The organism is Geomonas silvestris, from assembly GCF_014193515.1.
Classification (GTDB): Bacteria; Desulfobacterota; Desulfuromonadia; order Geobacterales; family Geobacteraceae; genus Geomonas; species Geomonas silvestris.
Window position 1 is genome coordinate 1 of sequence record NZ_BLXX01000004.1, and the last position, 230,686, is coordinate 230,686.

189 protein-coding genes, 3 tRNA genes, 1 pseudogene and 2 riboswitches (1 of these 195 cut by a window edge) are annotated in these 230,686 nt (G+C 63.2%); of the genes and pseudogenes, 33 read left to right on the top strand and 160 right to left on the bottom strand.

What is annotated here, in order from left to right; all coding sequences use genetic code 11:
* Positions 1-188 precede the first annotated feature (188 nt).
* The 6 genes from GMST_RS08125 to GMST_RS08150 all read right to left on the bottom strand — a co-directional run bounded on the left by GMST_RS08125 (position 189) and on the right by GMST_RS08150 (position 5,293).
* The gene (locus GMST_RS08125) at positions 189-1,109 is read right to left on the bottom strand and encodes an energy transducer TonB (RefSeq protein ID WP_183354147.1); all 921 of its coding nucleotides are present in this window, start codon (positions 1,107-1,109) and stop codon (positions 189-191) included.
* Positions 1,099-1,677, bottom strand: a complete 579-nt coding sequence (locus tag GMST_RS08130) for a hypothetical protein (RefSeq protein WP_183354148.1) — start codon at positions 1,675-1,677, stop codon at positions 1,099-1,101. Before GMST_RS08130 ends, GMST_RS08125 begins: the two co-directional genes overlap by 11 nt.
* A gap of 168 nt (positions 1,678-1,845) precedes the next feature.
* On the bottom strand, positions 1,846-2,667 hold the full coding sequence (locus GMST_RS08135) for an energy-coupling factor transporter transmembrane component T family protein (RefSeq protein WP_246399298.1): 822 nt from the start codon (positions 2,665-2,667) through the stop codon (positions 1,846-1,848).
* The gene (locus tag GMST_RS08140; RefSeq protein ID WP_183354149.1) at positions 2,648-4,036 is read right to left on the bottom strand and encodes an ABC transporter ATP-binding protein; all 1,389 of its coding nucleotides are present in this window, start codon (positions 4,034-4,036) and stop codon (positions 2,648-2,650) included. The genes GMST_RS08135 and GMST_RS08140 overlap by 20 nt, the downstream gene beginning before the upstream one ends.
* Before the next feature lie 82 nt (positions 4,037-4,118).
* Positions 4,119-4,238, bottom strand: a riboswitch (molybdenum cofactor riboswitch).
* A 102-nt stretch (positions 4,239-4,340) separates the two neighbouring features.
* Entirely contained in the window at positions 4,341-4,553 is a 213-nt protein-coding gene (locus GMST_RS08145) for a hypothetical protein (RefSeq protein ID WP_183354150.1), read from the bottom strand.
* A 2-nt stretch (positions 4,554-4,555) separates the two neighbouring features.
* The gene (locus GMST_RS08150; RefSeq protein ID WP_183354151.1) at positions 4,556-5,293 is read right to left on the bottom strand and encodes a hypothetical protein; all 738 of its coding nucleotides are present in this window, start codon (positions 5,291-5,293) and stop codon (positions 4,556-4,558) included.
* Positions 5,294-5,391: 98 nt separating this feature from the next.
* A riboswitch (molybdenum cofactor riboswitch) is annotated at positions 5,392-5,508 on the bottom strand.
* A gap of 210 nt (positions 5,509-5,718) precedes the next feature.
* Here GMST_RS08150 and GMST_RS08155 point away from each other — a divergent pair.
* From GMST_RS08155 to phoU, 6 genes are all read left to right on the top strand, one after another.
* A complete protein-coding gene (locus GMST_RS08155) occupies positions 5,719-6,162 on the top strand; it encodes a phosphate-starvation-inducible PsiE family protein (RefSeq protein WP_183354152.1) in 444 nt (147 codons plus the stop codon).
* Positions 6,163-6,272: 110 nt separating this feature from the next.
* The gene (gene pstS / locus GMST_RS08160; protein ID WP_183354153.1) at positions 6,273-7,301 is read left to right on the top strand and encodes a phosphate ABC transporter substrate-binding protein PstS; all 1,029 of its coding nucleotides are present in this window, start codon (positions 6,273-6,275) and stop codon (positions 7,299-7,301) included.
* Between the two features lie 236 nt (positions 7,302-7,537).
* A complete protein-coding gene (pstC, locus tag GMST_RS08165) occupies positions 7,538-8,500 on the top strand; it encodes a phosphate ABC transporter permease subunit PstC (RefSeq protein WP_246399300.1) in 963 nt (320 codons plus the stop codon).
* Positions 8,500-9,339, top strand: coding sequence for a phosphate ABC transporter permease PstA (gene pstA / locus GMST_RS08170; protein ID WP_371873116.1), 840 nt, complete (start codon positions 8,500-8,502; stop codon positions 9,337-9,339). Before pstC ends, pstA begins: the two co-directional genes overlap by 1 nt.
* A gap of 128 nt (positions 9,340-9,467) precedes the next feature.
* Positions 9,468-10,229, top strand: coding sequence for a phosphate ABC transporter ATP-binding protein PstB (gene pstB, locus GMST_RS08175; RefSeq protein WP_183354155.1), 762 nt, complete (start codon positions 9,468-9,470; stop codon positions 10,227-10,229).
* A gap of 155 nt (positions 10,230-10,384) precedes the next feature.
* Positions 10,385-11,056 (top strand): phosphate signaling complex protein PhoU, encoded by a 672-nt coding sequence (phoU, locus tag GMST_RS08180; protein WP_183354156.1) that lies wholly within the window; start codon positions 10,385-10,387, stop codon positions 11,054-11,056.
* Between the two features lie 264 nt (positions 11,057-11,320).
* On the opposite strand, the gene GMST_RS08185 is transcribed toward phoU, so the two are convergent.
* From GMST_RS08185 to GMST_RS08195, 3 genes are all read right to left on the bottom strand, one after another.
* Positions 11,321-11,506 (bottom strand): hypothetical protein, encoded by a 186-nt coding sequence (locus tag GMST_RS08185; protein ID WP_183354157.1) that lies wholly within the window; start codon positions 11,504-11,506, stop codon positions 11,321-11,323.
* An 87-nt stretch (positions 11,507-11,593) separates the two neighbouring features.
* Positions 11,594-12,562 (bottom strand): D-2-hydroxyacid dehydrogenase, encoded by a 969-nt coding sequence (locus GMST_RS08190; protein ID WP_183354158.1) that lies wholly within the window; start codon positions 12,560-12,562, stop codon positions 11,594-11,596.
* A gap of 11 nt (positions 12,563-12,573) precedes the next feature.
* Positions 12,574-13,167, bottom strand: coding sequence for a DUF502 domain-containing protein (locus tag GMST_RS08195; RefSeq protein WP_183354159.1), 594 nt, complete (start codon positions 13,165-13,167; stop codon positions 12,574-12,576).
* 317 nt (positions 13,168-13,484) lie between these two features.
* On the opposite strand from GMST_RS08195, the gene GMST_RS08200 reads away from it, so the two are divergent.
* The 4 genes from GMST_RS08200 (at position 13,485) to mtaB (ending at position 18,144) form a co-directional block, all read left to right on the top strand.
* Positions 13,485-14,819 carry a S41 family peptidase gene (locus GMST_RS08200; RefSeq protein ID WP_183354160.1) on the top strand — a complete coding sequence of 445 codons (1,335 nt, stop codon included), beginning with the start codon at positions 13,485-13,487 and terminating at the stop codon, positions 14,817-14,819.
* The gene (gene miaA / locus GMST_RS08205; RefSeq protein ID WP_246399302.1) at positions 14,816-15,763 is read left to right on the top strand and encodes a tRNA (adenosine(37)-N6)-dimethylallyltransferase MiaA; all 948 of its coding nucleotides are present in this window, start codon (positions 14,816-14,818) and stop codon (positions 15,761-15,763) included. Before GMST_RS08200 ends, miaA begins: the two co-directional genes overlap by 4 nt.
* 280 nt (positions 15,764-16,043) lie before the next feature.
* Entirely contained in the window at positions 16,044-16,715 is a 672-nt protein-coding gene (cysE, locus tag GMST_RS08210) for a serine O-acetyltransferase (protein WP_183354161.1), read from the top strand.
* A 139-nt stretch (positions 16,716-16,854) separates the two neighbouring features.
* On the top strand, positions 16,855-18,144 hold the full coding sequence (gene mtaB / locus GMST_RS08215) for a tRNA (N(6)-L-threonylcarbamoyladenosine(37)-C(2))-methylthiotransferase MtaB (RefSeq protein ID WP_183354162.1): 1,290 nt from the start codon (positions 16,855-16,857) through the stop codon (positions 18,142-18,144).
* Between the two features lie 125 nt (positions 18,145-18,269).
* Here mtaB and GMST_RS08220 read toward each other — a convergent pair whose 3' ends face one another.
* The 47 genes from GMST_RS08220 to GMST_RS08450 all read right to left on the bottom strand — a co-directional run bounded on the left by GMST_RS08220 (position 18,270) and on the right by GMST_RS08450 (position 74,978).
* Positions 18,270-19,493 (bottom strand): ATP-binding protein, encoded by a 1,224-nt coding sequence (locus GMST_RS08220; RefSeq protein WP_183354163.1) that lies wholly within the window; start codon positions 19,491-19,493, stop codon positions 18,270-18,272.
* Between the two features lie 255 nt (positions 19,494-19,748).
* Positions 19,749-21,008 (bottom strand): DUF6178 family protein, encoded by a 1,260-nt coding sequence (locus GMST_RS08225; RefSeq protein WP_183354164.1) that lies wholly within the window; start codon positions 21,006-21,008, stop codon positions 19,749-19,751.
* A 111-nt stretch (positions 21,009-21,119) separates the two neighbouring features.
* Positions 21,120-21,401, bottom strand: coding sequence for a YcgN family cysteine cluster protein (locus GMST_RS08230; RefSeq protein ID WP_183354165.1), 282 nt, complete (start codon positions 21,399-21,401; stop codon positions 21,120-21,122).
* 44 nt (positions 21,402-21,445) lie between these two features.
* Entirely contained in the window at positions 21,446-22,237 is a 792-nt protein-coding gene (locus tag GMST_RS08235) for a hypothetical protein (RefSeq protein ID WP_183354166.1), read from the bottom strand.
* A 182-nt stretch (positions 22,238-22,419) separates the two neighbouring features.
* Positions 22,420-23,283, bottom strand: a complete 864-nt coding sequence (locus GMST_RS08240) for an ExeA family protein (protein WP_183354167.1) — start codon at positions 23,281-23,283, stop codon at positions 22,420-22,422.
* A 115-nt stretch (positions 23,284-23,398) separates the two neighbouring features.
* On the bottom strand, positions 23,399-25,171 hold the full coding sequence (locus GMST_RS08245) for a GTP-binding protein (RefSeq protein ID WP_183354168.1): 1,773 nt from the start codon (positions 25,169-25,171) through the stop codon (positions 23,399-23,401).
* On the bottom strand, positions 25,168-25,809 hold the full coding sequence (gene cysC / locus GMST_RS08250) for an adenylyl-sulfate kinase (RefSeq protein WP_183354169.1): 642 nt from the start codon (positions 25,807-25,809) through the stop codon (positions 25,168-25,170). The genes GMST_RS08245 and cysC overlap by 4 nt, the downstream gene beginning before the upstream one ends.
* Before the next feature lie 228 nt (positions 25,810-26,037).
* Entirely contained in the window at positions 26,038-27,672 is a 1,635-nt protein-coding gene (locus GMST_RS08255) for a capsule assembly Wzi family protein (protein WP_183354170.1), read from the bottom strand.
* 304 nt (positions 27,673-27,976) lie between these two features.
* Positions 27,977-29,920, bottom strand: coding sequence for a polysaccharide biosynthesis protein (locus tag GMST_RS08260; RefSeq protein ID WP_183354171.1), 1,944 nt, complete (start codon positions 29,918-29,920; stop codon positions 27,977-27,979).
* Between the two features lie 373 nt (positions 29,921-30,293).
* A complete protein-coding gene (locus GMST_RS08265; protein WP_183354172.1) occupies positions 30,294-30,854 on the bottom strand; it encodes a sugar transferase in 561 nt (186 codons plus the stop codon).
* Entirely contained in the window at positions 30,851-31,882 is a 1,032-nt protein-coding gene (locus GMST_RS08270; RefSeq protein ID WP_246399304.1) for a UDP-glucose 4-epimerase family protein, read from the bottom strand. Before GMST_RS08270 ends, GMST_RS08265 begins: the two co-directional genes overlap by 4 nt.
* Positions 31,879-33,006, bottom strand: a complete 1,128-nt coding sequence (locus GMST_RS08275; RefSeq protein ID WP_183354173.1) for a glycosyltransferase family 4 protein — start codon at positions 33,004-33,006, stop codon at positions 31,879-31,881. Before GMST_RS08275 ends, GMST_RS08270 begins: the two co-directional genes overlap by 4 nt.
* Positions 33,003-35,054, bottom strand: coding sequence for an asparagine synthase (glutamine-hydrolyzing) (gene asnB, locus GMST_RS08280; protein WP_183354174.1), 2,052 nt, complete (start codon positions 35,052-35,054; stop codon positions 33,003-33,005). The genes GMST_RS08275 and asnB (GMST_RS08280) overlap by 4 nt, the downstream gene beginning before the upstream one ends.
* Before the next feature lie 113 nt (positions 35,055-35,167).
* Positions 35,168-36,565, bottom strand: a complete 1,398-nt coding sequence (locus tag GMST_RS08285) for a hypothetical protein (protein WP_183354175.1) — start codon at positions 36,563-36,565, stop codon at positions 35,168-35,170.
* Between the two features lie 16 nt (positions 36,566-36,581).
* A complete protein-coding gene (locus GMST_RS08290; protein WP_183354176.1) occupies positions 36,582-37,307 on the bottom strand; it encodes an NTP transferase domain-containing protein in 726 nt (241 codons plus the stop codon).
* Entirely contained in the window at positions 37,300-38,220 is a 921-nt protein-coding gene (locus tag GMST_RS08295; protein ID WP_183354177.1) for a glycosyltransferase, read from the bottom strand. The genes GMST_RS08290 and GMST_RS08295 overlap by 8 nt, the downstream gene beginning before the upstream one ends.
* Before the next feature lie 432 nt (positions 38,221-38,652).
* Positions 38,653-39,336 (bottom strand): HAD family hydrolase, encoded by a 684-nt coding sequence (locus GMST_RS08300; RefSeq protein ID WP_183354178.1) that lies wholly within the window; start codon positions 39,334-39,336, stop codon positions 38,653-38,655.
* Positions 39,314-40,534 (bottom strand): 2-phospho-L-lactate transferase CofD family protein, encoded by a 1,221-nt coding sequence (locus tag GMST_RS08305; RefSeq protein ID WP_183354179.1) that lies wholly within the window; start codon positions 40,532-40,534, stop codon positions 39,314-39,316. Before GMST_RS08305 ends, GMST_RS08300 begins: the two co-directional genes overlap by 23 nt.
* Before the next feature lie 4 nt (positions 40,535-40,538).
* Positions 40,539-41,765 carry a glycosyltransferase gene (locus GMST_RS08310; protein ID WP_183354180.1) on the bottom strand — a complete coding sequence of 409 codons (1,227 nt, stop codon included), beginning with the start codon at positions 41,763-41,765 and terminating at the stop codon, positions 40,539-40,541.
* 200 nt (positions 41,766-41,965) lie between these two features.
* Positions 41,966-43,900: an asparagine synthase (glutamine-hydrolyzing) gene (gene asnB / locus GMST_RS08315; protein WP_183354181.1), complete on the bottom strand. Its 1,935-nt coding sequence runs from the start codon at positions 43,898-43,900 to the stop codon at positions 41,966-41,968.
* Positions 43,901-44,028: 128 nt separating this feature from the next.
* Positions 44,029-45,177: a glycosyltransferase gene (locus tag GMST_RS08320; protein ID WP_183354182.1), complete on the bottom strand. Its 1,149-nt coding sequence runs from the start codon at positions 45,175-45,177 to the stop codon at positions 44,029-44,031.
* Between the two features lie 112 nt (positions 45,178-45,289).
* Positions 45,290-46,162, bottom strand: coding sequence for a glycosyltransferase (locus GMST_RS08325; protein WP_183354183.1), 873 nt, complete (start codon positions 46,160-46,162; stop codon positions 45,290-45,292).
* Between the two features lie 11 nt (positions 46,163-46,173).
* A complete protein-coding gene (locus tag GMST_RS08330) occupies positions 46,174-47,157 on the bottom strand; it encodes a glycosyltransferase family 2 protein (RefSeq protein WP_183354184.1) in 984 nt (327 codons plus the stop codon).
* Positions 47,158-47,166: 9 nt separating this feature from the next.
* Positions 47,167-48,693 carry an O-antigen translocase gene (locus GMST_RS08335; protein ID WP_183354185.1) on the bottom strand — a complete coding sequence of 509 codons (1,527 nt, stop codon included), beginning with the start codon at positions 48,691-48,693 and terminating at the stop codon, positions 47,167-47,169.
* Positions 48,690-49,280, bottom strand: a complete 591-nt coding sequence (locus GMST_RS08340; protein WP_198424543.1) for an acyltransferase — start codon at positions 49,278-49,280, stop codon at positions 48,690-48,692. The genes GMST_RS08335 and GMST_RS08340 overlap by 4 nt, the downstream gene beginning before the upstream one ends.
* Positions 49,267-50,370, bottom strand: a complete 1,104-nt coding sequence (locus tag GMST_RS08345; RefSeq protein ID WP_183354186.1) for a DegT/DnrJ/EryC1/StrS family aminotransferase — start codon at positions 50,368-50,370, stop codon at positions 49,267-49,269. The genes GMST_RS08340 and GMST_RS08345 overlap by 14 nt, the downstream gene beginning before the upstream one ends.
* A complete protein-coding gene (locus tag GMST_RS22395; RefSeq protein ID WP_183354187.1) occupies positions 50,367-51,305 on the bottom strand; it encodes a WxcM-like domain-containing protein in 939 nt (312 codons plus the stop codon). Before GMST_RS22395 ends, GMST_RS08345 begins: the two co-directional genes overlap by 4 nt.
* 29 nt (positions 51,306-51,334) lie before the next feature.
* The gene (locus GMST_RS08355; RefSeq protein WP_183354188.1) at positions 51,335-52,519 is read right to left on the bottom strand and encodes a GumC family protein; all 1,185 of its coding nucleotides are present in this window, start codon (positions 52,517-52,519) and stop codon (positions 51,335-51,337) included.
* Positions 52,520-52,529: 10 nt separating this feature from the next.
* Positions 52,530-55,547, bottom strand: coding sequence for an SLBB domain-containing protein (locus GMST_RS08360; protein WP_246399305.1), 3,018 nt, complete (start codon positions 55,545-55,547; stop codon positions 52,530-52,532).
* 494 nt (positions 55,548-56,041) lie between these two features.
* On the bottom strand, positions 56,042-56,557 hold the full coding sequence (locus GMST_RS08365) for a KdsC family phosphatase (RefSeq protein ID WP_183354189.1): 516 nt from the start codon (positions 56,555-56,557) through the stop codon (positions 56,042-56,044).
* A gap of 146 nt (positions 56,558-56,703) precedes the next feature.
* Complete coding sequence (locus tag GMST_RS08370) at positions 56,704-57,669, bottom strand: KpsF/GutQ family sugar-phosphate isomerase (protein WP_183354190.1); 966 nt, start codon at positions 57,667-57,669, stop codon at positions 56,704-56,706.
* Between the two features lie 187 nt (positions 57,670-57,856).
* A complete protein-coding gene (gene kdsA / locus GMST_RS08375; RefSeq protein WP_183354191.1) occupies positions 57,857-58,675 on the bottom strand; it encodes a 3-deoxy-8-phosphooctulonate synthase in 819 nt (272 codons plus the stop codon).
* A 264-nt stretch (positions 58,676-58,939) separates the two neighbouring features.
* The gene (gene pyrG / locus GMST_RS08380; RefSeq protein ID WP_183354192.1) at positions 58,940-60,541 is read right to left on the bottom strand and encodes a CTP synthase; all 1,602 of its coding nucleotides are present in this window, start codon (positions 60,539-60,541) and stop codon (positions 58,940-58,942) included.
* A 159-nt stretch (positions 60,542-60,700) separates the two neighbouring features.
* Positions 60,701-61,474, bottom strand: coding sequence for a 3-deoxy-manno-octulosonate cytidylyltransferase (gene kdsB, locus GMST_RS08385; protein ID WP_183354193.1), 774 nt, complete (start codon positions 61,472-61,474; stop codon positions 60,701-60,703).
* A gap of 193 nt (positions 61,475-61,667) precedes the next feature.
* Complete coding sequence (locus GMST_RS08390) at positions 61,668-62,903, bottom strand: EAL and HDOD domain-containing protein (protein ID WP_183354194.1); 1,236 nt, start codon at positions 62,901-62,903, stop codon at positions 61,668-61,670.
* 62 nt (positions 62,904-62,965) lie between these two features.
* Entirely contained in the window at positions 62,966-64,036 is a 1,071-nt protein-coding gene (locus tag GMST_RS08395) for a protein-glutamate methylesterase/protein-glutamine glutaminase (RefSeq protein WP_183354195.1), read from the bottom strand.
* A gap of 1 nt (position 64,037) precedes the next feature.
* Positions 64,038-64,532, bottom strand: a complete 495-nt coding sequence (locus GMST_RS08400; RefSeq protein WP_183354196.1) for a chemotaxis protein CheD — start codon at positions 64,530-64,532, stop codon at positions 64,038-64,040.
* Positions 64,533-64,552: 20 nt separating this feature from the next.
* Positions 64,553-65,410: a CheR family methyltransferase gene (locus GMST_RS08405; RefSeq protein WP_183354197.1), complete on the bottom strand. Its 858-nt coding sequence runs from the start codon at positions 65,408-65,410 to the stop codon at positions 64,553-64,555.
* A gap of 176 nt (positions 65,411-65,586) precedes the next feature.
* Positions 65,587-67,674: a chemotaxis protein CheA gene (locus GMST_RS08410; RefSeq protein WP_183354198.1), complete on the bottom strand. Its 2,088-nt coding sequence runs from the start codon at positions 67,672-67,674 to the stop codon at positions 65,587-65,589.
* The gene (locus tag GMST_RS08415) at positions 67,671-68,036 is read right to left on the bottom strand and encodes a response regulator (protein WP_183354199.1); all 366 of its coding nucleotides are present in this window, start codon (positions 68,034-68,036) and stop codon (positions 67,671-67,673) included. The genes GMST_RS08410 and GMST_RS08415 overlap by 4 nt, the downstream gene beginning before the upstream one ends.
* Positions 68,036-68,398 (bottom strand): STAS domain-containing protein, encoded by a 363-nt coding sequence (locus tag GMST_RS08420; protein WP_183354200.1) that lies wholly within the window; start codon positions 68,396-68,398, stop codon positions 68,036-68,038. Before GMST_RS08420 ends, GMST_RS08415 begins: the two co-directional genes overlap by 1 nt.
* Positions 68,399-68,429: 31 nt before the next feature.
* Positions 68,430-70,214: a Mut7-C RNAse domain-containing protein gene (locus GMST_RS08425; protein ID WP_183354201.1), complete on the bottom strand. Its 1,785-nt coding sequence runs from the start codon at positions 70,212-70,214 to the stop codon at positions 68,430-68,432.
* Positions 70,215-70,469: 255 nt separating this feature from the next.
* Complete coding sequence (locus GMST_RS08430) at positions 70,470-70,943, bottom strand: cytochrome P460 family protein (protein WP_183354202.1); 474 nt, start codon at positions 70,941-70,943, stop codon at positions 70,470-70,472.
* A 376-nt stretch (positions 70,944-71,319) separates the two neighbouring features.
* On the bottom strand, positions 71,320-71,964 hold the full coding sequence (locus tag GMST_RS08435) for a metal-dependent transcriptional regulator (RefSeq protein ID WP_183354203.1): 645 nt from the start codon (positions 71,962-71,964) through the stop codon (positions 71,320-71,322).
* 67 nt (positions 71,965-72,031) lie between these two features.
* Positions 72,032-72,208 (bottom strand): hypothetical protein, encoded by a 177-nt coding sequence (locus GMST_RS08440; protein ID WP_183354204.1) that lies wholly within the window; start codon positions 72,206-72,208, stop codon positions 72,032-72,034.
* A 169-nt stretch (positions 72,209-72,377) separates the two neighbouring features.
* Positions 72,378-74,369 carry a ferrous iron transport protein B gene (gene feoB / locus GMST_RS08445; protein WP_183354205.1) on the bottom strand — a complete coding sequence of 664 codons (1,992 nt, stop codon included), beginning with the start codon at positions 74,367-74,369 and terminating at the stop codon, positions 72,378-72,380.
* 177 nt (positions 74,370-74,546) lie between these two features.
* Positions 74,547-74,978 carry a Fur family transcriptional regulator gene (locus tag GMST_RS08450; protein WP_183354206.1) on the bottom strand — a complete coding sequence of 144 codons (432 nt, stop codon included), beginning with the start codon at positions 74,976-74,978 and terminating at the stop codon, positions 74,547-74,549.
* 236 nt (positions 74,979-75,214) lie between these two features.
* On the opposite strand from GMST_RS08450, the gene GMST_RS08455 reads away from it, so the two are divergent.
* The 4 genes from GMST_RS08455 (at position 75,215) to GMST_RS08470 (ending at position 78,451) form a co-directional block, all read left to right on the top strand.
* A complete protein-coding gene (locus tag GMST_RS08455) occupies positions 75,215-75,550 on the top strand; it encodes a toxin (protein ID WP_183354207.1) in 336 nt (111 codons plus the stop codon).
* Between the two features lie 252 nt (positions 75,551-75,802).
* Positions 75,803-76,864, top strand: a complete 1,062-nt coding sequence (locus GMST_RS08460) for a hypothetical protein (RefSeq protein ID WP_183354208.1) — start codon at positions 75,803-75,805, stop codon at positions 76,862-76,864.
* A gap of 3 nt (positions 76,865-76,867) precedes the next feature.
* Positions 76,868-78,037: a vWA domain-containing protein gene (locus GMST_RS08465; RefSeq protein ID WP_183354209.1), complete on the top strand. Its 1,170-nt coding sequence runs from the start codon at positions 76,868-76,870 to the stop codon at positions 78,035-78,037.
* Positions 78,038-78,040: 3 nt separating this feature from the next.
* Positions 78,041-78,451 (top strand): hypothetical protein, encoded by a 411-nt coding sequence (locus GMST_RS08470; protein WP_183354210.1) that lies wholly within the window; start codon positions 78,041-78,043, stop codon positions 78,449-78,451.
* 25 nt (positions 78,452-78,476) lie between these two features.
* Here GMST_RS08470 and GMST_RS08475 read toward each other — a convergent pair whose 3' ends face one another.
* The 4 genes from GMST_RS08475 to GMST_RS08490 all read right to left on the bottom strand — a co-directional run bounded on the left by GMST_RS08475 (position 78,477) and on the right by GMST_RS08490 (position 84,901).
* Positions 78,477-80,438, bottom strand: a complete 1,962-nt coding sequence (locus tag GMST_RS08475; RefSeq protein WP_183354211.1) for a PAS domain S-box protein — start codon at positions 80,436-80,438, stop codon at positions 78,477-78,479.
* Positions 80,439-81,157: 719 nt separating this feature from the next.
* Positions 81,158-82,558 carry an adenosylhomocysteinase gene (ahcY, locus tag GMST_RS08480; RefSeq protein WP_183354212.1) on the bottom strand — a complete coding sequence of 467 codons (1,401 nt, stop codon included), beginning with the start codon at positions 82,556-82,558 and terminating at the stop codon, positions 81,158-81,160.
* A 176-nt stretch (positions 82,559-82,734) separates the two neighbouring features.
* Positions 82,735-83,655: an ArsR/SmtB family transcription factor gene (locus GMST_RS08485; RefSeq protein ID WP_183354213.1), complete on the bottom strand. Its 921-nt coding sequence runs from the start codon at positions 83,653-83,655 to the stop codon at positions 82,735-82,737.
* 148 nt (positions 83,656-83,803) lie between these two features.
* Positions 83,804-84,901, bottom strand: a complete 1,098-nt coding sequence (locus GMST_RS08490) for an NAD(P)H-dependent flavin oxidoreductase (RefSeq protein ID WP_183354214.1) — start codon at positions 84,899-84,901, stop codon at positions 83,804-83,806.
* A gap of 142 nt (positions 84,902-85,043) precedes the next feature.
* On the opposite strand from GMST_RS08490, the gene GMST_RS08495 reads away from it, so the two are divergent.
* The gene (locus GMST_RS08495; protein WP_183354215.1) at positions 85,044-86,003 is read left to right on the top strand and encodes a sensor histidine kinase; all 960 of its coding nucleotides are present in this window, start codon (positions 85,044-85,046) and stop codon (positions 86,001-86,003) included.
* Positions 86,004-86,708, top strand: coding sequence for a response regulator transcription factor (locus GMST_RS08500; protein ID WP_183354216.1), 705 nt, complete (start codon positions 86,004-86,006; stop codon positions 86,706-86,708).
* A gap of 171 nt (positions 86,709-86,879) precedes the next feature.
* On the opposite strand, the gene metK is transcribed toward GMST_RS08500, so the two are convergent.
* The gene (gene metK / locus GMST_RS08505) at positions 86,880-88,049 is read right to left on the bottom strand and encodes a methionine adenosyltransferase (RefSeq protein WP_183354217.1); all 1,170 of its coding nucleotides are present in this window, start codon (positions 88,047-88,049) and stop codon (positions 86,880-86,882) included.
* 274 nt (positions 88,050-88,323) lie between these two features.
* Here metK and GMST_RS08510 point away from each other — a divergent pair, with 274 nt between their 5' ends.
* A complete protein-coding gene (locus GMST_RS08510) occupies positions 88,324-88,812 on the top strand; it encodes a hypothetical protein (protein WP_183354218.1) in 489 nt (162 codons plus the stop codon).
* 137 nt (positions 88,813-88,949) lie between these two features.
* Here the strand turns inward: GMST_RS08510 and GMST_RS08515 are convergent, their stop codons facing one another.
* Positions 88,950-89,465, bottom strand: coding sequence for a peptidylprolyl isomerase (locus GMST_RS08515; RefSeq protein ID WP_183354219.1), 516 nt, complete (start codon positions 89,463-89,465; stop codon positions 88,950-88,952).
* Positions 89,466-89,659: 194 nt separating this feature from the next.
* On the opposite strand from GMST_RS08515, the gene GMST_RS08520 reads away from it, so the two are divergent.
* Positions 89,660-90,286 (top strand): peroxiredoxin, encoded by a 627-nt coding sequence (locus GMST_RS08520; protein WP_183354220.1) that lies wholly within the window; start codon positions 89,660-89,662, stop codon positions 90,284-90,286.
* 181 nt (positions 90,287-90,467) lie between these two features.
* Here GMST_RS08520 and GMST_RS08525 read toward each other — a convergent pair whose 3' ends face one another.
* On the bottom strand, positions 90,468-92,504 hold the full coding sequence (locus tag GMST_RS08525) for an ATP-dependent helicase (protein WP_183354221.1): 2,037 nt from the start codon (positions 92,502-92,504) through the stop codon (positions 90,468-90,470).
* Positions 92,505-92,845: 341 nt separating this feature from the next.
* Between GMST_RS08525 and ligA the strand changes: the two genes are divergently transcribed.
* On the top strand, positions 92,846-94,852 hold the full coding sequence (ligA, locus tag GMST_RS08530) for an NAD-dependent DNA ligase LigA (protein WP_183354222.1): 2,007 nt from the start codon (positions 92,846-92,848) through the stop codon (positions 94,850-94,852).
* A 40-nt stretch (positions 94,853-94,892) separates the two neighbouring features.
* Here ligA and GMST_RS08535 read toward each other — a convergent pair whose 3' ends face one another.
* Positions 94,893-96,233, bottom strand: coding sequence for a glycosyltransferase family 4 protein (locus GMST_RS08535; RefSeq protein WP_183354223.1), 1,341 nt, complete (start codon positions 96,231-96,233; stop codon positions 94,893-94,895).
* A gap of 555 nt (positions 96,234-96,788) precedes the next feature.
* Here GMST_RS08535 and GMST_RS08540 point away from each other — a divergent pair.
* On the top strand, positions 96,789-100,124 hold the full coding sequence (locus tag GMST_RS08540; protein WP_183354224.1) for an InlB B-repeat-containing protein: 3,336 nt from the start codon (positions 96,789-96,791) through the stop codon (positions 100,122-100,124).
* A 127-nt stretch (positions 100,125-100,251) separates the two neighbouring features.
* Here GMST_RS08540 and GMST_RS08545 read toward each other — a convergent pair whose 3' ends face one another.
* From GMST_RS08545 to GMST_RS08625, 17 genes are all read right to left on the bottom strand, one after another.
* On the bottom strand, positions 100,252-101,361 hold the full coding sequence (locus tag GMST_RS08545) for a tetratricopeptide repeat protein (protein ID WP_183354225.1): 1,110 nt from the start codon (positions 101,359-101,361) through the stop codon (positions 100,252-100,254).
* Positions 101,362-101,384: 23 nt separating this feature from the next.
* On the bottom strand, positions 101,385-102,548 hold the full coding sequence (locus tag GMST_RS08550; protein ID WP_183354226.1) for an HlyD family type I secretion periplasmic adaptor subunit: 1,164 nt from the start codon (positions 102,546-102,548) through the stop codon (positions 101,385-101,387).
* A 55-nt stretch (positions 102,549-102,603) separates the two neighbouring features.
* Positions 102,604-104,670, bottom strand: coding sequence for an ATP-binding cassette domain-containing protein (locus tag GMST_RS08555; RefSeq protein WP_198424544.1), 2,067 nt, complete (start codon positions 104,668-104,670; stop codon positions 102,604-102,606).
* Positions 104,667-105,905, bottom strand: coding sequence for a TolC family protein (locus GMST_RS08560; protein WP_183354227.1), 1,239 nt, complete (start codon positions 105,903-105,905; stop codon positions 104,667-104,669). The genes GMST_RS08555 and GMST_RS08560 overlap by 4 nt, the downstream gene beginning before the upstream one ends.
* A gap of 358 nt (positions 105,906-106,263) precedes the next feature.
* On the bottom strand, positions 106,264-115,809 hold the full coding sequence (locus GMST_RS08565; RefSeq protein WP_183354228.1) for an S-layer family protein: 9,546 nt from the start codon (positions 115,807-115,809) through the stop codon (positions 106,264-106,266).
* A 512-nt stretch (positions 115,810-116,321) separates the two neighbouring features.
* Positions 116,322-117,338, bottom strand: a complete 1,017-nt coding sequence (locus GMST_RS08570; RefSeq protein ID WP_183354229.1) for a hypothetical protein — start codon at positions 117,336-117,338, stop codon at positions 116,322-116,324.
* Between the two features lie 64 nt (positions 117,339-117,402).
* A complete protein-coding gene (locus GMST_RS08575) occupies positions 117,403-119,514 on the bottom strand; it encodes a YjbH domain-containing protein (RefSeq protein WP_183354230.1) in 2,112 nt (703 codons plus the stop codon).
* A 25-nt stretch (positions 119,515-119,539) separates the two neighbouring features.
* The gene (locus GMST_RS08580) at positions 119,540-120,964 is read right to left on the bottom strand and encodes a sugar transferase (RefSeq protein ID WP_183354231.1); all 1,425 of its coding nucleotides are present in this window, start codon (positions 120,962-120,964) and stop codon (positions 119,540-119,542) included.
* A gap of 584 nt (positions 120,965-121,548) precedes the next feature.
* The gene (locus GMST_RS08585; RefSeq protein ID WP_183354232.1) at positions 121,549-122,376 is read right to left on the bottom strand and encodes a WecB/TagA/CpsF family glycosyltransferase; all 828 of its coding nucleotides are present in this window, start codon (positions 122,374-122,376) and stop codon (positions 121,549-121,551) included.
* Positions 122,369-123,562: a glycosyltransferase family 4 protein gene (locus GMST_RS08590; RefSeq protein WP_183354233.1), complete on the bottom strand. Its 1,194-nt coding sequence runs from the start codon at positions 123,560-123,562 to the stop codon at positions 122,369-122,371. Before GMST_RS08590 ends, GMST_RS08585 begins: the two co-directional genes overlap by 8 nt.
* Entirely contained in the window at positions 123,553-124,755 is a 1,203-nt protein-coding gene (locus tag GMST_RS08595) for an O-antigen ligase family protein (RefSeq protein WP_183354234.1), read from the bottom strand. Before GMST_RS08595 ends, GMST_RS08590 begins: the two co-directional genes overlap by 10 nt.
* Positions 124,752-125,897, bottom strand: a complete 1,146-nt coding sequence (locus GMST_RS08600) for a CDP-glycerol glycerophosphotransferase family protein (RefSeq protein ID WP_183354235.1) — start codon at positions 125,895-125,897, stop codon at positions 124,752-124,754. The genes GMST_RS08595 and GMST_RS08600 overlap by 4 nt, the downstream gene beginning before the upstream one ends.
* 32 nt (positions 125,898-125,929) lie before the next feature.
* Positions 125,930-126,361 carry an FAD synthase family protein gene (locus GMST_RS08605; RefSeq protein ID WP_183354236.1) on the bottom strand — a complete coding sequence of 144 codons (432 nt, stop codon included), beginning with the start codon at positions 126,359-126,361 and terminating at the stop codon, positions 125,930-125,932.
* A gap of 13 nt (positions 126,362-126,374) precedes the next feature.
* Complete coding sequence (gene asnB, locus GMST_RS08610; RefSeq protein ID WP_183354237.1) at positions 126,375-128,324, bottom strand: asparagine synthase (glutamine-hydrolyzing); 1,950 nt, start codon at positions 128,322-128,324, stop codon at positions 126,375-126,377.
* Between the two features lie 80 nt (positions 128,325-128,404).
* The gene (locus GMST_RS08615; protein ID WP_281379993.1) at positions 128,405-129,898 is read right to left on the bottom strand and encodes a flippase; all 1,494 of its coding nucleotides are present in this window, start codon (positions 129,896-129,898) and stop codon (positions 128,405-128,407) included.
* Positions 129,899-129,984: 86 nt separating this feature from the next.
* Complete coding sequence (locus GMST_RS08620; protein WP_183354239.1) at positions 129,985-131,181, bottom strand: GumC family protein; 1,197 nt, start codon at positions 131,179-131,181, stop codon at positions 129,985-129,987.
* Positions 131,182-131,227: 46 nt separating this feature from the next.
* Entirely contained in the window at positions 131,228-133,723 is a 2,496-nt protein-coding gene (locus tag GMST_RS08625) for an SLBB domain-containing protein (protein WP_183354240.1), read from the bottom strand.
* 943 nt (positions 133,724-134,666) lie between these two features.
* Here GMST_RS08625 and GMST_RS08630 point away from each other — a divergent pair.
* Positions 134,667-134,948 (top strand): DUF1294 domain-containing protein, encoded by a 282-nt coding sequence (locus GMST_RS08630; RefSeq protein ID WP_183354241.1) that lies wholly within the window; start codon positions 134,667-134,669, stop codon positions 134,946-134,948.
* A gap of 32 nt (positions 134,949-134,980) precedes the next feature.
* Here the strand turns inward: GMST_RS08630 and GMST_RS08635 are convergent, their stop codons facing one another.
* The 15 genes from GMST_RS08635 to GMST_RS08705 form a co-directional block, all read right to left on the bottom strand.
* Positions 134,981-135,541, bottom strand: coding sequence for a L,D-transpeptidase (locus GMST_RS08635; RefSeq protein WP_183354242.1), 561 nt, complete (start codon positions 135,539-135,541; stop codon positions 134,981-134,983).
* Positions 135,542-135,647: 106 nt separating this feature from the next.
* Positions 135,648-136,805 carry an acyl-CoA dehydrogenase family protein gene (locus tag GMST_RS08640; RefSeq protein ID WP_183354243.1) on the bottom strand — a complete coding sequence of 386 codons (1,158 nt, stop codon included), beginning with the start codon at positions 136,803-136,805 and terminating at the stop codon, positions 135,648-135,650.
* 34 nt (positions 136,806-136,839) lie between these two features.
* Positions 136,840-137,751, bottom strand: coding sequence for an electron transfer flavoprotein subunit alpha/FixB family protein (locus GMST_RS08645; RefSeq protein ID WP_183354244.1), 912 nt, complete (start codon positions 137,749-137,751; stop codon positions 136,840-136,842).
* 10 nt (positions 137,752-137,761) lie between these two features.
* A complete protein-coding gene (locus tag GMST_RS08650; protein ID WP_183354245.1) occupies positions 137,762-138,538 on the bottom strand; it encodes an electron transfer flavoprotein subunit beta/FixA family protein in 777 nt (258 codons plus the stop codon).
* A gap of 244 nt (positions 138,539-138,782) precedes the next feature.
* Complete coding sequence (locus tag GMST_RS08655) at positions 138,783-139,928, bottom strand: acyl-CoA dehydrogenase (RefSeq protein WP_183354246.1); 1,146 nt, start codon at positions 139,926-139,928, stop codon at positions 138,783-138,785.
* A 121-nt stretch (positions 139,929-140,049) separates the two neighbouring features.
* Positions 140,050-140,832 (bottom strand): enoyl-CoA hydratase/isomerase family protein, encoded by a 783-nt coding sequence (locus GMST_RS08660; protein ID WP_183354247.1) that lies wholly within the window; start codon positions 140,830-140,832, stop codon positions 140,050-140,052.
* 225 nt (positions 140,833-141,057) lie between these two features.
* Positions 141,058-141,903: a 3-hydroxybutyryl-CoA dehydrogenase gene (locus GMST_RS08665; RefSeq protein ID WP_183354248.1), complete on the bottom strand. Its 846-nt coding sequence runs from the start codon at positions 141,901-141,903 to the stop codon at positions 141,058-141,060.
* Positions 141,904-141,956: 53 nt separating this feature from the next.
* Positions 141,957-143,132, bottom strand: coding sequence for a thiolase family protein (locus GMST_RS08670; protein WP_183354249.1), 1,176 nt, complete (start codon positions 143,130-143,132; stop codon positions 141,957-141,959).
* A 225-nt stretch (positions 143,133-143,357) separates the two neighbouring features.
* A complete protein-coding gene (locus GMST_RS08675; protein WP_183354250.1) occupies positions 143,358-143,552 on the bottom strand; it encodes a hypothetical protein in 195 nt (64 codons plus the stop codon).
* Between the two features lie 95 nt (positions 143,553-143,647).
* Positions 143,648-144,577: a diguanylate cyclase gene (locus GMST_RS08680; protein ID WP_183354251.1), complete on the bottom strand. Its 930-nt coding sequence runs from the start codon at positions 144,575-144,577 to the stop codon at positions 143,648-143,650.
* A gap of 111 nt (positions 144,578-144,688) precedes the next feature.
* A complete protein-coding gene (locus GMST_RS08685; RefSeq protein WP_183354252.1) occupies positions 144,689-144,844 on the bottom strand; it encodes a hypothetical protein in 156 nt (51 codons plus the stop codon).
* 78 nt (positions 144,845-144,922) lie between these two features.
* The gene (locus GMST_RS08690; RefSeq protein WP_183354253.1) at positions 144,923-145,198 is read right to left on the bottom strand and encodes a hypothetical protein; all 276 of its coding nucleotides are present in this window, start codon (positions 145,196-145,198) and stop codon (positions 144,923-144,925) included.
* A 58-nt stretch (positions 145,199-145,256) separates the two neighbouring features.
* Positions 145,257-146,138, bottom strand: coding sequence for a pseudouridine synthase (locus tag GMST_RS08695; RefSeq protein WP_183354254.1), 882 nt, complete (start codon positions 146,136-146,138; stop codon positions 145,257-145,259).
* Positions 146,139-146,349: 211 nt separating this feature from the next.
* The gene (locus GMST_RS08700; RefSeq protein ID WP_183354255.1) at positions 146,350-147,519 is read right to left on the bottom strand and encodes a M24 family metallopeptidase; all 1,170 of its coding nucleotides are present in this window, start codon (positions 147,517-147,519) and stop codon (positions 146,350-146,352) included.
* Positions 147,513-148,046, bottom strand: a complete 534-nt coding sequence (locus tag GMST_RS08705; RefSeq protein WP_183354256.1) for a nitroreductase family protein — start codon at positions 148,044-148,046, stop codon at positions 147,513-147,515. The genes GMST_RS08700 and GMST_RS08705 overlap by 7 nt, the downstream gene beginning before the upstream one ends.
* Before the next feature lie 256 nt (positions 148,047-148,302).
* Between GMST_RS08705 and GMST_RS08710 the strand changes: the two genes are divergently transcribed.
* The 3 genes from GMST_RS08710 (at position 148,303) to GMST_RS08720 (ending at position 152,008) form a co-directional block, all read left to right on the top strand.
* Entirely contained in the window at positions 148,303-148,710 is a 408-nt protein-coding gene (locus GMST_RS08710) for a MerR family transcriptional regulator (protein ID WP_183354257.1), read from the top strand.
* Positions 148,711-148,917: 207 nt separating this feature from the next.
* Positions 148,918-150,159: an endonuclease Q family protein gene (locus GMST_RS08715; protein WP_183354413.1), complete on the top strand. Its 1,242-nt coding sequence runs from the start codon at positions 148,918-148,920 to the stop codon at positions 150,157-150,159.
* A gap of 304 nt (positions 150,160-150,463) precedes the next feature.
* Positions 150,464-152,008 (top strand): cytochrome B6, encoded by a 1,545-nt coding sequence (locus tag GMST_RS08720; protein WP_183354258.1) that lies wholly within the window; start codon positions 150,464-150,466, stop codon positions 152,006-152,008.
* Between the two features lie 84 nt (positions 152,009-152,092).
* Here GMST_RS08720 and GMST_RS08725 read toward each other — a convergent pair whose 3' ends face one another.
* Positions 152,093-152,611, bottom strand: a complete 519-nt coding sequence (locus tag GMST_RS08725; protein ID WP_183354259.1) for a MarR family winged helix-turn-helix transcriptional regulator — start codon at positions 152,609-152,611, stop codon at positions 152,093-152,095.
* Between the two features lie 220 nt (positions 152,612-152,831).
* On the opposite strand from GMST_RS08725, the gene pal reads away from it, so the two are divergent.
* From pal to GMST_RS08740, 3 genes are all read left to right on the top strand, one after another.
* The gene (gene pal / locus GMST_RS08730) at positions 152,832-153,419 is read left to right on the top strand and encodes a peptidoglycan-associated lipoprotein Pal (RefSeq protein ID WP_183354260.1); all 588 of its coding nucleotides are present in this window, start codon (positions 152,832-152,834) and stop codon (positions 153,417-153,419) included.
* Between the two features lie 85 nt (positions 153,420-153,504).
* Positions 153,505-154,860: a chloride channel protein gene (locus tag GMST_RS08735; RefSeq protein WP_183354261.1), complete on the top strand. Its 1,356-nt coding sequence runs from the start codon at positions 153,505-153,507 to the stop codon at positions 154,858-154,860.
* Positions 154,857-156,767, top strand: coding sequence for a tetratricopeptide repeat protein (locus tag GMST_RS08740; RefSeq protein WP_183354262.1), 1,911 nt, complete (start codon positions 154,857-154,859; stop codon positions 156,765-156,767). The genes GMST_RS08735 and GMST_RS08740 overlap by 4 nt, the downstream gene beginning before the upstream one ends.
* A 193-nt stretch (positions 156,768-156,960) precedes the next feature.
* Here GMST_RS08740 and GMST_RS08745 read toward each other — a convergent pair whose 3' ends face one another.
* The gene (locus GMST_RS08745) at positions 156,961-157,368 is read right to left on the bottom strand and encodes a hypothetical protein (protein WP_183354263.1); all 408 of its coding nucleotides are present in this window, start codon (positions 157,366-157,368) and stop codon (positions 156,961-156,963) included.
* Between the two features lie 257 nt (positions 157,369-157,625).
* On the opposite strand from GMST_RS08745, the gene GMST_RS08750 reads away from it, so the two are divergent.
* Positions 157,626-158,867: a cation:proton antiporter gene (locus GMST_RS08750; protein WP_183354264.1), complete on the top strand. Its 1,242-nt coding sequence runs from the start codon at positions 157,626-157,628 to the stop codon at positions 158,865-158,867.
* 191 nt (positions 158,868-159,058) lie between these two features.
* Here GMST_RS08750 and GMST_RS08755 read toward each other — a convergent pair whose 3' ends face one another.
* The 3 genes from GMST_RS08755 to GMST_RS08765 form a co-directional block, all read right to left on the bottom strand.
* The gene (locus GMST_RS08755; protein ID WP_183354265.1) at positions 159,059-159,772 is read right to left on the bottom strand and encodes a DsbC family protein; all 714 of its coding nucleotides are present in this window, start codon (positions 159,770-159,772) and stop codon (positions 159,059-159,061) included.
* Positions 159,773-159,871: 99 nt separating this feature from the next.
* Positions 159,872-160,834 carry an ROK family protein gene (locus GMST_RS08760; RefSeq protein ID WP_183354266.1) on the bottom strand — a complete coding sequence of 321 codons (963 nt, stop codon included), beginning with the start codon at positions 160,832-160,834 and terminating at the stop codon, positions 159,872-159,874.
* Positions 160,834-161,319 carry an HIT family protein gene (locus tag GMST_RS08765; protein ID WP_183354267.1) on the bottom strand — a complete coding sequence of 162 codons (486 nt, stop codon included), beginning with the start codon at positions 161,317-161,319 and terminating at the stop codon, positions 160,834-160,836. Before GMST_RS08765 ends, GMST_RS08760 begins: the two co-directional genes overlap by 1 nt.
* Positions 161,320-161,658: 339 nt before the next feature.
* Here GMST_RS08765 and GMST_RS08770 point away from each other — a divergent pair, with 339 nt between their 5' ends.
* Both GMST_RS08770 and GMST_RS22400 read left to right on the top strand, forming a co-directional pair.
* The gene (locus GMST_RS08770; protein WP_183354268.1) at positions 161,659-163,905 is read left to right on the top strand and encodes an NADP-dependent malic enzyme; all 2,247 of its coding nucleotides are present in this window, start codon (positions 161,659-161,661) and stop codon (positions 163,903-163,905) included.
* Positions 163,906-164,109: 204 nt separating this feature from the next.
* The gene (locus GMST_RS22400) at positions 164,110-164,832 is read left to right on the top strand and encodes a TonB family protein (RefSeq protein WP_183354269.1); all 723 of its coding nucleotides are present in this window, start codon (positions 164,110-164,112) and stop codon (positions 164,830-164,832) included.
* A 1-nt stretch (position 164,833) separates the two neighbouring features.
* Here the strand turns inward: GMST_RS22400 and GMST_RS08780 are convergent, their stop codons facing one another.
* From GMST_RS08780 to GMST_RS08880, 21 genes are all read right to left on the bottom strand, one after another.
* Positions 164,834-166,723 (bottom strand): tetratricopeptide repeat protein, encoded by a 1,890-nt coding sequence (locus GMST_RS08780; protein ID WP_183354270.1) that lies wholly within the window; start codon positions 166,721-166,723, stop codon positions 164,834-164,836.
* A gap of 63 nt (positions 166,724-166,786) precedes the next feature.
* Complete coding sequence (locus tag GMST_RS08785) at positions 166,787-168,682, bottom strand: transglutaminase TgpA family protein (protein WP_183354271.1); 1,896 nt, start codon at positions 168,680-168,682, stop codon at positions 166,787-166,789.
* Positions 168,669-169,505, bottom strand: coding sequence for a DUF58 domain-containing protein (locus GMST_RS08790; protein ID WP_308936487.1), 837 nt, complete (start codon positions 169,503-169,505; stop codon positions 168,669-168,671). Before GMST_RS08790 ends, GMST_RS08785 begins: the two co-directional genes overlap by 14 nt.
* 26 nt (positions 169,506-169,531) lie before the next feature.
* The gene (locus GMST_RS08795) at positions 169,532-170,449 is read right to left on the bottom strand and encodes an AAA family ATPase (protein WP_183354415.1); all 918 of its coding nucleotides are present in this window, start codon (positions 170,447-170,449) and stop codon (positions 169,532-169,534) included.
* A gap of 307 nt (positions 170,450-170,756) precedes the next feature.
* Positions 170,757-171,512 carry a 7-carboxy-7-deazaguanine synthase QueE gene (locus tag GMST_RS08800; protein ID WP_183354272.1) on the bottom strand — a complete coding sequence of 252 codons (756 nt, stop codon included), beginning with the start codon at positions 171,510-171,512 and terminating at the stop codon, positions 170,757-170,759.
* On the bottom strand, positions 171,505-171,873 hold the full coding sequence (gene queD, locus GMST_RS08805; RefSeq protein ID WP_183354273.1) for a 6-carboxytetrahydropterin synthase QueD: 369 nt from the start codon (positions 171,871-171,873) through the stop codon (positions 171,505-171,507). Before queD ends, GMST_RS08800 begins: the two co-directional genes overlap by 8 nt.
* A 627-nt stretch (positions 171,874-172,500) precedes the next feature.
* Positions 172,501-172,857 (bottom strand): hypothetical protein, encoded by a 357-nt coding sequence (locus GMST_RS08810; RefSeq protein WP_183354274.1) that lies wholly within the window; start codon positions 172,855-172,857, stop codon positions 172,501-172,503.
* Between the two features lie 21 nt (positions 172,858-172,878).
* On the bottom strand, positions 172,879-173,487 hold the full coding sequence (locus GMST_RS08815; RefSeq protein ID WP_183354275.1) for an L-threonylcarbamoyladenylate synthase: 609 nt from the start codon (positions 173,485-173,487) through the stop codon (positions 172,879-172,881).
* A 3-nt stretch (positions 173,488-173,490) separates the two neighbouring features.
* On the bottom strand, positions 173,491-174,594 hold the full coding sequence (locus tag GMST_RS08820; RefSeq protein ID WP_183354276.1) for an aminopeptidase: 1,104 nt from the start codon (positions 174,592-174,594) through the stop codon (positions 173,491-173,493).
* Positions 174,595-174,638: 44 nt separating this feature from the next.
* Complete coding sequence (dut, locus tag GMST_RS08825) at positions 174,639-175,082, bottom strand: dUTP diphosphatase (protein WP_183354277.1); 444 nt, start codon at positions 175,080-175,082, stop codon at positions 174,639-174,641.
* Position 175,083: 1 nt separating this feature from the next.
* Complete coding sequence (locus GMST_RS08830) at positions 175,084-176,340, bottom strand: M16 family metallopeptidase (protein ID WP_183354278.1); 1,257 nt, start codon at positions 176,338-176,340, stop codon at positions 175,084-175,086.
* Positions 176,341-176,387: 47 nt separating this feature from the next.
* Complete coding sequence (gene pnp / locus GMST_RS08835; RefSeq protein WP_183354279.1) at positions 176,388-178,478, bottom strand: polyribonucleotide nucleotidyltransferase; 2,091 nt, start codon at positions 178,476-178,478, stop codon at positions 176,388-176,390.
* Positions 178,479-178,655: 177 nt separating this feature from the next.
* Positions 178,656-178,922 (bottom strand): 30S ribosomal protein S15, encoded by a 267-nt coding sequence (gene rpsO / locus GMST_RS08840; RefSeq protein WP_183354280.1) that lies wholly within the window; start codon positions 178,920-178,922, stop codon positions 178,656-178,658.
* 118 nt (positions 178,923-179,040) lie between these two features.
* Positions 179,041-179,931 (bottom strand): tRNA pseudouridine(55) synthase TruB, encoded by an 891-nt coding sequence (gene truB / locus GMST_RS08845; RefSeq protein ID WP_183354281.1) that lies wholly within the window; start codon positions 179,929-179,931, stop codon positions 179,041-179,043.
* Complete coding sequence (locus GMST_RS08850) at positions 179,931-180,905, bottom strand: DHH family phosphoesterase (RefSeq protein ID WP_281379998.1); 975 nt, start codon at positions 180,903-180,905, stop codon at positions 179,931-179,933. The genes truB and GMST_RS08850 overlap by 1 nt, the downstream gene beginning before the upstream one ends.
* Complete coding sequence (locus tag GMST_RS08855) at positions 180,871-181,245, bottom strand: ribosome-binding factor A (RefSeq protein ID WP_183354282.1); 375 nt, start codon at positions 181,243-181,245, stop codon at positions 180,871-180,873. The genes GMST_RS08850 and GMST_RS08855 overlap by 35 nt, the downstream gene beginning before the upstream one ends.
* A 225-nt stretch (positions 181,246-181,470) precedes the next feature.
* Positions 181,471-184,344, bottom strand: coding sequence for a translation initiation factor IF-2 (gene infB / locus GMST_RS08860; RefSeq protein ID WP_183354283.1), 2,874 nt, complete (start codon positions 184,342-184,344; stop codon positions 181,471-181,473).
* Entirely contained in the window at positions 184,345-184,938 is a 594-nt protein-coding gene (locus GMST_RS08865; RefSeq protein ID WP_183354284.1) for a DUF448 domain-containing protein, read from the bottom strand.
* Between the two features lie 5 nt (positions 184,939-184,943).
* On the bottom strand, positions 184,944-186,128 hold the full coding sequence (gene nusA, locus GMST_RS08870; RefSeq protein ID WP_246399316.1) for a transcription termination factor NusA: 1,185 nt from the start codon (positions 186,126-186,128) through the stop codon (positions 184,944-184,946).
* Positions 186,129-186,173: 45 nt separating this feature from the next.
* Positions 186,174-186,653 carry a ribosome maturation factor RimP gene (gene rimP / locus GMST_RS08875; RefSeq protein ID WP_183354285.1) on the bottom strand — a complete coding sequence of 160 codons (480 nt, stop codon included), beginning with the start codon at positions 186,651-186,653 and terminating at the stop codon, positions 186,174-186,176.
* A gap of 510 nt (positions 186,654-187,163) precedes the next feature.
* A complete protein-coding gene (locus tag GMST_RS08880; RefSeq protein WP_183354286.1) occupies positions 187,164-187,895 on the bottom strand; it encodes a fatty acid desaturase CarF family protein in 732 nt (243 codons plus the stop codon).
* A 271-nt stretch (positions 187,896-188,166) separates the two neighbouring features.
* On the opposite strand from GMST_RS08880, the gene thrC reads away from it, so the two are divergent.
* Together thrC and GMST_RS08890 are read left to right on the top strand one after the other, a co-directional pair.
* Positions 188,167-189,546: a threonine synthase gene (gene thrC, locus GMST_RS08885; protein WP_183354287.1), complete on the top strand. Its 1,380-nt coding sequence runs from the start codon at positions 188,167-188,169 to the stop codon at positions 189,544-189,546.
* A 267-nt stretch (positions 189,547-189,813) separates the two neighbouring features.
* Complete coding sequence (locus GMST_RS08890) at positions 189,814-190,518, top strand: HAD-IA family hydrolase (RefSeq protein ID WP_183354288.1); 705 nt, start codon at positions 189,814-189,816, stop codon at positions 190,516-190,518.
* A gap of 90 nt (positions 190,519-190,608) precedes the next feature.
* Here the strand turns inward: GMST_RS08890 and GMST_RS08895 are convergent, their stop codons facing one another.
* Positions 190,609-191,988 (bottom strand): sigma 54-interacting transcriptional regulator, encoded by a 1,380-nt coding sequence (locus tag GMST_RS08895; RefSeq protein ID WP_183354289.1) that lies wholly within the window; start codon positions 191,986-191,988, stop codon positions 190,609-190,611.
* A 345-nt stretch (positions 191,989-192,333) separates the two neighbouring features.
* Here GMST_RS08895 and GMST_RS08900 point away from each other — a divergent pair, with 345 nt between their 5' ends.
* Positions 192,334-194,100: a M3 family oligoendopeptidase gene (locus GMST_RS08900; RefSeq protein ID WP_183354290.1), complete on the top strand. Its 1,767-nt coding sequence runs from the start codon at positions 192,334-192,336 to the stop codon at positions 194,098-194,100.
* Between the two features lie 129 nt (positions 194,101-194,229).
* Here the strand turns inward: GMST_RS08900 and acnB are convergent, their stop codons facing one another.
* The 37 genes and pseudogenes from acnB to GMST_RS09080 all read right to left on the bottom strand — a co-directional run.
* Complete coding sequence (acnB, locus tag GMST_RS08905) at positions 194,230-196,749, bottom strand: bifunctional aconitate hydratase 2/2-methylisocitrate dehydratase (protein ID WP_183354291.1); 2,520 nt, start codon at positions 196,747-196,749, stop codon at positions 194,230-194,232.
* Positions 196,750-197,048: 299 nt separating this feature from the next.
* On the bottom strand, positions 197,049-197,816 hold the full coding sequence (gene fdhD / locus GMST_RS08910) for a formate dehydrogenase accessory sulfurtransferase FdhD (protein WP_183354292.1): 768 nt from the start codon (positions 197,814-197,816) through the stop codon (positions 197,049-197,051).
* A gap of 96 nt (positions 197,817-197,912) precedes the next feature.
* Positions 197,913-199,196 (bottom strand): cohesin domain-containing protein, encoded by a 1,284-nt coding sequence (locus GMST_RS08915; protein WP_183354293.1) that lies wholly within the window; start codon positions 199,194-199,196, stop codon positions 197,913-197,915.
* A 213-nt stretch (positions 199,197-199,409) separates the two neighbouring features.
* Positions 199,410-200,738 (bottom strand): S41 family peptidase, encoded by a 1,329-nt coding sequence (locus GMST_RS08920; RefSeq protein WP_183354294.1) that lies wholly within the window; start codon positions 200,736-200,738, stop codon positions 199,410-199,412.
* A gap of 28 nt (positions 200,739-200,766) precedes the next feature.
* Positions 200,767-201,975, bottom strand: a complete 1,209-nt coding sequence (locus tag GMST_RS08925; protein ID WP_183354295.1) for a murein hydrolase activator EnvC family protein — start codon at positions 201,973-201,975, stop codon at positions 200,767-200,769.
* A gap of 1 nt (position 201,976) precedes the next feature.
* Positions 201,977-202,954, bottom strand: a complete 978-nt coding sequence (gene ftsX, locus GMST_RS08930; protein ID WP_246399327.1) for a permease-like cell division protein FtsX — start codon at positions 202,952-202,954, stop codon at positions 201,977-201,979.
* Positions 202,935-203,669 carry a cell division ATP-binding protein FtsE gene (gene ftsE / locus GMST_RS08935; RefSeq protein ID WP_183354296.1) on the bottom strand — a complete coding sequence of 245 codons (735 nt, stop codon included), beginning with the start codon at positions 203,667-203,669 and terminating at the stop codon, positions 202,935-202,937. Before ftsE ends, ftsX begins: the two co-directional genes overlap by 20 nt.
* Positions 203,670-203,708: 39 nt before the next feature.
* Entirely contained in the window at positions 203,709-204,110 is a 402-nt protein-coding gene (locus tag GMST_RS08940) for a type IV pilin protein (protein WP_183354297.1), read from the bottom strand.
* 1 nt (position 204,111) lies between these two features.
* A complete protein-coding gene (locus tag GMST_RS08945) occupies positions 204,112-204,606 on the bottom strand; it encodes a type II secretion system protein (RefSeq protein ID WP_183354298.1) in 495 nt (164 codons plus the stop codon).
* A 20-nt stretch (positions 204,607-204,626) separates the two neighbouring features.
* Positions 204,627-207,617 carry a secretin GspD/PilQ domain-containing protein gene (locus GMST_RS08950; RefSeq protein ID WP_246399334.1) on the bottom strand — a complete coding sequence of 997 codons (2,991 nt, stop codon included), beginning with the start codon at positions 207,615-207,617 and terminating at the stop codon, positions 204,627-204,629.
* Between the two features lie 11 nt (positions 207,618-207,628).
* Entirely contained in the window at positions 207,629-208,303 is a 675-nt protein-coding gene (locus GMST_RS08955; protein ID WP_183354299.1) for a type II secretion system protein PulP, read from the bottom strand.
* Complete coding sequence (gene pilO, locus GMST_RS08960) at positions 208,300-208,851, bottom strand: type 4a pilus biogenesis protein PilO (RefSeq protein WP_183354300.1); 552 nt, start codon at positions 208,849-208,851, stop codon at positions 208,300-208,302. The genes GMST_RS08955 and pilO overlap by 4 nt, the downstream gene beginning before the upstream one ends.
* A complete protein-coding gene (locus GMST_RS08965) occupies positions 208,848-209,375 on the bottom strand; it encodes a PilN domain-containing protein (protein WP_183354301.1) in 528 nt (175 codons plus the stop codon). Before GMST_RS08965 ends, pilO begins: the two co-directional genes overlap by 4 nt.
* The gene (pilM, locus tag GMST_RS08970) at positions 209,372-210,289 is read right to left on the bottom strand and encodes a type IV pilus biogenesis protein PilM (RefSeq protein WP_183354302.1); all 918 of its coding nucleotides are present in this window, start codon (positions 210,287-210,289) and stop codon (positions 209,372-209,374) included. Before pilM ends, GMST_RS08965 begins: the two co-directional genes overlap by 4 nt.
* A gap of 8 nt (positions 210,290-210,297) precedes the next feature.
* Positions 210,298-212,019, bottom strand: a complete 1,722-nt coding sequence (locus tag GMST_RS08975) for a GspE/PulE family protein (RefSeq protein WP_183354303.1) — start codon at positions 212,017-212,019, stop codon at positions 210,298-210,300.
* 7 nt (positions 212,020-212,026) lie between these two features.
* On the bottom strand, positions 212,027-213,232 hold the full coding sequence (locus GMST_RS08980; protein WP_183354304.1) for a type II secretion system F family protein: 1,206 nt from the start codon (positions 213,230-213,232) through the stop codon (positions 212,027-212,029).
* A gap of 150 nt (positions 213,233-213,382) precedes the next feature.
* On the bottom strand, positions 213,383-213,568 hold the full coding sequence (locus GMST_RS08985; protein ID WP_183354305.1) for a hypothetical protein: 186 nt from the start codon (positions 213,566-213,568) through the stop codon (positions 213,383-213,385).
* On the bottom strand, positions 213,568-214,293 hold the full coding sequence (locus tag GMST_RS08990) for a polyprenol monophosphomannose synthase (RefSeq protein WP_183354306.1): 726 nt from the start codon (positions 214,291-214,293) through the stop codon (positions 213,568-213,570). Before GMST_RS08990 ends, GMST_RS08985 begins: the two co-directional genes overlap by 1 nt.
* A gap of 203 nt (positions 214,294-214,496) precedes the next feature.
* Positions 214,497-214,573: transfer RNA gene (locus GMST_RS08995), tRNA-Asp, on the bottom strand.
* A 66-nt stretch (positions 214,574-214,639) separates the two neighbouring features.
* Positions 214,640-214,715: transfer RNA gene (locus GMST_RS09000), tRNA-Val, on the bottom strand.
* 9 nt (positions 214,716-214,724) lie between these two features.
* Positions 214,725-214,801: transfer RNA gene (locus tag GMST_RS09005), tRNA-Asp, on the bottom strand.
* Between the two features lie 35 nt (positions 214,802-214,836).
* Complete coding sequence (locus GMST_RS09010; protein WP_183354307.1) at positions 214,837-215,115, bottom strand: HU family DNA-binding protein; 279 nt, start codon at positions 215,113-215,115, stop codon at positions 214,837-214,839.
* Positions 215,116-215,189: 74 nt separating this feature from the next.
* On the bottom strand, positions 215,190-217,616 hold the full coding sequence (lon, locus tag GMST_RS09015; protein ID WP_183354308.1) for an endopeptidase La: 2,427 nt from the start codon (positions 217,614-217,616) through the stop codon (positions 215,190-215,192).
* 13 nt (positions 217,617-217,629) lie between these two features.
* On the bottom strand, positions 217,630-218,883 hold the full coding sequence (gene clpX / locus GMST_RS09020) for an ATP-dependent Clp protease ATP-binding subunit ClpX (RefSeq protein ID WP_183354309.1): 1,254 nt from the start codon (positions 218,881-218,883) through the stop codon (positions 217,630-217,632).
* A pseudogene (clpP, locus tag GMST_RS09025) lies at positions 218,880-219,482 on the bottom strand (ATP-dependent Clp endopeptidase proteolytic subunit ClpP); the annotation flags it as partial. The pseudogene clpP and the gene clpX, both read right to left, overlap by 4 nt.
* Before the next feature lie 14 nt (positions 219,483-219,496).
* The gene (gene tig, locus GMST_RS09030; RefSeq protein ID WP_183354311.1) at positions 219,497-220,807 is read right to left on the bottom strand and encodes a trigger factor; all 1,311 of its coding nucleotides are present in this window, start codon (positions 220,805-220,807) and stop codon (positions 219,497-219,499) included.
* A gap of 447 nt (positions 220,808-221,254) precedes the next feature.
* The gene (gene cydB / locus GMST_RS09035; protein ID WP_183354312.1) at positions 221,255-222,394 is read right to left on the bottom strand and encodes a cytochrome d ubiquinol oxidase subunit II; all 1,140 of its coding nucleotides are present in this window, start codon (positions 222,392-222,394) and stop codon (positions 221,255-221,257) included.
* A gap of 3 nt (positions 222,395-222,397) precedes the next feature.
* The gene (locus GMST_RS09040) at positions 222,398-223,927 is read right to left on the bottom strand and encodes a cytochrome ubiquinol oxidase subunit I (protein WP_246399336.1); all 1,530 of its coding nucleotides are present in this window, start codon (positions 223,925-223,927) and stop codon (positions 222,398-222,400) included.
* An 82-nt stretch (positions 223,928-224,009) separates the two neighbouring features.
* Positions 224,010-224,231, bottom strand: coding sequence for a DUF4492 domain-containing protein (locus GMST_RS09045; protein WP_246399338.1), 222 nt, complete (start codon positions 224,229-224,231; stop codon positions 224,010-224,012).
* 186 nt (positions 224,232-224,417) lie between these two features.
* The gene (locus tag GMST_RS09050) at positions 224,418-224,828 is read right to left on the bottom strand and encodes an RrF2 family transcriptional regulator (RefSeq protein WP_183354313.1); all 411 of its coding nucleotides are present in this window, start codon (positions 224,826-224,828) and stop codon (positions 224,418-224,420) included.
* A gap of 251 nt (positions 224,829-225,079) precedes the next feature.
* The gene (locus tag GMST_RS22405) at positions 225,080-225,208 is read right to left on the bottom strand and encodes a hypothetical protein (protein WP_268899001.1); all 129 of its coding nucleotides are present in this window, start codon (positions 225,206-225,208) and stop codon (positions 225,080-225,082) included.
* Positions 225,209-225,377: 169 nt separating this feature from the next.
* Complete coding sequence (locus GMST_RS09055; protein ID WP_246399345.1) at positions 225,378-225,938, bottom strand: helix-hairpin-helix domain-containing protein; 561 nt, start codon at positions 225,936-225,938, stop codon at positions 225,378-225,380.
* A complete protein-coding gene (gene cimA / locus GMST_RS09060) occupies positions 225,935-227,521 on the bottom strand; it encodes a citramalate synthase (protein ID WP_183354314.1) in 1,587 nt (528 codons plus the stop codon). Before cimA ends, GMST_RS09055 begins: the two co-directional genes overlap by 4 nt.
* A 103-nt stretch (positions 227,522-227,624) precedes the next feature.
* Entirely contained in the window at positions 227,625-228,842 is a 1,218-nt protein-coding gene (locus tag GMST_RS09065) for an aspartate kinase (RefSeq protein ID WP_183354315.1), read from the bottom strand.
* A gap of 326 nt (positions 228,843-229,168) precedes the next feature.
* Positions 229,169-229,633 (bottom strand): tRNA (adenosine(37)-N6)-threonylcarbamoyltransferase complex ATPase subunit type 1 TsaE, encoded by a 465-nt coding sequence (gene tsaE / locus GMST_RS09070; RefSeq protein WP_183354316.1) that lies wholly within the window; start codon positions 229,631-229,633, stop codon positions 229,169-229,171.
* 5 nt (positions 229,634-229,638) lie between these two features.
* Positions 229,639-230,088, bottom strand: a complete 450-nt coding sequence (locus tag GMST_RS09075) for a CBS domain-containing protein (protein WP_183354317.1) — start codon at positions 230,086-230,088, stop codon at positions 229,639-229,641.
* 81 nt (positions 230,089-230,169) lie between these two features.
* Positions 230,170-230,686: the 3' end of an NAD(P)H-hydrate dehydratase gene (locus GMST_RS09080; RefSeq protein ID WP_183354318.1), read on the bottom strand. Its footprint extends 1,037 nt past the window's final position; 517 of the gene's 1,554 nt are visible here — the last part of the coding sequence; its start codon lies off the right edge, out of view; its stop codon occupies positions 230,170-230,172.

Sequence of the window (230,686 nt, forward strand, 5' to 3'; positions counted from 1 at the left end):
GCTCTCGCTCTGCTCGGTGATGAGCTTAACCGTTTCAACCTTGAATTCCCTGGAATACGTCTTCCTCTTCTTTGCCATGACAGTCCCTCCGTGCTGCCGGTTTTAGCAGCTTTTCGGACTGTCCACAAGATCGGGGAAGATCCACTCGGATGAAGGTTGGCAGATGGGGACCATCCCCTCCCCCACTCTCACCTGCTGTCGCTCAACGAGAAGCTCATGGTGACGGTGAAGCTTTCCTGGGGAGCGCCGAACTCGTCGGGAAGCGGCGGGAACTTGCCGACATCGGTGATCGCCCGGGTGGCCGCGGCATCCAGAAAGGGATGACCGCAGGAGCTCACCGTCTCGACCTGCTTCAAGGATCCGTCGCGAGCCAGCACGAGCCGCCGCTCGCAGCGCCCTTCCCTCCCCAGCTTGCGCGCCGCAACCGGGTATTTTTTGTGCGCCTCGATAAGCGCCTTGACCTGCCCCTGGTAGGAACCGCGCCGGGCGGCTCCGGCTCCGGTTCTCCCGGCCCCGGCAGCACCCGCCTTGGCCCCCTCCCCTCCAACGGCCTTTGACACTACCCCGTCGGCACCGACACCTCCGGCGCCTGCCGCACCGGCTGCTCCCGCCGCGGCGCGTTGCGGCTTTCCAGCTCCTTGCGGATCCACCCGCATTGTCACGACGGTCGGAACCGTTTCGGCAGGAGCAGGATGTTCAAGCTTTGCAGCCGGCGCAGGCTTTTGCGACGTAGCGGCGACCGGCGCAGCCGCCGGCACGGTGACCGGCAGATCTCTACGGATTGCGGCTGCAGGCTTCGCGTTACCGGGTGCAACCAGCGCCGGCAAGACCGGAATGCTCTTGTTGGTTGCCGGTGCAGCAGGCTGCCGCGGCGCCCTTGCGGCATCTGTCGCCTTTCCGATACCAGGCAGCGGCAGCGCGGAAAGGTCGACCTGCACCACGGCCGTAAGCGGGTCCTTGGGCAGCGCCTTGCTTTCCGGGGCTCCCTTCGGGACCTGCGGCAACGACCAGCGCACTCCGGTCAGGGCAACGAGCAGTACCAGGTGGAGCGCCAGCGAAGCCAGCAGAGGACCGCTGAAGCGCGGGATGCCGTGCACCTCATGCGTCAAGACTGCCTTCCGTGCCGTCATCGATGAGACCATTCAGCCGCAAGCGGCGTATAATCGCCGGCACGGCGAGGGAGCCGAGTCCTCCCCACAGCCCGCTGAAGCCTGCGGAAATGAGGGCCTTGCCGATGATGATCTCCTCCTCCATCCCCATCAGGTATTCCACTCCGGTGCTGACCCCGGCGCGGGTAATCGAGGCGAAGACGCCGACCGCCAGGCAACCGAGCGCGCTGGTGACGAAGCCCGGTACGAGAAAGCCGGCGAGGTCCACCAGTACCGCGGGGAGCAGGAACTTGACCAGCACGATGGGACCGCTTGCTCCCATGCCGAGAAGCACGCTCGTCAAGCTGGTGAGAAGCCCCACCAGGGTGACGGATCCCAGCTTGGGCACGAAGCCGCGCGCCAAAAGCATGAAGAACATGGTGAAGAACATCACATGCCCCGGCATGTGCAGGTGCAGTCGCAGCCCCGCACGGGTCAGCACAATAAAGGTGGCGCAAAAGCACAACAGCACGGCCTCCCTGAGGGTAAAGCGGCGCCAGAGATAGATGCGTTCGGTCTTGGTTTCCATGCTGATGTAGTTCTCCTTGCTGCTATAAGCTGGCTGTTAAATGGGGTCTGCTTTTCTGAGGTCCCGAAGAGTTGTGCATCGCTCTCGACAACTCGTACATCGCTCTCAACGACTCGTATATCGCTCTCAACGACTCGTTTATCGCTCTCTACAACTCGTGCATCGCGGTCAACGAGTCGTGCATCGTGGAACGGCTCTCCCCTCATTTCCCTGAAGAAGCTTTTCTGTGGGGGCGGAAGGTTCACTTTGTTGTGCGGTACCGGCCTCACCCGCGTTACGGATCAACAGGTCAGCCTGGAAAAAGGTCCGCTCCCGGTGCGCCCCGAAGCCGCGGGCCTCTGCCGAGCGCGCCACCTCGTCCGCCGTCTTCAACGCCCTCACCATGAGCGGCAGGATCAGGCAGTTGAAGAGATCCGGCCAGTTGCGCGGGTTAAGCTGCTGGCGCGGCAACAGCTTGGCCCCCCGCAGTCGCTGCGCCGCGGTGATGTCGGCGATCTCACGGAAGAAAAACGGCACGAAACGTACGCTGACGAACACCAGGAACGAGACCCGGTACGGGAGCACGCGCCTGAGCCCCCGCATCACCTCCGAGCTGCGCGTGGTGCGCAGGAAGACCGCACCCGGCAGGTAGAAGAGGATGATCTGGGTCGAAATCCTGATCCCGGGCCACAACCCTTTGCCCGTGCCGTGCACCAGGCAGTAAAGCGGAATGACCAGGGCCGCCTGAAACATGAAGAGCCGGATGTCGCGCCAGAGATCGGCCAGGGTGAGCCGGGCCGCCAGGTAGTAGCAAAGCGTGACCAGCACCAGCGCTCCCAGGGTCGCCGGGGTGCGCCCGCCGGCCGCGGAGGCGCTTAAAAGCATCCCGAGGACCAGCTTGGTCCCGGCACCCACCCGGTGCACCGGCGAGTCGTGGGCCGCAAACTGGCAGCCGTAGTCGCAGCTGCGCAGGCTCCGGCGCAGCCCCCCTTTAGCAGGAACGTTCGCCAAGGACCCCTCCGGAAAGAATCAGGCTGCGGTCGGCCCAACGCGAATCGGGGAGTTCGTCGTGCGAGACGATGACCACCGTGGCGCCCAAGCTCCTCGGCAACTCTCCCAGGATGCCGAGGAGCGCCAGGCGCTGGGGAAAATCGAGACCGGCAAAGGGTTCGTCGAGGAGCAAGAGTTCGGGACGCGGGGCGAGCACTGCCGCGAGTGCCACGCGGTGCTGTTCGCCGAAGCTCAAGGTGAGCGGCGCGCGCTCAACCAGGTGCGAGATCCGGCAGATCTCCAGGGCCTCGGCGACCCGCGGCTCCCACTCGGAACGCTCAAGCCCCTGCCGCTGCAGCGTGAAGGCGACCTCTTCCTGCACGGTCTCCCCGAAAAGCTGTCGCGCGGGATTCTGGAAGAGCACCCCCACCTTCCCGGGAAGCTCTTCGGGCTGCGGATTTTTCATCCCGCAGAGGACCACCTCGCCGCGGTCCGGGCACTCCAGCCCCGACAGGCAGCGCAACAGGCTCGATTTCCCGGCGCCGTTGCGGCCGAAAAGGTGCAGCCGCTCCCCCCTGCCGACCGTCAGGTTCACCCCGTTGAGCACCGTCCCCGTCTCCGGGTAGGCGAGCTCGATCCCGGCCGCCTCGATGCAGTTTCCCTCCGCGCGGCAGCAGGGGGCCACTTCAGCGTCACCGCTGTGAAAGAACTCGATCCCTGGCGCACTCCGCTCGACGCGCAGCAGGCAGCCAAGTTCCAGCATCAGGTAGCGGTCGATCAGATCGGCGAAGGGGCGCGGGTCGTGCTCCGCGAGGATAAGCGTGTACCCCTGGCGCTTCAGCTCGCCCAGGATCTGCACCAGCTCGGCCTTGCCGCCGGCATCCAGCTGGGAGGTGGGCTCGTCCAAAAGCAGCAGTTTCGGTTGCATGGCCAGCACCGAGGCGATGGCCACCCGCTGTTTCTGCCCTGCGGAAAAGCGCTCTGGGCTGCGCGCCAGGTGCTCTGCCATGCCGACGGCCTTAAGCGCCTCCATCACCCGCCGCCCGATCTCACCGGCAGGCACGCAGAGGTTTTCCGGCCCGAAGGCAACTTCCTCCGCCACGCTGGTGCAGATCAGCTGGGACTCGGCGTTCTGGAAGACCATGCCGGCCGGAGAGGACCAGGGGGCGGCGCCGGTTCCCTGGGCGATCTTCACGGTTCCCGAGGATCGCCCACCGCGCAAAAGCCCCATGATGGCAAGCAGGAGTGTCGACTTCCCGCAGCCGGAATGCCCGGTGAGACAGATGCACTCCCCTTCGGTGACCGAGAACGAGACGTTGCTCAGAGCGGGGTGCGCCGCACCGGGGTAGCGGTAGCTTAGGCGATCGATGTCGAGCAGCAGTTCGTTCAAACGCAGAAAATCCTTTATCAACCGCTGGTTAAGACACAAAAAAAAGGGCCGCCTCTTGAATACAAGGGAGCCCCTTACCGGCCGGAGCCGGTTGGTCTCTCCTTTTCAAAAGGAAGGCGCTGCCGTTTCCGGCAGGACCCGTTAGCTGCGCGCCGTGGAGGACGACCCCTTTAGGCGGGACAGCTCGGAGAAGTGCATCTGTAATGGAAAAGCCAACAGGGATAAAGGGGATCAAGGGGATAAAAGGGAACAGCAAAAACCTTGATCGTGATGGTGTGATGGGGAGCTACCCCCTTAATCCCCTCTAGCCCTGTTGGGGGCGCCACTGGCAGGTGAACGAGGCCGCACTCCAGCGCCGGTAACGGCAGTTGTAGCAGGAGCGTTCCTCGTCGGCGATCACCTCTTCATCGACGTCGAGCATAAACCCCGGGCAGTCGAGCGCCGCCACGGCCGCAGCCGCCCAGCTCTCCTTGCCGGCAATAAACTCCCTCACGCCGTTTTCCAGGGTGCGCCACATCGCTAGTAATCCTTCAACTCTTTGCGGTGCAGGGTCTGCCAAAGCGGCTCCCCCTCCCCCGCTTCCGCAGCACTCACCAAAAGGACCGAGGCTCCGTCGATCAGCACGGTTTTCGGCTTCTCGCCCAACCGCACCAGGTCCAGGGCATCCACGCTCTCGCCGGTAATACTGCGCACCTCGTCCACGTTCGGGTGCGCCAGCAGCTCCGCAGCGGGTACAGTCTCGCGGGAGAACTTGAGACTCCCCTTCATCCTGCCGTCGTTGCCCCACAGGCGCAGCCCCGCGCCTGCCAGCGCGCCGATGATCCCCTGGCCGGTGCCGCCGTGCTCGGAGAGATGGGCCCCTATCCGGTCCGCGAGCTGGTAGGCCTCGGGCATGGTGATGACCTCGAGCTTGGCGCGGCGGCCGAACGCGATCAACTCGGGCGCATGCTTGAGATCCGGCAGGCTCACCACGCAGAGCCCGGGATCGGATCCCTCGGCGGACTCGCGCCCGAGGAAGTCACCCGCAAAGCTGATCACCTGCTCCAGGCACCCCTCGTTTATCTCGGCCAGAAAGCACATGGCGCTGTTGTGCGAGGTGTACGGGATGTCGGGATGCACCAGCAACTGGTGCCGGGTGACCAGACTGGCACTCCCCCAGCCGTTTGCGGTCAGCCCCTCAGCAATAAGCGAAGCGATTTCCCCGGTTCCGCGGCTCTCCAGGTTATCGGTATCGTCGATGGAAATCACAATCTGCATGGCTGCTCCAACTTCGTTGTATAGCTGAGGGAATAACGGTAGTGAAAAAAAAGGCCTCTTTCCGCATAGAAAGAGGCCTTCAGCCGTCGACGCACGTCGACCGCTTAAAAGGCTCCCCTTTCCAAAAGAGAGGCACCGCCGTTTCCAGCTGCACCCATTGGCTTTGCACCATGGGGAGGACCGGTAGGCGACAAAGCTCGGAGAGGCAAATTATTTTTGGGCTTGGATAACACAGTTGCGCCAGCGACGCCAGCACTATTTGGAGAAAACTTCTTAATGTCGTCTACTTTACCGTTAAGACATTCGAACATCCAAATACAAGAAAGTGGACACTGCACACCCTTTTACATCCAAAGATCACACGTTCTTAACAGGACTGTAACAGGCGACGGATATGCTTCGCAGGACAAATAAGGAGGATAGCTATGTGGGGAACTGATACCGAGAACTTCGACGCACGCATGAACATCTTTTTCGAGAAGAGCGCACGGGGGCTTTTGAGCCTGCTGATCATCGCCATACTGCTGGCGATCCTCTCGGGCGTGATCTACACCTTTTACGACCTGAGGCTCATTATGCAGCTCTCTTTCCATGCCGCCTTCAAGGCGATCCTGGTCGACATCCTGACCGTGCTCGCGGTGGTCGAGATACTGCGCACCGCGCTTGCCTACTTCAGCGAAGGGAGGGTGAAGGTGACCTACATCATCGACACGGTGATGGTGACGGTACTCACCGAGGTGATGGCCTTCTGGTACAAGGAGATGCCCTGGCAGAGTCTCGCCATGGTGATCCTCCTCACCCTGTCGCTTGCCGTGGTGCGGGTGGTGGCGGTGCGCTACTCGCCGCGCAGCCACCGGGCCGAACTGTAGCAGTTTGCTATACTTGGGCGGTCTTATTCACCAAAACTTACGCAAACCGTAACAGCTTTGTAACAAAGGACAGGCATCTTGTTACACAGATTACACAAAAGGAGAACGAGATGATGTTCAGAATTCGCAGATCCATTCTTGCGGTAGCGGCACTGGCGGCACTGGTCCTGGCGGGCAACGCTTCGGCGGAGACCCTGATCAACGGCGCGGGCGCCACCTTCCCCTACCCGCTGTACTCGAAGTGGTTCGCCGAGTACGCCAAGATCGACAAGAGCGTGAAATTCAACTACCAGTCCATCGGCTCCGGCGGCGGCATCAAGCAGATCACCGCCCAGACCGTCGACTTCGGTGCCTCGGACAAATTTCTGAGCGACGAGGAGCTGAAGGCGGCTCCGGGCAAGCTGCTGCACATCCCGACGGTGATGGGCGCGGTCGTCGTTACCTACAACCTGCCGGGCGTCGGCAAGGGGGTGAAACTCACCCCTGAGACCCTGGCCCAGATCTACGAAGGGAAAATCACCTCCTGGGGCGACCCGAAGCTGGTGCGCGACAATGGAGGGTTGAAGCTCCCCAACAAGCCGATCATCGTGGTGCACCGTTCCGACGGTTCCGGCACCACCAGCATCTTCACGGATTACCTGACCTCGGTGAGCCCGGAGTGGGCCAAGAAGGTCGGCAAAGGGACCTCGGTCAAGTGGCCGGTCGGACTGGGCGGCAAGGGTAACGAGGGGGTCGCCGGGCAGATCAAGACCACCCCGTACACCATCGGCTACGTCGAACTCGCCTACGCTTTCGAGAACAAGCTCCCCTACACCTCGCTGAAAAACAGCTCCGGCAGCTTCGTGGAGCCCTCCATTGCCTCGACCTCGGCGGCGGCCCGCGGCGCGGCCAAAACCATGCCCGCCGACTTCCGGATCTCGCTGGTGAACCAGCCCGGCAAGGACGCCTACCCCATCGTCGGCTTCACCTGGCTGTTGGTCTACCAGGACCAGAAGGACAAGGCAAAAGGGAAAAAGCTGGTGGATTTCCTGAAGTGGGAGCTGCATCAGGGGCAGAAGATGGCAGACAAGCTCCTCTACGCCCCGCTTCCGTCCAACGTGGCAAAGATGGTCGAGAAGACGGTGCTGAGCATAAAGTGAGGCAGGGACTGGGGACTGGGGGCTACTCGGGACTGGAATCGACACCGAGGCTCACACCTGAAACCCGCCCAGCCCATCCCTCCGAGCATAGAACCTAGAACTTAGAACTTCGAACTTCGATTTTCAAAGGATTTCAAGTGGAAACCACGGACGTAACGACATCGGGCTCCGTGCCAGGACCGTACCCTGGCGCAGGACCGAAAATTCCAGCATCCAAGCGGGAATCGGAGCAGAGCTTGCCAGACACGCAAACCACCGCTCCTCCCGAAAAGGCTGACAAGCGCATCAACGGCGACCTGGTCTTCAAGTTCGTGACCACCGTCTTCGCTTTCAGCATCCTGATCATCCTGGCGCTCATGCTGGCCGAGATGACCTCGGAAAGCCTGCCGGCGATCCGCAAGTTCGGGCACAAATTCCTCACCAGCAGCGACTGGGATGCCGTGCAGGGAAATTTCGGCGCCCTCCCCTACCTCTACGGCTCGGTGATCTCCTCGGTCCTGGCACTGCTGCTGGCGACGCCTTTGAGCATCGGGGCCGCCATCTTCATCACCGAGATCTGCCCGAAGAAGGTGGGGGCCTGGATCGCACCGCTGGTGGAACTGCTAGCGGCGATCCCCTCGGTCATCTACGGCCTGTGGGGGGTCCTCGTCATGGCTCCCTGGCTGCAGTCCACCGTCCAGCCGTTCCTCATCGAGCATTTCGGCTTTCTCCCCTTCTTCCAGGGGGCACCCTACGGCGTCAGCATGCTCGCCGCGGTCTTCATCCTGATGATCATGGTGGTGCCGATCATCACCTCGATCAGCCGCGAGGTACTGCTCACGGTCCCCTCGAGCCAGAAGGAGGCTGCCATCGCCCTGGGCGCCACCCACTGGGAGACCATCAAGATGGCGATCCTCCCCTACGGCAAGTCGGGGATCCTCGGTGCGGCCATCCTGGGGCTGGGGCGCGCGGTGGGCGAGACCATGGCGGTCACCATGGTGATCGGCAACTCGCCGCAGATCTCGCTGTCGCTCATGTCGCCGGCCTACACCATGCCGAGCGTCATTGCCAACGAGTTCGCCGAGGCTACCTCGAAGCTGCACACCGCCGCCCTCATGGAGATCGGCCTGATCCTCTTGCTGGTCACCCTGGTGATCAACGCGCTGGCCAGGCTGCTGATCTGGAGCGTCACCCGCAGCGCAGGTGGAGGTGCAGCATGATGAGGAGCGTCTTCCTGCGCAACGCCAAGAACTACCTGATGACCGGGATGATGCTGGCCGCCACGCTGGCGGTGCTGATTCCGCTGGGGCTCATCTTCTTTCACATCATGAAGATGGGGATGAGTTCGGTGAACCTCGACTTCTTCACCCAGATCCCCAAGCCGACCGGCGAGACCGGCGGCGGCATGGCCAACGGGATGCTGGGATCGCTACTGATGATTGGCATGGCCTCGCTGATCGGGCTGCCGGTCGGGATCTTCGGCGCCATCTACCTGGCCGAGTTCGGCGGATCGAAGGTATCCACCGCGATCCGTTTCTCCGCCGACGTCCTCTCCGGGACCCCTTCGATCATCACCGGCATGGTGGCCTACACCCTCCTGGTGGTTCCGATGAAAGGCTTCTCCGCGCTGGCGGGATCCGTGGCGCTCGCCATGATCATGATCCCTATCGTGCTGCGCACCACCGAGGAACAGTTGAAGCTCGTGCCGGGCTCCCTGCGCGAGGCCTCGCTGGCCCTTGGGGTCCCCATGTGGCGCACAACCTTGAGAGTCACCCTGCGCAGCGCGCTTTCCGGAGTTATGACCGGGGTACTCTTGGCGATAGCCCGCGTGGCAGGCGAGACCGCGCCGCTGCTCTTCACCGCCTTGGGGAACCAGTTCTGGGGCAAAGACCTCACCCAGCCGATGGCCGCCCTGCCGCTGCAGATCTTCAGCTTCGCCATCGCCCCCTACGAGGACTGGCACCGGCTGGCGTGGGCTGGAGCCCTGGTGCTGGTGGTCGTGATGTTCGGGTTGAGCCTCACGGCGCGCTACTTCGGCAGGACCAGGACCGGCGAATAATTCGCCACGTAGTCACGGAGAACATCTGAGGAACGGCAGGCCAGGACCGGGACACACAACGGTTCGAAGCACGAGAAAGAACATAGGACGGCGGGCCTGAGCGTCATTTACTGCTTTACGAGGGATACATGAACAACATCAAGGTACATCTGGAGAGCCTCAACATACATTTCGGCAAGACCCACGCGGTGAAGGACATCAGCATGGACTTTCCCGAGAACAGCGTGACCGCCATCATCGGACCTTCGGGGTGCGGCAAGTCGACCATGCTGCGCTCGCTGAACCGGATGCACGACCTGGTCCCTTCGGCCCGGGTCTCCGGGAAGGTGCTTTTGGACAACGACGACGTCTACGGCAAAGGGGTTGACCCAGTCGGCATCCGGCGCAGGGTCGGCATGGTGTTCCAGAAACCGAACCCCTTCCCGGCCATGTCGATCTACGACAACGTAGTAGCCGGCTACAAGCTGAACAGCCGCATGGTGCGCAGCGAGGCCGACGACATCGTGGAGAGCTGTCTGAAGCGCGTCGCGCTCTGGGACGAGGTGAAGGACCGGCTGAAGGCCAACGCCATGACCCTTTCCGGCGGCCAGCAGCAGCGTCTGTGCATCGCGCGGACCATCGCGGTGAAGCCGGAAGTGATCCTGATGGACGAGCCGGCCTCGGCGCTGGATCCGATCTCCACCCTGAAGATCGAGGAGTTGATCGAGGAACTCAAGGAGCGCTACACCATCATCATCGTGACCCACAACATGCAGCAGGCCGCACGCGTCTCGGACTACACGGCCTTCCTGTACATGGGTGACCTGATCGAGTGCGGTGAGACCAAGAAGATCTTCACCACTCCGGAGCAGAAGCAGACCGAGGACTACATTACCGGCCGTTTCGGCTAGGCTATCAGGCGATTCGAATCGCCCGATCAGTCCGACCCGTCCGATTGTTCGGATCTGCGATCCGCTCGATGCCCTTCGACAACGCACCTGGCCCCGGCAGCCGCGCCACGCCGGCAAACCGGGAGACCATTTATAATCACGCAGGAGAGAATGTAATGGAAAGAGAACACTTCAGCAGGCAGTTCGACGCGGAGCTGAACGAAATACGGGAAAAGCTCCTGGAGATGGGGGGCAAGGTTGAACTCATGATCGCGAACGCCCTGCTGGCACTGGTCGAGCGCAACACCGAACTGGCGATACAGACCATCGCCTTCGACCACGAGATCAACCGCCTCGAGATGGAAATCGACGAGAAGTGCCTGGAAGTGCTGGCGCGCCGACAGCCCGCCGCACGCGACCTGCGTTTCATCACCCTGGCGCTTAAGATCGTTACGGACTTGGAGCGCATCGGCGACCAGTGCGCCAACATCGCCAAGCGCGTGAAGGAGCTGAACCTCGAGCCGGCTCTCAAGCCGTACATCGACCTCCCCCGCATGGCCCAGGCCGCCTCCACCATGGTGAAAGAGGCGCTGGACGCCTTCGTGCGCGGCGACGAAAACCTGGCCATCAAGGTCTGCCAGGACGACCAGGTGGTGGACGATCTAAACGAGCAGATCCAGCGCGAGCTGTTGACCTTCATGATGTCCGATCCGAGCGCCATCACCCGCGCCATGCGGATCAACTACATCTCCAAATGCCTGGAGCGCATCGCCGACCACGCCACCAACGTGGCCGAGATGGTGATCTTCATGGTGAAGGGAAAAGATATCCGCCACACCATCGCTTAAGGGAGATTTTCTCAACCTCGACATTAAGCTCAACCTGACCAAAAGGGGTCCACTTCGGTGCACCCCTTTTTCTTGTTCATCGGGAAATTGCGGAGAGACCACATCCCCTCTCCCGCAAGGGGAGAGGGGACCTATGTCATCGGCCTTCCAGGACTTCCCTGATGACCGTTTGTTGTTCCGGACACGAAAAAGGGCGAACCTGAGGTTCGCCCCGTCGGACTGTGCCGAAAACCGCTCCATGTGTCCGAAGGGCCACATCGAGTTTTAAAAAAACACCTGGCGCTGCTGGGGGCTGCGCTCGTTGCGCTGGGGCCCGCTGACCGGAAACTCCTTCTTGCAGCAACCGCAAAAGACCTTGCCGCCGACCGTGCTGGTCCAGGGGGTCAGGTTCCTCGAATCGCACCACTCGCAGTACCACACGTAATACTCGCCCATTGCCATGGTTCTCATGCGCTTTCTCCTTGTATCGTTGTCGCCCAGGAGCTTAGCGCAGCTTTGTCACAGCGAGGTGGCGGCGGCGTAACTATCTCGAGAATTTTAAAGAGTTACCCCGTTCACGACGTTTTGCGGCGCACCCGCCAGGAAGGCCGCTATGTTGTCCGAGGTGGTGGCCATGAGCCGACGCCGCGCCGCCAGCGTGGCCCAGGCGATGTGCGGGGTGATCAGGCAGTTTTTAAGCCCCAGAAGCGGGCTGTCGGCCGGGATCGGCTCGCGGGCGGTAACGTCGAGCGCTGCCCCGGCGATGGTCCCCTCCTTGAGTGCCTGCACCAGGTCGGCCTCCCTGATGAGCGGCCCCCGTCCGGTGTTGATGATGAGAGCGTGCGACTTCATAAGCCTCAACCGCCCCGCGTGCACCAGCCCCTCGTTCTCGGCGGTGAGCGGGCAGTGCAGGCTCACCACGTCGGCTCGCCGGAACAGTTCGTCGAGCTCGAGCCAGGTGACCGGAATCCCCGGGAGTTCCATCCGGCTTCTCGGGTTGTAGGCGAGGATCTCCATCCCCAGGGCGTGCGCCACGGCAGCGACCCGCGCGCCGATGCGCCCCAGCCCCACGATCCCCAGTTTCTGGCCGCACAGCTCGGAGAGCGGCTCGGTCATCAGGGTGAAGTCGCGCGACTTGGACCACTCGCCGCGCTGGACCACCGCGTCGTAGAGCGCCACCCGGTTGGTGAGCTCCAAAAGAAGCGCGATGGTATGCTGCGCCACCGAAAAGCTGCCGTACTCGGGGACGTTCACCACCGGAATGCCGCGCAGCCTGGCCACCTCGATGTCGACCACGTTGTAGCCGGTGGCCAGCACGCAGATAAGCTTCAGCTCGGGGAGCGCCGCGATGGTTGCCGCGCTCAAGGGGGTCTTGTTGGTGAGCAGGATCTGGGCGCCGCGGGAGCGCTCCACGATGAGATCGGCCGGCGTGCGGTCGTACACGCTGAACGTGCCGAAGGCGGCCACCCGGTCCCAGGGGTTGTCGCCGGGGTTCAGGGTATAGCCGTCCAGTACCACGAGGTTCATAGCCACTCCTTTTAATGCACTACCGCGCCGCCCGAGACCACGAACTTGACCGCCTCCTCGACGGTCATGCCGCTGTCGTAGACCTCGGACTCAGGGAAGAACAGGGCAAACCCGGAGGTTGGGTTCGGCATGGTGGGGACGTACACCACGACGAGCCGCTCGCCGGCCCGCTCCACCTCGCCGGTCACAAAACCGACGGCGCGCACCCCGACCCGGGGCCACTCGACGAATACGGCCCGGCGATAGGAGGTCTTCCCCTCCTTGAACACCTGGGTGAGCTGTTTGCTCGAGTTGTAGATCGACTTGACCAGCGGGATGCGCGAGAGCAGGTCATCCCACCACTTGAGGATCCGGGTCCCCATGACGTTGGTGGCGAGGATGCCGGAGAGGTAGATGACGACGGCACCGGTCAGCATCCCCAGCCCGGGGACATGGTACTCGCGATGCACCACGAAGTTACTGAAGATGGAGTCGAGATAACTCCCCAGGATGCCGTCGGCGAAGTTGAAGAGGAATTTCAGGATAAAGAGGGTAATGCCCACCGGCACCACCACGAAAAGACCGGTAATGAATTTGCTCTTCAGATGTCTGATAACGTTTTCCATTGCACCTCCCTACGTGCTAGACCAGCCTTATGCAACAAAGCCCGCGTGAAGTCAACAGATTACCGTCCCGGACAGGCGGCGTGACACGGGCACAATCCAGGCGGCGGGCCGACAAGGATAACTCACCTGTCACAGCGGGAAGAGACTGTCACCAAGGGGCCGGTTGCAGGCTCTCCACCGGATACCGCCCGGCACCGGTTCCTCCTTATTTTCCTTCCGTTTCTCGCGGCGATAGCAGTTGACAATACGGCCGCCAGAATTTAGAGTGCTAATTTGCCCGCGTTGCCCCCTGACACTTCACCAGATAGGTTTTCGACATGTTCAAGACTCGCATAATCCTTACTGCTGTCATACTGCTTGCCCTGGTCGGCGTGCTGCTGGCCAACATGGTCCAACGGATGGCCCACCTGCACCAGAGCGACGCGGAGTACCTGCGCCTGTTCAAGGAAGTGGTCGCCATCACCAAGCAGAGCTACGTGGAGCAGGTCGACGACAAGAAGCTCATGACCGGCGCCATCAACGGGATGCTGGCGGCGCTCGATCCGCACAGCAGCTACATGCCGGCTACCAGCTACGACGAGATGAAGGTACACATGGCCGGCGCCTTCGGCGGCCTGGGGATCCAGCTCGGCACCAAGGACGGCAACCTGATGGTCGAGGCACCGATCGAGGATACCCCGGCGTTCCGGGCCGGGATCCTGGCCGGCGACCACATCTGGTCCATCGACGGGAAGCCGACCAAAGGGGTCCCGATAAACGACTGCGTGAGCCGGATGCGCGGCACCCCGGGGACCAGCGTGACGCTCGGGATCCTGCGCGAAGGGTCCAAGGAGCCGCTCTCCTTCAAGCTGGTGCGGGCCATCATCAAGACCAAGAGCGTGAAGGCGAAGCTGCTGGAGCCGGGGTACGCCTACCTCGGCATCTCCGAATTCCAGGAGCGCACCGGCGAGGACTTCGAGCGCGCCCTGAAAACCCTGGCCGCGGACAACGGCGGCCCGCTCAAGGGGCTCGTCCTGGACCTGCGCTACAACCCCGGTGGGCTTTTGGATCAGGCCATCAGGGTGACCAACAGCTTCGTCGGCGAGGGGCTCAATGACGGGCTCATCGTCTCCACCAAGGGGCGCAGTGCCGGGTCCGAACGCGAGATGACGGCGAACATCGGCGACAAGCAACCGCACTACCCGATCGTCGTGCTGATCAACGGCGCCAGCGCCAGCGCCTCGGAAATCGTGGCCGGTGCCCTGCAGGACCACAAGCGTGCGGTCATCATGGGGACCCAGAGCTTCGGCAAGGGGAGCGTCCAGTCGGTCATTACCTTGCGAAACGGCGACGGCCTCAAGCTCACCACCGCGCGCTACTACACCCCGAGCGGCCGCTCCATCCAGGCCAAAGGGATCACCCCGGACATCACGGTCGAGTTCGCCAAGAAACCGGCGCAGCCCGAGAAGAAAAAGATGCCGGAGATCCGGGAGCAGGACCTGGACGGCCACATGCAGCAGGTGGGTGCACCGAAGGATGCCCCGGCGGCTTCCGAGCCCTCCGCTGCACCGATGGATCCCAAGGAGCAGGAACTGCTCGGGAAAGACAACCAGCTGGCCCGCGCCCTCGACCTCCTCAAGGGGGTAAACCTGCTCAAGGCAGGGCTTAAGTGAGTGAAGCTGTTGCAGCCGTGGGGCGTCCGCCCGGGCGCCCCAACCTCATCGTCGTCCTCGGCCCCACCGCCTCAGGCAAGACCAGCCTGGGGGTGGCGCTGGCCCGCAGGCTGGGCGGCGAGATCATCTCTGCCGACTCGCGCCAGGTCTTTCGCGGCATGGACCTGGGTACCGGAAAGGACCTCCACGAGTACGGCGAGGTTCCCTACCACCTGATCGACGTCGCCCCTCCCGGCACCGAGTTCAACCTCTTCCAGTTCCAACGCCTGTTCCTGGCTGCCTTCCGCGACATAACTGCGCGCGGTCGCCTGCCGATCCTGGTGGGCGGCACGGGGATGTACCTCGACTCCGTGCTGCGCGGCTACTGGCTGGCCGAGGTCCCCGAGAACGCCGAACTGCGCCGGGAGCTCGAACCACTCGCCATGGAGGAACTCGTCGAGCGCCTGAAGCTGGTAAACCCGCGGCTGCACAACACGACCGACCTCACCGAGCGCGGCCGCCTGGTGCGCGCCCTGGAGATCGCCCAAGCCGAGCGTGCCGGGGTAACTCCCCCGCCCGCCCCGGAGCTCACACCGGTCACCCTCGGGCTGCGCTGGGAGCGTGCCCGGTTGCGTGAGCGGATCACCCGGCGCCTCGAGGAGCGGCTGGACGCCGGGATGATCGAGGAGGCCCGGGCGCTGGTCGAAGCGGGGGTTCCCTACGAAAGCCTGGACTACTACGGGCTCGAATACCGCTTTCTGGCGCGCCACCTGAAGGGGGAGCTCTCCCGCAACGACCTGTTCCAAAAGCTCAACAGCGCGATCCACGACTTTGCCAAGAAGCAGGAGCACTGGTTCAGGCGGATGCAGAGCCACGGCACCCAGATCCACTGGATCGAAGGCGCAGGCGACCCGCTGAACGAGGCGCTTCAGTACCTGGTGGACTTGGATTTGCTGCAGGATTAACTACGGAAAGGTCTCAAAGGTCTCACCACAGAGGCACACAGAGGAAGAGACGAGGAAGACAGGGTACAGCAAAACCCAAGGAAATGTCTCGCCACTTTCCTCTGGGTACCTCTCGTGTCCTCTGTGTTTCCAGGTTCTACCGAGGCTCCTTCAGAACCTGCTGCGCAAGATACAGAATACTGCCACTTAATAATTGACGAAAACGGTAGGGTTATGCTACCACAAAACCAGCGGTCGCTTACCGGTGCCGTTTCGTTACGATACATGAGGGAGGGAAGCCATGTTTGCCAGGTTCAAATCAGACATCAAGGCAGTCTTTGACAGAGACCCCGCAGCCAGAAGCACGCTCGAGGTGATCTTCTGTTATCCCGGCCTGCACGCTGTCTGGTTCCACCGGGTAGCACACTGGCTTTGGAAGCGGGAGTTCTTTTTCCTGGGACGCCTGACTTCACACTTCGCCCGTTTCCTGACCGGCATCGAGATCCATCCCGGCGCCACCATCGGCAAGGGGTTCTTCATCGACCACGGCATGGGGGTCGTCATCGGGGAGACCGCGGAAATCGGCGACAACGTCACGCTGTACCACGGCGTCACCTTGGGCGGCGTGAGCTGGGAAAAGGTAAAGCGCCACCCCACCTTGGGGGACAACGTGGTGATCGGATCGGGCGCCAAGATCCTGGGCCCGTTCACCGTGGGCAAAGACTCCAAGGTCGGCTCCAACTCGGTGGTGGTGAAGGAAGTCCCGCCCAACTCGACAGTGGTCGGCATCCCCGGGCGCGTGGTCATGGCGACCGAGAAGCCGCAGGAGCGCCTCGACCTGGAGCACGGCAAGATGCCGGACCCGGAAGCCAAGGCGATCTCCTGCCTCTTCGATCAGATCCGCGAACTGGAGCGCAAGTACAACGCCCTCGCCGCCGAACACGAACAACTCAAGAAGAGTCTCAAGGCCTAAAACATCAAGCCGGCGCGGTGCGGGGTGAACCTGCAGCGCGCCTTTTTTCTCGCACCAGCAGGCTCCGCACCGCAAATCTCACCTCGTGGACACCCCGCGGTTTCGCCCAGAATAACCAAAGAGAACGGTTCCTATCAGCATGAAAAAAATCGCTATCACCACACTTGGTTGCAAGATCAACCAGTTCGAATCTGCCGCCATGACCGAGGCCTTGGGCCAGGAAGGTTTCGTTATCGTCCCCTTCAGCGAGGCGGCGGACGTCTACGTCATCAATAGCTGCACCGTGACCGCCAAGACCGACGCCGAGTCCCGGCGCCTGATCCGGCGTGCCGGCCGTCAGAATCCGGATGCCAAGGTCGTGGTCACCGGCTGCTACGCGCAGATGTCGAGCAGCGAAATCCTCGAACTGCCGGGTGTGCACCTGGTGCTGGGCAACAGCGAGAAGCGCGACATCGTGTCGCTCATCAAAGAGGTGGAGGATACGCCCAAGGCGGTGGTTTCCGACATCATGCAGGTGCGCAGCGGCGAGAGTGCGCCGCTCGAGAGCTTCGCCGAGCACACCCGGGCCTTCCTGCAGGTGCAAAACGGCTGCGACGCGCGCTGCGCCTACTGCATCGTCCCCTATGCACGGGGCGCAAGCCGCAGCGTCTCGCCCGAAGAGGCACTCGACGGGATGGCGGGCTTCGTGGCCCAGGGGTTCAAGGAAGTCGTACTGACCGGCATCCACCTTGGGGGCTACGGGCTCGACCTCAACCCGGCCACCGACCTGCTGAACCTGCTCAAGATGGCCGAGGAGCGCGTGCCGGTGCAGCGCCTGCGCGTCGGTTCCATCGAGCCCACCGAAGTCCCGCCGGAGATGATCGCATTTCTGGCGCAGTCGCAGAAGGTCTGCCCGCACCTGCACCTGCCCCTGCAAAGCGGCAGCGACGGCGTGCTCGCCCGCATGAACCGCGGCTACACGACCGCCCTCTTCCGGGAAGTAGCCGAAGCGCTGGCGCTGGCGGTTCCCGGCATCTGCCTGGGGACCGACATCATTGCCGGCTTCCCCGGCGAGACCGAAGCCGAATTCGAGGAAACCTACCGATTCCTGGAAGGGGTTCCCCTCGCCTACCTGCACGTCTTCCCCTTCTCGCAGCGCCCCGGTACCCCGGCGGCGACCATGCCGGGCCAGGTGCATTCGAGGATCGTCAAGGAGCGTGCCGAGGCGTTGCGCCGACTCTCCGAAGCGAAGAGCGCGGCCTATGCCCAAGGCTTCCTGGGGCAGACCCTCAAGGTCCTGGTACAAAAGGATGCCGACGGCAGAAAGGGTCTCTCCCGCAACTACCTGCCGGTACTGGTGAACGGTGGAAGCGATCTGGTGAACCGCGAGGTGAGCGTGTTGATTACCGAGGCCAAAGGCGGGGAATTGGTGGGGAATGTGGTGGAGTGAGTTGCCGATTCAGGTTACCTATGCTGTGCAGGGGGGGCCGCTTGTTGTTTTCCTCTGTGTTCTTTGCCTTCCCCCCTGTGTCCTCTTTGGTTAGCTTTGTTTGTAAACAGGTGCCGTGACTCCATTCAAACGGTAAAGGTGAAAGCGGCTCCCTGGCCGGGTTCCGCTTCCGCCTTGATCCTGCCGCCGTGCCGGTTGATGATCCTGCGCACGATGGCAAGCCCCACTCCCCTCCCCTGAAACTCCTCCTGACTGTGCAACCGCTGGAACGGCGTGAAAAGCTTGTCGGCGTAGGTCATGTCGAACCCGGCGCCGTTGTCACGCACCACGAAGGCCAGCCGGCCGTCCCACTCGGTGGCCGAGAATTCGATGACCGCGTCGGGGCGCCCCTCCGTGAACTTCCAGGCGTTGCCGACCAGGTGGTCCAGCACCACCTTGATCAGCTGCGCATCGGCACGGGCAACCAGCCCGTCCGCGATCCGGAACTCGACGGAGCGCTCCGGATGGGCCTGCACCAGCTGCGCGGCGGCCGAACGCACCAGCGCGCTCAGATCCACGTTATCGCGCTGCAGCTTGCCGCGTGCAAACCGGGAAAGCTCCAGGATCGCGTCGATCATCTCCAGCATGCGCCGGCTCGATTTCCTGATCCGCTCCAGGTAGTCCCGCCCGGTGTGGTTCAGCTTGGCGGCGTACTCCTCGATGAGCGCCTGGCTGAACCCCTCCAGGTGGCGCAGCGGCGCGCGCATGTCGTGGGAGACTGAGTAGCTGAGCTGCTCCAGCTCTTGGGATGCAGCTTCCAGTTGCGAAGTCCGCTCCACCACCCGACGCTCCAGTTCACCGTTTAAGCGCAAGAGGCTCTCGTTCTCCTCGCTGAGCACCCGCACCTTTTCTTCCAGTTTTCCGGCCACCAGTTCCCCGTAATCCCTGAGAAACCTTTCCTCGTCCAATGGCTGCTCAGGCTCACGCTGGCTGCCGTTCGCCGTGAGGGAGGCCAGCACCCGCCCCACCTCCTCCCAGAGTTCGTCGGGCTCCTTGGGCTTTTCGATGAATGCCTGCGCGCCGAGGTTGCGGGCTAACTCCGCTTCCTTGCTGCCGGTATAGACCGCAGAATAGAAAATGAACGGGATGTTCTTTAACTCGCTCAGGGATTTCAGTTGGTGCAGGAAGTGAAACCCGTCGAGGACGGGCATCAGGCAGTCGGAGAGAATGAGATCGGGCTTTTCCCGGGCCGCCATCTCCAGCCCCTGTTGGCCGTTACCCGCTTCGCAGACGTTCCAGCCGTGCCATTCGAAGTTATAGCGGATGACCTTGCGATCGCTGCGGGAATCATCGACGAGCAGCACCTTCATCACTACCCCCTGGAACTGGTACCTTCGGCCTTATTCAAAGAGAGGTTGCCGGTGCGACGCGGGCGCATGCGGTGGGACGAAGCCAACAAATGATATCAATGACAGCTAAGTTTGCAAGAATGCGGCAGAGTTTCCGCGACAGACACAACGTGCGGAGGAAATGCCACAGCCGACAGCCGATCTTTTGAGAGCGGGCAAAAAAAAGAGCCCCGGCTGGTTGAACCGGGGCTCCTGACTGCTCGGTAAGCGGCTCTGTTACCCCGCGAGTTGCGCCAGCAGGGAGGCCACCTTCTTAACGTCGTCCAGGGTTGCGAACTCGCGGTAGCCGTCGATGCCGTCGGCATCCAGGCCGCGGTAGAAGCGGGGACGTTTGGATTTGAGGCCCGCCAGCAGTTTGCCGGAGGCGTAGTCGGCGGTCTCGGTCTGCTGGGCTGCGAACTTGAGCTCCATCACGATGCTGAAGCCCAGTTGGAACAGGTGCTTCAAAGTCTCGCTGCGCAGGACGTCCGCCGCCTTCACTCCGTCAGCGCCGCAGAGTTGCTCCAGGGCGATGTTCAGATAGCCGCAGACCCGGTGCAGAATGCCGAGCATGGCCTCCTGGTCTCCCAGGCTGCTCCCTTCGGCGACCAGCGCGCTGTTCACCAGGTAGTTGAGCTCCTGCCAGAGCGTTTCCGAGCCGGCACGGGCCAGGGCACGGAACAGCAAGGTATCCTCTGCGGCGATCGGTACGAGTCCGGGACACTCACCCGCCGATACCTGCGCCTCCTTGCCGCCTTCCAGCTGGAAACTGCCGGGGTTGATCCGGGCGTAGATGGAGAGTGCCTCGTCAAGCGGCGGAAACCCGAGATCTTCGAGGCGGCCCGTGCGAAAACGCTGGCACTGCTCCTCAAGCTCGAGATCGACGTCCCCCTTGATCCCTTCCATGAGCGCCACATAGAGCGGGGTGTCGAGCCTATAGATCATACCGACAAAGTTGCCGATCACCTGGCTGTGCTTCGGGTTCTTGAACGAGAGCATGAAGGTGTTGTCGAAGGTGTGGTCGTAATCGCCCAGACGCTCCTCGTCATCCGCCAGATCGCCGATGCCGCCGCCGACGGTCAGTTCGCGGCTCAATAACAGGTGCAGGAACCCGAAGTCGAGCTGCTTCAACAGGGCATGGATGCTCGGCTCGCCACCTTCCATAAAATAGGCCAGCCAATGGCACGCCTGCTCCTCGGAGAAGTCGAAACCGTTCCACAACTCCATGTCGAAGATGAAGATCCGCTGCTCTGCGGAGGAGAGCTGCAGCAGTTCCAGCGCATCGGTCTCCCCTATTTCCTTCACCATCCAGAAAAGCTCCTGGGGGGCCAGCGCCTGAATGAGCCGTTTGGCGTCCGGGTCGCCAAGCATCAGGTCCAGGCGCCGCTTGGCGCTCACGGTTTTCAAATAGCCGTTCTTTTCGGCGAGGCTTAAAGCCGCGAAGGTCTTGGGAGAGAGTTCCTCTGTTACTGCTACGTCTTTTCCAGCTTTGGCCAAAATTTCACCTCGTGTATGGTTTACCTGCTGTGCTGCTGGAGCAGGAATAGTGTATGGGCTGTGAGGGGGCAAGCGAACACCCCGACGCTCCCTGTCAATTCGGGGGAGGAGTTATTCTTCCTTCTGGCGGCGCAGGGCCTTCTTGTAGCCGCAGCTGCGGTGCAGCCACTTGAGGTCCTGCACCAGTTCCGGGGTGAGCTGAACACATTCCGGGCAGATCTTGAAGCGTTTCTCGTAGATCTTGCACTGCCTGGTCTCGATGTCGAGATAACGGCACGGCGTCGATGTGAAAAAGATACGCCCACGTTCATCCTCTATCTTCTCAAAGCAGCAGAGGCCACACTGCTCGCAGATGGCCTCCCACTGTTCCTTATCCAATTCTTCAAATGACATGCAGTCTCCGCTTTCTGGGCTCCTGCGCCTCGCGCGCCTCGCCTCTATTTCTCCTCATCCACCGACACCTCGAAGGTACCGTTGCTTCCCTGGAAGCGTACCCGGTCCGGGTGGATCTCCAGGACCTTGTAACCCTCGACCGTGGCGCCCTGCAAGACCCCGCGGCCGTTCACGACGGCAAAGCTGGACTCGCCGTTCCCCTGCCAGGCCACGCCGGAAACCTTCAGTTCGGCATGTGTCGGCGCTGCAGCCGGAGCAGCAGCCATGGGAGCGGCCGGCGGAGCGACCGGTGCTGCTTGCACTGCAGCCGGTTGTTGGTGGGCCGCTGCCGGCTGTTTGTGAACCGGTGCCTTTGCGCTTTGCACCCCTTTTCCAGCAACAGGTGCCGCGGCTGCCGCCTTGGCAACCGGTATGGCACCAGCTTTGGCGACCGGTGCAGCCTTGAGCGGTGCAGCGGCTGCTGGTGTCGTTGCGGCACTTTTGGCGGTAACCGGAACAGCAGAAACGGCAGGAGCTGCGGTCGCCGGCGCCGAAGCGGTCGGAGCGGCAGCTGCGGGAGCAGGCGCCGGGGCAGCTGCGGGAACTGCCGGAGCCTTTGCCGTTGCATTCGCCGCGGGTGTCGTCGGGGCCGAGGCGCTCTGCGGGGCGCCGTGCCGGGTGAAGCCGCCCATCGCTGCGAAGGTGACCAGCGCCGCAACCGCGGCTCCCCCGATAACCGCAGTGGGCACAACCCATACCGGACGGGCACGCCGCGCGCGGATCATGTCGTGTTCGGCAGCGATCCGCTTGCTGCTAGTTTCTTCAGCTTTTTCAAGCGCCTTAAGTATCGAACTCATAGCACTCCTTTAACGGGTGATCCGGCGAGCTTAGGTTCAGTATCAGCACGTTGTCGTACTGTAGCGGGCCGGCTGACAGGCGGCAAGCAGACCGGCAGCTCCACGCAGTGCGGTAGGTGAAGGTACGTCCTCCCCTTTGCGAAGGGGAGACAGAGGGGATTTTTGGCTCTCAAAAATTGCCTTCAGCGCCAGAAGCCCAGCAGCCGCCCAAACACTCCGCGTGCGGTCGCTAACGGCCCCCGCCCCCTGATCTCCTGTATCGCCTGGGCCGCCATCCTTCCGCTAATCAGCCGATCCTCTTCGGTGTACCCGACCAAAAGCGCCCGGTCACAGGCGATGTTTACCAGGCGGGGAACGCCGCCGGAGAAACGATAGATACGTTTCAGGGCTCCCTTGGTGAACTCCGCCGCCCTGAAGCGCCCCGCCAGCTCCATCCGGTGGTCGATGTAGCGGCACATGCTCTCGTATTCCATGGGAAGCAGGTGATAGCGCACAGTGATGCGCTGGTTCAACTGGCGCAGTTCCTCGCGAGCCAGCACGGCCAAGAGTTCCGGTTGCCCGGCGAGGACGATCTGGATCAGCTTGTCGGTCTCGGTTTCCAGGTTCGAGATGAGCCGGATCTGCTCCAGCACCTCCGGAGCCAGGTTCTGGGCCTCGTCCATGACCAGCACGACGCTGCGCCCGGCGGCCTTCTGCTCCAACAGGAAGCTGTTCAGCACCTGCAGCAGCTCCGCACGGCTGCCGCTTTCCCAGGGGAGGCCGAACTCCTTGTTGATGCTCGCCAAAAGCTCCAGCGAGGAGAGACACGGATTGAAGATGAGCGCGGTGCGGTGCCCTTCGGAATCGAGCCGGCTCAGGAAGGTGCGCAGCAGCGTGGTCTTCCCAGTCCCTACTTCGCCGGTCAGCTCGATGAAACCGGCCCGGTTCTCCACAGCGTAGATCAGGTGGGCGAAGGCCTCCCGATGCTGGACGCTCATGAAAAGAAAGCGGGGGTTCGGCGTTATGGTGAAGGGGCTTTCCCTGAATCCGTAAAAGGTGCAGTACATGGCGGGCACGGTCCTTGGCGGGCTATTACCTTCCGAGCGGTGAACTATAGCGCGAATCTGCCGGGAAATAAAGGAGAAACGAGCATTCAGCCGTGGTACAGACGATCAAAGGAGCTCACAACAGGATAGCGAGTTCCCTCATTTTCTCGAGTATGCGCTCCACGGCTGGCGAGAGATCGTTCCTGGTTACCAGGCCGAGGTCGGTCTGCTCGGGGAGTTCCTCCTCGCACGGGGAGAGATGGATGGTCAGCACCGGGTGGGGATGCACCAGGGTGCGGATGATCTGGTGCTCGGAAACGCTGAAGGTGTTCGTGGTGGAAACCACGATGAGCCCGGCGCGCAGCAGCACCTGGGCCACCTCGCCGAAACGGCGCACCATCTCGGCGCCGTTCCAGTCGCTCAGGTCGCTGCACAGCCCCATCTGGAGATTTTTGCCGTCCAGGAGGTACACCTGGCGCCCGTCGCCGAAAAGGCGCCGCTCCAAAAGCCTTGCCAGCCGCGCCTTGCCACTGCCGCGTTCCCCGGTGAACAGGATGATCCCGGGGTGGTGGCCGTTTCTTTCGCCGCGCTCGGAAAGCCCCACCTCCCCCGCCCGCCACTTAAGGTCCCGCAGCCGGGCCTCGCGCCGGAAGGGCTCCTGGGAGTCCTTGAGCGGCTCGATGACGATGCCGCCGCCCCAGATGTCGCAACCGTCCACGATGACGAAGCGGCCGGTGGCATCGATATCGGCAAAGCGGTCCAGGGCAAGCGGCTTACGTGTCTTTATCACCACCTGGGCAACGTCGTTGCGCTCCAGGCGGTCGCAGCGGGTGATCCGGGCCAGGGTCACCGCGTCGGTCACCGTGAGGATATCTTCCAGCTCCATCTCCACCTCTGCGGTGGTGAGGCGCAGCCGGTACTTGGCGCCCCGGCTGAGGGGATTGGGCCCCATCCAGAAGACGTTGGCGCGGAAGCGGGTGCAGACCTCGGGCGGCATCTCCTGGAGGGAGGCGATCTCCCCGCGTTCGACGAAGATCTGCTCGCTCAAGGTAAAGCCGGTGCTGCGCCCCGCGCCGACGGCTTCGGGCGGCACCGCGTTGAAGGCCTCGATGCTCTTCACCACCGAACTCTTGTTGGATGGAGAAAAGACCACGGTATCGCCCACGCGCAGTTCGCCCGTCTCGACCCGGCCGGCGACGATGCGGCGCGCGTCGAACTTGTAGACGTCTTGAACCGGGAAACGCAGGGGTTGATCGCTGCGGGCGGGGAGCTTTTGGAAGGAGGCCAGGCTTTCGAGGAGCGTGGGGCCGCCGTACCAGGGCATCCGGCGGGTCGGCTTGGCCACGTTGTCCCCCTCGCGGGCGCTGACCGGGATGACGTGCGCGGGCTCCAGGTTAAGCTCCCGGAGAAAGTGCCGGGACCCCCGGGAAATCTCGTCAAAGGCGGCCTCCCGGTACTCGACCAGGTCCATCTTGTTGACCGCCACGGTGAGTTGCCGGACCCCCAAAAGGCTCAGCAGGTAACCGTGGCGCCGGGACTGTTCCTGGACCCCTTCCTGCGCATCGATGATGAGCACCGCGGCCTCGGCGCGGGCGGCTCCGGAGACCATGTTCTTCAGGAATTCCTTGTGCCCCGGCGCGTCGAGGATCAGGTACTGGCGATTTTGCCAGTTGAAGAAGGTGCGCGCGGTGTCGATGGTGATCCCCTGTTCCTGCTCCTCGAGAAAAGCGTCGAAGAGGAAGGCGTACTCGAAGGCCTTCCCCTGCCGGGCGCAGATCTGGCGCACCTTTTCCAGGTGTCCGTCCGGCAGCGAGCCGGTGTCGGCGTAGAGCCGTCCGAGCAGCGTGGACTTGCCGTGATCGACGTGCCCGACGAACACCACCTGCAGACGTTCGCTCGTCTCCGTCATGCGGCCACCACCGGGGCTGCCAGGGTGCGGTTGCGCCAGCAGGCGGAGTGCTGCCTTAGGTAGGAGATGATCCGGACCACGCACTCCTCGACCCCGTGCCTGCCGGTATTGATGGTGATTTCGGGAGCGAGCGGTTCCTCGTAGGGGCTGTCGATGCCGGTGAATTCGGGGAGCTCGCCGGCGCGCGCCTTGCGGTAGAGCCCTTTGGGATCGCGCTGTTCGCAGACCTCCAGCGGGCAGTCGAGGAAGATCTCGACGAAGTCGGCGGGGCCAAAGAGCGCGCGGACCCGGTCGCGGTCTTCGCGGTAGGGGGAGATGAGCGCGGTGAGGACGACGACTCCGGCGTCGACGAAGAGGCGGGAAACCTCGCCGACGCGCCTGATGTTCTCGCGCCGGTCGGCCTCGGAGAAGCCTAGGTCGCCGTTGAGGCCGTGGCGCACGTTGTCGCCGTCCAAGAGATAGGTGTACCACCCTTGCTGGAAGAGCTGTTCCTCGACCAGCTGGGCCAGGGTGGATTTCCCCGAGCCGGAGAGCCCGGTGAACCAGAGGACCAGCGAGCCGTGACCGTTGCGGCGTTGATAGTCGTCCCGGGTGAGCCGGCGCTCGTGCCAGGTCACGTTGCTGCTGCGGTTCTCCATGATGCCCCTCCCCTGCCTCAGCGGCGTAAAGACGACAGCAAACAGCAGAGCCGAATTGACCAAAGCTAATAATATAACCGAGGACTGGAGGAAATAAAGGGGGGGAGCGAGTTAAATGTGGCAGAGAGAAAAGAGGTGGAGCAGCTGACGAGCCAAGACCACAACAGTCGCTGAGCTTGCCAGGTCAATTGAGAGAGCCGCTCGCCGTAAAACAAGCGGCTTTAGCCTTCAATACCTGTAGCGCATTTCGGCGCGCACCAGCTGATTGCTGCGGAAGACGCCGGAGCGGAGTTCGAAGTTGTCGATCCACTCGCGTCCGTACATGACCAGTGCGCTCAGCTCACCCTTGACCGGGAAAGTCCAGAAGCCGCGCACGGCGTATTTGCGCTCGATTGCCTGCATCACCCCGTTGGGGTCGAAGCTGCCGCTTGGGTCGACGGTGATCCGGCCGTAGTCCCCCCGCGAGGTGCGGAAGGCTTCCAGGGCGAGGTTGTTGCGGGGCGAGAACCAGTGGCTGTAGCGCAGGAAGAACTCCTGGGCGCCGCCCCCCTGGGAGTGGCCGATCGGGAGGTTGTAGTGCAGGTACCCTTCGGGGAAGGTGGAATTGGTGTAGAGGATCTGGTTGCCGCGCAGGTACTCGAAGCGCAGGTCGTCCTTGCCGCTGGCGGAAAGCCGGGGGATGTAGAAGCCCGCGAGGTAGCTCTCGACGATGGGCCAGAAGGCGGCGGAATCCTCCCCGGAGTACTCGCCGTAGAGTTCGGCATTGCGCAGCCAGGGAATCCGGTAGCGCAGGTCGATGCCGGCCACCGAGTTCGAGTTGTCGGAGCTGGTGCCGCCGACCAGGCCGCGCAGGGTATCGGCCGGTCCGTTGGGGACGCCGGGGCCGCCCGCCTGACGGCCGAGGTTGATGCCGAACTCGAAGTTCTCGGTCGGCTTCATGGAGAGCTTGAAGGCGATGAAAAAGGGCTGCCGCGTGGCGGTTCCGGTGGTCGTTTTCTCGAAGCGGGAGAAGATCAGGTCGTACTTGAGATCCCACAGGTAGCGCGTCTGCACCGGCTCGGGGCTGGAAAGCTTCACCTCGTCGAAGTTCTTCGCGTTGTTCGTGAGGGTCAGGGTGCCGCGGTAACCGGGGCCGAGCCAGTTCTCGTCGCGCCCCAGTTCCAGCTCCAGCCCCTTGCCGCCCAGTTTCAGGTATCCCTTGTTGAGCCTCAGGCGCGTGTCGTCGTCCTTTTCCGACCAAAGGAGCATAGGTTCGACAAAGAGCGCCGTTTGCGCGCCCAGGTAGGCCTCGCCGCTCGCGCGCAGGTCGAGGTTACTCCCCGAGCGGTAGACTACCCCTTCGTTGTTTTCGAAGAGCGGCGTCCCCTCGCTGCCGCGCTGCTGGATCGGGGCGGGGTACGGGTTCGGGGGCCGCAGCCCGGAGCCGATGCCGAAGGCCCCGTCGTTGCCGGGGTCGTTGACGGCGCGGTAGTAGCTGCGCGGCTGGCCGTCCAGGTAGACGTAGCGCAGCTTCGCGGTCCCGATGGCGGTGTCGAAGCGGGGCGCCTTCTCCTCGTGGCCGTAGAGATCGCTCTCACGCGGCAAAAGCTCCCGCAACCGGAGCACCAGCTCTCCCGCGAGTTCCGGGTAAGCGCCGGAGGGGAGGTTTGCTTCGGCCTCCTTCAAAAGCCTGGCCGCCTCGCTGCGCGAAAAGGGGCGGATGCCGCGGAAGTCGCTGGTTATCAGGCCGTAGCCGGAGAGTTTTTCCAGGTAGAGGTAGATCGGGCTGTCGAGAGGGACGTTGGGAGAAGAAAGCGCGAAGGCGCGGCCGGTAAAGGCAAGAAAGGCAACAACTATCAGCAGGACGCAACGGATCGAGATCATAGATGTCCCAGGCGTAACAGGGATTTTAGGAGCTCGCACCGTTATATAACAACACCTCCTCTTTTAACAGGGATAAATGGGATACAAAGGATAAAAGCAAACCAATATAACAGGGATGCACGGGATAAAGGGGATAAAACCATCTGAAAACAGGGATACATGGGATGCACGGGATAAAAACAACCGAAACAGGGATGCATGGGATAAACGGGATAAAACCAACCGATAACTGGGATGAACAATGCTGAGTCGATCAGAGCTGCTGTTCTTTCGGTCTTTATCTCCTTAATCCCGTTCATCCCTGTTAGTTTTTCTCTGACATCCCTGTAGCGACCCTCAGGTTGCGAACGAAGGCGGGTTTGTGCGGTGGGAAGAGGTCGGGGCGCACCCGCTGGAACGTAGGGGGTGGTGCCACCTCGAACTCGTAACGCGGCACGAACTCGGGGACGATCGCCTTGAGCGCTTCCACCAGCGCGGCAATGTTTGCGCCCCGCGCCACACTGAAAAGCTCCTCCAGGCGCTGGCTCACCTGCTTCAGCTCGGACTCCACCGACGCCATCACCCGGATCTTGCGGTGCGTGGTCGGCCGCATCCCCTCCCCGTCGATCAGCAACTCCTCGAAGAGCTTCTCCCCGGGTTTGAGTCCGGTGAAGGTGATGTCGATGTCCTTGTAGGGAACCAGCCCGGAGAGGCGGATCAGCTCCTCGGCCAGGGCCAGGATGCGCACCGGCTCCCCCATGTCCAGGACGAAGATCTCGCCCCCCTTGCCGATGCACCCGGCCTGCAGGACGAGTTGAGACGCCTCGGGAATGGTCATGAAGTAGCGCACCACGTGTCTGTCGGTGACGGTGACCGGGCCACCGCTGCGGATCTGCTCCTTGAACAGCGGAATCACGCTCCCGTTCGAGCCCAGGACGTTGCCGAAGCGCACCGTGGTGAACTTGGTCTTGCTGAGGGCCGCCAACCCCTGCACGTAAATCTCGGCACTGCGCTTGGTGGCCCCCATGATGTTGGTCGGGTTCACCGCCTTGTCGGTGGAAACCATGACGAAATTGCGCACCTTGTACTTGTGTGCGGCATCAGCCACCACCTTGCTTCCCAGCACGTTGTTCAACACGGCCTCGGCCGGGTTGTACTCCATCATCGCCACGTGCTTGTACGCCGCCGCGTGAAACACCACCTCGGGATAGAAATCGTCGAACAGGGTCGCCACCTTGTCCTGGTTCTTGACATCCCCCACCACCGGGATGATGCGCAGGTCCGGATTGGCTGCCGCCAGTTCCTTCTCGATATAGAAAAGCGGCGTCTCGGCATGGTCGAAGAGGATCAGCTTGGCCGGCTTGAAGAGCGCCACCTGGCGGCAGATCTCGGAACCGATGCTCCCCGCGGCCCCGGTCACCAGCACCTTCTTGTCGGTGAGGTAGTTGCGGATGGCGCTTTGGTCGAGGACGACCGGGTCGCGCCCCAGGAGGTCCTCGATCTCCACATCCTTGATCTGGGACACCGACACCTTCCCGTCGATGATCGCGGTGATGGCCGGCAGTGTCTTGAAACGGGCCCGCGCCCGCTGGCAGCTCGCGATGACCCGCCGCATCAGGGCGCCGTCGCCGGAGGGGATGGCGAAGATCACCTCCTCGATCCGGTGGATCCGCACCAGGGCCCGCAAGCGGTTGGTGCCGCCCAGCACCCGCACCCCGGAGAGGCGCAGCCCCCGTTTGCCGGGATCGTCGTCGACGAAGCCGACCACGTTGTAAGGGGAGCTCGTCTGCTTGCGGATCTCGCGTAACAGCAGGTTCCCGGCATCCCCCGCCCCGATGATGAGGGTGCGCTTCCCTTTGCGCAGCGAGGGGATCACCCGGGTCTCCCGGTAGATGCGCCAGACCAGGCGGCTGCCGGCCACGACCGCGAAGAGCAGGAACCAGTCCAGGAAGTAGATGGAGCGCGGCAGTGCGAAGGGGCCGCGCAGCAGTACCAGCAAAAAGCTCGCAGCCAGGGAGGAGACGGTGACCACCTTGAAGATCTGGTAACCGTCCTGCAGCGAGGCGTAGCGCCAGATACTGCGGTACATGCCGGAAGCGGCAAAGAGGGCGGGCTTGACCAGCAACACCACGGCAAACCCCTGGGCGAGGTTGCGCAGCTGGTCAGGGGGGATCACGAAGTCGAAACGCAACAGAAAGGCCCCCACCAAGGCCAGGGCGATCAACGCCACGTCTAACACAAACACCAGGATCCTTCTGGCATGAAACATAGAGCTCTCCCCGGATCACAGTCTTAACTTATGAATTTTATAATTTATTAATTTTAATTGGCAGACTATAACATACACATCTAGATTAGCAACCCGATTTTCCGGGCGCTTCTGGCAATGGGGCGCCGGCCCAAAGAGGTGCTTTTGGCTGTCATGATAAGGGTTTGAAATCAGGAGTGAGCTTGGTCGAGAGACTAAGAGGAGGGAGAGCCGTTGCCGGCGGTTACCAGGGAATCCCTGAGACAGCGCGACCGCTTTGCATTGAGTGGACGCGGGAGTATCGCGATCATGAGAAGTTCGGGTGTGACAGAGACGCGGAAGTGGAAAGAGAATGGGCCCGGAGTCGGTTCGGCAAACGCCGCTTCGGATGAGGTCAGTGCTGCACCCCTTCCCGGCGCAGCACCTTCACGAAGGTGAGCAGCAGCACGTAGAGATCGAAAAGCGGCGTGCGGTGGAGGAGGTAGTAGGTGTCGAAATCGACCTTGACCGGTATGGGGAGTTCGTCCCGGCCGTTTATCTGCGCCCATCCGGTAAGCCCGGGGGGGAGCCGATGCACCCCGCGCTCGGTGCGCAGCGCGATCAGGTCGTCCTGGTTGTAGAGGGCCGGCCTGGGTCCCACGAAGCTCATATCCCCCCTGAGGATGCTGTAGAGCTGGGGGAGCTCGTCGAGGCTCGTCTTGCGCAGGAACTTGCCGACCGGGGTCAGGTAGCGCTCGGGGTCGTCGAGCAGATGCGTCGCCACGGCGGGGGTGTCGATGCGCATGGTGCGGAACTTGGGCATCCGGTAGAGTACGTTGTAGCGCCCGACCCGCTGCGACCAGTAAAGGGCGGGCCCCGGCGAAGTGAGTTTCACCAGGAGCGCCACGGCGAGCATGATGGGGAGGCACAACGGGAGCGCCACCAGGGCAAGCGCCAGGTCGAAGAGTCGCTTCATGGTTCCTCCTTGCGGGCGGCCAGGTACCAGCGAGCCGTCTCCTCAAGCCCCTGCCCGACGCTGTAGGGGGGGCGCCAACCGAGTCGCTCCCTGATGCGGGAACTGTCGACGGCGAGCGATCCGGTGAGCCGCTGCACCGTGGCGTTCCTGCCGGAGAGTACCCCCGCCAGCCTCAGGAGCGCTGCGGGAAAAGGAACGAGGCGGGCCGGCACCTTCAGGGCCTGGGCCGCGCGCCGCACCAGCTGCGTCGTGGAGAGGTCCTCGCCGTCGCTCACCAGGAAGGTCTCTCCGGCGGCTGCCGGGTGCCGGAGTGCCGTTAGGAGCGCGTCCACCAGGTTTTCGAGGTAGATGAGGCTGCGGCGGTTCTTAAGGCTCCCCAGCGGCAGCGGGAGGCCGCGCTCGATCACCCGGAACAGCTTGAAGAAATTCGCCCGGCCCCCCGGCCCGTAGACCAGGGGCGGGCGCAGCACCACCACCTCGAGCCCGGTTTCCTCGGCCACTCGCCAGAGGGCCTGTTCGGCCTCCCATTTGCTGATGCCATAGGGGTCGAGCGGGGCCGGCGGGGTCAGCTCGCGGTAGGGATCTCCCCCCCCCTCCCCGTGCACCTTCACGGAGCTCGCGAAGACCAGGCGGCGCACCCCGGCCCGGGCCGCCTCCCGCGCCAGGCGCACGGCCCCCTGCACGTTCACTGCGCGGTAGGCCGCAAGAGGGTCGGGTGCGGTCTCCCTCAGCTGGTGCACCCGCGCCGCCAGATGCACCACCAGGTCGACCCCTTCCAGTGCCTCGCCCCAGTCGGTCGCGCCCCCCAGCGCAGGGAGCGCTACTCCCTCTACGCCTGCCGGAAGGAGCGTGCGTCCGCCCTCGCGCAGCACCGCCCGAACCTGGTACCCCTCACGGACCAGTCGTGAACAGAGTGCCGTTCCGACGAATCCGGCGGCACCGGTGACGAGGACCCTGGTCGCGCGGGGAGATCTTGCATCCCTCGGGCCGCCGGGATTGGGGTGTCCCTGCTGGCGCATCTTGTTCATAATAGCCCTCCGTACACCGCCAGGGTCTCCTCGAGGACCTTTTGCACCGAGAACTCGCGTACCGCCAGCTCGCGCCCCTGTCCGGCCATGGAGCGGCGCAGCTCGTCATCGCGTGCCAGGGTTTCGATCGCCTCGGCAAGGGCCCCGCCGTCGCGCACCGGAACCACGAGGCCGGTGCGGCCGTGCTCCACGATCTCCCGGCAGCCGGGGACGTCGCTGGTGACGATGGCCCGGCCGCAGGCCGCCGCCTCGATGAGCACCTTGGGGAGCCCCTCGCGATAGGAAGGGAGGCAGACGATGTGGGCCCGGGCGAAGACTTCGGCGACCTCGCTCGAGTGCCCGAGCCACTGCACCACCCCCTCCTCATGCCACCGGGTCAGCTGCTCGATCGGGACGCTGGCGCGGTTGCCGGGATCGTGGTCGCCGACCAGGAGACACCGCACCGGGACGCCGCGGCGCTTGAGCTCGCGCGCCGCCTCCACGAAGTCCCCTACCCCCTTGTCCCAGAGCATCCGCGATACCAGCACCGTCCGGATCTCCCCCGGCGGTTCCGGTGACGGGCGGAACTGGTCCAGGTCGACCCCGGAGCCGCGGATCACCACCACCTCATCGGGGGGGACGACCTTTGCGTCGATGAAGAGCCGGGGGTCGTCGTGGTTCTGCATGATGAGCCGGTGCCGGCGCTGCCGGAAGGCGAGGCGCAGCCCTGCCATGATGAGCTGCCGCAGGACGCGGGCCCGGCGGTGCCTGGCGATGAAGACGAAACCGAGGCCGGTAAGCGCGTTCACCACCGCGCGGGTTCCCGCCAGCCGGGCGGCGAGGCTGCCGTAGCAGACCGCCTTGAGCGCCACGTTGTGCAGGATGGCGGGTTTCAGGCGGCGCAGCAGGCGGTAGATCTGCCAGCAGGTGGCAAGCTCCTGGACCGGGTGCACCCCGCTTCGGGTCATGGGGATGTGGTGAAAGACGAACCCTTCCGCCTCGAGCCTGGCTACCGACGGGGACCGGGGCCCCGCCACGTGGACCCGGTAGCCGGCCTTTTGCGCCGCTTGGGCGAGCGGCAACCGGTGCGAGAGGAAAAACTCCAGCTGGTTCACGAAATAGAGGATGGTCGTCGGCGCGCTCACCGTGGCAGTTCCCCTACCCGCGCGGCACCCGGCCCCTGCGCCCCGTGCGCCCCGTGCGCCTCGTGCGCCTCGTGCGCCCCCTGCGCCTCAAGCCAGGCCTGGAACATGAGGACGTTCCAGAGGGGATACTGGCGGTTGTAGCGCCCGGAGAGGTGCTCGCGCCAGGCGGCCCGGATCGGTGCCGGGTTCAGGTACCCCTCCTCTTCCATCCGGCGCGCGTCCAAAAGCTCCTCGGCCCAGGGGCGCAAGGGCCCCCTGAGCCAGCTCTCCAGCGGCACCGCGAAGCCGGCCTTGGGGCGCTCGATGAGCTCTTTGGGGACGTAGCGGTAGAGCACCTGGCGCAAAAGCCACTTCCCCTCGCCGCCGCGCAGCTTGAAGGAGAGCGGCAACTGCCAGGAGAACTCGACGACCCGGTGGTCCAGAAACGGGGTGCGCGACTCGAGCCCCGCCCCCATGCTGGCGCGGTCCACCTTTACCAGGATGTCACCCGGCAGATAGGTGAGCGCGTCGAGGAACATCATCTGCTCCGCCAGGCTGCGGCGCGCGGGTCCTGCCGCGGGATCGTCCACCAGCGCGGCCGGCTCCCTCCCCCCCCAGACCAGCCGGCTCGGGTCGGTCCACTGCGAGACCAGGCGCCGGTACATCCCCAGGGGATCGTCCACGTCGAGTACCGAGGCGAGCTTGTGGAGCTTCCCTCCCGGAGTGGGCACCCTCAGGCGCTCGGGTAAAACCGGCTCCAGGCGCGCGAAAAGCCGGTCCCAGCCGGCGGGGCTGAGCGCAGTCGCCAGCCGTGCAGCCAGGCGGCGCAGCGGTTTGGGGAACAGTGCGATGCGGTCCCAGATCTCCTCGACCCACAGGTAGCGGTTGTAGCCGCCGAAGAGTTCGTCGCCGCCGTCGCCGGAGAGGCTCACCGTGACGTGGCGCCTGGTGAGCCGCGACAAGAGGTGGGTGGGGATCTGGGAGGCATCGGCGAAGGGCTCGTCGTAGAGCTCGGGGAGCCGGGGGATCAGCTCCAGGGCGTCGCGCGGGGTGACCATCAGCTCGCAGTGCCGGGTCCCGAGGTGGCGCGCCACTTCGCTTGCGTAGGCCGCTTCGTTGTACCCCTGGTCCTCGAACCCGATGGTGAAGGTCCGCACCGGGGTGCCGGACTGCGCCTGCATGAGCGCCACCACCGTGGAGGAATCGACGCCGCCGGAGAGAAAGGCGCCCAGCGGCACGTCGGCCATCATCTGCTGCCGCACGGAGCGGCGTAACAGGGTATCCAGGCGCTCGGCTGCGGCCTCGGCGCTGCCGCGGAACAGGTGGTTCGTTCCGGACTCGGCCGCCTTCAGAAGCGACCAGTAGGGGTGGGGCTCGGGGAGCCGGCGCGGGGCATCCGGGCGGCAGTCCAGCACCAGGAGGGTCCCGGGGAGCAGCGCGAGGACGTCCTGGTAGATGGAATGCGGAGCCGGCAGGTACCCAAAGCGCAGGAAGGCGGTGAGGGAGGCGCGGGAAACCCCGCCCCGCCAGGCCGGGTGGGCACGCAGCGCCTTCAGCTGGGAACCGAACAGGAAGTGTTCCCCCTGCCAGCCGTAGTAGAGCGGCTTTTCCCCCAGCCGGTCCCGCCCGAGGTAGAGCCGGCGCTCGCCGCCGTCCCAAAGCGCAAAGGCGAACATCCCCACCGCCTTGGCGAGGGTGCGGGTAACGCCCCAGACGGCAAATCCCCTCAGCAACACCTCGGTATCCGAATGGCCGCGCCACTTCGACTCACCCGCAGCCTGGACCACCTCCAGCTCCCGGCGCAGTTCGACGAAGTTGTAGATCTCTCCGTTAAAGGTGATGACGTAGCGGCCGCACGCGGAGTGCATCGGCTGGTGCCCCTCGCGCGAGAGGTCGAGGATGGCGAGTCTCGTGTGCCCCAAGGCGACGCCTGCCTCGGCGTCGCACCAGTGGCCGCGCCCGTCGGGCCCGCGCTCCTCAAGGGTGCCCACCATGCGGGCGACCCTCTCAAGCAGCGCCACCGGCGCCGTGGAACGGCTGAAGTCGAGGTATCCGGCAATACCGCACATACGCTCACCGTACCGGTTCAGCCGATGCCGCGGCCGGACCGGGGAGGATGGAGGTGGAACTGCCAATCAGTGAAGGAGACCGTGATGCTGCCAGGTGCGGGATGGACTGCGATTCACGACGAGGCGTTGGGGGCCGGACCGGGTGCGCCTCCCGCCTTGGGAGATGCCGCGCTCGCTGCAGTAAAACGTGTCCCGGTCCGGGGAGCGCCAGGGTCCCTGCGCCGGGCCAGGTACATGAGTATCCCGAGCAAAAGCGGCAACACCTGCAGTTTGTAGCGCACCCCGACCCCGAAGTTGGCCGAGGAGACGATGCCGTTTAAAAGCGCCCAGATCACCAGGAAGAGCAGGCACCACTGCACCAGCGGCTCCTTCAGGTCGCGCAAGCGGCTGCGCTTCAGGGAAAGGAGCAAAAGCCCCAAGAGGAGCGCACTCTCCAGGCCGGCCAGGAGACCGAACGGGTTCAGGATCTCGCCGGGCAGGGGTCGAAACAGCGCGGTGAAGGCGGCCTTGGGGAGAAAGGCGAGCACCGCGCGCGGATTGGTGAGATCGACGTCCAGCTCCTGGGTGGAACCACCCGCCGTACTGACAAACCCCTTGGTGGTCGAGTCGGCCACGGTGAGGAGGTCGGTGATCGCCTCGATCTTGAAGCGCTGCAGGAAGGGTCCGGCACTAACCGCAAGCGCCGTCACGACAAAGACGGTAAAGACCGCCTTGGCCGCCACCCCGCGCACTCCCCGGAAAACCAGCAGCCCCAGGGGCACCAGCATGATGATCCCCAGCCACTGCCGGATGAAGACCGCAGCCGCCACGCCGCAGGCAATGGCGACCAGGTAGCGCACCTGCCGGCGCCGGGTCCACCCCACCACGCCGAAGCTGTAGAGGGCGATCCCCAGGAAGACCAGGGGGTCTTTCCCGAGGATGGAGGACCAGAAGAGGATCCCCGGGAAGAGGCAGAGCAGGTAGAAGATCCGGCGTTCCTCGCGCCCCAGGAAGAGGACCCCGGCGCGGTAGAAGAAGTAGATCCCGACCAGCCCGAGCATGGCGAAGCTCACCTTCATGGCGTGGTAGGAGTCCGGGATCAAGAGGTTGTGCATGCGGGCCAGGTTGATCAGGTTCGCGGTGCCGTCGGTGAAACTGTAGGCAGAGAACTGGAACTCCCCCCGCGACTCGTCGAAGTACATGTAGGCGTCGAGGCCGTACTGGTTTTCGTAGGCGAGCATGACGCCGAGGGCGACGGCGACCTTGGCGCACCAGCCGGCCAGCAAAAGCTGCTTGTCCTTGGCGCAGACCGGCCAGAAAAGGATGCCGAGACCCAGCACGCCCGCCCAGACGAGCGCCTTCAAGTAGTCGGCGGAGAGTTCGGGCTGGGGGATGTCGTGGCCGCAGCCGCGCACCAGTTCCAGAAAAAGCGGCACCAAAAGGACGCTTCCCGAGACGAGCAGCGCTCCGAGCGCCAGGGGGAGCGGCACTCCGCGTAAGGCGGCCGGCAGCTTGAGGTCGAGGTCTTTCATGGCTTGAGGTAACGGTTCAAAGGTACGCCTGGATGTCCTTGAGGGAGTTGAGGGAAACCAGATCCAGATCATGGGCGACCGGCAGCCCCTCGACCTTAAAGCCGAGCCGGGACAGGTGGCCGATCAGGTAGAGAAAACCGTGCTCTCCGGTCTTCTTGCCGAACTTCCCGGGGAGCTCGCGGGGCAACAGGTCGAGGACCGGCGCGGCACGCATCAGGAACAGGCCGATGTCGCGCTCGCCCGGCCCGGACTCCAACCCCGCCTCCCGGGTCTCGATGACCTCGGTGATGGTCCCCTCGGCGTCGCGGCGCACCACGGTGTAGGCGGTATCCACCAGCTTGGTGACCAGGGTGAAGTCGTTGCCGTGCTCCCGGTGCGCCTGGACCAGGGCCCGCACCGTCTCGGGTTGGACCATCGGGATGTCCCCCCAGATCAAAAGGAGGTGCCGGGCCGTCGGGAAGGCCGGCGAGTCGCGGAAGCGAAGCACCGCGTCCCCCATCCCGAGCGGCTCGGGCTGCAGCACCAGGTGGGCGCTCAGCCCCTGGGCGGCGAGGCACTCCGCGACCTGGTCCCGCCCCGCCGGGCTCACCACCACCGTCGGACAGGGGTCGATCTCCCTCATGAGGTTCAGGATGCGCACTAGGATCGGCTCGCCCTGAATCGGAAAGAGCGTCTTGGGGTACGGCAAACCGGCGCGCGACCCGGTTCCCGCCGCGGCGATGAGCACCTTGAGGTCAGTCATGGTAATCCTTTCCCACCTCGCCCCTGAGCCCCCGCGTCACCGCCCGGTAGAGCGCCGGCGCCCGCCGCCCCACCAGGTAGGAGAGCGCCTCCCCTACCCCGTTGCGCCATGCGGTGCGCCCCAGGGCCGCAGCCACGGTGAGCAGGTTGCGCTGCACCGGCCGGTTCAGGTAGCGGCGGTTGATAACCAGCGTGTTCTTCACGTAGTAGTAGATCTTTTGCGCGGTGTAGGGCCGGCCGCTCACGTCGGGATGATAGTGGCGGGCCGCCAGGACCGAGCAGACCTCTCCGGCTTCCCTGAGGCGGAAGAAGTAATCCACCTCCTCGCCGAAGATGAAGTAGTCCCGGTTCACGTTCCCCACCTTTTTGATGGCGGCGCAGGAGATGAGCGCCCCGTTGAAGAAGTGGGCGAAGGGATAGGTCCCCCCTTTGGCGCGCTTTTCCAGCTCGCCCACCGTGTGGAGCTTGCGCCGCCGGGCCAAGAGCACCGGGAGTCCCTTGCGGTCCAGGACCGGGTGCGGAAACACGAAGCGGTCCGGGTTGTCCTCGCGGACCACCAGCGAGGCGGTACAGGCCACCCCGGGGAGCAGCGCCTCCTCGAGCCGGGCCAGCGCCTGGCGGTCCGGGAAGCCGTCGTCGTCCATGAGCCATACGGCGTCGAACCCTTCGTCGAGCGCGGTCGTGATCCCCCGGTGCCAGCCTCCGGCCGAGCCGAGGTTCTCCTGGGTCAGGCAGCGCACCCCGCGATGGGCCAGCATCGACTCGGTGCCGTCGTTGCTCGCGTTGTTGACCACCAGGACCTGGTCCGGCCGGCGCGCCTGCAGGTTGAGGTGGTCCAGGCAGCGCTCCAGCAGCACACGGCGGTTGTGGGTCACCACCACGGCGAGGATCTTAAGCTTTCCGGTTTGCGCCACGTCAACCTCCGTTGGATAGCTTCCTGCACTTATTGAAACCGGGCAGTTCGCATTCTGCATCAGCTGCCGCGAATACAGGCCGCGCAGGAGCCCCGGCAGTCTACCCTTTGGAAAAGGTTCTTCCGGGAATTCCGGGGAAGCGCGAGCAATTCTTCTCGAAGCGCTGTGGCAGATATCTCGTTCCCCCCTTTGCGAAGGGGGGACAGGGGGGATTTCATCCAGAGTTGCCACCGTCCTATACGCGCGCCACGAAAGCGAACAGCAAATCCCCTCTGTCTCCCCTTCGCAAAGGGGAGAACGTTAGGCCGCCAGCAGTGCTGTAGAGCAACTCTTTCCAGCTCTCCCCGGAAATCCCCGATGAACCTTGGAAAATGGGGGGACGTGAAGGGACCCGCTGTGTAGATCGAATCACGGGTTCCTTCTCGTGAGGCTTTACGGCTGCCACTGGTATCCGGCGGCCGGCACCTGTTCCGGCGGGAGCCGCAGGATGAAGCTGTAGTCGAAGGGGGGCCGCACATCCACGGTGGCGATGCCGGCCCGCGCCGCCGCCCGCAACCCGGCATCGGAATCCTCGAAGACCAGCGCCCGCCCCGGAGCCACCCCGGATAGCTGCAGCACCTTATGGTACCCCTCCGGATCGGGCTTGGCGGCGGTCACGTCGTCGCCGCAGATAAGCGGATCGAACCACCGGGAATATCCCAGCTTCTCAAGCGACAGACCCAGGGTGCCCCGCGAGCCGGAACTGTACAGCGCCATCCGGTAACGCGGCCTGACCCAAGAGAGAAACTCTGCCACCCCCGGCAGTGCTACCAGCCGGTCTTCGATGAGCCGGCGCACCAGCCGCTGCTTGGCGGCGGTCAGCTCTTCCAGCCTCCTGGACTCCAGCCGCAAAGCGTTTTGGCGCGCCACCATTTCGAGCGCATCGCGGGTTTTCATCCCTGCAATGGCGGGGTAATCCACCCGCACCCCGAACGGGGCCAGCACCTGGTTGAAAGCCAGCGCATGCAGCGGGCTCGTGTCGGCCAGGGTGCCGTCGAAATCGAAGATGAGCAGGCTCCGGTCCTGCAGGAGCTCCAGGGGGCCGAGCGCCCCTTCAGCAGAAATCGAGTGCGCCATCGTAGAGTCCCAGCACGGTCTGCACCACCTTGGGCCCGTCGTGCTTCCCCAGGTCGGCGGTAGATTCGAAAGTATCGACAAGGTAGCGCACCGGAAGGTCCCGGAAGGACTCCTCGTCGAAGACCACATAGGTATCGTCCGCTTTCAGGTGGGTCTTGTTGACCAGCACCGCGTCGAAGAGTTCCTGCATGGTGTAGCTCCGCTTGTCGGAAAGCCCTAAGTAACGGAAGGCTCCCGCCAGGTAATCGGAGGCCTTGTAGGTCGGAGTCTCGTAATCCGCGCCGATGTTGGTGATGAAGATCTTCAGCGCGCTCTTGTTGTCGGCGATGGTCGAGGCGAGCCCGGTGGAGAGGTAGGTCGGATACAGCGAGGAGTGCTGGGTCCCCGCCGAGTAGATGATGATGTCGGCGTGCTGCAGGGCGTGCTTCACCCCCTGGGAGACCGCGACGAAGCTGTGGTTGCGGGCCAGGTAATAGCGCTTCTCCTCCAGGCTCAGCGTCTCGAAGAAATCCGGGTTGAGGCTCGCGTCCAGGAGGTAGATCCGCTCGATGAGCACGTTGGAGCGGAGCTCCACGATTTCGGCCTCGCTGTAGAGCATCTCCCCGTTTTCCCTGAGCGCGACGAGTTTCTTGTCTTCGATGCTGGTGGGGAGCACGGTTCCCTTCAGTTTAAAGAGGCGGTCGATGTAACGGGTGGCGGTCTCGATGTTGCGGTCCATGGCCAGAAAGGCGCCGGCATAGATGCAGTTCATCACCGAGCAGTCCGAGAAGTCGAAGCGCTCGCAGCGCGCCTTCTCGCTCACCTCGAGACCGCTGAGAAACTCGCGCACGAAGTAGCGCAGGGCGTTCGAGACCTTTTGACTTTCGAAGCGCACCCCCGCGACAAAGTCGCTGATGCCGGAGCCGAACTCCTCCAGCTCCTTCATGACGTCGGCGCGGGCCACCCCCACCGGGTAGCGGTAGCGGAACAGGTGCAGGTTCGCCCCGTAGTCCGGATCGTTCTCCGGAAGCATAAGCTCCTGGACCTTCCGGATGTCCGAGGGGCCCAGCATTCCGAAGAAGCGGCGGATCTCGCCGGTGGACTTGCCGTCGTCGTAGGCGTTGACCACAGAGGTGACGTTCAGCCCCTGCTGTTTCAACAGCGCCGGTATGATCGCCGCCGCCCCGCGCCCTCCGTTGATGACCACCACGTTCAGCATGCGTCTACTCTCCTCGATGTGATGTAGGGAGTAACTCCCGGTAGACCTCGGCGTAGCGCCGCACCCCCTCTTCGAGGGAGAACTCCCGGCTGTGGGAGCGGATATCGAGCGGCGCTCCCGCCTTGCGGGCCAGCACCGCCTGAAGTGCAGCCAGCAGGGTCTCCTCACGGAAATCTTGCACCACCGCGGAGCCGTTTCTCTCCAGGTCGATGATCTGGTCCAGATCCCCCACCTGGGTGTTGGCGATGACCGGCACGTTGCAGGCGAAGAGTTCGGCAAGCTTGGTGGGCGAGCAGCCGGCCTTGGAGAGACTGGGACGGATGAAGACCACGGAGAGCTCAGCCAGGGCCAGGTAAGCCGGTACCTCGCTGCGGTCCGCCGAGACGAACCGGATCCGCTCGAAGGGGATCCCCTGCTCCCGGCAGCCGGCCTCCACCAGGTCGCGACCGTTGTTGGAGACGAAGAGGAAGCAGGCATCGGGTCGCAGCTTGAGCAGTTGGCGAAACAGCGTGAGCATCTCGTCAAGCAGGTAGTCGGGCCCCAGGCTTCCCAGGTAGAGAAGCACGAAGCGCCCGGGCTCCAGGCCGGCCTGGCGGCGCGCCTCGTCGCGCTCTTTTTCCGCGACCCGCGAGAGATCGAAGTGAGCGAAGTCGGCGCAGCACGGGATCACCTGGAAGCGCGTCTGCGGCCCGGGATCGGCGGAGAGGTACCAGTCGATGAGCAGCGTACGGGCCCGGGCGGTGAGGCACACTATCTTGTCAGCACTGCGCACCAGGTCCGGTTCGAGCGACTTGATGTAGCGATACGGGAGCTTGAACCTGCGGGTATCGAGCCGTGTATCGGGCCAGAAGTCCCTGAAATCAAAGATCAGCTTTACTGAGAACTTTTTGATTAATTTTTTCCCAATGATAGTAGCAGGAAAACAACGGCAGTGCAATATGTGAATCGGCTCATTTTTGATTATCTCAGCAGCGGCCCGGTAGAGACGGACGAGCTCGCCTATGAAAGAGAAAAACGAGAAGCGGTTGGAGTACCTGACAGTGGTCCAGGAAATCCCGGCGGCCTGAAAGATATCGCGGTACTTTGCTGAGAGTGCCTCGCGTCCCGGCTTCTCGGCACTGAGCACGTGGATCCGGAACCCCTGCCCCGCGAGCCCCAGCAGGTAAGGAGCGATCTGCGAGCGCCCGATGTGGTCGGTGATGCCGTCGTGAGTCAGGTACAGCACAGTCATGATCCCTCCAGGTCCCTCATCCGCCGTCTGCCAATCGCCGCAACTCAACGCCGGGGCCGACGCTAAAGCACGGTTTGCCCTGTATCTTTGTCTTCCAATGCTACATCCGACATCCCAAGGCCGACCCGCGTTCCCCTCTCCCCTTGCGGGAGAGGGACAGGGTGAGGGGGAAGGTGCCAGTTGCAGCACAGATGGCAGCGTCACCCACCGTTCCCGGAGGAACCTTCCAAAAGCCACGCCTGGAACATGAGCACCGGCCAGAGTTCGAAGGTCCGATCTTGGGCGCCGGTTACGTGTTCCTGCCAGGTGCGGCGGATCGGTCCGGGAACCAGCAGCCCGCTGTGCTGAAGCGCCGCCTCGCTGAGCAGGCTCTCCCCCCACTCCCGGAGCGGCCCCTTAAGCCAGTGCCCCACAGGGATGCCGAAGCCGCTTTTGGGGCGGTCCACCAAGTGACGCGGTAGGTACTGGTACAGCACCTGGCGCAGGAGCCACTTCCCCTCTCCGTCGCGCCACTTGAAGTGCCGCGGCAGGCGCCAGGAGAGCTCGATCACCTCGGGATCCAGCAGGGGGATCCGGGTCTCCAGGCTCACGGCCATCGCTGCCCGGTCGACCTTCACCAGGATGTCGTCGGGAAGGTAGCGCTGGAAATCGAGCAGCATCAGGTGTTCCAGCACCTTAGGGTGCGCCTCCCAGAGTTCCCGGTTCGCCTTCGGCAGGACCGGGAGAGCTGTGTAACCGGTGGCCTCACCGGCCCAGCGGTCGTAACAGGTCAAAAGCTCGTTCAGTTCGGGTACCGAGCCTGCAGCCGCCAAGCGGGCCAGGCGCCTGAGGCGCGCGAGGTCGGGACGTTTCCCCGGCAGGCGCCCCAGCGCACCCTCGACCAGCGAGAGGGCCGGCTCCACGCCGCGCAAGGCGGCGCGCCGCAGCGCTGCCGGCAGGCAGGAGATCCTGCGCCAGTGCCGCTCGATAAGTGCGTAGCGCCGGTAACCTCCGAAGAGCTCGTCGCCGCCGTCACCGGAAAGCGAAACCGTGACCTGGCTCCGGGCCAGACGTGCCAGCAAAAAAGTGGGGATCTGTGAGGAGTCGGCGAACGGCTCGTCGTAAAGCCGCGGCAGCTGCGGGATAACCTCGAGCGCCTCGCGGTCGGTGACGTAAAGCTCGGTGTGCTCGGTCCCCAGGTGGCGCGCCACCGCACGCGCCTGGGCGGCCTCGTCGTACCCCTTCTCATGAAAGCCGATGGTGAAGGTCTTGACCGGTTGCGCGCTCTGGGCCTGCATGAGCGCCACCACCGTGGATGAATCTATCCCGCCGGAGAGAAACGCCCCTAGCGGAACGTCGGCGACCATCTGCCGCTTGACCGCGCGGGATAGAGCGGCATCGAGGACCTGGAGCGCCTCCGGGTCGTTTCCGGTGAAGGGCTCGGCGCGGTGCAGCGTCTCCAGAAGCGACCAGTACGGGATGATCCGCTCGCTGCCGCTCGCCCCGCCGCGGCTCAGCGTCAAGAGGCTCCCCGCCGGGAGCTTGTAAACCCCGGGGTGAATACAGTGCGGCGCCGGCAGGTAGGTGTAGCGCAGCAGCAGGTGCAGGGAGAACGGATCCACCCCGCCGTGCCAGTCCGGATGGCGGCGCAGGGCCTTCAGCTCGGAACTGAACAGGAAGCTGCCGCCGCACCAGCCGTAGTAGAGCGGCTTCTCGCCGGCCCGGTCCCGCGCCAGGTACAGCATGTCGCGCTGCCGATCCCAGAGGGCGAAGGCGAACATCCCGGTGAAACGGGACAGCGCAGCCGCCACCCCCCAGGCGTCGAACGCGGCGAGCATGACTTCGGTGTCCGAATGTCCGCGGAAGCAGTGCCCCAATTCAGCCAGCTCCCGTTGCAACTCCCGAAAGTTGTAGATCTCCCCGTTGAAGGCGAGGACGTAGCGCCCGCTTGCGGCGTGCATGGGCTGGTGTCCCGCGCCGGAGAGGTCCAGGATCGCCAGGCGCCGGTGCGCCAGCCCCACCCCCTTCTCGGCGTCGTACCAAAGCCCTCCGTCGTCCGGCCCGCGGTGCCTGAGGGCGTCGGCCATGGCGCTCAGGGTCTCATCGAAGTGAGCCGTCTTCTCGCCGGGAGCCAGATAACCAGCTATGCCGCACATGTGGTCTCCTTGAGATTCTCTCAACTACCAGGGCTCACAGGGGTCCCCTCTCCCCTTGCGGGAGAGGGACAGGGTGAGGGGGAGGACGCCACTTCGTTGCAGATGGCAGCTTCACCCACCCCCTCCCGTCAAGGGAGGGGGAGATCAGAACGTTCCTGCTCCGGGAGCAGCAGTTCGAGGTAGCGTTCCGCCGCCTGGTCGACGCCGAAATCTGCAGCGCGCGCCTGAAGCGGCGCCGGGTCGTGCCGCTCGGCAAGTGCGGCCAGGATCGCCCCTGCCAGCGCCTCGGGATCCCCCACCGGAACCAGCCGGCCAAACCGGCCGTCGCAGAGGATCTCGCGGGGGCCGCAGGGGCAGTCGGTACTCACTACCGGCCTCCCCGCCTGGAGCGCCTCGATGATCACGGTGGGGAGCCCCTCGCCGCGCGAAGAGAGCACGTGCAGCTCGGCCCGCTCGTAGAACGGTGCGGTCTCGGGGACTTGGCCATACCAGAAAACCCGGCCACTCAGCCCGAGCTCAGCAGTCAGAGCCTCCAGTACGCGACGCGCCTCCCCTTCCCCGAGCACCAGGAGCCGTGCGTCGCAGCGTTCGCGCACCCGGACCAGCGCGCGCAGGAGGGTCGGATAATCCTTGATGTCGGTGAGCGTCCCCACCGCCAACAGGCGCCGGTGTTCCCCCTGCCACCACTCCCGCGGAAGATCCGCCTTGGAAGGGAGAGCAGGCACCGAAGCGGCAACGGGATTGTAGATGGTGTCGATCCGCCACGGCGCTACTCCGGCAAGGCGCGCCAGGTCGGCTGCGGCCCCCCGGGAGACCGTCAGCGCTGCGCCCGCCAGGGGGAGCGTGAGCCTCATGCTCAGGCGAAAGGCCAGGCGCCGCAGCGGGTTCTCCAAGAGCGGAGAGGTGGACCAGGTCGTGTGTTCCGCCACCACCACCCGGGTCTCGCCACCCGAGAGGAGTCCGGCCCAGACCCCGACCAGGCTCAGGGGCCACATGCAGGCCAGAAGCGCGGCCGGGCGCCGGCGGCGCAGGTAGCTTATGAGCGGGACGAGGACCTGCCGGATGCGCGGCACCCCCAGGTCGACCAGGTGCACCCCGGGGTCGAGCCGGTTCAGAAGCGCCCCCCGACAGGACATGAGCACCAGGTCCACCTCGAGGCCCCGGGACCGGTAGGCGTTAGCCAGGTTCACCGCGACCCGCTCGGCTCCGCCGCACCCCAGGTCAGGGAGGAGCAGCGCAATCGGGCGGGAAGCGTCCAGAGCGCGCCGGGAGGTCATCAGGCGGCACTCCCGTAACGAAGCCGATAGTAGGCGGCAAAAAGAGGTAGGAAGCGAAACTTCAGGTAGTGCTTGAAGAGCGGCTTTATTCCTGCTCCTTTGAAAACCCACTTCACCAGGTGCGCCTCGTGGGCCAGGCCGTACCCGTCGGCGAAGTCGAGGACCGCCTCGGCGTCGGCGAGCGTCCCCTCGCAGAGGTGGCGCAGCCTGCGCTCCGCCGGCAGGAGCGCCACGGTGTCGATGAGCCGCTGGCAGGCGTCGGGGAGGGTGCGCTGGGCCAGCCGCGCACAGCGGGTGCGCAGGTACTCCTCGGGCCCCCCGTCGCGGTGGCGGAGAGCCCCCCCACCACCCGGTAGCGCAGCAGGCGCCGGTTCACGTAGGCGACGCAGCCGCCGACCAAAAGCGCCCGGTACGGAAAGACCCGGTCCTCATGGATCACGCTGGAGAGGACCGGAGGGAAATCGGTCACCAGGTTCCTGGTCAGGGCGCAGGTCGCCCCCAGCACCCCTACCCTCCCCCGGGCCATCCGCTCCAGGGTGTGGGGACCCGGGTAGACCTCCTCGCGCGGCAACGGGCTCGGGCGCAGCTCGGCATCGACCGGCTCGAAGTCCGAGTAAAGCACCGCCGGCGGGGATCCCAGCCCGGTCCAGCACTCGGCCAGTGCCTGTGTCCGTTCCGGCAGCGCGATATCGTCTCCGGCCGCCACCACCACCAGTTCCCCGAGCGCCTCATTTACCAGGTCCTGGAGGTGGCCGGTGAGGCCGCGGTTCACCGGCGAGCGGCGCACCCGCACCTGGTGCGGCCCCCGGTACCCCGCCGCCAGTTCCCGAAGCACCTGGAAGGTGCCGTCTGTGGAACAGTCGTCCGAGATGATGATCTCAAGCGGGGTGTAGGTCTGGGCGAAGGCGGCCTTCACGGCCTCGCGTACCAGCTGTTCCTGGTTGTAGGCGAGTATGACGAAGCTCACCAAGGGAGCCTGATTCATATCCAGATCCTTCACGGCTGTTCGCCCCCGGCGGCCCCGGCAGACTGGGAGCGCCGTAACCCGGGAAGTGCCGGCGCGCAGCAGGCTGTAAGCAGGGCGAGCTTCGCCAGGGACTTCGGGCGGCTGAGGAGCTCTCGCGAGAGCGCCCCGCGGCGCACCAGCTGCGCGATAAAATCGGCAACCTTGGCCCGGGTCGTCGCCGGGCCGAGGGCCGCACGACGCTGGAAGAGCCACCAGGCCTGCCAGATGGCGTTCGCCGTCACCTCTTCATGCGGGGCCTCGGGGATTTCGCGGCAGAAATCGATGAGCCAGAGCGCGGCATCGAGGGAGCTCAGCATGCGCGGGTGCAGGTTGATGGTGACCGAGGCGGGGTTCACCCGGTAGTAGTAGCGGCTCTTGCACGCGCTCACCCGCTGCGCCCGCTTGAACACCAGGCGGGTCAAGAGCTCGTCGGCGGTGTGGCAGTTCTCGCGGAATTCGCCATAGGCCTTCAGGTAGAGCGAGCGGCGCGAGACCCCGAAGCAGTGGATGCGCCAGCTCCCCAGGGTTTGCAGCAGCGCCTCGCGGCCAGTCACCGGAAAGCGCTCCAGCTCATTCTCGAGCATGACCCAGCTGCGCGCGCCGTCGAAACGCCAGAGCTCCCAGATGCAGATATCGGCCTCGGCCGCCTGCGCCCCGCGATAGGCCTCGGCCAGCGCACCCGGCTCGAGGATATCGTCGGTGTCCACGAAGGCGACCCACTTCTGGGTGGCGGCATGGACACCGTCGCGACGCGCCTCGATCGCCCCGCCGTTCAGCTGTCGGGCCAGCACCCGGACGTTCGCATGACGCCGAGCCAACTCCCGCGCCAGGTTCAAAGAGCCGTCGGTCGAGCAGTCGTCGACGATGAGGATCTCCGCGGGCGGCGTCCCGGCCTGGACGGCGCCCAGACAGGCTTCCAGGTAGCCCGCGGCGTTGAAACTTGGAATGATCACCGATACCGGAACATGTCGCATGGGGTACCTTCAGGCCGAACGGGGGAGCAGCCGGAACTTTTCCAGGATGCGGCGCACCCCCAGGTCGGACATTCGCGAGATGAGCCGGAAGCAGACCAGGAAGACCGCTGCAGTGATCAGCAGGCTCACCGCCCAGTTGACCGGCTCTCGATCGTTGAAACTGCAGTTTGCAAAGAGCAGCCCCAAGGTGGCGGCGGCGACCAGGGCGAACTGCCGGGTGCGCCGGTCCCAGGCCGCCCCGACCGAGCGCCGGGTGAGCCAGAGCATGAGGCTTACGTGGAACAGGTAGAGCAAAACGAAGGCGACTCCCGCTCCGTCCAACCCCCAAAGCCGGGTGCAGCCGTAGACGAGACCGACCTGCAGGATATCGACCGCGATCTCGGATCCCAGGTAGCTGCGCCCCTCCCCCTTGGCGAGCAGCACGTACCCCAGGGGCCAGGAGAGCACCCGGCCCAGCATGCTCAGGATGAACCAGCGCAAGAGCTGGGTGGCGCCGGAAAAACTCGCCGAGTAGAAGAGCCTGAGCACCAGGGGGGCCGCGACCATGAGCAGCGAGAGCGCCGGTAGCGCGAGCAGAAGGGCCACCTGGCACTGTTCGTTGACCATCTCGACGACCCTTTTCTTGTCCTGCGCCGCCGCGCTGAGCCGCGGGTAGTAGTCCGTTCCCAGCGCGGAGAGCACGAAGCCGATCAGTATCCCCGAAAGGCTCAGGGCGGCCTGGTAGATCCCGAAGCCGGCCACACCGAAGGCCCGGCTCAAGAGGACCTGGATCAGATAGGTGGCGGCGCTCCCGGCAATCCCCGCCCCCATGAAGCTCGCCCCCAGAAGCACCAGGCGCCGCGCCTCGCCGCAGCTCTCGCGCCAGGGGAGCTCGAGCGCAGGAAGCGCCACCCGCCGCGCGAAGTACCAGGAGATGGCCAGGTTGGCCGCGGCAAACAGGAGGAGGCTCGGCACGATGCCGTCGGTCCCCCAGAGGTAGTAACAGGGGAGACTGAGCGCCGTGCCGATCAGCGAGCCGAGCACGCTGATGCGCGCCAGGTCGGCGATGCGCCGGGTACCGTTTAAGAGGGAACCCTGGGCCGCGGCGAGCGATCCGGTCCAAAGCGTGATGCCAAGGACCGCGACGGATCCTGCGTAGCGCGCGTCACCGAAGCTCAACCGGGCAAGCGGCAGGCTCAGGGCGGCGAGCGTCAGGAACCCGAAGATTCCGGTGACCCAGGCGACCCGGCGCAGGGTGATCACGGTCCGCGCGAGTTTCACCTCGTCGGCGCCGGCCGCGGCCTCGGCGACCTGGCGCACCCCGGAGTTGCCGATACCCAACCCGGTCAAGGTGCCGACCAGGGTAATGAGCTGGGTGAAGAGGCCCAAGAGGCCGACGCCGCTTGGGCCCAAAAGGAGCGCTATCGCCTTGGTGCGCACCATGCCGATCAGGATGTTCAACAGCGACGCCGCGCCGATAAGCGAAGAGGACTTGAGGATCTCCCGGAAACGCCCGGTTGCCGACGCCGCGCCGGCTGCCGCCTCCTGAACACTCACAGCTGTTTCAGGACCCGGGCCGGGTTCCCCCCCGCCACCACCCGGGGCGGCAGGCTGCGGGTCACCAGCGAGCCGTTGGCAATCACCGAGTCGCGACCCACGGTGACGCCGCGCAGAATCTTCACGTTGGAGCCGATGAATACGTTGTCCTCCACCACGACGGCGGCCGCCTCATCCGGCGAGCTCACGCGCCGGCGCTCCGGCTCGAGGCCGTGGAAGTTGCTGTCGAAGATCTCCACGAAGGTGCCGATCAGGACGTTTTTGCCGATGGTGATGCTTTTGTGTTCGCTGATGGCGACGAAGTTGTTGTTGATCCAGGTGCCGTCGCCGATGCTGATGCGCGCGCCGGGGTTGCGCGCCTCGAGGTAGGCGTAGCCGTTGAAGAAGTACGGAGAGGGAAAGACCCCGATCTTCACCCTCCCCTCGAAACAGATCTCGCCCCTCCCGGTGAGCTGCACGGGCTGCAGGAGCTCGGGCCGGCCGAGCATCCTGCAGTCCGAGAGCAGGCGGTACTTGAGGATGCGCGGAGCCTGGGCCGCGGCCACCAGCCGGGCTACCAGTCGCGCCCTCAATTTATTCCAGGGCACGGCGCACCTCGGCCACCACGCGGTCCTGGTCGGCCTCGCTTAAGTGCGGCCCCATGGGGAGGCTCAGCACCTGGTCCGCCAGCTCCTCGGAGATCGGGAAGTTGCCGCGCTTATAGCCGAGTGCCGCGTAGGCGGGCTGCAGGTGCGGCGGCACCGGGTAGTGGATCAGGGTCCCGACACCGGCCTCGGCCAGTTTCTTCTGCAACTGCTCGCGGCGCGGGTGGCGCACCACGAAGAGGTGCCAGACCGGGTCGGCCCACTTGGGGACGCTCGGGAGCACGAGCCCCGGCATCCCGGCGAGTTTCTCCAGGTAGCGGCGGGCGAGCTTGCGGCGCCGCTCGTTCCAGTCGTCGAGCTTGGCCAGCTTCACGCGCAGGAGCGCCGCCTGCAGCTCGTCCAGGCGCGAGTTGAAGCCGAGCGACTCGTTGTGGTACTTCACGTGCGAGCCGTAGTTGCGCAGCACCTTGACGCGCCGGGCGAGTTCCGGGTCGTTCGTGGTGACCGCCCCGCCGTCCCCGCAGGCCCCCAGGTTCTTGCCGGGATAGAAGCTGAAGCCGGCGGCGTCCCCCAGCGAGCCGGCGCGGCGTCCGTGATAGCGGGCACCGTGGGCCTGGGCGCTGTCCTCGATCACCTTCAGGTTGTGGCGCCGGGCCACGGCGAGGATCGGGTCGATATCGGCGGTCTGGCCGTAGAGGTGTACCGCCAGGATCGCCTTGGTGCGCGGGGTGATGGCGGCCTCGACGCGCGCCGGATCCATGTTGTTGGTCGCCGGATCGGGCTCAACCGGGACCGGGCGGGCGCCGGTGTGGGTGATGGCGAGCCAGCTCGCGATGTAGGTGTTGGTGGGGACCAGCACCTCGTCGCCGGGGCCGAGGTCGAGAGCGCGCAGGATCAGGTGCAGCGCCTCGAGGCCGTTACCGACGCCGACGGCATGCTCGGTGCCGCAGTAGGCCGCGAACTCCGCCTCGAAGGCCTCCAGTTCGTGTCCCATGATGTGGTAGCCGGACTCCATCACCTTGCGGTAGGCGGTGTCCAGATCGTCTTTGAGTTCGAGATACGGGCTTTTGAGATCGAGAAAGGGAATGGTCATGGTTGGGTCACCTCGGTGAGGTACTCATCGTAGTCACGGATGTAGTCCTCTGCGTTGTAGATGTCGGAAGCAAGCACGAGTAGTACGGCATCGGGAGAATACTTGTACTGCACCGCCCAGACCATGGGCGGGATGTGCAGTCCGGCGCCGGGGGTGTCGAGCAGGTACTCCTCGCGGAGCCTGCCGTCATCCACCAACACCGAACAGGAGCCCTTGACGCAGACCAGGAACTGGTGCAGCTCGCGATGGGCATGTTCGCCGCGCACCTCGCGGCTTTTCACGTCGTAGACCAGGAAGTAGCGCTTCGGGGCAAAGGGGAGGTACTGGTCGATCTCGGCGAAGGAGAGGCTGCCGCGCAGGTCGGGGATGATCGGCAGGTGCACGAACTGGACTCCGGGAATCGCCGAGTTCCCGAAGGGTCCAGTGTTGCGCCGGCTGGCGACGGCGTCCTTCTGGCGCGCGGGGATGGCCGAGACGTAGCCGGTGATGCGCGCCGGGTTCCCCACCACGATGGCGTTGGGGGGGACGTTGCGGGTCACCACCGCACCGGCCCCGACCATCGCCTTGCGCCCGACGGTGACCCCCGGCAAGAGCGTCGCGTTGGCACCGATGGAGGCCCCCTGTTGCACCACGGTGCGGGCGAAGCTTTCGGGAAACTGCTTGCTGCGCGGGAAACTGTCGTTAGTGAAGGTGGCGTTGGGGCCGATGAAGACGTCGTCCTCGATGCGGGTGCCGTCCCAGAGCTGCACGCCGCACTTCAGGGTGACCCGGTCCCCCACCACTACGTCATTTTCCAGGAAGACGTGGTCGCAGATGTTGCAGTCCGCGCCCACCTGGGCACCCGGGAGGATATGGGCAAAGGCCCAGACCCGGGTGTTGGCGCCGATCCGCTCGCTTTCCACCAGCGCCTGCGGATGTGCGAAGTACTGCTTCATGGTTCCTCCGTTTGAAAGGTTCACGCGGGTTACTTGAAGCTCAGTGCCTGACGTTTGAGATGCTGGAGCGCCTCGCGCTCCTCGTTGGGGAGGCGCTCCAGGAACTCGAGCCCCAGGACCATCAGGACCGAACCCAGGAACGCCACCAGGGTGGACATCAAAACCAGGACCGAACGCCGGGGCCGGCTGCGCAGGTCCGGTACCACCGCCTCGTCCAGGATCTGCAGGGACGAGGAATCCTTCGCGTAGTTCAATTTGGCGAGCTCGTACTGCTTGGAGAGCTGCTCGAAGATCGCCTCCTGCACCTTCAGCTCGCGCAGTTTCCTGGCGTACTCGAGCCCCACCTGCGGGACGCTCCCGATGGCCGGGACCGGTTCGCCTCCGGAGCTGTTCCCGGCGGCGCGGGAGAGCTCGGCTCTCAAACGGTTCACCGCGGCCTTCAGGGCCTGCACATCGGGGCTCGCGTCGGTCTGCGAGTTGCGCAGCACGGCGAGCTGCACCTCCTTGTTGGCAATCTCGGCCTTGAGCCGGACCACCCCGGAGACCGAGGCCCCCGCCTGGGCCTCCAGCCGCACGATCTTGCTCTGCTGCGAGAAGTTCTTCAGGTCGTCTTCCGCGCGTTTCAGGTCCTGCTTCACCACCTCGAGCCGCTTCTCCAAAAAGAGCTTCTCCGATCCCGCCTTGGAGATGTTCAGGCGCACCAGGGTCCGTCCCAGTTCGTCGGCGTAGGTGTTGGCGAGCTGGGCGGAGAGTTTAGCCTCCGGAGCCTCGGCGGTGATGGCGATGATGCCGTCTTTCCCCACCTGCGCCTTCACCGAGTGCTCCAGCTGCGCCCAGGCCTGTTTCACCGATCCGACCCGGTAGACACCGGTGAGCCCCAGGCGCTGGATCACGGTCTCCCCCACCGAGCGGCTGCGCAAGATCCCCAGGTAGAGTTCGCTGTCAATGCCGCCGCGGCCGGCGCCGGCCAGCATGGCGAGACCGCCCATCTGGCTCAGCATCGAGGTGATGCCGCCGGCCTCCTTCTGCGGCGGGAGCACCTTAACGGTCGCGCTGTAGACGCTGGGGAGGGTCAGGCTGTAGAGCGCCGAGAGGATCGCGCTCGTGAGGCAGATGGCAGCGATCAGCCTCTTGCGCCGGGCCACTACCCGCAGGTAGTTGAGTACCTGGAGCAGCATCTTCTCTTCATTTGCCTGGATCTGCGCTGCGGTCATCCCCGCCACCTCAGAACTTGAGCCCGGCGGCCACCAGGACGCCCGCGGTCACCGCTATATTCCCCAGCACCTGGGCTATGTCCTTGATGTCCCGAAGCCACGCGGTCTTCTCGTACTGGCGCGGCACGATGACCGTGTCGCCCGAGTCGAGGTGCTTGTGCCAGAACGAGTTGAAGAACAGGAAGTGCCCGGAGTTCTTGCGGCTTATTACCGATCCGTTCACCTTGACTACGTAGACCTCGCTTAAGTCGGCGTCCCCGGTGGCGCCCCCCACCTGGTCCAGGTACCACTCGACGCTCTTCTCGCGCTGGCTCACGATGGAGTTCTGGTTGTAGACGTCGCCGATCACGTTGACCGTGCCGGGATCGCTGGGGACGGTGAGCCGGTCGCCCCCCTGCAGCTCCACGTCGTAGACGCTCCCCTTCAGCTCCTCCAGCGAGGCGATCTCGATGAGCACCCGCCCCTCGGCCCTCTTGCTCTTCAGGACCTCGACGCTCTGCATCAGGGTCTCCAGGGTGGTCTTCGTCGAGGCGACCTCCTCCGCCGAGGCCGCGGTCTGGGCGATCTTGGTCTGCAGCTTGATGATGTCCTCCTGGGCCTTGCTGAGCGCCTCATCCATGCGCTGCTGCTGCAGGCGCCGGGCGATCTCCCGGGTAAACTTGGCCCCCTTAAGGTAAGCCAGATCGGTAAAGCCGCCGGCGCGCTCGATGACGGAGCTCAAGCGCTCCCCCTTGAAAATCGGGTAGACCCCGGGGAAGCGGAACTCGCCCTTTAAAAGGACGTAGCGCTCGGTCGACTCGGACCAGTTCGGGATGCGCCTCACGGAGAGCTCGTCGAAGGGCTGCAGCTTGATGTTCTCCACCCCGCCCGCGAGCGCCTTTTCCAGGTCGACCTGGATCGAGTAGGAGCTGACCGAATCGCCGCTACGCCGGAGCCTCGTGATCTCGGCGTTTTTCAGGTAGGCGTCCATCTTCACGTTGCCGCCGGCCATCAGCAGGTCGCGCACCGTCATGTTCTGGAAGAAGCGCTTCTGCCCGGGGCGCTGTACCTCGCCGTTGATGCGCACGAAGGGGAGCTCTTCCATCTCCTTTCTGGAGAAGACCCGCACCCGGTCGAACTCCTTCAACTCCAGGTCGTTGGCCGGATCCTGCGCGAGCGCCTTACTGAGATCGAAAAAGATCACCTCGGGGTGCTGGTCCGGCGGGCAGAGCCGGATCACCTGACCGGCCTGACCGTAGTACTCGGGAAGCAGGTTGTCTCTGGAGAGGAGCGCGCTCACCCGCATGCCGGGCTTCAGGGCCACGTCGCCGGGGCGCAGCACGTGGCCGGAGAGCCTCACGTAGCCGTGCAGCACGCCGTCGATGGGGAGCACCTGCACCACGTCGTGATCCTGGACCGCGAAGCTGCCGGCCTGCTGGTCGATGCCGCGGTCCCCGTTCAGGTCGAGGTTTATGTCGGTCACCATCTTCTTGTCGTGGGCCTGCACCCGGTAGACCTGGATCCGCTGCAGATACCCGCTCGGGTTGATCCCGCCGGCCAGGTCGAGGAGGTCCTTCAGGTTGCGTTCGCTTTTCAGCTCGTAGATCGCCGGGCGCCTCACGTTCCCCGCCACCCCGGCCACCGGCCCGACTACCGGGACGAGCACCGTGTCGCCGGGCTGAAGGCGGATGTCCTTACCCTTGTCACCCTTCAGGAAGAACTGGTAGAGGTCGACCGTCTCCACCACCTGTCCGGCGCGGTTGATCTGGATGGAGCGCAGGCTGCCGTTCTTGGTCGGCCCCCCGGCCAGGACCAGCGCGCTCAGGACCGTGGTGAGGGAGTTCACGTTGTAGTCGCCGGGGCGCTGCACCTCCCCCACCACGTAGACCTTGATGGAGCGCAGCCGCCCCATGTTCACGTTGAGGTTGAAGTTCTTGTAGACCTTGCCGATCGCCGCCCGGATCAGGGTCGGCGCCTGGTCGAAGCGCTCGCCGGCCACCTTCACCGCACCGACCCGGGGGAGCGTGATCTCGCCCGCGCGGTTCACCTCGACGTTGTAGACCCCGTCGAAGCTCCCCCAGACCGTGAGCACCAACCGGTCGCCCACGTTGATGCGGTAGTCCGGCCCCACCGGGATGTCGGTAAGCGGTGCGAAGCGCGGATAGCCCTGGCGGAAGAAACTGTAGCCGAACTGGGTGAGCACTCCGGTGCCGTAGGGCTGTGACTTGGCCTTCTCGGCCGTCACCGGCGTTTCGCTCAGGGTACGCTCGATGCTGGAGAGACCGCGCAGGGGATCGCGGCGCGGCAGTTTTTTCAGGCCTTTCAGGTCGCCTGCGTCCGGCTTGTCCTTGGCGGCATCGGAGGGAGCCTTCTGCTGCGGCGCTTGCGCCGGAGTCGGCTGGCTGCCGTCTTTCTTCTCCTTGGTAAGGTTCAGCGGGCCGCGCGGCTGGTAGTCGTCATCGAGGTACGGCATGGGGAGGAAATCTTCCTGGTCCATGGGAAGTTGGGACGGCTGAAAGTAGTTGCGGGAGCCGTTGGGTCCGATGAACTGCCCCTGGGCGCCGAACTGGTTGGTCCCGGGAAGGCCCGGCTGCGTTTGTCCCGGCGGGAGCTGCTGCCCCTGCTGCGGCATCCCCTGGCCCATCCCCTGCGGCAACTGCCCTCCGAAGGACTGCTGCCCCTGAAGGTATTGCTGATAGAGCTGATAATCCTGCTGAAACTGCTGGTACTGGCTCGGCAACTGGGTCGGCAGGTCGAGCGAATCCGAGGGCGGCAGGTCGGCTTGCGCATCGTATCCTTCGCTTCCCGACTCCGGGTACTGCTGGGGATAGGCAGAGCCGTAGCCCTGGTCGGCGTCGGGGCCCTGACCGCCGCCGTCCGGGCCGGCACCGAGATTTGCTCCGCCCTGCCTCTGGCCCTGATAGGGGAACAGCGCTTCCTGGTCGGCAGATGGGTCTTCCGTGAAACTTCCGAACAGATTCGCACCCCATGACGCGGAGGCCGAAACTAGAACGATGATGACGATTACCGAACTCAAAAGTCGCTTCATGCTGTGTACGATCCCCAATCGATCAACTGACATCCCCCTGAGGGGTCTGCAACCCATCCACAGCTTGCTGCCGTTGCTTGGAGCGGCAAGGTGTAACATTTGTTAATGCAAATGTAAAGCTGTTAATTTTTTCTGAGGGAGGCGCGCCAGGCACTGCAGATATCGAAAATTCGCGGAGATCAACCCCACGCAGCTAAGACACCGGCATCACATAGGTAACAGCATAGGCAGCATCAGCGCAGGATTCCGGCAGCATTATTCCTCAGTAACCAGCAGTGACATAATTAATTCTGTTAAATTATCGATGATTAATTTCCCTCATTGTCTATAACACGTGCAGAGACTAATGCAAGTAGGTGAGGTGAATTTCTGTGAGAGTGGCTAAGCGGGTGAGAGAATGGCGGACAAGGCTATGAGTTCAGAGGGGGGGGCGAAAGACAGAGGATAAAAAAAGGGGCCCTGACGAGGGCCCCGGATGGTTGGCTGGATCGGTTTTAGAGGTAGTAGCGGGAGGTGATGCTGTCCCAGGTCCCCTGCCCTTTCAGGATCAGGTCGCAGACCTCACGGACCGCGCCCCAACCGCCGCGGTTCTTGGAGACGAAATGGGCGAAGGGAAGCACCTCGGCCACCGCATCGGCGGGAGCGGCGGCAAAGCCGACCCGGCGCAAGAGCGGGATGTCGATGACGTCGTCACCCATGAAGGCTACCTGCTCGTCGGTGAGCCCGGTGGTCTCCAGCATCTGCCGGTAGGGAACCAGCTTGTCCAGGGATTTCTGGAAGACGTGGGTAATGCCGAGCTCCATCGCGCGGTTGGCCACCACCTGGGACTCGCGTCCCGAGATGATGCCGATTTCGAGGCCGGAGCGCTGCAGCATCTTGATACCGTGACCGTCTTTTACGTTGAAAAACTTGCTCTCCACGCCGTTGGAATCGAAGATGATGCGCCCGTCGGTCATCACCCCGTCCACGTCCAGGATCAAAAGTTTTATCTTCTTGAGTCTATCTTCCACGTTGGTCTCCATGGTTCAACCGTTAGGTGTGCAGTAACTCAGACGAAAGGCGAATCCCCCCTGCCCCCCCCTTTTCCAAAGGGGGGAACGCTACGTCACCTGCAGCGTGGGGCGAACGCAGCTCCCGGGAATTCCTCGATGGAGACCTAGGCGATGCCTGCCTTCAGGAGGTCGTGCAGGTGCACGATTCCGACCGGTTTCGCCGCGTCGGCGTCGTCGAAGACGAACAGCGAGGTGATCGAGTACTGCTCCATCTGCTGCAGTGCGCGGGCAGCCAGTTCGTCGCGGGAGATCCGCTTGGGCTTACCCGCCATGAGCGCCGAAGCCGGCAGGTTGATGATGTCGAGCCCGCGGCCCAGGGCGCGACGCAGGTCACCGTCGGTGATCACACCGATGAGCGCACCGTCGGCATCGGTCACCCCGGTAATCCCCAGCCCTTTGGAGGTGATGGTGAACAGAGCCTCGCCCATCAGGGTCTCGGAGGCGACCAGCGGGAGCGACTCGCCGGAATGCATGATGTCCTCCACCTTCAAAAGCAGACGGCGGCCCAGGGCGCCGCCCGGGTGGAACATGGCGAAGTCCTCGGCCTTGAAGCCACGCTGCACCAGGAGCGCCACAGCGAGTGCGTCGCCCATGGCCAGGGTCACCGTCGTCGAGGCGGTGGGGGCGAGCCCCAGCGGGCAGGCCTCCTCCTTAACCGAGATGTCCAGGAAAACGTCGCCGCTTTTCGCGAGCGAAGAGTTGGGGTTGCCGGCGACGGCGATGAGCGAAGCCCCCAGGCGCTTGATGATGGGGAGGATGCGCACAACCTCGTCGGTCTCGCCCGAGTTGGAGATGGCGATCACCACGTCGCCGCGCATGATCATCCCCAGGTCGCCGTGAATACCTTCGGCGGGGTGCAGGAAGAAGGCGGGAGTGCCGGTGGAGGCCATGGTGGAGGCGATCTTCTGGCCGATCAGCCCCGATTTCCCCATGCCGGTGACCACCACGCGCCCGCTGGCGTTGAGGATCATGTGAACCGCACGCTCGAATTCCCCGTTGATGGAGGCCGCAAGGTTCTTGAGCGCCTCGGCTTCCACCTCGATCACCCGTTTTGCTTCAGCTAGGATCATAACGTTTCCATTCTGTAGAGTTAGATGTAATAACGACAGCAGGGGACTGGCTCACTAGGCGCCTGTCCCCTTTGTTCAGCCCGCACCGGTCGTAACCAGGTGTGGGCGAATGTTTATTCGCCCCTACAAGATCCTCGGGTCGGGCGCAGGGGACTGGCACCTGCGGCGTCTGTCCCCTTTTCTTTGCCTACTTCACGATGGCGTCGATGGCCTTGAGCTTCTTCAACAGCACGGCCAGGTCGTTCAGGCGCACCGAGTTCGGGCCGTCGCAGAGGGCCTTCTCGGGCTCCTCGTGGACCTCCATGAAAACGCCGTCGATACCGGTCGCCACGGCGGCGCTCGCCAGGAACTCGACGTACTCGCGCTGGCCGCCGGAAGAGGTCCCCTGCCCGCCCGGCAGTTGGACGCTGTGGGTGGCATCGAAGATCACCGGGCAACCGGTGGAGCGCATGATCGGGAAGCTCCTCATGTCGACCACCAGGTTGTTGTAGCCGAAGCTCGCACCGCGCTCGGTGAGGATGATGTTCTCGTTGTCGCAGGATTCCAGCTTGCCGACCACGTTCTTCATATCCCAGGGAGCCAGGAACTGCCCCTTCTTGACGTTGATGACCCGGCCGGTCTTCGCTGCGGCGGCCAAAAGGTCGGTCTGCCGGCACAGGAACGCCGGGATCTGCAGCACGTCGAGGACGTCCGCTGCGGGGGCGACCTGTTCGATGGAGTGGATATCCGAGAGTACCGGTACGCCCAAAGCCTCCTTCACCTTGGCCAGGATGCGCAGCCCCTCCTCGAGCCCGGGCCCGCGGAAAGCGGTCACCGAGGTGCGGTTTGCCTTGTCGTACGAGGCCTTGAAGATGAGCGGGATCCCGACGCCATTGCAGATGGTCATCAGGCGTTCAGCTGCGTGCAGGGTGGCACTCTCGTTTTCGATGACACAGGGACCCGCCACCAGGACCAGCGGCCGGTTCCCACCGATTTTGATGCCGCCTACTGCGACTTCACGGACCATGCAAAACTCCTTAACAGCAGATAGGCTGTTCTAGGTTCTATGTTCTAAGCAGAAAGGCTGTTCTAGGTTCTATGTTCTAAGTTCTACGTTAAATGCCTTGAAACGGTTCCAGGTTCTACGTTCTCAGCTAAAGGCTAAGCCTTCCAGGTTCAATCCTAGGTTCAATGTTAGAGGTATCACCATCGCTGTGGTTTTTAACCTAGAACCTAGAACGTAGAACTTAGAACGGCCGTTAGGTTTTTAACCTAGAACGTAGAACGGATGTTATTTCCTGTTCGCCTTGGTGGCGCCGATGAAGGCCTTGAACAGCGGGTGCGGGCTGAGCGGCTTGGACTTGAACTCGGGGTGGAACTGGCAGCCCAGGAACCACGGGTGGTTCGGGAGCTCGATGATCTCCACCAGATCGGCCTCTTTGTACACGCCGGAGATCACCATCCCCTTCTCGATCAACGAGGCGCGGAAGCCGTTGTTGAACTCGTAGCGGTGACGGTGACGCTCGGAGATTTCGGTGCTGCCGTAGGCCTTCTGGGCGAAGGTCCCCTTGGTGAGCGAGCACGGGTAGGCACCCAGACGCATGGTCCCCCCCTTGTTCTCGACGCCGATCTGGGCCTCCATGAGGTGGATCACCGGGCTTGCGCAGACCGGCTTGAACTCGCTGGAGAAGGCCTCCGGGAGCTTGCAGACGTTACGGGCGTACTCGACGGCCGCCATCTGCATACCGAGGCAGATACCGAAGAAGGGAACGTTGTTGATACGGGCGTACTCGATCGCCTTGATCTTACCCTCGGTGCCGCGCTCGCCGAAGCCGCCGGGAACCAGGATGCCGTCCACGCTCTTCAGGTACTTATCGACCCCTTCTTCCTCGATCTTCTCGGAATCGACGTAGATCAGGTTCACGCGGCAGTCGTTCGCGATGCCGCCGTGGGTGAGCGCCTCGGAGAGCGACTTGTACGACTCCTTGAGATCCACGTACTTGCCGACCACGGCGATGTTCACCTGGCCGTCGGCCGGGTTCACCAGCTTGTTCACCACCTGCTGCCAGTGGGAGAGGTCCGGAGCCTTGGTCCAGATGTTCAGCTTCTCGACCACCTGCTCGTCGAGCCCCTCGCGGTTCAGCGCCAGCGGCACCGCGTAGATGTGCTCGGCGTCGCGCGAGGTGATGACCGCCTTCTCCTCCACGTTGCAAAAGAGCGCGATCTTCGCCTTCATCTCCTGGGGCAGCTCCTTCTCGCAGCGGCACAAGAGGATGTCCGGCTGGATACCGATCTCGCGCAGCTCCTTCACCGAGTGCTGGGTCGGCTTGGTCTTCAGCTCGCCGGCGGTCGTGATGTAGGGGACCAGGGTCACGTGCAGGTAGAGCACGTTCCCGGCGCCGCGGTCGCTCTTCAGCTGGCGGATCGCCTCCAGAAACGGCAGCGACTCGATGTCGCCCACGGTGCCGCCGATCTCGATGATGGCGATGTCCGAACCCTTGGCGTTCTCCAGGATGTTCGCCTTGATCTGGTCGGTGATGTGCGGGATCACCTGCACGGTGCCGCCCAGGTAGTCGCCGCGGCGCTCCTTCTCGATGACCGAGAAGTAGACCTGGCCGGTGGTGAAGTTGCTCTTCTTGGAGAGCTTGGCCGAGGTGTAGCGCTCGTAGTGGCCGAGGTCCAGGTCGGTTTCCGCGCCGTCGTCGGTGACGAACACCTCGCCGTGCTGGAAGGGGGACATGGTACCCGGGTCGACGTTGATGTACGGGTCGAGTTTCTGAATGGTGACCCTCAAGCCTCGGGCCTCCAAAAGAGCCCCCAAAGATGCGGCGGCGAGGCCCTTACCGATTGAAGAGACGACGCCGCCGGTTACAAAGATAAATTTTGTCTTCACGTAACAACCTCCAGAATAAAGAAACGGTTCTACGAGCTGCCTTTCGGGTCCGCACAGCGGGTGGGCCCAAGGGGCCGCCCCTGCCGGGACCGGGAAGGTAGCGCGTACAACTTTGGTACAGACAGCGAAAAGAAAAGGCCCCGTTATCCGGGGCGCGGACTAAAAGGTTTTCGGCGGGTTCGCCTTGAGTTTAACCAGCACCTTCTCCAGATCGGCGGGGGTGTCGACCCCGATGGACTCGAACTCGGTCTCCACGATCTTGATCCGGTAGCCGTTTTCCAGGACCCGCAACTGCTCGAGCTTCTCGGCCATCTCGAGATAGCTCGGCTCAAGCCCCGCAAAGACGGGGAGAAACTCGCGCCGGTACACGTAGAGCCCCACATGCTTGTAGCAGAGGAGTTTCCCGGAGACGAAGGCCTCGTCCTTGAGATCGTTCCACTTGTCGCGGAAAAACGGCAGCGGCGACCGGGAGAAGTAGAGCACGTTCCCGTGGGGGTCCGAGACCACCTTCACCACGTTGGGCGACAGGAAGTCGTGCAGGGTCTTGATGCGGGTCTTCAAGGTCGCCATCGGGATGGCGGGATCCTCCAGCAGCGGGGCGATCGCCTGGTCGATCATGGCCGGATCGATGAGCGGCTCGTCCCCCTGGACGTTGACGATGATGTCGGCGTCCAGCCGCTGGGCCACCTCGGCCAGCCGGTCGGTCCCGGTCTCGTGGGTCGAGGCGGTCATCTCCGCCCGCCCCCCGAATTCGCGGACCTTGGCGGCGATGCGCTCGTCGTCGGTGGCGACGATCACCTCGGAGACCAGCTTCGCTTTCAGGGCACGCTCGTAAACATGCTGCACCATGGGGCGACCCATGATGTCGGCCAGTGCCTTGCCTTCAAAACGCGTGGATGCATACCTGGCGGGAATAACCGCGGCTATCTTCATGTGCTTCTCGGTTGGCGGCCGGGGCCCGAAGGGCTGGTGGCACACCTGATAACAGTAGTATTTTCAGGCGATTGCTAGGCTGGCTTGTGCTACGGCTGTGGGCCGGGAAGCATAGCCCAAACTGGCTTGCGTCCCTCTCATTGGCGGGACGAATCAAGTTACATCAAAAGAAAGGATCGTGTCAAGGAGGGAATCAGAGCGCGGCACTGAGGCGGTCCGACCAGGTGATGGTTTCCAGCTGTGCGGCGAGCAGCTGGTCGAGCGAAATACCGCACTGCTCCATGTGGCGGTTCACGGCGTGGAAATCGGCCTGCTCCAGCTTCTCGGCCAGGAGCAGCAGCTCCCCCAGCGGCCCGGTGCGCGACAGCAGCGCGTCGCGCACGTCGTCCACCAGGTTCAGCTTGGTGACCAATTCCCCCATGGAGACCTCGAACAGGACGTCGATGAGCGAGAGGATCCCGGCCATGAAGGCGCGGTCCGCCACCTCCTGGACCTCCCCTGCGGCGCCGGTCTGCACCAGGACCTCCAGGAGTTTCCCGCGCATGGCGGCAATTTCCAGCAAGGGGCTCTGGGCGCCGCCGGTCTCGCCCGTCGCGTAGAGCGCCAGGGTGATCCAGCGCTTTAACTGCTCGCGCCCCAGGACCATGAGCGCGTGGCGCAGGGTCTTGATGCGCACCCTGAGGCCGATGGCCACCGAGTTCACCAGCCTCAACAGGTTGAAGGTGAGCCCGGGGTTCTTCTTGAAGGTCTCCTCGATCTCGGAGAGGTCGGACTCGGCCATCACCTGCTGCATGAGCTGCAGCATGGTCAGCTTGCCGACGTCCAGCCGGTTCTGCTTGAGGACCACCGGGCGCGCGAAGTAGTACCCCTGGAACAGGTCGAAGCCGAGTTGGGCGCAGATGCCGTACTGCTCGGCGCTCTCCACCTTCTCGGCCAGGAGCACCAGCGGCCAGGCGCGCAGCCCGTCGACGTTGCGGCCGATCTCCTCCCGGGAGATCCCCAGCACGTCGAGCTTCACGATGTCCACGATCTGGTAGATGGGGGCGAAATCGGGTGAGTAGACGTGGTCGTCCAGGGCGAGCGTGAACCCCTGGGCCTTGAGGTCGCGGCAGCGCGCCACCACCTCGGCGTCCAAAAGGATGGTCTCCAAAAGCTCGATGACCACCTGGTCCTTGGGAAGCAGCTCCACCGCGTCGCTCATCAGCATCTCGCGGGTGACGTTGAAGAACCCCTTGTGGCGCCCCAATACGTCCTGGAACCCGAAATCGCTGAGCGCGTTCACGATGACGCTGGCGCTCGCGACGTGGGTATCCCGGAAGTTGGCGACGGCAAGGCTCTCGGCGGACCTGAACAACAGCTCGAACCCCACGATCCGCTGGGCCTTGTTCAGTATCGGCTGGCGCCCCAGAAAGAATTTTTCCCCCGTCATACGAGCCTCGTTTCCCGTACCTGTCGAGGCCGGTCCCGACAGGACCGACCGGATCGCCGTCGCTAACTGCAGAGCCTTAACACCTCGCGCGAGATGGACTCCAGGGGGCGCACGTAGTCGACCCCTCCCTGCTTGATCGCCTCGTTGGGCATCCCGAAGACGATGCAGGTTGCCTCGTCCTGGGCGATGTTCTGCGCACCGGCTTCCTTCATCTCCTTCATGCCGTGCGCGCCGTCGTCCCCCATGCCGGTCATGATCACCCCCACCGCGTTCTTGCCGGCGTAGCGGGCCGCCGAGCGGAACAGGACGTCCACCGAGGGGCGGTGCCGTGACACCAGGGGGCCGTCTTTGACCTCGACATAATAGCGCGCTCCGCTTCGTTTTAAAAGCAGATGATGGTTCCCCGGGGCGATCAGCGCGCGGCCGCGCACCACGGTGTCGTTGTCGGCCGCCTCCTTCACCGTGATCCGGCAGAGCCCGTCCAGGCGCTGCGAGAAGGCCCGGGTGAACCCCTCGGGCATGTGCTGCACGATGACGATCCCCGGGCAGTCCGCCGGCAGCGACTCGAGGAACACCTTGAGCGCCTCGGTACCGCCGGTGGAGGCCCCGACGACCACCACCTTCTCGGTGGTCTGCATCATGGCGTGGCTCTTGGGCTTCTCCATGATGACGTCGGCGGTGAGCTTGGGGGTCACGGTGCGGCTGGGGAGGTTTGAGATCTTGCGCACACGGGCCTGGCTTGCCGCCTTAACCGCGTCGCAGATGCGCAGCCGCGACTCCTCCAAAAAGGCCTTGGTCCCCATGCGCGGCTTCTGGATGATCTCCACCGCGCCGTACTCAAGGGCCTTGAGCGCGGTCTCCGACCCCTTATCGGTCAGGCTCGAGCACATCACCACGGGAATCGGGTGCTGGCTCATGATCTTGTGCAGGAAGGTGATGCCGTCCATGCGCGGCATCTCCACGTCCAGGGTGATCACGTCGGGGATCTCGTCGCGGATCCGCTCGGCGGCGATGTAGGGGTCTCCGGCGGTGGACATCACTTCTATCTGCGGGTCGGAGCTCAGGATCTCGGTCATGGTCTGGCGGACCACGGCGGAGTCGTCCACGATGAGGACCCTGATTTTTTTGGGCATGCTACACCTCCGTTTTTCTCAAACGCTTGAGAAACACCTCGCCGGTGTTGGTGTTAAAGATGATCTTTCTGCCGCGCGGCCCCCCCAGGTCCTGGGTTGCCACCCTGACCCCGTTCTCCTCGAGCATCTGCCGTGCCATCTCGATGTTCTGGCACCCCACGCTTTGGCGCCTGCCGTCCACGGTGTCGAACATGTCGGAGCCGCCAAAGAGCTTCCCCTCGATCTCGCCCGACAGCACCCCGTGCAGGGTGAGTTCCTCCAGCATGACCTCGATGGCGCAGCGCACGTACTTGCCGGCCTCGCCGCAGCAGTCGGAGTGCTCGTTGCGGCATTTGGGAAGGAGTGCGTGGCAGATCCCCCCAAGCCTAAGCCGCGGGACGTACATGGTCACCGCGACGCAGGACCCCAAAAGGGTGGTAACCCGCAACGGCTCTCCGGTAACCACGATCTCGCCCGGCTTGAGGAATACCATTTCCAGGTCACGGCTCAATTTCATTACTGCAATCCGTTAGTCGTTCATCCCTGCTTCCGGTACACGGTGGGGTAGACGCTGGTAAAGGCGACATCGAGGCCGCTTAGGGTTTCGGAGTGCCCCATGAAGATGAGGGCGTTGGGCTTCAGGTGCCGGTGGAAGCGCTGCAGCAGCTTTTCCTGGGTGGGGCGGTCGAAGTAGATGATCACGTTGCGGCAGAAGATGATGTCGAACTGCTCGCGCATGCCGCCGAAATCGTCGTCCATGAAGTTGAGCCGGCGAAAGCGCACCTTCTCGCGCAGCTCCGGCACGATGCGCACCAGTCCGCTGGCGCGGTCCTTACTGCGCAGGAGGTACTTCTTCTTAAGCGGCATCGGCACCGGCTCCACCAAAGGCTCGGCGTAGATGGCGTTCTTGGCCTTCTCGAGCACCCGGGTCGAGATGTCGGTGGCGAGGATCTGGAAGTCGAACCCGGGGTTGTGCAGGGCGAACTCGCTCAAGACCATGGAGAGGGTGTAGGGCTCCTCCCCCGAAGAGCAGCCGGCGCTCCACAAGGAGAGGGTGGCGCCGGGGTGGCGCTGGCACCAGCCGGGGAGCACCTTATGGGTCAGGTACTCGAAGTGGTCCGGCTCGCGGAAGAAGTCGGTCTTGTTGGTGGTGACCATGTCGAGCATCTGCACCAGCTCGTTTTCCTGCCCCGCCGCCGAGAACAGGTAGTCGCAGTAGTCGACGAAGCTGTGCATCCCGAGGGTGCGCAGCCTCTTGGCCAGGCGCGCCTCCAGCATGGTCTTTTTCACCTCGGGCATCTTGATGCCGCAGGTGTCGTAGATGAACCGGCTCAGCCGGCCGAATTCCTTGGCCGAAAGGCTCGGGTGGTCGATTTCGCGTGCCGCACTCTCCATAGTAAGCGCACTCCTCAATAGATGCGTATTGACAGGCATTTGCCCGGCTTTTCCGGAAGTTCCCAAAAAAAGACCCGCTTCCGAACCGGGGAGGCGGGTCTCTACAACGCCTTCAGCTTCCCGGCTCCGATTCCGGCCCAGGGGCGCCGGCTCGGCGCCCGGTACGCGCCGGCAGCCTAGGCTGCCTCAGCCTCAACCGATTGGACCAACTGCGGCACGTCGAGGATGAGCGCCACCGAACCGTCGCCCAGGATGGTCGCGCCGGAGATCCCCTCCACGTTCTTGTAGGCGCGCCCGAGCGACTTAATGACGGTCTGGTGCTCGCCGATCACCTGGTCCACCACGAACCCGATGCGCGAGCCGTTCACCTCGGTGATCACGATCTGCTCGATCTCCGGGCTCTCGCCGTGGATCAGGAAACGCTCCCGCAGCGGTATGTAGGGGACCAGGTGCTCGCGCACGTTGGCCAGGTGCCGGCCGTTGGAGCGCGCCACGTCCTCGCGGGTAAGCTCCACGCACTCGTCCACGAGGGAGAGCGGCAGCATGAAGAAGTCCCGGCCGATGCGCACCAAGAGGCTCTCGATAATGGCCAGGGTGAGCGGGATGCGCACCGTGATCTTCGCGCCTTCGCCGTACACGCTGGTGATGTCGATGGTGCCGCGCAAGGCCTCGATGGCCCGCTTCACCACGTCCATGCCGACCCCGCGCCCGGAGATGCTGGAGATCTTCTTCGCGGTGGAGAAGCCGGGGGCGAAGATCAGGTTGAAAAGCTCCTTTTCGGTAAGCTCCGCCTGCGGGGTAATGATCCCATTCTCGATCGCCTTGGCTCGCACCGCTTCCTTGTCGATCCCCGCGCCGTCGTCACGGATGGTGATGAGGACGCTGTCGCCTGAGTGCACCGCCGCCAGGTGCACCGTGCCGTGGCGCGGCTTGCCGGCGGCCACGCGGACCTCGGGAAGCTCGATGCCGTGGTCCAGGGAGTTCCTGATCAGGTGCACCAAGGGGTCGTTCAGCTTCTCGATGACCGTCTTGTCCAGCTCTGTCTCGGCGCCGTCGGTGGTCATCTCGATCTCTTTGCCGAGTTCGCTGGAGAGGTCGCGCACCAGGCGCTTGAATTTTGAGAAGGTGCTGCCGATCGGGAGCATCCTGATGTTGAGCGCGGAGTCCCTCAGTTCGCCGGTCAGGCGCTCCACCTCCTCGGCGATCGCCGAGAGCTCCAGGTCGGCGCGTCCCGCCGCGGTCTGCGAGAGGCGCGCCTGCACGGTGACCAGCTCGCCCACCAGGTTCACCAACAGGTCGAGGCGCTCGGCCGGGACCCTGATGCTGTTGCCGGCGTCGGAAGTCTGCTTCTCCTGGCGCACCGCCTGCACGTGGCGCTGCTCCACCAGGGCCGCCTCCACCTTGTTCTCGGTGACGATTCCCTTCTGGACCGCCAGTTCGCCGAAGCGCTTCTGCTCGGCAAGCACACTCGCCATCTCCTCGGTGGTGATGTCGCCGCGCTCCAGCAGGATCTCCCCTAACTTCTTGTACCCCTCGTCGGAGTTGTAGCCGTCATGCTCGGCGACCGCCTCGATGGATAGTTCGCAGTCGTCCTCCACGAAGATGAAGACGTCCTTTATGGCGTTCATCCCCTGGTCCGTGGTGAGGATCACATCCCAGTAGACGTAGCAGCTCTCCGGATCGAGCTCCTCGAGCTCGGGAACCCCCGCGGTCTGGGCGATGACGTTGCACACCCCGAGCTCGCGCAGCTCCACCAGGAGGTTCAAGGGGTTGCTGCCGCACCCCAGGATGCCGCGGCAGGGAGCGAAGCGGATCCGGTAGGTGATCCGGGTGCTGGCGGCGGCCGGCTTTGCGGTCTCCTGGTGGGTTACCGCGGCCGGGGCCTCGGCTCCCGCCAGGGCCCTGAGCCCCGCGATGATCTGCACCGTGGCGGTCAAGTCGGCGCCCCCGCCGCTCTCCGAGGCGTCCAGCATCGACTTGATCTGGTCCCGGGCGGCCAGGGTCAGGTTGATGAGCGGCTTGGTCACGCTCAGCTTGCCGTTTCGGACCATGTCGAAGACCGTCTCCACCTCGTGGGTGAAGCTTGCGATGTCGTCGAAGCCGAACATCGCTCCGGAACCCTTGATGGTGTGCATGGCGCGGAAGACCCGCCCGATGAGGTCGCTGTCCTCCGGCGTTTCCTCAAGCTCTAACAGAGATGTTTCCAGCTCGCTCAAGAGCTCGTACGCCTCTTCCTTGAATGCCTGCCGGTGAACGTCGATCATCCGAGCACCTTCTTTACAACCGCCATCAGTTGTTCAGGCTTGAAAGGCTTGACGATCCAGCCGGTGGCGCCGGCCGCCTTCCCTTCCTGCTTGCGGGAATCCTGGCTCTCCGTGGTGAGCATCACGATCGGGATGAACTTGCAGCTGGGAAGCGCGCGTGCCCCCTTGATCAGGCCGATGCCGTCCAGGTTGGGCATGTTGAGGTCGGTGATCAGCATGTCGACCTTGGTCCCCGAGAGCTTCTGCAGGGCGTCCTTGCCGTCCACCGCCTCGACCACCTCGTAGCCGCCTTGCTTCAGGGTGAAACTCACCATCTGCCGGACGCTCGCCGAGTCGTCCGCCGTCATGATTATCTTAGCCATCAGTCTTCCCCTCCCACCCAGATGCAGGTGTTATTTGTGTCGTGTTTGCACCCCATGTGACGCCTGAAGCCGGCTGCCTCCACGGTGTCGAGGTAGGCACGGTTGCCTCCGATCTCCAGGCAGAAGATCTTCCCGGCAAGCATCCAGCTGCGATGCCCCGCCTCCAGAAGCTGCAGGCCGGTCAGGTCGATCTCGCTGACCTGCGAGACGTCGACCCTCAGATCGCACCCCTTGGCCAGTGCCGCCACCAGCTCGTCCTTGAGTCCGGCGGCCTGAGCGATGGTGACGCTCCCGGCAAGCTTCATCCCCAGCACGCCGGGAGCCACCGGGTCCTGCCAGCTTTCAATCGTCAGTTCGTCCATACAGTTCCCCTGTTGTTAAGTAGCGGGCGTTTTAAAAAAGGTCGACGTTGTCCCCGAGTCCGTCGTCGGAACTGGCGGCGGCAGCCTGCATGACCGGTGCGCCACCGGAGAGCGACTCGTGGATTTTGCGTTCGCTGTGCATGGTGTAGCGTTTGGCGAGTTCGTCCAGGTTGATCCCCTGGGAGTCGGCCGGGGCCAGGCGCCGCGCCTGGCTCACCACGGCGCCCAGGCCGGTGATGGCGTACTCCAGCACGCGGTTCACCGTGTGGTGCACCGTGATGCCGCCGGTCACCTGCTCGATCTCGGCGGAGAGCCGGGAGACCGAATCGTCCATGCGGGCCAGCGAGGTGTGCAGGGTCTCGTTGACCTGGCGCAGCACCTCCACCAGGGAGTTGAGGTTTACCACCATGGCGTGCGCATCGTCCTCGAGATCCTCGGACTCGCCGCTGATGCCGTTGTTCAGGCTCTCGGTCACGCCGATGATCCCCTGCAGGGTCTGGGCGACCACGGTGGTGTGGTCGATCGCCTCGATGGAGAGCCGCTGGATCGCCTCGGCGAGCACCCCGAGCGCCGCCCCTTCGTCGCCGGTGTAGGCGGACTTGATCTGGGCGTTCAGTGCGATGAGCTTGATCTCCTCGCCGAGCTTTTCGATGTCCCCTACGAAGGAGGCGATCTCCCCTACCGTGCTCGCCACGGCGTGCATGGCGGCGCACAGGCTCTGGTTCACCTTGGAGCTCTCCTCGAGCGAGGCCGAGACCACGGAGATATCGCGCTGCATGTCGGTAAAGAAGCTCCCGCCGGTCTGGTCGGCGATACCGGCCATGGCCCGGGTCTCCTGGGAGAGCCCGGACTGCTTGCGGGCCACCTCGCGCAGGTTTCCGGCGATGGCCTGCACCGCGTGGTCCAGTTCGCTCGAGGCATGGCGCAGCTGGGCGGTCTGCATCTCGCAGATGATGGCGGCCTCGTCGGCCCCGGCGGAGCGGCTGGCGAGCCTGTCGTTTAGTTCGACCAGGGTCTCCTCGACGTGCTCGATCTGCTGGCGCACGATGTCGTGGGTCTGCATGGACATGACGACCTCGCCGATGTTGCGCGAGACCTCGTCGGAGACCGCGGAGATGCTCGCCACCGCGCTCGAGCAGCGGGCGTTGATCCCGCTTAAGGCGTCGAGGCTCGCACGTGTCTTCTCCAGGATCCCCAGGACCTGCTGGTGCTGCTGGGCTCCGGCGTCGAGCACCCCGGTCAGGGTCTGCTGGATGGCGCGGGCCAGGTCGTCGCGGCGGGTCAGGATCACCCCGGCCTTCTCGTTTACCTGCACCGCCAGCTCGCCGACGTCGTGTGCCAGGGTGTCGAACCCGGCGGCACTCTGCCCGAGGCGGGCGCTTTCTATCTTGGTGGAGATGCCGAGCATGCGCAGCACCTTGTTCACCTTCTTGAAGCCGGACAAGGGCGAGCCGACCTCGTCCAAAAGACCGAGGATGCGGCGCAGCGTGGCCGAGCTCTCCTCGATCTCGTGGCGGGCGCCGTCCACGTAGCGCCCCATCTCGGTCAAGAGGGTCTGCAATTCGCCCATGGCGCCGAAGACCTGGTCCCCGGCCACCTCCCCCATCATCTCGGCGGCGGTGGAGGAGATACCCTGGCCGCGCATATAGAAGTCCTGGAGCTTGCTGCCGATGGCCAGGAACTCGTCCTCGGTGGTGCCGGCCACGACCTTGAGGTGCTGGGCGATTTCCTGGAACTTGGCGCTCCACTCCTCGGCTAACCGTTCCAACTCGGTATCCGTTGTGGCGGCGTTCGCCGCATTGCCAACTGGTATCATGAAACCTTCCTTGTCTGCGGCGCGTGGTGGCGGTAAACCGGAATCCACATGAACTCCTGCGTCCGCTTGTTTTAATGTATCGACAGCCGCTTTCATATCTTTAAGCGTTTTTTCTGTCGCAGGATGAATAGTTTAAATGAGGGTGGGCACACTTCGGAAAGCTGCACAGTGTCGGTAGGATAATTCCGAGAGGCGAAAAAAAACGGGTGCCCCTGTGGGGCACCCGTAGTTCGTTGCAGAAGGTGGTGCGAGGGGTTATTTGAAGTCGGCGTACTTCGAGATGATGAAGTCGGTACCCTTGGCCGTCTTCAGGTGGCACTCGTAGCAGTTCGAGACCGGGTCGAGGCCGGAGGGGCGGCCGTCCGGGTTGAAGCCGGCGTATTGCCAGCCGCCGGTCTGCTTGAAGTTCTTGTCCTTTTTCATCAGGACGATCATCTGTTTTTTCCCTTCGGTCGGCTTGCCGCCGGCGTCCTTGATACTGTACTGCACCACGACGAAGGTGCTTCCTTCGGGATAGGTCCCGCCAGTGCGGTAGGTTTTCATCGCCTTGGGGTTCACGTAGGTGTAGTGGATGCCGTAGAAGAGCGATTTTTTGTCGGTGATCACCTGCTGCTTGCTCTTTTCCCACTTTTCGTACCCCTTGGGGAGAGTGGCTTTTTCGGCAGCGGAAAGGGTAAGCGGAGCGAGCGTCGCGAGGCCGAGCAGACCGGCCAGCAGAACCTTTTTCATGATGTCCTCCTCAGTAATGTCGTCGGTAGAAACAAAAGTGGCAGGGTAGCGGATTCAGTCGGCGGGTTCAAGCTTAAAACCAAAAATGAAGTTTAGCCACGGAGCCACGGAGGGCACGGAGAAAATCAGAATCTAAGGAAACCTTCTAGAAACGGGTTCGGCCTGCTGCGTTAACGCAAAAGGCCGAACCAGTAATGCTCTGCTTTTCTCGGGTTTCCACGTTACCATCGCTGCCGTCTTGGTCTTGCGCGAGGCGTGGTCAGGTCTCCCTGTTTACTCTCTCTCGGTGCCTCAAACGGAAGGACGTGAAGGGTGTGCCCGCGAGACTTGCCGTTCTCCGTGTTCTCCGTGCCTGTGGCTAGCCTTGCTTTTGCCTCTAGCGGCGGACGAAGATTTCGCGGGCCATCGCGGTGTCGATGGCGAATTCGGAGAAGCCGACCCGGAAGATGTAGGAAGGAAACGCCTGCATGAGCAGGATCCGGTTCCCCGGCAATACCCCCATCGCCATCAGCTTCTGCATCTTCTTGCCGTCCTCGGTTTGGATGTAGGCGATGTCCCCCTCTTCGCCGCTTTTCAGCTCGGTCAAGGGTACCACCCCCAGGTCGCCGCTCTTCCTGGCCTCCTCGCAGCAGTCACCCGGCGGGATCGGCTTGCCGTGCGGACAGGTGGCGGGGTGGTTCAGCATGGTGCAGACCTTCAAATCAACCCCTTCGTTCAAGAGGTGCTCGAACTGGCAGGCCTTCATGTCGCCGCTCTCGCCGCGGATATTGAGGACGTCCATCATGAGCCGCTCCGCCAAGCGGTGCCGCCTGATGGTCTTGCGCCCCTCGTCGCGCCCCTCGGGACGGAAGTAGATCCGGCGCCCCTTGATCTCGATAAGCGCCTGCGAGGCCAGCTCCTGGTAGGCGGGATCGGAGGCCTCGATCTCCATCTGGTCCAGCTCGGCGAATCCGCGCCCCTTCTCCTCGGACTCGATCCAGAGCGCCTCCAGTATTTCTTCCGCCCTATCAGTCAGTTTCATGTGATCTCCTTTGGTTCTCTACTGGCGAGATGATATCGAAAAAGTGTTGGTTGTCATCAGGAGCCGGCTATTTTTCGCGTTTCAGGAGCTTTTTGAGCCCCTTCACCAGCGCGGGCTCCGGCGGGTTTTCGTAGTTGCAGCGCGGGCACTTGATCATCTTGCACCCTCCGGACATCGGGCAGTTCTTGCACCCGACATTTCCCTCTTCCTCGGCGAACTCGTGTCCGCAAAACCCGCAGCGCATCTTGAAACCTCAGTTCTACGTTCTAGGTTCTAAGTTCTATGTTCGAAGCCAAACCGGTTGCCACGGAGGCATGGAGGGCACGGAGAAAATACGAAAACGTTTGATTCCCAAAAAATCGGACTTTTGCCTTTACTCCGTGTCTCCGGAAAACATAGAAGCTAGAACAATTTTAAAGAATTCCGGTCACAAGCAGCAACCGGTTCAACAGCCAGCCGCTGCCGAAGGCGAAGGTCGAGACGAACACCCCGATGCCGCAGGCGACCTTCCAGCCGCGCTCCTTCTTCATGATCAGGAACTGCGCCACGCACGGGATGAACAGGGTGAGCGTCACCGCCGCCACGGTCAGCTGGCGGGGATTCAAAAGCCCCTTGGTCTGCAGGTCGTAAAGGCCCGCCGCACCGTAGTCGCGCCGGAAGAAACCGAAGATGAAGGCCACCGCGACTTCCTTGGGAAGCCCCAAGGCGGCCATCACCGGGCTCAGGCCGCGCACCATGGTCTCGAAGAAGTTGGTGATCTTCCCAAGCCACAAAAGCACCGAGGCCAGGATGAAGAGCGGCAGAATCTCCATGAAGTACCACTGCATCCTGGTGTAGGTCTTGGTGAAGACGTTGGATAGCTGCGGCGCCCGCATCGGAGGGAGCTCCATGTAGAACATCGGCGTCTCACCGGGGAGAACTTTAGCGGCCAAAAGCCCGACCAGGAGAAAGATGAGCAGCAGGCAGACGCTCCAGACCAAGAGCGCACCCGGCGCCTTGGAGAGGAGCGCCAGGATGACGCCCAACTGGGCGGAACAGGGGATGGCGAGTGCCAGCAGCAGGGTGGCGATCACCCTCTCGCGCACGGTCTCCAGGGTGCGGGTCACCATGGTCGCCATGGTGTCGCAGCCAAAGCCGAGCACCATGGGGATGACGGCACGGCCGGTAAGACCGATGGTCTTGAAGACCCGGTCCACCAAAAGCGCCAGACGCGGGAAGTAGCCGCTGTCCTCCAGCATCGAGAAGAACAGGAAGAAGGTGGCCACGATGGGGAGGATGATGCCGACCGCGTAACGCAGACCGAGCGTGATGATGCCGTACTCGCCGACGAAGAGTTCCTGGATGCTCTCCCAGGGGACCAGCGCCTTCACGTGTTGCACCATCCAGGGGTTGATGTGCTCCTCGAACCCCTTCCCTTCCAGAAGGTCGACCAGGGTGCCGGCGCCGAAATCGCCGACGAACTTGTAGAGACCGAAGTACAGGACCAAAAACAGCAGCGGTATGCCGGTGACCGGCCGTACCGTCCAGCGCGACAGGCGCTCGGCGAAGGTCACCACCCGCTTCTCGGGAGCCTTGAAGACGCCGTCCAGGATCCGCTTCACGATCTCCTTGCGCTCCATGGAGAGGTCCAGGTGGAAGGACTCCCGGCGCTCGAAGCGCTTGTCCTTGACGCTCGCCTCGACAGCCGGCGCATCGCCCCCTTCGACACCGCGCACCAGTTCGGCCACCTCGCCGTCACCCTGCAGCAGCAAAAGCCCCAGCGACTTGCGGGAGAGCAGGTAGTCTCCCTTGAGCAGGTCGGCGACCGAGGCGAGATCGCTCTCCATCTGCTTGGAATAGTTGAAGCGGTTCACCGCGCTCGGCACGGTGCCGGCGATGGCGGCGCGGATCTCGGTAAGACCGATCTTCTTGGCAGTGGCGGCGGCCACCACGGGGATCCCCAGGTTCTTGGAGAGGAGCTCGATGTCGATGCTGAGCCCCATGCGCTTGGCCTCGTCCATGATGTTGACCACCAGCACCACGGGGAGTTCTGCTTCGATGAGCTGCAGGGTCATCGGGAGCATGCGCTCCAGGTTGCGGGCGTCAAGGACGTGCAGCACCAGGTGGGGGCGCTCGTTCAAAAGGATCTCGCGGGCGACCCGCTCCTCCTCGGTGATCGGGAGGATCGAGTACATCCCCGGGGTGTCGACGATCTCGAAGTGCTCGCCGTTGATGGTCGCGTTGCCGCGGGCCACTTCAACGGAAGTGCCGGGATAGTTTGATACCGTAACATAGGCACCGGTCAAGGCATTGAAAAGAACACTCTTGCCGACGTTGGGATTCCCCACCAGGGCCACCAGCTTGGCTCCAGTCTGGGAAACGGTCGGTGTTTCGTGGCAAGAACCCTTCTTTTTGAGAAATGACATGATAACAACTACCCCTCTTAACTAAGGTGATGCCAATGAAAATCACTTTCACACACACCTGAAAGCACAGCCCCGATCCCTTTTCCTGCTTCGGGATCGGTTCGCCCTGCAACACGAAGGTGCAGGGCATTTTTCATTGAACTGGGTGATTTTGTGACAGGATGGAGCCCGGTGAGGTCACTTCCTGCAGTTGCCGCACAGGCCGTAGAGCTCCAGGCGGTGCCGTTCGATCAGGAAACCGCGGCTGGCGGCAACCTCGGTCTGCAGCTGTTCAATCGTCTCGTTCTCGAACTCCTCGATGCTGCCGCACCTGGTGCAGACCAGGTGGTCGTGGTGCTCCCCCTCCCCGACGTGCTCGTAGCGGGTCTGGCCGTCGCCGAACTGCATCTCGCGGGCAATGCCCGCCTCGGCGAAGAGCTTCAGGGTGCGATAGACGGTGGCGTAACCGATGTTGGGGTGTTTGGCCCGGATCTTCAGGTAGAGTTCCTCGATGCTCAAGTGGCGGTCCGAGGAGAGAAAGGCATCCAGAATGAGGTCGCGCTGCTTCGTCGACTTCAGGCCCCGCTGGGTCATGAAGTCGGTGAAGACTTTTTTCTTGGCACGTTTCATGAGAGCTCCAGTTGAAAGTGGATGTCATAATAACGGCCGTACCGCCTGGTGTCAACCTGTTTTTTGCTTTCACTCATTCAGCTGCACTGACAGCATCTTTCACTGAGAGCGGTGCAGACAGTTTTCTGTTCCTCTGCGGAAACTCCGGCTTCACCATATCTTTGAAATGTGCTACATAGTGCAAGAAGCTGGCTTTGGCAGTGTGACCTTGCGGTTTTAGGTCTCAAGGAGGAGCGATGCAGGAATTCCACTACTTCCCAACCCCCAACTTCGCCGCGAGGCTCAGCAAGATCGAGAAGCACGACCCTCCCGGCCATGCGCGCATCCTCGGTGTCATCGACAGGCTGCTTAAAAATCCCGGGGACGCCGACGGCTGGATGCACGGCGCCTTCCAGGGCCGGCTCAAGAAGTACGTGGGGAGGCGCGACTACCGCCTCATCTACCACTGGTGCGAGCTCTGCCGCAAGGAAGGGAAAAAGTTCGAGGACAAGTGCGGGTTCTGCCAGCAGGTCCAGGACAACAGCGTGGTCTTCTTCGAGATCTACCACAAAAACGAGGCGAACCGCATCTAACCCCCTCACCAGATAGGCACCGCTGTCGGGACTGCTGCCGCCCGTCGCTCCGGAGCAGCCGGACGCCGCCGTCCCGAGGTTCCTGCCCCCTTTTTTCTCCCCTCCCCTTTGGTTGACAATTTCCCCCTTTCCTGTCCCGGGAAATGTGTGTAAGATAATCCGACCAATATTATCCGATTGACCGTGCCGGCGGCCCGACTCCAGGCAGTCCGGGCGGTTGCGGGATTTTCTCAGCAAAGGCGGTAGCTGCAGATGAACGTCGAACAGATGAAGCTCGTCGTGAAGGAGATCCTCTCCAAGACCGATCTAACCCCCTGCGTGGTCGGGCACCGCGGTGTCGGGAAGACCGCCGGGATCATCCAGGCCTGCCGGGACCTGGACCGGCGCTACGTCTCCCTGCGCCTGGGACAGATGGAGGTCGGCGACCTGGTGGGGATTCCGTTCCGCGACGGGGAGACCATGCACTGGTCGCGCCCCTCCTGGCTCCCTTGGGACGACGACCAGCCCACGGTGGTACACTGCGACGAGCTGAACCGGGCCCAGCAGGAGGACACCCTGCAGGCGATCTTCCAGTTCGTCGAGCCTCCGGCCGAGGGTCGCCTGCGCGCCCTGCACACCCACACCCTGGCGCGGCGCCACAAGGTGGTGGTGAGCATCAACCCGCCCGACGGTAGCTACCAGGTGGCCACCCTGGACCGCGCCCTCATCGACCGGATGGTGATGCTCTACGTGGAGACCGACTACCAGTGCTGGGCGCGCTATGCGGCGGAGCGGGAACTCTCCGGCGAGGTCAGGCGCTTTCTGGCGGGGAACGCGGGACTCTTGGCCCGCCAGGGCGCCCCGATGGACCTGCTGGTGGAACCGAGCGAGCGCGGCTGGGAGATGGTGAGCACCCTGCGCAAGAGCTGCCGCTTTCCCGCGGACCTCGAGATGGAGGTCTACGCGGGGATCGTCGGGAAGGAGGCCGCCATCATGTTCATGCGCTGGCTTGCCGACCACAAGGGGCGCCCCTTGAGCGCCGCCGAGATCCTGGACCAGTGGGGCGAGGTGGCCGAGCGGGCGCGGGCCCAGCGCGACGACGTCCAGGCGGCCACCATCAACGACCTGACCGCCACCCTTGCCGCCTCCCCTACCCTCACCGCGGAGCAGGAACAGAACCTGGTGAACTACATCGCGGTCCTGCCGCGCGACCTCTGTTTTGCCCTGGTGAAGGCCCTCTTGCGCATCCCCAAGGTCGCCCTTTTGTTGGTCCAGGACAAGTACGACGGCGTGATCTACGACGCGGTCGAGGCCATCTCCCAGGAGGCGCGCTGAAGAGTGGCTCACACCCTGGAAAACGCGGTGGTCCGGCTCCTGCGCGAGCGCCCCTTCTACGGGCACTTCCTGCTCAACCTGCGCCGCGAGGAGCGCCCCCTGGAGGGCAAGCCCGCCGGCATCACCGTGCGCGACGGCATCCCGATCCTGGCGGTCGATCCCCCCTTCCTCGAGGCGCTCCCGCCGCAGCAGCAGTGCCACCTGCTCGAACACCTGGTGAAGCACCTTTTGCACCTGCATCCGTTGCGCCGCAAGGAGCGCAACCGCCACGACTGGGACATCTCCTGCGACCTGGCGATCAATCCGGGGCTCGGCGAGCTCCCCCCCGGCGCGGTGTACCCTGCGGATTACGGCGCACCCGACGGCCTTGCCGCCGAGGAGTACTACGCCCGGCTCTCCTGCCGCTTCGACCTGGGAAACCTCTCGGGGAGCGGCTTCGGCGATGCCGACCAGGAGGCGGAAGGGGCGCAGGGGAGCGGCGACACCCCAAAGCTGGGCGAAACCCTGGATGACCACGCGCTCTGGGACGAGGCGGACAGCACCCCCTTCGGCCTTGGTGCAGAGATGGTGCGCTCCATCACCCGGGAGAGCCTGCGCGGCAGCGACGGCGAGGCGCCCGAAGAGGTGCGCGCGGTGGTGGAGGCCCTCCTGCGGCCGGCGCCCATCCCCTGGCGCCAGGTGCTGCGCCAGTTCGTGGCGACCGCGGGGCGCACCGGCCGCACCACTACCTGGATGCGGGAGCACCGCCGCTTCGGCCACGACACCCCGGGGATCCGCAAGCGGCGCAGGCTGAACCTGCTCGTCGGGGTGGACGTGAGCGACTCCACCAACATCGTGGAGTTGCGCGAGGCCTTCGCCCGGGAGCTTTTGCAGATCGCCAAGGGGCGCGACGCCACCCTCACGGTGCTCTACGCCAACAGCCGCATCCAGCGCATCGAGGTACTCAAGGGAGCCCCCGCGGTGCTGGAGCGCCACGACGGCGGCGGCTTCACCGACCTCAGGCCGGTGTTCGAGTACGCGAAGACCCTGCACCCGCTCCCCGCCGCGGTCATCTACCTGACCGACGGGATCGGGCCGGCGCCCGAGCAGATGGAATTTCCCACGCTGTGGGTCCTCACCGGGGCCGGGGAGAAACCGGTCCCCTGGGGGATCGAGCTACGACTGGAGGTATGACGGATGGATCAGGATATCTACAAGCCGATGACGGCCGAATCGGTGGGCGAGCTGCTCAGGGAGGCGGGAGCCGAGGTGATGGTGCGTAGCGGGCGCAGCGAGAACTACAGCGCCCCCCGCGAGTTCTCCTTCGAGGTGAAAGCCATCTTTGAAAACGGCATGGGGCTGCACGTGGTGGCGCGCCAGTTCAACTACCGCGACCCCTGGGAGGCCCAGGGCCGGGTGAACGACATGGTCGACGCCATGCTCCTCAAGGATGGGGCGCTGACGCCGCTTCCCAAGGGGTATCCGTTTTTCCAGGGGATCGATGAAGAGGTGGGACTGGACGAGGACCGGTTGCGCGAGCTGATCGCGTGCGTCGCCAAGGTGAACCCGAAGCTCTACGCCCTGCAGCAGATGACCGGGGATCTGTAGACCCGGCCCCAAGGTCGAGCCGCGCTTACCGGTTTCCAGCGGGAGCGGTCCTTTCGTGCAGGGTGAAGTAGAAGGTCGCCCCCCTCCCCGGCTCTCCCTCGGCCCAGATCCTGCCGTGGTGCCGCTCGATGATGGTCTGCGCCGTGGTAAGCCCCACCCCGAACCCCTCGAACTCCTCGCTTGGGTGCAGCCGCTTGAAGACTGCAAAGATCTTGTCGCTTTGCTGCATCTCGAAGCCGATGCCGTTGTCGCTTACGTAGTAGACCCGCCTCCCCTGCACCCGCTTCATCCCGAAACGGATCACGGGGTGCTCCCGGCGCGCCGAGAACTTCCAGGCGTTCCCCACCAGGTTTTTCAGCGCCACCCTCAGCAGCTTCTCGTCCCCCGACACCATCACCCCCTCCTCGATCTCGAAGCTGGCCTGCCGGTCCGGGTAGTGGATCTGCAGCTCTGCGGCGATGGCGCCTACGATGTCGCTCAGGTCGAACCGGGTGGTGTGCAGCTTCACGTGGGCGAAACGGGAAAGGTTCAAAAGCGAGGTGATGAGGCCATCCATCCCCCGGATCTCCTGGAGCACGTTGGCAAGGAAGCTGCGGCACTGGTCGTCCAGCTTCTCCGCAGCCAGTTCGGCGATGGCCTGGCAGTAGCTGTTGATGTTGGTGAGCGGGCCGCGCAGATCGTGGGAGACGGTATAGCTGAAGGCCTCCAACTCCTTGTTGGCCCGCTCCAGCTCCAAGGCCCGCGACGAGAGGTCCGTGTTCAGCGCCTTGATGCGCCGTTCCGCCTCCTTGTGCGGGGTGATGTCGTGCACCATCCCGTAGGAGCGGATCACCTTTCCGATGTGGTTGCGCAGGTGCTCGCACTTTTGGTGCAGGTAGCGCACGGCACCGTCGGAGGTCCTCACGATCCGGTGCTCGGTCTCGTACCCGTCGCAGGGAAACTCGAGGGAGTTGCGGTAGCGCTCCGCCACCATCTCCCGGTCCTCGGGATGGACCGCCTGCAGGAAGACCTGGTGGCTCGCCGGGATCTGCTGTGCATCGAGCCCCAGGATCCGGTAGATCTCGTCGGACCAGACCAACGTTCCGGTCTCGTAGTCGAACTGCCAGCTCCCCAGCTGCGCGATGCGCTGCACTTCCCGCATCTGCCGCTCGCTCGCCTTAAGAGCCTGCTCCGCGAGCTTGCGCTCGGTAATGTCGCGCACCAGCTCGATGCCGGCGATGATCCGTCCCGACTCGTCGCGCAGCGGAGACGCCGTGAGCTCTCGGTAGACGGTGCGCCCCTCCCGGACCTCTGCCTTTTCCACGGTGTGGATCTCACCGTCCAGGAAGGTCTGGGCCACCGGGCAGTTGTCGCAGACCGTGGGGCACTGCCCCATGGCGAGGTAGCAGTGTTCTCCCTGGGTGTTGCCGGTGAGTTCGACCAGGATCTGGTTCTGGTAGAGGATGCGGAACTCGCGGTCCACGATGACGAGCCCCTCCCCGAGCGCCGCAATGATCGCCTCGGAACGCGCCTGTTCCCGAGAGGAGCGCGCCAGGGCAGCCTTGAGAGCCTCTTGCACCTTCCTGCGCTCGGTGATGTCGCGGTCGATGCCGCGCAGCCCGATGAGCCGTCCCCGCGGGTCGAGGATCGGCACCCCACTGGTCTCCAGGGTGCGCAGGGTCCCGTCCTTGTGGAGGTTCAGGTTTTCCACGCCCTGGAACGGTTGAGGATGCTGCAAGAGGTGGTTGATCTTTTCCCGCATGCGCAGTGCCTCCTCAAGCGGCATGAAGTCGAAAGGAGTCCTCCCCAGCACCTCTTCCGGGGTGTAGCCGAGCAGGTCGTAGACCTTGGGACTGGCATAAACGTACCGCAGCTCCCTATCAACCTCCCAGATCCAGTCACTGGTCTGCTCTATCAGGGCCCGGAACTGCTGTTCTCTCTGTAAAGCTTTCCACTGGGTGCCGTGGCGTGCTGTCTGGTGATCCAACGGGTGCGGGTTCGGTATCATAGGTAGCCCCATTTCGGAAATGCAGTACCAAGATGTGCGCATTCTAACCTTACCGCTCACACTATACAACATTTTTTAATTACGTCCATACTATGAGCGTAAGAAAATGTGCCACAATGCTTTGTTTTTTATGAGCAAATAGGACTTATTTTCTCCGCTTTACGCGCCCGACGCCCCCCCTCCTCCTATATTTGTTTTTTTGGATATACTCCTTCCTGAATATCGAGTATAGTTCGCGAGGGAGGAAACACGATGCGAGATCTGTTGATTCTGGTGGGGGTTGTGGTGTTTTGGGTGGTACTGCAAAAGTACATCCTGCCGCGCTTCGGGATTGAAACCTGAATGTCGCCGGCCTGTACCTCCGGGGACCGGGGGGAGAAAAAGAAGGACGCGAAAGACGGGAGAGAGTAGCAAGGCGATTAGACACGGGTTCACGGCCAAAACAGACGCACAGAGACCTGAGACGTTGGCCACGGAGACACGGAGTTCACGGAGAGAACCAAACGAACAAAATCTGGGACGTTAACCATTGAGAGACGGAGAACTGCTAACGTCAAATACGGAGAGGAGAATCCAAAACGGGTCGCGCGGCATAACAGACCTCTGACGGATTATTGATCACAAGCCTTTGGTGTTCTCCGTGTTCTCCGTGCCTCCGTGGCAAAAAAAGGGCGTCCGGCATAGTGCCGGGCGCCCTTTCGTGTTGATGCCGGCGGCTACTAGTAGCGGTAGTGCTCGGACTTGTAGGGACCTTCCTTCTTCACGCCGATGTAGGCGGCCTGCGCGTCACTGAGCTCGGTCAACATGGCGCCCAGGGTCTTAAGCTGCAGGCGCGCTACCTTCTCGTCCAACTCCTTGGGGAGGGTGTAGACGCCGACCGGGTACTTGCTCGGGTTGCAGAAGATTTCCATCTGCGCCAGGGTCTGGTTGGCGAAGGAGGAGGACATCACGTACGAGGGGTGGCCGGTGGCGCAGCCTAGGTTCACCAGGCGCCCTTCGGCCAAGAGGATGATGCGCTTGCCGTCCGGGAAGATGACGTGATCGACCTGCGGCTTGATGTTCTCCCACTGGTACTGCTTCAGTTTGGCGACCTCGATCTCGTTGTCGAAGTGGCCGATGTTGCAAACGATGGCGTTGTGCTTCATCGCCTTCATGTGGTCGTGGGTGATGACGTCGATGTTGCCGGTGGTGGTAACGAAGATGTCGGCCTTGTCGGCTGCCCACTCCATGGTGACTACCTTGTACCCTTCCATCGCCGCCTGCAGCGCGCAGATCGGGTCGACCTCGGTCACCCAGACCTGGGCCTGCAGCCCGCGCATCGCCTGGGCGCACCCTTTGCCCACGTCGCCGTAGCCGCAGACCACCGCGACCTTGCCGGCCACCATGACGTCGGTTGCGCGCTTGATGCCGTCCATGAGGGACTCGCGGCAGCCGTAGACGTTGTCGAACTTGGACTTGGTGACCGAGTCGTTCACGTTGATGGCCGGGAACTTGAGCTTCCCGTTGGCGTGCATCTGGTACAGACGGTGTACGCCGGTGGTGGTCTCCTCGGTCACCCCTTTGATGGAGGCCGCAGTCTTGGAGTACCAGCCAGGCTGCTCGGCGAGGCGCTTCTTGATGGCGGCGAAGAGGACCTCTTCCTCCTCGCAGGTCGGGTTGGCGAGCACCGAGGGATCTTTCTCGGCGTCAGAGCCCAGGTGCAAGAGCAGCGTGGCGTCGCCGCCGTCGTCGAGGATCATGTTGGGGGCGCCGCCGTCGTGCCACTCGAAGATCTTGTGGGTGTAGTCCCAGTACTCGGGAAGCGTCTCGCCCTTCACGGCAAAGACAGGGATGCCGGCCTCGGCGATGGCTGCGGCTGCGTGGTCCTGGGTCGAGAAGATGTTGCAGGAGGCCCAGCGGACCTCGGCGCCCAGCGCGGTCAGCGTCTCGATCAGCATGGCGGTCTGGATGGTCATGTGCAGCGATCCGGCGATCCGGGCACCCTTGAGCGGCTGGCTCTTGGCGTACTCTTCGCGGATGGCCATAAGTCCCGGCATCTCGGTTTCGGCGATTTTCATCTCTTTGCGGCCCCAGGCTGCCAGGGTGATGTCCTTGATGATGTAATCCGTTTTCTGCGACATGGTGCTCTCCTTGTAACGAGGTAAAAGTCTCCCGGACGGGGTGAAAGGTGCATGATCCTAGCCCGGTCCGGCCTACGGTTTAGTGCTGCTCAATGAAGTATCGGTTGTTTCAGGCAATGAGTTTACAGAGGTTTATCCCCTTCATCCCATTAATCCCTGTTGTCCCTGGTTTGCTGTTATCCCTGTTTCCGTCCCCGCACCAGCAGGACGTCTTCCTGCCCGGGCTGTGCTGCCACCCGCACGATTTCCACCTGTTCCAGCCCAGCAGCGCCGAACCAGGCAGCAAGTTCAGCGTCCTCGAACCCCAGCCACTGATCGGCCAGCTGCTCGCGTGCCACCTCGCGCTCGTGCCGGGCGAGGTCCGCAAGGATCACGCATCCCCCAGGTTCCAGGACCCGCACCATCTCCTGCAGAACCGCCAGCGGGTTGGCGGCGTGGTGCAGCACCATGTTGGCGACCACGCAACCGGTATCGGCATCGGAGAGCGGCAGGTGAGTCATCTCGCCCAGGCGCAGCTCGATCCCGTCCTGTCCCTCGGCCAGCATCCGGCGCCGGGCCTCCTCCAGCATGGCCGGCGAATGGTCGACGCCGATCACCCGCTGCGCCTTCCCCGCCAGTGCAGGGAGCAGCGCCCCGGTCCCGACACCGATCTCCAGAAGCCGGGAGACCTGCGGGATCAGCCCGAGCAGGCGCTCTTGGTACTCCGGCACCGGCAACAACGTGCGGGTAAGCGAGTCCCACTGGCGGGCGTGGCCTTCGAAGAACTCGAGGCTCTTCCGGTGCCGCTCCTCCAAAACCGTCGCCAGTTTGGCAAGATCCCTGGCGCGCTCGGGGAGCAGCTCCAGCTCGCGCTCGAAGCTGGGGCGTATCGCGCAGAAAAAGGTGTTATCCTCGCCCGCCCGGTAGTAACTCCAGGTCCCCTGCCGCTTCACCGACAAGACCCCCGCCTCGGTCAGGATCCGCAGGTGCCGCGAGATGCGCGACTGCCCCATGTCCATGATCCGGGTCAGTTCCTGCACGGTGAACTCGCCGGCCAACAAGACGCCGGTGAGACGCAGGCGGCAGGGATCGGCTAGTGCTTTGAAGAGTTCGAGCATGGCAATATCAACTTTGGCGGAAAGGTTAAATCAAGTTTGCTTGATATATCACATCACCTTTGCCTTGACAAGAGCTTTTCCCCGGAACGAGAAAAGCCGCCCCAGCGATGGCTGAGACGGCTTTGGTACTCGGAATTAATTGGTGTGATCAGGCGGCCTGGTGGCACTCCTCGCTAGCCGCGGCGGTTTCCGCGAACAGTTCGTCGAAGATCTCCTGCACCGTGCCGATGTGGTCCGCCTTCCAGGCGTTGGTGCCGCAGAAGATCAGGCCGGTCTCCACCTCGCCGCGCTGCGCGCGGTCCAGGGCGCTTATGATGCAGAAGCGCTCGCCGCTCTCCTTGTAGCTGCACTTCTTGAGGCACCCCATCCTGCAGACCGTGGCGTTGTCCTGGTCGTAACCGACGATGTCGGCCTGGTTGGTAAGTATGGCGCGCCCTGGGAGGCCGGCGGGGCTCATGATGAGGCCGATATCCCCCTTCTTGCAGTCCAGGTAGGCCTGTTTGTAGGATTCTTCGGCGTCGCACTCAACGGTCGGGACAAAACGGCTCGCCATCTGCACGGCATCGGCCCCTTCGGCCAGCGCATGCAAAAGGTCGGCGCGGTCCCAGATGCCGCCGGCGGCGATGATTGGGATCTCCAGGCCGTACTCGCTGCGGAAGAACTCCTTCACACCGCGCACAGTCGCATACTGGTCGTAGTCGCCGTTACCGATGTTCTCCAGCTTCTCGCCCAGGTGACCGCCGGCGGTGTCGGGGTCTTCCACCACCACGGCATCGGGGAGACGGTTATAGGCCTTGTCCCACTTCTTGGCGATGAGCTGAGCGGCCCGCACCGAGGAAACGATGGGGACCAGCGCCACGTCCGGCGCGTGGGCGGTAAGCCCCGGCAGGGTCATGGGAAGCCCGGCACCGCAGACCAGCACCTTGGCACCAGCCTCGACCGAGGCGACCACCAACTCCTCGAAATCGGTGAGCGCCACCATGACGTTCACGCCGATGATGCCGTCCGGGGCGATCTCGTAGGCCTTCTTGATCTCCGCTTTGAGCGCCAGGGCGTTGGTCTGCAGGTAGTTCCTGCCGTTGTAGAGACCGCTGTTGAGAGTGATGCCGGGGGAGGCCACCAGCCCCACACCGCCGCATTTCGCCACATGACCGGCCAGCGAACCACCGGAAATGCGTACCCCCATCCCCCCCTGTACCAGCGGGAAACGTGCCTCGTGTTTACCAATGCGCAACGGCTTGAACATGACTACCTCCTGGCGTAATTCGGTAGTGTAGACATTATCAGATAACGCCGTCAGCTTTTGTAATAGAAATGTAAAAAGACAGTAGCGCAAACCTCCAGAATACCCCTTGCAAAAACACTATCGCGATGCTATGGGATGGATCATGAGAATACACCGTAAGTTGTCTAGTCCCTTGATAGCATTGATCGGCATCCAGCTCGTCTGGGTGGGCGTGGTGGTCTTCTGGATCTACTGGTTCATCGGAAGAAGCAAGGAGTTCCGGGAACTCGCGCTGCGCTACAAGCCGGAGCTGGTGGCCAAGGGTGTCGAGTGGGTGGTCCTGGTCGAGGGGCTCCTGATGCTCTTGGTCATCCTGGCCGGCGTGTACGTGATCTTTCTCTACTGGCGCCGACAGGCGAAGCTCTACCTGCAGCAGCGCACCTACATCTCGCAGCTCACCCACGAGCTGAAATCCCCGCTCGCCTCGATCCAGCTGCACCTGGAGACCGCGAAGCTGCGCGAACTCCCCAAGGAGAAGCTGAACACCTTTCTGGACACCATGCTCTCGGACACCGAGCGGCTGAACCACCTGATCAGCAACCTGTTGATGGCTACCCGCATCGAGTTCAGGCAGTTGGGTGACAAGGCGAAGCGTATCGATTTCTCCCGGTTCGTCTCGGAGTACCTCGAGCGCAAGCGAAACGAGCTCCCCGAGGGGGGGCGGCTCACCCTGGAGATCGAACCGGGGATCGACGCCGTGGTGGACAGCGAGGGGATGGAGATGGCGCTGAGAAACCTCTTCGAGAACGCGCTGCTCTACTCGCCGGTCTCCCCCGAGATCAGGGTCCGGCTCCGGCGCAGCGGCCGGCACTGCCTGCTCGACTTCCAGGACAACGGGATCGGCATCGGCAGGAAGGAATTGGACCGCGTCTTCGAGATGTTCTACCGGGTGCGCAACCCCGGCGAGAACATCCGGGGCACCGGGCTGGGGCTCTACATCGTGAAATCGGTGGTGGACGCCCACGGCGGCCGCATCTCGGTGGCCAGCGAGGGGATGGGCAAGGGGTGCACCTTTCACATCACGCTGCCGCTTCCCGGCGGGCAGCACCAGAGGGGTCAGTAGATGAACGGGGAGAGACCGCAGATCCTCCTGGTCGAGGACGAGATTCACCTGGCGCGGGGGATCACCTTCAACCTGGAACAGGACGGTTACCTGGTAAGCCACGTGGAGAGCGGTGAGGAGGCCCTGGAGAAGGTCAAGATCGAGAGGTTCGACCTGATCATCCTCGACGTGATGCTGCCGGGGATCAACGGTTTCGAGGTCTGCAAGCAGATCCGGGGGTTGGATTCGCGGGTGCCGGTCCTCATGCTGACGGCGCGCTCCGAGGAACGCGACCGGATCGCGGGGCTGGCCGGAGGTGCCGACGATTACCTGGTGAAACCGTTCAACCTCAAGGAGTTTCTGTTGCGGGTCTCGGGGATGCTGCGCCGTTCAGCCTGGTACCGTCCCGAGCCGGTCGAGGAGGGGTACCGTTTCGGGGAGAACGAGGTGTTCCTGCTCTCCTACCGGGCCCGGACCCCGCAGGGGGAGATCGACCTCACCGATCTCGAGGTGAAGATGCTGTCGCTTTTCTTCCACCGCGAGGGGGAGGCGATCCCGCGCGGGGTGATCCTGGAGAGCGTCTGGGGCTACTCCACCGACGCCGAGACCCGGACCCTGGACAACTTCATCGTAAGGCTCAGGAAGTACTTCGAGCCCGAGCCTTCCAAGCCGATCTACTTCCAGACCGTGCGCGGCGTGGGGTACCGGTTCAGCAGGAAGTCCTGACAATCTGGCACACGGATTACACGGAAACCGAGGCAAAAAGGCAGGTAAGACACAGTCGTTAGGGTAAAACCCTGAAGCCGTATCCTGCCGTTTTTCCGTGTGCGCTTTTACAAAAAAGGGGCCACCTGATTCCAGGCGGCCCCTTTGCTTTTTCTTTTACTCGATCTGCTGTTACAGCCCTGCCTTCTCCTTGATGAGCGCGGCCTTGTCGGTGCGCTCCCAGGTGAACTCGGGAAGTTCGCGGCCGAAGTGGCCGTAGGCTGCGGTCTTGCGGTAGATCGGACGCAAAAGGTCGAGCTGCTCGATGATGGCGCGCGGACGCAGGTCGAAGACTTCACGCACGATCTCGGCGATCCGCTTGGAAGGGATCTTGCCGGTGCCGTTGGTATCGACCATGACGGAGACCGGCTCGGCCACGCCAATGGCGTAGGCGACCTGGACTTCGCACTTGTCGCACAGGCCGGCAGCAACCAGGTTCTTCGCTACATAGCGGCCCATGTACGCTGCGGAACGGTCCACCTTGGAGGGGTCCTTGCCGGAGAAAGCACCGCCGCCGTGGGCGCCGTGCCCGCCGTAGCTGTCCACGATGATCTTGCGGCCGGTCAGACCGCAGTCGCCCATCGGGCCGCCGATGACGAAACGGCCGGTCGGGTTGATCAGGAACTTGGTTTTGGCGTCCATCAGGTTCGCCGGGATGATCTTCTTGACGACTTCCTCGATGATCCCTTCCTTGATCATCTCGTAGGACACCTCGGGGGTGTGCTGCGAGGAGATGACCACGGTGTCCACGTGCACCGGCTTGTCGTCGATGTACTGGATGGAGACCTGGGACTTGGAGTCGGGACGGAGGAAGTCGAGCACGCCGGCCTTGCGGACGTCGGCCAGACGGGATACCAGCTTGTGGGCCAGCAGGATCGACATCGGCATCAGTTCCGGGGTTTCGTTGCAGGCAAAACCGAACATGAGACCCTGGTCGCCGGCGCCCTGCTCCTTGTAAAGGCCGTCGCCTTCGTTCACACCCTGGGCGATATCCGGGGACTGCTTATCGATGGAGGTAAGGATGGCACAGGTTTCCCAGTCAAAGCCCATTGCGGAATCGTTGTAGCCGATCTCGCGGATGGTCTCACGGGCGATCTTCGGGTAGTCGATCACGGCGTTGGTGGTGATCTCGCCGGCGATGACGGCCATGCCGGTGGTTACCAGGGTCTCGCAAGCCACGCGGGCCTTGGGATCCTGGGTCAGGATCGCGTCGAGAATGGCGTCAGATACCTGGTCGGCAACCTTGTCCGGATGCCCTTCTGAGACAGACTCGGAAGTAAAAATGAAATCCTTCATCTCCATATGGAATGAACCCCCTTCTGTGGTGTGCAGCAATTAGCGATCCAAAGCACGGAATTGTATAATCCACCTCTGTCTTTGTCAACGAATTAAACAGTTCCGGGTCGAGCCGACAGCCAGTAGCAGTCAACACGGCAGACACTAAAGGCTCTTTTCGGGAATGTCTGAGGCAACTTGAGCCATCGATTATGAGTTGAAACCAATCTCCCACCGGCTAGACTTTCCGGGCGAGGCATTCCTGTAGGCAAATTAGGTCATGGCTTCTAGAGGAGGGGAGATGAGACTCCTGATACTGGCGCTGGTACTGGTTGCGATCTGCGGTTGCGGAGGTTCGGGAGGGGGAAGCGTGGTGGACGCCCCCCAGCAGCCTCGCGGGCTGATGCTGCAGGTTGCCAGCCAGGCGGGGAACCCTGCCACCGTCTTCTACTCGGCCGAACTCACCCTGCGGTTTCCGGCAGGGGTGGCGGTCAGCGCAGACCCGGGAACCGGCGAGGTACCCTCCAACCTCATTGCAGCCGCCGACCCGACCGCCTTTGTCGGCGCCCGTTACACGGCAGCATCGACAACTGCTCCGGCCACCGTCAAGATGATCATCGCCAACCCGATGGGCCTGGTCGTCGGCCCACTTGCAGCACTTACCTGCAGCGCCACCACGGGCACGGTTCCCGGCACCGGCTCCTTCACGGTCCAGGACTTCGTCTTCAAAGATGCCTCGGGCGTAGCGCTCGATGGCATCACCCCGAAGGTCACGGTGCAAGCGCTCTAGCCGTGTCCCGCAGCATCCATGAGAGGCGGAAGCCCCTGGCCGCCTCCCCAGAGGAACCACGGGGCTCCCAGGCGCCCTGCAACGAAAAAAGCCCCACCGGTGAGGATGGGGCTTTTTTGCGGCTGGCTTCCAGCAGGCTATTCGGCGAGCTTGATCGACTTGATGAACACCGTCTCGACCGGCACATCCTGGTGGCCGGCCTTGTTGCCGGTTTTCACCTCGCGGATGGCATCAACGATATCCATCCCTTCGACGACCTGACCGAACACGGCATAGCCGAAACGGTCCGGGGTCTTGCCGGAGTGGTCCAGGAAGGCGTTGTCGACGACGTTGATGAAGAACTGGGAGGTGGCGCTGTCCACGACGGAGGTGCGGGCCATGGCCAGGGTGCCGCGTACGTTTTTAAGACCGTTGGTCGCCTCGTTCTTGATGGCGAACTTAGTCTTCTTCGGCTGCATGTTCTCATCCAGACCGCCGCCCTGAATCATGAAGCTCTTGATGACGCGGTGGAAGATGGTGTCGTCGTAGTAGGCTTCCTTGACATAGGACAGGAAGTTACGCACCGAGATGGGAGCTTTATCCTTGAACAGTTCGATTTTCACCGTCCCCATCGAGGTTTCCATGACCACCTGGGGATTTTTTTCTTCACTCATGTAGTTACGCTCCTTTGTGTAGAGTTATGCACGTCATTGAATCATCCGGTTTTTTTATCATACAAACCCTCGGAGGTGAATAGTTTTTCCTCATTCAGTTGCAATTTGCCAATCTCCAAGGGTATTATTAGAAACCTGCCGGGGTACTAAGAGATATCCTGAGCCTCGATTCGCACTTTTCCGGAGGAAAAGACATGAGACTGTCCGCGCTGCTTTTGCTCGCTGCCCTGATACTGCCCACCGCGGCCCCGGCGTTGGCCGCTCCGCCCGCCCCGGCGCACGTCGCCAAGGTTGGAGAACCGGCTCCCGGCTTTGTCCTCGACGCCTTGGTCGGCACGGAACAGGGCAAGGAATTCAAGACCATCAACCTGGCCGACTACCACGGCAAGTGGGTCGTGCTCTTCTTCTACCCGATGGATTTCACCTTCGTCTGCCCGACCGAGATCCGCGGTTTCAACGCCGCCCTCGACAAATTCGCAGCGCTCGACGCGGTGGTGCTGGGTGCCTCGACCGACAGCAAGTTCTCGCACCTGGCCTGGGTGCAGCGCGGCGACCTGGGGAACCTCAAGTTCCCGCTGCTTTCCGACCTGAAGAAGGAAACGGCGGATAAGTACGGCTGCCTGGACGAGAAGGAAGGCGTCGCCCTGCGGGCGCTCTACATCATCGACCCGGAGGGGATTCTCCAGTACCAGGTGGTGCACAATCTTGATGTGGGACGCAGCATCGAGGAGACCCTGAGGGTCCTGGAGGCGCTGCAGACCGGCTCGCTCTGCCCGCTGGGGTGGCATCCCGGCGACAAGACGATTAAGAAAACCAAATAGTACTGGACAATGGACAATTGACAATGCGCTGAAGCAAAAAAAATTACCGCCTCACAACAGAGGCGCACAGAGGATCCAGAGAAAAAAGAGAAACCGGTTCGTTTTTTGTCTCTTGCTCTGTGCCCCCTGTGCGCCTTTGAGGTTTACGGCTTATGAGCGAAGCTGTGGTCAGGCTCTGCAGTTACCCCATCATCGCCCGCATCTTTGCGAAGAAACCTTCCGCGTTCTTCTCGGCCTCTTCCTCGGAGGTCTCCTTTACGACGCCGCTTTGTATCACGTTCAGGACAGCGGGCGGGATCTCGTCCAGAAACCGCGACGGGACACGTTCCTGCAGCTTGCCGTACTTCTTGCGGAACAGGGTGCGGGTCATCACCAGCTGCTGGCGCGCCCGGGTGATTCCGACGTAGCAAAGCCGCCGCTCCTCGTCGATGGAATCGTCCTCGTAGATGGAGCGCTTGTGCGGCAGGATCTCGTCCTCCATCCCTACCAGGAAGACGAAGGGGAACTCGAGCCCCTTGCTGGAGTGCAGCGACATGAGCGTCACCGCGTCCTTGCCGTGCTCCTTCTTGTCCTTCCCCGAGAAGCGGTCCTCGTCCATCAGCGAGACCTTCTCCATGAAACCGGAAAGCGTCGCCGCGGGGACCCGCTCCTCGTAGGCGGCCATCGAGTTGATCACCTGCTCGACGTTCTCCACCTTGCGCCGCGCGGCCTTCTGGTCGTCTATGGTCCGGTAGATCTCCGATTCGATCCCCAGCCGCTCGAAGAGGTCCTTCCCCTTCTCGGCGATGCTCCCCTCGCCGTGAAAGCGCTCGGATGCGTCGATCAGGAGATCGTGGAAAGCGAGCACCTTGTCCCGGATCACGTCGGTGACCCCCTCGATCTCCCCTACCCTGCCCAGCGCCTCGAAGAGCGGCACCTCGTTTTCCAGCGACCACTGGTTGATCCGGATCACCGTGTGGTCGCCGATGCCGCGCTTGGGGAAGTTGATGATGCGCAACAGCGCCACCTCGTCCATCGGGTTCGCGATCACCCTCAGGTAGGAGATGGTGTCCTTCACCTCCTTGCGCTCAAAGAACTGGGTCCCCCCCACCAGCACGTAAGGGATGTCCTCGAAACGGAGCTGCTCCTCGAAGGCGCGGCTTTGCGAGTTGGTGCGGTAGAGGATGGCGAAGTCGCTGTAGGGGGTGTCCTTCTTGAAGCGCTCGAGCTGGATCCGCTCCACCACCGAGGTCGCCTCCTCCTCGTCGTCCTGGACGATGCAGAGGTCGATGAGCGGCCCGGTCCCGGTGGCGGTCCAGAGCTTCTTCGCCTTTCTCACCTTGTTGTTGCTGATGACGCTGTTGGCGGCGTCCAGGATGTTGCCGGTCGAGCGGTAGTTCTGCTCCAGCTTTATGGTGCGGCACCCCTTGAAATCCTTCTCGAAATCGAGGATGTTCCCGACGTCGGCGCCGCGCCAGCCGTAGATGGACTGGTCGTCGTCCCCCACCACGCACAGATTGCCGCACCCAGCGGCCAGGCTGCTGACCAAGAGGTACTGGGACGAGTTGGTGTCCTGGTACTCGTCGACCATGATGTAGCTGAAGCGGTCCTGCCAGTGCTGGAGCACCTTGGGGTGGTGCTGCAACAGCTCGGCGGTCAGCATGATGATGTCGTCGAAGTCGATGGCGTTGTAGGCCTTCAAGGCCGACTGGTAGCGCGGGTAGACGAGCGCCGCCATCATCTCCACCTCGTCCGTCGGGTTCGGGGTGAAGCGGTCCGGCGGGATCAGCTTGTTCTTGGCGCCCGAGATGCGAAAGATGATCTGCTCGGCGTCGTACTTCTTGCTGCTCGAGTTCACCTCGCGCACGATCTGGCGCACCAGCCCTACCTGGTCCGCGGTCGAGTAGATGGAGAAGTTCTTCTTGTACCCGAGGCACTCGATGTCGCGCTTCAGGACCCGAAGACCCAGCGAGTGGAAGGTGGAGAGCACGATCCCCTTGCAGTTCTTGCGTCCCACCAGGTGCTCGACGCGCTCCTTCATCTCCTTGGCGGCCTTGTTGGTGAAGGTGACGGCGAGGATCTGGTCGGGCGGCACCTTCTTGTTCAGGATGAGGTGCGCGATCCGGTAGGTGATGACGCCGGTCTTGCCGGAACCCGCGCCGGCCAGGACCAGCAACGGCCCCTCGGTGTGTTTGACGGCGGCGAGTTGTTCGGGGTTCAATCGGGAAAGGTCGAGCATGCAAACCTCTTGATAGTGCGTCCTTTTTTGCAGCCCCACCTGAGCGCGGGCCAAAAAAGAGCCGCCGGTCTGGCAGACGGCGGCCCGTTATAACTACCAGAACGGCCGAGGCAAATCAAGCCGCTATATCCGTGCCAGTTTCCTTCTCGTTGGGCATATGCTATACAGGATGGTTTTCGACCGAAAGCATTAACCAAAGAGGCACACAGAGGTACCCTCAGGAAAGGCACGGCACGTTCTTGCCTCCCGTTCCCGGTTTGCCTTTCCTCTGTGATCCTCTGTGCGCCTCTGTGGTTAAGGCTTTCGTTTATTGAATTTCGCATCTGAATCAGGAGCTTTATATGGACCGTAACGCAGCGACCGAGCGCATTGCCTTTCTTACTCGTGAAATCGAGCGGCACAACCGGCTCTACTACGAAAAGGACATGCCGGAGATCACCGACGCCGAGTACGACGCGCTCTTCAAGGAGTTGCAGGGCCTCGAGACCAGCTTCCCGGAGCTGGCCCTGCCGGACTCGCCGACCCACCGGGTGGGGGGCAAGCCGCTCGCCAAGTTCTCCCAGGTGCCCCACTCGACGCCAATGCTCTCGCTGGAAAACGGCTTCACCGAGCAGGACATCCGCGACTTCGACGACCGGGTGAAACGCTTCCTCGGTCTCGCCTCCGACGCACCGGTCGCCTACATGTGCGAGCCGAAGATGGACGGCCTTGCGGTGGAACTGGTCTACCGCGCCGGTCTCTTCGAGATAGGTTCCACCCGCGGCGACGGCTTGGTGGGCGAGGAGATCACCGAAAACCTGAAGACCATCAAGGACATCCCGCTGCGTCTGCGCGCCGCTAATCCCCCCGAACTCTTCACGGTGCGCGGCGAGGTCTACCTCCCGCTCGCCCCCTTCCGCAAGTTCAACAAGGAGCGCGAAGAGGAAGGGCTCCCGTTTTTCGCCAATCCCCGCAACGCCGCGGCTGGCTCACTACGCCAGCTCGACTCGCGCATCACCGCCAAGCGCCCGCTGACCCTCTTCTGCTACGCCCAGGGCGAGACGCGCGGCATCGAGTTTGCCTCGCAAAGCGACTTCCTCAACCGCATCCCGGAGTGGGGGCTGCCGGTCAACGAGCTCGCCAAGGTTGTGCCGGGGATCGAGGAGGTGGTCTCCTACTACCAGGGGATGATGGAGCGCCGCGACGACCTCCCTTACGAGATCGACGGGGTGGTGATCAAGGTGGACTCTTACGCTCTGCAGCGCGACCTGGGGGAGAAGAGCCGCTCGCCGCGCTGGGCGATCGCCTGGAAGTTCCCGCCGCGCCAGGCGACCACCGTGGTCGAGGACATCGTGCCGCAGGTGGGCCGCACCGGGGTGATCACGCCGGTTGCCCATTTAAAGCCGGTGGAGGTCTCAGGCGTCATGGTCGCCCGGGCCACCCTGCACAACTGGGAAGAGATGCAGAGAAAGGACATCCGCAAGGGGGACACCGTGGTGGTGGAGCGCGCCGGCGACGTGATACCGGCGGTGGTCAAGGTGATCACGGTGGAGGGGGCCGAGCGCCAGGAGCCGCTCCCGATCCCCGCATCCTGCCCCGAGTGCGGCGGCGAGGTGGTGCAGGTGCCGGGCGAGGTGGCGGTGCGCTGCGTCGGGCTCGCCTGCCCGGCCCAGATCCGGGAATCGCTGAAGCACTTCGCCTCGCGCCGCGCCATGGACATCGAAGGGCTGGGGGAGAAGTTCATCGAGCAGCTCTTGAGCCTGCACCTGGTGAAGGACGTGGCGGACATCTACACCCTCACCAAGGAAGAGTTCATGCAGTTCGAGCGCATGGGGGACAAGCTCTCCGAGAACCTCCTGGCCGCCATAGAGAACAGTAAGACCCGCGAGCTCTCCCGGTTCATCTTCGCCCTGGGGATCAGAAACGTCGGGGAGCACACGGCGAAGCTTCTGGCCAACGCCTTCGGCAGCATGGAGAACCTGGCCCAGGCGACCGAGGCGGAACTCACCTCGATCCGGGAGGTCGGCCCGCAGGTCGCCGAAAGCATCACCGACTTCTTCAAAAATAAGGAGAACCAGGAGATCATCAGGAGGCTTTTGGCGGCCGGGGTCACCCCGTCGGTGGAGGAGAAGCGCCTGGGCGGCAGGTTCACCGGCAAGACCTTCGTCTTTACCGGCACGCTGACCCGCTTCACCCGCGACGACGCCAAGAAGATCGTCGAGCTGGAGGGTGGGCACGCCGCGGGGAGCGTTTCCAAGAAGACCGATTACGTCGTGGCGGGAAGCGAGGCGGGGAGCAAGCTGGAAAAGGCCCGGGAACTGGGGGTGCCGGTTCTCACCGAGGACGCGTTCATGGACCTGGTGAAGTAGCCGCGTCCCTCCCGTGGGCAGAGCCGCGGCGATCGTTTGGTCAGCTGACCAGGTGGGCGCGCAGGAAGTAGTGCTTGAGGATCGCGATCAGCCACTGCCGGAAGTTCGAGCCCGTAGTGTGGTGGCTTCCGGTAAGCTTGCCGACGCCATCCCCAGGAAGCGGTTCGCCCACCTGGGGTCCCTCTTCCCGGCTCTCCAGGACCCGGAAGTAAAATGCCTCCAGATCGGCACCCAACTTGTGCCAGTCGTACAGGCTCACCGCAACCTGGCGCGCCTGCTCGCCCAGTCGGGCCGCCAGGGTGGGATTGTCCAACAGGTGCAGGATCTTGGCGGCGAAATCCTCCGCCTCCCAGCCGGCCAGAAGCCCCACCTGCTCCGACTCGAACAGCTGCTTTATGTCCCCCACCGGGTTCGCTACCGTCGGGCGCCCCAGGCTTAGGTACTCGCACATCTTGTTGGGCCAGCGCCCCCAGTTGTAGGGGCGGTCGGCCATGGGGAGCAGGAAGAGGTCCGCGCACCCCAGGTACCAGGGGAGCGCCTCCAGCGAGACGTAGCCCGTGAAGTGCACCAGCGCCTCCACTTCAAACTCCCGCACCATCTCACGCACCGCCTTGCGGGCCTTGCCGGTGATCACCAGCATCACCTCAGGGTACTCTGCGGCCACCCGTTTCAGCGCCTTCAGCACGATCTCGAGATCGAAGTGCGAGGTCGAGGAGCTGAAGCCGAGGATCTTCGCCCCCATGGGGAACCCCATGCGCAGCCGGCACTCCTGCTTGGAGCGGGCCTTGAACCAGTCGGGAAAGGTCCCCCCCGGGATGTGGCAGACCCGCTCCGGGAGCAGCCCCAGCCCGCTGGCCCGGTCGGCAAGCGCGGTGGAGATCACGGTGAGACCGTCTGCCTTTGGCCTGAACGCCTCCTCGTAGTAGGTCTCCAGGCCGCCGAACAGGGTCCGGTACCAGCCGGGCCGGTTTATCTCGATGAGCCCTCCCCTGCCGAACCAGTCGTTCCAGTCGGTGATCCAGGGGAGGTTGTGCTTTCTCACGAAGTAGAGCGCCGGGTAGATGGTCGCGGGGCGGGTTTCGAAACAGTGCACCAGGTCGTAGCGCTCCCTCTCGCGGCTTAAAAAGTAGATCCTGTTCAAGGTGTTCCAGGGGTCCCATCCGGTGCGCATCCGACCCCAGAGCAGATCCGGGATCTCCACCGCGCGCACCCCGTCCCAGTCGAAGGTCCTGATGCCGAAGCGGTCGTTTACCGAGTGCAAAAGCAGCGTCACGCGGTGCCCGCGCCGCACCAGTTGCGCCGCCAGCGCGTGCGGTCGTGCGTAGGCGTCCAACCGGTTGCGGTGACAGATCATCAGGATGTTCAGGCAGCGTCGTGTCATGGTTTCCTCCCCTAAGCGGGCCTGCGCGACCGGCCGGACCCCCCCGGCCCCACGCACGTCGATAAGTTTAGCCACTCTAATCTTAGCGTCAATGGCGCTCCTGACGCTACTGCGGTGTGACCAAGGCCCCCGCGCTGTTCAACCTCTGCACATCTGTAGCCCCCCTCCCCTTCCCCGCCTAACTACCTGTAACCCAACAGGTACCCGCACCAGTCGTGCTGAGTGCTGTGCAACCGGCGATCACGCTGCGGTTAACGCCCGGGAAAGGTGCCTCCAGAAAAGGCTGTTCTCTCAGGTGTTAACGGTCGCTCGCTCCAGCACCTCGGCGGGCACGACCTGTGAAGACCTTTTAATTTAAAGCCCGGCTTTTCCGTCGACATCAGCTGGTAGCCCAGGAGGGAATCGGCAGCAAAGGAGAAAGGAGGTCACCTACGGGACGCCAGGTCTCGCATGCCGTGCACTGCGCTTATGACCAGGAGGAATGGACCGTGCGCCGGCTCCAGCTGACGGAGCAGTCGCAACGTAGCAAAACGACGTGGTAAAAGGAGAAACACCATGAGAAGCATAACCAGGTTGCTCATCATCATTCTGCTGGTGGCGTTGGCGCCGCTTTTCGAGGTACGCCAAGCACTGGCGGCTCCCGGGGATTTCCTCTTCCAGTGGGGCATTCAACCGCTGATCAAGGGCGCTGACGGGGTAGCCGTCGACCCGCAAGGAAATCTCTACGTTGTTGACACAGGCCATATCAGGGTGCTGAAGTTCGGACCTGCGGGGAACCTCCTCGCGCAGTTCCCGGTGCCGGGCGCCACCTGCCCTACGGCACTAGCCCGCGACACCCAGGGAAACATGTTCGTGGCCGACAGCGGCACGAACTCCATCTACAAGTTGGACAGCTCGGGAAATCTGATGACCTCGTGGGGAGGCTACGGATACGGCACCAGGCAGTTCAAGTACCTTACGGCGCTAGCTGTCGACAGCGTCGGCAACGTGTACGCCGCAGACCAGCTGAACTTCTCGATCAAAAAGTATGATAATTCCGGCAATTTCCTCTTGTTGTGGAGCGAAACAAGCGATTACGCCACGAGCGTCTCATCGCCGGGTGCCCTGACGGTGGACAGCAACGACAACGTCTACGTCGGCGACCAGGGGGGACGCCTCCAGAAGTTCACCAGTTCGGGGCAATTCCTAATGTCGTTTTTGGTCAAAGGTTCTCCGCCGACCAACCCCCAGGCCATCAGCGGGGTCGCCGTAGATAGCAGCGGCAGGATCTACGTGAGCCAGGGTGCCTACGGCGCCATCCAGATCTTCGACGCGGCGGGAACCTTCGTTGCGAGCTTTGGCTCCCAAGGGTTCAATGCCGGCCAGTTCGACCACCCCAACGCGATGACGCTCGACTCGGCAGGCACCATCTTTGTGTCTGATTCCCAGCGGGTGCAGAAGTTTTCCGCCACCGGAAGCTACCAGACGTCCTTCGGGGAGGTCGCGGCCAACGGTGAACTGCGCAATCCGCAGGGGCTTTCCGTAGACCGCAACGGGAACGTCTTCGTGGCCGACGAGGGTTTCTTCCGGATCCAGAAGTTCGATGCCTCGGGCAACTTCCTCGCCAAGTGGGGCGAGCAGGGATCGGGGAACGGTAAGTTTGATTACCCAACCGGTGTGGCGGTCGGAGGCAACGACGAGGTCTTCGTGGTCGACCGCGTCCTGGTGCAGAAGTTCGACAGCAACGGGCAATTCCTCACCAGTTGGCCCTCCCTGCAGAGTACCCCCTACGTGTTCAGCGGGATCTATGGCGTGGCGACCGACCCTGCCAGCAACATCTTCATAGCTGATGCCAACGGTGTCGTCGAAAAGTACGACTCCAGCGGGAACTTCCTCCTCAAATGGGGGTATCCCGACTTGCGCAGCTTCAATCCCCTCAACCTGGCGACAGATAGCGGGGGTAATGCCTACACCGTGACCGGCGATCAAGTGTGGAAATTTTCGGGTTCCGGCGCACTGCTGGCTCAGTACGCAACCGGCAAAGGGCGGGGACTGGCGATCGATGGAAACGGCAACATCTACCTGACTCAACCAGAACTCAACCGAGTCCGGGTCTTCGACAGCGGCGGTAACCTCAAGGGCGAATGGGGCACTGCCGGCTCGGGGAACGGCCAGTTTAAAAGCCCGGGCGGCATCGCCATCAACGCCGCGGGGACCGTGGTCTACGTGACGGATCTCAACGACCGGGTCCAGGCTTTTGTGGGATTCGGCCCCAGCTATACCCTGGAATACCTGGCCGGCCCAAACGGCAGCATTACCGGCACAGCCAGACAGATCGTACTGCCCGACGGCAGCGGCAGCCAGGTAACCGCGGTCGCCAATTCCGGCTACCAGTTCATCTCCTGGAGTGACGGCGTGACCACCGCAGCGCGCACCGACTACAACGTCAACGCCAACCTCTCGGTCACGGCCAACTTCTCGCTGATCCAGAGGACCTACACCCTGACCTTCGCAGCCGGCACCGGCGGAACGGTAAGCGGCATTTCGCCTCAGATCCTCTGGCCGGGCGGCTGGAGCTCCTCCGTCAGCGCGGTACCCGCCAGCGGCTACCACTTCGTCAACTGGACCGGCGACAACGGCTTCATCGCCACCACCTGCAACCCGCTACGCCTGCAGTACGTCCAGGCCGCGTACAACATCACGGCCAACTTCGAGCCCGACTCCCAGCCGTCATCTTACACCCTCACTTTTACGGCGGGCACGGGAGGGACCATCAGCGGACCGAGTCCCCAGGTCTTGAGCCCGGGCGCCTCGAGCGTGGCGGTGAGCGCCGTGGCGGGCACCGGTTACCACTTCGTCAACTGGACCGGCACCAACGGCTTTGTCACCACCATCACCAACCCGCTGCAGCTCACCAATGTCGCGGTCAGTCAGACCATCACGGCGAACTTCGCTCCCGATCCCGGAACCTATACCCTCACCTTCTCGGTACAACCCTGGGGCGGTCTTAGTGGTGGAACCTCCCCGCAGGTAGTTATCGCAGGCGCCTCGAGCATCCCGATGACCGCCGTCCCGGCCGATGGTTACCACTTCGTCAACTGGACCGGCGACAACGGCTTCGTGACGACTACAGTCAACCCCCTGGTGGTGACAAACGTCAGGGCCAACATGAACATCACGGCCAACTTCGCGCTCAACGTCGTCACCTATACCCTCACCTTCCAGGCAGGCGCCGGCGGGTCCATCGGCGGGGGGCCCGCGCAGCAGGTCGTAAACACTGGCGCATCGAGCATGGCGATGACCGCCATCCCACTGAGCGGCTATCACTTCGTCGAGTGGACGGGTGACCACGGTTTCCCCAACACCATGGCGAATCCCCTGGTAGTGACCAACGTTTCGGCCAACCATACCATCACCGCCCACTTCGCGGTCGACACCCAGCCGCTGACCTACGGCCTCAACTTCGAAGCAGGAGCAGGCGGCACGGTAAGCGGTACCGTGTTTCAGATCCTCTACCCCGACGGCTGGAGCTCCCCGGTCACCGCCGTAGCGAACTCCGGCTACCGGTTCGTGAACTGGACCGGCGACAACGGCTTCGTAGCGACCAGCGTGAACCCGTTGCAGCTGCAAAACGTCACCTCCGACTACAACATCAAGGCCAACTTCGTCAGCAACAACACGACCTACACCCTGACCTTCGAGGCCGGACCGGGAGGCACCATCAGCGGCACCACCCCGCAGATCCTCTGGCCCGGAGGCTGGAGCTCGGCGGTCAAGGCGCTGCCCAAGTCCGGTTACCACTTCGTCAACTGGACCGGGGATAACGGCTTCGTCAGCACCACCGCCAATCTTGTCGTCATAACGGGAGCCACGGCGAGCCAGAACCTTACCGCCAAATTCGCCCCCAACTGACAACACGCGACATCCTGTTTTCCGGCAGCTCCGCAGGCTCGCCTCCACCCGAGGCGAGCCTTTCTTGTCACACAAAAAAAGCCACCCCCGGGCAGGAGGTGGCTTTTGACGTTTCTGAAGGAAATGACTAGTGTTTGGCGGTGGCAAGTTCGATGCGCTTGAGCATCCCGTTGGCCCTGGCGTCGCACTGGGCGGCCGCCTTCTTGTACCAGAGTGCCGCCTCCTTCAGGTCTTTAGTGCCGGCCTCGCCGCTGAAGAACATCCATCCCAACGCGGTCTGGGCCTTGAGGCTCCCGGCCTGGGCCGCCTTCTTGTACCAGACAACCGCTTCCTGCTTGTCCTGCGGCACCTCTTTCCCCGAGCTGTAGCACCACCCGAGATATAGCTGCGCCTCGACGTCGCCGGACTCTGCGGCCTTGCGCTTTTTACCGAACGGGCTCAGATCGGCAGCAGCTGCGCTCGCGACCGCTTTCGGTGCGGGTGCGGCAACCGTTTTCGGGGCAGGCGCTGCCGCCGTTTTCGGGGCTGGCGTCGCCGGTTTAGCCGCGGGCTTCGGGACGGGGGCAGCCGCGGGGTGCGCTGCGGGGACCGGCTCCGCCTTCTGCGCCATCATGCTGCCGAAACGAAGCTCAGGCATGTCGTCCACCTCGGCTGTGGAGGCAAGAGCGACGGCCGTTGCTGGCGGAGCGACGGCCTTGGCGACCGCGGCCGGCTGGGGCGAGGCAGCGACCGGCGCGGTTTTAACAGTGACGGCCGGAACCGGGGTCGGGACCGTAGCGACGCTCTGAGGCTTGGCGGCAGACGCCGCCGGCTGCTGGCGCAGGGCGTCCAGGCGCTTGAAGTTCTCCAGGGCCTTGGCATCCCCGTGCTCGGAGGCGATGCCGTACCAGACCAGCGCCTTGGCGAGATCGCGCTCGGTCCCCAGGCCGTTCTCGTAGGCCTTCCCCAGGCTGTACTGGGCCGGGGTAACCCCGCTTTCCGCAGCCTTCTTCAGCCAGGGGAGCGCCTCTTCCGGATTCCGGGTCACCCCCTCTCCTGCCTGGAGCATGCAGGCCACCGTGCTCTGGGCCCGGGCGTCGCCCGCCTTGGCTAAGTTCAGGTACTCCTGGTAGGCGGTCACGAAGTCGCCGCTTTTGTAGGCCTTGACCGCTGCGTCGTAATCCGCGTGCCCTAAAGCCGGAACCAGGCCGAACGCCGCCAGGACAGCCAGGGCCAAAAAGGGTTTCTGCGGGTTCATATCATCCCTCCATCTATCGGAATTCAGCGTTCGCCCAACGATTCGTTCAGCGTCTTGGACAGCGGCTTGGTGAGGTAGTTCCAGACCGTCTTGTTGCCGGTCTTGATCTCCACCGACGCGGTCATCCCCGGCTGGATCTTGATGATTTCGGCCGCCTTCCCCAGGTAGTTCTTCCCGATGGCCCTGACACGAACCTTGAAGTACGGCTTGTCGTTGGGGGTACGCACCTCGTCGCTCACCGTGTCGGCGCTTATGTAGGTCACCTCGCCGGAGAGGGTGCCGTAGATCGAGTAGTCGTAGGCGTCCATCTTGATGGTCGCCGGCAGCCCCGGCCTCACGAAGGCGACGTCCGCGGTCTGCACCTTCACCTCGAACTCCAGCTTGTCGTCGCTGGGGACGATCTGCATGATCTCCTCGCCCGGCCGTGCCACCCCACCGCGGGTGGTGATGCGGATGTTGCGCACCACGCCGTCCATGGGTGCCTCGATCACCGTGTTGATGAACTGGTCCTTGCGCTGGGTCAGCACCTGCTGCACGGCCTCCAGCTCGTCGGTCGCCTTGGAGAGCTCGGCCTGTGAGTCCTGCAGGTACTTGTTGCGGATGTTGGCGATCTTCCCTTCGATCTCGACCACGTTGCGCTGCAGCCTTAAGACCTCGGCTTTGCTGACGTCACCGGTCTTCAAAAGCGGCAGGTTCATGGCCAGTTCGTCCTTGGCGAGCTCGCGGGACTTCTCCAGGGTGGCGAGGTCGTCTCGGATGGCTGCCTGGCGCTTGCGGAACAGGGTCTCGTTGTTGGCGATCAGCTCGGGAAAGGCGCGCAGCTCCTTGGGGAACTGGGGCTCGTGCCCGGCGATCTCCGCGTTCAGGCGTGCGATGGTCGCCTTCAGGGAGCCGGTCTTCGCCAGGGTCTCCAGGTAGGAGGTCTGGGTCTTCACCTGCTCGAAGATGACCAGCTTCTGCCCGCGGCGCACCAGGTCGCCTTCCTTCACCAGGATGTCCTTGATGGTGCCGCCGTCGGCCGCCTGGATCACCTGGTTGCGCGAGCTTGCGATCACCGAACCGGGAGCCCTGATGATGATGTCGATCTTCGCCCAGGCGGACCAGGCGCAGAAGGTTGCGATCACCACGGCGCTGGTGATGAAGAGTATCTTTCCTGAGGGTTTTGCGGTACGTCGTTGGTCTTTCATGTCGGTATAACCTTTCCTCGCTGGTACTCGTTGTGTTCCGATTTCCGCCCTGCCCCTACCCCTGCCCGGAGAGTCGGGAGAGCACCGCGTCGCGGGGGCCGTCCATGTGGAGTTTCCCCCCCTTCATCACCAAAAGGCGGTCCAGAAGCGGCAGGAGCGCGCTCTTGTGGGTCGCGACCAGGAGCGTCGCCCCCTCGGAGACCACCTGCTTCAGGGTCGCCACCAAAAGCGCCTCGGTGCCGGCGTCCATGGAGGCGGTCGGCTCGTCCAGGAGGATGATCTGCGGCTTGGCGAGGATCATCCGGGTGAGCCCGATCGCCTGGCGCTGCCCGCCGGAGATCCCCCTCCCCCCTTCCGAGATGGGGAGCGCGAGCCCCTTGGGGTGCTGGCGTACCAGCTCGAAGAGCCCGGTCTTCTTGGCGGCCTCGAGGATCGCCTCGTCGCCGGGGTCGGGGAGCCCCTGCAGCACGTTGTCGCGCAAGGTGCCGCTCATCAGGTGGATGTCCTGGGGCAGGTAGAAGATCGCCTGGCGCAGCACCCGGGGAGAGATGAGCGAGATGTCCATGCCGTCCAAAAGCACGCGTCCCGCGGCCGGCCGGTAGAGCCCCGAGGCGAGCTTCAAGAGGGTGCTCTTGCCGCTGCCGATCGACCCGATGATCCCGACCCGCTCGCCGGGCCTGATGTCCAGGTTCCCGACCTCGAGCGCGGCGAACTCCCGGTCGTAGCGGAACACGGCCTGCTCGACCTTGAGCTGCCCTTCCAGGTGCCCGGGAATGAGGGCATGGGCCCGGTCGTCGAGTTCGTTGGGGAGGCTTAAAAGCTGGTCCAGCCCCTGGATGGCGGATTTTGCGTGCCCCCAGCGCATCATGAAGCCGGGGAGTTGCCCCAGGGGGGAGAGGATCCGCCCCGAGATGATGCTGCAGGCGATGAGCGCCCCCATGGTCATCTGGTGCAGGGTGACCAGGTAGGCTCCGAAGCAGACCAAGGCCACGTAGGCCATCTGGGAGAGGAAGCTCACGATGTTGCCAGGGAGCACCGAGTAGCGCTTGAGCTTGTCGTCCACCTCGGCCGCCTCGTTATTGAGAGCGTTCCAGCGGCTCTGCAGCTCGAACTCGGCCCCGTTGGCCTTCACCATCTCGATGGAGTCGATCGACTCCACCAGAAGTCCCACCTTGCGGTTACTCTGCCCCTGGTTCAGCTTGGTGTACTTCTTGATCTTCCACAAGAAGAGGATGCCCGAGAGCGCGGAGATGCAGAAGAAGATGAGCGGCACCACGGCGACGAGGCCGCCGATCAGGTAGATGATGTAGATGAAGAAGAAGGCAAAGGGGATGTCGGCCAAAAGGAAGAGCGACGCCGAACTCATCACGCCGCGCACCAGCTCGAGCCCCTTGATCTGCGAGGAGAGCGTCCCCACCGACTTGGGGCGGAAGCTCATATGGATCCCCAGGGCACGCTCGAAGAACCACTCCGAGAGTTCCACGTCGATGAGCGTCGAGGTCTTGTCCAGGATGGTGCCGCGCACCTGGGTGAGCACCACGTTGAACAGCGTGGCGAGCACCACCCCGGCGGTCAGCACGAAGAGCGTCTGGTAGCCGTTGTGCGGGATCACCCGGTCGTAGACCTGCAGACTGTAGATCGAGGTGGCGATGGCCAGGAAGTTGATCAGGAAGGTGGCCAGGAGCGCCTCGGCGAAGACGCTGCGGTATTTCCCAACCGTCTGCCAGATGACGTCCAGCGAGCGGGTCTGGCTTCCGGCCGTGAGCTCGCGGACTGGGATGCTCAGGCACTCGGCGCCGATCCCGTCGATGGAGACCTTCCTCCCCGCCGAGGGCTGGGCGAGCCAGCTGCCGTCCGGGTTGCGGGAAACCGCCACGCACCAGCCGTGCTGCGGGTCGCGGGCCAGAAACGGGCAGTCCGGCGCGTCGGGGTTGGCCAAGGGTTTGGGGATCCCGTCCAGGCGCCCCGCCTTCCAGACCCGCTGCACCAACGCGGCCATGCCTTCCTGGGCACCGGCCCGGTCGATCTCCTTGGCCATTTCGTTCAGGCAGGCGCGCGGCACCGCCTGGCCCACCAGCATGGCGGAATGTTCGATGATGGGAATCAGGGTCGAGTCGCTCATTTTTTCACTTCCAGTCGTAGGTTGTCGGTGTACAGCGCCAGTTTCAGGGAGGTGACCGCCAGCTGGGCTCGGGCGTCGGCAACGCTCAACTCCGACTGGGTCGCCTCGCGCACCGCGTTAAGGACGTCGAGCCAGGCCTTGCGGCCGATGATGTACTGCCGTTTGTACGATTCCGCCACATCCTGGGCGCTGGTGCGTGCCCGGTTGGCGAACTCCAGCTGGGTCCGGGCCGCCTCGCGGTCGTTCCAGGCGTTGGCGATTATCCGCTCCAGGTCGCGCAGGGTCGCCTCGCGCTCCTGGCGGGCCGCCCGGGTACGCGCCTCGGCCGAGGCCACCCCCGTGAAGGCCGAGAGGCCGGCGCCCGGCTGCGCCTGCACCACGGCCATGATCCGGTTGTCGCTGGTGGCGCCGTAGATCCCCGCGTTGTTGTTGAAGCTCTTCTCGTAGCGCAGGGCCACCTGGGGCCAGAGCACCGCCTTTTTCACCGTGACCTCCGCCTCGGCGGCGCGCTCCTCGAAACCGAGCCGCGCCAGCGACGGGGAGACGGCGACCGCGTCGTGCACCGCTGCATCCCTGCTGCCGGGAACCGTTAGGGCGGCGAGATCAACGGGAACCGTCTCACTCACCTGATGGCCGGAGAGCTGGGAAAGCGTGGTGAGGCTGCGGGTGAGCGCCTGGTTGATGACCGAGAGGTCGTTCATCGCCTGGGAGAGCCGGGACAGCGAGAGCTGGTGGTCCACCTCCGGGCTTATCTCGGAGGCGACCCGGCGCTTGATGGTCTCGTCCAGAAGCTCGTGCTGCTTCAGGTTTTGGCGGCTGATTTCCCGGCGCTCCTGCTGGCGCACCGCGTCGACGTAGGCCTCGATGAGCTGGGAGACCACGTCGTACTGGGCCTCGCGGATCGCCTTGTCCGAGGCATCGTACTGGGCGCGGGCGGCCTGGATGCCGCCGGTGATGCTGCCGCCGGCCCAGAGCACCTGCTGCAGCCGGAACACAACGTTGTTGTTCCCTTCACGGTCGGTGTTGGTCTCGATGCTGGGGGCGGGAAAGCGCTGCCATTCGGCGCTCTTCACGTCGGCGGCCGCCGCCTCGCGGGCCGACTCCTTGGAGAGGATCGTGGGGTAGCTAGCCGATGCGGCGCTCATGAGCTGCTCGAAGCTGTAGGTTGCGCCCTGCGCCTCGCCGGATAAAAGCGCCGAGCAGAGGAGTCCTGCCAGTAGTGCGTGTCGAACCATGTTCACCTGTCCTGGGTGGCTTATAGCGGATCTCGAACGCCGGGTGTCCCGTCCAACTGGTCGGGAAGCCGCACGGTCCGGCTGCAACGGAAGTCAATAATTTGAAAAGGTGTCAACACCAGAAGAGCCGGTTCAGCTTTATAACTGTCAAAGCCGCAGTATTCACCTCAATATCCGGGACGCACTTACTACTTCCGCCAACGTTCACTGCACAACTGCAACTGCTGTGCCTGCTACCACTGTCACTGTCTTTATCTTCTGTCTGTGGTTCCCGCTTCCATGCAGAATAAAAAAAGGCGGTGCCGCACCTGGTAACTGGTGCGGCACCGCCCATTGACAGTAACTGATTACCTGGTTGTTAGCTCAGGTGGAAGGTGTGACCGTCGCCCTGCAGCGTAAGCGTGGTGTAGTTGCCTACCAGGGTGAGCGATTCGACCGCGTTGTGGGCGCTGTCGAAGTAGGTCAGCGTGCTGCCGCTGAAGGCCCACTGGCCGGCCGAGCCGACCTGTCCCGCCGTGGAGACGTGGTGCGTCCCGTCGTTCAAGAGGGTACCCACGCCGGTGTCGAGTTGGATGACGTCACTGTCCGCAGAGCTCAAGCCGGTGATGACGGAGCCCCCGTTTTGCGCGGCATCCAGGATGAAGGTTTCGGTTTTGCCATCGGTGGCGCCGATGGTGTGGTTGCCGGTGCCACCCAGATGGATGGTGGTGTCGCCGGAGTCGCCCAGGCTCACGAAGTAGTTGCCGTTGGCGCTGCCCCCCAGGACGATGGTGTGGTTGCCGCCGTAGTTGTGCAGGGCAAGGCCCGTAGTCCCGGCATCGTTCAGCACGACGGTATCGTCGGCGGCCAGGTGGGCCGTACCGGAGAGGAGGTTGTTGAACTCGTTGGCGGTCAGGTGCAGGGTGTTGTCCGAGGCGTCCACCGTCACCGCGTTCTGCACGAGGCTCATGCTGGGATCGGCGTCCAGTGCGGTCTGGATGTGCGCCGCGGTATCCAGGATGTTGTAGGTGAGGATACCGGTAGTGTCGGCGGTATGGATCGTCGTGATGTCGGCGATGCTCGCGCTGCCGTCCACGACGACATGGACGCCGTTGGTGACGTAGGTGCCGGCGCCCAAGTTGCTGCTTGCGTCGAGGACCAGGTTTGCTGCGGTGTCCTCCACGGTGGCCGTGGTCACGGTGGCAGCGTAGACATCGATGGCGGCAAGCTCCGCAACGGTGGCGGAGTTGGTCACGTGGACGTTGTGGGCGGCAGTGTAAGCAGTGCCGGCGTGGTCGGCCTGGATGTTCGCCAGGGTGTCGCTCACGGTGGAAGCGGTGACCGTGGCGGCGTAGACGTCGATGGCGGCGAGTTGCGCCACGCTGGCGGCGTCGGCGACCGTCACGTTGTGGCCGGTCGTGTAGCCTGCGCCTGCGTGGTCGGCGGTGATGTGGGCCAGGGTGTCGGTGACGCTGGAGGCCACCACGGTGCCGACGTTTGCCAGTGCGTCGAGGGTGGCAAGTTGGGCGACACTCGCCGTGTCGGTGACGTTGACGGTATGGCCGGCGGTGACGTAGGTGCCGGCGTCGGCCGTCAGGTTGGCCAGCGTATCGCTGACGATGAGGGCGGTAACCGTCCCCCCTGCCCCGTTCATGCCGTCCAGGACGGACAGTTGGGTGAGGCTTGCGGCGTCGGTGACGGTCAGGTTTTTGCCGTTCGCCACGTAGCCCCCCGCGTTGGCCAGGATGTGGGCCTCGGTGTCCTTGATCGCGGTGTAGCTCACCGTGCCGGCGGCGGCGTCGATGTCGGTGAGCTGCTGGATCGAGGCCGCGTCGGAGACGGTCACGTTGTGGGTGGCGGTGGCGTAGGTGCCGGCGCCGGAGTTGCTGGCGGCGTCGGCTGCCAGGTTGTCGGCGCTGTCGGTGATCGTCGTGTAGGTGACGGTACCTGCTGCCGCGTCGATCTTGACGAGCTGATCGACCGTCGCGGTGGTATTGACGTTCGCGTTGTGCCCTGCCAGGTAGGTGCCTGCGCCGGAGTGGGTGACCGCATCGGCGGCCAGGCTGCTGGCCGAGTCGTCGATCGTGCCGTAGCTCAGGCTGCCGCTGCCGTTGGCGGAGTCGATGGCCGAGAGCTCCGCGACGCTGGCCGTTCCGGTGACCGTCACGTTGGAACCCGCGCCGATGTACGCGGAGGCCACGCCCGCCGGCACCAGGTTCCCCGCGGTGTCGGTCAGGTTGAGGGCGGTCACCGTGCCGGTGGTCATCCCGTCGATCGTTGAGAGTCCGCCGACCGAGATCCCGTCGGTCACCGTCACGTTGACGGTACCGCCTACGTAGCCGCCGGCGTTCGCCTGCAGGTTCGTCGAGGTATCGACGATGTCGGTGTAGTGGACCGCGCCGCCGCCGTTGGCGGTGTCGATGGCAGCGAGCTGCTGCAGGTTCGCCGCATCGGTAACGGTCACGAGGTGACCGGCGGTGACATAGGCCGTGGCGTCTGAGGTCAGCGCCCCGGCAGCGTCCGCGAAGTCCGCCGCGTTACCGGTCAGCTCACCGTAGCTTGCGATGGTGTTGCTGTTGGTGCTTTCGATGGTAACCAGTTGGGCCAGGGTCGCCGCGTCGGTGACCGTCACCGAGTAGGCATTGCCGGCGCCGTGCAGGCCGACGAGATCGGCCACCAGCCCGCTGACGGACGCGGTGATGGTGCCGGAGGTCACGAGGTCGAGGGCGTTCAACTCCGTCACGGCCGGGGTGCCGGTCACGGTGAGGTTCTCGGTCCCGGAGAGCGTGATGCCGCTCGCGCCGAGCACGCTTGAGATCTCGGCGTTGCTGCCGATAAGCGTGGTCACCCCGGTGGCGTCGACGGTATGGGTGGTGACCCCGTCGATGGTGGTCAGTTCGGTCGCGGCTGCGCCGCCGGTCACCGAAACGGTGTAGTCGTGGCCTGTGCCGGTGAGGGTCGACAGGGAGGCGGCGCTGTGGTCGGTGAGGGTCGCCGTGATTACGCCGGAGGTGGCGAGGTCGAGCGCGTTCAACTGGGCCACGGTCGGAGTGCCGGTGACGGTGAGGTTCTCGGTCCCCGAGAGGGTGATGCCGCCTGCACCGAGGACGCTCGAGATCTCGGCGTTGCTGCCGGTAAGAGCGGTCACGCCGGTGGCGTCCACGGCATGGGTGGTGACGCCGTCGATGGCGGTAAGATCGGTCGCGACTGCCCCCCCGGTCACCGCGATGGTGTAGTCGTGGCCTGTGCCGGTGAGGCTCGCCAGGGAGGCGGCGCTCTGGTCGGTAAGGGTCGCCGTGATCACCCCGGAGGTGGCGAGGTCGAGCGCGTTCAGCTCGGTCACCGTCGGGGTGCCGGTGACGGTGAGGTTCTCGGTGCCGGAGAGCGTGACGCCGCCTGCGCCAAGGACGCTTACGATCTCGGCGTTGCTGCCGGTAAGCGCGGTCACGCCGGTCGCGTCCACGGTATGCGTGGTGACGCCGTCGATGGTGGTGAGATCGGTCGCGGCTGCGCTGCCGGTCACCGCGATGGTGTAGTCGTGCCCCGTGCCGGTGAGGGTCGCGAGGGAGCTGGCGCTGTGGTCGGCAAGGGTCGCCGTGATCGCACCCGAGGTCGCGAGGTCCAGCGTGTTCAACTCAAGCACCGTCGGGCTGCCGGTGACGGTGAGGTTCTCGGTCCCGGAGAGGGTGATGCCGCTGGTGCCGAGCACGGCGAGGATCTCGACGTTGCTGCCGGAAAGCGCGGTCACCCCGGTGGCGTCCACGGTATGGGTGGTGACGCCGTCGATGGTGGTCAGATCGGTCGCGACTGCGCTGCCGGTCACCGAAATGGTGTAGTCGTGGCCCGTGCCGGTGAGGGTCGCCAGGGAGGCGGCGCTGTGGTCGGCGAGGGTCGCCGTGATCACCCCGGAGGTCGCCAGGTCGAGCGCGTTCAACTCGAGCACGGTCGGGGTGCCGATGACGGTGAGGTTCTCGGTCCCCGAGAGCATGATGCCGCCGGCGCCGAGCACGCTCGAGATCTCGGCGTTGCTGCCGGTGAGAGCGGTCACGCCGGTCGCGTCGACGGCATGGGTGGTGACGCCGTCGATGGCGGTCAGATCGGTCGCGGCGGCACTGCCGGTCACCGTGATGGTGTAGTCGTGGCCTGTGCCGGTGAGGGTCGCCAGGGAGGCGGCGCTGTGGTCGGTAAGGGTTGCCGTGATCACCCCGGAGGTCGCGAGGTCCAGCGCGTTCAACTCAAGCACCGTCGGGGTGCCGGTGACGGTGAGGTCCTCGGTGCCGGAGAGCGTGATGCCGCTTGCACCGAGCACGGCGAGGATCTCGGTGTTGCTGCCGGAAAGCGCGGTCACCCCGGTGGCGTCCACGGTATGGGTGGTGACGCCGTCGATGGCGGTCAGATCGGTTGCGGCTGCGCTGCCGGTCACCGAAATGGTGTAGTCGTGCCCCGTGCCGGTGAGGGTCGCCAGGGAGGCGGCGCTGTGGTCGGTAAGGGTCGCCGTGATCGCCCCGGAGGTGGCGAGGTCGAGCGCGTTCAGCTCGAGCACGGTCGGGGTGCCGGTGACGGTGAGGTTCTCGGTCCCCGAGAGCGTGATGCCGCTCGCGCCGAGCACGGCGAGAATCTCGGTGTTGCTGCCGGAAAGCGCGGTCACCCCGGTGGCGTCGACGGTATGGGTGGTGACGCCGTCGATGGTGGTCAGATCGGTTGCGGCTGCGCTGCCGGTCACCGAAATGGTGTAGTCGTGGCCGCTGCCGGTGAGGTTTGCCAGGGAGGCGGCGCTGTGGTCGGTGAGGGTCGCCGTGATCACCCCGGAGGTGGCGAGGTCGAGCGCGTTCAGCTCGGCCACGGTCGGCGTGCCGGTGACGGTGAGGTTCTCGGTCCCCGAGAGCGTGATGCCGCCTGCAGCGAGCACGCTGGAGATCTCGGCGTTGCTGCCGGTGAGTGTGGTGACGCCGGTCGCGTCGACGGCATGGGTGGTGACGCCGTCGATGGCGGTCAGATCGGTGGCGGCTGCACTGCCGGTCACCGTGATGGTGTAGTCGTGGCCCGTTCCGGTGAGGGTCGCCAGGGAGGCGGCGCTGTGGTCGGTGAGGGTCGCCGTGATCACCCCGGAGGTCGCCACATCCAGCGCGTTCAGCTCGGCCACCGTCGGCGTGCCGGTGACGGTGAGGTCCTCGGTCCCCGAGAGCGTGATGCCGCTTGCGCCAAGGACGCTTACGATCTCGGCGTTGCTGCCGCTAAGAGCGGTCACGCCGGTGGCGTCCACGGTATGGGTGGTGGCGCCGTCGATGGCGGTCAGTTCGGTCGCGGCGGCACTGCCGGTCACCGAAATGGTGTAGTTGTGGCCCGTGCCGGTGAGGGTCGCCAGGGAGCTTGCGCTGTGATCGGTAAGGGTCGCCGTGATCACCCCGGAGGTCGCCAAATCCAGCGCGTTCAGCTCGGTCACCGTCGGGGTGCCGGTGACGGTGAGGTTCTCGGCCCCGGAGAGCGTGATGCCGCTTGCGCCGAGCACGGCGAGGATCTCGACGTTGCTGCCGGAAAGCGCGGTCACCCCGGTGGCGTCCACGGTATGGGTGGTGACGCCGTCGATGGCGGTCAGATCGGTCGCGGCTGCGCTGCCGGTCACCGAAATGGTGTAGTTGTGCCCCGTGCCGGTGAGGGTCGCCAGGGAGGCGGCGCTGTGGTCGGTAAGGGTCGCCGTGATCGCCCCGGATGTCGCAAGGTCCAGGGTGTTCAACTGCGCCACGGTCGGCGTGCCGGTGACGGTGAGGTCCTCGGTGCCGGAGAGCGTGATGCCGCCTGCGCCGAGCACGGCGAGGATCTCGGCGTTGCTGCCGGTAAGCGCGGTCACGCCGGTCGCATCGACGGTCTGCGTGGTGGCGTTGTCGATGCTGGCCAGGTTGGCCGCGGTGGCGGTTCCGGCAACGGTGATGGTGTAGTCGTTGCCGCTGCCGGCAAGCTGGGCCAGGGTAGCGGCATTGTGGTCCGAGAGGACGGCCGTGATGACCCCGGTGGTCGCCGAGTGGAGGGAGTTGGCCTCCGCGACCGTTACTTGGCCGGAATTCACGGTGACCGCCACGGCGGGGTCGAATGCCACGCCGCCGGCGGTGGCGGCGAGGATCTCCGTGACGCTGCCGGTGATCTCGGAAACCGAGGTGGCGTCCACCACGATGGTGGTGGCGGCATCGATGGCGTTCAGGTCGGTGGCACTCACCGGCGTGGCGTCCGTCACGGTGATGGTGTAGGCGTTGTTCCCGGCGTGCAGGCCGGCCAGGGTCGCCGCGCTGCCGGCGATGGTGGCGGTGATGACCCCGGTGGTGTCGTCGTCGATGAGGTTCAGGTTGGCGACGGAGGCGACGCCGGTCACGGTGGCGTTGTAGTCGGTCGCGGTGGTGATGCCGGCGGAGTTGATGGTGGTCACGATGTTGGCCGCGGTACCGGTGATGCCGGTGATGTGGGTGGCGTCGACGGTGCCGCCGGTGAGCCCATCGATGGTGTTCAGGTTGGTGGCACTGGCCGTTCCGGCGTCGAGGGTGACCCCGACGTTGGCGTCGTGGTTGATGGTGGCGGCGTTCAGCACGGTGGCCACCTGGGCTGCACTCCCCGTGATGCTGGTCACCGCATTGGCGTCGACCACCGCGGTCGTGTTGGCGGAGATTAGGCTCAGGTTGGCCGCGCTCGCCACTCCGGCATCCACGGTGACCGCAACGCCGGCTGCGGTGTCGATGGTGCTCGAGCCGACAGCGCTGGCGATGGCGGCAGCCGAGCCGGTCAGGATCCCTACGCCGCTGGCGTCCACATTCACCGTGGTAACGCCGTCGAGGGTGGTCAGGGCGGCGGCGTCCACGCTGGCGTCGGTTACCGTGATGCTGTAGGCGTTGCCGGTGCCGGTCAGGCCCGAAAGATGGGCGATGTCGTGCTCGGCGATGGTCGCGGTGATGACGCCGGTGGTGTTGGCATGGATCGCCTCCGCCTGGGCCACCGTTGCGCTGCCGGTGACGCTGACTATAACGTTGGCGGCGGTGTCGATGGTCGCCGCGCCGGTGGCGGTGGCGATGTCGGCCGCCGTGCCGGTCAGGGTGGCGACGCCGCTGGCGCCCACGTTCACGGTGGTGATGCCGTCCAGGGTGATCAGGTCGGCGGCGTTCACGCTGGCGTTGGTGACGCTGATGGTGTAGGCATGGCCGCTACCGGTAAGCCCCATGAGGGTCGTGATGTCGTGGTCGCCTATGATGGCGCTCACCGCACCGGTCCCGTTGTCGGCGTTGATCGCCTCCACCTGGGCCACGGTCACGGCATCGGTCACGGTGGCGGCGTAGTTCGCGGCGGTGTTGATCCCGCCGGCGGCGATGAGGGTGGCGAAATCGGCGCTAGAGCCGGTGACGGTGGTGACCGCCGTCGCATCCACCGTATGGGTGGTGGCGGCGTCGATGGCGTTCAGGTTGGCGGCGCTCGCGGAGCTGTCTGTGACCACCACGGTGTAGTCGTGGCTGCCGGTCAGTGTGGCCAGGGTGGCGGCGGAGCCGTCGCTGATGGTCGCGCTGATCCCGCCGGTGCCGTTGTGGGCGTCGATCTGGTTCGCGGCGCTCACGCTGACCGGGGTGTTCACTACTGCGTCGAAGTTGGCGGTCGTCACACCGGTGGAGGCGACCAGCGTGGCGAACTCGGCGGCCGAGCCGGTGATGCCGGTGACCGCGGCGGCGTTCACCACTCCTGTGGTGGCGGCGTCGACGGTGTTGAGCTGTGCGGCGGAGGCCGTAGTGTCGGTAACGGTGATGCCGTAGGCGTGGCTGCCGGTAAGTCCGACCAGGGTGGCGAGGGCGCCGTCGCTCAAGGTGGCGGTGATGGTGCCGCTGCCGTTGTCGGCGTCGATGGCGTTCGCCTGGGCCACCGTCGCAGCGCCGGTCACGGTGGCGTCGTAGCTGGTCGCCGTGGTGATGCCGGTGGAGGCGATCAGGGTGGCGAACTCGGCGGCCGAGCCGGTGATGCCGGTGACCGTGCTGGCGTTGACGCTCCCCGTGGTGAAGGAGTCGATGGCGTTCAACTGCGCGGCGCTGGCGCCGGTATCGGCGACGGTCACCGGGTGACTTCCGGTGAGGTACCCGCCGGCGTTGGCCGCCAGTTCGGCTGCAGTTCCGGCGACGCCTGCATAGGTAACGGTCCCGGTGGTAAGGGCGTCGATGGCGGCCAGCTGGGCGATAGCGACCGAGCTGTCGGTGATGGTGACGGGGTGATTGCCGGAGACGTAGTTACCGGCGTTGGCGACCAGTGCTGCGGCCGAGCCGGCAATGCCGGTGTAGGTCAAGGTCCCGGTGGTCAGGGCATCGATGGCGGTCAGCAGGTCGATGGTCGCGGTGTCGGTGACGCTAGCGTCGACGCTGCCGGAGAGATAACCGCCGGCATTGGCCGCCAGGTGGGAGGCGGTATCGCTGATAAGGGTGGCCTGCACGCTGCCGGCGTAGACGTCGATGGCGCTCAGTTCGGCGATACTCGCGCTGCCAAGCACCTGGACATCGTGACCGCTGCTGTAGCCGGCGCCGGCGTGGTCGGCCTGGATGTGAGCCAGGGTGTCGACGATGGTGCCGTAGTGCAGGGCGCCGGTCGTATTGGCATCGATGGCGGCGAGTTGTGCTACGGTGGCGCTGTCGCTTACCACCACGTTTTTCGCGCCGAGGTCGGTTCTTCCCGCCAGGTTTGCGGCGGTGTCGACCACCGCGCCCTGCACGGCGCTGACCGAGCCGGCCCCGGTGATGGCGGTTGCCTCGTCGATGGCGGTGGCGATGGTGTCGACGGTCCCCATGACACCTGCAAAGCTTGCTGCCGCGGCGACCGCGTTGCTGGCACCGGAATTGAGAATGGCGGAATGGATGGCGTCGAGGTCGGCGCTGTTGCCGAGGTCCAGGTGATGGTTGGCATCAAACGTGGTCCCCAGCAGGCTCGCGATGGCATCGAGGACTGCGGCGCCCGTGCCGCTGCCGGCCTTTTCGGCTTCGCTGATCACGGCAGCGAGCTGCGCCGCGGCCTTCTGGACCGCCAGGGCGGCGGCCGCGTCGCCGGAAGCGGCGGACAGCGGGTCGTAGCTCATGAGGTTCTTGTTCAGGGCGCTCAGCCCCAGCGCCGCTTCCACGGCCTGTTCGGCCTGGGCGACGCTCGCTCCGCCGTTCGCCTCAAGGTAGCTCTCGATGAGGGTGGTGATCGGGTTCATGAGCACCGAGGTTCCCTGGGCTGAGCTGAACACCATGGTGTTGGCCACCTGGGTGTCGGTGTTGGTGCCGCCGGAGACCATGATGTTGCCGGTCTTCGTGGTGACGCCGGAGAAATGGCCGGTGCCGTCGGTGGTGATCCCGGTGAACTCGCTCTCCTGGATCTTGCCGTCGTGGTTCTCGTCGATGTAGACCCTGGCGCCGGTTACGTAGCCGTCGGCCACCACGCCGCTTATGGCCGTGCCGCCGGGAGCCGCGGGGCTCGAACTGGAGCCGCCGCTCAGCCCAACCGCCGCGCCGACGCCCCCCCCCACGGCGGCCACGCCGCCTGCCACCCAGGGAAGGTAGCCGTGCAGCACCCCGTGCCCCTCGGCGGCCGCGCCGGAACCGGCACTCCCCTCGAGGGCGCAGTCGCCCGTCGGGCCCATGGCACCGGGTGCGCCCGTGGCGCCGGAGGCGTCGGCCACCAGGAAGGCCCCCTGGTCCCCCACCTGCCCTGCCGGCGCCTCGACGCTCTGCGCCGTCTCCGTGACCTCACTCCCCTGCTCCAGCGCTGCCGCATCGCTCTCAGGTCCCTGACCGGGGTGAAGTGCTGCCTTGGCGAGGACCGTCGCCGCCGGCGCCGGATGGGCGGCGTCGACAACCTTTGGTCCCTGCATCCCCTTGGTGGGAAGCTTCGAGTCTGCCTTGCCGTTTTGGAGTTCGTTGCGAGATCCGTGAGACATGTCCATTCTCCTTTGAGGTATGAATATACGTGCTGAATAGGACTTACAAGGGTGTCCCCTACCCGCAAGCCGGAGCGCAACCGACACGTGGAGCTGATTTGGCCATCCGGGAACCAGGGGACATTGCTGCAACTAATCGGGCGCTACTGTCAAAGCTGAAGTAAAATTCTGGTTATAATTTTCACACATCTGTCAAAAATCCCCCTCGGCCCACTCCACTTATCTCACTACATCAGCCACTTGCAGAGATCAGCCAGATATCCATCAGTGGATCCAGAAGCAAATCCCTAAATATCTATAACCATGTTATTCATGATCTCTTTTTGGCCTAAAGCTAGGGACTTGAAACAATGCACGTAGGAAATACTGCCAGAATGGATTTGCCGATTGTCTCCTCAGGGAACCGTTGCGGCCAGTCCGGCGCATCCCCGGTTTGCGGCGCTAGCTGCCACAACGAAAAAAAGCCGCCCCCCAGAGGGGGCGGCCCGATTGTCGCGGCGGCAGGTAACGGTTTAGAAGTTCGTGCCGGTCCCGCCGGTGGACCCGCCGGTGGTACCGGTGGGGTTGGTGGGGACCACCACCGGGATGGGGGGCGGGGTGTAGGATACCGGGGTGGCGCTCGCGGTGATGGTGCTGCTCGCCGCCGTGGTAGCCGTGGTCATCGCAGTCACCAGGGCGCCGGCCGTCGAGGAGAGCGCAGCCGCCTCGCCCCCGCTGATGGCGCTGGTGGACGCGCTGTTCCCCACGCCGAGCGCGCTGCTGCAGGCGGTCACCGCGCTCGAAGCGATGGTCTGGGCGGTGGCGTCGGGAACGGTGATGTTCGAGTTGGCGCTCGCGATGTTGCTGGCAGCGGAGGAGGCGGCACTCTGCAGGGAGCTCGCCAGGGTGGCCGGGGCCGCGAGGGTCGTCGCGGTCACACCCGGCTGGGCGAGCTCGCCGGCGATCGCCTGCATGGTCTGGGCCTGGATCGCGGAGATCTGTGCGGCCGAGATCGCGCTGTTCCCCGCCTTCTGGGAGATCGCGTTGGACATGGTCTGCACCATGACCTCGACCGACTTGGCCACCAAGAGGGCGGCCGGGCTTACCGTGGTGGAGATGTCCGCGTCGAATTTAGCACCGGCAGGGAGCAGCGCCTCGAGCTTCTGCTTCACGGCACCGGTGGTGTCCAGCGCCACCAGGGTGGTGAGGGGGGTGATGTTCGCCGAGCCGGCCGGGGCCATGAGCTGGATGGCGGGCTGGCCGGTGATCTTGTCGGTCCCCCCCTTGGATACCAGAACGTAGCTGTAACCGGGGGCCACCGGGAAGGTGAAGTTCCCGGTCTGGCTGTCGGTCACGGTGGATACCTCATGGCCTTCCAGGGCGAAGCGGGTACCCGCTGTGACGTTGTCGGCGTACACCGTCGCCCCGAGTACCGGCCCCTGGACCAGCTTCCCCGACTGCCCAAGCGGAGAGTCGCTCGACCCGCACCCGCTCGCCGCCACGCTCAACGCCACCACTACCATCCCTCGAACTACCATACTCTTTGTCATGTCCATCCTCCCTATCGATTGGTGATCTCTGCTGCGAGTAAAGCGCCTCAAGCGGCGCAAGGTTTCAGGTCTCCGGCGCACCGTAGCCAAGCCACGCCTCGCGCAGCCGGTCCAGGTGCTGCCGGAGGTAGGCCGGGCTCAAGCGGTCCCGGTTGTAGAGGGACTTATCCAGCGAGGGGGCCGGCTGCGGGATGATTGCCAGCGGGTACGGCGCCAGGTAGTTGAGGCTGCCGCGCGAGCTGTTCACGTTGTTGTTCTTAAGGGTCGTCTCCTGGGCGTAGGACCACTCGTCGCTGCCGCGCACCTGGAGTTTGGCCACGGGTCTCATGTCCCGGCGCGGGGTGAGCGGGAAGCTCAGCTGCAGCCCCACCGCCCGCCAGCGCTTCTGGTCGGTCCCCTTGGTGTCCTTGTAGTACAGCGACACCGCCGTATCCCGCCAAAACCGCTTGAGCTCCAGGGCCCCTCCTTCGTCCTCCGACCAGAAGCGCCCCGCCGTCCCCTCCACCGTGAGGTCCAGGGGGGCCCAGTAGTAGCGGTATGAGCCGAGGATGAACCGCGAGTTGCGTCCCGTCCCATCCTCCCGGGTCCACCCCTGCAAAAGCCTCAGGCGGTGCCTCCCCTCCCCCGGACTCCAGCGCACCTCGTTCAGCGTCCCGTAGCGGTCGTGAACCACCATCCCACCCCCGACGCTCACGCTCAGCGCGGGGAGCGGCTCGAGGGCCTGGAAGAACATCAGGCGCTCCAGCTTGTCAGATGCGCGGCTCGAGCGGTACGGCTTGCCGTCGTCGAGGTTGTCGCTCCAGGCAAGCGGGATGTCCCAGCGGGCATGCAAAAGCGCGCCGGTCCAAAGCTGGGTAGTCAGCTCGGGCTTGGCCGAGAGGAGGTAGTCGAAGGGGGAGTACTCGGTCCCGATAAAGGTGGTGAGCCCCGGGGCTATGACCAGCGAGGTGTTGAGCCAGCTGCGGTTGGCCAGTTCCCCCGGCGCCCCCTCCCCCGCGGGGGGGACGTCGATCCGCAAACCCTCCGGTGCGACCACCGTCTCCCCCGCCAAGAACCTCCTCAGCTCCTTGACCGGGGCCCGCAGCCTGAGCAGGGTCAGGTTGCGCCTCTTGACCAAGAGCTCGAGGGTCTCCCAGGAACTGCCAGCCGCCCGGCAGGCACGCCCGGCGACCAGTCCCAGGGCGTCCAGTTCGTTGTGGTTGAAGACGGCGTTCTCGTACTCGACCACCAGGGTGCTGCCCCGGCCGCCGACCCCGACGTTGAGCATGCCGTCCTGCACCAGGCGCCCGCGCAGCACCTCGAGCGGCTCCCCCTCCCCGGGGTCCGGCGCCGGGCCGGCCTGGGGCGGCGTGGCGCCCGAGAGCACCCCCTCAGGCGGGTGAGCGTCCGGCAGCGGCGCTTCCCCCCGGGGGGAAGCTGTCGCCTCCCCGTCCCCCGGTTCCGCAGCGGCGGGGCATGCGGCACGCACCCTGAAGTCGAGCGGGACGCTGAAGCCGACCGCGACGTCGAAGTTCCCGGGACGGTAGTCGAAGGAGGTCTTGGCGGTGGCGGTGAAGCGCACCGGGATCTTCCAGAACTGCGGGAGCAGCACCCGCGCCCCCAGGTTGGTCTCCCGGGTGTCGTACTCTCCCAAAAGCTCGAGCCAGTCCCACAGCTTGAGAGCGCCCCCGGCAAAGCCCCCCTTCATCCTATCCGGTCCCAGGCCGTACCCCGCCGAGACCCTGAGCGGCCCGAGCTCCTCGGAGACGACCAGGTACCGGCTCTTCAGCTTGGCCGCCCCCCCACCCAGGTCCTGCGCCCCCACGGCGAGCACCGGGACGAGCGGGTAGTTGCGGGTGAGCGCCCCGCTGGAGAGCTTGAGATTCGCCGAGAGATCGCGCCCCGCGTTGCGGGCCTCCGTGAAGCGCCCGCCCACCTCCAGGAAATCGAAGAAACCGACCGAGACCAGGTAATTGTCCTGGAAGGGCACCCTCTGGCGCCACTGGCTCTCCTTCTGGTTCGTGTAGGCGGCGTCCAGCCACCCCTCGGCGCTGACCCTGGCATCGGGGGTGTTCAGCACCCCGCTGAACCCCTGCAGGGAGAGGTTCCCCCGGGGCAGGGGCGACTCTGCGCCGGAAGCGGCCGCCGCCTGGCAGAGCAAAAGGGGGAGCAGGGCCGATTTAAGCAACTTCTTCACTGTCACCTCGCAACCTTTGCCGACGTTAGTAGGCGCCTTCCCGGAAGAAGACCACCTTCAGGGTGCGCAGGATAAGCCGTAAGTCCGTGGCGAGGCTCCAGGTGTCGATGTACTGCAGGTCGAGCCGGACCACCTCGTTGAAATCGGTGACCGAGTTGCGGCCGCTGACCTGCCAAAGCCCGGTGATCCCCGGTTTCATGCAGATCCGCTTGCGCTGCCAGTTCTGGTACCCCTTCACCTCCTCGGGGGTGGGCGGACGGGTCCCCACCAGGCTCATCTCCCCCTGGAGCACGTTCCAGAACTGCGGCAGCTCATCCAGGCTGGTCTTCCTGAGGAAGGCTCCCACCCGGGTCACCCGCGGGTCGTTCCTGATCTTGAAGATGGCCCCCTGCATCTCGTTGAGGTGCAGGAGCTCCTTTTTCCGGGCCTCGGCGTCCTGGTACATGGAGCGGAACTTCCAGCAGGTGAAGGTCCTGCCGTTCTCGCGAACCCTGGTCTGGCCGAAGAAGAGCGGGCCCGGCGACTCGAGCTTGATGGCGAGCGCTATGAAGGGGAAGAGGCAGGCGGTGATGGCAAGACCCGCCAGGGAGCCCGCAAGGTCAAGGCAGCGCTTCCAGAAGAGCTGGTCCGGGTCGGCCGGCGCGCCGCGGAAGGTGAGCACCGGCACCTCCCCGTTGAACATGCCGAGCTCCTTTTGACCCTCGAAGCGGTAGTAGAGGTTCAAGACGGTACGGCAGGTGATCCCCATCTCGCGCAGGGTGTTGATCTCGTCGGCGAACTCGTACCAGGAGTTCTCCCTGCTGCTGCAGAAGATCACCTCGTCCACCGGCTGGGCACGGCAGATCGGTACCAGGTCGGTTTCGCCGCCAAGCACCGGGTAGCCCCGAAGTCCTGTGCCGTCGAGCTCCTCGCCGGCGTCCTGGTGGCTCTGCAAGAGGCCGGTCACGTTGAACCCCCATCCCCGGTTGCGGTCCAGGATCTCGAGGATCTTGCGGGCGCTCTCCCCGGTCCCCAGCACGAGGACGTTTCGGTAGTTGTACCCTTTGTGGCGCAAGAGGTGCAGCAGGCTGCGCACCAGGAACTGCTCGGAGGCGAGAAACAGGAAGGAGAGGATGAGGAAGGTCCCGAAGAAACTTCTGCTGAAGTCGTGTTCGTGGCACAAAAAGATCATCGAGGAGGTGATGGTGCCGCCGAGGGCGGTCACCTTGGCCAGTTTGAAGATCAGGATACCCAAGGAGCTCATGCGCTGCGAGTGGTAGAACCCGTAGCGCTCCAAAAGGACGAGCCAGACCGGGACCACCACCATGAGCACCCAGGTGTAGTTGTCCAGGTCCTCGAGCCCGCCGAAGCGCACCCTCAGGTTGAACGCCGCCAGAAAGGCCGCGACCAGGAGCACCGCGTCCAGCATCGCGTGCACTTTGCGCAGAAAACTCGATCGCTGTTTGAGCATGTCTTCCCTCCCCAATGCCGCCCGGGCGGGTTCGCCCGACGCGCCGGAAGACGGCAAGTAGGATCAAAAACCCTGGCGTTCAGGACTAAACCGGATGCAGAACCAAAAACATTCTCATTCGGCGGCACCGTGCGCCGAATGATGTTTACAAAAACCGCCCATTCACGGCAGATACTTTATATATCGGCTACTTGTGCTACATACTTTAGTTGTTTTTGTAAAATTGAGAGGGACTTGAGACAATAGGGGGGTGCTCCTACACGAACATATCGTGCGAAGGAGCGTAACAGAGGGTAAGTTTGAGGAATTTGTAAGAATCAAACAGTCAGACGGTAGGACACCGAACCACGCGCCCCTACGCAGATGGACCAGTTCTGCGAACAAGACCTCGTAGGCGTCGGTGACCCGGTCCCAGCAGTAATTGCTGCGCACCCGCGCCACGGCGCGCTCCCGGGCCACGCCCCTCGCGCTGTCCGAAGGGGATCGACATTTCCCACGCTCCGCCCCTTCGGCGGTTTTCGGGAAGCTCATGCCTTGGTCGCGGTACGGTCGAATCGCGGCCTGCCGCCCGGTGGGCCGCCTCGTCAATGTCTTTCGCTCGTGGGAACCGGAGTCGCATCCCGGTTAAAGGTGCGGCGCAGCGTAAAGCGCAGCAACTGGCAGGCTGCGTACCACAGGAAAAGAGAGTTGGTCGCAAGATAGCGTTTCCACAACCTCTTCGGCTCGTTTAAGAGCCTGTGGAGCCACTCAAACCCGCTGCGCTGCATCCAGCGCGGCGCGCGTTTCACGGTTCCGGCATGGTAATCGAAGGCCGCTCCGACTCCCACGAGCACCGCGCGGATCTTGTCGCGGTGCTCTGCCATCCAGCGCTCCTGCTTGGGACAGCCCAGACCGACCCAGACGGTGCGGGCCCCCGAGGCGTTGATGGCCCGAATTACGGCGGCGTCCTCCTCCTCGGCAAGTTTCCGGAACGGGGGAGAATAGTGCCCGGCTATCGGGAGTTCCGGGAACTCCTCGCCCAGTTTCTTCACGAGGAGCTCAAGGGTTTCCGGGCTGCCGCCATACAGGTAGATGGGTTCGGCGCGCCGGGCCGCGAGGCGGAAGTAGTGCCACATCAGGTCCGGACCGTTGATCCGCTCCTGCCCCTTTTCGCCCAGGCGCCTCATCAGCCAGGCGACCGGAGCACCATCGGGGGTAGCCATGTCCGCCTCGTTAACGACCCTGGCGAAACGCGGGTCGCGGCGGCTGGTGACCACCGAGTGTGCATTGCAGATGCAGACGTAGCGCCCTTCCCGGCCTTGAGCCCACCCGGCCAGACGCGACAAGGTCGCCGGCCAATCCAGTGCATCGATCGGCGCGCCCAGCACGGAAACCGTGTCGCGCCGCGTGTCGAAACGGGCGAAATCATCCATGACGCGACACCTCTACAGCCTGCCGATAGATCTCCATGAGAGCCTCGTAGTTGGTATCCTCGGTGTACTTCCCCTCGAACTCAAGCCGTGCGCCCTTCCCCAGATCCCCCAAAAGCCCGGGAGCCTCCCATGCGCCGGCCACGACGTCGAGCAGCGACGCGGGATCGCCGGGTCCAAAGACCACGCCGCTGCCGCCGTGCCGCACGATGGACGGCAAAGGGCCGAGAGCGGCGACCGCGCAGGGGGTGCCGAAGGCGAAGGCTTCGCGCAGGACCATGGGAAACCCCTCGAAACATTCCGAGGGGAGGATCAGCAGTCGGGCCTTCGCTATCTGCGCCTGGGCATCCCGTTCGGAAAGCTGCCCCGTGAAGGTGACCGGGAGCCCCTGCGCCATCCGCTCGAGTTCGGGACGCAGTGGTCCGTCTCCGACGATCCTCAACTCCGGGGCGCCTTCCCCCCAGCGCCGCCAGGCGGTCAGCAGGGTCCGCACCCCCTTCTCGGCGGTCAGCCTCCCGACGAACACGGCATGCGGGGAGCGCTCCAGCCAGGGGAGCGCGGCGGGGCGCCCGGGATAGAAGTTTGGCTTCAGGTGGATTTTTCTCGCCGGCAGTCCGGCGGCGACCAGGAGGTCCCGCTGAAACTCGGAGAGGGCGATGAAGGCGTCAACCTGGTCGGTCCAGGTCCCGAGGGCACGGTGCAGGGCGACACCGAGGGCGAGCGGCACGGTCGCCGGGCGGCTGTCGCGATAGCAGCCGTAGCGCAACGCCGGCCACGAGGACCGGGCGTCCAGGCACTCGGTGCAGACCTTCCCGCAGCGCAGCGGAATGGCCGCCGGGCAGAAGATCCGGTAGTTGTGCAGAGTAAGGACCCGCGCGGCACGTTTCCCCACCGCATGGAAGATGCTCGGAGAGATGAGGGGGAAGGTGTTGTGGACGTGGACCACCTCCGGCCGGAACTCGCGCAGCCGTTGCCGCACGGAGCGGGAGGTCCAGGGGTTCCAGGGGGTGGCGAGGGCACCCGCGAGAAGGCCGAGCGCGCCCTTGCCGCGGATGTCGTCGCTGCGGCGCTCGAAGACGCAAACCTCGTGCTGTCTTTCCAGCAGCAGGATGCGCTCCGCGTCGAAGACGCTGTTTTCGCCCGAAGGGGTGGCTGAAGAGTAAAAGTTGTGTCCCAGCATCACGCGCATGTGTACGCCTCGGCATCCTGCTTGCGGATCGAGAGATACTGCCGGACCTGTAAGCCGGCGAACAGGAAAAACGGCACCATCAATTGAGGGCGGATGATGATCTCGGTGGTCATCGAGAGCCAGAGAAAAAGGAGCAGCAAGGAAGCGGAGAACGCGACAAGGCTCCTCGTGTCGCGGTCGCCGCGCCGCAGCAGGTAGGGCACCTTGGAGAAAATTGCACCGAGCAGCGAGTAAAAGACCAGGCTCCCCAGGATACCCAGGCATATCAACAGGTACAGGTAGCTGTTGTGAGCCCGGAACCCTTCCACCTGGAGGCTCTCGGAGAAGCGCATGGTCGCCATGGCGTCGGCGTCGAGCCCCATTCCCAGCAGCTTCCCCCGCACCCCCGCCTGGAGAAACTGCAGAATAAGCGCAAACCAGATGACGGTCCGCCCTTGGGTGTTGGCTGCGGAAAACGGGTCGGAAAAGTCGAATCCGAGCATGCCGAACGTGCGGAAATCGATCAGCGTGAAAAGCGACATGCCGACCAGGAGCAGGACCATCCCCTTGACGAGCAGCTTCCAATTTATGCCGACCGTTTTGCCGCGCCGGATCATGTGCACCAGAACCGGCAGGAGCAGGACCAGCGGCAGCGCGATGCGGGCATTCGATTTGAAAACGAGAAACCCGGTGCACAAGATGGCAAACAGGTGAAGCGGCACCGTCCGAAGTGTGACCAGCGCGGCGACCAGAAATACCAGGGCCGCAACGGCGAGATCCGTCTTGAAAAAGTACCCGCCGCTGAAGGTGGTAACGCTCCCCCAGGTCTGGTAGCCGCCACCAGCCAGAGCCAACACCGACAGCAGAAAGAGGGCCACCAAGGAGAACCAGCCTACGGCTTTGAGCTGGTCGCAGGCAAACCGGGTGTTGCGCCCCAGGTAGTAAAAGGAGACGTAGCTCGTGAACTTGAGAAAATCCGACAGTGCCATGACGCTCACGCTGTTGAACAGCGACGCCAGCACCAAGAGATAGAACAACATGACGAACTTGTCGGCCCCGCAGGGCTCGAAGGTCGTGAGGCTTTTCTTGTAAAGCGCCACGTAGCACAGCACCAGCATGGTGAAGCAGACGCTATGGACCGCCGAGAACACCTTGACCTCCCAGAGGTAATCGACGACGAATCTGGTCAGCATGAGGGCCAGAACGGTATTCACGACTCGCCCCCCACGGCTCCCAGGCGGCGCAAAAGCGCGCTCGAAGCGGCGCAACCGTCCCCCTCCCCGCGCGCCTTTTCCAGGAAGCCCCCCTCCGAGAGCATCCGCTGCAACGTTTCCAGCAAGACCTCTTCGTCTTCCACGATGGGGTGCTGCACCAGTTCGGCAAGGGGGGCGACAAAGCCCCGCGAACTGTCGAACTGTTTGAGATCGGGGCAGTAAAGGATCATCGGCTTGCCGAGGGTCTGGTACTCGAAGTACACCGACGAGATATCGGTGATGAGGCAGTGGGAAGCTCCGAGCAGCTGATAAAGCGACAGGTTCCGGGAGACCAGCTCCGCGTCGTCCACAAAGACTATCGAGGAGTACCTGTCGAACGTCGAGCGGTCCGCACGCGCCATGGGGTGCGGTTTGACGAGGCAAACAACGCCGTGACGCGCGAACAGGGCGTCCAACCGGCCCAGGTCGACCGCACCGGAAAATATGTCAGCGCTGCGGTCGCCGTCCGAACGGGAATCGCCCACCACGGCCGTGCGATAGGTGGGCATCCAGACCATGCAGAGCCGGTGCGGCGGCAACGTCAAGGCGTCGAGCGCGACCTGGTCTCGCATCAGGTCGCTGCGAGGATGATCCGCCACGAGGACGCGACTCTCGTCCACTCCGAAGGCCCGTGCCATGATGGAGCGGTACCGGGAATCGCTTGCCAGGGTATAGGTGAACCTGGGGACCTCGCAGGGGTCCTTGCCGTCGAGAAACCCGATCCGTTTGAGCGGCATGCCGTGCCAGATATTGGTGACGGTCTGTCGCGCATGCGGGCGGAAAAAGGAAAAACAGCCGTGGGTGAAGATCACGTAGCGCGCCCGGTGGTACAGGAAAATCCCCCTGAGGCTGTACCGGTAGGCCTGCGTAACCTCCTCGCCTTGCAACCAGTCCGGCGGGATTGCTCCTTTTTGGCAGGTCAGCACCAGGAGATGCAGAGAATGCTTCCGGGCGGCACGCGCCAGGGCCCTCGTCGAATCGTCGTAGTCCGGGAAGGCGTTAACGGCCACCACGCGGGGATCTTTGGGTACCAGGGTGCCGAGCAACTGCCAGATAGGCTCAAGCCACGGTACGAGGTGTTTTTTCCAGCGTAAAGACATCATAGTTTTGGCCTGAGCTCGGAGAAAACCCGCGGTTAGAGGTTCGGGAGGGCATCGTTGCGTATGCTCAAAAGGACGCTGTTTATCAGCGTCGAGGAGGTACCCTTGGTGTACGGAAAGTACACGATGCGGACCCCGACCTCGTTGAACTGCTGTTCCAGCTGCTGCCATTTGTCCGAGCTGTACCAGTCGTCTCCCACGAACATCACGTCGAACTTGATTTTCTCCCACGCCTCGAACTTGTTCATGCTTTCCTGCGGAATGACGGCGTCGACGTATCTGTTGGACCTTACTATTTCGAGGCGCTCTTCGAAGGGGATTACCGATCTCTTGTTCTTGTAACTTACCAGCTCGTCAGTAGTGACCCCAACTATCAGCTTGTCGCACATGGACTTCGCATTTCTCAGAAGGTTCAGGTGACCTATGTGGAACAAGTCATAAACTCCGGTGGTATAACCTATAACCATGTCGTTTCTCCTTTCAGGCTGCTTGATCGAAATATCTCTGCATGAACAACTCGACGTTCACCAGCATCCATATCTTCAGCGCGAAGGGGTGGCTTTTGGACAACATGTCGCTGTCGAGCCACTGTTCGACCTTCGCGGTATTGTAGAGGCCCCTGTTCCTCGCTTTGCTGCTGAGCAGGTGGTCCCGGGCATAGCTGTTGAACCTGCCGCCGAACCAGTCGTTGAGCGGAACGGGAAATCCCATCTTCTTGCGGTAGATGAGGTCGCGGGGCAGGTATTTTTCGCTCGCTTTTTTGAGGATGTACTTCGGCGTGTCGTGCACCTCGGAGATCTTGTCGCTCATAAGCCACCTGCTGGCGGCGAAATCCGCCTGCGAGTTCCACCTGAGCTTGTAGCTGGAGGGGACGGTGAAGGCGAATTCGACCAAACGGTGGTCAACAAAGGGGACCCGGGCCTCGACCGCCGTCGCCATGGTCGTCATATCGACCCGGTGCAGCAACCCCAACAGGTGAACCCGCTCGAAGGCGTACATCATCTTGTTCTCGTAGGAATGCCCCTTTAGCTGCTCGAACCAGCCGGAGAAGTGCTCCCTGAGGTTGGCGTCCAGGCCGCGCCACGGGATATCCGGGGACATAAGATCGCACTTTTCGTCCGAGCTCGTGTAACTGTAGATGCTGAGAAAATGATCGAGCTCGCTGCCAAAGGTATCGGTACGGTACTTTTTGAAGAAGTTGTCCAGGAACTCCTGGCGCTCGTTCAAGGAAGCCCCGCCAGCGGAGCCGTCCTTGAGCCGCTGGTAGTCGAAGCAGGACCTGAAAATTCTCCCGTAACCGCCGAAGATCTCGTCGGCCCCCTCCCCCGACAGGACCACCGTTATGTGTTTCTTGAGCTCCCGCGACATTTCGTACAACGACACCTCGTTCGGCACCGAAAGCGGCGCATCCTTGTACCAAACGAGCTGTTCCATGGTCTCGATGTACTTGTCCGCCGAAAGAAGGATCTCCGTGTGGTCGGTCCCGTACTGATCGGCTACCATCTGCGCCCAGGCGAATTCGTTATACCCCTCCTCGGCAAAGCCCACCGTGAAGGTCTTCACGGCAGGACCCGCCAAGCGGGCCATGCAGGCGACGACGAGGCTCGAATCGACACCGCCGGAAAGGTAGGCACCCACCGGGACATCCGCCACCATCCGGTACTGGACCGCCGAGCGGAAAATCTCGTCCAACCGTTCCAGGTAAAACGCCTCGCCTTTGTCGTGCTCCTGCTCGGCAAAGGCGCCGACGGGGTTCCAGTACTCCTTGAGCCGCGTGTCGCCGCGCCCGTTGACCTCGAGGTAGTGGCCGGGCTTGAGGGAGAGGATCCCCTTGAAGTACGACTCTTCGCCGATCGGGTGCCTGAAGGAAAGATAAGAGGAGACTGCTTCGACGTTGAGCTTCGCGGGCTCATCGAGCACCCTGAGAATGGATTTAATCTCGGAGGAAAAGGTCAGCGTTTCGGACTTGACCGTGTAGTAGAGCGGCTTGATGCCGAGACGGTCTCGTACCAAATAGAAGGTGTCGTTGGGCTGGTCGTAGACTACAAAGGCAAACATGCCGATGCACTTCTCAACGAACGCGATACCGTAGCACTGGATGCCGTAGAGAAGAACCTCGGTATCCCCCTTTGTTCTGAACTCGACACCCCGGCTCGCCAGGTCTTGCCTGAGTTCGCGATAGTTGTAGATTTCCCCGTTGAATACCACGGTGAATCTGCCGTCCGCAGTCGTCATCGGTTGTTTGGCTTTCGCATCGAGATCGATGATGCTCAGGCGGCGATGCCCGAAGCTGTAACGGTCGGTGAACGCTACCCCCCAATCATCGGGCCCGCGGTGGCTCTGCAAATGGAGAGCGTCGGTAAAACGATCCCGCGTGGCGAAACGTCCCGCTTCGCGGCGCATGCCTATCTGTCCGAAGATTCCGCACATACCTTATCGTCCCTTCCTGCCTTCGTTTTTATTACCCCGACCACAGACAGCCCGCGGTAGCCGAGCGGTCACCCCGGATCTCAGCGCCCGGTCCCCGGTGCTTCGGGTTCCTGCCGCACACGTTCTGGCTTTTCCGATCGTGAAAGTGAGGTCTGGACCAGTTTCCGTATCGCGGTTTTCTGTTCGTCGTCCAGGGTACAGACGGCGCAAACCGCTACCGCAACACCAAAAAGTGCCAGCGAAGCCCCGATCGAGGTTGCCTTCAGCTGCCAGGCAACAACCGAGCCGGCACCAAGCAGCGCCAGCGACGCCACGGCTCTGCGCTCGAGGTACATGCACCCAAGCGCACGGTAGGTGAACCCCAGGTACATGAGGTTGAGGAAAACATGGGTCAAGACACAGGCGACCGCGGCGCCCCTTATACCCCAGATCGGGATAAGGAACACGTTGAGGGCGAGGTTCACGAAAAGGGAGCTGGCCACCCCGATCGCCCGAAGCCGCTGGTTATCCGAAATAGTGATGAGCAGTCCGTAAGCCCCTCCGAAGAAGCGCAGGAATATCACCGCAGAGAGGAGCTGCAAGACGGCGACGGACTGCAGATACCCCGGGCCGTACAGAAGAGATATGGCCTGGTCGGCATAGAGGAAAAGCGAGAGCGAAACGATGCCGCCGACAACCATGAGGTACCTGTTCAGCGAGAAACCGTACTCTTTGAACCGTTCACCGTCTGTTTTGAAGCTGGCCGACACAAGCGGCGTGTACGATGAGACCAGGACATCGCACAGGACCATTGTCGCGCTCACGATGCGCATCGCCGACTGATAGTGGCCGATGTCGCTGTTACCCTGGTAATAGGAGATGAGCACGGTATCGAGTTGAAAATAGAGCACCGCGATGATGGCGTGCACGCCAAACGGCATGGTCTTTAAAAGGAGAGCCTTGCTATTTTCGAGATGAAAGGAGAGCTTGGGGCGACCGACCTTCTGCACCAAGAGTCGGTAGCTGTAGGCGAAGTACAGCAATCGGGCGGCGAAAAAAGCCAAGGCGACACCGACGGTTTCAACCCCAAGGAAAAGCAGCACCGAGACGAGGACGATCTGGAGCAGGTTCAACACGATGGTGGGGTACATCTCGTACTCGAAGAGATTGAGCCCCCGGAAAACGGTGTTGAAGTACAACCCGAAGGAATAAAGCGAGTAGCCGGCCCACAAGATGGCGATGATGAGGCGGAGGTCCCAGGAGTACCCCATGAAGGCTGCCAGCGCCAGCAGACCGAGCGACGAGGGGATCACCAGCAGCAGTTTGGTGGCAATCACCTCGCCTGTGAGCTCGACCGTCCGCGCGGGATCCGCGGCGACCTCCTTGACCGTGTACAGGTTGAAACCGTAGTCCAGAACGACGAGGAAGATGCCCGCCAAGGACGAGGCCAAGGCAAACTTCCCGAATTCCTCCGCACCGAGGAACCGCGCAATCACGATAAATAAAAAGGCGTTGGATAAAAATCTGAGCCCAAAGCTCACCGTGCCGAACAGGGAGTTCCTGAAAAGCGCGCTCAACGCAGGCCGTCCTGGCACGACAGGAAATGCACCGGACTGTCGCCGTTTGCCGCGGCCAAAGCCGCGGAAGAAACCTTTTGGGGGGCGGTATCATGAGGCATGCATCACCTCTTTGCCGTATGAAGCGGCTTCAGCTTCAGCATGTTGCGAATGAGCTTCCAGCGCTCGGAGTCTTCTTCCGACATCCTCTCCTTCGATTCGCAAAGAAAGGCATAAAGGGTCGCCAGCACGCCCATTACTACTGTGGCCCCCAGTACGATCAAGATCCTCTTTGGTTTGACTTTCTTGTCGGGAACGGTCGCCGTTTGAATCACCTGCACTCCGTCGTTTTTGTTCCCCTCACTGAACTTGGCCATCTCGTATTGCTTGGTGAGGAGCTCGAACACCGCCTCTTGCACCCTGAACTCTCGCATCAGCCGCACGTACTCCTGCCCCAATTGCGGGACGGAACCAACCGAAGGGATGGCACCTTGCTTGTCGCTCCCCTCGATCCTCGCGATCTGCGCCCGCAGTTTTGCCATGCTCGCCTGCAGCCCCTGCACCTCCGGACTGGTGTCGGTCAGACGGCTGCGCACCCCGGCTAGTTGGACCTCCTGCACCGCGAGCTGCGCTTTAAGGTCGGCAACCCCCAGGATGGAGACCTTTGCCTGTTCGGGTACGTCGAGGACCTTGTTTTTCGATTGGAACTGTTTCAAGGCATCTTCCGCCTTGGAAAGATCCTGCTTGGTCTTTGCAAGGCGCTCTTCCAGATAGCTCCTGTTTTGGCCGGCGCTGGTAAGGTTCAGTCGCACGGTCAAGCGGCCCAGTTCATCGGCAAAGGCATTCGCCATATCAGCCGCGAGTTTCGGATTTTTATCCTCCACGGTGATGGAGATAATCCCGTCCTTTTTCCCGGCGGCGATGTCGGTGTTTTTGTCCAATTCCTTGTAGGTATCGAAGCGGTTGTCCTTGTCATAGACCTGCATCAACTTGAAACGGTCGATGACCTTGTCCTGGATCTCTCTGCTGTTCAGCATGCCGACGTACAGGTCGGCGGTCGTCCCCTTGCCGAGCAGGTCTCCCGCCAGACTGGCCATGCCGCCTGACATCGCGTTCATCATCCCCACCAGGCTGCCGTCCTGCTGAGGGGGCAGGATCATCGCCGTACTGCTGTAAATCTTGGGCAGCATGAAGGAGACCGCTAAGGAGACGACAAAAGTGGCAGCACTGACTTTCGCGATCATCCGCCAGTGTTTGGCCATGACCTCCAGGTAGTCGAGCAGGTTCACCGCATCGGGGTTATCGGTAACTTTTCGTTCCATTTAGTAAACTCCGGGAGCTTCGTTTTGCTGTCTGTGCAAGGTCCGACTAGAGTCCGGCGGCGACCAACACGCCGGCGGCGAGTGCGGTCTGGCCGAGGATGTAGGCGATGTCCTTGATCTCCCTCATCCAGGCCACCTTTTCGAGCCGCTGCGGCACCACGATGGTGTCGCCCGCGTCGAGCTTCATGGAGAGGAAAGAATCGAAGAAGAAGCCGCGCACCTCGCGCCGGCTCACCACGGTCCCGTCGGCACGCACCACGTACATCTCCATTTCCTCGGCGCTGGCCGTCGGTCCGCCGGCCTTCTTCAGGTAGTCCTGGACGGTCTGGCCGGGGGTTTCCACTGCGGTGGTCGGGTTGTAGACCTCACCGAAGATCATCACCGAGTTGGTGGACTGGGGGATGTCCAGGGTATCCCCCCCCTGCAGCTCCAGGTCGTAGGCGGACCCCTTGAGCCGCTCCAGCGGGGTGAGCTCCAGCGACACCCTCCCCTCGGCCTTGGCCTGCTTCAGTTTGTCGAGGCTGGTCTTCATCGATTCCAGGGTCGCCTTGGTCGCCTCCAGCTCGTCCTTCGAGGAGGCCACCGCGACGAGCTCTTGCTGCTTGCGCGTGAGTTCCCTCTCGGTGCGCTCAATCACCTCGTCCATCCGTTTCTGCTGCAGCTCGCGGGTCAGCTTCCGGGTGAACTTGGCCGCCTTCAGGTAGGCCTTGCCGGTGTACCCCCCGGCGCGCTCGATGAGCGAGCTGAGGTGCTCCCCCTTGACGATCGGGTAGACTCCCGGGAAGCGGACTTCTCCGGTCAGGGTGCAGTAGCGGTCGGTTTCCTCCTTCCACTCGGGAAGCCGGCGCACCATCACCTCGTCGAAGTTCTCCAGCGGGAGGTTGGCCGTCGGGTCACCCCTGAGCGCAAGGTCCAGGTCGACGTTGATCAGGCGAGACTTCACGCCGTCTTTAGTGATCAGAGAGCGGGAGATCTCGGTGCTCTTCAAAAACGCGGTCTTCTTCACGTTGCCGGCGGCGAGCACCAGGTCACGCAGCGTCGTGTTGGGGAAGATCCGGTACACCCCCGGGTTCTGCACGTCGCCGCTGATACGCGCCTTGGGGATCTCCTCCATCTCCCAGCGGGAGAAGACCCGGATGGTATCGAACTCCTGCAGCAGGATGTTCTGGACGGTATCGCCCTGCTGGGCCAGTCGCAGGTTAAGGTAGAGCCGCTCGGTGTGGTGGTCCGGGAGCACCAGGCGGGTCAACTCTACGGTCTCCGGCCAGTACTCGGGGAGCATGTTGTCACGGGTGGCAACGTCGGCCAGGCGCATCCCGGGCTTCAGGGCATAGCCGCCGGGGCGCAGCACGTAGCCGTCCAGCACCACGTTGTTGCGCACCGTGAAGTCGATGGGGAAGATCCGCACCAGGTCCATGTCCTGGAGCTGCACCTGGGCCAGGTGCGCCTGGAGCGCATCAGGGGTGAGTTTCAGGTCGAGGTCCAAGTCGGCCACCACCTTCTTCTGGTTCTGCACCACGCGTGAGATCTGGATGCGCTGCAGATAGCCGTCGGCCGACACTCCGCCCGCCAGGTCGATGACATCCTTCAGGGTCGGTTGGCCGATGAGCTCGTAGATGGCTGGCTTTCTCGCGTTGCCGGCGATACCCACCAATTTGCCGTGCACCGGGACGTTGATGGTGTCTCCGGGACGCAGTCGGATGTCGTGGCTCTTGTCACCCTTGAGGAAGAAGTCGTAGAGGTCGACGTTTTCCACCACCTTCCCTCCGCGCAGCACCTGGATGGACCGCAGCGACCCCTCCTTGGTTGGCCCCCCGGCAGCCGAGAGCGCGTTGATCACGGTGGAGAGAGCGCTTATGTCGTAGTCGCCCGGAGCGCTCACCTCGCCCACCACGTACACCTTCATGAGCCTCAGTTTCCCCATGGTCACGTTGAGCTGCACGTTCTTAAAGGTACGGGAGAGAGCGCTGCGCAACACCTCGCTCACCTTGCCGAAGGGGACCCCCCAGACCCGGGCAGCACCCACCCTAGGGAGCACCACCTCGCCGCTACGGTTCACCTCGAGAGGCAGCGTCATGTCGACGCTCCCCCACACGGTGAGGATGATGGTGTCGCCCGGCCCGAGCAGGTAGTCGGGACCTACCGGTATGTCGACCTGGGGAGCGAAACTGGTGGGCTGGCGAAAGAAGTTGTAGCCGAACTGGGTTAGTTTTCCAATCCGGAAGGGTTGCGGTTTCTGGATTTTCTCGTCCTCGGCAGACATCGCCTTTTCGGCACTGGAGGGCTCGCTAAAATCGGGTGCTAGCTGCCCCGGTAGAAGGTTTGGCTGCGGGATGACGCCGTTTCCAGGTCTGCCGAACTGGTTCACCAAGGCGTCCCTGCCGGACAGAGGCAGGTTCTGGTTGGGAAGCGAACTAAGCCCTTGGTTCTGCCAAGCCGGGAAGTTGCCGTTTAGGCCAGCGGCGCCAGGGATACCCGGCGTCAGCCCCGGCATGGTACTACCGGTCACCACCCCGGGCGCGGCAACTCCGGTGGCCGCCATCCCGACGCTTCCCGGGGGTATCGACGGCAGCGGCCCGTTGAGCCCCATTACCGCCGGACTGCTGAGGACCGCAGAACCGCCCATAGCCCCTACACCGCCCATCCCTGTCGGGTCGTACACGCCGTTGCCACCAACCATGCCCGTGCCTACCATTCCCGTCGCGTCGACTATGCCTGTCGAACCGACCATGCCCGTCGAACCGGCCATGCCTGTCGAACCGACCATTCCCGTCGAACCCAGAGCACCGTAGCTACCGAGACTCCCATTCTGGGTGGCTGAACCTGCGCTACCCACAGTGCCACTCTGAATTTGGTTCCCGCGGTAAGGGTCGCCGATAGCGTTGCCGGCTGCCTGACCGGTAGCCGTGGTGCTGGAACCGCTCAGTCCGGTGGGGGTGACATACAGCCCGGCCGCAAAGACCGTTTGGGCGAAGAACAGCATAAAGACGCTGGCCAGAGTCCTTTTTTTCATAGTATCTATCTTTCCTTGTGGTGTCTGTGTCGGGGAAACTATCCGTCTGCGGGGATACTCACATGTCGCAAAAATCAAGATTAGAACTGTCACAGAAACACACATTGAACTTTGTGCATTCCCAATCGCAGACATAACGTCTTATCCTACAGAGTGTGAAACTGTGATCGAATATACCTCAGAGATTTTTGCAACCTGTGTACCAAAATCAAATTGCGCATAGTTTGAACATGTTCAGCGGAGAAGCCGGGGAGAAGTCATAATTTTGAAGGGGGAGCATGAGGTGGGGTGTCAACTTTTTGTTGACAAGAAGCCTTCCGAAACGGATACGCGAGCCTTAGGCGTGGCAGACTGGGTAGGCGTTTCGCCGATGCGTTCTCGGGTCAAGGGACGAGATAACTCAGACTTGACGTGGGGGGCACGCTCGCGGTAGTAGTGGACCCGGTGGCCGATTCGGGCAAAAGGGGGGAACATGGCGGGGCACGGCATAGAGATACTCGTCTGGTACTATCTCGCCGCCAGCGGGGTCAGTTTTCTGTTCTACCTGGTGGATAAAGCTGCGGCTCGCAACGGGCGGCAGAGGATTCCAGAACGGGTGCTGCATCTTTGCGATGTAGCCGGTGGCTGGCCGGGTGCCGTGCTCGCCCAGCAATTGCTGAGGCACAAGACCAGGAAAACCTCCTTCCAGCTCGTATTTTGGGGAAGCGTGCTTTTAAACTGCGGCATTCTGGTCCTGTTGCTGTCCCGACTCTGAATCGAGGTGCCGAAGCCGGAGGTCGCCAAACCTCACGGCACGATATTCACCTCGGTACCTACCTTTATCCTGTGCGCCAGTTCCAGCCCTTCCTGGTTCCCCATCACGAAACAGCCGCCGGTCACCCGCCGTCCCACCCGTTTGGGATCGTTGTTGCCATGGATCCGGTAGATGGCACCCTTCCAGGTCTTGTGCGACAAGGAGATCTTGAAGGCCCCCATGTAGTTCAGCGGATCGCCAGGCGGCACCGCCTTGGGTAGTTCGATGCCGCGGCCGCGGAACACCCGGCGGGAGTAATCGGTAGGGTACCACCAGGGATTGAAGGATATCGCCGTCACCCTTCCGGGACCGACCGGAAAGGTCTTCAGCCCGCGCACCACCGTCCCCACCGGATATTCGGCTACCGCGACAGGTTCCGCGCCCGCACTCCTCTCGAAGAGGGTGAGCAGGTTACGGCTTATGCTGATTTCGACGTAGTAACTGGGCGAGGTGCTGCCGGGGTCGGTTGGAGACGTTGCCGGAGAGGATGCTTGGGCAAAGGCAAGCGGTGTGGAGACGATGAGGGTGACGATGAGCAGCAAGCGGGTCAACATGGCTTCCGTCCCTGCGACAGACGGGAAAGGCGGAGGTCGCACTCGGCAACGCGGCGGATGAGCCGGCGTTTCCTTTCCTGCCCCCATGATAGCATGGCGGCCGGGGTCAGATGAAGCTGCGCAGCACCTCGCGGGCGATGATGAGCCGCTGGATCTCGTTGGTCCCCTCGTAGATGGAGGTGATGCGGGCATCGCGGGCGTAGCGCTCCACCGGATAGCTCGCGGTGTAGCCGTAGCCCCCCAGCATCTGCACCGCCTTGTAGCAGGCGCGGTTGGCGGCGTCGCTCGCGAAGAGCTTCGCCATGGAGGCTTCCTTGGCGAAGCCTTTGCCGGTCTCCTTGCGGAAGGCGGCGTTCATCAAAAGGAGCCGGGCGGCCTCGAGTTCGGTGTACGAGTCGGCGATCATCCACTGCAGCGCCTCGAACTCGACCAGTTTGCGGTCGAACTGCTCCCGCTGCGCGGCATAGGCCGTGGCGAAGTCCATGGCGGCCAGGCCGACACCCAAGGCCAGCGAGCCGATGCCGATGCGGCCGCCGGCCAGTTCGCTCATGGCGATGCGGTAGCCGTCGTTGAGCCGCCCCAAGAGGGCCTCCCTAGGGACCCGGCAGCCGTCCAGGAGCACCTCGTTGGTGGCAGAGGCGCGCTGCCCGGTCTTCACCTCTTCCCGCCCGATCACAAGTCCCGGCGTCCCGGCCTCCACCAGAAAACAGCTGATGCCGTTCCCCTTCCCCGCCGCCGGGTCGGTCACCGCCCAGACCACGAAGACACCGGCGTACGGGGCGCTCGTGATGAAAACCTTGGTGCCGGTAAGCCGCCAGCCGTCGCCGTCCGCTTCGGCCCGGGTGCTGAGGGCTGCGGCGTCGGAACCGGCCCCCGGCTCGGTGAGCGCGAAACTCGCCGCCGGGTAGCTCCCGGAACAGATCCTGGGGAGGTAGCGCAGCTTCTGCTCCTCCGACCCCACCGACTGGATCAGTTCGCAGACCATGTTGTTGACCGACACGGTGACCGCAGTCGAGGCGCAGGCCCGGGCGATTTCGGTGATGGCCAGGCTGAAGGCGACCGAGCCGGTCTCCGAGCCGCCGTAGGCCTGGTAGACGTTGAGCCCCATGAACCCGAGCCCGGCCAGTTCCTTAAGGTTCGCCAGAAACGTTTCCCGGTCCCCCTCCCGGTCCAGCCGGGCGGCCACCGGCGCCAGCCGCTCGCTGGCAAACTGGCGCGCGGTCTCCTGGATAAGTTTCTGTTCTTCGCTGAGGTCGAAGTTCATACGAGATTCCTGAAACCTGGGCGGCTTCCCCCTCTTACTTCGCCAGTTTCGCGGTGAGCGCCGGCACGAACTGCATCACGTCGGCTACCACCAGGACGTCGGCCACCTCGCCGATCGGGGCGTCCTTGTCCTTGTTGATGGCGACGATGAAGCCGGACTTCTTCATCCCGGCCAGGTGCTGGATCGCGCCGCTGATCCCGCAGGCGATGTAGAGCTTGGGGTTCACGGTCTGGCCGGTGGTCCCCACCTGGTGGGCGTGATCTACCCAGCCACCGTCGACCACGGGGCGGCTGGCGCCCAGCTCGCCCCCCAGCGCCTTGGCCAGCGCCGCAATGGTCGGGACGTTCTCGGGCTTGCCGATGCCGCGCCCGGCACTGACGATCACCTCGGCCTTAGTGAGGTTCACATCCTTAGCCACCGCCGGCTCATACCCCAGGAAGTTCACGCCGCTCTCGCCGGCCGCCTCCAGCGGCTGGACCTGCGGCGTACCGCCCGGTTTCAGCACCGGGAACGCGCCACCCTGCAGGGTGAGGACGGCCGGTGCCCCGTTGGGCTTGACCGTGCGCCGCATCTTCATGTTGCAGCTGGGGAGTTCGAAGGCGCCGTCGGCCACTCCCACCACCTCGGAGAGTTGCGGCGCCTTCAGTGCGGCCGCCACGCGCGGAGCCAGGTCCCAGCCGTACGAGGTGTGCCCGAAGACGATGTAGTCGGGCTTTTCCTGTTCGACCGCGGCGAGGATCAGCTTCTTGTGCAGGTCCGGGTTGTACTCGCCGTACTTCGCCGCGTCGGCCAGGTAGAGCTTCCCGGAAAAGGCGGGGAGATCGTCCTGGCGTCCCACCAGCACCATGGCGCTCTCGGCGCCCAGCTTCTCGGCAAAGCCGAACAGTTCGTAGTTGGTATCGAGAAACCTGCCTTCTCGGCATTCGGCAATAAGCAGTGTTTTCATGGCATCCCCCTTAGCGCAGCACCGTGGTCTTGTCGCGGAGTATGTCGAGCAGCTGGTCGACCTGCAGCGCCACATCCCCCTCGAGCACGATCCCCCCGGACCTCTTGGGCGGCGGATAAAAACTAACGGTAGCCGAGCGCGCCTCTTCGTGCAGGAGATCCGCCATCGGGAGGGTCAGGATCTCCTTCTTCTTCGCCTTCATGATGTTGGGAAGCGTCGGGTAGCGCGGCACGTTGAGGCCGAGCTGGCAGGTGACCAGGGCCGGGGTCTTCAGCTGCACCCGCGCCTTCAGGCCTCCCTCCAGCTCCCGGCGCACCGTCGCGGTCCCGTCGGCGTACTCGAAGCCGACGATGGTAGTAACGCTGGAGAAACCGAGGATCTCGGCGAGCGTTACCCCCACCTGCGCCGAGCCGCGGTCCTGCGACTGGAGCCCCGTGAAGATCAGGTCGAAGTTCTCACCCTTGGCGTAGCCCGCGATGGCCGAGGCTATCTGCCAGGGATCCTTCAGGTGTGCCGCGGGATCCTGCACCTGCACCGCGCGGTCGCACCCCATGGCGAGCGCCTTCTTGAGCGCCTCCACCACCCGGTCCGGCCCCACCGAGAGCACCACCACCTCGGGCTCGCCCCCCAGTTGCTCTTTGAGCTGGACCGCCTGTTCGACCGCGTACTCATCGTACTCGTTCATCCGGAAGGCGAGATCGGTATCGGAGTACCAACCCCCCGCACTGTCCGGTTTGAACCGTGATTCCATATCCGGAACCTGCTTGATGCACACAAGGATCTTCATATTTACCTCCTGATTCCCCGGTGGAAGATAGTGAGACCGACGTTTCAGATAAAAGCGTTCAAGTTACCACTGAGAGAAACGACCTTGCAGGATTTAGATTAGCAGAGGGCCCTGAGATAAAGCAACAGCCCATTTTCGGAAAACTACCTGTATCTATAAGTAGTTGAAAGTCCGTCACCACTTTCGCGGGGCTTTCCGATGAGTCAGAGAAGCAGGGGCTAGGGACTGGGGGACAAGGGAGCGACTAGCGGTCGGCCAGCAGCAGTTTCGAGATCACCACCCGCTGCACCTCGTTGGTCCCCTCGTAGATCTCGGTGATCTTGGCGTCCCGGTACATGCGCTCCACCTCGTAATCGCAGATGAAGCCGTAGCCGCCGTGGATCTGGATCGCCTCCTTCGTTACGAAGGTCGCCGCCTCGGAGGCGAGCATCTTGCTGAGCGCAGAGTCGAGGGTGTAGTTTTTCCCCGCATCCTTGAGCCAGGCAGCCCGGTAGGTCACTAGCCGCGCCCCCTCGATGCGTGCGTGCATGTCGGCCAGCTTGAACTGAATCGCCTGGTTGTCGCAGATAGGTGCGCCGAACTGCTTGCGCACCTTCGAGTAGGCGAGTGCCCGCTCGAAGGCACCCTCGGCGATCCCGAGCGCCTGGGCGGCGATGCCGATGCGGCCGCCGTTCAGGGTGTCCATGGCGATCTTGAACCCCTCCCCTTCCCGCCCCAAGAGGTTCGCCGCCGGGACCCGCACCTGGTCCAGCGCAAAGGCGGTGGTGTAGCTGCCGCGGATCCCCATCTTCTCTTCGTTGCGCAGGACCTCCACACCCGGCGTGGTCAGGTCCACGATGAAGGCGGAGATCCCCTTGTGCTTCAGCGACCGGTCCGAGGTGGCGAAGACGATGCCGGTGCCGCGGTAGCCGCCGTTGGTGATGAAGATCTTCGAGCCGGTGATGACGAAGTCGTCCCCCTCGCGGCGGTAGGAGGTCTTGATCGACCCGGCGTCGCTGCCGGCGTCCGGTTCGGTGAGCAGGAAGCAGCCGATGGACCTGCCGCTGGTGAGGTCGGGGAGCCAGCGCCGCTGCTGTTCCTCGTTCCCGAAGCTCAAGATCGGGCCGCAGCAGAGCGAGGTATGGGCGGAGATGAGCACGCCCGAGGAGGCGCAGGCCTTGGAGACCTCCTCGACCACCAGGATATAGGAGAGCAGGTCCATGCCGGCGCCGCCCAGTTCCTCGGGGAGGTAGCTCCCCAGGAGCCCCAGGTCCGCCATCTTGGCCACCAGGGCATCCGGGATCATGTGTTCCTCGTCGATCTGCCGTGCGATCGGCTTCACCTCGTGTTCGACGAACTCGCGCACGCTGTCCCGCAGCACCTTGTGATCCTGGCTCAGCTCGAAATCCATGTTCCCCCCTGCTCCGCTGCTACAACATCGTCACGTCTCGAAGATCCCTTGAGGCCGCCGTCGCACTGCAAGCTTCCAGGCTCACCTCCGTCTCGGGCAATTCGCTGTCAATTGTCCATTGTCAATTGCCCGTGAAGTTTGCCTTGCGCTTCTCCACGAACGCCGCCATCCCTTCTCTCTGGTCGGCGGTCCCGAAGAGCACGCCGAAGAGCGCCGCCTCGTAGCGGAAGCCGTCCTCTTTGGCCATGTCGAGGCCGTGGGTGATGGCATCTTTGGCGTAGCCGACCCCGATCAATCCTTGCGCTGCGATGCCGCGTGCCGTCTCCAGCGTCTTGGCGAGGAGCTCCTGCGCCGGGAAGAGCTCGTTCACCACCCCCCAGGCCTCCGCCTTCTGGGCCGGGATCATCTTGCCGGAGAAGATGAGTTCCTTGGCCCGCTTGGGACCGATGAGCCGCGCCAGGTTCTGCGTCCCGCCGAAGCCCGGCATGATTCCGAGCGTTACCTCGGGGAAGCCGATCTTGGCGTTTTCGCTGGCGTAGAGGAAATCGCAGGCGAGAGCCAGTTCGAGCCCACCCCCCAGCGCGTAGCCGTTCACCGCGGCGATGACCGGCTTCTTCATCTTCTCCAGGGCGAGCAGCACCCGCTGTCCCTTGAGGGCGAACTGGTGCGCGCCAAGCGGCGTCATGGTGGCCATCTCCTTGATGTCCGCCCCCGCGACGAAGGCCTTCTCGCCCGCGCCGGTGAGGACGACCACCTTCACCTCGGGGTCCAGTTCCAGCTGGTAGAAGGCGCACTCCAGTTCATTCAATAGCTCGCTGTTCAAAGCGTTTAGGCTCTGCGGGCGGTTCACGGTAAGCGTGGCGACCGACTCCGAAACCTCCAGCAGCAGATTCTTGAATTCCATTTTCCCCTCCTGAAAAACAAAGGCAGGCTAGCCACGGAGGCACGGAGCACACGGAGATAACCTCAAATAAAACGATTCACCCCGGTCGGCGCTCTCGCGTTAGCGCTCAAGGCCGAACAACCATGAAAGGACTCTCCCGAATGCCTGAGAAGCCCCCCGCACCTAAGCACCTTGCGAGGTTTGCCGTTCTCCGTGTCCTCCGTGTCTCCGTGGCAAAACCCGCCGTTAATAACTGAAAAAGCCCTTGCCGGATTTCTTCCCCAGATGCCCCGCGTTCACCATCTTCACCAACAGCGTACAGGGGCGGTACTTCGGATCCTTGAAACCGTCGTAGAGCACGTTCGCGATGGCGAGCACCGTGTCGAGCCCGATGAAATCCGCCAGGGTGAGCGGCCCCATCGGCTGGTTGGTGCCGAGCTTCATGCCGCGGTCGATGTCCTCCGCACTCGCCACCCCTTCGTAGAGCGCAAAGATCGCCTCGTTGAGCATCGGGATGAGCACCCGGTTCACGATGAAACCCGGATAGTCCTGGGAGAGCGCCAGTTCCTTGTCGAGCTTCCCTACCAGCTCGCGGGTCACCTCAAAGGTGGCGTCGCTGGTCGCGTGCCCGCGGATCACCTCGACCAGGGTCATTACCGGAACGGGGTTCATGAAGTGCATGCCGATCACCTGCTCGGGACGGCGGGTGGCGGAGGCGATCTTGGTGATAGGGATGGAAGAGGTGTTGCTGGCGAGGATGGCGCCGGGCTGCACCACGGCGTCGAGTTTTGCGAAGATCTCCAGCTTGAGCGGCTCGTTCTCGGTGACGGCCTCGATGCAGAAGTCGCATCCGGCGAGCACGGAGAAATCCTGCGTGGTGGCGATGCGCTGCAGGGTCTCTGGCACCAGGCTCTGGGGAATCGCCCCTTTCTTCACCTGGCGCTCCAGGTTCTGCCCGATGGCGCTACGCGCCTGCTCCAGCTGGGCCGGGGCGATGTCGTAAAGCGTAACCTCGAAACCTTTCAGGGCGAAGACATGGGCGATGCCGCTCCCCATCTGTCCCGCCCCCAGTACGCCGATCTTCTGGACCACGGCTCCCTCCTTGTGCGCCGGCTCCAGTGTCCGGCAGTCATAACAGGTACCGGCTAGACGCGCTCGAAGAGCGCCGCGACCGCCTCGCCGCCGCCGATGCACAGCGTCGCGAGGCCGTAGCGGGCCTGACGCCTTTTCAGTTCGCGGACCAGGGTCGCCGCCAGCCGCCCGCCGCTTGCCCCAATCGGGTGCCCGAGCGCGCAGGCGCCTCCGTTCACATTCACCTTCTCAAGCGGCAGCTTGAGCTGATTCTGGGCCAGAAGCACCACCGAGGCGAACGCCTCGTTGATCTCGAAGAGGTCGACCTGGTCGGCCCTCAGCCCCGCCTTCTCCAGCACCTTCTGGATGGCGGCAACAGGAGCCTCCGGAAAGAAGTCCGGGTGCATGCTGGCGGTGGCGTGGGCCACCAGGCGCGCCTTGGGGGCCAGACGGTGCCGCTTGAGCCCCTCCCCGCTGGTGAGCAGGCAGAGTGCGGCGCCGTCGTTTATGGTGGAGGCATTGCCGGCGGTGATGGTGCCCTCGGGGTGGAAGGCAGGACGCAGCGCGGCCAGGCGCGCCAGCTCGCTCTTGAAAGGTTCCTCGTCGCGCTCCACGGTCTGGTTGCCGTCACGCCCCTTCTTGACCACCGGGACGATCTCCTCGGCGAGGATCCCCTTCTCCACCGCCTCGCGGGCCAACTGGTAGGAGCGCAGCGCGAAGGCATCCTGCTCCTCGCGGGTCAAAAGGGCCCGGCGCGCACTGTCCTCGCCGATCTCCCCCATGTGGCGTCCGGTGTAGGGATCCAAAAGCCCGTCGACGAGGAGCAGGTCGAGCAGTTCGCCGTGCCCGAGCCGGTAGCCGCTACGCGCCTTCTTGAGCAGGTAGGGTGCCTGCGACATGCTCTCCATGCCCCCGGCGATAACCACTTCCGCCTCGCCGAGCCGGATGCTGTCCGCGCCGAGCATGATCGCCTTCAGGCCGCTGCCGCAGACCTTGTTGATGGTAAGCGCGTGCACCTGGTCCGGGATCCCCGCCGCCCGCATCGCCTGACGCGCCGGCGCCTGGCCGCTGCCGCCCGAGAGCACCTGGCCGACGATCACCTCGTCGATCGCCTCGGCAGGAAGCGAGCTGTACTGCAACAGGGCTCGCATCACCCCCGCTGCCAGCTGGTGCGCCGGCTGATCGGCGAGCGCACCCATAAAGGAGCCGAAAGGGGTTCTCAGGGCTTCCACTACATAGACTTCGTTCATGACTCAACCTCCGCGCAGGCAGGACTAGCGACAACACACTATACGCCAGCTTACCTGCAAGTCAAACTCACTGTAAACATTTGTGTAATGGGCAGTACGAAGGTGCCTGAGAGTGGTGCGGGAATCTAAGAGAGTGACCAGACGGGATGAGCGGGAACGAATGAGGATCGGCATAATAACGGGGAGAGCTTCCACAGCACGAGACGCTGTGCGCCGCAAGAACAGTCAGTCGGGATCCAACTCCTCCTCGGGGTATTCCTGCCAGATGAAGTCGTGCTGCTTGATCCGACTTTCCAGCTCGGAAAGCTGTTCGGTGAGTTGCCTGAACAAGAGGTTCTTTTCGGCGATGTCGTGGGTGGAGTCGAGCTTGGCGAGTGCCGCCAGGTAGTTGGCGTATGCATCATCAAAGGCCTTGGTCATGGTATCCTCCGGCGCTCGTGTTGCGAGCGTAGAGGAATACGTGTACACACATCCTTGGTATTTTTCAACTAAAAAATATTAATGTCCAGCATTTCCTACAAGGTCGGTTCCGACATCACCTCGACCCGGTTGCGCCCGTTTTGCTTGGCGCGGTAGAGGGCCTCGTCGGCGCGTCGGAACAGTGAGTCGACGCTGTCCACGGTGGGGGAAGGATAGGTGGCGACCCCGAGGCTGATGGTGACGGTGAGGTCTTCCATGGGGGCGGGAAAGGAGTGCTCCAAAACCGCCTGGCGCAGGCGTTCGGCAGCCATCACGGCGCCCGAGAGCCCCGTGCCGGGGATGACCAGCACGAACTCTTCGCCGCCGTAGCGCGCGGCGCTGTCGTAGGCGCGCAGCTGGCGCTGGGCCAGTTGGGCCACCGCCGAGAGGACGATGTCGCCGTTTTGGTGGCCGAAGGTGTCGTTCACCTTCTTGAAGTAATCGATGTCGAAGATGATGAGGGAGAGCTCTTCCTTGTTGCGCCGGGCGCGGAAGAACTCGCCGTCCAGGATCTCGGCGAGGTAGCGGCGATTGAAGAGGTTGGTGAGGTGGTCGATGTTGGTGAGGCGCTTCAGCAGTTCGTTGGCTTTTTTCAGCTCGTCCTGCAGCGATTTGATCTTCAGTTGGACCTTGACCCGGGCCACCAGCTCGCCCACGTCGAAGGGTTTGGTGAGGTAGTCGCTGGCCCCCTGCTCCAGCCCCCTGATCTTGGAGTCGAAATCCATCATGCCGGTGAGCATGATGATCGGCACCCCCAGAAGTTCCGGGCGAGACTCCACCAGCTGCAGGAACTTGAACCCGTCCATGCGGGGCATGTCTACGTCGCAGATGACCAGGTCGGCCTTCGAGTCGATCAGCGTCTTGAAACCTTCCAGACCGTCGCGGGCCTCCAGGTAATTCTCGAAGAGCCCCACTTCCTTCAGCGTGCGGATCACCTGTTCCCGGATGGTGGCCGAATCGTCGATAACCAGAACCGTGGTTGACATGGAGGCAACTCCCTTCCACTTGCGAAAAGGATCTGTCGCGCAAACGACAGTCATAGCATTGCAGAGTTCGGCGACGCGGAAGCTTCCGCACATACGTGTGCCCGGCCGGCGCTATTCCCGGAAGGGCTTTACGAAGATGTAGATGATCAGCAAAAAGGGAAACGACGAGAAGGCCGCCTCCAGATTGCCCAGGAACAGCTGCCAGGTTCCGAAGCTGATGACCGAGAGGGCAAAGAGGAAGGTGAAGACGGCAACCGGTTTTTTCATACCGGGATAGTAACCAAAGCCGAGCAAATTTGTCCAGACATTTAATTAAGGACACCGCCTGTGGCTAACCTGGCTTTATTACGGGGTGTTCCAGTCCCAGCAAAAGCGCAGCTCGATGTTGGCGACGAGGAGCTCGCAGCAGGTCTTCTTGAAGGCTGCCTCGTTTGCTGCGCTGTCGACTTCTTCCTGCGCCACGGTCTCTATCTGGCTGTCGGGGAGGTCGAGGGTCTTCTCGAAGGCCCCTTCGATGATCCCGGGATTCCAGCCGGTCTTCTTGAGCGCTTCCTTGAACCGGGCGATGTGCAGGGCGTTGTTCACCCCGTAGTCCACGAGCAAAAGCACACTTCTTGCCATGGGAAACCTCCTAAACCTTGTTCCCGGAGCGAGGGGCGCCCCGGCAATGGCTTGTAGCTTACCATAAAAGCTCGCGATCCGACCGGAACTCGCGGCGCGCGCCGCTGACCGGGTCGACGAATTTAAGTTCCTTGGCCAGGAGCTGAAGCGGACTCGCGAAGTCGTCGGGCGCCTGTTCCTTGAGCCGGGGGTAGAGCCGGTCGTTCAGGATGGGAAAACCCAGGCCGCTTAGGTGCACCCTGAGCTGGTGGGTCTTCCCCGTCAACGGGGAGAGCCGGAAGCGCCCCAGGCCGCCGGCCACCTCGCAGAGTTCAACGGTGGAGCGGGCGTTGGTCTCCCCCGGCACCACCTGCATCCTGAACCAGGGCTCCCCGGGCACCAGGCGGTTTTCCACCAGCCAGCTGCGCTGCGAGGGGACCTCGGCCACCGGCGCGAGCGCCAGGTACTCCTTCTGCACCTCTCCCCTCTTGAAGAGATCGCAGTAGCGCGAGCGGGTTTGCGGATTGACCGAGAAGAGCACGAGCCCCGCGGTGTCCCGGTCGATGCGGTGCAGGGGGACCAGGTCGTGGATTCCCGTGGAGCGGCGCAGGCGGTTTAAAAGCGACTGCTCCACGAAGCGTCCCACCGGGGTTACCGGCAGGAAGTGGGGTTTGCAGCAGACCAGGATCTGGTCGTCGCGGTAGACGGTCCGCTCCTGGAAGGGGATCACCTCTTCCTGTTCGACCTCTCGGAAGTAGAAGACCCGGGTACCCGGCCGGTACGGCGCGTCAGGCTCGAGCGGCTCCCCGTCGCCGTCCAGCAGTTTTCCCTGGGCCAGGCGCCGCTCCCAGACCGAGGCGGGGACCCTGGAGAACTTTTGGCTCAGGAACTCGACCAGGCTGGGATAGGGTTGCGCCAGTTCGGGCAAGAGGACCGAGGCGGGATACGGGGAGATGCCCATGTGGGCTCCTTCGGGGGAGGATCTGCCGTTTTTTAAGGGAAGCGGCGGCTGCAGGATAGCAGGTTTCGGGCAGGCGAGGCAAACCGTAATCTCAGAGACGAAAAAATAGGGGTAACCCGTCGGTTACCCCACCAAGAATGGCCGGCAGAAGGGGCCGATTGCAGCGAGGGTCCGAGCCTTCGCGCTTGCGGCACTGCGGCGCGCGAGCGTTTCAGACAAACACTATGTCATCCGGAATATCGGTTATCTTTTCGCCGCCCGCCTCACCTACTGCAAAGGTGTTCTCTATCCCTATTACCCCCTGCCCGGGGAACACGAACTTAGGCTCGATCGCGATGGTCTGTCCCGCCTTCAGGGGAACCTTGAACCCCTGGGCAAGCACCGGGAACTCGTCCAGCTCGAGCCCGACCCCGTGACCGACGAAGCGCGCGTTCTCCCCCGGAGCCCCCATGAAGCAACTCCCCAGCCCCGCCTCCTCGGCCAGTCGTGCCGCCGCCCCAAAGAGCTCTTCGCAGATCGCACCGGGCTTGAGCCGCTCCACCAGGTAGGACTGGATCGCGAGCGAGACCTCGAACGCCTTCATGAGCTGGCCGGGGAGCTTCCCGATGGAGAAGACCCGGGTCATGTCCACGATGTAGCCGTCGAAGACCCCGGTGTAGTCCATGAAGACCGGCGACCCGGCGACGAGCGACGCCTGCGAGGCGCCGTGCGGCGAGGCCGCCGAGAGTCCGCGCCCGGTGACCGCGCCGTCGAAGAACCCGGGCATCACCGCACTCGCACCGGAGAGCGCGAGCCCCATGAAGAGTTCCTGGTTGAAGGCGCGCATCCTCACGTACCCCTCGCCCCCCGCTTTCCTGAGCCGGTACTCGAACTCGGCCGCGAGGTCTAGTTCGCGCAGCCCCGCCTTAAGAAAGCTCGGCACCTGCTGGAAGACCTGCCCCAGGCGCCGCCCGCTTTCGCGCATCCGCTCCAGCTCCCAGGGTGACTTGACCGAGCGTACCTCGCGGTTCAGGGAGGAGACGTCGAGGAACTCGCAACCGGCAAAGAGCTTCTGGTAGAACTGGTACTGCTGCACCGGGACCACGTCGAAGGTGAAGCCAACCTTTTTGAGGTTCCCTCCGAGGACCGCGCCGAACTCCTTGCTGGACGGGAAGGGACGGATGTCGTCGATGGTCGCCTCGAGGCGCGCCCGTGAGAGGCTCTTGCGCACCAAAAGAAGCGGCTCCCCCTCGCAGGGGATCAACAACAGCGAGTTTTGCCGCGTACCGGCATAGTAGTAGACGTCGATAGGATAGATAAATACCGCGGCATCGAGCCCCTGGGTGCGCAACTCCCCCCGGAGCCTCTCGATCCGCCTGAGCGATTCGGCCTTCTCTAGCATGGTTTCCCCCAATCATCACAGTAGGCGATCTCGCCCAGTTCCTTGCGCGGCCGCGGCCTCGGTTCCTGGTCCGGGTAGCCAAGCGGCGTCACCCCGACCACCCGGATCCCCTCCGGGATCTTGAGCGCCAGCCGCAGGGCCGGCTCGTCGAACATCCCCATCCAGCAGGTCCCCAGCCCGAGGTCGGTGGCCGCCAGACAGAGGTGCTCGAAGGCGATGGCGGTATCGGCGACGAAATATTCGATGCCGTTTTCCACCCCGCTCTCCTTCGGGTCCGCGCAGACCAAGATCACGCAGGGGGCCATGGCGAGCGCCTTCTTCCCCGGGTTCTCCTCCGGAAAGGCCGCCAAAAGCCCCGCCTTCTTGCCCGGATCGGTCACGACCAGAAAGCGCCAGCACTGCAGGTTTTTCCAGGACGGGGCCAGCCGCGCCGCCTCCAGTACCTGTTCTATCTTCTCCCACTCGACCGGCCGATCCTGGTACTTCCGGATGCTGCGCCTGTCGCGAATCACCTGGGAAATATCCACTTCCGCCTCCCTGGGCCGGTTGCCCTTGAGCTACTCATACAGCAAAAACGTTGTTTTGTAAATGCTCCATTTATTGTTTTAGCCGGAGCTAACCGGGAACCGGACGCGTGCCTCTCCGAGCCCTCAACTCCCTAAGAAAACGACAGGTTTCAGGGCTCGACAACACCGGACATCTCGCTAAACGTGTTTTTAAAAACATTGACAGACTCCCCGACTTTGATCTAGATTGTCCGGACTCTGACGGAAGGAAGCATCCATGGACCATTTACAGGAAGGCGAAGAGATCACCCCCATAGGCGACCTCGCCAGTTCGCTCGGCCTCACCACCAGAACCATTCGCTACTGGGAAGAAGTAGGACTCATCGATTCGGTCCAGCGCAGCGACGGCGCCACCCGCGGCTTCACGGGGTACTACGTGCGGCGCCTCAAGTTCATCATCAAGCTGAAGGAACTGGGGCTCACCATAAAGGAGATGCAGGATCTCTACGCGGCGTACGGCGAGGCCAAGCAGACCGAACGCATGGTGCCGCGCCTGGTGGAGATACTCGACGAGCACCTCGACAAAATCGACGAGAAAATGGCCAAGCTTGCCTCGCTTAAGAGCGACATCGTGAACTACCGGGAGAAACTCGGCGAAAAGTTCGAGCTGGCGTCACGGGGCTGACCGAAATCCAGCGCTGGCCCGCACGCAGCCCACAACCGGCTTCCGCGCTCCTCCTTGCGGTCGCAGCGACGTGCAATGCGCTCCCCAACCGCCAGTGCCTCCTTCAGCGTGGTACGCTCCCCCATCCCGGTCCGGAGCCCCCCCGCCCCGCCCGTCCCCACCGGCGTCCGCTTGCCGGGCGCTTGCCTGCCGTGCTATACCTTGCTGATGGAATTCATCGCCGACCTGCACATCCACTCCCGCTACTCGCTCGCCACCAGTAGCGACCTCACCCCCGAGAACCTTTGGCGCTGGAGCCAGCTCAAAGGGATCAGGCTGGTCGGCACCGGCGACTGCACCCACCCCAAATGGCTCGACGAACTCGAGCAGAAGCTCGCTCCTGCAGAGAACGGGCTCCTCGCGTTGCGGCAGATGCCGCCAATCGACTCCGTACCGGAAACCTGTCGGGCCGAGGTTTCCTTCCTGCTCTCGGGCGAGATCAGCTGCATCTACCGTAAGGGGGGGCGCACCCGCAAGGTACACTGCCTGGTGCACCTGCCGGACTTCGCCTCGGCAAGGCGCCTGAGTTCCGCGCTCTCCCGCATCGGCAGCGTGACCTCCGACGGCCGCCCGATCCTCAAGCTCGACGCCCGCGACCTCCTCGAGATGGCACTCGACGCCTCGCCCCGCGCCCTTTTGATCCCGGCCCACGCCTGGACCCCGCACTTCTCCATCTTCGGCGCGGCCACAGGCTTCGGCTCCCTTGCCGAGTGTTTCGAGGACCTCACTCCCCACGTCTACGCCATCGAGACCGGGCTCTCCTCGGACCCCGCCATGAACTGGCGCATCTCCGCTCTCGAAGGGATCACCCTGGTATCCAACTCCGACGCCCACTCCCCTTCCCGCCTGGGGCGCGAAGCCACCGTCTTCTCCGGTGCGCTCTCCTATGACGGCATCCACCGCGCACTCGCCGAAGGAAACGGCGTCGCCGCGACCATCGAGTTCTTCCCTGAGCAGGGGAAGTACCATGCCGACGGGCATCGCAACTGCGGGGTCCGGCTTACCCCGCAACAGACCGTCGCCGGGAATTACCGCTGCCCGGCCTGCGGCGGAAAAGTCACCGTCGGCGTCCTGCACCGGCTCGAGCTGTTGGCGGACCGCCCGGAAGGAACCCGCCCCGCCGGCGCCCCGCCGTTTCACTCGGTGATTCCCCTCATCGATCTCGTCGCCGGCGCACTTAACGTCGGGTGCAACGCCAAGCGAGCCGTCGCCCTCTACTTCAGGATGCTCGAAGAACTCGGCAGCGAATTCTATATTCTCCTCGAGGCACCACTGTCAGACATCGAGCGGGTCTCCCCCCCGCTGGCCTGGGCCGTCGGGCAGGCCCGTGCCGGCCGGGTGCTCATCGACCCCGGCTACGACGGCCGCTTCGGAACGGTCTCGGTGCCAAGCGTCCCGACCTGCGGCTGACCGTCTTTTCCCAGTTCTCCGTTCCCATTTCCCCTTCCCTGTCCGCTCCCCCTCAGCTCTCAGCCCCAACCTGAGCCCCTAACACTTGGCCCCCAGCCTTCAGACTTCAGGGTTCAACGCAGTCCCCACGCCCCAGTCCCCAGTCCCCAGCATCAAGCCTCAAGCGTCCAGCGACCCGACGCCCTCCTTTCCCTGATCCTCCGTTTAGTCTGTCCGGCGCTCCCCGCTTCATTGACAAGACAATCCCTCATGGCAGAATTAGCCTGATTAGAATTTTCCAACCTTTCTTAACAAGGAGCCCGCCATGAGCAAGAAACGGATCACAGCAACACTGGCAGCGGTTCTGGTCCCGGCGGCCGTCATGGTCGCTTCCCAGGGCTGGACCGAACAGCAGAAGCAACCGCCCCCCAAAGCCCCCCACGACGCCGTACAGGATTTCCAAACTCCGCGCCAGGTCCCCATCACCCGCCCGGAACAGCACAAGACCAACGAAGACCGCCCCGAGAAGTTCGATCCCAACAACGTGCAGCCCTCCTCTACCGCATTTGCAAACCAACCCGACCAGGGGAAAATCCTCGGTTTTGACTTCTACCGCGATCCATTGAACGCCAAGCATCCCATGATGACCTTCGAAGAGGTCTACAAGCAGGACACGGCACAAAGGCCCCAGGTGAACGCGCAGCAACGCAAGCTCCTCGAGATGCGCTACATCCTGAGCCCCAAACTATCCCCCGACGCGAAGATGTCCCGCGGCAAACCGATTGCCGTCGGTCCGACCGCGCGGCTGCCGCAGGGATCCGACTGGAACCAGTTGGCCAATATGACTCCGGAAGATATCCGCAGCGGCAACCTCTTCCCCTATCCACCCCTCCCGCACCCCAAGCAATCGACCGGCGGCCAGGTCTTCCCGCAGATCCAGATCGACATGTTCCCGCGCCTGCAGCGCTATGACGTCGACTTCGACATCCCCGACGCCTTTCTCCCGGAATTTCCGCCGGCCATCTTCCTGCAAAGCCGGCCGGAACTGGGTGACGTGTCTCGCGGCGAGGTGGTTTCCATCAACAACTTCGAGCGTCTTTTCAAGGACCTGATCACCCCGGTGCAGCTCGACGGCCTGCGCATGCTGCTCACCCCGATTCCGCAGGAAGAGTTCAACTCGACGGACGACCGCAAATCCGCCCAGCCGAGCTTGGGTGTCGCCTGCCTGGACTGCCACGTAAACGGCCACACTACCGGTCAGTTCCACCTGAGCCCGGACATCCGCCCACAAGAGCGCCGCTTCCGCCTGGATACCACCAGCCTGCGCGGTCTCTACAACCAGCAGGTCCATGCCTCCAAGCGCAGCCTGCGTTCGGTTGAGGACTTCACCGAGTTCGAGCAGCGCACCGCCTACTTCAACGGCGACCAGGTGCACGCCTTCAAGAAGGGAGCGATCATCCTGGACCGGGTTCGCGTCTCGCACATGGCGCAGATGCAGAACATGTTCGACGTGCCGCCCGCTCCCAAGCTCGACCCGGTCGGTTTCCTGATCCCCGAGAAGGCAACCCAGGCTGAGATGGCCGGCCAGAAGGTCTTCTTCGGCAAAGGTAGATGCAGCAGCTGCCACCAGCCCCCCTGGTACATGGACCAGCAACTGCACGACTTGAAGATGGAACGCTTCACCCGCGAGCCGGGCGATGGGCCGATCAAGACCTTCACGCTGCGCGGCATCAAGGAAAGCCCCCCCTACATGCACGACGGCCGCTGCTTCACCCTCGAGGACACGGTCGAGTTCTTCAACCTCGTGCTGTCGCTCAAACTCACCCAAGAAGAGAAGAACAACCTGGTCGCCTTCCTGCGGGTCCTCTAGGCGTACCCGCCGTACCCGCAAAAAAGGGGAGCTCGTAAGAGCTCCCCTTTTCGTTATTAGAACGGTTGGTAGCGGCTGGCAACGTCAGCCCTTCTTTGCGGCTCTTCGCTTGGTTCGGGGTGAGTTGATCTCGGAAGACAGGATCAGGTTCGGCGGCAGTTCCTTTATACCCAGAATCCTCACCAACTCGTCCAGGCCGTCCGAAATTTTCAGCAGGGCCTGGTCGGAAAGCGGTTCCAGCCCCCTCACGAGCATCCCCTGGGCAACTTCAGGGGCGCCTGCCACCAGTGCCTTCCCCTGCTCGGTCAATTCCACCTCCACGACCCTCCGGTCGACGGTGGAACGGGTCTTCAGCACCAGGCCGCGCGCCTCGAGCCGATCAAGGATCCCTACGACGGTGGTGGGGTGCAGGTACATCCTCCGGGCAAGTTCCGCCCCTTTTATAGGGGCACACTCGGCGATCGTCTTGATTGCCCAAAGCTGCGGCCCCGTGATCCCGGTCTCCTTCTCCGCCCGTTTAGAATGCTCGTTCACCACCTGGAAGACCCGGCGTATGTTGTCGATTATTTCGGCTACCCGTTTGCTTTTGGTGTCCGCAGCCATTCCGCACCTTCCCCGTTTGCAAATTTAGGCGCCACTTTGGCATATGTTGCAGGTTTTAGCAACCCGCTGAGATGGCGAACCACCAGAAACGGTCAGGATCCCCACCGAACAAAATTGTTGACAATTTTAAAATGCACACCGATAGTATGTACACATATCTTTTTTCAACCAACGCACTCGCCGGAGAACGAACTTCGGATCTAAAAACGGAGGGATTATCATGAACTGGAAAGCAGTAGGAGTACTTTGGGCGGTAAGCGGCTGGCTCTTGATGGCAGGTGGTTGCGCCAAAAATCAGACCGTAAAAAAGGATGAGGGGATTGCCCCGGCGGCAGCTGCCGCGGCTCCAGCGCCCACTGCGCCGTCCGCGCAGGCCAAACCGGCGTCCGCCTCCCAGAATCAGCCGGTGCAACAACCGGCGGCAGCGCAGGAACAACCGGCCCCCACCCAATCCGATCGGGCTGCGACCCTGAAACAGGGGCTCCACCGAATCTATTTCAACTTTGACTCCGCCAACCTCTCCGACCAGGCGCGCTCCACCCTGGTCGGCAACGCAGAACTCCTGAAGGAGATCAACTCCGGCAAGATCCGGGTAGAGGGGAATTGCGACGAACGCGGCTCCGACGACTACAACCTGGCTCTGGGCGAACAACGAGCCAAGGAAGCAGCAAAGTACCTGACCAGCCTCGGGATCCCTGCCGAGCGGCTTTCCGTCATAAGCTACGGCAAAGAAAAACCGCTGGCCCAAGGACACGACGAGGCAAGTTGGAGCAAAAACAGGCGCGATGACTTCGTGGTCGTTCCCTGACCCTTGAAGCATCACTTGCTCCGCCGGTACTCCTCCCGGCGGAGCCTTTTCTCACCCCTACCCCTGGAAAACGGAACGACCTGTCATGCAGCAACACCTCACCGAGCAGATAACCCTCTTCGCCAGCGTTTTAAAATGGACCTTCTACGCCTCTCTGGTCGGCCTGCTGGTCGGCCTTGGGACCACCGGCTTTCTCAAGTCGCTCGCCTGGACCACCGCCTACTACGCCTCGTATCCTGACTATTACCTCTTTCTCCCGGCGACCCTCCTGGTATGCGCGGCGCTGGTCCGCTGGCTCGCCCCGGACGCGGCCGGCCACGGCACCGAGAAGGTAATCGAGGCGGTGCATAAGCGGATGGGTAAGATTCCGCTCGCCGTGGTACCGGTCAAGCTGGTAGCCACCGTGCTCACCCTTGCCGGAGGCGGCTCGGCCGGCAAGGAAGGCCCCTGCGCCCAGATCGGCGCGGGTCTCGCCTCGGGGCTGGCGGATCTCATGCGGGTGGAGGACCGGGACCGGCGCAAGCTGGTGATCTGCGGGATCAGCGCGGGGTTCGCCACGGTGTTCGGCACCCCCATCGCTGGGGCGCTGTTCGGCGTCGAGGTCCTCGTGCTCGGCCAGGTGTTCTACGACGTACTGTTCCCCTCGTTCGTGGCCGGCATCATCGGGTACCACGTGGCAACCTCGCTCGGTGTCAGCTACCCGCACGCCCCTTCCTGCTTGCTCCCCCAGCTCAGCAGCTTCAGTTTTCTGGAGATCATCCTGCTGGGCGCGGTCTGCGGTCTGGTCTCGCTGCTGCTCATCGAACTTATGAAGTTCGGGCACCGAAGCTTCGAGCGGCTTTCCTGGCACTGGTCCCTTGCCCCGCTTTTGGGCGGCGGGATTTTGATCCTGATCGGCACCCTGGTCTCCACAAGCTACCTCGGGCTCGGGCTTGAGGGTATCGAAACCGGGTTAAAGGGTGAGCTCCTCCCGGTAGGCGCGACCTTCTGGAAAAGCGTCACCACCTCGATCACCCTGGGGTGCGGCGGCAGCGGCGGGATCCTCACCCCCATTTTCTTCATAGGCACCGCGACCGGGAACCTGTTCGCGCAGTTGGTGAACCCATCCTATCTCGCGGCATTTTCCTGCATCGGCATGGTTGCCCTTTTGGCCGGCTCGGCCAACACCCCCATTGCCGCCTCGGTGATGGCCATGGAACTCTTCGGGCCGCAGATCGCACCCTTCGCCGCCCTCGCGTGCATGGTGAGCTTCCTCATCGTCGGCTACCGGAGCATCTATCCGAGCCAGCTCCTCGGCATCCAGAAGAGCGCCTCGCTCGCTATCGCAACCGGCCGTCCGGTCGGAAGCTCCGGGCACCCCGTCTATCAGCCCCGGGACAAGACCCTCGCCAAGAGCCTGCTTACCTCCCTGGGCGCCTACCGCAACAGGTGGCGTAAATGAGCATCACCCGGTTTAAACGCAACGCTCGCAAAGAGCCGGGTCCGAGTTGTGGCGTCTCGGTCACCGGGAAGCTGCTGCGCGGGGCGCTGCTACTCTTCCCCCTCGCGCTCTGCGGGTTCACCTGGCGCGCCGATCCCTGCAAGGAGGCGGCAACGACCCTCGCCCAGGCCCAGGGTACCCTCAGCGAGCCGGTAGCAGAGCGCCTCTTGTCGCTTTGTCCGGCGGGCCCACTGGCAGATCTCGCCCGGGGGTACCGCTTTGAGCAAAAGGGGGAAACCGATCGGGCCATCGAGTCCTACCGCAAGGCCGCCGACGCCGACCCTGCTCTGTTCCAGGCCAGCGGCGGCCTCGGGTTGCTCCTTTTCCAGGCGGGGCGTTACGAGGAGGCGGCCGGGCGGCTGAGCCTGGCGGTCAAGGGGAGCAGCGACCCACGCTACCACAAGGCACTGGTCCGACTGCTCGGGCGCAACGATGCTGCGTCCCTGATCATCTGGCACGCCCGTCAGGCCCTCAAGCAGAATCCCGACGACCTGGAACTGCACCGTGCGCTGGCCGACGCGTATCTCAAAGAAGGGGCGCTCGCCGACGCGGTTGCCGAATTCCTCAAGGTCTTGGAGCTGGAACCGGACAGCCTGCAGGCGCGGCTGGCGCTTGCCGAAAGCTACTCCCGAAGCGGCAGACCCGCCGAGGCCCTGGTGCAACTGAAGACCGCGGCGGCGCGGGAACCGGGGAACCGGGAGATCCACAGGCAGCTCTCCGCACTCTACCGGCGGCAGGGAGAGCAGGCCCTGGCCGAACAGGAGCTCGCACTCGCCGGAGTGCACCGGGATGACGAGGAGTTCCAGCGCCTGGTGCAGCAGGGTGACCGGGCGCTGCTTACGCGCAATTTCGAAACGGCGGCCGCAGGCTATCGGGAAGCGCTCCGGGTCCGGCCGGGTTCGCGCGAGGCCCTGGAGAAGCTCGGCGATGCCCAGATGGCCATCGGCAACGACGACGAGGCCATGCAGGCCTACCGCGAGGTCCTTGCCGGCGACCCGGAGAACTCCTCGCTGCACTACACCGTCGGTATCCTCCAGGAACGCAAAGGTGAGCTGGATCTGGCGGAGGGCGAGTACCAAAAGGCGTTGCAGTTCGATCCCAAAAACGGCGACGCCCGGCGGCGCCTGGCGGACCTCTACACCCTGCGTGGCCTTTTTTCCAGGGCGGTAGCCGAGTACCTCGAACTGCTCAAGCTGCGCAGCGACAATCCGATCCTGCACTACAAGCTCGCCCGCGTCTACGTGAAGAACAAGGAGCCGCACAAGGCCATCGACGAGTACGAAGCCTCGTTGCAGCTCGCGCCAGGCAACCTGGAGGTCCGCAAGGACCTCGCCGGGCTCTACGCCAAGACCCGCGCCCCCGAGCTCGCCGAGCAGCAGTACCGGGAGATCCTCCGTCGGGCACCGGAAGACCACGAGGTTCGCAGCACCCTCGTCACGAGCTGCATCAGGCGCAAAGACTACGACGCGGTCTTGCCGCTGCTCAAGGAGGAAGTGGAGCTGCGGCCGGACGACGCGAACTGCCGTTATCGGCTGGGTGTGATGCTGGAGTTCAAGAAGGAGTACCAGGAGGCCTCTCAGCAGTACCAAAAGGCGGTAGATCTGAAACCGGGGTTCGCCAAGGCACTGAACGCCTTGGGGAGACTGTGCATCAGGACCGGGGAGCTGGATCGAGCGAGAGATCTGCTGAAGGCGGCCCGCGAGGCGGACCCGTACCTTACCGAAACGCGCTACTTGTTGGGGAGCCTGGGCGAGGAACAGATAAGCCCCACGCAACGGGCCGGAAAGCGGGCAATGAAAGTGCATCGGCCTGCGAAAAAAGCCGCCGGAAAGGGCGGAGCCTCCCAGCGGCGTCGTTCCAAGAAATGAGGGCGGACTTCAGAAAGCTCGGCCCAAGGGGGAGACCAGTTCCGTCCCCCCTCCGACGAGCTGCGTCATCTCACCGCCTCCGCCGCTGCGACGCCGGCACCTATCTCAGCGTGAACGTGAACAGTAGCGCTCCCCGCGGATAGGTTGCCGAGGTATCGTGACCAACTGGCTGCGTACCGGTCTTTTTCGCCGCTTAAGGGGCCACCGCCCGGGTCCGAAGCACCACCTGGTCGCCCGGCTCCGACAGGTTCGGGCTATCTTCCGCAGAAATCACCAACTGAAACACCTCGTACGGCGTCACCGCGATCAACTTCCCTTCCAGGTCCTTGTCTACCTTGAGCTGCCCCAAGTTGTGCATTTCGTGATCCGAGGTCTCCAGCCAGACCACGTAGACAGCTTTGGGCGGCGTCAGACGCTGGGGCGGCGCAAAATGCTTCACCTTGAGCTGCACCACGGTGTTGCCGTTGTCGTCCCGGGAGAGCCTCGCCTCCCCTTCTGCCGCCGGCATCTCCTGGGAAGGGGGCAAGTTTATCGTCTTCGTCGCGCAACCAGCCAGCGCTCCCCCGAGCCACACTGCCGCCAGTACCGTAAGCAATCTCATTGTCAGCCTCCTTATACTCAGTTGCGGGGCAATTTCGGATAAAACACCCCGTGAACGTAGGCAGGGCGTCTTATCAGGACGCCCTGCGGTGGACCACACTGGTACTGCAACCTGCCTTGACTGAGTCTTCCGTTTTTCTCAAAGCGTCGCCGTCCGTTCCGGCGTCCCGCTCGTTGCCTGACGGCTGCACCAATGTTATATTAGTGATTTGTAATGTCAACTATCGGTCTGTTGTGCCCACAAACCGCGAGGTGCCCATGCAGACCTTTCACCTGATCGGAATCCTCACCACACTCGCCGCCGCCTTCGGCCTCATCAACTACCACCTGCTGCGTCTTCCCGCCACCATCGGCCTCATGCTGCAAAGCCTGATCTGCTCGGTGCTTCTGCTCGTCCTGCAAAAGGCTGGCATCCCGATCGCCGGGCCGGTGCGCCAGGCCCTCGCCCAGATCGATTTCGACCAGCTGCTTTTGGAGGGTCTGCTGAGTTTTCTGCTGTTCGCCGGCGCGCTCTTCGTGAAAAACGAGGAACTCCTCGAGGTGAAGTGGGACATCGCGATCTTTGCCACCGTCGGGGTGCTGATCTCCACGGGCATCATCGGAGGGGTACTCTGGTGGGCCTGCCGCATGTTCCAACTCCCCATCAGGCCACTCTACTGCTTCCTGTTCGGCGCGCTCATCTCGCCGACCGATCCCGTCGCGGTGCTCCCCATCCTGCGCGCCCACGGGATCTCGCGGCAACTCGACGCCCAGATCGCCGGCGAGGCGCTCTTCAACGACGGCGTCGGAATCGTGGTGTTTTTGACCCTGCTCACCCTCTTAAGCGGCGCTGCGGTACAGGGGAGCGACGTGGTGTGGCTTTTGGCCAAGGAAACTGTCGGTGGGCTCGGCTTCGGGGCGTTGCTCGGCTGGCTCGGCTACCGGATCATGAAGGGGGTGGACAACTACCAACTGGAGATCCTGATCACCCTGGCCCTGGTGACCGGCGGCTACGCGCTGGCTCTTTCGGCCGGTGTTTCCGGTGCGCTGGCGATGGTGGTGGCAGGGTTGCTCGTCGGGGGGCCCGGGCGCCGGCTCGCCATGTCGCAGCGGACCCGCGAGAACCTGGACCGGTTCTGGGAGTTGGTGGAGGTATTACTCAACTCGGTGCTCTTCACCCTGATAGGGCTGGAGATGCTGGCCATCGTCACGAAGCTGGACGCGGCGCACCTGGTGGCCGCGTTCCTCTCCATCCCGCTGGTGCTTTTGGCGCGTATGTTTTCGGTGGGATCGATACGGGTCCTCTTGCGCTGCTTCGGCTCCCTGGTGCCTCACTCCTGGCCGATCATGACCTGGAGCGGGCTGCGCGGCGGCATCTCGATAGCCCTCGCGCTCTCCCTTCCCAGAGCCGGCGAGCGGAGCCTCGTTCTGGTGGCGACCTACGCCGTGGTCGCGTTCTCCATCCTGGTGCAGGGGAGCACGCTGAAGTACCTGGTCTCCTGGCGCACGGGACGCGACTGAACCGCGAACCTCTCCCGGAACGTCCCTTTTCTGCCGTTTCCCCTGACACGTCAAAAACAGCTGCGCGGAAGGTGACCCTACGGCCGACTCAGCATCATCGCGATTCCCCGCAGAATCAAAACAAAAGCCCCGCTCGGTGAAGAGCGGGGCTTTTCTGTACCTCTTTAGCTTTGCTGCGGCCTCGTCCCGAACTACTTGAGCAGTTCGTCCAGCCTCTTGGTATCGGCACCTACCACCTGCTGGCCGTTCACGAAGAAGGTCGGGGTCCCCTGGATGCCGACCTTGCGGCCCAGGTTCATGTGTTCCTGGGCCAGGGCCTTCACCGCCTCGGTGACCGGCTTCGCGTTGGCCGGGATGTCCTGCCCCAGCATCATGGCGTCGAAAGCCTGGGTCTTGTTGTCGGCTCCGAGGATGTAATGGATCTTGGTGATGGCGGCCGGGTGTGCCAGCGGCGCGAAGAAGACGTACTGGGTCACGTCGCTTCTCTTGGAGAAGTACTCGAAGGCCTTGCGGCAGTACGGGCAGTCCGGGTCGGTGAACTCGATCACCGAGATCTTGCCGTCGCCGATCTTCACCGCCTTGTCCAGGGGGAGCGTCGCCACCACCTTGGCGGCCAGGGCGCCGCGGCGCTCGGCGGTGCGGCTCTTCAGGTCCTTGCCGATGATCTCACCGGTGACGATCAGTTCCTTCTCGGGGTAGAAGTAGAAAATATTCTGTCCTGAGACCACCTCGTAGAGTCCCGGAATCTCCGAAGGGGTGACACTGTCAAAGGGCACCTGCGGAAACGCGGAGCGCAGGGCGGCATCGGGCTTAACCGCTTCCGGAGCGGCGTTCGCCACGGCGACGCTGCCGAGCCAGAAGGCCCCCAACAACAGACTTGCGAACAATCCCCTTTTCAAAAACATACACGCCTCCATTGAGATAATCCCGCATCTCGCGCGGGTCGATGAGTAACGTAGCACACTTTGAGCGAATTTCGTAGCCGCTAATACCGCCCCGGTTCTTTACCGGGGTGCGGGACGTGCTGCAGCAACCGCATAGGCCGTGGCAGCCGCTCCCAAAATACCGGCATCATCCCCCAGTACCCCCTTGAGAACCCGTACCCGTTCGGCCGGGATCGGGAAGGCGCGCTCCCTGATCTCCCGGTGCAGCGCTTCTGCCAGGAGCCCGAAACTCTCGGCCACGCCGCCACCCAAGACAACGGCCTCGAGGTTCAGCAGGTTGACAACGGAGGCGAGCGCGATTCCCAGGTAGCTCCCGGCGCGACGGTACACCCCGAGCGCCTTTGGGCATCCCTGTCGGGCCCGCGCGGCCACGGCGGCCGCGTCGAGTCTCCCGGAAAGCGGTGCAACGTTCGCCTCGGCGGCGAGTGCGGCGATGGCCGAGGCCGAGGCGTACTGCTCGAGGCACCCCCGGTTGCCGCAGCCGCAGCGCCTTCCTTCCGGCTCGACGGTGACGTGTCCGAATTCCGCAGCGACGCCGTCGATCCCGGTCCAAAGCCTGCCGTCGAGGATGAGCCCCGCGCCGACGCCGGTCCCCAGGGTGACCATGAGCGAGGAAGCGAAGGGACGGCCGGCTCCGTAGCGCTGCTCTCCCACCGCACTTGCGTTGGCATCGTTAAGCGCAATGGTCGGGACCCCGACCCGCCGTGCCACCTCCTGCGCCAGGTTCACCCCTTCCAGGGCGACCAGGTTCACACTTGAGCGCAGGACACCGTCGTTGGAAAAAAGGCCGGGAACCCCGAGCCCCGCGGCCGACACCTGCCTCCCCCGCTTTTGGGCTCCGTGCTTCAGCTCCAGCAGATGCGCAACCAGCCGGTCCAGGAACGCCTCCCGCCCCGAACCGATGTCCGTCGCCAGGGAGTGCCGCTCCACGATTACGCCGTCTTCGGCCACGAGCGCGCAGCGAAGATTGGTGCCCCCAAGGTCCACGCCCAGACAGAGCGTCTCGAGATCTCGCCCCGCCATCAGGAGACCTGCGCCGCAGCTGCGAAAAGCGGCTCCAACCGGTCGTAGCAGGCCTGGAGCGCCTCGGGAACGACCCGGAGATCGGCTAGCACGCTCATGAAGTTATTGTCCCCGTTCCAGCGCGGCACCACGTGAATATGCAGGTGTTCCTCCACGCCGGCACCGGCCGCCTTTCCCAGGTTAAGGCCGATATTGAAGCCGTCGGGGCCGGCACTCTGGATCAAGACCTGCTGGCACAGGGCCACCGCACTCCAAAGTTCCAGCACCTCTTCACTGGTGAGGGAGGCGATATCGGCGGTGTGCCTGCGCGGGGCAACCATCAGGTGCCCGTTCACGTAGGGGTAGCGGTTCAGCATGACGAGAGTAAGCGGCATCGTTTTCAGAATCAAACGCTCCCGCTCGTTTCCCGTGCCGCAAAAGATGCACCCGGCAGGTTTTTCCTGAACCAGGTACTCCACTCTCCAGGGAGCCCAAAGCCTGTCCATGTCTGTAACCTCCGCAGCTGGTCCGTCCCTCATTCCGGCCGGAACGAAAAGGCATTATCAACCAAAACGATCCCATTTACAACACGGGGGGTGGTGACAATTTTAAAACAGCTGTTCTACTGCGGAGGAAATGTCTTGACAGCCGTATACGATGGGTTTATTTAATCCGTTAGCACTCATCCTAGAGCCCACCTCTCTTTACGCTTCATGTAGCTGTTTTGTAAACTGTTTGTTCTTATTGAACTTTTTATTCCCTACAGTGAACAGTCCAACAAGAACTACCCGCTTCCTGCTTCGGCAGGACTTCGGTATTTGTATAAAAATTTTCAGGAGGTAGCAATGGCAAAGAAAATGGACGCTCTGGAGTATCACTCGACCGGTCGCAGGGGGAAGATTGAAGTCGTCTCTACGAAACCGTGTCTCACTTCCCGCGATCTCTCCCTTGCCTACTCGCCGGGCGTCGCAGAACCTTGCCTTGAGATAGAAAAAAATCCCGAAGATGCCTACAAGTACACCGCCAAGGGAAACCTGGTGGCGGTCGTTTCCAACGGCACCGCCGTTTTGGGGCTGGGAAACATCGGCGCTCTCGCCGGCAAGCCGGTCATGGAGGGGAAAGGGGTCCTCTTCAAGCGCTTTGCCGACGTCGACGTCTTCGACCTCGAGGTGAACTCGGAGAACCCGGACGACGTGATCAAGGTGGTGCAGCTTTTGGAGCCGACCTTCGGCGGCATCAACCTGGAGGACATCAAGGCACCCGAGTGCTTCTACATCGAGGAAGAACTCAAGAAGACCATGAACATCCCGGTCTTCCACGACGACCAGCACGGTACCGCCATCATCTCGGCCGCGGGCCTCGTGAACGCACTCGAACTGGTAGGGAAGAAGATCGAAGAGGTGCGCCTGGTCATTAACGGCGCGGGTGCCGCCTCCATCTCCTGCGCGAACCTGGCCATCTCGCTCGGCCTCAAGCGCGAGAACCTCATCATGTGCGACACCAAGGGGGTCATCTACAAGGGTCGCGTCGAGGGGATGAACAAGTACAAGGAGCTCTTCGCCCAGGACACGGCGCTTAGGACCCTTGATGAAGCGGTCGAAGGTGCCGACGTGCTCTACGGCCTCTCGGTGAAGGGGGCCTTCACCCCGGAGATGGTGCGCAAGATGGCGGTGAACCCGATCATCTTCGCCATGGCGAACCCCGACCCCGAGATCACCCCCGAGCAGGCCCACGCGGTGCGCGGCGACGTCCTGATGGCGACCGGCCGCTCCGACTACCCGAACCAGGTGAACAACGTGCTCGGCTTTCCCTTCATCTTCCGCGGGGCGCTCGACGTGCGCGCCACCGGGATCAACGAGGAGATGAAGCTCGCCGCGACCCGGGCCCTTGCCGAACTGGCCCGCGAGGAATGCCCGGACTCGGTATGCCGCGCCTACGGCAACGTGAAGTTCAGCTTCGGCCGCGACTACATCATCCCGAAGCCGTTTGACCCGCGCGCCCTGTTGCGCGTCGCCCCGGCGGTCGCCAAGGCCGCCATGGAAACCGGCGTGGCGCGCCAGCAGATCGACCTCGACAAGTACGTCGAGCAGCTCGAAGCGCTCCAGGGGAAATCCAAGGAGACCATGCGTCTCATCATCAACAAGGCGAAGAGCGATCCCAAGAAGATCGTCTTCCCCGAAGGGGACAACGAGAAGATCCTCAAGGCCGCCTACACCCTCATCGAGGAGGAGATCGCCCAGCCGATCCTGGTCGGCAGCCGCAAGAAGGTGGAAGGGAAGATCGCCGAGCTCGGGCTCGACCTCAACGTCCCGATCATCGATCCGGAGGAGTCGGAACTAACCGAAGGGTACGCCCAGGAGCTCTACCGGCTGCGCCAGAGGAAAGGGGTCACCCTCTCCGAGGCACGGCGCATCGTGCGCCGCAAGTCGCGCAACCACTTCGCCTCGATGATGGTGCACATGGGAGACGCCGACACCTGCCTCTCCGGCATCGACTCGCACTACCCAGAAACCATCCGCCCGGCGCTCGAGGTGATCGGCAAGCAGTCGCAACTGGCCGGCGTGCACGGCATGTACATGATGGTCTTCAAGAAGGGGATCGTCTTCCTGGCCGACACCACGGTCGAGATCGATCCGACCGCCGAGGAGCTGGCCGAGACCGCGCTTCTGGCCGCCGAGAAGGTGCGCCTGCTCGACATCGAGCCGCGCATCGCCATGCTCTCCTTCTCCAACTTCGGCTCGGTCAACAACCCGCTGGCCATCAAGGTGAAAAAGGCGGTCGAGATCGTGAAGCAGAAGGCGCCCGAGCTTGAGATCGACGGCGAGATGCAGGCCGACACCGCGGTCACTCCCGAGCTTTTGGCCAACTACCCGTTCGCCACCCTGAGCGGGCCGGCCAACGTCCTCATCTTCCCCGACCTCAACTCCGGCAACATCAGCTACAAGCTGCTGCACCGCCTGGGTGGTGCCGAGGCGATCGGCCCGATCCTCATGGGGATGAAGAAACCCTTCCACGTGCTGCAGCGCGGCGACGACGTCTCCAACATCGTCAACATGGCCGCCATCGCCGTGGTGGACGCCCAGAGCGCGTAACCGTCCCAAAGACTGACCCGAAAAAGGGGGCTCGGAAACGAGTCCCCTTTTTTTTCTGCATTCGCAGTGAGGTACAGAAGATCGCTTGGTGCCCTCCATCCCGGGCGTTCCACATCGCCTCGTTGCTTTTCGTTAGCTTGATGAAGCAGAATTTGCTATAAGAAAGCGAAGATTTGCACGACAGGCGGGAGGAAGGCTGGGGGCATGACAGAAGCACTGCAAGAGACTGAAGCAATCGCGCACCTTACGGTGAACCGAAAACTGGTACTGGGACTGGTAGCGTCACTGTTTCTGCATCTTGGTGCCGCCGCGGTCCTGATCTCCCTCTCCGGGAGCCAACCGGCGCACGTCCCCGCCGTTACCTACGTCGATCTGAAGTCGGTGCCGTCTCCGGCTCCACCCTCCGCCCCCCCGAAGCAGGAAACCGCTACCCCGCCCGTGACGCCCGAACCTCCGGTGCAGCCGGCTCCCGCCGAACCGGTAAAGCGGCAGCCCGTCGAAACCCCACCCGCCCAGCCGGCCACCCCGCCGCAAGCGAAACCCGATGAAGACCGCTCCCATACCGTCCTGGGACTCGGCCTCACCAGGGGCTACTTCAAGAGCCTGGGCGAAGGGGACACCTTGCGCGACGACATCAAGGCGTACTACCTGGACATGCTGCAGGTGATCAACGAGAAGTGGTGGATGAACGAGGAGATAGACAAGCGGCGCGTCGCACCGGTGGTGGTGTTGCTCGCCGTGGCACGCAACGGATCGATCTTGGAGGCGAGAATCTCGGAGAGTTCGGGCAACCGCCAGTACGACAAGGCGGTGCTCGATTCGATAGCGAAGGCGGGGCCGCTCCCCCCGCTCCCCGCCAGTTACGACATGCAGGTCTTCCTGGCACCGATCCGCCTGGTGCCCCCGCTCAACCTGATGGGCTGGTAACCTAGGGCACCAGCTCCTCTTCTTCCGGCTCGAGCTCGATGATGTCGAGCCCCTCCTCGCCGGCCAGCGCCCCGATCCGCTCCGCCACGTGGTGAAACCCCGGGTTGTCCCGGTACACCTGGCGGTACAGATCGAGCGCCTCCTCAACCTTTCCCGAACCTTCCAGCAGATCGGCGAGCTCGTAGCGGAGGCTGGTGCGCTCGGCATCTCCCAGAAGTTCCAGGGCAAGCCCCCGCTGCAAAAGCTCCTGCGCCTGGTCGGACTCACCCATCTCGCGGTAGCAGATCGACTGGAGGATCAGGCAGTCCAACCGACGCCGTTCATTTCCCGCGGCGAGGGCGAACTCCTTGACGGCACCGGCCAGTTTCCCCATCTCCTTGTAGGCGATCCCCAGGTCGTAGTGGGATTCCAGCTCGTCAAGGTCGCGGGCCGCGTCGGGCGCCAGAGCCTCAGGGAAGATTTCCTGCCAGCCGCGGCTGGTGCGCTCCTCGACAGCACGGATCTCTTCCGCGGCCCGGGCCGCTTCGGCAAGACGCGCGGCCTCCGCCAGTCGGGCTTCTTCCGCCAAGCGCGCGGCCTCGGCGGCGCTCGCCTCCTCTTCCAGGCGGGCCGCCTCGGCTACCCGCTCCTCTTCAGCCAGGCGCTCAGCCTCTACAGCAGCCTGCTGGGCCTCTTCCGCCTCTTTGGCGGCAGCTTGTTGGCGCGCCTCTTCGGCCGCCTCGGCTGCACGGCTCTCCTCGGCTGCAGCTGCGAGTTCCGTGACGCTGGCGGCCTCCTCCGACTCCGTTTCCAGTTCCAGGGAGAGATCGATCTCTTCCGGCCAGTCCAGTTCCAGCATCCCCGCAGCTTCCGCAGCGGGAGGGGCGGGAGCCTCGGAAACTCCGCCGAACGACGGGAGATCGCCGAAGGACGGCAGTTCGGGTGCGGCAGGCTCCGGAGCTGCCGTGGCGGCGAAGGGGTTGTGCTCGTCAGCATTGAGCGAATGCGAGAAGTCGAGCGGCAGGTCGATCTCGGGAACCGGAGGAGCCGCCGCCTCGGCCGGATCGCTCAGATCGAGATCCAGCTCGCCGTGCGATTCCCAGGGGAGCGGTGCCACGGACGAGGCAACGGGTGCGGCCGTCAGCTCCAGCTCCGGAGTCTCCCAGGAAGCGGGGAGTTCGTCACCCGGCACCCCGGGAAATTCGGCGACAGCATCATAGGGCGATGCCGGCAGATCCAACTCCCGCGCGGCAGGATCGTACACCGGCGGCACAGCAGACTGCACGGCGGCCAGGGGAGTCTCAGGCGTCTGGCGTTCGGGAAACAGCTCGGCAATCCGGTCGGTGACCTGGGCAAGGGCGGCACGGTCGGAGCCGTTTCTAAGCTGTGCGGCGTAGCTGTCGAACTCCTCGAAAGAGCGTTCCGGGTCGCCCGAGGCGTACAGGAGCTCCGCGAGTTTCAAGCGGGTCGCCGCGGGAACCCCGTCCACGGAAAGCATCCGGTCCAGTACCTTGACAGCTCCCTTCAGGTCCCCTTCTTTTTCGTACTGGGTCGCCACCTGGCCGTACTCGGCAAGCGCGTTGCCGTTTAGCCCCTGCTTGGCGTTCAGCTCCGCCAGGTGCAGCGCCACGTCTTTACTTTCAGGAACCAGCCGCTGGATCTGCTTGTAGACGGCAATCGCCTTGAGGTAGTAGGAGTTGTCGGCGTAGTGCCTGGCGATGTCCTCGTACTGCACGATCGCCTCGTCCTTGCGGTTGTCGCGCACCAGCAACTCGGCGAGACGCTGCCGGTGCCTGACCTCCTTGGGGTCGAGTACCACTACCTGCTGGTAGTCCTTGATCGCCTTGTCGATCTGGCCTTTGAGAACGAAACGCTGCGCACTTTCCAGTATTTTGTCTTTTTTCGAAGCCAAGGGGCTGCCTCATATCTCGCAGAAATAAGTCGCTGCTAAAACTAAAACAATCACGCGCGGGTGTCAAGGATGATGCTGATTGATACCGCGCACAAGCCGCTTAAGATTTTCCAATTCCACAGGTTGCAGCCGACGATCCCCGTAGAGCGCGGATCCGTAGATGATTGCGAACTCTCGGACCTGCGGATCTCCGGTACGCTGCGCCAGGTCGAAGAGACCGCTACGCTCCACGGTAAGCGTCGGGTAACGCCGGGCCACCGCCCGCAGGAAGCGCCGCAGCAGCCGCTCTTCACGGCTCACCGAGCGCCCGAGGTACCAAAGGACCGCCGCACCCAGCGGCAGCAGCCAAGAAAGCCCGACCAATGTCCCCTTTAGGGAGAAAGCGGGCAGGTGCAGTTGGCGCACCGCCCCCCCCGCCTTGCGCACCAGGGAGATCTGTTTGTCCAGGTCGTAGCTGATAACCGCCTTGTTCCAATAAAAACCGAGGGCATCGGCGTACATGCGCAAGGTGTCGCCCAGCGCGGCCTGGCGGCCGAATCCTATCGACCAGGCGGTGGGATCGACGGTCACCCAGCCTCTTCCGTCCAGGTAGGCCTCGACCCAGACGTGCGCCATGTCCTCGGTCACCTGGTAGTACCCCCCCATCTGGTTGTAGTTCCCCCCGCGGTAGCCCCCCACCAACCGCGCCGGAACGCCGGCGAGCCTCAGCAGGATAGCGGAACTCGAGGCGAAGAACTCGCAACTCCCCCGTTTTTTGCCGAACAAGAAGTCGTCGAGCGCGTCGTTGCCGACCGGCAGCCCGCTTGTGGCGTAGGAGATGCGCTGGCTGCGCACGAAGCGCTCCAAAAGCCGCAGCTTGTCGGCATCGCTGCGCCCGGACTGGGAAAGTTGCCGTGCGGCTTCTCTCATCCGGGGCGACACCTGGGCCGGAACTCCCAGGTAGAAGTCGCGGTCTATGCCTCCGTTCACCCGGACCAGGTCCGAGAGCGTGGAGACCGCCTCGTATTTCACCCGTTTGTCCAGGGGGGCACGCGCCTTAAACACCACGTCCGCTTCGTTTACCGAGCGCAGGCCGCTTATCTGGCGCGGGATGTTCAGGGCAACCAGGTAGGGGCTGTTCGAAGGCTCCGGGTAGATCTCCTGGCGGACCTGCTCGGCACTGCCGGGAACCATGCTGCGCTCCTGCGGTCCAGGAACCCGGACCCAGGCGTTTCCCTCCAGGGCGTTCAAGACGATCCCGCGCCAGTAGAGCCTGTTCTCGGGAACTTTGGGGCTGCTGGCCCGCAGCACCACCGCCTTCACTTCGGTTACGCTGGCGGCAGCTCCCGGTTTGACCTTGTCGCTGAACCCCGCCCGGTTGCCGCCACCGCGGTTCAGGAAATCCCAGAGCGGAAACTGGGTTCTCGGGAGTATCACGAAGAGAACCAGCAAGATGGGGAGCGCCGCCACCGGCATGAGTCCCGCAACGCCCAGCACCTTTTTGAGCTGCGGATGCTCGAGGGCCAGGTCGGCGTCGTGCGCGTGAAAGGTGAGTACCACCAGGGAAACCGCCAAGAGCAGGAGCAGCGCCAAGAGGTAGACCAGGAAAAGTGCCGAAAGGTTGTACAGCGACGAGGCGGCCAGGCAAAAAAGCGCCAGCGCGAAGATCTGCAGGTAGTTACGGCCGCTCTTTTCTCCCACCAGGCGTACGCTCAGAAACATGACCAGAAGGTTCGCGGTGACCGAAAGCAGGTTGTCCCGGTTCATCCCCGAAGCGTAGTAGAGAAAGAGCAGGATCGACGCGGGGGTCAAGATCCTGCCGGAGAGAGTGCGGCCGCTGCGCTGCTGGTACCAGGCCGCGACAAGGCCCGCCGGAAAACACCAGGTCGCCAGCGGGTCCAGGTAGGGCGCGAGCGGCAGGTAGCCGATCAGGGCGACGCACAGCGTCAGGGTGCTGAGTACGGATTTAACTCTGACCATATAAGGCAAGCTCTCCGAGCAGTTTCAGGCGATGGCTGCGGCTCGAGTCCGGTGCGATGACCCGCTGGGAAAGCTTGAGCCCCACGGCCCTCCCGCCGCGCACCAGACGGTTCACCAGGAACGTTCCATACCCTAGGCGCTCCTCCAGGTCCCGCCCCGGCAGGGAATCCACCTCGATGAGCACCGGGTCCGTGGCAGTGGAGGTGAGGTGTTTCACCTTGTAGTCCTCGTGCTTGGCGGAGAGCCGCCAATGGATCAGCTTGAGCGGCTCGCCCCCCTGGTAGTCGGAAATCTTGGCGAGTTCACCTTCGTGCCCCGGCGCAGCCTGGCTCTGTGCGGTGCCGCTCTCCGGCTTGCCCAGCCCGGCCGGAAGCGCAAAGGAGCGCGGCGCGGGAAAAACCAGCACGCTCCCGGCAACCGGAACCCGGATATAGCGCACGAAGAAGTTGACCGGAAAGGACGAACTGATCAGCGCCACCGGGAGTTCGAACCTGCCGCGCGCGGGAAAAGCGATGAAAAGCGAACCTGTCTGCGGCTTGCGCGGATCGAGCAGGAGAAAACTGGCGGGATGTCCCAGGAGGGTTGCGGTGATCAGAAAGGAAGGGAGCCGCTTCTTGCGGTTTTCGACACGTACGGTGAGCTGGGTGGAGAGGCCGGCGTAGACCTCGTCGGGCAGGCGCACCGACACGGTGAGTCCGCGGATGTTGAGCCAGCCCAAGAGGCCCGAGACCGCCATGAAGCCGAGCATGGCGGAGACCACCAGAAAAAGCAGGTTGTTCCCGGTATTGACGGCGGCCACCCCCAAAAGCAGCGTGGCCGCCACGTAAAGCCCCCCTCCCTTGGTCAGCTTTATGTGAGAGGGAGCGGAATCTCTTGCAGCAGTGCGTTTAATAATTGCTCCTTGTCCACCCCTTCCTGTTCGGGGCGGAAGATCAGCCGGTGCGCGCAGACCACCGGGGCCACTTCCCGGACGTCCTCGGGAACCACGAAGGGGCGCCCGGCCAGGTACGCCGCCGCCTTGGCGGCCTCCACAAGCCCGATGCCGCCGCGGGTGGAGATGCCGGTCTGGATGAGCGGGTGGTTCCGCGTCGCGGCGATAATGGCGTAGACGTAGTCGGTAACCTTTTCGCCCAGGTACACCTGGTGCCGGACCGCCTCGATCGCCTCCACCAGGTCCCGGTGCGTGACCAGGGCCGGGATGTGCAGGATTTCGTCGCGGATCGAACCGTGCATCAAGATCTCCTTTTCGATCTCCTCGGGAGGGTAGCCGATGCCGGTACGCATGACGAAACGGTCCATCTGGGATTCGGGGAGCGGAAAGGTCCCCACCTGTTCCGCCGGGTTCTGCGTGGCCAAGACCAGGAAGGGATCCGGCAGCTGGTAGGTGACCCCTTCGACGGTGACCCGGCGCTCCTCCATCGCCTCCAGAAGTGCGCTTTGGGTCTTGGGCATGGCCCGGTTGATCTCGTCGATCAGCACGATGTTGTTGAAGATGGGGCCCTTGACGAAGCTGAAGCGCCCTTCGTTGCGGTCGTAGATGGAAAGTCCCGTGATGTCCGAGGGGAGCAGGTCGCTCGTGCACTGCACCCGGCCGAAGGAAAGCCCGAGCGCGCTGGCGAAGGCAAGCGCCATGGTGGTCTTGCCGAGGCCGGGGATATCTTCCAAAAGGATGTGGCCGCCGGTCAGAAGCGCCATCAGGCAAAGGCGCAGCGCCCTCCCCTTCCCTTTCAGGTGTTTGCCGGAGAGATTCTCCAGGACCGCGACCATCTCGTCTCGTTTTGCCAGGCTGTGCAAGATTACCCCCATCAAGAACCAAACCGTCTCATTGTAGCAGAAAGCCCAAGGAAGAGAAAAGGGGCCCGCTATGGGCCCCTTGTTGTTTCATCCAGCAAGATTTAGAGACCGTTCCCCCCCCCCTTGACGGAAGGGGGTCAGGGGGTGGGTGAAGCTGCCATCGGCGATGAGATGGCGCCGTCCCCCTCACCCGCAGGGGGGAGGGGACCCTGTTGAAGGTTAGCATTTCCTAGATGCGAGGTTGTTCTTCGGCATTACGCGAGTAACGCGCATCGGTCTTCTACAAAACCCCGAGAAACTTATGTGTCTGCGGAATCACCCGCACCTCGTCGAGCAGCACACCGGCCACTTCCTGAAGTTCCAGGGCGCGCCGCGAAGAGATGGCGAGCCTCCCCTCCGGCAGGGTCATGGGCTGCAGGATGAGCGGGATCTTCCGGTCGACCTCCGCAATCATGCGGCAGCTCAGCTCGACCTCTTCGTTCGTCGTTGTCGCCCCGGCCACGAGCTTTACGTACACGCTCTTCTGGGCGGCAAGCTCCAGGAACTGCCGGTGTTCTTCCCAAAGCGGCTGACAACCCGTGGCGGAAGGGAGCTTGAAGTCCATCCCGATGTAGTCCAGGTGCGGCAATAAGGGAGCAAGGGCCTTGGGGAGGGTCCCGTTGGTCTCGAGGTAGATCGGGAGGAGCTTTCTCAGCTCCGGAAGCCACTGTTCCAGTATGCGCCCGTGCAGAAGCGGCTCGCCGCCGGTAATGCTTATGGAGTGATGCAGTCCGGGCCAGTTCCGGGTCCACCCTCGAATCAGCTCTACGATCCGCTCGCAGGTCACCGGGTTTGCCACCCGGACCAGGTCTTCCCGGCCCGGCGTCTGCTCCAGGATGCATTCCGCAGGGACCTCAGACATCCCCGGGGTATCGCAGAACGAGCAGTTCAGGTTGCAACCGGCAAAGCGTAGGAAAACCTGGCGCAGGCCAACCTGCATCCCCTCCCCCTGGATGGAGGAGAAGCATTCGACCAGGGGGGCCGGCTCTCTACTCATAGTAGCTCGCCGCCGCGTAGTCGGACTCCCAGACCGTGACCATCTCCACCTTCACCTTGTCGGAACCGAAGATCTTGGTGAGTTCGACGTAGAGGTAGCGGGCGATGTTCTCGGAGGAAGGGGAAAGGTCCTTGAAGGGGCCGAGTTCGTTCAGGTATTTGTGGTCGAGAGTCTTCAAGAGCGTGTTCGTCTCGCGCTTGAGGATCTTGAAGTCGATCCCGAGGCCCGCCTTGTCAAGTTCGGCGGTGGTGATGGAGACTTCAACCTTCCAGTTGTGGCCGTGCAGATTCTCGCAATCGCCCTGGTAGTTGATAAGGTTGTGTGCCGCAGCGAACGCGGTATGTATGGTAAGACGGTACATAGTTCCCTCCAGTTCTCATTGGTATGACCGTGCCAATATAGCACGGCGCTTTTTTCAAAACCAGAAAACACCGCCGCAGCCCCCGTAGGGGCGCCAATTTTTTTCGAACCCACGGACTTTCTGGAGGGCCGCCGCCGGTTTTTTCAAACCGGCGGACTTTTGTAGCAAATGGGCGCCGAATTTTTCAAACCGGAGTATTTTTAAATCAAAAAGCCGCCGACTTTTCCAAACCGGAAGATTTTTAAATCATAAAGCCGCCAACTTTTCGAAACCGGAAGATTTTTGAATCAAAAAGCCGCCAACTTTTTCAAACGGGAAGATTTTTAAATCAAAAAGCCGCCGACTTTTTCAAACGGGAAGATTTTTAAATCAAAAAGCTGCCGACTTTTTCAAACGGGAAGATTTTTAAATCAAAAAGCTGCCGACTTTTTCAAACTCGAAGTTTTTTAAATCAAAAAGCCGCCAACTTTTTCAAACCGGAGAATTTTTGAATCAAACAGCCGCCGACTTTTTAAACGGCGGACTTTGGTAAAAAAAGTCCGCCAAGTTTTCAAACCGGCGGACTTTGTAGCAAATGGTCTGAAGCTAAGACAACCGGGGTTTCACAGTATTCGGGAGGGAGTCCAGCTAGATGTTGATGCTTTCGCCACGCTGCAAAAGGGGAGCCTCGGTAGGCGTGGTGAAGGAGTTGTAGGCGAGTGCGAAGAAAAGTACCACCATGGAGATGAGCATGACGACGGTCGGCACCAGGCGCACCTCGCGCTCGTTACCGCCAGCCTGAACCAAGCCTGCAGCGGCGACCAGTACCCCGCAGCCGCCGCACACGCCGCCGAGGAAGAACCCAAGGAAGGTGAGTCTTACTTCTCCGCCGATCCCCAGCATCAGGAAATCGGCGGCCTGGGCCGGGTAGAAGGTGGCGATGATCACGCAGATCACCCCGGCCAACATGAACTTGAGGCCGCTACGGACCGTTTTCTTACGCATGGTGCCCCTCCGGGCGGCTCGTCATTCGCACCAGCTCACGTCCCCCACCCCTTTGCGGAGCACAGTCGGCACGTCGCCGATCAGGCTGACCACGGAACTTACGTCCGCGGTGAGCTCGCCGCCATCCACCACCACGTCGAGAAGTTTCCCCAGGTCCAGGTCGACCTGCCAGGGATGACCGATCGGCTCCTCGCCGGAGAGGTTCGCACTGGTGGTCACGATAGGATGCCCCAGCGCCTTCACGATCTCGATGCAGATCTTGTTGTCCGGCATCCTGATCCCGACGGTCTTCTGCTTGGTAAGCAAAAGATCCGGGACCACAGAGGCGGCATCGAGCACGAAGGTATAGGGGCCAGGGAGCAGGCGGCGCATCAGTTTGAACGCGTAGTTGCTCACCTTGGCGTAGCGGGCGATCTCGGAGAGATCGGAGCAGATGAAGGAAAACGGCTTCTTGCGTTCGCGCTGCTTGATCTGGTAGATCCGCTCCACCCCTTTTTTGGAGAAGATGCTGCAACCGATGCCGTAGGTGGTGTCGGTAGGGTACGCCACGACGCCACCCTCCTTGAGGACTTCCACCACCTTGGCGATCAGTCGGGGCTGCGGGTTGTCGGGGTTGATCTCGAGAAGCATGCCTTACTCGCTTGGGTTGAGACCCAGAAGTGGCTCGTGGACGAAACGGCCGTCCTTCTGGATCAGGATGTCGTCGAACCAAAGCTCGCCGTCGCCGGCCAGGATCTTTACCATGTCCCAGTGTACCGCCGAACGGTTCCCGTTGTCACACTCGTCATAGGCCTGGCCCGGCGTGAAGTGGATGGACCCGAAGATCTTCTCGTCGAAGAGGATGTTGCGCATCGGAACCCGGATGCGCGGGTTGACGCCGATGGCGAACTCCCCGATGTAGCGTGCTCCCTCGTCGGTGTCGAGGATCCGATTCAACTCCTCATCCATCCCGGGCGAACTGGCGCGCACGATGCGGCCGCGCTCGAATTCGAGACGGATGTTGTTGAACTCCTTTCCCTGGTAGACGGTCGGACAGTTGTAGGTTATGTACCCTTCCACCGAGTCGCGCACCGGTGCGGAGAAGACCTCGCCGTCCGGGATGTTGAGCCTGCCGTCGCACTTGATGCCGGGGAGCCCTTTGAGGCTGAACCTGAGATCGGTGTCGCTTGCCACGATGCGCACCTGGCCGGCGGCGTCGACGCACGCCTTCAGAGCGTCCTGCTTCTGCGATTCAGCCTCCCAGTCCATGCAGCAGGCGGCGAAGAGGTAATCCTCGTACTCGTCCAGGCTCATGCGCGCTTCCTGCGCGGCGCCGTGGGTCGGGTAGCGGGTGATCACCCAGCGGGTGTGCTTCACGCGCTGGTCCTGGATCGGGCGCACCACCTTGGACCAGGCGATCATGTTGGCCTGGTTGGCGCGCGCCATGACCATCGAGTTGTCCGAGGCGGTCAGGCCGATGAAGACGTCCACCTTCTTCATGAACTCGAGCTTGTGCTCGGGGAAATAAGAGATCTGCTCGGCGCTGGCGCCGTTGTAGAAGTAGCGGGTGATATCGGGGAGGGCAAACTCGTACTCGACGTACTTCGCCCCCTTCTCCAGGCAAAGGGCGTAGATCTCCTTCACCAGGGGAGCGGCCTCGAACCCGGCAGCCGAGATCAGCACCACGTCGCCGGCCTTGACCCTGGCCGAGTAGTTCACCAGGACTTCAGCGAGTTGTTTTACGCGAGGATCTTTCATAAGGCACCTCAGTTAGGGAGATGGTGGCGGGAACGCAGGTCCCTTTAGCGCCCGGTGTGGCCGAAGCCGCCCGCGCCGCGCTCGGTCTCGCCCAACTCCTCGACTTCGACGAACCGGGCCCGCTCGTAGCGGGCGAAGACCAACTGGGCGATCCGCTCGCCGTTCTCGATCACGAACGGTTCGTTTCCGTGGTTGATCAGGATCACCCCGACCTCGCCGCGGTAGTCGGCGTCGATGGTCCCCGGCGAGTTCACCAGGGAAATCCCGTGCCGCAGGGCCAGCCCGCTTCTGGGACGCACCTGCGCCTCGTAGCCCGGGGGAATCTCCAGGGCAATGCCGGTCGGCACCAGGGCGCGCTCGCCGGGATGCAGAACGCAAGCTTCTCCCTCGAGCGCGGCGTGCAGGTCGACGCCGGCCGCCTGCTCCGTCATGTAGCACGGGAGATTAGTGGGCCGCAACCTTTTTATTTTTACAGCAATATCGGGCATGTCAGACGATGATATCCGCGGGATGGAACTGTGATGCGCCGACCCTCCCCAGCATCACCAGGGTGAGGGTGGAGTTGTCGAGGATTTCGCCGGCAAGGCCCTGGATGCTCTCCGAGGTCACCTGGTCGAAACCGGCCATGATATCGGATAGCGGCAGAGGGTTGCCGAAGTAGATTTCGTTCTTGGCCAGCCGGGACATCCGGTTGTCGCTCGACTCCAGCGACAAAAGGAGGTTCCCCTTGAGCTGCTCGCGAGCCGCGTCCAGCTGCGCCTCGGGAACCGGCTCGGTCTTGAAACGGCCCAGTTCCTTCAGCATGATTTCCAGAAGTTTGCCGCTGTTTTCCGGAGCGGCACCGGCGTAGACCACCAGGGAACCGGCGTCGGCGTGCGAAGCGATGTACGAGTAGACCGAATAGGCAAGGCCGCTTTTCTCGCGGACTTCCTGAAAGAGGCGCGAACTCATCGAACCGCCCAGGATGGCGTTCATGATGAAGGCGTCGTAGCGGTTGGGATGGTTCTGCTGAACGCCCCGCATCCCCAGGCAGACGTGCACCTGCTCCAGGTCCTTCTCCACCAGTTCGATCCTGCGCTCGTAGCTGGGGCGCTCGGAGGGAACCCGGCCGTGCCCACCCGGGACCGGCTTCAGGTGGTCTTCCAGGAGCCGGACCAGGTCGTCGTGCTCCAGGTTCCCGGCGGCGCTCACGATGATGTCCTCGCCGCGGTACATCTGGTCCTTGTAGCCGATGATCCCGTCGCGCGAGAGACCGGAGACCGAGTTCACGTCGCCCAGGATGGACATCCCCAGGGGGTGTCCCTGCCAGAAGTGCTGGTGGAACAGGTCGTGGATCAGATCGTCGGGGGTATCCTCCATCATGCTGATTTCCTGGAGTACCACGCGGCGTTCTTTTTCGATTTCGTCGGGATCGAAGGTGGAGTGGAGAAACAGGTCGGTCAAGAGGTCGACCGCACGGGGGAGGAACTTGTCCAGGACCTTCGCGTAGTAGCAGACGTACTCGCGGCTGGTGAAGGCGTTCAAAACGCCGCCGACCGAGTCGATCTCCCTGGCGATATCCAGGGAGGAACGACGTTCGGTCCCCTTGAAGAGGAGGTGTTCAATGAAGTGGGCGACGCCGTTTAGCTCCCGCTGCTCATGGCGGGAGCCGTTGGCGACCCAGATACCGATGGAAACGGAGCTGGCGTACGGTATCCGCTCGGAAATGACGCGGATACCGTTATCGAGGACGGTTTTTTTTATCATGGCTCAAACTATACCCGTTAACCCGAATTTTGCCAGACGCTCTTTCATTATTCCTCCAGGGTAAGGCCCAGAGCCTCTTTCCTGGAGAGCTTGATTTTGCCCTGTTTATCGATACCTATGCATTTCACGAGGACCTTGTCCCCCTCATTGAGAATGTCGGTGACGTTCTTAACGCGTTCCTTGTCCAGCTCGGAGACGTGCACCAGGCCGTCGGTACCCGGGAAGATTTCCACGAAGGCGCCGAACTCCATGACCTTCTTGACGGTGCCCATGTAGAGCTTCCCTTCCTCGGCCTCGGCGGTCAGGTTGCGGATCATCTTGATGGCCAGGTCGCAGGCTTCCTTGTTGGTGGAGGCGATGTTGATCTTGCCGGTGTCCTCGATGTCGATGCTGACGCCGGTCGCCTCGGTGACCGAGCGGATGTTCTTGCCGCCGCTACCGATGACGTCGCGGATCTTGTCGACTTTCACCCAGATGGTGGTGATGCGCGGAGCGAAGGCGGAGAGGTCGGCGCGTGCGTTGCCGAGGGTCTTCGCCATCTCGCCCAGGATGTGGATACGCCCTTCTTTGGCCTGGGCCAGCGCGGTCTGCATGATCTCGCGGGTCACGCCGCCGATCTTGATGTCCATCTGCAGTGCGGTGACGCCTTCGGCGGTGCCGGCCACTTTGAAGTCCATGTCGCCCAGGTGGTCTTCGTCACCGAGGATGTCGGAGAGGACGGCGTAGCCCTCGCCTTCCTTGATGAGGCCCATGGCGATGCCGGCCACCGGCGCCTTGATGGGGATACCGGCGTCCATCATGGACATGGATCCGCCGCACACGGTCGCCATCGAGGAGGAGCCGTTACTTTCGGTGATGTCGGAGACGATGCGGATGGTGTAGGGGAAGTCGTCGTGCTTCGGGAGCACCTGCTGCAGAGCGCGCTCGGCCAGGTTGCCGTGGCCGATTTCGCGGCGACCCGGAGCCAGGCGGAAGCTGGTCTCGCCGACGGAGTACGGCGGGAAGTTGTAGTGCAGCAAGAACTTCTTGCGGGAATCGCCGTAGAGCGAGTCGATGCGCTGCTCGTCGACCGAGGTGCCCAGGGTTGCGGCCACGATGGCCTGGGTCTCGCCGCGGGTGAACAGGGCGGAGCCGTGGGCGCGCGGCAGGAAGCCGGCCTCGGTGCTGATGGCGCGGATGGTCTTGGTGTCGCGGCCGTCGATGCGGCTGCCGTCCTTGATGATGTGCTCGCGGACCAGGTTGTACTCGAGGTCCTCGATGAACGCCTTCACCTCTTTCTCGGAACCTTCGAATTCCCCGGCAAGGGCGGCAACGGTTGCGGCGGCGATCTCGTCGATCGCGTCGTGGCGCTCACCTTTGGACTTGATGCGCACGGCAGCCTTCATCTTTTCGAAGGCGAGTTCGCTGACGCGGGCCTTGAGCGCCTCGTTGACGACCGGCGGCTCGATGACGCGCTTGGCGACGGCGGCCTTGGCAGCCAGCTCTTCCTGGGCCTTCAGGACGTCCTGAACGGCGGCCTGGCCGAAGAAGATGGCTTCCAAGAGGTCGTTTTCCTGAACTTCCTTGGCCTCCCCCTCGACCATCAGGATGGCGTCCTTGCTGGCTGCCACGACGATCTCGAGGTCGCTCTGCTCCAGCTCCTCAGCGGTCGGGTTGGCGACGAACTTGCCGTCCACCCGGCCCACCTTCACGCCAGCGATCGGGCCGGCGAAGGGGATGTCGGAAACCATGAGGGCTGCCGAGGCGCCGATCATGGAGAGGATGCCCGGATCGTGATCCTTGTCGGCCGAGATGACGGTCGCCATGATCTGGGTGTCGTTTAAGAAGTTCTCCGGGAACAGCGGACGGATCGGGCGGTCGATCAGGCGGCAGGTCAGGGTCTCGTTGTCCGAGGGACGACCTTCGCGCTTGAAGAAGGAGCCCGGGATCCTGCCGCCGGCGTAGGCCTTCTCCTGGTAGTTGACGGTGAGCGGGAAGAAGCCCTGCCCTTCCTTGGCGGTTTTCAGTGCCACCGCGGTGACGAGGACCATGGTGTCGCCGCTTTTGATCATGACGGCGCCGCTTGCCTGCTTGGCGACTTTACCGGTTTCGATGGTGATGGTTTTGCCGCAGCATTGAGTTTCTACAGTGTGAATCATAATTGGCCTCCAATTGCCAGCTGGGTTGGTGTTGGGGCCGCCGAGAAAAGAGCCTTGCGCGCCGTACCCGGCGCTCAGAGCTTTTTTATCCACGCCCCCAACAAGAAAAGGGCACAAGGCCCTTGGTTAAATGGAAAGGCAATATACCCCAGGCGAGGCATATTGCCTTTTTTCCTACTACCTTCTGATGCCGAGTTTCTCGATGATCGCTTTGTAGCGGTTCACATCCTTGCGCTTCAGGTAATCAAGCAGACCCCTTCTCTGACCGACGATCTTCAAAAGACCGCGACGGCTGTGATGATCTTTCTTGTGGGTTTTGAAGTGCTCGGTGAGGTAGGTGATACGCTCCGAGAGGATGGCGATCTGCACTTCCGGAGAACCCGTATCCGAGTCGTGCAGCTTGTGAGCAGAGATGATCTCCTGCTTCTTTTCAGTTACCAGCATGAATTTTCCCCCTTAGTTTTGGTTGCTTGTTAAGTACTGCACGCGGCGAGGTATGTCCGCGGCAGGGTCAACATCCCACCTTTCTACCACAAAAGGTAGAGAGTGTAAAGAATGAATACTAGTTAAAGCCCCTTGCCAGTCTGAGCCCTCTGACTTTGTCGAAGCGCGCTACTGCCGCAAGACGTCCCGCGACATAGAGTCTTACCTCATCGTCCTGCCTGAGTTCATCCAGCGCACCGGGGGGCAGATCCTGGGCCTGGGGCGCAATGCCGTTGGCTATGCGCCGGCCGGCCTCCTCGCCAAGTTCGTAGGACTTCAGGTGATCGAGCGCCCGGTCCAAGGGCAGGAGAAGGGCCGCCTTGTCCTGCGCCTCCTGCAACTGTTCGAGGGTTATGGCCTCCGCCTCAAGAAACAGCCCGCTTTTAAGCCTTCTCAATTCCAGAAGGTGCGCGCCGCACCCCAGCGCCTCGCCGATATCGCAGGCAAGCGTACGCACGTAGGTGCCGCGCGAACAGCGCACGGTGAAGGCCGCCTCGGGGAGCCGGATCCAGTCGAAGGTAAGCGAGAAGATCTCCACCTCGCGCGGCTCGCGCTCCACCTCTTTTCCCTGGCGCGCCAGCTTGTAGAGCGGAACGCCACCCTGCTTAAGCGCGGAGAACATGGGGGGGAGCTGGGAGAGCTTTCCGGTGAAGCGCGGCACGAGCGCCTCGAGGTCGGCAGGGGTGATCCCCTTCCAGTCGCGCTCGCAAAGTACCTGGCCGGTAAGATCCTGGGTGTCGGTGGCGATCCCCAGGCGAAGCACGGCGCGGTACTCCTTCTCGGACTCGTCCAGGAACTGGATGGCCTTGGTCCCCTCCCCTACCGCGACCGGCAACACACCGGTGGCGAACGGGTCGAGGGTGCCGGTGTGGCCAACCTTCTTCTGGTTAATGGCGCGCCTCACCCTCGAGACGATGTCGTGGGAGGTGACACCGACCGGTTTGTCGATTACGTAAAAACCATCAAGCATCAGCGGGATTTTTCCAGTCGGTCGAATACCAGGGCCTTCACCTCGGCGAGGGAACCTTTGACGACGCAGCCGGCGGCGTTGCGGTGCCCACCGCCCCCAAAAGCCGCGGAGATGGCGGAGACATCCACCTTCCCCTTGCTCCTGAAGCCCACCTTGAACTCCCCTTCCTTCAGCTCGCGGAAGATGAGTGCTACCTCGACGCCGCGGATGCGCCGCGCGAAGTTGATGAAGCCGTCGGTAAGCTCCGCGTTGCCGCCGGTCTGGCGGTACATCTCCTGGGTAACGGTGAGCGAGGCGTACTCGCCCGAGGGAGAGATGGTGAGATCGGAAAGTGCCTGGGCCAGAAGGGTGATCTTCTCGCGGGGGTCGCTCTCGTAGAGCGCCTCGGAGACGTCCCAGGGCTTGACCCCCAGGGCGATCATCTCGCCCGCGATGGCGAAGGACTCGGGGTTGGAGTTGGAATAGTGGAAACTGCCGGTGTCGCTTAAGATCGCGGTGTAGATGCACAGGGCGGTGGCGAAGCTTATCTCGTCCCCGCGCGCCCTGATGATACGGTAGATGAGAGCTGCCGTGGCGCAGGCCGTGGAATCGATGAGGTTGTGCACCCCGAAGTCCTCGCAGCCCAAGTGGTGATCGACGTTGACGAAGCGGGAGATCCGCTTCGAACCGGTGATCGCCTTCCCGGCGCGGCGGAACTCGCCGATGTCCAGGACGAAGCAGACCTCGAAGTCCCGGTCCGGGAGTTCGTGTAGCACCTGGTCCGCCATGGGAAGGAAGCTGCAGTTCTCCGGGACGGAGTCGCACAGGTAGACGGTGACGTCCTTACCCAGGGCGACCAGGTGATTGGCGAGCGCGAGGGTGGAGCCGACAGCATCCGGGTCGGGGCCCTCGTGGCTGGTGATCAGGAACGTCGAGTGGCCGTCGATCTCGGCCGCGATATCAGCTATTACCGCCTGCATCCTTTCCGTCGTCATCAGTGGCACCTATCTCCTTCAAGAGCGATTCGATGTGTTGGCCGTATTCGACCGAGGTGTCGTACTTGAAAAGGACGTCCGGGGTGACACGCAGCTTGAGGGCCTGCCCCAGTTCCTTCCTGATGAAGCCGCGGGCGGAGTTGAGACCGGCTTCGGTATTCTTCTTCTCCTGCTCGGAGCCGATCACCGTGAAATACACGGTGGCCTGGCGCAGGTCGGTGGTTACCTTGACACCGGTGATGGTGACAAAACCGATGCGCGGATCCTTGATCCCCTTGATGAGCAGTTCGGAAATGACTTTGTGGATGGCTTCGGAGACTTTATCGGAACGTTTTACCATAACTTGAAACACTCACTTTACTGGAACGCCCAAGGCGGTTTTACCACCTCGGGCAGCGTTGGTAGGGGCGAGACTGGGTTCGCCGGGTAAACCTCCCTCTCCACTGGCGGGAAAGGGTCGGGGTGAGGGGGAAGCCGGGGACCGTGACCGCGTCACTGCGTAGCTGCTTCACCCACCCCCTGCCCCCTCCCGTCAAGGGAGGGGGTGAGGAGGTAATGGTCTTAATTACAGCTTGCCGGCCACCTTCTCCATCTCGAAGCACTCGAAGATGTCGCCGATCTTGAGGTCGTTGTAGTTCTCAAGCGACATGCCGCACTCGTAGTTGTTGGCGACTTCCTTCACGTCGTCCTTGAAGCGGCGCAGGCTGGAGAGCTTCCCTTCGTAGACCACCACGTTGTCGCGCAACAGGCGGACCTGGGCGTTCCTGACGATCTTGCCGTCCGTGACGTAGGAGCCGGCCACGTTGCCGACCTTGGGTACCGAGAAGACCTCGCGGATCTCGGCGCGACCCAGGTACTTCTCCTTGAAGGTCGGCTCGAGGAGGCCTTCCATCGCCTTCTTGATGTCGTCCACCGCGTCGTAGATGATGTTGTAGAGGCGAACGTCCACCCCTTCCTTCTCGGCGAGTGCCGCGGCCTTGACTTCGGGACGCACGTTGAAGCCGAGGATGATGGCGTTGGAGGCGCTGGCCAGGTTGACGTCGGTCTCGGTGATGGCGCCAACCGAGGCGTGCAGCACGTTGAGACGGATCGCTGCGGTGGTGAGTTTTCTGAGCGATTCGGCAACCGCCTCCACCGAGCCCTGTACGTCGCCCTTGACGATGGTGTTGAGGTCCTTGACCTCGCCCTTCTGGATCTTCTCGTAGAGCTGCTCCAGGGAGAGCTTGCTGTGCTTGGCCAGTTCGGACTCGCGCAGCTTCATCTGGCGGTGGTTGGCGATCTCTTTGGCCTGCTTCTCGTCAGCCATGGCGACGAAGATGTCGCCCGCGTCGGGAACACCGGTGAAGCCGATGACCTCGACCGGCATGGCGGGACCTGCAGCCGGCACCTTCTCGCCGCGGTCGTTCTGCATGGCGCGTACGCGGCCGTAGTGAACCCCGGCCACGAAGTAGTCGCCGACCTTCATGGTCCCTTCCTGAACGAGGACGGTGGCTACCGGGCCGCGGCCCTTGTCGAGTTTCGCCTCGACGATGGTGCCGCGTGCCGCCTTGTCCGGGTTGGCCTTAAGCTCCAGGACGTCCGCCTGCAAAAGGACCATCTCCAGGAGCGACTCGAGGTTGATCCGCTTCTTGGCGGAAACCTCGACGAAGATGGTGTCGCCGCCCCACTCTTCCGCCACCAGCCCGAACTCCATGAGTTCCTGCTTGACGCGGGTCGGGTTCGCCTCGGGCTTGTCGACCTTGTTGATCGCGATGATGATCGGTACGCCGGCGGCCTTCGAGTGGTTCACAGCCTCGCGGGTCTGCGGCATGACGCCGTCGTCCGCTGCCACCACCAGGATGACGATGTCGGTGACCTTGGCACCCCTGGCGCGCATCGCGGTAAAGGCCTCGTGGCCCGGGGTATCCAGGAAGGTGATCTTGCGGCCGTTCAGCTCGACGTCGTAGGCGCCGATGTGCTGGGTGATGCCCCCCGCCTCGCCCGCGATGACGTTGGTCTCGCGGATGGCGTCCAGAAGCGAGGTCTTGCCGTGGTCGACGTGACCCATGATGGTTACGACCGGCGGACGCTTCTGCAGGCTCTCCGGTGCATCCGGCTCGGCCTCCAGCATCTCCTCGACGTCCAGCGCCACGTTTTCGATCTCGTAGCCGAAGTCGGTGGCGAGGATGGTCGCGGTGTCGAAGTCGAGCGGGTGGTTGATGGTGGCCATGACCCCCATCTTCATCAGGGCGCGGATCAGGTCGGTGGCCTTGATCCCCATGCGCTTGGCGAGTTCGCCTACGGTAATCGATTCGCTGATCTTGATAATCCTCTTGATGGCCTTAGGTACGGTGATCTCGGTCTTCTTGCCGATCTGGACCTTCTCGACGCCGCGTTTTTTACCCTTGGAGCGCGGACCGGGCTCGAAGACCCGCTCGCGCTTGTCCATGAGATCCGGCTTTTTGAAGGCTTCCTTTTTACCCTTGCTGGCCGGAGCCCCTTTCTTGCCGTTCTTGGCGTAGTCGGTACCGCCTGCGGGTGCCGGCTTGCGGGCGCCTTTGCGACGGTCGTCGGCACTCAGCGGCACTTCCACCGGAGCAAGCGGCGCCGGACGGTCGGAACGCATGTGCGGAGCAGGACGCTCGCCGGTACGCGGTGCCGGGCGCTCGGTGCCCGGGCGCTCCACGCCGCGCGGCATCCCCGGACGCGGGGCCGGACGCTCGCCGTTTGCCGGACGCTGGTACTCGCGGCGTTCGGCCGGACGCTGGGTGGGAATGGGGATCTCGACGCGGCCGAGGATCTTGGCGCGGGTCGGCGAAGCCTGTTCCGGCTGTGCTTCGACCTTGGGGGGCGCGGCAGGCTGCGCCGGCTGTGCGGCAGCGGGTGCCTGCGGGGCCTGGGCCGGAGCCTCGACCTTATCTGCCGGTTTGGCGGCCTCAGGTGCGGCGGGAGCCGCGGGCTTGGCCTCGACCGGAGTCTCGGGTGCCTTGGCGGCCAAAGCTGCCGGCTTCTGCTCGGCGGCGGACGCCGGTTTCGCGGCTGCAGGTGCCTGCGGAGCCGCCGGCTTCGGGGCTGCCTCGATGATGATGGCGCGACCCGGATCGCGGACCGGCTTCTTGGGCTCCTCGGCAACTTCCTGGACCGGCGCTGCTGCCGGTGCAGCCGGGGCTTCCTGGACCGGCTCGACGGTCGGTGCGGCGGCCTCTGCGGCCTCAGGCTCGGGCGTCTCCACCACTTTCGCACGGCGCCGGATCAGGGTCGGCTTGACCCGGACCTCTTCCTGGGACACTTCTTTGTGGGTCGGCTGCTGCGCCGGGGCGGTAAGTGCCTTGACCACCGAATCTTCCAAAACGGCCATATGATTGGTCACCGGCTCGCCAAGGGCAGCCAACCGTGCCATCAGCTCCTTATTGTCGATCCCCATCTGTTGCGCCAGCTCGTATACGCGGGTTTTACTCATCTACTCACGCTCCTCCTCAAAGAAGTTCCTGTATCTTTCCATTTCCAAACTTATCGAGCCGACAAAGCCGCTGTCCAGTATGGCCAGCACGCTCCTCAACTCTTTACCGATCAGTTCCCCAAGGCGCTCCTTGGTGAACAGGGCCATGCAGGCAACCCCTTTGAGTTCTGCGAGGCCACGAAACTTTTCTCCGATATCCGCCGAGATGTCCGTGGCCAGAAACAGTATGCCGACGCCGCCCTTCTTCAGCTTTTCGGCTACCTGGTCGGAGCCGGAGACGACCTTCCCCCCCTTGTTGGCAAGCGAAAGGTACCCGGCGATGCGTTCTTCCATCTTGGCGCCCACCTGGCGTACCAGCTGTTCGGGGTCGCCCCCCAGCACCTCGGTCTTGAAGCCGCGGCTGAACTGCCTTTTCTGGGCTGCCGCCTTAAGGCAGCTCGCCTTGCAGCAGGTGTACACCCCGCGGCCCGGGAGCTTCTGCTGCAGGTCGGGTACCACGGTGGTGTCGGGGGCCAGGACGAAGCGGATCAGACCGCGCTTGTCCCTGGGTTCCCGGCAGGCTATGCAGCTGCGCTGCGGTTCAGCCTTAGGCATAAATTCTATTCCTGCTCCTCTGCGGCAACCTCGACAACCGGGGCCTCCGCGGCAACCTCGACAACCGGGGCCTCCGCGGCAGCCTCGGCCTCGGCCTCGGCGGCCTCGACTTCGGTTCCGTCATAGGAGGCGAACTGCAAAAGTTCCGCCTCGGCCATGCGGGTTTCGCTCTTGATGTCGATCTTCCAGCCGGTCAGCTTGGCGGCGAGCCGCACGTTCTGGCCGCGCTTGCCGATGGCGAGCGAGAGCTGGTCGTCGGCCACGATGACTTCCATGGCGTACTCTTCCTCGTCGACATAGACCTTGGAGACCACGGCAGGAGCCAGTGCGTTGCAGGCGAAACGGGCGATGTCGTCGCTCCAGGGGATGATGTCGATCTTCTCGCCCCTCAGTTCGGAGACCACGTTCTGCACGCGGCTGCCGCGCATGCCGACGCAGGCGCCGACCGGATCGACGTCGGAGTCGTGCGAGTAGACGGCGATCTTCGCGCGCCCGCCCGGCTCGCGCACGACACCCTTGATCTCCACGATCCCTTCGGCGATCTCCGGCACCTCGGCTTCGAAGAGCTTGGCGAGCATCTGGGGATGGGTGCGCGACAGCATGATCTGCGGCCCCTTGGTGGTCATGCGGATCTCGGTGATGACAGCTTTGACGCGGTCGCCCTGACGGTAGACCTCGCGCGGGGCCTGCTCCTTGTGCGGCAAAAGCGCCTCGGCGCGCCCCAGGTCGACGATGAGGTCGCCCTTCTCGAAGCGGCGCACCACGCCGTTCACGATCTCGTTCATGCGCTCCTGGAACTCGTTGTAGATGGTCTCGCGCTCGGCCTCGCGCACGCGCTGGATGATGACCTGCTTCGCGGTCTGGGCAGCGATGCGGGAGAAGCCGCTGGCGTCCATCTTCATGCCGATGGAGTCGCCCACCTCGACATCCGGATCCTCCTCGCGCGCCTCGACCAGTTCGATCTCGCGATAGGAATCCTCCACTTCGTCCACGACGGTAACGAACTCAAACAGCTCCACTTCACCGATCTCCGGGTTGTAGTGAGCTTCCAGATCGCGGGTATTGCGGAACTTCTTGTTGGCAGCGGTCAGAACGGCCTGTTCCAGCGCCTCCACGACGATGTTCTTGTCGATACCCTTCTCTTTGACGATCTGGTCAATGGTATGCTTGAGGTTAAAGCTCGTTTCCACGTCACTGTCTCCTTCGACTTTCTGATATTGTCAGGTGTAAAAAGATTAAAATTCAAACTCGAGGTTGGCCTTGGCCACCTTTTCCAGCGGGATCGCTGCGTGCTGCCCCTCTTTGAGATCCACGCCGATGACGCCGCCCTCGATCCCGGTCAAGGTGCCGAGGAAGGTCTTGCGCTTGTTCCCCTGGTCGTCGGCCCACATGTCGTAGGTGCGCACCTTGACGAGCTTCCCCGCGTAGCGCTGGAAATCCGCCACCTTTTTCAGGGGCCGGCAGATTCCGGGGGAGGAAACCTCCAGATTGTAGTGACCGGAGATGATATCTTCCACGTCGAGAATGTCAGAAAGCTCGCGACTTACCCCGGCGCAGTCGTCCAGGGTGATGCCGCCTTCCTTGTCCAGGAAAACCCGGACCACCATGTCCCGCCCTTCCCGCTTGTACTCCAGATCAACCAGTTCCATACCGAGCGGAGTCGCGATCTGTTCGATCACCTCGGTGAGTCGTTCAGCTACGTCTACTTTTGCCATAACTTTCGATTTCCCAATAAAAAAAGTGAGCCGGAAGAGCTCACTTTTGAGTGAACATTAACATGTGACCCATTATGTACCACGTACTGTTCCTTTATGCAAGGGATTTTTTTAGGGATTCTTCCCGTTTTTCAGAGACCTGCGGCACGGAACTGGGGCACCGTCGTCTGCTATCTTACCTTTTTTGACAGGAAGGTTGCAGCGGCTTTTTCTACGCCTTCCCTTAGCGGGAACTCAGCCTGAAAACCTGCGCTACATTGTGCATTTCCCATAGGAAACGTGGTTCGCAATGGTACTTGAATGCACCGAAGACAAAGCCTTAACCACAGAGGACACAGAGGCGCACAGAAAAACCGTAAAATCTAAGAGCTAACCACAGAGTAACACAGGGGGAAATCAAAAGGTGCACCGAGGAAAAACTGAGACCTTTGGATTTTCCCCCGTTTTTTGTCTTTCCTCTGTGCTCCCCTGTGCGCCTCTGCGCTTCACGCTTTTGAACCTGTCGGCCACTCACCTGCTCTCGAGGTCGTCCGGTGCGTAAAAGGCGTAGTGCGTATCGGTGGTTTTTTTGTAGCCGGGGTACCAGCCTCTGGCTAAGAGATTCAGGAGCGGATCGGTCATCCCGTTCAAGAATGCGTAGTTCTGGTTGTCTTGCAGGTGGTGCCGGGCGTGGTGCCGCTTGGGAAGGATAAGCTTGAGGGAACCCAGGAACAGGGTGAGAGGTGCGGCGGAACTGTGCGCGAGGTAGTGCGAGACCTCGGCCAGGGAGGAGAGAATGCCGACGTACACGAAGATATGGGCGGCTAGCGGTTGCAGCTGCCCCATCTTGAACAGCAGCAGCACGAACAACAGATAACCGACGAGCCAGATCTTCGAGCCGGTCTCGTTGAAATAGACCACGGGAAGCGGCCGTTTCTTGTACTGCAAGACCTTGTGGTGCAGGTGGAAGTTGGCGATGAAGGGACCGAAGATCGAGTCGTAGCGATCGTTGTTGTCCATCATCATGTGCACCAGACCGTTGATGAAGTCGGTGAGCAGGACAGAAATAACAATGGCGACGGCTTGACCGACGGGGCCGATGCTCACCGGCCAGACGAGATACAGCAGACACGCCTGCAGTGAGACATTGGCGCTGGAGACGGCGAAATTGAAAACCTGGTAGCGCGCGAGCGACCGGTAGCGCTGCATGGCGTTGTTGAACTGGATCTGCTTTTCCGACAATTCCTGGCTCAGACATTCCACGCGGCAGTTCTCCATCCCGTCCCCAGGCTGCTCTCGATTACCAAGGCTTTCATTCAGTGCTCAGAGATTCTATTACAACGGAGCGGCCGTTTGTGTCAACGTATGGCTGCGAAAGCACCTCCACGAGGAAAGAAGGGCCAGCGCAGAGCGAAACGCCTGCAGTAGCGAGTCGGCGCACGGCCAGCTATCTCTTCACTTTTAGCATTTTAACTGTTATATATGGACGCTGTGCCGAACGGCCGACTACCTAGCAAAGGAAAGAGAAACGACCATGAAATACCTAAGCACCAGGGGAAGTATCGCACCGATCGGCTTCAAAGACGCTGTCATGATGGGACTTGCCACCGATGGCGGCTTGATCCTGCCCGAGAGCATTCCGCACCTGGATCGCGCTACCGTTGCTGCCTGGTCGAAACTACCCTACCGGGAGCTCGCCTTCAACATCATCTCCCTGTTCGCCACCGACATCCCGAAACAGGATCTCAAGGAGCTGATCGACCGCTCCTACGCCTCGTTCAACCACGCGGATACCACGCCGCTGGTGAAAAAGAACGGCGTCTACATCCTCGAACTCTTCCACGGGCCGACCCTGGCATTCAAGGACGTGGCCCTGCAGCTCTTGGGGAACCTCTTCGAGTACCTTCTGAAAGAGCGCGGCCAAAAGATGAACATCCTGGGGGCCACCTCGGGCGACACCGGGAGCGCGGCCATCGCCGGCGTGCGCGGCAAGGAAAACATCAACATCTTCATCCTGCACCCGCACCTGAAGACCTCCCCGATCCAGGCGCGCCAGATGACCACGGTGCTCGACGCCAACGTACACAACATCGCCGTCAAGGGGACCTTCGACGACTGCCAGGACATCGTGAAGACCCTGTTCAACGACCTCCCCTTCAAGGAGAAGTACGCGCTGGGTGCGGTGAACTCCATCAACTGGGCCCGCGTGCTTGCGCAGGTGGTCTACTACTTCTACGCCTGGGGCCGGCTCCCGGAACAGGAAGAGGTGATTTTCTCGGTCCCCACCGGCAACTTCGGCGACATCTTCGCCGGCTACCTGGCCAAGAGGATGGGACTCCCGGTCAAGAAGCTTCTGCTCGCCACCAACGAGAACAACATCCTGAGCCGCTTCGTGGCCAGCGGCGACTACTCCCTGGGCCAAGTCGTGCAGACCGTCTCGCCCTCCATGGACATCCAGCTCGCCTCGAACCTGGAGCGCTACCTCTACTACCTCTTCAACGAGAATCCGGCCCGGGTGCGCGAGGCATTCGCCGAGCTGCGCCAGACCGGCCGCATCGTGTTCAGCGCCGAAGAGCAAAAGCAGGTGCAGAGCGAGTTTTTGACCTGCTCGGTGGGTGAAGCGGAGACGCTCAAGACCATCGCAGACTTCTACCGCGAGACCGGTTACACCCTCGATCCGCACACCGCGGTCGGGGTCCACGGCGCGCTTAAGTGCGTCACCGACGGTTCCAGCGCGGTCTGCCTTGCCACCGCGCATCCTGCCAAGTTCGGCGAAGCGGTCGAGAAGGCGGTCGGCGCCCCTACCCCGCTGCCGCCCCAGTTGGCCGCCCTCGCGGGACTGGAAACCCGCTGCGAGGTGATGGATGCGGACAAGGACCTGGTGAAGGCGTTTCTCGAAGCGAAGGCAAACTAGGTCGCGACGCTGGCTTCCTCCAGCGTCAGGAGGAGGCTCTAGTCTGCCTTCCGTGCACCACAACAAACGTAAGCCAATCACCTAATGGTCCCCCCTCCCCTGACGGGAGGGGGACAGGGGGTGGGTGAAGTTGCCAACTGCTGCAGAGCCGGCACCTTCCCCCTCACCTTGTCCCTCTCCCGCAAGGGGAGAGGGGACTTTTCTTTCGGCGACAGTTCTGCTTTCCCGTGAACCTCAGGTTGACCTGACCCCAGCAAGGAACCCACGATGGCCCCCGCCCCGCTTACCATAGATTGGAACCAGATCGACACCATCCTGCTCGACATGGACGGCACGCTTCTGGACCGCCACTTCGACGATCACTTCTGGCTCGAGCACGTGCCGATGCGCTGGGCGCAAAAGCACGGCGGCAGCATCGAGGAGGCCAAAGAGCGCCTCTACCGGATGTTCCGCTCCCAGGAGAACACGCTCAACTGGACCGACCTCGACTACTGGTCGGCACAACTCGGGCTGGAGATCCCGGTCTTGAAGGAAGAGGTGCGCCACCTGATCGCGGTGCACCCCTTCGTCATCGAGTTCCTGCTTTTCCTGCGCCAGCACGGCAAGGCGGTCCACCTGGTCACCAACGCCCACGGCAAGACGCTCGACCTTAAGCTGCGGCGGACCAGCATCGGCCCCTATTTTGACGGGATCATTTCGGCTCACGACCTGGGACTTCCCAAGGAGGACCCGGCGTTTTGGGGGAAACTTCAGGAAAGGATCAGCTATCGGGCGGAGAGGACCATGCTCGGCGAGGACAGCGAGACCAACCTGGAGACGGCACGGCTCTTTGGGATCACGTACCTGATCCACGTCGGCCGCTTCAGCTCGACGGCAACGCCTGCGGTTTCCGAGAGGTTCACCAACATCAGGTACTTCAGCGAACTGTTGCCGCGGGACGGGTCCCTCACGGTCTGCCTCGGACAGGGATAAAAGGGATAAAGCGGATTTAAACCGATCAACAGGGATGAATGGGATAAACGGGATAAACCACTAACCACTAACCTCAACCTTAACCTAAGCCTAACGACTGCCGGCGGGATTGAAGAGTCCGTGCTTTTTTAAAAGGTCGTAGAGGGTCGACCGGCTCACATCGAGCAACTCGCTTGCCTTCGCGAGGTTGCCGCGGCTCGAATCGACAGCCGCACTGATGACGGTTCGCTCGGCTCGGTCCCGGGCTTCTCTGAGACTCAGGCTGCGCGACGCGGCGACGTCCTCACGAACCGGTTCCACTCCCAGCCCCAGCACCGCCGGTTCCAGGAAGGGGCCTTCGCTGAGAATCACTCCGCGCTGCACACGCCCCTCGAGCTCCCCGACATTTCCGGGCCAGCTGTGGCCTTCCAGCGCCGCGACCGCCTCGGCAGTGAAGCCGCGGACCCGCGCGTTGCACGCCTGGGCAAAGCGGCGCAGAAAGAGGTGGGCAAGCAGCATGATGTCCTGTCCACGGGTGCGTAACGGCGGCAGTTCCAGGGTGATCACCGAGAGGCGATAGTAGAGTTCCTCCAAAAGCAGCCCGGCCCGTACCGCGTGGGACAGGTTTTCCCGCGAGGCGCAGATGATCCTGATGTCGGTGTCGATGTCCCGGGTCCCGCCAACCCGCTGCAGCTTTCTCTCCTGCAACACCCTTAAAAGCTTAACCTGCAGATGCTGCGGCAGTTCCGCGGGTTCGTTGATGAACAAGGTCCCTTGGGCTGCGTGTTCGATCTTCCCCGGCAGTACGGCCACCCCCACTCCGGCTCCGCACTCCGCACCGAACAGCTCGCTCCCCAGTTGATCCTTATTGGTTACCGCGCACTGGATCGGGACGAAAGGCCCGTCTCCCCTGGCACTCAACGACTTGATGGTGCGTGCCACCAGTTCCTTGCCGGTGCCGAGCTCCCCGGTTATCAGCACGGGGACGTCGGATGCCGACACCATCTGAGCCGCTGAATAGACACGCTGCATTGCCGCGCACTGCCCCACGACCCCTTCGAGTCCCTGCCCCCGCCGGTCCAGGGTTTCCTGCAGGCGCCGGCGTTCCTCTTCCAGGTTGATCAACTGAAAGGCGCGCTTTATGACGCTCTTCAGTTCGTCCAGGTTCACCGGCTTGTGGTAGAAATCGTAGGCGCCAAAGCGCAGGGCCCGGTGCGCGGTCTCCCAGTCGCCGTTCCCGGTCAGAACCACCACCTTGGTTTCCGGCTGGCTCCCCAGCATCCACTGCAGGCAGCGGAACCCTTCCGCGGTTCCCTCGAGGTCAGGGGGCAACCCCAGGTCGAGCGCCACCACTTTGGGATTGTGCCGGTGAAACTGCTCCATGGCCTGGTTGAAGTCGGCACCTTGCAACACGATATATTCCGTTCCCAGCGCTTCCGCCAGTTCGCGGCGCAGTGTCTCGGTTGCTTCTATGACGAGCAGAGTGTCCATGAAAAACCTTAGAGTTCGTTAATTTAAACCAGTGTAGTTCTACCCCACCCGAATTCCCTTGTCAAGGATGAGTTCCGCTGCAAAATCACGAAAAATCACTTCACTAGACATGCTGCCACTCCGCGGGCGATCCAGCTTCGTCGCTGCCGGCGCGAGCTCACCTGGGAACCCGTAATCTCCTCACAGCGCCGGACCTTAAACCGGCGACCCGAAGTTTGCAACAGAGGGCGTTGAACAGACCACGCAGAACCTGCCTCCGGCCTCTCCAGCTTGACAGTCCTCCCCCCATCTATTAGTATCTGAGGTCACTTATTTGTATTTATTGAGAAAAATCAGGAGATCACCATGAGCAACGAGCTTACCTGGGATACCACACCGCTTTACCCCTCCACGACCTCTCCTGAACTGGCCGATGATTTCGACAAGGGTAGCAAGGAAGTCGCCGCGTTCAGAGAGCGCTACCGCGAAAAGGTTGCCGGCCTTTCCGCCGAGGGACTGCTAGCCGCCCTTAAGGAGTACGAGAAACTCCAGGAACTGTTGATCAAGCCGCAGCTTTACGCTCACCTGCTCTTCGCGGCTGACAGCGAGAGCGACGACAACAAGAGGCTTTCTCAAAAGGCCGCCGAGTTCGGAAACCTGATGGGGAGGGAGTTGCTCTTCTTCGACCTGGAGATCATCCAGTTGCAGGACGCTGCCTTCACCGCTCTGGTGGAGGACAGCCGGCTGGAGGTCTATCGGCATTTTCTGGAGGCGCTGCGCAAATTCCGCCCCCACACCCTGAGCGAGCGCGAGGAGAGCCTCCTCTCCCAGAAGGGGCTGACCGGCGTGCAGGCCTTCTCCCGCCTCTTCGACGAGGTTTCCGCCTCGCTGCGCTACAAGATGGAGCTCGACGGCGAGGAACGCGATTTTACCGGTGAAGAACTGCTGGCCATGCTGCACCACCCGGACGCCGCCGTGCGCGAGCGCGCCTTCAGCACCTTCCTGAACAAGCACCAGGAGCACGAGATCCTCTTCTCGGCGGTGTTCAACAATGCGGCCTTGGACCACGCACAGGACATGGAGTTGAGGAGCTACCAGCACCCGATGGAGCCCACCAACCTGGGGAACGAGATCCCGACCGAGGTGGTGGAAAGCCTCATGCAGGTATCCGAGGCCAACTACCCGCTGGCCCAGGAGTACTTCAAGCTCAAGGCTCAGTTGCTGGGGATCCCGAAACTGAAGAACTCCGACGTCTATGCGCCGCTAAGCGACAGCGGCAGGACCTACAGCCTCGAGGAGGCGCGTGCTCTGGTGGTCAAGGCCTACGGCGGGTTTTCGGAGGAGTTCGCCAAGCTGGCCGACGACTTCTTCACCGAGCGCCGCGTCGACGTGCTGCCGCGCCCCGGGAAGAGCGGTGGCGCCTTCTGCATGGGTATGACCCCGTCGCTCCCCCCCTATCTCCTCTTGAACTTCACGGGGAACCTGAGGGATGTCTCCACCATCGCGCACGAGGTCGGCCACGGCATCCACTACCATCTGGCCCAGGTGCAGACCATGCTGAACTACCACCCGCCGCTCCCCTTGGCGGAGACGGCGTCGGTCTTCGGCGAGATGCTGCTCACCCGGCTGCTTTTGGAGAACGAGACGGACCGCGAGCTGAAGAAGTCGCTGCTGTGCGCCAAGATCGAGGACATCATCGCGACCACCTTCCGGCAGAACGTGCTGACCCGCTTCGAGGAGCGCATGCACCTGGAGCGCAAAAACGGTCTCTTGACGGCGAGCACCCTGTGCGATTTCTGGTGGGAGGAAAACCACAAGCTCTACGGCGACGCCGTGGAGATGATCCCCCCCTACCGCTACGGCTGGAGCTACATCTCGCACTTCATCCACGCCCGGTTCTACTGCTACTCGTACACCTGCGCCGAGCTGCTGGTCTTGTCGCTGTACCAGATGTACCTCAAGGAGCGCGAGAAGTTCCTGCCGGTCTACCGCGGCATCCTGGCGGACGGCGGGGCGAAGACCCCGGCCGACACCCTTGCTCCCGCCGGCATCGAGATGAGCGACCCCGCGTTCTGGCAAAACGGCTACGACCTGCTCAAGGGGCTTATCGACGAGCTTAAGCAACTGTTGTAGTTCGGGGCTATCCCCTGGTTCGGTCCGGTCCGACTGATCCGACAGATCGGTCCGATGAAAAAACCACCAACGCAAAAAGGCCCACCGGTTTCCCGGTGGGCCTTTTGTTGTTCAAGCCGACTTCGGCTGTTACGCCTCGTCGAACTGCAGGTACTTGTACACCTTCTCCTTGTTCGGCTCGACCTTCTCCTTGTACACCTGGAGGTACTCGGCCGGGGTCGGGAGCTTGCCCAGGTTCACGGTGACGGCGCCCAGTTCGGCGGAGCCCAGGAACACCTTGGCGCCGTTGCCGATCCTGTCGTCGAAGTTGCGGGTCGAGGTGGAGAACATGTTCACCCCGTCGGGCACGCGGGCCTGGTTACCCATGCACAGCGAGCAGCCGGCGATCTCGATGCGGGCGCCCATGGCGCTGTACACGGAGAAGTACGCCTCGTCTTTGAGCTTCTGCTGGTCCATGCGGGTCGGCGGGCAGATCCAGGTGCGGACGCTGGGGTTGAACTTGGTCCCTCTCCAGATCTCACCGGCGGCGCGGAAGTGGCCGATGTTGGTCATGCAGGAGCCAAGGAACACGTCCTGGATCGGGGTGCCGGCCACTTCGGAGAGCACCTTCACGTCGTCCGGGTCGTTCGGGCAGGCGAGGATCGGCTCGGTGATCTCGGCGAGATCGATCTCGATGACCGCGGCGTACTCGGCGTTGGCGTCGGCTGCCAGAAGCTTCGGTGCCTTGAGCCACTCGTTGACCGCGTCGATGCGGTTTTGCAGGGTCTGGGCATCCTGGTAGCCGTCGGCGATCATCTGCTTCATGAGTGCCACGTTGGAGCGCAGGTAGGTAGCCACCGACTCCTCGGAGAGCTTGATGCAACCGGCAGCGGCGCTCCTCTCGGCGGCGGCGTCGGTCAGCTCGAAGGCCTGCTCGACGGAGAGCTCGGGGAGACCTTCCATCTCGAGGATGCGGCCGTTGAAGATGTTCACCTTGTTCTTCTTGGGCACGGTCAGAAGACCCTGCTTGATGGCCCACAGCGGGATCGCGTTCACCGCGTCACGCAGCGTAATGCCCGGGTTGAACTTCCCTTTGAAGCGCACCAGTACGGACTCGGGCATGTCGAGCGGCATGAAGCCGAGGGCGCCGGCGAAGGCAACCAGGCCGGAACCTGCCGGGAAGGAGATGCCGATCGGAAAACGGGTGTGCGAGTCGCCGCCGGTACCGACGGTGTCCGGAACCAGGAGGCGGTTCAGCCAGGAGTGGATGACGCCGTCGCCGGGCTTCAGGGGTACGCCGCCGCGCTCGATGATGAACTGCGGCAGGGTCTTGTGCATCTTGACGTCGGCCGGCTTCGGGTAGGCCGCGGTGTGGCAGAAGGACTGCATGAACATCGGCGCCAGGAACTTGAGGCAGGCGAGTTCTTTCAGCTCGTCGGCGGTCATCGGGCCGGTGGTGTCCTGGGAACCGACGGTGGTCATCTTCGGCTCGCAGGCGGTACCCGGCAGGATCCCTTCTACGCCGCAGGCGCGGCCAACCATCTTCTGGGCCAGCGAGTAGCCCTGCCCTGCTTTCGGGGTCGGGTTGACCGGCAGGGTGAAGACGTCGGTCGGGCCCATGCCGAGCGCCTTGCGGGCGCGGTCGGTGAGTGCACGGCCGATGATCAGCGGGATGCGGCCGCCGGCGCGGAACTCGTCGAACAGGGTGTTGGGAGCCACCTTGAAGCTGGAGAGCACTGCACCGGACTCGCTCTTGATCTCGCCCTTCTTGGAGTCGATCACGATGACGTCGCCGGTCTTCATCTTGGTCACGTCGGTTTTGATCGGGAAGGCGCCGGAGTCCTGGGCGGTGTTGAAGAAGATCGGGGCGATGACGCCGCCGATGATGATGCCGTCGCGGCGCTTGTTGGGAACGGCCGGGATGTCCTTGCCGATCGCCCAGAGTACCGAGTTGCAGGCAGACTTGCGGGAGGAACCGGTACCCACGACGTCGCCCACGAAGGCAACCTCGTACCCTTCGGCACGGAATTTGGCGATGGTGGCGTTACCGTCCGGGAAGCGGGTCTTGCCCATGGCAAGCGCGTGCAGCGGGATGTCCGGACGGCTCCAGGCGTCGCCCGCCGGGGAGAAGTCGTCGGTGTTGATCTCGCCTTCCACCTTGTAGACCTTCACCTTCACGGTCTCCGGCAGCCCCGGCTTGGAGGTGAACCACTCGGCGTTGGCCCAGGACTCGATAACCTTTTTCGCAGCGGCGTTGGTCTTGGAGAGTGCGAGGACGTCGTCGAAGGCATCGTAGACCAGGGTGATGCCGGAAAGCGCGGTGACGGCCGCATCGGCCAACTCGGCGTCTTTCAGGGCGGCGACCAGCGGGGTCACGTTGTAGCCACCCAGCATGGTGCCCAGGATCTGCACCGCGTCTTTCTTGGATACCAGCGGGGAGGTTGCGGAACCGGAAAGAATGTCGGCGAGGAACTTGGCCTTCACCTCGGCCGCCGGATCAACGCCCGGGGAAACCCGCTCTTTCAGAAGATTCAGCAGGAATGCCTCCTGCCCGGCCGGGGGAGCCTGCAGCAGTTTGCACAAATCTGCAGTCTGTTCCGGATCGAGGGGTTTGGCAGGAATTCCCAGTGCCTTGCGTTCGGCTTCTTGCTTCAGGTACGCGTCGATCATGATGCCTCCTCGTGATATTTTAACCAGCGAATTACGACAGTTACGGGATGAAAACGATACAGTCATCGTTCATTTGAACGCATACTGTATACAGTTTTTACCCTGCTTTGTCAATTATTGAAATGGTCTCGAGGTCACAGTCCGGCAACCGCCAGGATGAAGCGGCGGGAGCCTCTTGGCCTGGCGGACCTGGTATCTGGCGGAGTCAAAATGTGTCGACGGGGGGAAAGGGCAAAGGTAGCAACGGAGCCGATAACGAAACGGCAGCACCCTCTTCGAGGCTGCTGCCGTTTTCTCCGTTATTCCGCCGCTGCGGAGAGCCGTTGGGGGTGCGTGTAGACGAGGAAGGTGCCGCCGCGCAGGTAGCCGATCAGCGTGATCCCCGCTTCCTGGCAGATCCTGATCGCCATGTCAGTCGGCGAGGTGCGCGAGGCGATGAGCGGGATGCCGAGTCCGGCGGCCTTGGCGGCCATTTCCGCAGAGATGCGACCCGAGGTGACCAGAAGCATTCCGGAAAGTTCCATGCGCCGGATCAGGGCCTCCCCCGCCAGGCGGTCCAGCGTGTTGTGCCGGCCGATGTCCTCGGCGTGCAGGACGAGGGTGCCGTCGAGGGCGCCGACTGCGGCGGAATGGACGCCGCCGTGCACCTTGTACTGCTCCGCCTTGCGCGCCAGTTGCTCCATGAGGGCAAAAATCGCCTCCGGGGTCACCGGTTCCCCGTCGGCCACCCGGAGGTTTCCCTCACCTGCGCCCGGGAGGCTGTAGGTGACGCCGGTGCCGCATCCGGAGGTGAGGATCGGCTTGAGGGTCTCGGGAAGCTCACCCTTGATCCTTACGTTGGCGACCCCGTAATCGTTGCAGACGCTGAGCATCTGGAAGTCGTCGACCGAGCCGACGAACCCTTGGACCCGCAGGAACCCCGCAACCAGGAACCTGAGGTCGTGCGGCGAGGCGACCAACGTCACCAGTTCCCGGTCGTTCACCCGGATCACCAGGGGAAACTCCCCCACCACCTCGGTCTCGTCGCGCACCAGGCGCCCATCTGCATATGCGTGGACTTCTTTCATGCTTCTCCTTTTGACAAAACTAGCGGGAGGCCACCCGAGGATGACCTCCCGCATCGATCGAAACGTTCTTCCCACCGCGGCGCGGCAGGTTGCCAACTACTTCTTCGGTGCCGCTGCGGGCCTCGCGTCCTGCTGGAGCAGGTAGTTGCCGGTGAAGATGTAGTCGTCCTGGTAGTCGCGCCGGCCGTCGCCGTTCAGGTCGTACCGGGGAGCCTTCTCCGTCCCGTGTTCCTTCAGATACTGCTGGAAGTCCGCCTCGTTGACGCTGCCGGACTTGTCGAGGTCGACGTTCACCCTGGGGAGCACCGTCAGGGGGATCTCCTGCTCCACGCCGTCCACCGTCATGATGATGCCGGCCCTGATGGTGTTCTTGTCGGGTCTGAGCTCCAGCTGCCACTCCCCTTCGCTTGTTTGCTGCAGCGACACGTACCGCGCGTGGCTGAAGGCGAAGTTCGGCGCCCGCTCGCCCGGCAGGTGCGAGATACGCACGGTCACGGTCGATTTACCATCGGAGATGCCGATTGCGGGAGTCTGCGCGAACCTCGCATCCGTCGCAAAGAGAGCAGTGAGCTTCTGCGGTGTCTTCTCGCCGCTGAACAGGCGGAACTTCTCCAGGACGCTCGTCACCGTATGGGCCTGGTACCTCTCGGCTTTCTTGGCAGTGACCGGAACCTCCGGCGCCGCGGTCGGTTCAGGGGTCGGTGCCGGGGTGGGCGGCGCAGTCTCGCGGCCTTCCTGCGGTACCTGCGGGGAGGTGGTCTCTTTGCGGGGGGCGCCGGAGTCGTCCGTCGGCATGCTGAGGGTGCCGCCTACGCTGTAGGTGCCGGAAGTACCGCCTTTGTTGCCGGTATCGCCACTCTTGTTGGCATCGTTGCTCCCCGACCCGGATGCCGTGAGCGTCGAACTGTTATCCTGCAGGTCGGAAGGTGCCCAGGATCCGAAACTGACCGGGATGTTCTTGGCTGTGGGGACGGTCCCGTCCAGCACCGGATTGGTGGTACCCGGCCCGACAGAGAGCCTCCCCGGAGTGCTGCCAATCTGGGTGAAGGTTATGGTGGCAAGGACCCCGGAACCGCTCATGCCAGTCTGCGACAAAGCGGCTATCTGGATCGAGCCCGGGACGTTCGCGTTGTACGCGAAGAACGAGCCGGACGCCATGGCGCCCTGGGTTACCTTTTGCACGGTGAGCAGCGAGCTGTCGTAGCCTACGATGACATGGAAAGCGTGTGGCGCCGGGATTCCGGAGGCGACCACGTTGAACGTGGCGTTACCGGCAGGAGCAATCGAGATGGACCCGGCGGCGAATACTGCCGGTGCTGACAGGAGCAAGGACCAGATCAGCAGTAACTGGCACAGCGCGGCTCTTTTGAACTTGAACATGAAGACCTCACGATGCAGGGGGCTGGTGACAGAGTTTCAACGCACCAGCAAGAATGCTTTAAACGCAGTGGGTAGTGTACCGCACTTTACGTCACTCGCACTTTCCCTGTCAAGAAACAGCTGATGAGGGCATTTTCCCCGTTTTGACGCACAAAAAAAGCGGAAGAGGTATTCCTCTTCCGCTTTTTCCTTCATCAGCCTGGCGGCACTGCGTTACGCCTTGCCCATAGCCTTCAGGATGTCCCACCCTTTCAAGAGGTCGAGGGCACGCAGCACTTGCGAGTCGCCCTTGATGCTCTCGTCGGTCTTGTAGGGAGCGGGTTTCACCTTCTTGTCATCGACCGCTTCTTTCTTGTCGTTCTCGAAGTGGTTCTCGAGGTCTTTCTCGCGGATGTGCATCCCGTCGTTCTTCTTCTCGGTCGTGGCGGCGATCTCAACCTTCTCGGCCACGATGTCCGGGGTGATCCCCTTGGCCTGGATGGAGCGGCCGCTCGGCGTGTAGTAACGGGCGGTGGTGAGCCTGAGGCCCGAGTTGTCGGAGAGCGGGATGATGGTCTGCACGCTCCCCTTGCCGAAGCTCTGGGTACCCATGACCACGGCACGTTTGTGATCCTGCAGGCAGCCCGCCACGATCTCGGAGGCGCTTGCCGACCCGCTGTTGATGAGGACCACGATCGGGTAGCTCCCCTCTTTGCCGCCTTTTCGGGCGGTGAAGCGCATCTTGGAGTCCTTCTCGCGCCCTTCGGTGTAGACGATCAGCTTCCCTTCGTCGATGAAGTGCTCGCAGACCCTGACCGCCTGGTCCAAAAGCCCGCCGGGATCGTTCCTGAGGTCGAGCACCAGCCCCTTGAGCGGAGCGGTGGCCTGCAGGCTCTTGAGCGCCTTCTCGAGGTCGTCGTCGGTCTTCTCCTGGAACTGGGAGATCCGGATGTAGCCGTAACCGTCGTCCAGCACCTTGGACTTCACGCTCTTCACCTGGATGATGTCACGCTCCAGGATGAAGTCCTTTGTCTTCTCGAACCCTTCGCGCATGATGGTCAGGGTGACCTTGGTTCCCTTGATGCCGCGCATCCTTTTCACCGCATCGGTTATGGTCAGGTCCTTGGTGAACTTCTCGTCGATCTTCAGGATCTGGTCGCCCGCCTTGATCCCCGCCTTGAAGGCCGGGGTGTCCTCGATCGGAGAAATGACCGTGAGGATACCGTCTTTCACGGTGATCTCGATACCCAGGCCGCCGAAGGCACCCTTGGTGTCGATCTTCATCTCCTTGTAGGTTTCCGGCGGCATGAAGGAGCTGTGCGGATCGAGGGAGCTCAGCATGCCGTTGATGGCGCCGTAGACCAGCTTCTTGGTGTCCACGTCCTCGACGTAGCTCTTCTTCACGATGGAAAGCACGTCGGTGAAGAGTTCGATCGATTCGTAGTCGTTGCCGGCGCTTTGGGCCGCACACCTGCGCTGAACGCCAAAGGCGATGGTAAGCGTCAGCAGTGAGACTGTCGCGATGAAAATCGTCGCCTTTTTGTAGTTACTGCCCTTGAACATTCTGCCTCCCTATCTCATGTAGTGCGTGTCATCTGAACCAGGGAGACGGATCGACCGGCTTACCCTGATAACGTATCTCGAAGTACAACATCGACCCCTTGCTGGAGTCGAGATCACCGACGCTCGCCAGTACCTCGTTGCGCGCCACCTTGGCCCCTACCCTTTTGGCCATCGATGAGGCGTGGGCGTAGAGACTGAAGAAGCCCCCCCCGTGATCGACGATGATCATATTACCATACCCTTTGAAATAATCGGCAAAGATAACTTCGCCGTCAAAGATCGCATGGATGGGCGTTCCGGCGGGTGCCGCCACCGAGATGCCGTTGCTGACCGTGAAGGAGTTGAAGTCGGGGTGCTTGTGCCTGCCGAAGCTTTCGATCATCGTCCCCCTGACCGGCAAGGAGAGCCGTCCCTTCTGGGCGCCCAGCCCCTTGTCGGGGACCGGCGTGGGGGGCGGCAGGGAAGCGACGCTACCCTGGCTTCCGGAACCGGACTTGCCACGATTTTTGGCACTATACGCCTTTCTATTTCGAGCTTCAAGCCTTTCAAACATGCTCTGCAGGCGCCTGGCGTTTGCCTGCAGCTCCTTGATCGAGGAGAGGTACCCCTGCTTGTCCTGGCGCACCTTTACCAGGTAGCTCGTCTTGCGGTTTTGCTCCTGCTCGATCTCGCGTTTCTTGGCCTCCATGGAGCGGCGGATCCCCTCTTTGCGGGAGGCGTCCTGCTCCAGGCGCGCCTTGAGCCCCTTCAGGTGCTCGAGGTCCTCGTTGTACCGGGCGAAGAGCTGCTTGTCGTGGGCCAGGACGCTCTTTAAATAGCGCAGGTTCTCGGACATCTCGGGAAAGCTCTCGGAGGAGAAGATCACCCTCAGGTTGCCGATGTCCCCCCCCTTGTAGAGGGCCACGATGCGCCGCTCGATGTGCGAGCGCTTCTGCTCGGCTTCCTGGCGGGTGTGCTCGATCTCGGCCATGGTCTGGTCGATCCCCCGCTCCACCCCGGCCAGGTCGCGGCCCAGCGTGGTGAGGTTGTCCTGCTTCTCCTTGAGCGAGCGCTGGATCTGCTGCAGCTCGCCGGAGACCTGGGTCTCGACCTTGCGGGTCTTCGAGAGGAGCAGGTTCTTTTCCTTGATCTCGCGGCGTACCCCCTGGAGGTCTTCCTTGACCCCGGCCTGGGCCGCGGTCGCGAGGGCGAGAGCCAGCACGAGGGAGGTTAGTTGTATGAGGCGATGTCGATGCATGCTAGACGTTGACGAACCTTCTGAGCGAGGTGAGGCTGCCGATGAAGCCCAAAAGGACCCCGCCCCCGAGGATGACGGCAAGGTGCAGTGGCGACAGGAAGCTGAGCCCTGCACCGGCCGGGTTGACGCCGAGGAAGCTGCCGGCGTTGTGCAAAAAGGCGAAGTAGCAGCCTGCCAGGGCGAGCAACGACAAGAGCGCCCCCAGGGCTCCCTGCAGCACCCCCTCGATCAGGAAGGGGGCCTTGATGAAGAAGCGGGTCGCCCCCACCAGGCTCAAAAGCTCGAGCTCCTCTTTTCGGGCGTAGATGGTGAGCTTGATCGTGTTGGAGACGATGAAGAGGACGGCGATGGTCAGGAAGCTCCCCAGGAGAAGCCCCATGAGCCTGAAGAAGTTCATGAACGTGTTGAAGCGCTGCACCCACTCCTCCCCGTACTGCACCTCTCCGATCCCCTGCACCTTCTTGAGTGCCGCCACGTAGTGGGTGACGGCGAAGTTGTCGCGGTGCTCGCGGTCCAGACGGATCTCCAGCGACGCGGGGAGCACGTCGGCATTCACCCCCTCAAGAAGCGACTCCTGCCCTTTCAGGCGGGCGCGCAGGCGGCTTTCCGCCTCCTGCTTGCTGATGAAGGTCACCGACTTGGTGCCGGGGATCGATTTTACCGTGGTCTTTAACGCGGCGACCGCCAGGGGGGCCGGCTCCTTGTCGAAGTAGGCGGTGATCTGCACCTTGTCGCTCCAGCCGTTGGCGAGCCCTTCCAGGTTCACGTAGACCAAAAGGAAGAGCGCGGCGATCAGGAGCGCAAGCGAAATGGTCCCCACGGTCACGACGCTCACGAAGACGTTTTGGCGCAGGTTGGCGAGCGCGCGGGCGAAAAAGTAGCCGGAGCGCCCGAAGAACCCTTCCTGGGCAAGCTTGGGACGCACGGCGCCCGCCGGTTTGGTGGTTTTTTTCATGGCGTTAGCCTTGGGTGCTGTCATCGGCCACCTCCGCGCTCTCTTCAGGGGCGGACCCCGTCTCACCCTGGTCCACGATGCGCCCCTGGTCCACGATACGTCCCTTGTCCAGGCGGATCACCCGGCGGTGGGAGTTTTCGATCACCCGGCGGTCGTGGGTTGCCACCACCACGGTGGTCCCGCGGTTGTTGGCCTCCTTGAAGAAATCGAGGATCGCCTCCTTGTTCTCCTCGTCCAGGTTTCCGGTCGGCTCGTCGGCGATCAGGATCTTCGGGTCGTTCACCAGGGCGCGCGCCAGGGCGACCCGCTGCTGCTCGCCGCCGGAGAGCCTAAGCGGCGTGGAGTTCAGCTTGCTCTCAAGCCCCATGCGCTTGAGGATGTGGAAGACCTTCTTGCCGATGTCGCGCTGGCCCCAGCCCAAAACCTCGAGGGTGATGGCGACGTTCTCCAGGACGGTCCGGTTGGGGAGCAGCTTGTAGTCCTGGAACACGACGCCGATGCTGCGCCTCACCAAGGGGATCTGGGAGCGCGACAGCCGGGTCAGGTTCTGTCCGTCGATCAGCACCTGGCCGCGGGTCGGGGTGAGTTCTGCGTAGAGGAGTTTCAAAAGGGTGGACTTCCCGGCGCCGGACTGCCCGGTCAAAAAAACGAAATCCCCTTTGGGGATCTTTAGGTTGATATCGGAAAGCGCAGCCGCTTCGGGCTGGTAGGACAACCCTACGTTGTGGAGTTGAATCATGTCGTTTCTGAACCTCGTTGCATGTGGGCGGCCGTCAGGTCACCACTCGTTGTAGGGCTTGCCGTCGGTGCCGACCAGGGTAGAGCCGCTGTGCACGTCGTAGACGTTACCCTTGACCTCCTGCCCTTCGACCTGGGGGGGGGGGAGCACCTGCCAGGTTTCGGCGGTGCGGGTAAAGGGATCCTTGGGAACATCGCGCAGGTACTTCTTATCGGCCATCTCCTGCAGGGAGTCCGGGTACTTCCCCTGGTCCGCATAGAACTGGTCGATGGTGGAGCGGAACATGTAGAGGTCTTCCTTCAAGACCGCCTCGCGCGCCTTGATGAGGCCCCACTGGTAGTTGGGTGCCGCGATGGCCGCCAGGATTCCGACGATGGAGACCACGATCATCAGCTCGATCAGGGTGAAGCCCCGCTGGGTTTTCAGTAACTTCTTCAGCATGTCACCAGTCCTTGTATTTGGTCCCGTCCAGGGCGGTTCCGTCACTGAGGGAATAGACGTCGAAGACGTCCTGCCCCCCCCAGGAGCTGCTGTCCGGCTCGTCCTCGTAGGAGCGCATCCCCCAGGCCGGTTCCCCCTCCTTCACCGGGTGGAAGGGGTCCGACGGGATCCTGCGGAGGAACTTCTTCTTGTACCCCACCAGGCCGCCGAAATCGTAGCCGTCGACGAGCACCTGCAGCGTCTCCGGGTAGCCGGCCGGCTTGTTGAGCGAGGGGATGATCTTCTTCTCCTCCACCGCCTTGTCGTAGTACTTCTTGTACTCGTCGAGGGCGGTCCGGATCTCGCGCAGGTTCTGCTTGAGCTCCAACTCCTTGAGCCGGATCGAGGTCATGCGGGCCGAGGGGATGATCATCGAGGTGAGGATCCCCAGGATGACCATGGTGACCACCAGCTCGATGAGGCTTAAGCCCCGGTTGTTGTCTAGATGCTTGAACATGGCCGCGCGCCCAGCCGGGGCTATTTTACCTCCACTACGGCAACCGAGCTGTTCACGATGAACGGCTGCCCTGCCTTGTTGGAGAAGTTGGTGTTGCCGACGCTGAGCGTGGCGCTCCCTTTTTCCAGCGCCTTGAAGGTGACGGTCGCCAGGGTGCCGCTGCCGGTGGCTCCCTGGGTGCCGGCCGCGCGGCTTAAGGAGACCCAGAGCTGTCCCTTTTTCTTGTCGTTGAAGGTCTGGAAGACCGTACCGACCCCGTTTTGCTTGAGAAGGGCACCTTCAGCCTGGGTGGCTACTTCGAGGTTCGCCGGGTAGTTGACCACGAACACCGACGAGTAGAGATCGGCAGCACCGGTCTCGTTGATCTGCACGGTGAACTGATCCTGCACCTTGACCGACGCGGGCGCATCCAGCTTGAGCGCGACGGGGACGCCGCTGGCCGCCTGCCGGCGCGCCGGGGGGGCCGGAGCGGCGGGGGCCGGCGCCGGGGGGGCGGCAACCGCGGGCGCGCCGCCCGGAACCGGAGCCGGAGCGGGGGGAACTGCCTGAGCGGTCTGGGCCGGAGCCGGAGCGACCGCGGTCGGAGCCGGAACCGGTACAACCGGTGCCGGAACGACGGGAACCGGAGCAACTGGTGCGGGCGCCGGAATCGCTGCGGCCGGAGCCGGGGGCACTGCCGACGGAGACGGAGTAGCCGCAGCCGGGGTTCCCTGAGCGCCCTGGACCGGAGCTGCAGCTGTCGTCGAGGGTGCCGGAGGGACCGGGACATTAGGCGCAGGCGGTGCGGGGATGATCCTGCCCACTCCGGGTGCCGCTCCCGGCGTCGGCACAGCGGGAGCCGGAGCAACCGGGACAATCGGAGTCACCGGGGCGACCGGGGCGGCCGAAACACCGGCAGCAGCCTCCGGAACAGCAGCGGCGTCAGGAACCGGTTCCGCAGCGGCACTCGGGGTCGCTGCGGGTACGGCCTGGCCGGCCGGAGCAGCGGGAGCAGCGGCAGGTGCGGGGGGGGCCGGAGCGGGTCTGAAAATGCCAGCGCTGCCGCGGCGGGTCACCGGGGAGGTACCCGAGGCACTCCCGAGCCCGACGGCTGCAGGGCCGGGAACGCCGGGCTCAGCCGGCGCAGAGGCAAGCTCCGGCTCCTGGTTGAACGAGGAGTACGGCTTGCTGGGCGACGGTTCGTCCTCACGCCCGGACCAGAAGGCGGCGACATCGTTCTCAGGCACCGTCACGCTGCGCACGATGCGCGGGGTGATGGCAAGCAGGAGCTCCTTTTTGTCCTTGGAGTCGTTGGTGTTGGTGAACAGCGAACCCAGGACGGGGATGTCGCCCAAAAGGAAGACCTTGTTCTTCGAGTCGGTCGACGACTTCTGCATCAGTCCGCCGATGATGCTGGTCTCGCCGTCCTTCAACGACAGGACGGTGTCGAGGTTGCGGGTACCGATGGTGACCACCGTGGTCGCCTGGTCGGTGCCGATGGTATCTTTCTGCAGAATGGAGCTCACCTCGAGCCCAAGCTTGATGGAGACCTCGTTGTTAAGCTGGATGGTCGGCTCGGCGTTTACCTTCACGCCGACGTCGACGTACTGCACGTTCACGCTCACCCCGCCCCCCGTGGGAGAGGAGGTGGTGGTGATCGGGACCCTGGTGCCGACGTTGAACTTCGCCTTCTCCCGGTTTTTCACCCGGATCTTCGGGTTGGAGAGGGTCTCGCCGTTGGAGAGGGTCTTGCCGAAGTTGAAGGTGGCAGTCGGCACCGTCAGGTAGCCGTTGTAACCGCGGTAGCCCCAGAAACTCAACAGGTTGCTGATGGTAACGGGTTGGGTGGAGGTGGAAGTCGTGGTCGAGGTACTGGTCGTGGTGGTCGACGACAGCGAGTCGGTCAGAAACGGCGACGAGCCGGCGGCGACGCTACCGCTTAACGGACCGGTGACCCCCATCGAGGTCGCGTACTTGGAGAGCGCCAGGCCGAAGGTCTCGGCATTGGATTTCGAAAGCTCGAACACCTCGACGTCGAGGAGCACCTCGGCATCGGGCACGTCGTTCGCCTCCAGGATCTTGCGGGCGACCTCGATCACCTCCGGGGTGTCGCGCAGGACCAGCGCGTTCAGCTCCTCGTTCACGTAGATCTTCTTCACCTGCAGCATGGTGCGGATCAGGTTCACCGCTTTCTTCGCGTCCAGTTTGTTCAGGTAGAAGGTCTGCACGAAGAGCTCCTCGTACTGCTTGAGCTTGTCGGGCGACTTCGGGAACAGGATGATGGTGCTTTCGTTCAGCACCTTCTTCCCGAGCTTCTGCATCCCGGTGATGATCTCCATGGCCTGCTGGAAGGAGGCGTTCTCAAGGTACAGCGAGAGGTTCACGTCCTTCACCGCATCGTCGAAGACGAAGTTGATACCGGAGAGCTGGGTCAGGATGTTGAAGATCTCCTTGAGCTTGGCGTCCTTGAACTTGAGGGTGATCGGCTTGTTGGACTTGAGGTTCAGCTCGTAGCCGTCCAGCTTGTTCTTTTTGACCGCAACCAGACGCTCCAGGGCCTCCTTGATCTCCCGGTTGCCGGGATCGAACTCCAGGGCGTGCCGGTAGGCCAGCACCGCCTCGCGGGTCTTGCGGTCCTTCTCCAGCCCCTGCCCTTCCTGGTAGTAGGTCTGGGCGTTACGCAGCTTGACGAGCAGGTCCGCCTGCTGCTTGGCGAGCTGGTTGGTCGGATCGATGGCGTAGGCGCTCTGGTATTCCCTGAGGGCCTCGTCGTAGTTCTTCTGGGCGTAGAAGGCTTCGGCCTTCCTGAAGTGAAAGCGCGCCGCCGTCTCGCTCGCCTTAAGGAAGGCCACCCGGTACTCAGCCACATCGGGATTTGCCGTGGCAACTTCCGCATACTTCACCAAGGCAGCGTCGATGTTGCCATCGCTCTCCAGTTTCTGTGCCTTGCTGAAGGCGGTGCGCCCGGCCGTACAACCGGAGAGAAGCAGCGTCGCCAGAATCAGGGTGCAGATCGGTTTTATGCCATGCATGCTGTTGCTCCTTAAGGGTTGCGTGTACTGGGGCCGCGGCGCACGAGCGACCTGTTTTCTACAAGCGGAATGACGAGTTCCTTCCCCCCAGCCAGCGATTTGATGGTGATGGCGTCTTCAGTGAGCCCGGAAACCTGGTATTTGCCCGCGAGGGTGCTCCCCCGCTTGGCAAGGAAGATCTCGCGGTCCTTGGAGAGAAACACCGTCCGTTCATCCCCCTTCTTGAGAAAGCCCAGGAAGGTGAATTTCGCCATCTCCCGGGCGATCAGGTCCTCCTCGCTGGGAGGCGGAGGAGGCGGAGGCGCCGCGGGCGGGGCCGACAAGGGCGGCGGGACGGCTGCCGGCCTGGGCGGCAAGGGCAGCGGGACCGGCACCGGCTTGAAGGGAGGGAGTTTCACCTCTTCCTTGAAGATCGGGCTGAACAGGTTGCGCCGGTAACCGGCATAGTGGCCGCGTTCCTGGTTCAAAAGTGCCAGGTGCACCTGGCTTTGGCTCGCTGCAGGCGCCGGGGCGCCGGGGGCGGGGCGTGGCGGCGCCACGGTCGGTTTGCGCGGCCCAGCCGGCACCCCGGAGCGGTAGGTGAGCGCGGCGACCCGCTCTTGCTTCGGGCTGCGCAGGAAACCGTAGCCGATCGCCGCCGCCAGCATGGCGAGCAGGAGGCAGAGTATCAGTTTCTGGCGGTTCATGCCCCCTCCGTCTTGAGGTACACGGTGAGCTGCACCTTGAGATCGACCAGCTCCTCGGTCTTGCTGGCGTTACCCAGGGTGAGCGAATTGAGCGCCACGAGCTTCGGGTAGCGGGCCAGGTCTGCGATGAACCCCTTCACGCCGCCGTACTTGCCGGTCAGGTTGAACTCGATGGTGTAGGCCACCAGGGGCTGATCCTTGACGGCGCCGGGCTTGTAGCCGATCCCCTTTATGCTGAGCGAGTTGGCCTTGGCCATGCCGAAGAGGTCGCTCAGGAAGGCAGCGAAGTCCTGCTTCGCGATCAGGCGCTCTCTGAAGGCGGCGAGGTCGCGTTCGTTGTCCCTGAAGCGTGCCCCCTCGCCGCGGTCCGCCCCCTTCAGGGCCGCCTGCTGCCGGGCAGTCCAGTCGAGGGTCGCCTTGGCGAGCTGCGGCTTCTGCCACTGCGCCACGTAGACCGCGATGACCAGGTTCGCGAGCAGCAGGAAGAAGATCAGTCCGAAGACCCGGCGCCTTTGCGCGTAGATGTCCTTGATCACGTCGACGTTCATAGCGGGGCAACCTTGCAGCTGATTTCGAAGGTGATCGCCTCCTGGGTCAAGCCGACTTTGGCATCATGCTGGTTCAACAGGAAGACTTCGGTGAAGCCGCGCGAGCGCTCCAGGTTCTCCATGAAGCTGCGCAGCGCGGCGAAGCTCTTGACCACCCCGCCGATCCTGAGGGCCCGGTTCCGCTCCGGCGCGATCTCGGTCAGGCTCACCCCGGCGGGCACCACCTCCTCGAGGCGGTTCAAAAGCGCAAGCCAGTCGACGGTCTTCATCTCGATGAGCTGGTTGGCGAACTCGACCTGGCGCGCCTGGGCCTTGAGCTGCGCCTCGCTCAGCTTGGGGGAGCTCGGGCCGCCGGTCTTGAGGCTCGGTGCGCTCAACCGGCCGAGTTCCGCCTGGTTCTGGGCCAGGCCGGCTACCTGGTAGCCCGCCAGTACCAGCATGAGGACCAAGGCGGCGATGAGCGCCCCGTCGAGCTGACGCTGGTTGATGTAGCGCCTGGTGGCGAGGTTGGTGGTCAGTTTCATGCCAGGCTCCTAAAGGCAGCCCCGAGCGCGCCGGCCAGGGAATGCAGCGTGCCGCGTTCCATGGTGAGGCCGCTTCCCAGGGTGACCATGCGCTCCAGGTCGAGCAGCACCGGCTCCAGGCCGCATGCCTCGGCGACCAGGGCGCGGAACGACTCGGCCTCGCCGGCGGGGGCCATGCAGAACACCTCGGTCACCGCCTGCCCGGGCGAGCGGTCGTTGTAGACCAAAAACGAGCTGTTCACCTCGCGGTACAGGTTCTGGGCGTCCCCCACGGTCTCCTTGGAGCGGTAGAAGGAGAGCACACCGCCGTAGAAGATGAGCACGGTCATGGCACCGCCGTAGAAGGTGACGAAGGCGCCGTTGTCGGCCATGCCGAGCCTGGGCTCGAAGAGCCGGTACAGGTTGAAGGAGGCGAAGTCGAGGTACTTGGGCTCCAGCCCCGCCCCCAGGAGGAGCTCCTCGTACTGGGTCACCACCGGCCGGGAGATCAAGGATACCAGAAGCGATACCGCTCCGTTCTCCTTCTCGCCCAAAAGCTGGTAGTCGAGGTGCACCTGGCTCACGTCGAAGGGGAGGCTCTTCTTGAGTTTCCAGCGGATGATGTCGAGCCCCTCATCGCGGTTTTTGAAGCGGGCCTCGAGGTCGAGGAGCACCACGCGGCCGGTCGCGTCGGGGAGCGACACCGAGACCGTCTTCTCCTTGGTCAAAAGGCGCAGGTGCGCCTCGCGTACCTGGGACATGAAGGCCGCTGCGTTTTGGACGTTGGGCTCGCGGCGGGAGAGCTGGACGGTGCCCGGCGCAAAGGGGGCGACAAGCCCCGCCTCGAGCCTGGGCGCCTTTCCCCCGGCAAGCTGCGCGAACTTGATGCCGTCCGCCGCTATCTCCAGTCCCAGTGCATGTTTGGCAAAAAGCATAGAGGCACCTACTCCACGAAGGTGACGCGGTTTATTTCCTTCAAGGTCGTCTCGCCGGCCAGCACCTTGGCCACCGCCGACTCCCTCAGGAACGAGGTCCCCGCCTGGCGCGCCGCCTTCTTCAGGGCGGCGATGGGGGCCTTGTTGATGATGAGCTCACGGATCTCGTCGTTTAGGTCGAGAAGTTCCACGATCGCCGAGCGCCCCCGGTAGCCGGTGCCGTTGCACTCCTCGCACCCCACCGCCTCGTAGAGTGTCACCCCCCGGGTCCGCTCGGGCTCGATGGCCGACTCGCGCAGCTGCTCGTCGGAGTGTACCACGACTCTTTTACAGTGCGGGCAGACCTTCCTGACCAGTCGCTGGGCCATGACGCAGTTAAGGCAGGCCACGAAGTTGTAGGGGTCGATCCCCATGTGGGTGAAGCGGCCGATCACGTCGAAGACGTTGTTGGCGTGCACCGTGGTGAAGACCAGGTGACCGGTGAGGGCCGACTGCACCGCGATCTGGGCGGTCTCCGAGTCGCGGATCTCGCCGACCATGATCTTGTCCGGGTCGTGACGCAGGATGGAGCGCAGACCGCGGGCGAAGGTGAGCCCCTTCTTCTCGTTCACCGGGATCTGGGTGATGCCGTTCAAGACGTACTCGACCGGGTCCTCGATGGTGATGATCTTCTCCTCGCCGGTGTGGATCTCGGTGAGCGCGCCGTAGAGCGTGGTGGTCTTGCCGGAACCGGTCGGGCCGGTGACCAGCACCATGCCGTAGGGCTCGCGGATCATCTTCCTTAAGCGCTTGACCTCGTGCCCCTCCATCCCCAGGGTCTCGAGGGTGAGCCCCCTAAGATCGCTCGCGATGGACTCCTTGTCGAGGATACGGATGACCGCATCCTCGCCGAAGGCGCTCGGCATGATGGAGACACGGAAGTCGATGGACTTCGCACCGATGCGCACCTTGAAGCGGCCGTCCTGCGGGATGCGGCGCTCCGAGATGTCGAGCTCGCTCATGACCTTGAGGCGCGAGATGAGCGGCCCCTGGAAGTGGGCGTCGATCGGGTCGGTCGCCTTGTAGAGCACGCCGTCGATGCGGTACTTGATGATCACCCCTTCCTGGGTGGTCTCGATGTGGATATCGCTGGTTCTTCTGGTGAGCGCGTCCAGGATGGTGGAGTTCACCAGCTTGATGATGGGGCTCGTGTCGGCGGAGACGTTCTCCACCGAGAGGACCTCCTCCCCCTTCTCGGTCTCGGTGACCAGCTGCAGCATGAAGTCCTCGGAGACCTCCTTGAGGACCCGGCTGGCCCCCTCGCCGCGCTTTAGGTGGTAGGCGATCTCGCTTTCCGCCGCCACCTTGAAGACAAGGGGGCGCTCCAGGATGAGCGACATCTCGTCCAGCCTCAAGACCGCGGTGGGATCCGAGATGGCCGCGACCAGGAGGTCGCCTTTCAGCTCCAGCGGGATGAACTGGTAGCGGTACATGGTGTCCGGCGGGATGGCCGCGAAGATCGCCTCGTCGGGGCGGAACCCCTTCAGGTCCACGAACTCGAGGCCGAACTGCTCGGCGAGCGCCCGGGCCAGCGCCACGTCGCTTATGAGACCGTCCCCCAGGCAGATGGCGCCAAAGCGCTCCCGGTTGGTCTGCTGCTTGTCCAGGGCGTAGGCCATCTGGTCGGCCGTGATCGCGCCCATCTCGAAAAGGATGTCGCCCAGTTTTTTCCTGCGGAACGGTTTGAGCATGTCGACCCTATCCTACGGTACCGGCGATCTTGAAGATCGGCAGGTACATGCAGATGATGATGACGCCGATGACGAACCCCATGGTGACCATAATGGCCGGCTCGATGGCCGTGGTGAGCACCGAGAGGTTGCGCTCGATCTCCTCCTCGAAGTAGTCGGAGATATCCGAAAGCATCTCCTCGAGGGAGCCGGTGGTCTCGCCGACCGACAGCATGCGCAAGGCCAGGGGGGGCATGAGCTTGATGCTCTCCAGGGCGCTCGACAGCTTGCTCCCCTCCTCGACACGGACCACGGCCGCCAAAAGCGCCCGCTCCATGACCTTGTTGTTCAGGGTCCCCACCGACATGCGCAGCGACTCGACGATCGGTATCCCGGAGCCGAGCACGGTCCCGAGGGTGCGGGTAAAGCCGGAGACCGCGTAGCGGCTTAAGACCGGCCCCACCAAGGGGAGCTTGATCTTCAGGGCGTCGACGGTGAAGCGGCCGGACTCGGTCTCCTTCCAGCGCCTGAAGGCGGTTCCGGCGGCAACGGCGGCAGCGATGAAGACGATAAGATAGCTGCGCAGGAACGTGGTGAAGCTGATCAGCATCTGGGTGGGGAGCGGCAGCGCGGCCCCCGAATCCGTATAGATCTTGCTGAAGGTCGGCACCACGTAGATGAGGAGCACGGAAACGGCGATGGCCGCCACCGAGACCAGGATCGCCGGGTAGAAGAGCGCCGTGACGATCTTGCTGCGGAACCCCTCGGTCCGCTTCAGGTAGGCGATGTAGCGCCTGATGGTCTGCGGCAGGTCGCCGGTACGTTCGCCGGCCTGGATTGAGGCGATGTAGAGGTGCGGGAAGATCCGGGGGTACTTCTCGAAGGCCTGCGAGAAGGCCATCCCCCCCTTGACGTCCTCGCGCACGGTGGCCAGGACGTCCTGGAGCTTTCCGGTGCCGGATTCCAGGATGGTGTCCAGCGCCTGCAGGATGGGGAGACCGGCTTTCAGGAGCACCAGGAGCTCCTGGTTGAACATCAAAAGCTCCTTGTTGCCGATCTTCTTGCGTCCAAGGCCCGATTCCATCAAGAACTGCAGCGGCTTCTTGCGCAGTTCGAACACAACATAGCCCTGATCCTCGAGGGTCTGCCTGAGGATCCTGGAGTTGACGGCGTCAAACTCCTTGACGACGATCTTGCCGTCCGACGAGCCTATCTTGCAGGTATAAATGGACATTAGACCATATGAGTACCACAAATGAGAAAGAATGGAAACAGTTAACGGTCAACAATGACGTGGTGCAAACAAGTCTCAGAAACGGGGAATCGCCTCCGAGACCAGAACTGGCGGGGTCGGCGCAGCAAAGAATTGCCCGCGGGAACCGTTTTAGGCGTGGGACATCCCGATCAACCACAGGACAAAAAAGGCCAGGGCGGCAGCACCCCAGCGGAGGGCGGGCCGGGACAGGAAGACGCCGCGGGCCGGAAAGGAGGTCAGGACGAGCCCGACCACGGCGGCGACGAACCCCCACACGCCGACCACGCAGAGGACGGACCAGGCGCTGTTCAGCATCATCTCCTCCCCATGAGCTTGCGGGCCAGGGAGCCCAGTTTCAGTTTCCAGACCATGACCACGGCCTCGCGCACGATCCGCTTGGACATCTTCGAGGTGCCGGCGTGGCGGTCGATGAAGATGATGGGGACCTCGGCGACCGTGAACCCCTTCTCCACGCAGCGGAAGTTCATCTCGATCTGGAAGGAGTAGCCGTCGGAGCGGACCTGTTCCAGTTCGATCGCCTCCAGGACTGCGCGCCTGAAGCACTTGAAGCCGGCAGTGCAGTCGCGTATGGTGAGCCCGGTGATGACCCGGGTGTAGACGCTCGCGAAGTAGCTCAGCATCAGGCGGCGCAGCGGCCAGTTCACCACGCTCACCCCGTTCAGGTAGCGCGAGCCGATCACGAAGTCGAAGTCGCGCATCTTCTCGAAAAAAAGCGGCAGGATCGCGGGATCGTGGGAGAAATCGGCATCCATCTGCACGATGTAATCGGCGCCCTGGTCGAGCGCCACGCGGAACCCCTCGCGGTAGGCCGAACCGAGCCCCAGCTTCCCGGCGCGGTGCAGGACGCTCACCCGGCCCGTCTCAGCGGCAAGGCGGTCGGCAAGCGCACCGGTGCCGTCGGGCGAGTTGTCGTCCACCACCAAGAGGTGGATCCCGGGGTCTTGGGCCAGGACCTGGGCGGCCAGCCGTTCCAGGTTGTCACGTTCGTTGTAGGTTGGGATTACTACGACAGCTTTCAAGGAAGACTCACTTTTCCTGAGGAGTTAGGAAGCGGCGCACCAGCGGCCCCGCTACGCCCGTCGCAGCAGGCTCGGACAGCGGTGAGGATAAACGATTTGAGTTAATCAAGTCAAGCTAAAGGGGCCAAGCTGCCAGGCTCGCGACCCGACAGCCTGGCAACGCAAAAAGGCCACCCAAAACCGGGCGGCCTTCTTCATTTCGATGGCGGGGTTGACGGGGCTCGAACCCGCGACTTCCAGCGTGACAGGCTGGCACTCTAACCGACTGAGCTACAACCCCCTGTGAAACCGTTCACTGCAGGCGACCGGCCGGGGGGATCGGTCGCGATGTTGAAGGAGCACATACTGGTGGGTGAAGAGGGGATCGAACCCCCGACATCCAGCTTGTAAGGCTGGCGCTCTCCCAGCTGAGCTATTCACCCATTGTATGTTGGCGGGGTTGACGGGGCTCGAACCCGCGACTTCCAGCGTGACAGGCTGGCACTCTAACCGACTGAGCTACAACCCCGCATGTGCATCCGAACTGCTACTGTAGGTTACTGCTTACTTCCCGTTGACTGCAGCCTTCAGGGTGTTACCAGGCTTGAACTTCGGGGTCACCGAGGCGGCAATTTCGATCTTCTTGCCGGTCTGCGGATTTTGGCCGGTACGAGCGGCGCGGGAAGCGACCGAGAAGGTACCGAAGCCTACCAGGGTCAGCTTGTCGCCAGCGGCGAGGCAGTTGGTGAGCGCGTCGAGAAGACCATTGAGGGCCTTGTCTGCGTCAACCTTGGTGATCTTGGCCTGCTCGGCAATGGCGTTTACCAATTCTGCCTTGTTCATCTAACCCTCCTGAGACTGCATCGCAAAGTGAAGCAACCTTATACCAGAGCCCTGTCGAAGCTGTCAACCACTTTTTAATGCGGCGCCCCTAAATTTTTGTCGTCGGCCGGGGCGGGCTCCGCGTAGAGCGCGCCGGCCGGAAGCGGCTCCTGGGCAAGCAGGGCGTGGCTCAACACCTCGTCCATATGCGCGACGCCAACGATAGCCAGCCCCGCCGTGATCTCCTGGGGCACCTCGACCAGGTCCTTCTCGTTGTCCTTCGGGATGAGGACGGTGCGGATCCCGCCGCGCCCCGCCGCGAGCAGCTTCTCCTTCAGCCCGCCAATGGGGAGCACGGTGCCGCGCAGGGTGACCTCGCCGGTCATGGCGATGTCGCGGCGCACCGGGCGCCGGGTGAGCGCGGAGGTGAGCGCACAGGCCATGGCGATGCCGGCCGAAGGGCCGTCCTTGGGGATCGCCCCTTCCGGGACGTGGATGTGGATGTCCAGGTTCTGGTAAAAGTCCCGGGCAAAACCCAGAAGCTCTCCCCGGCTGCGCACGTAGGTCATCGCCGCCTGCGCGGACTCCTGCATCACCTCGCCGAGCTTCCCGGTCACGGTGAGTTTCCCCTTGCCGGGGAGGCTCACCACCTCGATGTTCAGCAGCTCCCCCCCCACCTCGGTCCAGGCAAGCCCGGTCACCAGGCCGACCGCGTCCTCGCCGGGGGCGACCCCGTGCTTGAAGCGCGGCACGCCCAGGTACTCCGCGATCATCTTGGGCTGCACCTGACGCTTGGGCTTCACCCCGCCGGCCGCGGCGAAGGCGATCTTGCGGCAGACCGCACCGATCTCCCGCTCCAGGGTGCGCACCCCGGCCTCGCGGGTGTAGCGGCGGATGATCTCCAAAAGTGCCGCGTCCGTGAAGCTCCCCCCCTTCCCCGCCACGCCGTTTTGCTTGGCCTGCTTGGGAACCAGGTACTGGCGGGCGATGGCGAGCTTTTCCAGCTCGGTGTACCCCTCGATCCGGACGATCTCCATGCGGTCCAGAAGCGGCCGCGGGATCGAGTGGCTGGAGTTCGCCGTGGTGATGAACATGACCCGGGAGAGGTCGTAGTCCAGGTCCAGGAAGTGGTCGTTGAAGGTCGCGTTCTGCTCGGGATCGAGCACCTCGAGAAGTGCGGCCGAGGGATCCCCGCGGAAGTCGGAGGTCATCTTGTCGATCTCGTCCAAAAGGAACACCGGGTTCGAGCTTTTGCACTTCTTGAGGCTCTGCACGATGCGCCCCGGCATGGCGCCCACGTAGGTGCGGCGGTGGCCGCGGATCTCAGCCTCGTCGCGCACCCCGCCCAGGGAGACCTTGACGAAGCTGCGGCCGGTCGCCTCGGCTATGGAGCGGGCCAGCGAGGTCTTCCCCACCCCCGGGGGCCCCACCAGGCAGAGGATCGGCCCCTTGAGCCCGGGCACCAGCGCGTTCACGCAGAGGTACTCGAGGATGCGCTGCTTCACCTTCTCCAGGCCGTAGTGGTCGGCGTCGAGCCGCTCGCGGGCGGCGGCGAGGTCCCCCTTCTCCTCGGTGTAGCCCCCCCAGGGAAGCGCCAACACCCAGTCGACGTAGTTTCTCAAGACCGCCGACTCGGCGGACATGGGGGACATGAGCCTGAGCTTCTTGATCTCGCCGAGCACCTTGTCGCGGGCCGCCTCGGGGAGCGCGAGCTTGGCGGCCTTCGCCTCCAGTTCGCGCAGCTCCTGTTTGAACTCGTCCTTACCCCCCAATTCCTTCTGGATCGCCCTGATCTGCTCGTTTAAGTAGTAATCCTTCTGGGTCTTCTCCATCTGCTGCTTGACCCGGGCGTGGATCTTCTTTTCGATCTGCAGGATCTCGATCTCGGCCCCCATGAGCTCCAAAAGGCGCTCCATGCGCTTGGCCGGGGAGTCGATGGCCAGGAGTTCCTGCTTCTGGGGGACATTGAGGCTCAGGTGGGGCACGATCGAGTCCGCAAGCCGCGACGGCTCGGTTATCGCGGTCACGGTCTGCAGCACCTCCGCGGGGACCGAGGTGGTGAGCCCGACGTAGCTCTCGAAGCTCGCGAGCACCCCGCGCTTCAGAGCCTCGCTCTCGGTCCCCTGCACGGCAGGCTCCACCAGCTCGCGCACCTCGACCTCGAAGAATTCCTCCTCACGGATGAACTCGGAGATCAGGCCACGCTGCTTCCCTTCCACCAGCACCTTCACAGTGCCGTCCGGCAGTTTCAAGAGCTGGATGATCTGGCAGATGGTGCCGACCTGGTAGATGTCCTCCGGGCCGGGCTCCTCGGTCTTGGCGTCTTTCTGGGTGGCGAGCAGGATCCGCTTCTCGTGATCCGCCATGGCCGCCTCGAGGGCGAGCACGGACTTCTCGCGCCCCACGAAAAGCGGAATCACCATGTGCGGGAAGATGACGATGTCCCGTAACGGAAAGAGAGGGAACCTTTCCGGTTTCCCCCTCTTTGTGCGACTGCCGGTGGTGCGTTTTTGATTGGTCATGTGGTCCTGTAGGCTAGGCGCTTTCCGCCACGCTTTCGTAGACGATGATCGGCTTTTCCTTGTTGTAGATCACCTCGTCGGAGATGACCACTTCCTTCACCATCGCCTGGGACGGGATCTCGTACATGATGTCCAGCATGGCATTTTCCAGGATGGAACGGAGGCCGCGGGCGCCGGTCCTGCGCTTCAGCGCCTCGCGGGCGATGGCGATCAGCGAGCCGTCGGTGAACTTAAGTTTCACGTGCTCCATCTCGAAGAGCTTCTGGTACTGCTTGATGAGCGCGTTCTTGGGTTCCTTAAGGATCTGTACCATGGCCTCCTCGTCCAGCTCGGTGAGCGAGGCGAGCATCGGGAGACGCCCGACGAACTCGGGAATGAAGCCGAACTTCAAGAGGTCCTCGGGGGTCACGCCGGCCAGGAGCTCGCCGGCCTTCTTCTCGACCTTCTTCTTCACGTCCGCGCCGAAGCCCAGGGTCTTGATGCCGATGCGCTGCTCGATGATCTTGTCGAGACCGGGGAAAGCGCCGCCGCAGATGAACAGGATGTTGGTGGTGTCCACCTTGAGGAACTCCTGCTGCGGGTGCTTGCGGCCGCCCTTGGGAGGAACGCTCGCGATGGTCCCTTCGATGATCTTCAAAAGCGCCTGCTGCACCCCCTCGCCCGAGACGTCGCGGGTGATGGAGGGGGAGTCCGACTTGCGGGCGATCTTGTCGATCTCATCGATGTAGATGATACCCTTCTGGGCCTTCTCGACGTCGTAGTCGGCGTTCTGCAGAAGGGTCAGGATGATGTTCTCGACGTCCTCGCCGACGTAGCCCGCCTCGGTGAGGTTCGTGGCGTCTGCCATGGCGAAGGGGACCTTGAGGATGCGTGCCAAGGTCTGGGCCAGGAGGGTCTTGCCGCTGCCGGTCGGCCCCAGGAGCAGGATGTTCGACTTCTGCATCTCGACGTCACCGGGCTTGGTAACCGCCTCGACCCTCTTGTAGTGGTTGTACACGGCGACGGCGAGGACCTTTTTGGCCCGCGCCTGCCCGATCACGTACTCGTCCAGGACTTCCTTGATCTCCTGCGGCTTGGGGAGCTTCTTCACGTCGGTCCCGGAAGCGTCTTCGAGCTTGGACTCCTCCGCGATGATGTCGTTGCACAGCTCGATGCACTCGTCGCAGATGTAGACCGTCGGCCCGGCAATCAGCTTCTTAACCTCTTCCTGGCTCTTGCCGCAAAAAGAACAGATCAGGGTGTCGCTACGGTCGTCTCTTCTGCTCACGAGGCACCTCCCGTGACCACGTTCCTGGTCACTATCGCATCTATAATACCATATGTCTTGGCCTCATCACCCGACATAAAGTAGTCGCGCTCGGTGTCGGCCTCGACCTTGGCCACCGTCTGGCCGGTATGTTCGGCAAGGAGTTCGTTCAGCTGCACCTTCATGCGCAGGATCTCCTTGGCGTGGATGTGGATGTCCGAGGCCTGACCCTGAAAGCCGCCGATCGGCTGGTGGATCATGATCCGCGCGTTGGCCAGGGCGAAGCGTTTCCCCTTCTCGCCGCCGGAGAGCAGGAAGGCCCCCATGGAGGCCGCCTGTCCGATGCAGATGGTGGAAACCGGCGCCTTGATGTAGCGCATGGTGTCGTAGATCGCCATGCCGGCCGTGACCACCCCGCCCGGGGAGTTGATGTAGAGGTGGATGTCCTTGTCCGGGTCCTCGGCCTCCAGGAACAGGAGCTGGGCGATGACCAAGTTGGCGACGTTGTCGTCGATGGGGCCGCCCAGGAAGATGATCCGGTCCTTCAAGAGACGGGAGTAGATGTCGTAGGATCTCTCGCCGCGGCCGGTCTGCTCCACAACTATAGGTACAAGCATGGGACGCTCCTCTTTAACTACTTGTTGAGTTCTTCCTTGGCAACCTCGGTCACCTTCGCCTTCTCCACCACGAAGAGGATCGCCTTGTCCTCCTTCATCTGGATCGTGAGGTTTTCCAGGGCACGCGCGTTGTTCTGGTAGAGGCCCTTGACCTTCTCCAGCTCCTGGTGCGCCTGCTCGGCGATCACCTTCATCTGCTCGGCCAGGTCTTCCTCGGTTACCGTGATCTTCTCCTTATCGGCAACCGCGGCCAAAAGGATAGTACCTTTTACCTGCTCCACAGCCACGTCCCTGAACTGCGCCTTGTAGGCCTCCTCGGTGAGCCCCACCATCTCCAGGGTCATGCGCTGCTGGGCCAGACGCCTCTTGGTGTCTTCCAGCATCCCCTGCGCCTGGCGGTCCACCAGTGCCTCGGGGACCTCGAGCGGGTTCTTCTCGATAAGGGCCTTGATCGCCCGGTCGCGCAGGTCGGTGTTGACGCGCTGCTCCTCCTGGGCCTTCTGGTACTCGGCGAGCTTCGCCTTGAGGGCGTCCAGGGTCTCGAACTCCTCGCCGAACTCCTTCGCGAAGTCGTCGTTCAACTCGGGAAGCTCCTTCACCTTGATCTCTTTCACGGTGACGGCGAACTCGGCGGCCTTGCCGGCCAGTTCCTGAGCGCCGTAGGTCTCCGGGAAGCTCACCTTCACGACCCCTGCGCTGCCGGCGCTCATGCCGACCATCTGGTCCTCGAACCCCGGGATGAAACGGCCGCTCCCCAGCTCGAGCTGAAAGTCTTCCGCCTTCCCCCCTTCAAACGGCACGCCGTCGATGGAACCGAGGAAATCGAAGGTGACGAAGTCGCCCATCTGGGCGGCGTGCCCTTCGGCTGCCGGCACGAGCTGGGCCATGCTCTCCTGCATCTCGCGCAGGCGCTGGTTCACCGCCTGGTCGTCCAGGACCAGGATCTCTTTTTTCACTTCCAGGCCCAGGTAGTCCTTCACCTCGACCTCGGGGTAGACCTCGACGGTGGCCGAGTAGTTGAACTCTGCGCCCGGCTGCAACTCGTCGTTTTCGATGGCCGGGTAGGAGACCGGGTTCAACCCCTTCTCCTGCAGCCCCTGGAACAGGGTCTGGTTCACCAGGCTCTTCATCACGTCGTCAGCCATCTTGTCGCCGTAGTGCTTCTCGATGAGCCCCATGGGAACCTTCCCCTTGCGGAACCCCTTGATGGAAGCGTGCTTGCGTATTTCGGCATAAGCTTTCTCGACCTCGGCGGAGACCTTCTCGGCCGGGATCTTGAAGCTTATCTTCTTCTTAATGCTGCTAAGCGACTCGACACTGATCTGCATGGTAAACCCTCTCTTTGTCGTTATTGGCAGGTTAGCTGCCGCAATGCTTTCTGCATGTCATCAGGTGGGAAACGGTGACGGAATGTCGGGGCATGCACGGGCAAGCCTGCATCCCGAGCGGCGCCCGCAATGCGAGCGCCATGCCACCCGGCACGCAAGAAAGGGGTAAGGTAACAAAGGGGGGCGGAGCTTGTCAACAGAGAAATTCCTTTTCAACCGGCAGCTTGGAGCCTAACCCCTTGAAACAACGGGGTTGCCGAGAGCCGGCGCGCGGCAACAAGGCCTCTAAAACAACAACAGGCGCAGGGGGCTTCCCCCCTGCGCCTTCTCTTCTACAGCAGGTCGGCCTTGTTGAGGACGACCAATGCGCTACGGTACGATACGGACAACACCAACAACCACCCAACTAAAAGTACGCTATTCATCGGTTTCTCCTCCCAATAGGGGTCAGTACATCTTTCTGGCGTCTTCACCGGTAGTCAGCTCCGCCAGGGTGAGCTGCTTGGAGTCCATCACCCGCCACACGTAGGCGACGTACGCCAAGACGAAGGGAACTCCCAGGGCCACGTAGCTCATCACCGTCAGGGTGAACTTGCTGCTCGAGGCGTTGTAGATGGTAAGGCTCGACTGCAGGTCGGTGAGCGACGGGTAGAAGGCGGTGCCATGGTAGCCTGCCAGCGAGAAAACCGCAAGACCGACCAGCACCGTTCCCAAGCCTCCGAACCAGATGCCGCGATTTTTGTTGAGCAGCGCCGTGGCGACCACCCCCCAGACCACCGATACCAGCCCCACGAGGAGCAGCACCAAAACGACCGGCATCCCGAGAAGGTTGTGCAGGTACTTCCCCTGCTCCAGAGTGACCACGCCGGTCGCCGGATCCACCGCGAAGCCGGGCATGGTGAGAAGCCCGTAGAGAACGGTCAAAAGGAACGGGAGCGAGAGCACCAGGTTGGTGAGGCTCGCCTTGCGGGCCCGGGCCACCAGGGACTCGTGGCTTACGTGGTTCACCAGGTACAGGGCGCCCAGGGTGCGAGCCAGAAAGACCAGGAACAGGCCGAAGGCGACGTTGAAGTAGTTGAGCGCGGCCTCCAGACCGTGGTACGGAGTCCCCCAGGTGACCTGGTTGTAGGTGCCAAGGGTAAAGCGCGACCCGGTGAAGAAGGTCCCCACCGCGGCGCCGATCAAGAGGATCCCCACGCTGCCGTTTAGGAACATGAAGATCTCATAGGTGCGCGCCCCCAGGACGTTGTTGGGCTTCTTGCGGTACTCGTAGGAGACCGCCTGGAGCACGAAGGTGAACAGGATCAGCATCCAGACCCAGTAGGCGCCGCCGAAGCTCGTGGCGTAGAAGAGCGGGAATGCGGCGAAAAGCGCCCCGCCGAAGAGGACCAGGGTGGTGAAGGTGAGCTCCCACTTGCGCCCCATGGCGTTCACGATGAGCGACTTTTCCTCCTCGGAGGCCGGCAGGGTGAAGATCAGGGTCTGCCCCCCCTGCACGAAGGTGAGCATGAGGAAGAGGGAGCCGACCACGGAGGCGATCAGCCACCAGAGCTGCTGCAGCACAGTGATATCCAGGTTACCGATCATCGTTTAGGCCTCCGGTCCGATCTTGATCTGCTTCACCATGATGCCGATCTCGGCGATCAAAAGCCCGGTGAACAGGAAAAGGAAGATGAAGAAGGTGGTCTTGACGCTCCCCGCGGCGATGGCCGTGCTGGCGACACCGACCGGCAGGAGCCCCTCGATGGCCCAGGGCTGGCGCCCCACCTCGGCCACCACCCAGCCGGCCTGCGAGGCGACGTAGCCTAGGAACAGGCAGGCAAAGCAGATCGCCGAGAGCCAGCGGTGGTTCTCCAGGGTTCCCCTGAAGGCGCAGAAGAGCACACAGATAAAGACGATCGGGAAGAAGGTGCCGAGCCCCACCATGACGTGGAAGGCGTAGAAGGTGAGCGGGACCGGGGGGACCGCCTCTTCCGGGCGGTTCAGGTAGCCGTAGCCCAGGTCGTCCTTGTGCTGGTTGAAAAGCGCCAGCGCCGCCTGGGCTCCCGACTGGTCGCCGGTCTTCTTGGCCTCCTTGTACTTGGCGAGCTCCGCTACCGCGATCTTACCGGAGGCGATGCGCTCCTGGGCCCCGACGATCTTCCGGGTCGGGTTGCCGTAGACCAGGTCGTTGATCCCCGGGACAAAGCTGTTGGGATCGCGGTTGGCAAGCAAGGACAGCATCCCCGGGACGACCACCTCCTGCTTGAAGGCAGGGAGGTTGTCACCGGGCTTCTTGTCCGGGTTGATGATCCCCATGGCGACGATGGGGGCCTTCTCGGTCCCGGTGTAGAGCCCCTCCATGGCGGCAAGCTTCATCGGCTGGCGGTGGGCGATGTGGAAGGCCGACTCGTCGCCGTTGAAGGCGGCAAAGCCCGAGGAGACCAGGCCGAGCACCGCGGCCACCACCATGGAGCGCTTGGCGAGCTGCTGGTGGCGCTTTTGCAGCAGGAACAGCCCCGAGATCCCCATCACGAAGAGCGAGGCGAGCAGGAACGAAGAGCTGGTGGTGTGGGTGAATTTCTGAACCGCAGTGGGCGAGAGCGCCACGTCGAAGAAGTTTTGCATCTCGAAGCGCGCCTTGTCCGGGTTAAAGGCCATGGCGACGGGGTTCTGCATCCAGCCGTTGGCCACCAGGATCCAGACCGCGGAGAGGTTCGAGCCGATGGCCACCATCCAGGTCGAGAAGAGGTGGAACCTCTTGGAGGCGCGCTCCCAGCCGAAGAACATCACGGCGAAGAAGGTCGCCTCGAGGAAGAAGGCGAAGATCCCCTCCACGGCAAGCGGCGCGCCGAAGATGTCCCCCACCATCCAGGAGTAGTTGGACCAGTTGGTGCCGAACTGGAACTCCATGATGATGCCGGTGGCGACGCCGATGGCGAAGTTGATGCCGAAGAGCGTCATCCAGAACTTGGTGAGCTTCTTCCAGCTCTCGTCGCCGGTCCTTAGGTAGATGGACTCGAAAAAGGCCACCAGAAAGGACAACCCGAGGGTCAACGGCACGAAGATCCAGTGATACATGGCGGTCAGCGCGAATTGCGCCCGGGACCAGTTCACCGTCATCAGAATATCATTTCCCACTTTACCCCCTCCTTTGTTGAGTTTGGCAGGTGGGCACCCGCCTTTGGTCTATCGTCTAAGCCCGTGGGCTTTTCGAGGTGAATCATTTGGACGCCCCGCGGGTCAGGTTGTCGAGGACGTGCGCGGAGCGTTCCGCATCGCTGCGGAACTCTTTTTCCAGGACGTTGGAAAAAAAGAACAGTTTGAGAACGGCGAACATCAGGAAGAGCTTGACGAGGATGATCTTCCACAAGGTCCGCCCCAGCACCATGGAACGAAAGCCGTCCCGGTAGAAGGCGAAAAGCTCGCGCGGTGCGGCTCTCACGCCGGGAGCTCCCGGCAGCCGACGGGGCGGCGCCTGAGGGTGAGACAGAAGGTGGTCTGCGGTTTGGGATTGGGCTGGGCAGGGATCGACATAACACTCCTCATCACACAGGTTTACGTTAATCTAAAGCATTGCCGGCCAAAGAGACAACAGGATCTTTTTACTCCCCTTTGTCGGCAAATTTTTTTAGTTTTCGCGGGTACGCGCGAGGGTTTCGATGGTCACTCCGTCGAGGATGTTGACCACCTCGGTCTGCACCGTCCTCCAGACGCCGTGCACCAGGCACGGGCCGCCGCGGTCGCAGGAGCTACCGAGCAGGCAGCGGTTGGGAAGGATCGGTCCCTCCACCGCCTCGACCACTTCGCGCAGGGTGATGGCCGAGGCCGGGCGCGCCAGGACGAAGCCGCCGCCGGTGCCGCGCGACGAAGTGACCAGGCCGAGCTTGGCGAAGCTTTGGAAGATCTTGGCGAGGAAGGTCTGCGGCACGTCGGAGGCGGCGGCGATCTCGCTGATCAGCGAGACCCGCCCGGGCGGCTGCTGTGCTAGGTAGATGATTCCCCGGATTGCGTATTCACCCTTGCGGGTCAACTCCATCATAAAAGCACCTTTAGGACCAAATTTATCCCTTTTATAGCGAAGAGATTTCGCACTGTCAAGAGATTATTTTAAGGTTTTTCTGTCGTGGAGTTGCCCGGGGGGAGAGGTGGCGCGCTCGTGGCGGCCGCCCTTCCTCGCCGAAGGTCGGGGTGGCGGATGGGACCGGGGCCGGATTCCGCAAACGGCACCGGAACACGAAACGGGGCCCCGAAGTGGGGGTCCCGTTTCGTGTTCCGGTGCGTCGGATGGAATCAGCCGAGCAGGCTGTTGAAGTTGCGGGCCCTGTTGGCGAGGATGGTCGGATCGAGGACCTCACCGCAGCAGGTGCATTTCCAGGCGTCGAACGATCTTACGAAGTCATAGTATTTCTCGGCGAACATACGACCTTTGCATTTCGGGCATTTCATAACTATGTACCTCCCCACAGGAATGATTAAAGGACTTCATGTGAGCAGGTATAATTCATCTAACATGCCAAGAGCAGCTTTATGTGCCCTCTGTAATCTAACCAAAGTTTGGAACATCGATAACTAGGGAGGTTACAGACCATTAAAAATAGGGCCGCAGCATTTTAAGCTTCCCCGGCCCTATCCCGGGCACCCGCGCAAGCCCCTCCAGGGAGCCGAAAGCGCCATTATTGTGACGCTCCATCTCAATTTTCTGCGCCAGGACCGGTCCGATTCCCGGCAACGCCGTCCACTCCTCCCTGGTCATCCGGTCGGGATCGAGTGGGATCCCCAGCAGCATCCGCTCCTGCACCGCCATCTCTTTCAACGTAAAAACAGCTACTTTTCCTGCAACGCGCCGCAGCTCCACCAGGTCTCCGGAGGCCAGACGGCGCTGTGCTACCACGCCAGCGGATCCTGTCAAGCCGAAGGCACCGACCGTCATTTTTATGGCGGTTCCCACCGTGGTCCCGTCAGCGAATCGGTACACCCCGGGGCGCGGCACATCGCCTGCCAGACGAACCACGACACCCGCCCGGGTACCAGGCGCAAGAAAGGCCGTGCCCGCACCTTCTGGAGTGCGGACACGGCCCTTGGCCAGCAAAACGACCGACAACAGCAGCGCCAGGAAGCTGAGCGCCCAGCGCGTGCCGCGCGGGATCACTTCTTGGCGCCCGCGGTCTCCTCGTCCCGGTGCAGCTTGTACTCGATGGAGTCGATGAGGGCCTGGTAGGAGGCCTCGATGACGTTCGAGGAGACGCCGACGGTACCCCAGCGGCTCTCCTTGTCGCCCGACTCGATGAGCACCCGGATCGAGGATGCGGTCCCCTGCCCTGCCGGGAGCACGCGGACCTTGTAGTCGTGCAGCTTCACGTCTTTTAGTTTCGGGTAGAACTTCTCCAGTGCTTTTCTGAGCGCGTTGTCCAGGGCGTTCACCGGGCCGGTGCCGTCGGCCGCGGTGTGCTCGACCTTACCCCCCACCTTCACCATGATGGTCGCCTCGGAGAGCGGCTGATCGTCTTCGTGGCGCTTCTCGTCGATCACCCTGAAGCCGACCACCTGGAAGAACTTGCGGTGCGTCCCGAGGGCGCGCTTCATGAGGAGCTCGAAGGACGCCTCGGCCCCCTCGAACTGGTAGCCGCGGTTTTCCATCGCCTTGATGTCTTCCAGGATCTCCAGGGTGACCGGATCCTTCGAGTCGAGGTTGATGTTGAACTCGGTCGCCTTGGCGAGGATGTTGGCGCGGCCTGAGAGGTCGGAGACGAGGACGCGGGTGGTGTTACCCACCAGTTCCGGGCGCATGTGCTCGTAGGTCTCCGGGTGGCGCTGGATCGCCGAGACGTGGACGCCCCCCTTGTGAGCGAAGGCGGAGTTGCCGACGTAGGGCTGGTGCTTGTTGGGTGCCAGGTTCGCGAGCTCGTACACGTAGCGGGAGAGCTCCCTCAGCTGGCGCATCTGGGCGTCGCTCACACACTCGGCCCCCATCTTCAACCTGAGCGCCGGGATGATGGAGCAGAGGTTCGCGTTGCCGCAGCGCTCGCCGAAGCCGTTGATGGTCCCCTGCACCTGGACGATGCCGCTATTGACCGCGACGATGGAGTTCGCCACGGCGCACTCGCCGTCGTTGTGGGTGTGGATCCCGAGCGGCACCGAGACGGTCGCCTTCACCTTCTCGATGATGGCAGCGATCTCGTACGGCATGGTGCCGCCGTTGGTGTCGCAGAGGATGATGCAGGCAGCTCCCCCCTGCTCCGCCGCCTTCAGGGTTTTGAGCGCGTACTCGGGGTTCGACTTGTAGCCGTCGAAGAAGTGCTCGGCGTCGTAGAAGACCTCGGGCATGCGCGCCTTCAGGTACTCGATGGAGTCGAAGATGAGTTCCAGGTTCTCCTCGAGCGGGATGCGCAGCGCCTCGTGTACCTGGAAGTCCCAGCTCTTGCCGAAGATGGTCACCGCGTCGGCCTCGGAGGCCACCAGGGTGCGCAGGTTCTGATCCTTGTCCGGGGTGATCTTGGCGCGGCGGGTCGAGCCGAAGGCCGCGATCTTCGCCTGGTGGAGCTTCTCTTTCTTGATGTCCTTGAAAAAGGTGACGTCCTTGGGGTTACTCCCCGGCCAGCCCCCCTCGATATAGTGAATGCCGCACTCGTCCAGCTTGTGCGCGATGCGGATCTTGTCCTCCACCAGAAAGGAGATGTCCTCGGCCTGTGTTCCGTCCCTCAGCGTCGTGTCGTACAGTCTCACCAAACTCATGTCTTCTCCACCTAAAACGACAACGCGCGCCCTCTCCGCCGGATCAAAAGTGGCGGATCAGGCGCGCGCAGCCCCTTGTTTGATTGTAGTTAAAAGAGAGTTCTTACTTCCCCGACAGGCCGAAAGCGTCGTGCAGCACGCGGACGGCGAGCTCGGTGTACTTGGCGTCGACGACCACCGAGATCTTGATCTCGGAGGTGGAGATCATCTGGATGTTGATCCCTTCGGCGGCCAGGGTCTTGAACATGGTGGTGGCGACGCCGGCGTGGCTGCGCATGCCGAGGCCCACGATGGAGACCTTGCTGATGTTCTCGTCGACGAGCACTTCCTTCGCGGAGATCGCCTCGGCAGTCTCTTTGCTGATGGCCAGTGCGCGCTTCAGGTCCGCCTGGGCGACGGTGAAGGTGAAGTCGGTGAGGCCGTTTTCGCTTACGTTCTGGACGATCATGTCGACCGAGATGTTGGCGTCGGAGAGCGGCGAGAGGATCTGGGCCGCGATGCCCGGCTTATCGGGAACCTGCATGACCGCGATCTTCACTTCATCCTTGGCGTAAGCGATACCGGAGACGAGCACTGCTTCCATTTCTTTATCCTCCTTGGTGACCATGGTGCCCAGGTTCTCGTTGAAGCTGGAGCGCACATGAACGTCGACATTGTATTTTTTGGCGAATTCGACGGAGCGGATCTGCAGCACCTTGGCGCCCAGGCTGGCGAGTTCCAGCATCTCGTCATAGGAGATGCGCTCGATCTTCCTGGCGTCCTTGCACATGTTGGGGTCAGTGGTGTAGACCCCGTCCACGTCGGTGTAGATCTCGCAGACGTCGGCCTTCAAGGCCGCGGCCATGGCGACCGCCGAGGTGTCCGAGCCGCCGCGCCCAAGCGTCGTGATGCTGCCGCCCGCGTCCACACCCTGGAAGCCGGCCACGATGATGATGGTGCCGTCTTTCAAGTCCTCGCGGACCTTGGTGTCGGGGATCTCTTCGATGCGGGCCTTGCTGTAGGCCGAGTCGGTGATGATGGGGATCTGGAAGCCCAGATAGGACTTGGCCTTGTAGCCCATGGACTTGAGGCACATGGCGAGAAGTGCGATGGAGACCTGCTCGCCGGCCGCCACCAGCACGTCGTACTCGCGGTTGTCCGGGAACTCGCACACCTCGTTGGCCAGGGCCACCAGCTTATTGGTTTCGCCTGACATGGCGGAGACCACCACGACCATGTCGTTGCCGGCGTCGTAGGTCTTGGCCACCCTTTTGGCGACGTTGCGTATGCGTTCGACAGACCCCATCGAGGTGCCGCCGTACTTCTGGACCACCAAAGCCATGTCCGTCCTCCTTTATGCTCTACAGTAAATGCGCCGGTGCATTGCATGCTCGGGCGGTTGGATCAAGTTTATTACCAAGATTACACCCTTGGGTCAAAACATTTTTTGATGTTTCAGGTATTAACTTGCTGAAATTGTCGTGGCTGAGTCAGTGCGCGCTCGGTTCAGTGTCAGAAACCGTGGGCCTCAGAATGAAAACAGCATCGAGAAACAGCATGTCACGTGGTGTAAAGAGGCACCGCAACCATTCAGTGATTGACACCTGTGGTGCCAGCCCCCCCCTCCTCGGCATGGATTAGGGACCGTATTAAAGGTGCCGGTCCCCCTCATCCCGGGAAGAGCGCCGCCACCAGTTCCGCGCCGCGCGTTCCGGTCCCGGCGAAGGTAACGCTGCGGCTCTCCGGCCCGGTGTGGCTGAGCGTCACCGTGAGCATCTCGGGCGGCAGTTCACCTTCCAGCCGCTCCGCCCACTCGACCAGGCAGGCGCCGTCGCCGCTGAAGTACTCGTCAAACCCGAGGTTCTCGACATCCTCGGCCCCCTGCAGCCGGTACAGGTCGAAGTGGTAGAGCGGGATGCGACCCTGGTAGATGTTCAGGATGGTGTAGGTCGGGCTGGTGACCGGGGTATCCTCAGCCACCTCGAGCCCCAGCGCGACCCCCTTGGCGAACTGGGTCTTCCCGGCACCGAGTTCCCCCACCAGGGCAACGAAATCTCCCGATGCCAGGAGCCGTCCCAGCCGGGCGCCCAGGGCGATGGTCTCGGCGCCGCTTGACGTTTCCACGTGCGACATCCCGACTAGCCCATCATGGTGCGGATCAGGTCGATGCGGCCGATGATGCCGACCACGCAGCCAGCCTCCGCAACCGGCACCGCATGCACCTTTTCGCGGCTCATGATATCCGCCACCTCGCTCACCGGCGCCTCCGGGGCGACGTAGAAGAGCTGTTTCGAGTAGATCTCGCCGACCGTCTGTGCGGTCATCTTCTGCAGCTCGCGCTCGAAGCGCTTGTCGCTTTCCAGGTAGATGACCCAGTCGAAAAGGGAGACCACGGTCGGGATGTGCAGGCTCTTGTCCTGCTCGACGAGGTCGGTCTCCGAGACCATCCCCAGGAGGTTTCCCGCCTCGTTCACCACCGGTGCGCTGGAGATGCGGCGCTCGGCGAAGATCTTGGCAAGTTCGGCAACGGTGGTTTCGGGACGCACGGTAATGACCTCTTTGGTCATGACATCTTTAGCCTTGAGCATGGCAATTCTCCTATGTGGCAATCCTGCGCGGGGCAGGTTCGAGGGAGGCGAAGGATCATCCGTCCCAGGTAGTAGGTGGTATCAGGGCCTGGCGGCAGAAAAGGTCACCGCTTTCAGCGCCTGCGGGAGCATCTCCTGCACATCGGTTGCGCTCATCCCCTGGGTTCCCTTGAGCGGCACGAGCAGGTCGGCGGCCAGGCCGTGCACGTAGGCGGCCAGGCAACAGGCCTCGAACGGCCGGTACCCCTGGCCGACCAGCGAGGCGAGCACCCCGGTAAGGACGTCGCCCATGCCGCCGCTCGCCATCCCGGGGTTGCCGCTGCCGTTCAAGGCGATACGGCCGTCCGGTGCGGCGATCACGCTGCGGGCCCCCTTGAGGATGAGGTACACCTGGTAGCGCCTGGCGAACTCCGCTGCCGCGGCGCTGCGGTCGGCCTCGATCTCCGGAATCGAACAACCCGACAGGCGCGCCATCTCGCCGGGGTGCGGGGTGAGCAGGGTGATCCGCTCCCGGCGTTTGAGGAGCAGTTCAGGTTCCAGCGCCACCGCGTTCAGCCCGTCGGCGTCGATGACCAGCGGCTGCGCAAGCTCCGCCAGA

Bases quoted from the DNA above. Each gene is read 5' to 3' on its own strand.
- GMST_RS08975 (WP_183354303.1), bottom strand. From the start codon at position 212,019: ATGCTCAAACCGTTCCGCAGGAAAAAACTGGGCGACATCCTTTTCGAG.
- GMST_RS08830 (WP_183354278.1), bottom strand. From the start codon at position 176,340: ATGATAAAAAAAACCGTCCTCGATAACGGTATCCGCGTCATTTCCGAG.
- GMST_RS22395 (WP_183354187.1), bottom strand. From the start codon at position 51,305: ATGAAGCAGTACTTCGCACATCCGCAGGCGCTGGTGGAAAGCGAGCGG.
- GMST_RS08865 (WP_183354284.1), bottom strand. From the start codon at position 184,938: ATGCCTAAGGCTGAACCGCAGCGCAGCTGCATAGCCTGCCGGGAACCC.
- GMST_RS08555 (WP_198424544.1), bottom strand. From the start codon at position 104,670: ATGAGCGACTCGACCCTGATTCCCATCATCGAACATTCCGCCATGCTG.
- GMST_RS08680 (WP_183354251.1), bottom strand. From the start codon at position 144,577: ATGTCAACCACGGTTCTGGTTATCGACGATTCGGCCACCATCCGGGAA.
- kdsA (WP_183354191.1), bottom strand. From the start codon at position 58,675: ATGGTCCGTGAAGTCGCAGTAGGCGGCATCAAAATCGGTGGGAACCGG.
- lon (WP_183354308.1), bottom strand. From the start codon at position 217,616: ATGACCAATCAAAAACGCACCACCGGCAGTCGCACAAAGAGGGGGAAA.
- GMST_RS08195 (WP_183354159.1), bottom strand. From the start codon at position 13,167: ATGGAAAACGTTATCAGACATCTGAAGAGCAAATTCATTACCGGTCTT.
- pilM (WP_183354302.1), bottom strand. From the start codon at position 210,289: ATGCTTTTTGCCAAACATGCACTGGGACTGGAGATAGCGGCGGACGGC.
- truB (WP_183354281.1), bottom strand. From the start codon at position 179,931: ATGCTTGATGGTTTTTACGTAATCGACAAACCGGTCGGTGTCACCTCC.
- rimP (WP_183354285.1), bottom strand. From the start codon at position 186,653: ATGGCAAAAGTAGACGTAGCTGAACGACTCACCGAGGTGATCGAACAG.
- GMST_RS08245 (WP_183354168.1), bottom strand. From the start codon at position 25,171: ATGACGGAGACGAGCGAACGTCTGCAGGTGGTGTTCGTCGGGCACGTC.
- GMST_RS09050 (WP_183354313.1), bottom strand. From the start codon at position 224,828: ATGATGGAGTTGACCCGCAAGGGTGAATACGCAATCCGGGGAATCATC.
- GMST_RS08475 (WP_183354211.1), bottom strand. From the start codon at position 80,438: ATGATACCGAACCCGCACCCGTTGGATCACCAGACAGCACGCCACGGC.
- GMST_RS08235 (WP_183354166.1), bottom strand. From the start codon at position 22,237: ATGAGTTCGATACTTAAGGCGCTTGAAAAAGCTGAAGAAACTAGCAGC.
- GMST_RS08415 (WP_183354199.1), bottom strand. From the start codon at position 68,036: ATGGCTAAGATAATCATGACGGCGGACGACTCGGCGAGCGTCCGGCAG.
- GMST_RS08190 (WP_183354158.1), bottom strand. From the start codon at position 12,562: ATGAACCTCGTGGTACTGGACGGCTATACCCTGAACCCCGGCGACAAC.
- GMST_RS08895 (WP_183354289.1), bottom strand. From the start codon at position 191,988: ATGGACACTCTGCTCGTCATAGAAGCAACCGAGACACTGCGCCGCGAA.
- GMST_RS08270 (WP_246399304.1), bottom strand. From the start codon at position 31,882: ATGAACAAGATGCGCCAGCAGGGACACCCCAATCCCGGCGGCCCGAGG.
- pnp (WP_183354279.1), bottom strand. From the start codon at position 178,478: ATGATTCACACTGTAGAAACTCAATGCTGCGGCAAAACCATCACCATC.
- GMST_RS09065 (WP_183354315.1), bottom strand. From the start codon at position 228,842: ATGGCTTTGGTGGTCCAGAAGTACGGCGGCACCTCGATGGGGTCTGTC.
- phoU (WP_183354156.1), top strand. From the start codon at position 10,385: ATGGAAAGAGAACACTTCAGCAGGCAGTTCGACGCGGAGCTGAACGAA.
- GMST_RS08785 (WP_183354271.1), bottom strand. From the start codon at position 168,682: ATGGTCAGAGTTAAATCCGTACTCAGCACCCTGACGCTGTGCGTCGCC.
- GMST_RS08535 (WP_183354223.1), bottom strand. From the start codon at position 96,233: ATGACACGACGCTGCCTGAACATCCTGATGATCTGTCACCGCAACCGG.
- GMST_RS08420 (WP_183354200.1), bottom strand. From the start codon at position 68,398: ATGGACGAACTGACGATTGAAAGCTGGCAGGACCCGGTGGCTCCCGGC.
- GMST_RS09075 (WP_183354317.1), bottom strand. From the start codon at position 230,088: ATGCTCAAGGCTAAAGATGTCATGACCAAAGAGGTCATTACCGTGCGT.
- GMST_RS08685 (WP_183354252.1), bottom strand. From the start codon at position 144,844: ATGAAAAAACCGGTTGCCGTCTTCACCTTCCTCTTTGCCCTCTCGGTC.
- GMST_RS08950 (WP_246399334.1), bottom strand. From the start codon at position 207,617: ATGCATGGCATAAAACCGATCTGCACCCTGATTCTGGCGACGCTGCTT.
- GMST_RS08955 (WP_183354299.1), bottom strand. From the start codon at position 208,303: ATGAACCGCCAGAAACTGATACTCTGCCTCCTGCTCGCCATGCTGGCG.
- asnB (WP_183354174.1), bottom strand. From the start codon at position 35,054: ATGTGCGGTATTGCCGGATACCTCGACTTCAGCCGTTCCACGGCGCCG.
- GMST_RS08545 (WP_183354225.1), bottom strand. From the start codon at position 101,361: ATGAACCCGCAGAAACCCTTTTTGGCCCTGGCTGTCCTGGCGGCGTTC.
- dut (WP_183354277.1), bottom strand. From the start codon at position 175,082: ATGCCCGATATTGCTGTAAAAATAAAAAGGTTGCGGCCCACTAATCTC.
- GMST_RS08360 (WP_246399305.1), bottom strand. From the start codon at position 55,547: ATGAAGCGACTTTTGAGTTCGGTAATCGTCATCATCGTTCTAGTTTCG.
- GMST_RS08755 (WP_183354265.1), bottom strand. From the start codon at position 159,772: ATGTTTTTGAAAAGGGGATTGTTCGCAAGTCTGTTGTTGGGGGCCTTC.
- GMST_RS08735 (WP_183354261.1), top strand. From the start codon at position 153,505: ATGCAGCAACACCTCACCGAGCAGATAACCCTCTTCGCCAGCGTTTTA.
- GMST_RS08580 (WP_183354231.1), bottom strand. From the start codon at position 120,964: ATGCTCAAACAGCGATCGAGTTTTCTGCGCAAAGTGCACGCGATGCTG.
- GMST_RS08985 (WP_183354305.1), bottom strand. From the start codon at position 213,568: ATGCTGAACAGCGCCTGGTCCGTCCTCTGCGTGGTCGGCGTGTGGGGG.
- GMST_RS08725 (WP_183354259.1), bottom strand. From the start codon at position 152,611: ATGGCTGCGGACACCAAAAGCAAACGGGTAGCCGAAATAATCGACAAC.
- GMST_RS08370 (WP_183354190.1), bottom strand. From the start codon at position 57,669: ATGATCCTAGCTGAAGCAAAACGGGTGATCGAGGTGGAAGCCGAGGCG.
- cimA (WP_183354314.1), bottom strand. From the start codon at position 227,521: ATGAGTTTGGTGAGACTGTACGACACGACGCTGAGGGACGGAACACAG.
- GMST_RS08490 (WP_183354214.1), bottom strand. From the start codon at position 84,901: ATGTTCAAGCCGTTGCGCATTGGTAAACACGAGGCACGTTTCCCGCTG.
- metK (WP_183354217.1), bottom strand. From the start codon at position 88,049: ATGGAGATGAAGGATTTCATTTTTACTTCCGAGTCTGTCTCAGAAGGG.
- GMST_RS08850 (WP_281379998.1), bottom strand. From the start codon at position 180,905: ATGACGACGGAAAGGATGCAGGCGGTAATAGCTGATATCGCGGCCGAG.
- GMST_RS08325 (WP_183354183.1), bottom strand. From the start codon at position 46,162: ATGAATCAGGCTCCCTTGGTGAGCTTCGTCATACTCGCCTACAACCAG.
- GMST_RS08690 (WP_183354253.1), bottom strand. From the start codon at position 145,198: ATGGCAAGAAGTGTGCTTTTGCTCGTGGACTACGGGGTGAACAACGCC.
- GMST_RS08890 (WP_183354288.1), top strand. From the start codon at position 189,814: ATGGCCCCCGCCCCGCTTACCATAGATTGGAACCAGATCGACACCATC.
- GMST_RS08760 (WP_183354266.1), bottom strand. From the start codon at position 160,834: ATGGCGGGGCGAGATCTCGAGACGCTCTGTCTGGGCGTGGACCTTGGG.
- GMST_RS08640 (WP_183354243.1), bottom strand. From the start codon at position 136,805: ATGAACTTCGACCTCAGCGAAGAACAGAAACTTATCCAGGAGACCGCG.
- GMST_RS08155 (WP_183354152.1), top strand. From the start codon at position 5,719: ATGTGGGGAACTGATACCGAGAACTTCGACGCACGCATGAACATCTTT.
- GMST_RS08645 (WP_183354244.1), bottom strand. From the start codon at position 137,751: ATGAAAACACTGCTTATTGCCGAATGCCGAGAAGGCAGGTTTCTCGAT.
- cysC (WP_183354169.1), bottom strand. From the start codon at position 25,809: ATGGAGAACCGCAGCAGCAACGTGACCTGGCACGAGCGCCGGCTCACC.
- GMST_RS08510 (WP_183354218.1), top strand. From the start codon at position 88,324: ATGAGACTCCTGATACTGGCGCTGGTACTGGTTGCGATCTGCGGTTGC.
- GMST_RS08810 (WP_183354274.1), bottom strand. From the start codon at position 172,857: ATGCGTAAGAAAACGGTCCGTAGCGGCCTCAAGTTCATGTTGGCCGGG.
- GMST_RS08655 (WP_183354246.1), bottom strand. From the start codon at position 139,928: ATGGATTTCGAGCTGAGCCAGGATCACAAGGTGCTGCGGGACAGCGTG.
- GMST_RS08400 (WP_183354196.1), bottom strand. From the start codon at position 64,532: ATGAAATTGAGCCGTGACCTGGAAATGGTATTCCTCAAGCCGGGCGAG.
- acnB (WP_183354291.1), bottom strand. From the start codon at position 196,749: ATGATCGACGCGTACCTGAAGCAAGAAGCCGAACGCAAGGCACTGGGA.
- GMST_RS08585 (WP_183354232.1), bottom strand. From the start codon at position 122,376: ATGGATGATTTCGCCCGTTTCGACACGCGGCGCGACACGGTTTCCGTG.
- tig (WP_183354311.1), bottom strand. From the start codon at position 220,807: ATGCAGATCAGTGTCGAGTCGCTTAGCAGCATTAAGAAGAAGATAAGC.
- GMST_RS08355 (WP_183354188.1), bottom strand. From the start codon at position 52,519: ATGACCGCAGCGCAGATCCAGGCAAATGAAGAGAAGATGCTGCTCCAG.
- GMST_RS08290 (WP_183354176.1), bottom strand. From the start codon at position 37,307: ATGACTGACCTCAAGGTGCTCATCGCCGCGGCGGGAACCGGGTCGCGC.
- GMST_RS08130 (WP_183354148.1), bottom strand. From the start codon at position 1,677: ATGGAAACCAAGACCGAACGCATCTATCTCTGGCGCCGCTTTACCCTC.
- GMST_RS08395 (WP_183354195.1), bottom strand. From the start codon at position 64,036: ATGCCCAAAAAAATCAGGGTCCTCATCGTGGACGACTCCGCCGTGGTC.
- GMST_RS08635 (WP_183354242.1), bottom strand. From the start codon at position 135,541: ATGTTGACCCGCTTGCTGCTCATCGTCACCCTCATCGTCTCCACACCG.
- GMST_RS08330 (WP_183354184.1), bottom strand. From the start codon at position 47,157: ATGCGACATGTTCCGGTATCGGTGATCATTCCAAGTTTCAACGCCGCG.
- GMST_RS08915 (WP_183354293.1), bottom strand. From the start codon at position 199,196: ATGTTCAAGTTCAAAAGAGCCGCGCTGTGCCAGTTACTGCTGATCTGG.
- GMST_RS08620 (WP_183354239.1), bottom strand. From the start codon at position 131,181: ATGGAACGAAAAGTTACCGATAACCCCGATGCGGTGAACCTGCTCGAC.
- GMST_RS22400 (WP_183354269.1), top strand. From the start codon at position 164,110: ATGACAGAAGCACTGCAAGAGACTGAAGCAATCGCGCACCTTACGGTG.
- GMST_RS09010 (WP_183354307.1), bottom strand. From the start codon at position 215,115: ATGAACAAGGCAGAATTGGTAAACGCCATTGCCGAGCAGGCCAAGATC.
- GMST_RS08695 (WP_183354254.1), bottom strand. From the start codon at position 146,138: ATGGGCATCTCCCCGTATCCCGCCTCGGTCCTCTTGCCCGAACTGGCG.
- queD (WP_183354273.1), bottom strand. From the start codon at position 171,873: ATGTACCGTCTTACCATACATACCGCGTTCGCTGCGGCACACAACCTT.
- GMST_RS08300 (WP_183354178.1), bottom strand. From the start codon at position 39,336: ATGGCGCACTCGATTTCTGCTGAAGGGGCGCTCGGCCCCCTGGAGCTC.
- GMST_RS08285 (WP_183354175.1), bottom strand. From the start codon at position 36,565: ATGAAAGACCTCGACCTCAAGCTGCCGGCCGCCTTACGCGGAGTGCCG.
- GMST_RS08670 (WP_183354249.1), bottom strand. From the start codon at position 143,132: ATGAACGAAGTCTATGTAGTGGAAGCCCTGAGAACCCCTTTCGGCTCC.
- GMST_RS08660 (WP_183354247.1), bottom strand. From the start codon at position 140,832: ATGGAATTCAAGAATCTGCTGCTGGAGGTTTCGGAGTCGGTCGCCACG.
- GMST_RS08795 (WP_183354415.1), bottom strand. From the start codon at position 170,449: ATGGTCGCGGTCCTGGAGAATCTCTCCGGCAAACACCTGAAAGGGAAG.
- GMST_RS08765 (WP_183354267.1), bottom strand. From the start codon at position 161,319: ATGGACAGGCTTTGGGCTCCCTGGAGAGTGGAGTACCTGGTTCAGGAA.
- mtaB (WP_183354162.1), top strand. From the start codon at position 16,855: ATGAAAAAAATCGCTATCACCACACTTGGTTGCAAGATCAACCAGTTC.
- GMST_RS08220 (WP_183354163.1), bottom strand. From the start codon at position 19,493: ATGAAGGTGCTGCTCGTCGATGATTCCCGCAGCGATCGCAAGGTCATC.
- GMST_RS08710 (WP_183354257.1), top strand. From the start codon at position 148,303: ATGGACCATTTACAGGAAGGCGAAGAGATCACCCCCATAGGCGACCTC.
- thrC (WP_183354287.1), top strand. From the start codon at position 188,167: ATGAAATACCTAAGCACCAGGGGAAGTATCGCACCGATCGGCTTCAAA.
- GMST_RS08500 (WP_183354216.1), top strand. From the start codon at position 86,004: ATGAACGGGGAGAGACCGCAGATCCTCCTGGTCGAGGACGAGATTCAC.
- tsaE (WP_183354316.1), bottom strand. From the start codon at position 229,633: ATGTCGCACGTGGAAACGTCAAGCGGCGCCGAGACCATCGCCCTGGGC.
- GMST_RS08815 (WP_183354275.1), bottom strand. From the start codon at position 173,487: ATGCTTCTCGAGATCAACCCCGACAACCCGCAGCCCCGACTGATCGCC.
- rpsO (WP_183354280.1), bottom strand. From the start codon at position 178,922: ATGCTGGTAACTGAAAAGAAGCAGGAGATCATCTCTGCTCACAAGCTG.
- pilO (WP_183354300.1), bottom strand. From the start codon at position 208,851: ATGAACGTCGACGTGATCAAGGACATCTACGCGCAAAGGCGCCGGGTC.
- ftsX (WP_246399327.1), bottom strand. From the start codon at position 202,954: ATGACAGCACCCAAGGCTAACGCCATGAAAAAAACCACCAAACCGGCG.
- GMST_RS08230 (WP_183354165.1), bottom strand. From the start codon at position 21,401: ATGTCATTTGAAGAATTGGATAAGGAACAGTGGGAGGCCATCTGCGAG.
- GMST_RS08750 (WP_183354264.1), top strand. From the start codon at position 157,626: ATGCAGACCTTTCACCTGATCGGAATCCTCACCACACTCGCCGCCGCC.
- pstB (WP_183354155.1), top strand. From the start codon at position 9,468: ATGAACAACATCAAGGTACATCTGGAGAGCCTCAACATACATTTCGGC.
- GMST_RS08675 (WP_183354250.1), bottom strand. From the start codon at position 143,552: ATGACCAAGGCCTTTGATGATGCATACGCCAACTACCTGGCGGCACTC.
- GMST_RS08980 (WP_183354304.1), bottom strand. From the start codon at position 213,232: ATGTCCATTTATACCTGCAAGATAGGCTCGTCGGACGGCAAGATCGTC.
- asnB (WP_183354181.1), bottom strand. From the start codon at position 43,900: ATGTGCGGCATAGCTGGTTATCTGGCTCCCGGCGAGAAGACGGCTCAC.
- GMST_RS08435 (WP_183354203.1), bottom strand. From the start codon at position 71,964: ATGAAACTGACTGATAGGGCGGAAGAAATACTGGAGGCGCTCTGGATC.
- GMST_RS08520 (WP_183354220.1), top strand. From the start codon at position 89,660: ATGAGACTGTCCGCGCTGCTTTTGCTCGCTGCCCTGATACTGCCCACC.
- GMST_RS08940 (WP_183354297.1), bottom strand. From the start codon at position 204,110: ATGCTGAAGAAGTTACTGAAAACCCAGCGGGGCTTCACCCTGATCGAG.
- GMST_RS08485 (WP_183354213.1), bottom strand. From the start codon at position 83,655: ATGCTCGAACTCTTCAAAGCACTAGCCGATCCCTGCCGCCTGCGTCTC.
- GMST_RS08200 (WP_183354160.1), top strand. From the start codon at position 13,485: ATGTTCAAGACTCGCATAATCCTTACTGCTGTCATACTGCTTGCCCTG.
- GMST_RS08390 (WP_183354194.1), bottom strand. From the start codon at position 62,903: ATGACGGGGGAAAAATTCTTTCTGGGGCGCCAGCCGATACTGAACAAG.
- GMST_RS08560 (WP_183354227.1), bottom strand. From the start codon at position 105,905: ATGGTTCGACACGCACTACTGGCAGGACTCCTCTGCTCGGCGCTTTTA.
- fdhD (WP_183354292.1), bottom strand. From the start codon at position 197,816: ATGAAAGAAGTCCACGCATATGCAGATGGGCGCCTGGTGCGCGACGAG.
- GMST_RS08920 (WP_183354294.1), bottom strand. From the start codon at position 200,738: ATGTTCAAGGGCAGTAACTACAAAAAGGCGACGATTTTCATCGCGACA.
- pal (WP_183354260.1), top strand. From the start codon at position 152,832: ATGAACTGGAAAGCAGTAGGAGTACTTTGGGCGGTAAGCGGCTGGCTC.
- GMST_RS08605 (WP_183354236.1), bottom strand. From the start codon at position 126,361: ATGGTTATAGGTTATACCACCGGAGTTTATGACTTGTTCCACATAGGT.
- GMST_RS08820 (WP_183354276.1), bottom strand. From the start codon at position 174,594: ATGAAAGATCCTCGCGTAAAACAACTCGCTGAAGTCCTGGTGAACTAC.
- GMST_RS08460 (WP_183354208.1), top strand. From the start codon at position 75,803: ATGAACGTCGAACAGATGAAGCTCGTCGTGAAGGAGATCCTCTCCAAG.
- feoB (WP_183354205.1), bottom strand. From the start codon at position 74,369: ATGTCATTTCTCAAAAAGAAGGGTTCTTGCCACGAAACACCGACCGTT.
- GMST_RS08450 (WP_183354206.1), bottom strand. From the start codon at position 74,978: ATGAAACGTGCCAAGAAAAAAGTCTTCACCGACTTCATGACCCAGCGG.
- GMST_RS08945 (WP_183354298.1), bottom strand. From the start codon at position 204,606: ATGTTCAAGCATCTAGACAACAACCGGGGCTTAAGCCTCATCGAGCTG.
- GMST_RS08515 (WP_183354219.1), bottom strand. From the start codon at position 89,465: ATGAGTGAAGAAAAAAATCCCCAGGTGGTCATGGAAACCTCGATGGGG.
- GMST_RS08965 (WP_183354301.1), bottom strand. From the start codon at position 209,375: ATGAAACTGACCACCAACCTCGCCACCAGGCGCTACATCAACCAGCGT.
- GMST_RS08425 (WP_183354201.1), bottom strand. From the start codon at position 70,214: ATGATACCAGTTGGCAATGCGGCGAACGCCGCCACAACGGATACCGAG.
- GMST_RS08145 (WP_183354150.1), bottom strand. From the start codon at position 4,553: ATGTGGCGCACCCTGGAAAACGGCGTGAGGGAGTTTATTGCCGGCAAG.
- GMST_RS08855 (WP_183354282.1), bottom strand. From the start codon at position 181,245: ATGGTAAAACGTTCCGATAAAGTCTCCGAAGCCATCCACAAAGTCATT.
- cysE (WP_183354161.1), top strand. From the start codon at position 16,044: ATGTTTGCCAGGTTCAAATCAGACATCAAGGCAGTCTTTGACAGAGAC.
- kdsB (WP_183354193.1), bottom strand. From the start codon at position 61,474: ATGAAGATAGCCGCGGTTATTCCCGCCAGGTATGCATCCACGCGTTTT.
- GMST_RS08565 (WP_183354228.1), bottom strand. From the start codon at position 115,809: ATGTCTCACGGATCTCGCAACGAACTCCAAAACGGCAAGGCAGACTCG.
- GMST_RS08410 (WP_183354198.1), bottom strand. From the start codon at position 67,674: ATGATCGACGTTCACCGGCAGGCATTCAAGGAAGAGGCGTACGAGCTC.
- GMST_RS08310 (WP_183354180.1), bottom strand. From the start codon at position 41,765: ATGACTGTGCTGTACCTGACTCACGACGGCATCACCGACCACATCGGG.
- GMST_RS08185 (WP_183354157.1), bottom strand. From the start codon at position 11,506: ATGAGAACCATGGCAATGGGCGAGTATTACGTGTGGTACTGCGAGTGG.
- GMST_RS08265 (WP_183354172.1), bottom strand. From the start codon at position 30,854: ATGAAGCGACTCTTCGACCTGGCGCTTGCCCTGGTGGCGCTCCCGTTG.
- GMST_RS08900 (WP_183354290.1), top strand. From the start codon at position 192,334: ATGAGCAACGAGCTTACCTGGGATACCACACCGCTTTACCCCTCCACG.
- GMST_RS08455 (WP_183354207.1), top strand. From the start codon at position 75,215: ATGCAGGAATTCCACTACTTCCCAACCCCCAACTTCGCCGCGAGGCTC.
- pstA (WP_371873116.1), top strand. From the start codon at position 8,500: ATGAGGAGCGTCTTCCTGCGCAACGCCAAGAACTACCTGATGACCGGG.
- GMST_RS08470 (WP_183354210.1), top strand. From the start codon at position 78,041: ATGGATCAGGATATCTACAAGCCGATGACGGCCGAATCGGTGGGCGAG.
- GMST_RS08570 (WP_183354229.1), bottom strand. From the start codon at position 117,338: ATGACAAAGAGTATGGTAGTTCGAGGGATGGTAGTGGTGGCGTTGAGC.
- GMST_RS08305 (WP_183354179.1), bottom strand. From the start codon at position 40,534: ATGCTGAACGTGGTGGTCATCAACGGAGGGCGCGGGGCGGCGGCGATC.
- GMST_RS08720 (WP_183354258.1), top strand. From the start codon at position 150,464: ATGAGCAAGAAACGGATCACAGCAACACTGGCAGCGGTTCTGGTCCCG.
- GMST_RS08495 (WP_183354215.1), top strand. From the start codon at position 85,044: ATGAGAATACACCGTAAGTTGTCTAGTCCCTTGATAGCATTGATCGGC.
- cydB (WP_183354312.1), bottom strand. From the start codon at position 222,394: ATGATCGGTAACCTGGATATCACTGTGCTGCAGCAGCTCTGGTGGCTG.
- GMST_RS08255 (WP_183354170.1), bottom strand. From the start codon at position 27,672: ATGATCTCGATCCGTTGCGTCCTGCTGATAGTTGTTGCCTTTCTTGCC.
- GMST_RS08590 (WP_183354233.1), bottom strand. From the start codon at position 123,562: ATGCGCGTGATGCTGGGACACAACTTTTACTCTTCAGCCACCCCTTCG.
- GMST_RS08625 (WP_183354240.1), bottom strand. From the start codon at position 133,723: ATGGCGGCCACCGGAGTTGCCGCGCCCGGGGTGGTGACCGGTAGTACC.
- GMST_RS08745 (WP_183354263.1), bottom strand. From the start codon at position 157,368: ATGAGATTGCTTACGGTACTGGCGGCAGTGTGGCTCGGGGGAGCGCTG.
- asnB (WP_183354237.1), bottom strand. From the start codon at position 128,324: ATGTGCGGAATCTTCGGACAGATAGGCATGCGCCGCGAAGCGGGACGT.
- GMST_RS08925 (WP_183354295.1), bottom strand. From the start codon at position 201,975: ATGCATCGACATCGCCTCATACAACTAACCTCCCTCGTGCTGGCTCTC.
- GMST_RS08740 (WP_183354262.1), top strand. From the start codon at position 154,857: ATGAGCATCACCCGGTTTAAACGCAACGCTCGCAAAGAGCCGGGTCCG.
- GMST_RS08770 (WP_183354268.1), top strand. From the start codon at position 161,659: ATGGCAAAGAAAATGGACGCTCTGGAGTATCACTCGACCGGTCGCAGG.
- pstS (WP_183354153.1), top strand. From the start codon at position 6,273: ATGATGTTCAGAATTCGCAGATCCATTCTTGCGGTAGCGGCACTGGCG.
- infB (WP_183354283.1), bottom strand. From the start codon at position 184,344: ATGAGTAAAACCCGCGTATACGAGCTGGCGCAACAGATGGGGATCGAC.
- GMST_RS08150 (WP_183354151.1), bottom strand. From the start codon at position 5,293: ATGCAGATTGTGATTTCCATCGACGATACCGATAACCTGGAGAGCCGC.
- GMST_RS08430 (WP_183354202.1), bottom strand. From the start codon at position 70,943: ATGAAAAAGGTTCTGCTGGCCGGTCTGCTCGGCCTCGCGACGCTCGCT.
- GMST_RS08405 (WP_183354197.1), bottom strand. From the start codon at position 65,410: ATGGAGAGTGCGGCACGCGAAATCGACCACCCGAGCCTTTCGGCCAAG.
- GMST_RS08260 (WP_183354171.1), bottom strand. From the start codon at position 29,920: ATGTTTCATGCCAGAAGGATCCTGGTGTTTGTGTTAGACGTGGCGTTG.
- ahcY (WP_183354212.1), bottom strand. From the start codon at position 82,558: ATGTCGCAGAAAACGGATTACATCATCAAGGACATCACCCTGGCAGCC.
- GMST_RS08715 (WP_183354413.1), top strand. From the start codon at position 148,918: ATGGAATTCATCGCCGACCTGCACATCCACTCCCGCTACTCGCTCGCC.
- GMST_RS08440 (WP_183354204.1), bottom strand. From the start codon at position 72,208: ATGCGCTGCGGGTTTTGCGGACACGAGTTCGCCGAGGAAGAGGGAAAT.
- GMST_RS08320 (WP_183354182.1), bottom strand. From the start codon at position 45,177: ATGACCTCCCGGCGCGCTCTGGACGCTTCCCGCCCGATTGCGCTGCTC.
- GMST_RS08650 (WP_183354245.1), bottom strand. From the start codon at position 138,538: ATGAAGATCCTTGTGTGCATCAAGCAGGTTCCGGATATGGAATCACGG.
- GMST_RS08240 (WP_183354167.1), bottom strand. From the start codon at position 23,283: ATGTACTGCACCTTTTACGGATTCAGGGAAAGCCCCTTCACCATAACG.
- GMST_RS22405 (WP_268899001.1), bottom strand. From the start codon at position 225,208: ATGTTCGCCGAGAAATACTATGACTTCGTAAGATCGTTCGACGCCTGG.
- ligA (WP_183354222.1), top strand. From the start codon at position 92,846: ATGGACCGTAACGCAGCGACCGAGCGCATTGCCTTTCTTACTCGTGAA.
- ftsE (WP_183354296.1), bottom strand. From the start codon at position 203,669: ATGATTCAACTCCACAACGTAGGGTTGTCCTACCAGCCCGAAGCGGCT.
- GMST_RS08700 (WP_183354255.1), bottom strand. From the start codon at position 147,519: ATGCTAGAGAAGGCCGAATCGCTCAGGCGGATCGAGAGGCTCCGGGGG.
- GMST_RS08600 (WP_183354235.1), bottom strand. From the start codon at position 125,897: ATGATGTCTTTACGCTGGAAAAAACACCTCGTACCGTGGCTTGAGCCT.
- GMST_RS08525 (WP_183354221.1), bottom strand. From the start codon at position 92,504: ATGCTCGACCTTTCCCGATTGAACCCCGAACAACTCGCCGCCGTCAAA.
- GMST_RS08345 (WP_183354186.1), bottom strand. From the start codon at position 50,370: ATGACCATTCCCTTTCTCGATCTCAAAAGCCCGTATCTCGAACTCAAA.
- GMST_RS08540 (WP_183354224.1), top strand. From the start codon at position 96,789: ATGAGAAGCATAACCAGGTTGCTCATCATCATTCTGCTGGTGGCGTTG.
- GMST_RS08630 (WP_183354241.1), top strand. From the start codon at position 134,667: ATGGCGGGGCACGGCATAGAGATACTCGTCTGGTACTATCTCGCCGCC.
- GMST_RS08550 (WP_183354226.1), bottom strand. From the start codon at position 102,548: ATGAAAGACCAACGACGTACCGCAAAACCCTCAGGAAAGATACTCTTC.
- GMST_RS08800 (WP_183354272.1), bottom strand. From the start codon at position 171,512: ATGAGTAGAGAGCCGGCCCCCCTGGTCGAATGCTTCTCCTCCATCCAG.